This window comes from Nonomuraea sp. H19 (assembly GCF_052068215.1).
Classification (GTDB): Bacteria; Actinomycetota; Actinomycetes; order Streptosporangiales; family Streptosporangiaceae; genus Nonomuraea.
The window spans coordinates 1-228,479 of record NZ_JBQHCV010000010.1 but is presented as its reverse complement, the minus strand read 5'-3'; the positions used below and the strand labels follow the sequence as shown (position 1 = coordinate 228,479).

203 protein-coding genes and 2 pseudogenes (1 of these 205 running past the window's edge) are annotated in these 228,479 nt (G+C 70.9%); 106 read left to right on the top strand and 99 right to left on the bottom strand.

Translation table 11 applies throughout. The features are described from left to right. The 3 genes from ACTMTI_RS23745 to ACTMTI_RS23735 all read right to left on the bottom strand — a co-directional run. On the bottom strand, positions 1-17 hold the 5' end (the start) of the coding sequence (locus ACTMTI_RS23745) for an SAM-dependent methyltransferase (RefSeq protein WP_441122683.1). It extends 775 nt beyond the left edge of the window; only the first 17 of its 792 coding nucleotides appear in the window; it begins with the start codon at positions 15-17; the stop codon falls past the left edge of the window. Between the two features lie 106 nt (positions 18-123). Beyond that, the gene (locus ACTMTI_RS23740) at positions 124-2,001 is read right to left on the bottom strand and encodes a M6 family metalloprotease domain-containing protein (RefSeq protein ID WP_441122682.1); all 1,878 of its coding nucleotides are present in this window, start codon (positions 1,999-2,001) and stop codon (positions 124-126) included. Between the two features lie 78 nt (positions 2,002-2,079). Further along, positions 2,080-2,205: a hypothetical protein gene (locus tag ACTMTI_RS23735; RefSeq protein ID WP_441122681.1), complete on the bottom strand. Its 126-nt coding sequence runs from the start codon at positions 2,203-2,205 to the stop codon at positions 2,080-2,082. 237 nt (positions 2,206-2,442) lie between these two features. On the opposite strand from ACTMTI_RS23735, the gene ACTMTI_RS23730 reads away from it, so the two are divergent. The 4 genes from ACTMTI_RS23730 to ACTMTI_RS23715 all read left to right on the top strand — a co-directional run bounded on the left by ACTMTI_RS23730 (position 2,443) and on the right by ACTMTI_RS23715 (position 6,372). Beyond that, positions 2,443-3,597 (top strand): sensor histidine kinase, encoded by a 1,155-nt coding sequence (locus ACTMTI_RS23730; RefSeq protein ID WP_441122680.1) that lies wholly within the window; start codon positions 2,443-2,445, stop codon positions 3,595-3,597. Continuing rightward, positions 3,594-4,715: a hypothetical protein gene (locus tag ACTMTI_RS23725; protein WP_441122679.1), complete on the top strand. Its 1,122-nt coding sequence runs from the start codon at positions 3,594-3,596 to the stop codon at positions 4,713-4,715. Before ACTMTI_RS23730 ends, ACTMTI_RS23725 begins: the two co-directional genes overlap by 4 nt. Continuing rightward, positions 4,685-5,383, top strand: a complete 699-nt coding sequence (locus ACTMTI_RS23720) for a sigma factor-like helix-turn-helix DNA-binding protein (protein WP_441122678.1) — start codon at positions 4,685-4,687, stop codon at positions 5,381-5,383. The genes ACTMTI_RS23725 and ACTMTI_RS23720 overlap by 31 nt, the downstream gene beginning before the upstream one ends. Positions 5,384-5,706: 323 nt before the next feature. Beyond that, a complete protein-coding gene (locus ACTMTI_RS23715) occupies positions 5,707-6,372 on the top strand; it encodes a lytic polysaccharide monooxygenase auxiliary activity family 9 protein (protein ID WP_441122677.1) in 666 nt (221 codons plus the stop codon). A gap of 3 nt (positions 6,373-6,375) precedes the next feature. Here the strand turns inward: ACTMTI_RS23715 and ACTMTI_RS23710 are convergent, their stop codons facing one another. Then, on the bottom strand, positions 6,376-7,356 hold the full coding sequence (locus ACTMTI_RS23710) for a LacI family DNA-binding transcriptional regulator (protein WP_441122676.1): 981 nt from the start codon (positions 7,354-7,356) through the stop codon (positions 6,376-6,378). Between the two features lie 169 nt (positions 7,357-7,525). On the opposite strand from ACTMTI_RS23710, the gene ACTMTI_RS23705 reads away from it, so the two are divergent. From ACTMTI_RS23705 to ACTMTI_RS23665, 9 genes are read left to right on the top strand one after another with little or no spacing between them, the layout of a single operon-like run. Continuing rightward, on the top strand, positions 7,526-9,424 hold the full coding sequence (locus tag ACTMTI_RS23705; protein WP_441122675.1) for a primary-amine oxidase: 1,899 nt from the start codon (positions 7,526-7,528) through the stop codon (positions 9,422-9,424). 14 nt (positions 9,425-9,438) lie between these two features. Continuing rightward, on the top strand, positions 9,439-11,058 hold the full coding sequence (locus ACTMTI_RS23700) for an ABC transporter substrate-binding protein (protein ID WP_441122674.1): 1,620 nt from the start codon (positions 9,439-9,441) through the stop codon (positions 11,056-11,058). 2 nt (positions 11,059-11,060) lie between these two features. Continuing rightward, positions 11,061-12,029, top strand: coding sequence for an ABC transporter permease (locus ACTMTI_RS23695; RefSeq protein ID WP_441122673.1), 969 nt, complete (start codon positions 11,061-11,063; stop codon positions 12,027-12,029). Further along, on the top strand, positions 12,026-12,844 hold the full coding sequence (locus ACTMTI_RS23690) for an ABC transporter permease (protein WP_441122672.1): 819 nt from the start codon (positions 12,026-12,028) through the stop codon (positions 12,842-12,844). Before ACTMTI_RS23695 ends, ACTMTI_RS23690 begins: the two co-directional genes overlap by 4 nt. After that, positions 12,841-13,803, top strand: a complete 963-nt coding sequence (locus ACTMTI_RS23685; RefSeq protein ID WP_441122671.1) for an ABC transporter ATP-binding protein — start codon at positions 12,841-12,843, stop codon at positions 13,801-13,803. The genes ACTMTI_RS23690 and ACTMTI_RS23685 overlap by 4 nt, the downstream gene beginning before the upstream one ends. Then, positions 13,800-14,537 carry an ABC transporter ATP-binding protein gene (locus tag ACTMTI_RS23680; protein WP_441122670.1) on the top strand — a complete coding sequence of 246 codons (738 nt, stop codon included), beginning with the start codon at positions 13,800-13,802 and terminating at the stop codon, positions 14,535-14,537. The genes ACTMTI_RS23685 and ACTMTI_RS23680 overlap by 4 nt, the downstream gene beginning before the upstream one ends. Continuing rightward, positions 14,534-15,535 (top strand): P1 family peptidase, encoded by a 1,002-nt coding sequence (locus tag ACTMTI_RS23675; RefSeq protein WP_441122669.1) that lies wholly within the window; start codon positions 14,534-14,536, stop codon positions 15,533-15,535. The genes ACTMTI_RS23680 and ACTMTI_RS23675 overlap by 4 nt, the downstream gene beginning before the upstream one ends. Continuing rightward, positions 15,535-16,137, top strand: coding sequence for an FMN-binding negative transcriptional regulator (locus ACTMTI_RS23670; RefSeq protein WP_441122668.1), 603 nt, complete (start codon positions 15,535-15,537; stop codon positions 16,135-16,137). Before ACTMTI_RS23675 ends, ACTMTI_RS23670 begins: the two co-directional genes overlap by 1 nt. Then, positions 16,137-17,204, top strand: coding sequence for a C45 family autoproteolytic acyltransferase/hydolase (locus tag ACTMTI_RS23665; RefSeq protein ID WP_441122667.1), 1,068 nt, complete (start codon positions 16,137-16,139; stop codon positions 17,202-17,204). The genes ACTMTI_RS23670 and ACTMTI_RS23665 overlap by 1 nt, the downstream gene beginning before the upstream one ends. A 3-nt stretch (positions 17,205-17,207) precedes the next feature. On the opposite strand, the gene ACTMTI_RS23660 is transcribed toward ACTMTI_RS23665, so the two are convergent. After that, positions 17,208-18,368, bottom strand: coding sequence for an acyl-CoA dehydrogenase family protein (locus ACTMTI_RS23660; protein WP_441122821.1), 1,161 nt, complete (start codon positions 18,366-18,368; stop codon positions 17,208-17,210). A gap of 71 nt (positions 18,369-18,439) precedes the next feature. Between ACTMTI_RS23660 and ACTMTI_RS23655 the strand changes: the two genes are divergently transcribed. Genes ACTMTI_RS23655 through ACTMTI_RS23645 form a run of 3 tightly spaced genes read left to right on the top strand, consistent with a single transcriptional unit; the run spans position 18,440 to position 21,743 of the window. Further along, the gene (locus ACTMTI_RS23655; RefSeq protein WP_441122666.1) at positions 18,440-19,873 is read left to right on the top strand and encodes an aldehyde dehydrogenase family protein; all 1,434 of its coding nucleotides are present in this window, start codon (positions 18,440-18,442) and stop codon (positions 19,871-19,873) included. After that, entirely contained in the window at positions 19,870-21,078 is a 1,209-nt protein-coding gene (locus tag ACTMTI_RS23650) for a CaiB/BaiF CoA transferase family protein (RefSeq protein WP_441122665.1), read from the top strand. Before ACTMTI_RS23655 ends, ACTMTI_RS23650 begins: the two co-directional genes overlap by 4 nt. Further along, positions 21,075-21,743, top strand: coding sequence for a GntR family transcriptional regulator (locus ACTMTI_RS23645; RefSeq protein WP_441122664.1), 669 nt, complete (start codon positions 21,075-21,077; stop codon positions 21,741-21,743). Before ACTMTI_RS23650 ends, ACTMTI_RS23645 begins: the two co-directional genes overlap by 4 nt. Before the next feature lie 13 nt (positions 21,744-21,756). On the opposite strand, the gene ACTMTI_RS23640 is transcribed toward ACTMTI_RS23645, so the two are convergent. The 7 genes from ACTMTI_RS23640 to ACTMTI_RS23610 form a co-directional block, all read right to left on the bottom strand. Beyond that, positions 21,757-23,022, bottom strand: coding sequence for an erythromycin esterase family protein (locus tag ACTMTI_RS23640; protein WP_441122663.1), 1,266 nt, complete (start codon positions 23,020-23,022; stop codon positions 21,757-21,759). Between the two features lie 145 nt (positions 23,023-23,167). Next, positions 23,168-24,493, bottom strand: a complete 1,326-nt coding sequence (locus ACTMTI_RS23635) for a hypothetical protein (protein WP_441122662.1) — start codon at positions 24,491-24,493, stop codon at positions 23,168-23,170. A 50-nt stretch (positions 24,494-24,543) separates the two neighbouring features. Next, positions 24,544-26,070 (bottom strand): carboxylesterase/lipase family protein, encoded by a 1,527-nt coding sequence (locus tag ACTMTI_RS23630; protein ID WP_441122661.1) that lies wholly within the window; start codon positions 26,068-26,070, stop codon positions 24,544-24,546. A gap of 55 nt (positions 26,071-26,125) precedes the next feature. Beyond that, positions 26,126-26,920: an alpha/beta hydrolase gene (locus ACTMTI_RS23625; RefSeq protein WP_441122820.1), complete on the bottom strand. Its 795-nt coding sequence runs from the start codon at positions 26,918-26,920 to the stop codon at positions 26,126-26,128. 12 nt (positions 26,921-26,932) lie between these two features. Further along, positions 26,933-28,159, bottom strand: a complete 1,227-nt coding sequence (locus ACTMTI_RS23620) for an amidohydrolase family protein (RefSeq protein ID WP_441122660.1) — start codon at positions 28,157-28,159, stop codon at positions 26,933-26,935. Beyond that, positions 28,156-28,584, bottom strand: a complete 429-nt coding sequence (locus tag ACTMTI_RS23615) for a GAF domain-containing protein (RefSeq protein WP_441122659.1) — start codon at positions 28,582-28,584, stop codon at positions 28,156-28,158. The genes ACTMTI_RS23620 and ACTMTI_RS23615 overlap by 4 nt, the downstream gene beginning before the upstream one ends. Beyond that, a complete protein-coding gene (locus ACTMTI_RS23610; protein ID WP_441122658.1) occupies positions 28,581-29,954 on the bottom strand; it encodes an MFS transporter in 1,374 nt (457 codons plus the stop codon). Before ACTMTI_RS23610 ends, ACTMTI_RS23615 begins: the two co-directional genes overlap by 4 nt. A 142-nt stretch (positions 29,955-30,096) precedes the next feature. Between ACTMTI_RS23610 and ACTMTI_RS23605 the strand changes: the two genes are divergently transcribed. Then, positions 30,097-30,978 carry a MurR/RpiR family transcriptional regulator gene (locus tag ACTMTI_RS23605; protein WP_441122657.1) on the top strand — a complete coding sequence of 294 codons (882 nt, stop codon included), beginning with the start codon at positions 30,097-30,099 and terminating at the stop codon, positions 30,976-30,978. Positions 30,979-31,003: 25 nt separating this feature from the next. Here the strand turns inward: ACTMTI_RS23605 and ACTMTI_RS23600 are convergent, their stop codons facing one another. Continuing rightward, positions 31,004-31,564 (bottom strand): hypothetical protein, encoded by a 561-nt coding sequence (locus ACTMTI_RS23600; RefSeq protein ID WP_441122656.1) that lies wholly within the window; start codon positions 31,562-31,564, stop codon positions 31,004-31,006. Between the two features lie 287 nt (positions 31,565-31,851). Between ACTMTI_RS23600 and ACTMTI_RS23595 the strand changes: the two genes are divergently transcribed. The 4 genes from ACTMTI_RS23595 to ACTMTI_RS23580 all read left to right on the top strand — a co-directional run bounded on the left by ACTMTI_RS23595 (position 31,852) and on the right by ACTMTI_RS23580 (position 33,935). Continuing rightward, positions 31,852-32,229 carry a hypothetical protein gene (locus tag ACTMTI_RS23595; RefSeq protein WP_441122655.1) on the top strand — a complete coding sequence of 126 codons (378 nt, stop codon included), beginning with the start codon at positions 31,852-31,854 and terminating at the stop codon, positions 32,227-32,229. Next, positions 32,230-32,472 (top strand): helix-turn-helix domain-containing protein, encoded by a 243-nt coding sequence (locus ACTMTI_RS23590; protein ID WP_441122654.1) that lies wholly within the window; start codon positions 32,230-32,232, stop codon positions 32,470-32,472. A gap of 48 nt (positions 32,473-32,520) precedes the next feature. Beyond that, a complete protein-coding gene (locus ACTMTI_RS23585) occupies positions 32,521-32,742 on the top strand; it encodes a hypothetical protein (protein WP_441122653.1) in 222 nt (73 codons plus the stop codon). 329 nt (positions 32,743-33,071) lie between these two features. Continuing rightward, positions 33,072-33,935, top strand: a complete 864-nt coding sequence (locus tag ACTMTI_RS23580) for a lysostaphin resistance A-like protein (RefSeq protein ID WP_441122652.1) — start codon at positions 33,072-33,074, stop codon at positions 33,933-33,935. A 131-nt stretch (positions 33,936-34,066) separates the two neighbouring features. Here the strand turns inward: ACTMTI_RS23580 and ACTMTI_RS23575 are convergent, their stop codons facing one another. After that, complete coding sequence (locus ACTMTI_RS23575; RefSeq protein WP_441122651.1) at positions 34,067-34,669, bottom strand: RraA family protein; 603 nt, start codon at positions 34,667-34,669, stop codon at positions 34,067-34,069. Between the two features lie 519 nt (positions 34,670-35,188). Between ACTMTI_RS23575 and ACTMTI_RS23570 the strand changes: the two are divergent. Then, positions 35,189-35,353, top strand: a pseudogene (locus ACTMTI_RS23570) (DapH/DapD/GlmU-related protein); the annotation flags it as partial. Positions 35,354-36,627: 1,274 nt separating this feature from the next. On the opposite strand, the gene ACTMTI_RS23565 reads toward ACTMTI_RS23570, so the two are convergent. After that, complete coding sequence (locus ACTMTI_RS23565) at positions 36,628-37,776, bottom strand: FAD-dependent monooxygenase (RefSeq protein ID WP_441122650.1); 1,149 nt, start codon at positions 37,774-37,776, stop codon at positions 36,628-36,630. A gap of 91 nt (positions 37,777-37,867) precedes the next feature. On the opposite strand from ACTMTI_RS23565, the gene ACTMTI_RS23560 reads away from it, so the two are divergent. After that, positions 37,868-38,425: a TetR/AcrR family transcriptional regulator gene (locus ACTMTI_RS23560; RefSeq protein ID WP_441122649.1), complete on the top strand. Its 558-nt coding sequence runs from the start codon at positions 37,868-37,870 to the stop codon at positions 38,423-38,425. A gap of 229 nt (positions 38,426-38,654) precedes the next feature. Here the strand turns inward: ACTMTI_RS23560 and ACTMTI_RS23555 are convergent, their stop codons facing one another. The 4 genes from ACTMTI_RS23555 to ACTMTI_RS23540 form a co-directional block, all read right to left on the bottom strand. Continuing rightward, entirely contained in the window at positions 38,655-39,677 is a 1,023-nt protein-coding gene (locus ACTMTI_RS23555; protein WP_441122648.1) for a sugar-binding transcriptional regulator, read from the bottom strand. A 165-nt stretch (positions 39,678-39,842) separates the two neighbouring features. After that, positions 39,843-40,718 carry a nucleoside hydrolase gene (locus tag ACTMTI_RS23550; protein WP_441122647.1) on the bottom strand — a complete coding sequence of 292 codons (876 nt, stop codon included), beginning with the start codon at positions 40,716-40,718 and terminating at the stop codon, positions 39,843-39,845. Positions 40,719-40,801: 83 nt separating this feature from the next. Next, positions 40,802-41,875: a hypothetical protein gene (locus ACTMTI_RS23545; protein ID WP_441122646.1), complete on the bottom strand. Its 1,074-nt coding sequence runs from the start codon at positions 41,873-41,875 to the stop codon at positions 40,802-40,804. A 125-nt stretch (positions 41,876-42,000) separates the two neighbouring features. Next, a complete protein-coding gene (locus ACTMTI_RS23540; protein ID WP_441122645.1) occupies positions 42,001-42,735 on the bottom strand; it encodes an aminoglycoside 3'-phosphotransferase in 735 nt (244 codons plus the stop codon). A 103-nt stretch (positions 42,736-42,838) separates the two neighbouring features. On the opposite strand from ACTMTI_RS23540, the gene ACTMTI_RS23535 reads away from it, so the two are divergent. Continuing rightward, the gene (locus ACTMTI_RS23535; RefSeq protein WP_441122644.1) at positions 42,839-43,021 is read left to right on the top strand and encodes a hypothetical protein; all 183 of its coding nucleotides are present in this window, start codon (positions 42,839-42,841) and stop codon (positions 43,019-43,021) included. 48 nt (positions 43,022-43,069) lie between these two features. Beyond that, entirely contained in the window at positions 43,070-44,299 is a 1,230-nt protein-coding gene (locus ACTMTI_RS23530; protein WP_441122643.1) for a plasmid pRiA4b ORF-3 family protein, read from the top strand. Between the two features lie 5 nt (positions 44,300-44,304). On the opposite strand, the gene ACTMTI_RS23525 is transcribed toward ACTMTI_RS23530, so the two are convergent. Further along, positions 44,305-44,733, bottom strand: a complete 429-nt coding sequence (locus ACTMTI_RS23525; protein ID WP_441122642.1) for a hypothetical protein — start codon at positions 44,731-44,733, stop codon at positions 44,305-44,307. Between the two features lie 46 nt (positions 44,734-44,779). Further along, positions 44,780-45,739, bottom strand: a complete 960-nt coding sequence (locus ACTMTI_RS23520) for an oxidoreductase (RefSeq protein ID WP_441122641.1) — start codon at positions 45,737-45,739, stop codon at positions 44,780-44,782. A gap of 102 nt (positions 45,740-45,841) precedes the next feature. On the opposite strand from ACTMTI_RS23520, the gene ACTMTI_RS23515 reads away from it, so the two are divergent. Further along, positions 45,842-46,471 carry a TetR/AcrR family transcriptional regulator gene (locus tag ACTMTI_RS23515; protein WP_441122640.1) on the top strand — a complete coding sequence of 210 codons (630 nt, stop codon included), beginning with the start codon at positions 45,842-45,844 and terminating at the stop codon, positions 46,469-46,471. Positions 46,472-46,699: 228 nt separating this feature from the next. On the opposite strand, the gene ACTMTI_RS23510 is transcribed toward ACTMTI_RS23515, so the two are convergent. Beyond that, complete coding sequence (locus tag ACTMTI_RS23510; RefSeq protein ID WP_441122639.1) at positions 46,700-47,050, bottom strand: helix-turn-helix domain-containing protein; 351 nt, start codon at positions 47,048-47,050, stop codon at positions 46,700-46,702. Positions 47,051-47,052: 2 nt separating this feature from the next. Continuing rightward, entirely contained in the window at positions 47,053-47,415 is a 363-nt protein-coding gene (locus ACTMTI_RS23505) for a type II toxin-antitoxin system RelE/ParE family toxin (protein WP_441122638.1), read from the bottom strand. 348 nt (positions 47,416-47,763) lie between these two features. Between ACTMTI_RS23505 and ACTMTI_RS23500 the strand changes: the two genes are divergently transcribed. Next, on the top strand, positions 47,764-48,123 hold the full coding sequence (locus ACTMTI_RS23500) for a TetR-like C-terminal domain-containing protein (RefSeq protein ID WP_441122637.1): 360 nt from the start codon (positions 47,764-47,766) through the stop codon (positions 48,121-48,123). Here ACTMTI_RS23500 and ACTMTI_RS23495 read toward each other — a convergent pair. Continuing rightward, positions 48,089-49,219, bottom strand: coding sequence for an ATP-binding protein (locus tag ACTMTI_RS23495; RefSeq protein ID WP_441122636.1), 1,131 nt, complete (start codon positions 49,217-49,219; stop codon positions 48,089-48,091). The genes ACTMTI_RS23500 and ACTMTI_RS23495 overlap by 35 nt on opposite strands. Positions 49,220-49,542: 323 nt before the next feature. Here ACTMTI_RS23495 and ACTMTI_RS23490 point away from each other — a divergent pair, with 323 nt between their 5' ends. The 4 genes from ACTMTI_RS23490 (at position 49,543) to ACTMTI_RS23475 (ending at position 54,971) form a co-directional block, all read left to right on the top strand. After that, positions 49,543-51,873 carry an ATP-binding protein gene (locus ACTMTI_RS23490; RefSeq protein WP_441122635.1) on the top strand — a complete coding sequence of 777 codons (2,331 nt, stop codon included), beginning with the start codon at positions 49,543-49,545 and terminating at the stop codon, positions 51,871-51,873. Further along, on the top strand, positions 51,863-53,980 hold the full coding sequence (locus tag ACTMTI_RS23485; protein ID WP_441122634.1) for an ATP-binding protein: 2,118 nt from the start codon (positions 51,863-51,865) through the stop codon (positions 53,978-53,980). The genes ACTMTI_RS23490 and ACTMTI_RS23485 overlap by 11 nt, the downstream gene beginning before the upstream one ends. Next, positions 53,977-54,138, top strand: coding sequence for a hypothetical protein (locus tag ACTMTI_RS23480; protein ID WP_441122633.1), 162 nt, complete (start codon positions 53,977-53,979; stop codon positions 54,136-54,138). The genes ACTMTI_RS23485 and ACTMTI_RS23480 overlap by 4 nt, the downstream gene beginning before the upstream one ends. A 98-nt stretch (positions 54,139-54,236) precedes the next feature. Continuing rightward, the gene (locus ACTMTI_RS23475; protein ID WP_441122632.1) at positions 54,237-54,971 is read left to right on the top strand and encodes a carbon-nitrogen hydrolase family protein; all 735 of its coding nucleotides are present in this window, start codon (positions 54,237-54,239) and stop codon (positions 54,969-54,971) included. Here ACTMTI_RS23475 and ACTMTI_RS23470 read toward each other — a convergent pair. From ACTMTI_RS23470 to ACTMTI_RS23435, 8 genes are all read right to left on the bottom strand, one after another. Next, a complete protein-coding gene (locus ACTMTI_RS23470; protein ID WP_441122631.1) occupies positions 54,968-55,513 on the bottom strand; it encodes an allophanate hydrolase-related protein in 546 nt (181 codons plus the stop codon). The two genes, ACTMTI_RS23475 and ACTMTI_RS23470, sit on opposite strands and share 4 nt — an antisense overlap. Before the next feature lie 125 nt (positions 55,514-55,638). Then, complete coding sequence (locus ACTMTI_RS23465) at positions 55,639-58,569, bottom strand: glycosyl hydrolase (protein WP_441122630.1); 2,931 nt, start codon at positions 58,567-58,569, stop codon at positions 55,639-55,641. A 116-nt stretch (positions 58,570-58,685) separates the two neighbouring features. Further along, positions 58,686-60,497: a right-handed parallel beta-helix repeat-containing protein gene (locus ACTMTI_RS23460; protein ID WP_441122629.1), complete on the bottom strand. Its 1,812-nt coding sequence runs from the start codon at positions 60,495-60,497 to the stop codon at positions 58,686-58,688. Continuing rightward, complete coding sequence (locus ACTMTI_RS23455) at positions 60,494-61,264, bottom strand: hypothetical protein (RefSeq protein WP_441122628.1); 771 nt, start codon at positions 61,262-61,264, stop codon at positions 60,494-60,496. Before ACTMTI_RS23455 ends, ACTMTI_RS23460 begins: the two co-directional genes overlap by 4 nt. An 8-nt stretch (positions 61,265-61,272) precedes the next feature. Then, positions 61,273-63,210, bottom strand: a complete 1,938-nt coding sequence (locus ACTMTI_RS23450) for a hypothetical protein (RefSeq protein ID WP_441122627.1) — start codon at positions 63,208-63,210, stop codon at positions 61,273-61,275. Between the two features lie 2 nt (positions 63,211-63,212). Next, positions 63,213-64,019 carry a carbohydrate ABC transporter permease gene (locus ACTMTI_RS23445; protein WP_441122626.1) on the bottom strand — a complete coding sequence of 269 codons (807 nt, stop codon included), beginning with the start codon at positions 64,017-64,019 and terminating at the stop codon, positions 63,213-63,215. Beyond that, positions 64,016-64,951 (bottom strand): carbohydrate ABC transporter permease, encoded by a 936-nt coding sequence (locus ACTMTI_RS23440; protein WP_441122625.1) that lies wholly within the window; start codon positions 64,949-64,951, stop codon positions 64,016-64,018. The genes ACTMTI_RS23445 and ACTMTI_RS23440 overlap by 4 nt, the downstream gene beginning before the upstream one ends. Beyond that, a complete protein-coding gene (locus ACTMTI_RS23435) occupies positions 64,948-66,219 on the bottom strand; it encodes an ABC transporter substrate-binding protein (protein WP_441122624.1) in 1,272 nt (423 codons plus the stop codon). Before ACTMTI_RS23435 ends, ACTMTI_RS23440 begins: the two co-directional genes overlap by 4 nt. A 160-nt stretch (positions 66,220-66,379) precedes the next feature. Here ACTMTI_RS23435 and ACTMTI_RS23430 point away from each other — a divergent pair, with 160 nt between their 5' ends. Next, positions 66,380-67,468: an FCD domain-containing protein gene (locus ACTMTI_RS23430; protein ID WP_441122623.1), complete on the top strand. Its 1,089-nt coding sequence runs from the start codon at positions 66,380-66,382 to the stop codon at positions 67,466-67,468. A 66-nt stretch (positions 67,469-67,534) separates the two neighbouring features. On the opposite strand, the gene ACTMTI_RS23425 is transcribed toward ACTMTI_RS23430, so the two are convergent. Further along, entirely contained in the window at positions 67,535-69,949 is a 2,415-nt protein-coding gene (locus ACTMTI_RS23425) for a glycoside hydrolase family 95 protein (protein ID WP_441122622.1), read from the bottom strand. Positions 69,950-70,220: 271 nt separating this feature from the next. Between ACTMTI_RS23425 and ACTMTI_RS23420 the strand changes: the two genes are divergently transcribed. After that, complete coding sequence (locus tag ACTMTI_RS23420) at positions 70,221-71,051, top strand: amidohydrolase family protein (RefSeq protein WP_441122621.1); 831 nt, start codon at positions 70,221-70,223, stop codon at positions 71,049-71,051. Here the strand turns inward: ACTMTI_RS23420 and ACTMTI_RS23415 are convergent. Genes ACTMTI_RS23415 through ACTMTI_RS23390 form a run of 6 tightly spaced genes read right to left on the bottom strand, consistent with a single transcriptional unit; the run spans position 71,044 to position 76,473 of the window. Next, positions 71,044-72,090: an aldose 1-epimerase family protein gene (locus ACTMTI_RS23415; protein WP_441122620.1), complete on the bottom strand. Its 1,047-nt coding sequence runs from the start codon at positions 72,088-72,090 to the stop codon at positions 71,044-71,046. The two genes, ACTMTI_RS23420 and ACTMTI_RS23415, sit on opposite strands and share 8 nt — an antisense overlap. Next, positions 72,087-72,785: an SDR family NAD(P)-dependent oxidoreductase gene (locus ACTMTI_RS23410; RefSeq protein WP_441122619.1), complete on the bottom strand. Its 699-nt coding sequence runs from the start codon at positions 72,783-72,785 to the stop codon at positions 72,087-72,089. Before ACTMTI_RS23410 ends, ACTMTI_RS23415 begins: the two co-directional genes overlap by 4 nt. Beyond that, complete coding sequence (locus ACTMTI_RS23405) at positions 72,782-73,804, bottom strand: hypothetical protein (protein ID WP_441122618.1); 1,023 nt, start codon at positions 73,802-73,804, stop codon at positions 72,782-72,784. Before ACTMTI_RS23405 ends, ACTMTI_RS23410 begins: the two co-directional genes overlap by 4 nt. Beyond that, positions 73,792-74,982 (bottom strand): CaiB/BaiF CoA transferase family protein, encoded by a 1,191-nt coding sequence (locus tag ACTMTI_RS23400; RefSeq protein WP_441122617.1) that lies wholly within the window; start codon positions 74,980-74,982, stop codon positions 73,792-73,794. Before ACTMTI_RS23400 ends, ACTMTI_RS23405 begins: the two co-directional genes overlap by 13 nt. After that, positions 74,982-75,746 (bottom strand): enoyl-CoA hydratase/isomerase family protein, encoded by a 765-nt coding sequence (locus tag ACTMTI_RS23395; RefSeq protein WP_441122616.1) that lies wholly within the window; start codon positions 75,744-75,746, stop codon positions 74,982-74,984. Before ACTMTI_RS23395 ends, ACTMTI_RS23400 begins: the two co-directional genes overlap by 1 nt. A 10-nt stretch (positions 75,747-75,756) precedes the next feature. After that, positions 75,757-76,473, bottom strand: coding sequence for a FadR/GntR family transcriptional regulator (locus ACTMTI_RS23390; protein WP_441122615.1), 717 nt, complete (start codon positions 76,471-76,473; stop codon positions 75,757-75,759). A gap of 82 nt (positions 76,474-76,555) precedes the next feature. Between ACTMTI_RS23390 and ACTMTI_RS23385 the strand changes: the two genes are divergently transcribed. From ACTMTI_RS23385 to ACTMTI_RS23375, 3 genes are all read left to right on the top strand, one after another. Continuing rightward, on the top strand, positions 76,556-76,678 hold the full coding sequence (locus ACTMTI_RS23385) for a hypothetical protein (RefSeq protein ID WP_441122614.1): 123 nt from the start codon (positions 76,556-76,558) through the stop codon (positions 76,676-76,678). 76 nt (positions 76,679-76,754) lie between these two features. Beyond that, positions 76,755-77,507, top strand: a complete 753-nt coding sequence (locus ACTMTI_RS23380; RefSeq protein WP_441122613.1) for an SDR family NAD(P)-dependent oxidoreductase — start codon at positions 76,755-76,757, stop codon at positions 77,505-77,507. A 75-nt stretch (positions 77,508-77,582) separates the two neighbouring features. After that, positions 77,583-77,999: a peptidase inhibitor family I36 protein gene (locus ACTMTI_RS23375; protein ID WP_441122612.1), complete on the top strand. Its 417-nt coding sequence runs from the start codon at positions 77,583-77,585 to the stop codon at positions 77,997-77,999. Between the two features lie 121 nt (positions 78,000-78,120). Here ACTMTI_RS23375 and ACTMTI_RS23370 read toward each other — a convergent pair whose 3' ends face one another. From ACTMTI_RS23370 to ACTMTI_RS23355, 4 genes are read right to left on the bottom strand one after another with little or no spacing between them, the layout of a single operon-like run. Then, complete coding sequence (locus ACTMTI_RS23370; RefSeq protein WP_441122611.1) at positions 78,121-79,833, bottom strand: ABC transporter family substrate-binding protein; 1,713 nt, start codon at positions 79,831-79,833, stop codon at positions 78,121-78,123. Continuing rightward, positions 79,830-81,899: an ABC transporter ATP-binding protein gene (locus tag ACTMTI_RS23365; RefSeq protein WP_441122610.1), complete on the bottom strand. Its 2,070-nt coding sequence runs from the start codon at positions 81,897-81,899 to the stop codon at positions 79,830-79,832. The genes ACTMTI_RS23370 and ACTMTI_RS23365 overlap by 4 nt, the downstream gene beginning before the upstream one ends. Further along, positions 81,896-82,735 carry an ABC transporter permease gene (locus ACTMTI_RS23360; protein WP_441122609.1) on the bottom strand — a complete coding sequence of 280 codons (840 nt, stop codon included), beginning with the start codon at positions 82,733-82,735 and terminating at the stop codon, positions 81,896-81,898. Before ACTMTI_RS23360 ends, ACTMTI_RS23365 begins: the two co-directional genes overlap by 4 nt. 1 nt (position 82,736) lies before the next feature. Beyond that, positions 82,737-83,714 (bottom strand): ABC transporter permease, encoded by a 978-nt coding sequence (locus ACTMTI_RS23355; RefSeq protein WP_441122608.1) that lies wholly within the window; start codon positions 83,712-83,714, stop codon positions 82,737-82,739. A gap of 521 nt (positions 83,715-84,235) precedes the next feature. Here ACTMTI_RS23355 and ACTMTI_RS23350 point away from each other — a divergent pair. Beyond that, entirely contained in the window at positions 84,236-84,736 is a 501-nt protein-coding gene (locus tag ACTMTI_RS23350) for a SigE family RNA polymerase sigma factor (RefSeq protein WP_441122607.1), read from the top strand. 1 nt (position 84,737) lies between these two features. Then, positions 84,738-85,619: a hypothetical protein gene (locus ACTMTI_RS23345; protein ID WP_441122606.1), complete on the top strand. Its 882-nt coding sequence runs from the start codon at positions 84,738-84,740 to the stop codon at positions 85,617-85,619. Between the two features lie 142 nt (positions 85,620-85,761). Here the strand turns inward: ACTMTI_RS23345 and ACTMTI_RS23340 are convergent, their stop codons facing one another. Beyond that, a complete protein-coding gene (locus ACTMTI_RS23340; RefSeq protein WP_441122605.1) occupies positions 85,762-86,757 on the bottom strand; it encodes a pectate lyase family protein in 996 nt (331 codons plus the stop codon). Between the two features lie 195 nt (positions 86,758-86,952). Between ACTMTI_RS23340 and ACTMTI_RS23335 the strand changes: the two genes are divergently transcribed. Further along, positions 86,953-88,017, top strand: a complete 1,065-nt coding sequence (locus tag ACTMTI_RS23335; RefSeq protein WP_441122604.1) for a PQQ-dependent sugar dehydrogenase — start codon at positions 86,953-86,955, stop codon at positions 88,015-88,017. 47 nt (positions 88,018-88,064) lie between these two features. Here the strand turns inward: ACTMTI_RS23335 and ACTMTI_RS23330 are convergent, their stop codons facing one another. Both ACTMTI_RS23330 and ACTMTI_RS23325 read right to left on the bottom strand, forming a co-directional pair. Further along, positions 88,065-88,586 carry a snapalysin family zinc-dependent metalloprotease gene (locus ACTMTI_RS23330; protein ID WP_441122603.1) on the bottom strand — a complete coding sequence of 174 codons (522 nt, stop codon included), beginning with the start codon at positions 88,584-88,586 and terminating at the stop codon, positions 88,065-88,067. A 111-nt stretch (positions 88,587-88,697) separates the two neighbouring features. Then, positions 88,698-89,864, bottom strand: a complete 1,167-nt coding sequence (locus tag ACTMTI_RS23325; RefSeq protein ID WP_441122602.1) for a hypothetical protein — start codon at positions 89,862-89,864, stop codon at positions 88,698-88,700. 274 nt (positions 89,865-90,138) lie between these two features. On the opposite strand from ACTMTI_RS23325, the gene ACTMTI_RS23320 reads away from it, so the two are divergent. Continuing rightward, positions 90,139-92,001 carry an ABC transporter ATP-binding protein gene (locus ACTMTI_RS23320; protein WP_441122601.1) on the top strand — a complete coding sequence of 621 codons (1,863 nt, stop codon included), beginning with the start codon at positions 90,139-90,141 and terminating at the stop codon, positions 91,999-92,001. Between the two features lie 127 nt (positions 92,002-92,128). Here ACTMTI_RS23320 and ACTMTI_RS23315 read toward each other — a convergent pair whose 3' ends face one another. Beyond that, the gene (locus ACTMTI_RS23315) at positions 92,129-93,313 is read right to left on the bottom strand and encodes an MFS transporter (RefSeq protein WP_441122600.1); all 1,185 of its coding nucleotides are present in this window, start codon (positions 93,311-93,313) and stop codon (positions 92,129-92,131) included. Positions 93,314-93,588: 275 nt separating this feature from the next. Here ACTMTI_RS23315 and ACTMTI_RS23310 point away from each other — a divergent pair, with 275 nt between their 5' ends. The 3 genes from ACTMTI_RS23310 to ACTMTI_RS23300 all read left to right on the top strand — a co-directional run bounded on the left by ACTMTI_RS23310 (position 93,589) and on the right by ACTMTI_RS23300 (position 95,763). Beyond that, positions 93,589-94,263 (top strand): hypothetical protein, encoded by a 675-nt coding sequence (locus ACTMTI_RS23310; RefSeq protein ID WP_441122599.1) that lies wholly within the window; start codon positions 93,589-93,591, stop codon positions 94,261-94,263. Next, on the top strand, positions 94,260-95,210 hold the full coding sequence (locus ACTMTI_RS23305) for a hypothetical protein (RefSeq protein ID WP_441122598.1): 951 nt from the start codon (positions 94,260-94,262) through the stop codon (positions 95,208-95,210). Before ACTMTI_RS23310 ends, ACTMTI_RS23305 begins: the two co-directional genes overlap by 4 nt. Positions 95,211-95,346: 136 nt before the next feature. Beyond that, positions 95,347-95,763, top strand: coding sequence for a hypothetical protein (locus tag ACTMTI_RS23300; protein WP_441122597.1), 417 nt, complete (start codon positions 95,347-95,349; stop codon positions 95,761-95,763). 9 nt (positions 95,764-95,772) lie between these two features. Here the strand turns inward: ACTMTI_RS23300 and ACTMTI_RS23295 are convergent, their stop codons facing one another. From ACTMTI_RS23295 to ACTMTI_RS23285, 3 genes are read right to left on the bottom strand one after another with little or no spacing between them, the layout of a single operon-like run. Beyond that, positions 95,773-96,663, bottom strand: a complete 891-nt coding sequence (locus tag ACTMTI_RS23295; protein ID WP_441122596.1) for a carbohydrate ABC transporter permease — start codon at positions 96,661-96,663, stop codon at positions 95,773-95,775. A 1-nt stretch (position 96,664) separates the two neighbouring features. Further along, positions 96,665-97,591: a carbohydrate ABC transporter permease gene (locus ACTMTI_RS23290; protein WP_441122595.1), complete on the bottom strand. Its 927-nt coding sequence runs from the start codon at positions 97,589-97,591 to the stop codon at positions 96,665-96,667. Next, a complete protein-coding gene (locus ACTMTI_RS23285; RefSeq protein ID WP_441122594.1) occupies positions 97,588-98,949 on the bottom strand; it encodes an extracellular solute-binding protein in 1,362 nt (453 codons plus the stop codon). Before ACTMTI_RS23285 ends, ACTMTI_RS23290 begins: the two co-directional genes overlap by 4 nt. Positions 98,950-99,305: 356 nt before the next feature. Between ACTMTI_RS23285 and ACTMTI_RS23280 the strand changes: the two genes are divergently transcribed. The 3 genes from ACTMTI_RS23280 to ACTMTI_RS23270 are packed head-to-tail and all read left to right on the top strand — an operon-like array spanning position 99,306 to position 104,040. Next, on the top strand, positions 99,306-101,732 hold the full coding sequence (locus tag ACTMTI_RS23280) for a glycoside hydrolase family 3 N-terminal domain-containing protein (protein WP_441122593.1): 2,427 nt from the start codon (positions 99,306-99,308) through the stop codon (positions 101,730-101,732). After that, positions 101,716-102,744, top strand: coding sequence for a LacI family DNA-binding transcriptional regulator (locus tag ACTMTI_RS23275; RefSeq protein ID WP_441122592.1), 1,029 nt, complete (start codon positions 101,716-101,718; stop codon positions 102,742-102,744). Before ACTMTI_RS23280 ends, ACTMTI_RS23275 begins: the two co-directional genes overlap by 17 nt. A gap of 48 nt (positions 102,745-102,792) precedes the next feature. Beyond that, the gene (locus ACTMTI_RS23270) at positions 102,793-104,040 is read left to right on the top strand and encodes a PP2C family protein-serine/threonine phosphatase (protein WP_441122591.1); all 1,248 of its coding nucleotides are present in this window, start codon (positions 102,793-102,795) and stop codon (positions 104,038-104,040) included. A gap of 42 nt (positions 104,041-104,082) precedes the next feature. Here the strand turns inward: ACTMTI_RS23270 and ACTMTI_RS23265 are convergent, their stop codons facing one another. Genes ACTMTI_RS23265 through ACTMTI_RS23255 form a run of 3 tightly spaced genes read right to left on the bottom strand, consistent with a single transcriptional unit; the run spans position 104,083 to position 107,131 of the window. Continuing rightward, entirely contained in the window at positions 104,083-104,919 is an 837-nt protein-coding gene (locus ACTMTI_RS23265) for a carbohydrate ABC transporter permease (protein WP_441122590.1), read from the bottom strand. Beyond that, positions 104,913-105,800, bottom strand: coding sequence for a carbohydrate ABC transporter permease (locus ACTMTI_RS23260; RefSeq protein WP_441122589.1), 888 nt, complete (start codon positions 105,798-105,800; stop codon positions 104,913-104,915). The genes ACTMTI_RS23265 and ACTMTI_RS23260 overlap by 7 nt, the downstream gene beginning before the upstream one ends. Before the next feature lie 8 nt (positions 105,801-105,808). Further along, positions 105,809-107,131, bottom strand: a complete 1,323-nt coding sequence (locus tag ACTMTI_RS23255; protein ID WP_441122588.1) for an ABC transporter substrate-binding protein — start codon at positions 107,129-107,131, stop codon at positions 105,809-105,811. Between the two features lie 251 nt (positions 107,132-107,382). On the opposite strand from ACTMTI_RS23255, the gene ACTMTI_RS23250 reads away from it, so the two are divergent. From ACTMTI_RS23250 to ACTMTI_RS23235, 4 genes are all read left to right on the top strand, one after another. After that, entirely contained in the window at positions 107,383-108,384 is a 1,002-nt protein-coding gene (locus ACTMTI_RS23250; protein ID WP_441122587.1) for an SIS domain-containing protein, read from the top strand. Between the two features lies 1 nt (position 108,385). After that, complete coding sequence (locus ACTMTI_RS23245; protein ID WP_441122586.1) at positions 108,386-109,258, top strand: PfkB family carbohydrate kinase; 873 nt, start codon at positions 108,386-108,388, stop codon at positions 109,256-109,258. A gap of 30 nt (positions 109,259-109,288) precedes the next feature. After that, positions 109,289-110,380: a LacI family DNA-binding transcriptional regulator gene (locus ACTMTI_RS23240; protein ID WP_441122585.1), complete on the top strand. Its 1,092-nt coding sequence runs from the start codon at positions 109,289-109,291 to the stop codon at positions 110,378-110,380. 84 nt (positions 110,381-110,464) lie between these two features. Then, a complete protein-coding gene (locus tag ACTMTI_RS23235) occupies positions 110,465-111,730 on the top strand; it encodes a hypothetical protein (RefSeq protein ID WP_441122584.1) in 1,266 nt (421 codons plus the stop codon). A 79-nt stretch (positions 111,731-111,809) separates the two neighbouring features. Here the strand turns inward: ACTMTI_RS23235 and ACTMTI_RS23230 are convergent, their stop codons facing one another. Next, the gene (locus tag ACTMTI_RS23230; protein WP_441122583.1) at positions 111,810-112,583 is read right to left on the bottom strand and encodes a FadR/GntR family transcriptional regulator; all 774 of its coding nucleotides are present in this window, start codon (positions 112,581-112,583) and stop codon (positions 111,810-111,812) included. A gap of 143 nt (positions 112,584-112,726) precedes the next feature. On the opposite strand from ACTMTI_RS23230, the gene ACTMTI_RS23225 reads away from it, so the two are divergent. From ACTMTI_RS23225 to ACTMTI_RS23210, 4 genes are read left to right on the top strand one after another with little or no spacing between them, the layout of a single operon-like run. Beyond that, positions 112,727-114,100 carry an ABC transporter substrate-binding protein gene (locus ACTMTI_RS23225; protein ID WP_441122582.1) on the top strand — a complete coding sequence of 458 codons (1,374 nt, stop codon included), beginning with the start codon at positions 112,727-112,729 and terminating at the stop codon, positions 114,098-114,100. Then, a complete protein-coding gene (locus ACTMTI_RS23220) occupies positions 114,097-114,972 on the top strand; it encodes a carbohydrate ABC transporter permease (RefSeq protein ID WP_441122581.1) in 876 nt (291 codons plus the stop codon). Before ACTMTI_RS23225 ends, ACTMTI_RS23220 begins: the two co-directional genes overlap by 4 nt. Then, positions 114,962-115,831: a carbohydrate ABC transporter permease gene (locus tag ACTMTI_RS23215; protein ID WP_441122580.1), complete on the top strand. Its 870-nt coding sequence runs from the start codon at positions 114,962-114,964 to the stop codon at positions 115,829-115,831. Before ACTMTI_RS23220 ends, ACTMTI_RS23215 begins: the two co-directional genes overlap by 11 nt. Positions 115,832-115,851: 20 nt before the next feature. Beyond that, a complete protein-coding gene (locus ACTMTI_RS23210; RefSeq protein ID WP_441122579.1) occupies positions 115,852-117,771 on the top strand; it encodes a hypothetical protein in 1,920 nt (639 codons plus the stop codon). Here the strand turns inward: ACTMTI_RS23210 and ACTMTI_RS23205 are convergent. From ACTMTI_RS23205 to ACTMTI_RS23160, 10 genes are all read right to left on the bottom strand, one after another. Continuing rightward, complete coding sequence (locus ACTMTI_RS23205; protein ID WP_441122578.1) at positions 117,752-119,089, bottom strand: xylan 1,4-beta-xylosidase; 1,338 nt, start codon at positions 119,087-119,089, stop codon at positions 117,752-117,754. The genes ACTMTI_RS23210 and ACTMTI_RS23205 overlap by 20 nt on opposite strands. 140 nt (positions 119,090-119,229) lie before the next feature. Next, positions 119,230-120,225 (bottom strand): endonuclease/exonuclease/phosphatase family protein, encoded by a 996-nt coding sequence (locus ACTMTI_RS23200; protein ID WP_441122577.1) that lies wholly within the window; start codon positions 120,223-120,225, stop codon positions 119,230-119,232. Between the two features lie 185 nt (positions 120,226-120,410). Next, on the bottom strand, positions 120,411-123,014 hold the full coding sequence (locus ACTMTI_RS23195) for a family 78 glycoside hydrolase catalytic domain (RefSeq protein ID WP_441122576.1): 2,604 nt from the start codon (positions 123,012-123,014) through the stop codon (positions 120,411-120,413). A gap of 13 nt (positions 123,015-123,027) precedes the next feature. After that, positions 123,028-123,855 carry a carbohydrate ABC transporter permease gene (locus tag ACTMTI_RS23190; protein ID WP_441122575.1) on the bottom strand — a complete coding sequence of 276 codons (828 nt, stop codon included), beginning with the start codon at positions 123,853-123,855 and terminating at the stop codon, positions 123,028-123,030. Further along, a complete protein-coding gene (locus tag ACTMTI_RS23185) occupies positions 123,852-124,784 on the bottom strand; it encodes a carbohydrate ABC transporter permease (RefSeq protein WP_441122574.1) in 933 nt (310 codons plus the stop codon). Before ACTMTI_RS23185 ends, ACTMTI_RS23190 begins: the two co-directional genes overlap by 4 nt. Continuing rightward, positions 124,778-126,076: an ABC transporter substrate-binding protein gene (locus ACTMTI_RS23180; protein WP_441122573.1), complete on the bottom strand. Its 1,299-nt coding sequence runs from the start codon at positions 126,074-126,076 to the stop codon at positions 124,778-124,780. Before ACTMTI_RS23180 ends, ACTMTI_RS23185 begins: the two co-directional genes overlap by 7 nt. 328 nt (positions 126,077-126,404) lie before the next feature. After that, positions 126,405-126,863: a hypothetical protein gene (locus tag ACTMTI_RS23175; protein ID WP_441122572.1), complete on the bottom strand. Its 459-nt coding sequence runs from the start codon at positions 126,861-126,863 to the stop codon at positions 126,405-126,407. A 71-nt stretch (positions 126,864-126,934) separates the two neighbouring features. Continuing rightward, positions 126,935-128,539: a GMC oxidoreductase gene (locus tag ACTMTI_RS23170; protein ID WP_441122571.1), complete on the bottom strand. Its 1,605-nt coding sequence runs from the start codon at positions 128,537-128,539 to the stop codon at positions 126,935-126,937. A gap of 16 nt (positions 128,540-128,555) precedes the next feature. Next, positions 128,556-129,059: a carboxymuconolactone decarboxylase family protein gene (locus ACTMTI_RS23165; RefSeq protein ID WP_441122570.1), complete on the bottom strand. Its 504-nt coding sequence runs from the start codon at positions 129,057-129,059 to the stop codon at positions 128,556-128,558. Further along, a complete protein-coding gene (locus ACTMTI_RS23160; RefSeq protein ID WP_441122569.1) occupies positions 129,056-130,138 on the bottom strand; it encodes an NAD(P)H-dependent amine dehydrogenase family protein in 1,083 nt (360 codons plus the stop codon). The genes ACTMTI_RS23165 and ACTMTI_RS23160 overlap by 4 nt, the downstream gene beginning before the upstream one ends. A 159-nt stretch (positions 130,139-130,297) precedes the next feature. Between ACTMTI_RS23160 and ACTMTI_RS23155 the strand changes: the two genes are divergently transcribed. Beyond that, a complete protein-coding gene (locus ACTMTI_RS23155) occupies positions 130,298-132,445 on the top strand; it encodes a protein kinase domain-containing protein (RefSeq protein ID WP_441122568.1) in 2,148 nt (715 codons plus the stop codon). 7 nt (positions 132,446-132,452) lie between these two features. Here ACTMTI_RS23155 and ACTMTI_RS23150 read toward each other — a convergent pair whose 3' ends face one another. Next, positions 132,453-132,986 (bottom strand): hypothetical protein, encoded by a 534-nt coding sequence (locus tag ACTMTI_RS23150; RefSeq protein WP_441122567.1) that lies wholly within the window; start codon positions 132,984-132,986, stop codon positions 132,453-132,455. A gap of 192 nt (positions 132,987-133,178) precedes the next feature. On the opposite strand from ACTMTI_RS23150, the gene ACTMTI_RS23145 reads away from it, so the two are divergent. From ACTMTI_RS23145 to ACTMTI_RS23135, 3 genes are all read left to right on the top strand, one after another. After that, positions 133,179-134,510, top strand: a complete 1,332-nt coding sequence (locus ACTMTI_RS23145; protein WP_441122566.1) for an MFS transporter — start codon at positions 133,179-133,181, stop codon at positions 134,508-134,510. A gap of 54 nt (positions 134,511-134,564) precedes the next feature. Beyond that, entirely contained in the window at positions 134,565-135,017 is a 453-nt protein-coding gene (locus tag ACTMTI_RS23140) for an SRPBCC family protein (RefSeq protein WP_441122565.1), read from the top strand. Between the two features lie 263 nt (positions 135,018-135,280). Continuing rightward, positions 135,281-135,598: an STAS domain-containing protein gene (locus tag ACTMTI_RS23135; RefSeq protein WP_441122564.1), complete on the top strand. Its 318-nt coding sequence runs from the start codon at positions 135,281-135,283 to the stop codon at positions 135,596-135,598. A gap of 9 nt (positions 135,599-135,607) precedes the next feature. On the opposite strand, the gene ACTMTI_RS23130 is transcribed toward ACTMTI_RS23135, so the two are convergent. Beyond that, positions 135,608-135,904 (bottom strand): hypothetical protein, encoded by a 297-nt coding sequence (locus ACTMTI_RS23130; RefSeq protein WP_441122563.1) that lies wholly within the window; start codon positions 135,902-135,904, stop codon positions 135,608-135,610. 248 nt (positions 135,905-136,152) lie between these two features. Between ACTMTI_RS23130 and ACTMTI_RS23125 the strand changes: the two genes are divergently transcribed. After that, the gene (locus tag ACTMTI_RS23125; protein WP_441122562.1) at positions 136,153-136,497 is read left to right on the top strand and encodes a helix-turn-helix transcriptional regulator; all 345 of its coding nucleotides are present in this window, start codon (positions 136,153-136,155) and stop codon (positions 136,495-136,497) included. A gap of 14 nt (positions 136,498-136,511) precedes the next feature. Here ACTMTI_RS23125 and ACTMTI_RS23120 read toward each other — a convergent pair whose 3' ends face one another. Further along, positions 136,512-137,633 carry a 5-methyltetrahydropteroyltriglutamate--homocysteine S-methyltransferase gene (locus tag ACTMTI_RS23120; protein ID WP_441122560.1) on the bottom strand — a complete coding sequence of 374 codons (1,122 nt, stop codon included), beginning with the start codon at positions 137,631-137,633 and terminating at the stop codon, positions 136,512-136,514. Positions 137,634-137,831: 198 nt separating this feature from the next. On the opposite strand from ACTMTI_RS23120, the gene ACTMTI_RS23115 reads away from it, so the two are divergent. From ACTMTI_RS23115 to ACTMTI_RS23105, 3 genes are read left to right on the top strand one after another with little or no spacing between them, the layout of a single operon-like run. Next, a complete protein-coding gene (locus ACTMTI_RS23115) occupies positions 137,832-138,431 on the top strand; it encodes an RNA polymerase sigma factor (protein ID WP_441122559.1) in 600 nt (199 codons plus the stop codon). After that, positions 138,428-139,351, top strand: coding sequence for a CU044_5270 family protein (locus ACTMTI_RS23110; RefSeq protein ID WP_441122558.1), 924 nt, complete (start codon positions 138,428-138,430; stop codon positions 139,349-139,351). The genes ACTMTI_RS23115 and ACTMTI_RS23110 overlap by 4 nt, the downstream gene beginning before the upstream one ends. 46 nt (positions 139,352-139,397) lie before the next feature. After that, entirely contained in the window at positions 139,398-140,192 is a 795-nt protein-coding gene (locus ACTMTI_RS23105) for an endonuclease/exonuclease/phosphatase family protein (RefSeq protein WP_441122557.1), read from the top strand. 64 nt (positions 140,193-140,256) lie between these two features. Here ACTMTI_RS23105 and ACTMTI_RS23100 read toward each other — a convergent pair whose 3' ends face one another. Beyond that, positions 140,257-144,075, bottom strand: a complete 3,819-nt coding sequence (locus ACTMTI_RS23100; RefSeq protein ID WP_441122556.1) for a S8 family peptidase — start codon at positions 144,073-144,075, stop codon at positions 140,257-140,259. Between the two features lie 115 nt (positions 144,076-144,190). On the opposite strand from ACTMTI_RS23100, the gene ACTMTI_RS23095 reads away from it, so the two are divergent. Then, positions 144,191-145,123 carry a LuxR C-terminal-related transcriptional regulator gene (locus ACTMTI_RS23095; RefSeq protein WP_441122555.1) on the top strand — a complete coding sequence of 311 codons (933 nt, stop codon included), beginning with the start codon at positions 144,191-144,193 and terminating at the stop codon, positions 145,121-145,123. Next, positions 145,120-146,067, top strand: a complete 948-nt coding sequence (locus ACTMTI_RS23090) for a helix-turn-helix transcriptional regulator (RefSeq protein ID WP_441122554.1) — start codon at positions 145,120-145,122, stop codon at positions 146,065-146,067. The genes ACTMTI_RS23095 and ACTMTI_RS23090 overlap by 4 nt, the downstream gene beginning before the upstream one ends. Here the strand turns inward: ACTMTI_RS23090 and ACTMTI_RS23085 are convergent. From ACTMTI_RS23085 to ACTMTI_RS23045, 9 genes are all read right to left on the bottom strand, one after another. Continuing rightward, positions 146,045-146,707, bottom strand: a complete 663-nt coding sequence (locus ACTMTI_RS23085; protein ID WP_441122553.1) for a GNAT family N-acetyltransferase — start codon at positions 146,705-146,707, stop codon at positions 146,045-146,047. The genes ACTMTI_RS23090 and ACTMTI_RS23085 overlap by 23 nt on opposite strands. A gap of 228 nt (positions 146,708-146,935) precedes the next feature. After that, positions 146,936-148,999: an ATP-binding protein gene (locus tag ACTMTI_RS23080; RefSeq protein ID WP_441122552.1), complete on the bottom strand. Its 2,064-nt coding sequence runs from the start codon at positions 148,997-148,999 to the stop codon at positions 146,936-146,938. A 17-nt stretch (positions 149,000-149,016) separates the two neighbouring features. Further along, the gene (locus ACTMTI_RS23075; protein ID WP_441122551.1) at positions 149,017-151,347 is read right to left on the bottom strand and encodes an ATP-binding protein; all 2,331 of its coding nucleotides are present in this window, start codon (positions 151,345-151,347) and stop codon (positions 149,017-149,019) included. A gap of 264 nt (positions 151,348-151,611) precedes the next feature. Next, entirely contained in the window at positions 151,612-151,815 is a 204-nt protein-coding gene (locus tag ACTMTI_RS23070) for a DUF5708 family protein (RefSeq protein ID WP_441122550.1), read from the bottom strand. A gap of 146 nt (positions 151,816-151,961) precedes the next feature. Then, a complete protein-coding gene (locus ACTMTI_RS23065; RefSeq protein WP_441122549.1) occupies positions 151,962-153,209 on the bottom strand; it encodes an ROK family protein in 1,248 nt (415 codons plus the stop codon). Further along, the gene (locus ACTMTI_RS23060) at positions 153,206-154,090 is read right to left on the bottom strand and encodes a PmoA family protein (RefSeq protein WP_441122548.1); all 885 of its coding nucleotides are present in this window, start codon (positions 154,088-154,090) and stop codon (positions 153,206-153,208) included. The genes ACTMTI_RS23065 and ACTMTI_RS23060 overlap by 4 nt, the downstream gene beginning before the upstream one ends. A 105-nt stretch (positions 154,091-154,195) precedes the next feature. Next, entirely contained in the window at positions 154,196-155,059 is an 864-nt protein-coding gene (locus ACTMTI_RS23055; protein ID WP_441122547.1) for a carbohydrate ABC transporter permease, read from the bottom strand. Next, positions 155,052-156,005: a carbohydrate ABC transporter permease gene (locus ACTMTI_RS23050; RefSeq protein ID WP_441122819.1), complete on the bottom strand. Its 954-nt coding sequence runs from the start codon at positions 156,003-156,005 to the stop codon at positions 155,052-155,054. The genes ACTMTI_RS23055 and ACTMTI_RS23050 overlap by 8 nt, the downstream gene beginning before the upstream one ends. After that, the gene (locus tag ACTMTI_RS23045; RefSeq protein WP_441122546.1) at positions 156,005-157,342 is read right to left on the bottom strand and encodes an ABC transporter substrate-binding protein; all 1,338 of its coding nucleotides are present in this window, start codon (positions 157,340-157,342) and stop codon (positions 156,005-156,007) included. The genes ACTMTI_RS23050 and ACTMTI_RS23045 overlap by 1 nt, the downstream gene beginning before the upstream one ends. A 483-nt stretch (positions 157,343-157,825) precedes the next feature. Here ACTMTI_RS23045 and ACTMTI_RS23040 point away from each other — a divergent pair, with 483 nt between their 5' ends. Beyond that, positions 157,826-158,887, top strand: coding sequence for a pectate lyase family protein (locus tag ACTMTI_RS23040; protein WP_441122545.1), 1,062 nt, complete (start codon positions 157,826-157,828; stop codon positions 158,885-158,887). A 175-nt stretch (positions 158,888-159,062) separates the two neighbouring features. Here ACTMTI_RS23040 and ACTMTI_RS23035 read toward each other — a convergent pair whose 3' ends face one another. The 7 genes from ACTMTI_RS23035 to ACTMTI_RS23005 form a co-directional block, all read right to left on the bottom strand. Then, the gene (locus ACTMTI_RS23035) at positions 159,063-160,079 is read right to left on the bottom strand and encodes an ArsR/SmtB family transcription factor (RefSeq protein WP_441122544.1); all 1,017 of its coding nucleotides are present in this window, start codon (positions 160,077-160,079) and stop codon (positions 159,063-159,065) included. Then, positions 160,080-160,691, bottom strand: a complete 612-nt coding sequence (locus tag ACTMTI_RS23030; protein WP_441122543.1) for a response regulator transcription factor — start codon at positions 160,689-160,691, stop codon at positions 160,080-160,082. 167 nt (positions 160,692-160,858) lie between these two features. Continuing rightward, positions 160,859-163,225 carry a sensor histidine kinase gene (locus ACTMTI_RS23025; RefSeq protein ID WP_441122542.1) on the bottom strand — a complete coding sequence of 789 codons (2,367 nt, stop codon included), beginning with the start codon at positions 163,223-163,225 and terminating at the stop codon, positions 160,859-160,861. Between the two features lie 93 nt (positions 163,226-163,318). Beyond that, the gene (locus ACTMTI_RS23020) at positions 163,319-164,794 is read right to left on the bottom strand and encodes a SagB/ThcOx family dehydrogenase (RefSeq protein ID WP_441122541.1); all 1,476 of its coding nucleotides are present in this window, start codon (positions 164,792-164,794) and stop codon (positions 163,319-163,321) included. A 32-nt stretch (positions 164,795-164,826) separates the two neighbouring features. Then, positions 164,827-167,085 (bottom strand): TOMM precursor leader peptide-binding protein, encoded by a 2,259-nt coding sequence (locus ACTMTI_RS23015; protein ID WP_441122540.1) that lies wholly within the window; start codon positions 167,083-167,085, stop codon positions 164,827-164,829. Further along, positions 167,082-167,246, bottom strand: a complete 165-nt coding sequence (locus ACTMTI_RS23010) for a hypothetical protein (RefSeq protein WP_441122539.1) — start codon at positions 167,244-167,246, stop codon at positions 167,082-167,084. The genes ACTMTI_RS23015 and ACTMTI_RS23010 overlap by 4 nt, the downstream gene beginning before the upstream one ends. Before the next feature lie 153 nt (positions 167,247-167,399). Then, a complete protein-coding gene (locus ACTMTI_RS23005; protein WP_441122538.1) occupies positions 167,400-167,693 on the bottom strand; it encodes a hypothetical protein in 294 nt (97 codons plus the stop codon). A 66-nt stretch (positions 167,694-167,759) separates the two neighbouring features. On the opposite strand from ACTMTI_RS23005, the gene ACTMTI_RS23000 reads away from it, so the two are divergent. Together ACTMTI_RS23000 and aroC are read left to right on the top strand one after the other, a co-directional pair. Then, positions 167,760-168,635, top strand: a complete 876-nt coding sequence (locus ACTMTI_RS23000; protein WP_441122537.1) for a LysR substrate-binding domain-containing protein — start codon at positions 167,760-167,762, stop codon at positions 168,633-168,635. Between the two features lie 120 nt (positions 168,636-168,755). After that, entirely contained in the window at positions 168,756-169,931 is a 1,176-nt protein-coding gene (gene aroC, locus ACTMTI_RS22995; RefSeq protein WP_441122818.1) for a chorismate synthase, read from the top strand. Positions 169,932-169,992: 61 nt separating this feature from the next. Here aroC and ACTMTI_RS22990 read toward each other — a convergent pair whose 3' ends face one another. Genes ACTMTI_RS22990 through ACTMTI_RS22965 form a run of 6 tightly spaced genes read right to left on the bottom strand, consistent with a single transcriptional unit; the run spans position 169,993 to position 176,612 of the window. Next, complete coding sequence (locus ACTMTI_RS22990; protein WP_441122536.1) at positions 169,993-171,243, bottom strand: sulfate adenylyltransferase subunit 1; 1,251 nt, start codon at positions 171,241-171,243, stop codon at positions 169,993-169,995. A 14-nt stretch (positions 171,244-171,257) separates the two neighbouring features. Continuing rightward, positions 171,258-172,175, bottom strand: a complete 918-nt coding sequence (gene cysD / locus ACTMTI_RS22985) for a sulfate adenylyltransferase subunit CysD (RefSeq protein ID WP_441122535.1) — start codon at positions 172,173-172,175, stop codon at positions 171,258-171,260. Next, complete coding sequence (locus ACTMTI_RS22980; protein ID WP_441122534.1) at positions 172,172-174,043, bottom strand: M20/M25/M40 family metallo-hydrolase; 1,872 nt, start codon at positions 174,041-174,043, stop codon at positions 172,172-172,174. Before ACTMTI_RS22980 ends, cysD begins: the two co-directional genes overlap by 4 nt. A 13-nt stretch (positions 174,044-174,056) precedes the next feature. Further along, entirely contained in the window at positions 174,057-174,827 is a 771-nt protein-coding gene (locus ACTMTI_RS22975; protein ID WP_441122533.1) for an SDR family NAD(P)-dependent oxidoreductase, read from the bottom strand. After that, positions 174,812-175,756, bottom strand: coding sequence for a sulfotransferase (locus ACTMTI_RS22970; RefSeq protein WP_441122532.1), 945 nt, complete (start codon positions 175,754-175,756; stop codon positions 174,812-174,814). The genes ACTMTI_RS22975 and ACTMTI_RS22970 overlap by 16 nt, the downstream gene beginning before the upstream one ends. Beyond that, positions 175,749-176,612, bottom strand: a complete 864-nt coding sequence (locus tag ACTMTI_RS22965) for a family 3 encapsulin nanocompartment shell protein (protein ID WP_441122531.1) — start codon at positions 176,610-176,612, stop codon at positions 175,749-175,751. The genes ACTMTI_RS22970 and ACTMTI_RS22965 overlap by 8 nt, the downstream gene beginning before the upstream one ends. A gap of 238 nt (positions 176,613-176,850) precedes the next feature. Between ACTMTI_RS22965 and ACTMTI_RS22960 the strand changes: the two genes are divergently transcribed. The 7 genes from ACTMTI_RS22960 to ACTMTI_RS22930 are packed head-to-tail and all read left to right on the top strand — an operon-like array spanning position 176,851 to position 183,524. Beyond that, on the top strand, positions 176,851-177,036 hold the full coding sequence (locus ACTMTI_RS22960; RefSeq protein ID WP_441122530.1) for a lysine biosynthesis protein LysW: 186 nt from the start codon (positions 176,851-176,853) through the stop codon (positions 177,034-177,036). Positions 177,037-177,038: 2 nt separating this feature from the next. Then, positions 177,039-177,899: a RimK family alpha-L-glutamate ligase gene (locus tag ACTMTI_RS22955; protein WP_441122529.1), complete on the top strand. Its 861-nt coding sequence runs from the start codon at positions 177,039-177,041 to the stop codon at positions 177,897-177,899. A gap of 50 nt (positions 177,900-177,949) precedes the next feature. Next, on the top strand, positions 177,950-178,972 hold the full coding sequence (argC, locus tag ACTMTI_RS22950) for an N-acetyl-gamma-glutamyl-phosphate reductase (protein WP_441122528.1): 1,023 nt from the start codon (positions 177,950-177,952) through the stop codon (positions 178,970-178,972). Positions 178,973-178,989: 17 nt separating this feature from the next. After that, positions 178,990-179,832: a transketolase gene (locus ACTMTI_RS22945; RefSeq protein WP_441122527.1), complete on the top strand. Its 843-nt coding sequence runs from the start codon at positions 178,990-178,992 to the stop codon at positions 179,830-179,832. After that, positions 179,829-180,773, top strand: coding sequence for a transketolase family protein (locus ACTMTI_RS22940; RefSeq protein ID WP_441122526.1), 945 nt, complete (start codon positions 179,829-179,831; stop codon positions 180,771-180,773). Before ACTMTI_RS22945 ends, ACTMTI_RS22940 begins: the two co-directional genes overlap by 4 nt. Next, the gene (locus ACTMTI_RS22935; protein WP_441122525.1) at positions 180,773-182,383 is read left to right on the top strand and encodes an AMP-binding protein; all 1,611 of its coding nucleotides are present in this window, start codon (positions 180,773-180,775) and stop codon (positions 182,381-182,383) included. The genes ACTMTI_RS22940 and ACTMTI_RS22935 overlap by 1 nt, the downstream gene beginning before the upstream one ends. A 1-nt stretch (position 182,384) precedes the next feature. Beyond that, positions 182,385-183,524, top strand: a complete 1,140-nt coding sequence (locus ACTMTI_RS22930; RefSeq protein WP_441122524.1) for an acyl-CoA dehydrogenase family protein — start codon at positions 182,385-182,387, stop codon at positions 183,522-183,524. Between the two features lie 2 nt (positions 183,525-183,526). Here the strand turns inward: ACTMTI_RS22930 and ACTMTI_RS22925 are convergent, their stop codons facing one another. Further along, a complete protein-coding gene (locus ACTMTI_RS22925) occupies positions 183,527-184,084 on the bottom strand; it encodes a CGNR zinc finger domain-containing protein (protein ID WP_441122523.1) in 558 nt (185 codons plus the stop codon). Between the two features lie 219 nt (positions 184,085-184,303). Between ACTMTI_RS22925 and ACTMTI_RS22920 the strand changes: the two genes are divergently transcribed. The 14 genes from ACTMTI_RS22920 (at position 184,304) to ACTMTI_RS22855 (ending at position 201,794) form a co-directional block, all read left to right on the top strand. Further along, complete coding sequence (locus tag ACTMTI_RS22920) at positions 184,304-185,716, top strand: MFS transporter (RefSeq protein ID WP_441122522.1); 1,413 nt, start codon at positions 184,304-184,306, stop codon at positions 185,714-185,716. Positions 185,717-185,934: 218 nt separating this feature from the next. Further along, complete coding sequence (locus ACTMTI_RS22915; RefSeq protein ID WP_441122521.1) at positions 185,935-186,957, top strand: ketoacyl-ACP synthase III family protein; 1,023 nt, start codon at positions 185,935-185,937, stop codon at positions 186,955-186,957. Between the two features lie 35 nt (positions 186,958-186,992). Further along, positions 186,993-188,084: a 3-deoxy-7-phosphoheptulonate synthase gene (locus ACTMTI_RS22910; RefSeq protein WP_441122520.1), complete on the top strand. Its 1,092-nt coding sequence runs from the start codon at positions 186,993-186,995 to the stop codon at positions 188,082-188,084. Positions 188,085-188,112: 28 nt separating this feature from the next. Next, positions 188,113-190,413, top strand: a complete 2,301-nt coding sequence (locus tag ACTMTI_RS22905) for a non-ribosomal peptide synthetase (protein WP_441122519.1) — start codon at positions 188,113-188,115, stop codon at positions 190,411-190,413. Positions 190,414-190,422: 9 nt separating this feature from the next. Next, a complete protein-coding gene (locus ACTMTI_RS22900) occupies positions 190,423-191,595 on the top strand; it encodes a 3-hydroxybenzoate 6-monooxygenase (protein WP_441122518.1) in 1,173 nt (390 codons plus the stop codon). Between the two features lie 97 nt (positions 191,596-191,692). Beyond that, on the top strand, positions 191,693-193,021 hold the full coding sequence (locus ACTMTI_RS22895; RefSeq protein ID WP_441122517.1) for a salicylate synthase: 1,329 nt from the start codon (positions 191,693-191,695) through the stop codon (positions 193,019-193,021). Next, positions 193,018-194,064 carry a ketoacyl-ACP synthase III family protein gene (locus tag ACTMTI_RS22890; protein ID WP_441122516.1) on the top strand — a complete coding sequence of 349 codons (1,047 nt, stop codon included), beginning with the start codon at positions 193,018-193,020 and terminating at the stop codon, positions 194,062-194,064. The genes ACTMTI_RS22895 and ACTMTI_RS22890 overlap by 4 nt, the downstream gene beginning before the upstream one ends. Continuing rightward, positions 194,064-195,701 (top strand): (2,3-dihydroxybenzoyl)adenylate synthase, encoded by a 1,638-nt coding sequence (locus ACTMTI_RS22885; protein WP_441122515.1) that lies wholly within the window; start codon positions 194,064-194,066, stop codon positions 195,699-195,701. Before ACTMTI_RS22890 ends, ACTMTI_RS22885 begins: the two co-directional genes overlap by 1 nt. A 6-nt stretch (positions 195,702-195,707) precedes the next feature. Further along, positions 195,708-195,929, top strand: coding sequence for a phosphopantetheine-binding protein (locus ACTMTI_RS22880; protein ID WP_441122514.1), 222 nt, complete (start codon positions 195,708-195,710; stop codon positions 195,927-195,929). Beyond that, entirely contained in the window at positions 195,926-197,380 is a 1,455-nt protein-coding gene (locus ACTMTI_RS22875) for an amidohydrolase family protein (protein ID WP_441122513.1), read from the top strand. Before ACTMTI_RS22880 ends, ACTMTI_RS22875 begins: the two co-directional genes overlap by 4 nt. 12 nt (positions 197,381-197,392) lie before the next feature. Beyond that, positions 197,393-198,166 carry a 2,3-dihydro-2,3-dihydroxybenzoate dehydrogenase gene (locus ACTMTI_RS22870; protein WP_441122512.1) on the top strand — a complete coding sequence of 258 codons (774 nt, stop codon included), beginning with the start codon at positions 197,393-197,395 and terminating at the stop codon, positions 198,164-198,166. Between the two features lie 24 nt (positions 198,167-198,190). Then, complete coding sequence (locus ACTMTI_RS22865) at positions 198,191-198,838, top strand: isochorismatase family protein (RefSeq protein WP_441122511.1); 648 nt, start codon at positions 198,191-198,193, stop codon at positions 198,836-198,838. After that, on the top strand, positions 198,835-200,790 hold the full coding sequence (locus tag ACTMTI_RS22860; protein ID WP_441122510.1) for an anthranilate synthase family protein: 1,956 nt from the start codon (positions 198,835-198,837) through the stop codon (positions 200,788-200,790). Before ACTMTI_RS22865 ends, ACTMTI_RS22860 begins: the two co-directional genes overlap by 4 nt. 122 nt (positions 200,791-200,912) lie before the next feature. Beyond that, positions 200,913-201,794, top strand: a complete 882-nt coding sequence (locus ACTMTI_RS22855) for a TIGR01777 family oxidoreductase (protein WP_441122509.1) — start codon at positions 200,913-200,915, stop codon at positions 201,792-201,794. Positions 201,795-201,869: 75 nt separating this feature from the next. On the opposite strand, the gene ACTMTI_RS22850 is transcribed toward ACTMTI_RS22855, so the two are convergent. Beyond that, complete coding sequence (locus ACTMTI_RS22850) at positions 201,870-202,403, bottom strand: pyridoxamine 5'-phosphate oxidase family protein (protein WP_441122507.1); 534 nt, start codon at positions 202,401-202,403, stop codon at positions 201,870-201,872. Between the two features lie 227 nt (positions 202,404-202,630). Between ACTMTI_RS22850 and ACTMTI_RS22845 the strand changes: the two genes are divergently transcribed. From ACTMTI_RS22845 to ACTMTI_RS22815, 7 genes are all read left to right on the top strand, one after another. After that, complete coding sequence (locus ACTMTI_RS22845) at positions 202,631-204,217, top strand: aldehyde dehydrogenase family protein (RefSeq protein WP_441122506.1); 1,587 nt, start codon at positions 202,631-202,633, stop codon at positions 204,215-204,217. Next, on the top strand, positions 204,214-204,681 hold the full coding sequence (locus ACTMTI_RS22840; RefSeq protein ID WP_441122505.1) for a type II toxin-antitoxin system RatA family toxin: 468 nt from the start codon (positions 204,214-204,216) through the stop codon (positions 204,679-204,681). The genes ACTMTI_RS22845 and ACTMTI_RS22840 overlap by 4 nt, the downstream gene beginning before the upstream one ends. A 72-nt stretch (positions 204,682-204,753) precedes the next feature. After that, on the top strand, positions 204,754-206,613 hold the full coding sequence (locus ACTMTI_RS22835) for an NAD(P)-binding domain-containing protein (RefSeq protein ID WP_441122504.1): 1,860 nt from the start codon (positions 204,754-204,756) through the stop codon (positions 206,611-206,613). Beyond that, positions 206,610-207,209: a YdeI/OmpD-associated family protein gene (locus ACTMTI_RS22830; protein WP_441122503.1), complete on the top strand. Its 600-nt coding sequence runs from the start codon at positions 206,610-206,612 to the stop codon at positions 207,207-207,209. The genes ACTMTI_RS22835 and ACTMTI_RS22830 overlap by 4 nt, the downstream gene beginning before the upstream one ends. Positions 207,210-207,468: 259 nt before the next feature. Then, entirely contained in the window at positions 207,469-208,608 is a 1,140-nt protein-coding gene (locus ACTMTI_RS22825; RefSeq protein WP_441122502.1) for a sensor histidine kinase, read from the top strand. Continuing rightward, a complete protein-coding gene (locus ACTMTI_RS22820; protein WP_441122501.1) occupies positions 208,605-209,264 on the top strand; it encodes a response regulator in 660 nt (219 codons plus the stop codon). Before ACTMTI_RS22825 ends, ACTMTI_RS22820 begins: the two co-directional genes overlap by 4 nt. A gap of 112 nt (positions 209,265-209,376) precedes the next feature. Further along, positions 209,377-210,360, top strand: coding sequence for an NAD(P)-dependent alcohol dehydrogenase (locus ACTMTI_RS22815; protein ID WP_441122500.1), 984 nt, complete (start codon positions 209,377-209,379; stop codon positions 210,358-210,360). 4 nt (positions 210,361-210,364) lie between these two features. On the opposite strand, the gene ACTMTI_RS22810 is transcribed toward ACTMTI_RS22815, so the two are convergent. Continuing rightward, positions 210,365-211,783 carry a hypothetical protein gene (locus ACTMTI_RS22810; RefSeq protein WP_441122499.1) on the bottom strand — a complete coding sequence of 473 codons (1,419 nt, stop codon included), beginning with the start codon at positions 211,781-211,783 and terminating at the stop codon, positions 210,365-210,367. A gap of 157 nt (positions 211,784-211,940) precedes the next feature. Between ACTMTI_RS22810 and ACTMTI_RS22805 the strand changes: the two genes are divergently transcribed. Beyond that, positions 211,941-212,516, top strand: coding sequence for a dienelactone hydrolase family protein (locus tag ACTMTI_RS22805; protein WP_441122498.1), 576 nt, complete (start codon positions 211,941-211,943; stop codon positions 212,514-212,516). A 60-nt stretch (positions 212,517-212,576) separates the two neighbouring features. Here the strand turns inward: ACTMTI_RS22805 and ACTMTI_RS22800 are convergent, their stop codons facing one another. The 4 genes from ACTMTI_RS22800 to ACTMTI_RS22785 form a co-directional block, all read right to left on the bottom strand. Continuing rightward, the gene (locus ACTMTI_RS22800) at positions 212,577-214,883 is read right to left on the bottom strand and encodes an ABC transporter permease (RefSeq protein ID WP_441122497.1); all 2,307 of its coding nucleotides are present in this window, start codon (positions 214,881-214,883) and stop codon (positions 212,577-212,579) included. Next, complete coding sequence (locus tag ACTMTI_RS22795) at positions 214,880-215,569, bottom strand: ABC transporter ATP-binding protein (RefSeq protein WP_441122496.1); 690 nt, start codon at positions 215,567-215,569, stop codon at positions 214,880-214,882. The genes ACTMTI_RS22800 and ACTMTI_RS22795 overlap by 4 nt, the downstream gene beginning before the upstream one ends. 2 nt (positions 215,570-215,571) lie before the next feature. Then, positions 215,572-217,176: an AAA family ATPase gene (locus ACTMTI_RS22790; protein ID WP_441122495.1), complete on the bottom strand. Its 1,605-nt coding sequence runs from the start codon at positions 217,174-217,176 to the stop codon at positions 215,572-215,574. 312 nt (positions 217,177-217,488) lie between these two features. Further along, complete coding sequence (locus ACTMTI_RS22785) at positions 217,489-218,451, bottom strand: VOC family protein (protein WP_441122494.1); 963 nt, start codon at positions 218,449-218,451, stop codon at positions 217,489-217,491. Between the two features lie 459 nt (positions 218,452-218,910). Between ACTMTI_RS22785 and ACTMTI_RS22780 the strand changes: the two genes are divergently transcribed. The 4 genes from ACTMTI_RS22780 (at position 218,911) to ACTMTI_RS22765 (ending at position 221,646) form a co-directional block, all read left to right on the top strand. Next, on the top strand, positions 218,911-219,489 hold the full coding sequence (locus ACTMTI_RS22780) for a TetR family transcriptional regulator (protein ID WP_441122493.1): 579 nt from the start codon (positions 218,911-218,913) through the stop codon (positions 219,487-219,489). Between the two features lie 333 nt (positions 219,490-219,822). After that, positions 219,823-220,296 (top strand): nuclear transport factor 2 family protein, encoded by a 474-nt coding sequence (locus ACTMTI_RS22775; protein ID WP_441122491.1) that lies wholly within the window; start codon positions 219,823-219,825, stop codon positions 220,294-220,296. A gap of 19 nt (positions 220,297-220,315) precedes the next feature. Continuing rightward, positions 220,316-220,870 carry a TetR/AcrR family transcriptional regulator gene (locus ACTMTI_RS22770; RefSeq protein ID WP_441122490.1) on the top strand — a complete coding sequence of 185 codons (555 nt, stop codon included), beginning with the start codon at positions 220,316-220,318 and terminating at the stop codon, positions 220,868-220,870. A 617-nt stretch (positions 220,871-221,487) separates the two neighbouring features. Beyond that, a complete protein-coding gene (locus ACTMTI_RS22765) occupies positions 221,488-221,646 on the top strand; it encodes a hypothetical protein (protein WP_441122489.1) in 159 nt (52 codons plus the stop codon). A 15-nt stretch (positions 221,647-221,661) separates the two neighbouring features. Here the strand turns inward: ACTMTI_RS22765 and ACTMTI_RS22760 are convergent, their stop codons facing one another. Beyond that, positions 221,662-222,018 carry a hypothetical protein gene (locus ACTMTI_RS22760; protein ID WP_192776957.1) on the bottom strand — a complete coding sequence of 119 codons (357 nt, stop codon included), beginning with the start codon at positions 222,016-222,018 and terminating at the stop codon, positions 221,662-221,664. Next, on the bottom strand, positions 222,015-223,238 hold the full coding sequence (locus ACTMTI_RS22755; protein ID WP_441122488.1) for a hypothetical protein: 1,224 nt from the start codon (positions 223,236-223,238) through the stop codon (positions 222,015-222,017). The genes ACTMTI_RS22760 and ACTMTI_RS22755 overlap by 4 nt, the downstream gene beginning before the upstream one ends. A gap of 122 nt (positions 223,239-223,360) precedes the next feature. On the opposite strand from ACTMTI_RS22755, the gene ACTMTI_RS22750 reads away from it, so the two are divergent. From ACTMTI_RS22750 to ACTMTI_RS22725, 6 genes and pseudogenes are all read left to right on the top strand, one after another. Next, on the top strand, positions 223,361-223,960 hold the full coding sequence (locus ACTMTI_RS22750; protein WP_441122487.1) for an HXXEE domain-containing protein: 600 nt from the start codon (positions 223,361-223,363) through the stop codon (positions 223,958-223,960). A gap of 19 nt (positions 223,961-223,979) precedes the next feature. Then, positions 223,980-224,798 (top strand): annotated as a pseudogene (locus ACTMTI_RS22745) (SDR family oxidoreductase). Between the two features lie 24 nt (positions 224,799-224,822). Continuing rightward, positions 224,823-225,488 carry a carboxymuconolactone decarboxylase family protein gene (locus ACTMTI_RS22740; protein WP_441122486.1) on the top strand — a complete coding sequence of 222 codons (666 nt, stop codon included), beginning with the start codon at positions 224,823-224,825 and terminating at the stop codon, positions 225,486-225,488. Beyond that, positions 225,485-226,672 carry an FAD-dependent monooxygenase gene (locus ACTMTI_RS22735; protein ID WP_441122484.1) on the top strand — a complete coding sequence of 396 codons (1,188 nt, stop codon included), beginning with the start codon at positions 225,485-225,487 and terminating at the stop codon, positions 226,670-226,672. Before ACTMTI_RS22740 ends, ACTMTI_RS22735 begins: the two co-directional genes overlap by 4 nt. Next, positions 226,669-228,111: an MDR family MFS transporter gene (locus tag ACTMTI_RS22730; RefSeq protein ID WP_441122483.1), complete on the top strand. Its 1,443-nt coding sequence runs from the start codon at positions 226,669-226,671 to the stop codon at positions 228,109-228,111. The genes ACTMTI_RS22735 and ACTMTI_RS22730 overlap by 4 nt, the downstream gene beginning before the upstream one ends. Before the next feature lie 135 nt (positions 228,112-228,246). Then, a partial coding sequence (locus ACTMTI_RS22725) for a hypothetical protein (protein ID WP_441122482.1) occupies positions 228,247-228,479 on the top strand: 233 nt, incomplete at its 3' end.

Below are 228,479 nucleotides of genomic sequence, written 5' to 3'. Positions count from 1 at the left end.
CCGTGCGGTGTGCTCACGATCAGGATCCTAGGTCTTGAAGCACTCCCCACGGCGGAATTCGGGGGATTTCACTCGCCCCAGCCGCATGGTCGCGACGCTGTCGCTTGGCGGTTCACCTTCCGGTCAGGTGCCGGTGACGATGTCCAGCCGCCAGGCGGTGAGGATCCCGGCCGTGGCGTGCGAGGCGGCCAGGTCCATGATCCGCAGCGTCCAGCCGCCGCCCGCGGGCTGCCCCACCAGCGGCGTCACCGCCGACGGCGGCTCGGTCCGGTACTCCAGCAGCTTCGACAGGTCCAGCGCCGCCCGGTGCGACAGGATGATGCGCCGGCCGCTCGGCGAGTGCAGCACGATCCGCAGGTCGTCAGGGCGACTGTGGTCGAGATCGATGAGGATCTTCATCTCCCGCACGGTGCCCTCGGCCTCCACCGTGATCGTGTCGGCGACGCCGTGCGGGTCGCTGTCGGGGATGCGCAGGGCCGGCCTGGACACCAGGCTGACGTTCGCGCCGCTGACGCCCACAGGCCCGGCCCTGAAGCGGATGGCCGGGCCGGGATCGCTGATCGCCGAGAGCGTCAGCCCGGACTCCTGCCCGCTCCACAGCAGGCTCGCCGGCACCGTCGAGTGCGACAGGGCCGTGCCGTCCATCCGCCCGTACAGGTCGCGGCTGTCGCCCCTGTTGAGGCTGGTCTCCAGGTCCAGGTGGCCGTCGGCCTGCAGCAGCCCGACCTGGTAGTGCCGTAGCGGCGTCCCGTCCTGCAGCTCGTTCGAGCCGCGCGTGTCGCAGTGGTACACGGCCAGCCCGCTCGACGGCAGGTGCAGGTCGAAGCCGAGCTTGGAGCGATTCTCCACCAGGAAGTACTCTTCGCGGCTCGGGGTGGAGTAGCGGAACGCCGTGCGGTAGTCGCCGTGCTCGGCCTCGAACGTGCCGGCGGTCCTGAGGTCCACCTGCTGCGGGCACCAGCCGGCCAGATCACGCAGGTACGCGCAGACCGCCGCCGGGGTCTTGCCGCCGTTCAGGTGGTTGCCCGAGCTCATGAGGCAGTACAGGCCGAGCCCGGAGCTGGCGAAGTCGTCGCCGTCGCGGCGGCCGTAGTCGTACAGGTCGGGGAAGCGGCACAGCATGTGCCCGGTCTCGTGGCAGAACGTGCCGATCGACAGCTGGTCAGGGCCCTCGCCCATGCTCGTCACCATGTAGAAGTGCGTGCGCATGGCGCCGAAGTGCAGCTCGTGCACGCTGTTGTGCGGCCACAGGACGCTGTCCTTGATGTACTGCGTCTTGCCGGCGTACATGATGATCAGCGCGTCGACGACCCGCTGGCCGAGGGAGTCGTACCGGCTGAGGTCGACGCCCGAGTCGACCGCCGCCCGCAGCGCCTCCGGCACGAGCACGTCGTGGTTGGCCGGGTCGGCGTAGAACGTGATCGGGTGGCTCATCCTGAACGGGCCCACGACGTCGTTGGTGAACTGCAGCAGGCCGCTCGACACGGTCGCGAAATACTCGCTGACCGAGCAGGCGTTGCCGTTCTCCCGGTAGTCCGGCGCGTTGAGCAGGGCGTCCACGTGCTCCCTGGTGACGGTGGTGGCCTGGTCGGAGAAGTCGACGAGGATCGTGAGCCCCCGCACCGTTCCGACGCTGAGCTTGCGGCCCTCCAGCAGCCCGCCTTTCGGCCCGAACGTCAGCGCCGAGTCCGCGGCCGCCTCGGCCGAGATCGTGCCGGGCCGGCGCTGCCGGTGCAGGTCCGCCAGGACGGGGCCGGGCTCGCGCAGGTGCCGCGGCACGCTGTCCGGGGCGTCGTACGCGTCGATCCGGATCCCCGTGGACTGGAACCGGTCGGCCTTGAGGTCGGCGTAGCAGTAGCCGCCCACCGAGCGGTCGTAGACGACCGTGTAGCCGTCCAGGGTCTCGTAGCGGGCGTAGTGCTCGTCGCCGAACACGACGAGCCGCACCTCGTCGCCGTCCGCCTGGGTGAAGCTCAGGGTCTCGCCGAAAATGGCGCTCATCGCGGCCTCCGGTATCGGGTTCGAGGGGTTTCCCCGATCGTCAATGAGCGCCGGCGCGCTGTCCTGAGTACCCCGTACTCAATGGCGCGGCCGGGTGGCGGGCAGGCCCGGCGGCCAGTTGCGGCGCCGCCCGCCTACCGCCGCCACGGACAGGCAGCCGGCCAGGATCGCGATCACGAAGAACGTCATAAGGTCCCCTCTCATCGCGGCGGTCGTAGCGGTATGAAGACTGATCGGCCGTCATCCGGGCATGACGGCCGATCAGCCGTCATGCCGCCCGGCAGCGCGCGGGTCAGGGTAACGGTGCACACCGCAGGACAGCAGGCCCCGAGGACTGAACAGCCATGACCGCATCAGCTGCCACAGGCGGAGAGATCCATTTCCGCCTGCCCTGCGTTATCGTGAGACGGGTCTTGTGCTCTCAGCGCGTGCGGGCGGCTCATGGCTCATCCCGATTCCACCAGGTACGCCTCGGCGACCAGGCAGTTCGAGAAGGCCGTCGCGCGCACCGGTGCGGGCGCGCGCAGCGCCACGGGCCTCGTGGCGGTCGTCGCGGCGCTCTTCGGCGCCGTCCCGCCGGTCTCCCCGCTGTGGCTCGCGCCCATGCTGGCGATTCACCTGGCGTGGACGGCGCTGTTCCTGCGCGTGTTCTGGTGCAAGGGCCCGCTCTCCGGCCGGCTGGTGGCCGGTGATGTGGCCATCACCGTCGCGCTGTGCCTCGCGCAGCGCCATCTCGTGGCCGTGGAGGCGCTCGACACGGGATCGAGCTGGGTCGCGGGGGTGGTCACGATGGCCATCGTGATCGCCGGCGTCACCTGGCGGCCCGCGGCGGCCGTACCGGCGGGGCTCGTCATGGCTGGGGCGTTCGCGGCCGGGGTGTGGCTCGCCTCCCCCTCCCAGGGCGTGGCCGGTACCCTGGGGATCCACCTCCTCCAGCTCTTGGCGATCGTGCTGCTGATGACGCTGCTGCGCCGCGCGGCCGCCGCGGCCGACGCCTTCCTGCGCGAGCGGGCGCGCCGCGAGATCGCGCTCATGGTGGAGCGGCTGCGGCGCGAGGACGAGCTGCGGCAGGTCGGCAGCATCCACGAGACGGCGCTGCACACGCTCACGATGGTCGGCCTCGGCACCTACGACGAGCCGTCGCCCACCCTGCACGCGCAGGTCGCCACCGACCTGGCGGCGCTGGAACGGCTCCGCGACACCCCGCGCGCCGACTCCGCGCCCATCGCCCTCGACGCCCTCCTGGACGAGGTCGCCGGGCGGGCGAGCGGCCTGGACGTCCGCAGGCGGCTCACCCCCGAGACGGTGCCGGGCAACGTCGCCGAGCGCTTCGCCCGCGCCACCGCCGAGGCCCTGGCGAACGTCGCCCGGCACGCCGGCGTACGCGAGGCCGAGCTCGTCTCCAGCAACGCCGGCGGCGAGATCCGGGTGGAGATCGCCGACGCGGGCCGCGGGTTCGACCAGGACCGGCTGCCGCCCGACCGGTTCGGCGTGCGCGGCTCGATCCTCGACACGATGCGCTCCCTGCCGAACGGCGGCGCGGAGATCTCCTCCGGCGACCACGGCACCCTCGTGCGCCTGTGGTGGCGGCCATGACGGAGGAGATCGAGCAGGTCGCGCAGCGGTACGCGCGCTTCACCGCGCTCGGCGCCGCGGTGATCACGGCCATCTGGCACGTCGGCTACGACCTCACGGTCACCGTCACCGGCTGGCAGACCGGCTTCCGCTGGCCCCTGCTCGCGGCGGCCGCCTGGGCCGGCTACACCGCGATCTTCGCATTCGCCGCGCTGTCGCTGTCACGCACGTCGAAAGGCCCCGCGCGGATACGGGAGCTCGCCGTCGCCGCCCTGGCCGTGGACGTCGCGGTGATCCTGGCCCTCCGACCGGGGGAGCTGGTCGGCATCACCGACTGGGCGTGGGGCTCGGTCGGCTGGCTCGGCGTCATGCTCACCTGGAACCGGCCGCGCTGGCGGGCCGAGCTGGTCGTGTTCCTGGCCGGCAACGCCGGCATCATGCTGGCGGCGATGGTCGTGACCGGGACGCTCGACCGCGTCTCCATCGCCAAATACCTGGTGGTCATCCTGGGCGGGGTCACCATGCAGCTCGGCTACGCGGCCGGGGGCAACCTGCTGCGTACCCGCGCCGAGGAGGCCGTGCTGCTGGCCCGCAGGCTGGCCGCCGACGACGCCTGGCGCGAGTCCGCCCAGCGCATCCACGCCGACCGGCTACGCAGGTACGCCGCCATCCGCGACGTGGCCGAGTCGCTGCTCCAGCAGATCGCCGACGGCGCCGACCCCGGCGATCCGCGCGTGCGCGAGGACTGCACGGCCGGGGCGCTGCGGCTGCGCAGGCTCATCACGGAGCGGGAGGACGTACCGGACGAGCTGGTGTCGGTGCTGCGTGAGCGCATCGAGGCGGCCGAGCGGCGCAAGGTCATGGTGACGGCGCCGCCGTTCGGCGACAGCCTGCCGAGGCTGGCGGAGGAGGTGCGGGCGGATCTGCTCAGAGCGCCCATTCAGGCGCTCGACGGGGCCAGGTCGCGCGCGCGGGTCACCGTCTCCGCGATGTCCACCCTGGTGAGCGTGGCCGTCGTGGCCGATACTGACGACCTGCCCATGAGCACCACGCCGGTACGCGAGCCGAGCGGCGTCGTCGTCACCTATCAGCGGCAGGGAGGTGAGGTATGGGTCAACAGCATCTGGCAGGGCCGGTGACGGTCGCCCTGGTGGAGGATCACCAGGTCGTGGTGGACGGGGTCCGCTCGTGGTTCGGTCCGCCGAGCCCCGTGGAGCTGGTGGCGCAGGGACCCACCATCGAGTCGGTCGCCGGCGTCGTCGCCGATGTGCTGCTGCTGGACCTCAACCTCAACGGGACCATGGTCATCGACCGGGTCGCGGAGTTGTGCGCGGGCGGGCAGCGGGTCGTGGTCTTCTCCGAGCACGAGGAGCCGGAGACGGTGCGCGCCGTGCTGGACGCGGGCGCCTCGGCGTTCATCGGCAAGGGCCGGGCCACGCGCGAGTCCTGTGTCGAGACCATCCTCGAAGTGGCCGCCGACCGGCCGGCCGTGACGCCGCCGATGGCGCAGGCGATCGCGACCGACGAGAGACCGCACCGGCCGCAGTTGTCGGACAAGGAGCGGGCCGCGTTGCTGTTCTGGTTCCAGTCCATGTCCAAGGCGTCGGTGGCGGCGCGAATGGGGATCAAGGAGCGGACCGTGCGCCAGTACATCGATCGGGCCCGGGTGAAGTACGCCGCCGCCGGCCGGCCCGCGCCGACGAAGGAGAAGCTGCTCATCTGCGCCATCCAGGATGGCCTCGTCCAGCCCGACGAGGTCACCGTCTACACGTCCCTGGCCGCCCAGGCGCCGCCCGGCCCGGGATGACACTCCTGGCCTCGGTCCTCCAGGCCGGAGGGGGCCAGCAGGGCCGAGGTCAGGTCACGCGTCAAGCTCGGCGGGATCGAGACTGACCGGGAACGGCGCCTGCAGGTTCGCGACGGTTCCGGCCTTCAGGCGTCCGTTGAAAGTTTCACTCGGCCGCCGCCCTTGCGAGAAAGTCCTTTCCCTGTTCAGGCCAGCGCCGACCGCGCCAAAGGACTCTTGACATTGAGCCGTCATTTGTCCGAATTCGTGTCGTCAGATACCGTCCCACAATGGGAGCGCTCCCAGACGCCGGATCCCCCCGACCGGAACACGGAGACCGCACTATGCCCCATGTCGCACCCAAACGCTGGGCGCAACGCGCCCTGGCCCTGCTGGCGTCCCTGGCCGTGATCCTCGCCATCGCCCCCGCCGGCCCCGCCTCCGCACACGGTTCGGTCGTCGACCCCGCCTCCCGCAACTACGGCTGCTGGCTGCGCTGGGGCAGCGACTTCCAGAACCCCGCCATGCAGCAGCAGGACCCCATGTGCTGGCAGGCCTGGCAGGACAACACGAACGCCATGTGGAACTGGAACGGCCTCTACCGCAACGGGGTTGGCGGCAACCATCAGGCGGCCATCCCCAACGGCCAGCTGTGCAGCGGCGGCCTGACCGAGGGCGGCCGCTACCGCTCCATGGACACGCCGGGAGCATGGACGATGGCGAACCTCGGCAGCACGTTCAACATCCGCCTGAACGACCAGGCCAGGCACGGCGCCGACTACATCAGGGTCTACATCACCCGCCAGGGCTACAACGCCCTCACCACGCCCCTGGGCTGGAACCACCTGGAGCTGGTCCGCACGACGCCCAGGTATGCGCCCAGCGACGTCTACATGATCGACAACCTCGGCAAGGGCTCCCGCACCGGCCGTCACGTGATCTACACGATCTGGCAGGCCTCGCACATGGACCAGACGTTCTACTTCTGCAGCGACGTCAACTTCAGCTAAGCGTTACGGGCGGGGGCGGGTCGAGGCGCGGACGGCCAGCTCTATCGGGTGCACGCGTTCGGTCCCCACCGGCGCGATCCCTGAGAGCAGCTCGAACAGCAGCTCGGCGCAGCTCGCCCCCGCCTCCTTCGGGCGCAGGTCGATCGCGGTGATCGGCGGGTCGGCCAGGCGCGTGGCGGCGCTGTCGACGCACGAGGCGAGCAGCACGTCCGCCCGCGCCTCCCGCAGCAGCGGCGCCACCTCGGTCGCCGCCCCCGCCGGCGCGCACACCAGGGCATCGAAGGTGTCGCTGTCGAGCAGGGCGCGCGCGGTGGCGCGTACTTCGTCTCCCGTCGCGTCGAAGGACACCCGCCGCACCAGCGGCGCCACCCCCTTCGCGGCGCACCAGTCCAGGTAGCCCCGGTGCAGGCTGGCCGCCCAGTCGCTCTCGTCGCCCGCCACGATCAGCGCCGGTCGCGCCGCTCCCGCCTCGCGGAGGTGGTCGAGCAGGCGGGCCAGCATCGGGGCATGCTGCGACCACACCACCCCGTCCGCCTGGCGGCCTCCTGGGAAGCGCTCGCACGAGACCGTCGGCAGCCTCGTCGCCATCAGGCTCTCCACCACTGGATCGCCGCCGAGCGGGTCGCCGAGCACCAGGCCGTCCACCCGGGGCGGGCGTGCGCGCCGCTGCCCCGAGGTGATCAGCGTGACGTCGTAGTCGTGCCGCGCCGCCTGCTCCACGACGCCGAACACGAACGACATGTAGTAGGACGAGCGGGTCAGCACCTCGGGCACGTGCAGCCCGATGGTGCCGGTGCTGGCCTTGCGCAGGTGGCGGGCCGAGCCGTTGGGCACATAGCCGAGCCGCTCGGCCACGCGCGCGACCGCCTCGCGCGTCGCCTCCGACACCCGCCCGGAGCCGCGCAGCGCGTCGGAGGCCGTCGTCTTGGACACCCCCGCCTCCCTGGCGACGGTGACGATCGTGACGGGCTCGTCTGCTTGCACGCCCTGATGGTAGCGGCCCATCCGCCCCCTCCCGCCCGGCCCCGGAACCGGCGGCCTCTCCGGTAAACGATGCGTTTCGTCTGGCGTCCGGGTCTTGTCTCATCCGGCCGACGCAATTAGGTTAGCCGAAATTGCCGGAACGTTCCGGCATCGGAAAGGGGCGGAGACGTTGCACCTGACGACCGGGAAGCATCCCCATCCTCTCGACCCGCTCGCGGCGCAGGAGATCGACGAGGTCAGGCGGATCCTGCTGCGCGAAGGCCTGCTGACGGACCCGGTGCGGGTCGCCTACCTCGGGCTGGAGGAGCCGCCCAAGGACGAGGTGCTGGCGTACGAGCCGGGCGCGCCCATCGTCCGCCGCGCCCGGGCGTTCCTGCTGGATCTCGCCACCGAGGCGGCCGAGGACGTGATCGTGTCGATCAGCGGCGGCGAGGTCGAGTCGCGCACGCCGATCGACCCGGTGACCGACGGCCAGGTGCCCATGCTCGACGAGGAGCACGTCCTGGTCAGGAAGGTGCTCAAGGAAGACGCCGGATGGGCGGCGGCACTGGCGCGACGGGGCATCACGGACCCCGCGAACGTCTACCTGGCCGCGCTGAGCGCCGGCCACTTCGGCCTGCCGAAGGAGGAGGGCCGCCGGGTGGCCAGGGTGCTGGCGCACCTGATGCCGACGCCGGACAGCCTGCCGTGGGCGCATCCGGTGGACGGCCTGGTCGCGTACGTGGACCTGGTCAAGGGCGAGGTCATGGAGATCGTCGACACCGGACCGCAGCCGATCCCCGCCGAGCCCGGCGACTACCACCAGGGCCCGCACCGCACCACGCAGAAGCCCATCCACATCACCCAGCCGGAGGGCCCCAGCTTCACCGTGGACGGCCCGCTCGTCACCTGGGAGAAGTGGAGCGTGCGCCTCGGCTACGACATGCGCGAGGGGCTCACCCTGCACCAGATCGGCTTCGAGGACGACGGCCGGACCAGGCCGGTCGTCTACCGGGCGTCGGTGGCCGAGATGCTGGTGCCGTACGCCGACCCGGGCCCGATCCGGTTCTGGCAGAACTACTTCGACACCGGCGAATACCAGCTCGGCAAGCTGGCCAACTCCCTCGAACTCGGCTGCGACTGCCTGGGCGAGATCACGTACTTCGACGCCGTCGTCACGGACGGCGCCGGCCTGCCCAAGGTGATCACGAACGCGATCTGCATGCACGAGGAGGACTACGGCGTGCTGTGGAAGCACACCGACCCGGCCAACGGCTCGCGGGAGACGCGCCGGCAGCGGCGGCTGGTGATCTCGTTCTTCGTCACCGTCGGCAACTACGACTACGGCTTCTACTGGTACCTCTACCTCGACGGGACCATCGAGCTGGAGGTCAAGGCCACCGGCATCGTCTTCACCGGCGCCTACGACGAGCGGATCGCGCCCTACGGCTCGGAGGTCGCGCCGGGGCTGGCCGCGCCGTACCACCAGCACCTGTTCAGCGCCCGGCTGGACATGACCGTCGACGGCCTGGCCAACGCCGTGGACGAGGTGGAGGCGGTGCCCCTTCCGGCCCATGGGGGCAACGCGTTCGGCCGCGCCGTGACCCGGCTGCGCACCGAGCAGGAGGCCAAGCGCGACGCAGACCTGAAGGCGGAGCGCACCTGGCACGTCGTCAACCCCTCGGTGCGCAACCGCCTCGGCCGCCCGGTCGGCTACGCGCTGCACCCGGAAGGCAGGCCCACCCTGCTGGCCGGCCGGGAGTCGTCCATCGGGAAGCGGGCCGAGTTCGCCACGAAACACCTGTGGGTCACCCGCTACCACCCAGCGGAGCGTTATCCCGCCGGGGACCTGGTCAACCAGCATCCCGGCGGCGCGGGCCTGCCCGCCTACACCAGGGCTGACCGCGACATCGACGGGCAGGACATCGTGCTGTGGCACACGTTCGGCCTGACGCATTTCCCCCGCACCGAAGACTGGCCGATCATGCCGGTCGACACCTGCGGGTTCGTCCTCAAGCCGGTCGGGTTCTTCGACCGCAACCCCACGCTCGACGTCCCGCCGAGCGCCGCCGAACGTTCCTGCCATTAGAGGAGAAGAGGCCCATGCGTCCCATACGCCTGGCCTGCGGTGTCACGGCCGCCATGCTGGCGGCGGCCTGTGCCGCCACCGGAACGACCACCAGCCCGCCACAGGCCCCAGCGGTCGCCAAGAACGGCTACCTCGCCGTCGCCGACCAGGCGCTCCCCGCCGGCGGCACGCTGAACCTGGCGGTGCACATCGACAGCGGTGCGGCCACCGGGTACGACCCCCAGCTCGCCGACGTCGCCACCACCTGGCAGCTGCTGTCGCTGTCGTACGAGACGCTGGTCACGATCGGCCCCGACTTCGCCGTGCAGCCGCTGCTGGCGGAGAAGTGGGAGACCCCCACCCCCACCGAGTACGTCTTCCACCTGCGCAAGGACGTCTCCTTCAGCAACGGCCGGGCGATGACGGCCGACGACGTGGTGGGCAGCATGAAGCGGCTGCTGGCGTCGAAGTCGGTGTGGCGCGGCCAGCTCGGCCCGGTCAAGTCGGTCACCAAGGACGGCGACCACACGGTCAAGGTCACGCTGAGCGAGCCGTACACGCCGTTCCTGGCCGCGCTCGCCAACGTGCCCGCCGCCGTCCTGCCCATGAAGGAGATCGACGACAAGTCCGTCGACCCGGCCACCACGCTCCTCGGGACCGGCCCGTATGCGGTCGAGAACCACCGGCAGGACGTGTCGTGGACGTTCAAACGCAACGACAAGTACTGGGCCAAGGGCAAGCCGGCGGCCGACACGCTCAACATCACGATCGCCCCCGAGGAGGCCGCCCGCATCGCGGCCCTGCAGAACGGCAGCGCCGCCCTGGCCACGCTGGGCAACGTCGACTCCGCGACGATGCTGGCCGGCGCCCGCAACGTCCAGGTCGTCACCCAGGCGACCACCGACTTCTACTACCTGATGCTCAACACCCGGGCGCCGAGCTCAAAGTTCGCCGACCCGAAGGTGCGCCAGGCGATCAACATCGCGCTCGACCCCCAGCAGATCGCCGACGTGGCGCTCGGTGGCAAGGGCAAGCCCACCGCGATCACCCCGGCCGGGCTGCCCGGCGCCTGCGACCCGGCAGCGCTGCCGTCGGCGGCCAAGAGCCCGGACGAGGCGAAGAAGCTGCTGGCGGAGGCGGGCGCGCAGAACCTGTCGTTCACGCTCAGCATCTTCTCCACCGAGCCGGCCCCGGCCGTCGCCCAGGTGATCCAGCAGAACCTGCAGCAGGCCGGCATCACCGTCAAGATCGAGCAGCTCGACGAGGCGAGCTGGTCCGGCAAGGTGTACGGCAAGGCGCCGGCCGAATTCGACGCCGCCCTGTCGTGGTTCGCGGGATACGCCGACCCCGGCATGGTCACCAAGTGGTGGAACCCGGAGACGGCCGGCTTCAACGCCGGCTTCATGACGCCCGACAAGGAGCTGAACACCCTCATCGACACGGCCGGCAAGGAACCCGCGGGAGCCCGGCGGGACCAGGCGCTGGCCTCGGTCTGCGCCAAGGCGGACGCGGACGCGCAGATGATCCCGCTGGTCACCCGCCCGGCCACGGTCGCCTTCAGGACCGACGCGCTCAGCCCGAGCCTGTACGGCACCGAGGGCTACGGCAACGTCCTGCGCCTGGTCGCCGACGCCCGCGTGAAGAAGACTCAGTAGCCATGCGCCTGCTGATGTGGTGGTCCGGCCGGGCGCTGAGCTCGGCCGCCACGCTCCTGGGCGTCTCGGTGCTGATCTTCGCGGCCGTGCGGCTGATGCCGGGCGGCTTCGCCGAGACGGTGCTGGGCCCGTTCGCCACGGCCGAGCAGAAGGCCGAACTGGCCGACCGCTACGGGCTGGACCAGCCGGTGTTCATGCAGTACGGGCACTGGCTGGCGGCCGTGGCGGGTGGTGACTTCGGCATCTCGATGATCAGCCGCCAGCCGGTCGGCACAGAGCTGCTGGCCCGCCTGCCGGTGACCGCCGAACTGACCGTGCTCGCGGTGATCGCGAGCGTGCTGGCCGGGGTGCCGCTGGGCGTGCTGACGGCGGTACGCGCCCGCCCGGGCGGCGGCGGGGCGGCCGGGCGGCTGCTCAGCGGGCTCGGCGTCAGCGTGCCGGAGTTCGTGCTGGGCAGCCTGGTCGTGTTCGTCTTCTCCCGGTACGCGCTCGGCCTGCAGGTAGGCACCTGGGTGCCGCTCACCGGGGACCCGGCCGCGAACCTGGCCACGATGGTGCTGCCGGCGGCGGTGCTGTCGGTGTTCGCCATCTCGGTCACGGCCAGGACCACCCGCGACGCCGTCATGGGCGTGCTGGTGGAGCCGTACGTCACGGCGGCAGTCGGGCGCGGCGAGTCGCCGTGGTTCATCGTCCGGCACCACATCCTGCGCAACGCCGCCACGCCGGTGGTGACGCTGCTCGGCACGATCACCGCGTACCTGCTGGGCGGGGCGCTGATCGTGGAGCACGTGTTCAACCTGCCGGGCGTCGGGTCCTACATCGTGCAGGCCGTCGGCCGTCGCGACTACGCGGTCGTGCAGGCCGGGGTGCTGCTGGCGGCCCTGGTGTTCATCCTGATGAACGTGCTGATCGACCTGCTCGTCGGGGTCCTCGACCCGAGGCTCGGCGTGCTGGCGGGGAGGCGCTCATGAAAAGGCTGGATCGCCTGTCCATCGGCGGACTGGCCTGCCTGGCGGTCCTGGTGGTGTTCGCGCTCGGCTCGCTGGCCGGCGCCGGGGGAGACCCGGACGCGATCGTCGGCCCCCGCCTGCAGCCGCCCGGACCCGGCTGGTGGCTGGGCACCGACAACCTGGGCCGCTCGGTGCTGCCGCGCGTCATGGAGGGCGTCGGCACGACGCTGCTGCTGTCGTCGATCGCCGTGCTGCTGACGGCGGTGCTGAGCGCGGCGTTCGGCATCCTCGCCGGATATCGCGGCGGCTATCTGAACGAGCTGGTGATGCGCCTGGTGGAGGTGCTCTACTCCTTCCCCGCCATCGTGCTGGCGATCCTGGTCGCCGCCGTGCTCGGCCCGGGGCAGCTCGCCGCGCTGTTCAGCATCGTGCTGGTGACGATCCCGCTGATGACCCGGCTGGTGCGGGCCGCCGCCGTGGCGGTGTCCCAGCGCGACTACGTCACCTCCGCCGTCATCAGCGGCGCCCGGCTGCCGCGCGTGCTCGGCAGGCACGTGCTGCCGAACGTGGCCGGCACGATCGCGGTGCAGGGCACGTACGCGTTGTCCGTCGGCATCGCGGTCGAGGGCGGGCTGAGCTTCCTGGGCTTCGGCGTGCAGCCGCCGCAGGCGTCGCTCGGCGTCCTCATCCAGCAGGGCGGCACGTACATGATCGCCGCGCCCTGGCTGATCCTCGGCCCCGGGGTCGTGCTCGTGACGGCGATCCTGGCGATCAACGTGGTGGGCGACGGGCTGCGCGACCGGCTCGAGCCCAGGGAGACGAGGTCACTCACATGAGCCTGCTCGCCGTACGCAACCTGGTGATCGACTACGCCGAGACGCGGGCGCTCGACGGCGCCGACCTCGACGTGGCGCAGGGGGAGAGCGTCGGGCTGGTCGGCGAGAGCGGATCCGGCAAGTCCACGCTCGGCTCCGCCGTCGGCCGCCTGCTGCCCCGGACCGCCCGCCGCACCGACGGGGAGGTCGTGGTCGCCGGGGAGCCGGTGTTCGACCTGCCTGCCGGCAAGCTGCGCAACCTGCGTAAACAGCACCTCGGGTTCGTCTTCCAGGATCCGATCGCCTCCCTCGACCCGACGATGCGCGTCGGCGACCAGCTCCGCCTGGTGCTCGGGCGCGGCGCCGACGTGCGCTTCCACCTGGGGCGGGTCAAGCTCGACGACCGCCGGGTGCTGCGCGCGTACCCGCACCAGCTCTCCGGCGGCATGGCGCAGCGGGTGGCCATCGCCATGGCCATGGCCACCTCGCCCGGCCTGCTCGTCGCCGACGAGCCGACCGCCGCCCTGGACAGCCAGGTCCGTGAGGAGGTGCTGAACGTGGTCTTCTCCCTCGCCGCCGACGCCGGCACGAGCACCCTGTGGCTCAGCCACGACCTGCCCGCCGTCGCCCGCAGGTGCGACCGGGTCGCGGTCATGTACGGCGGCCGCGTCGTCGAACGCGGCCCCGCCCGCGAGGTGCTCGGCAGGCCCGCCCACCCCTATACGGCGGCCCTGGCCGGCTCGGCACCGGCGGCGGCGGCCTTCGGCGTCCGGCTGGAGCCGGTGCCCGGACGGCCGCCCGTGCTCACCGGCCCGTCACCCGGCTGCGCCTTCGCGCCCCGCTGCGCGTTCGCGGTCGAGCGCTGCGACCACGAGCGGCCCGGCCCGGTCAGGGTGCGGGAGCAGGACGTCCTCTGCCACCGGGCCGTCGAGCTGGAGGATCGATTGAGCCCCGACCACGCGCCGGGGGTCACCGCATGATCCTCGAACTCGACGACGTGACCGTCACCTTCATCGCCGGGCCGCCGCTGCGGCGCATCCACCTGGACGCCATGAAACACGTCTCTCTGTCCGTCGCCGAGGGCGAGACCCTCGGCCTGGTCGGCGAGTCCGGCTCCGGCAAGACGACCACCAGCAGGATCGCGCTCGGCCTGCAGAAGCCCACGTCCGGGACCGTGCGGTTCGACGGCCGCCCCTTCCCCAAGCGGCGCCGCGAGCTGGCCGGCCGCATGCAGGCCGTGCTCCAGCACCCCCACTGGTCGCTCAACCCCCGGATGCGCGTCGGCCAGAGCGTCGCCGAGCCCCTGGCGGTGCTCGGCCGCCCGGCCGGCGACGCCGTCGCCGAGATGCTCGACCACGTCGGGCTCGAAGCGTCCTTCGCCGGGCGCTATCCGCACGAGCTGTCCGGCGGCCAGCGGCAACGGGTGTCCATCGCCCGCGCGCTGGTCACCAGGCCCAGTTTCATCGTCTTCGACGAGGCCGTCAGCGCGCTGGACGTCTCCGTACAGGTCCAGATCCTCAACCTGATCAAGGACCTGCAGGCCGAGTACGGCTTCAGCGCCCTGTTCATCTCCCACGACCTCGGCGCGGTCCGCTACGTCGCCGACCGGATCGCGGTCATGCGCAAGGGCGAGGTCGTCGAGACCGCCGACACCGCGACCTTCTACACCGCCCCCGCCCACGAATACTCGAAGCAGCTCCTGGAGGCCCTGTGAACATTGAGCCACGGCTCGCGCGGCAGTCCGCGTTCGCGGCCGGCGTGCCGCGTAACGCGGACCTGCCGCTGACCCCGCAACCCAGCCCCGGTCGCGGGTCGCTCGCCTTCGACCTGCCCGGCGTGCACGTGGGCACCGCCGAGTACGCCGAGGGCCCCACCGGCTGCACCGTCATCCACATCCCGGCGGGTGCCAGGACGGCCGTGGACGCGCGCGGCGGCGCGGTCGGGATGAGCGGCGGCTACGACTTCAACCACGCCATCTGCCTGGCGGGCGGCTCGGTGTACGGGCTCGCGGCCGCCGCGGGCGTGAGCGACGAGCTGCTGGCCCGCAGGGACAACCGGGTCCGCTGGGACGAACTGCAGCTCGTCTCCGGCGCGGTGATCTACGACTTCTCCGCCCGGGACACCGCTGTCTACCCCGACGCCGAGCTGGGCCGGGCCGCGCTGCGGGGCGCCGTCGAGGGCGAGTTCCCGATGGGCCGGTGCGGCGCGGGCCGCACGGCGAGCGCGGGCAAGGTCGAGTTCGGCCGCGCCGAGTTCGCCGGGCAGGGCGCCGCGTTCGGCACGTTCGGCGCGGCCAAGGTGCTGGTGGCGACCGTGGTCAACGCCGTGGGCGCGGTGGTGGACCGGGAGGGGCGGATCGTGCGCGGTAACTACCACGCCGAGGAGGGCGCACGCCGCCACCCGGTCGCCGACTACGCCCAGTCCATCAGCGACGCTGCCGCCGGCGATCCGCCCCCGGCCGTCATGGGCAACACCACGCTCACCGTGATGGTGACGAACGTGCAGTTGACGGACGTCGAACTGCTCCAGGTCGGCCGCCAGGTGCACAGCTCCATGCACCGCGGCATCCAGCCGTTCCACACACTGACCGACGGCGACGTGCTGTTCGCCATGACCACCGACGAGGTGGAGCTGACCGGCGTCAAGCCGACCGGGCTCGGGACGCTGGCGTCCGAGGTCGCGTGGGACGCGATCCTGAGCGCGGTCGAGTGATGCACGTTTTTCCGCGCTACGCCGCCAAGGACCCGCAGCAGGTCGCCGACCTGGTCAGGGAAAACCCGTTCGCGCTGGTCGTCAGCGCGGTGGACGGCGTGCCCGTGGCCACCCACGTCCCCGTCATTCTCGAAGGGGACACGGGTGACACCGTCGCAGGTGGTACGCTGCTCGGCCACATGGCGCGCGCCAACCCGCACTGGCGCGCGTGGGAGTCGTCACCGGAGGTGCTCGTGGTGTTCTCCGGGCCGCACGGCTACGTCTCACCCACCGTGTACGCCACCGACCCGGCCGTCCCCACCTGGGACTACGCCGCCGTGCACCTGACGGGCCGGGTCGAGCTGGTCGACGACGCCCTCGACGTGGTCGAGCGGACGGTGGCGGCGCTGGAGTCGCTGCGCACGCCCGCCTGGGAGCCGACCTCCGCTTCCAGAACAAGGTTCGCCACGCTGCTCCCCGGGGTAGTGGGATTTCGCGTGCATGTGCGTTCTGAGGAGAGCATGTTCAAGCTGAGCCAGGACATCGACGCCGAACGGTACGCGCGCGTCCGCGACGCCTTCGCCGCCGAGAACCCCAGGCTCGCCGACCAGATGGACCGGTGATGACCTTTCCCACGTTCACGTCGACCGAGAGCGAACCCCGAGCCCGCGGCAAGGAGCTCGGCAGCCACCGCCGTAAGAAGATCGCCGCCAACTTCGCCGGCTACACCGAACTGTTCACCGTCGCCGGGGCCGCCCCGGCGCAAATCCACGAGTGGGGCGAGCGGGCGCTCGACCGCGCCGCCGCCTGGGCGCCGCAGCTGGCCGAGGAGATCGTCGGGATCGCCGCGGGCGCCGGTCTGGAGCCCTGGCAGGTGGCCGCCGTCAACGCCCGCACCGAGATCCTGGCCGCCATCGACGCGGTCGGCGAGGGGGAGTGCTCCACGTCCGTCGTGCTGCCCGGGTCCGGGCTGCCCGCCCGTACGGTGCAGACCTGGGACTGGCACGACCACCTGCGCGACGCGCCCATGCTGTGGGAGCTCGAACCCCGCCCGGGGCACGTCGTGCGCACCTTCACCGAGGCGGGGGCGCTGGCCAAGATCGGGGTCAACTCGGCGGGCCTGGGCATTCACTTCAACATCCTGCGCCACGGCAGCGACTCCGCCGACGTGGGCGTGCCCGTGCACCTGATCGCCCGCAGGATCCTGGAGGAGGCCGCCACCGTCGAGGAGGCCGCCGCCATCGCCCGCTCCGCCACGGTCTCCGCCTCGACCGTCATCACGGCCGTGACCTCGTCGGACGCGGCCTCGATCGAGATCTCCCCGGCAGGGGTCGCGGTCATCCCGCCGCAGCCGGACGGCGTCCTGCAGCACTGCAACCACTTCCTCGACCCCGGCCTGGCGGAGGGGGAGCGGCACGCCACCGACCGGCCCAGCACGTACGTCAGGCTCCAGCACCTGCGCGACCACGTCGCGGAGCTGAGCGGCGACGACCACACGGCGCGGGCGCTGGCCATGCTCAGCCACGGCCCCGACGCCGCGCCGGTCTGCGCCCACCCGGACCAGACGCAGCCGATCAACCAGCGGTGGGAGACCGTCGCCACGATCGCGCTCGACCTGCCGGCCGGGCGGCTGCGGGTGCACCGGGGCGGGCCCTGCCAGGTCACCGAGGCGACCTGGCAGACGTTCTGAACGTCAGTGGAACGCGGCGACCCCCGTCAGCGCCTTGCCCAGGACCAGCGTGTGGATCTCCGAGGCCCCCTCGTAGGTCAGCACCGACTCCAGGTTCACCGAGTGCCTGATCACCGGGTATTCGAGGGTGATGCCGCTCGCGCCGAGCAGCGTGCGGCACGTTCTGGCGATCTCCAGGGCCTCGCGCACGTTGTTCAGCTTGCCGGCGCTCACCTGCTCGGGGGTGAGCGTGCCGGCCTCCTTCAGCCGGCCGAGGTGCACCGCGAGCAGCAGGCCCTTGCCCAGCTCCAGCGCCATGTCGGCGAGCTTCTCCTGGGTGAGCTGGAACGACGACAGCGGCCTGGCGAACACCTCGCGGTCGCCCGCGTACGCGATGGCCGTCTCCAGGCAGTCCAGCGCCGCGCCCATCGCCCCGAACACGATGCCGAACCGGGCCTCGTTCAGGCAGCCCAGCGGCCCCGACAGGCCCCGGGCGCCGGGCAGCATGGCCGCGTCGGGCAGCCGCACGCCGTCCAGCACCAGCTCGCTCGTCACGCTCGCGCGCAGCGAGATCTTGTGCTTGATGTCGTTCACGGTGAAGCCGGGCGTGCCGGCCGGGACCAGGAAACCCCTGATCCCCTCGTCCGTACGCGCCCAGACCACCGCGACGTCCGCCACCGAGCCGTTGGTGATCCACATCTTGGTGCCGTTGAGCACCCAGTCGCCGCCCTCGCGCTTGGCCGTGGTCCGCATGCCGCCCGGGTCGGAGCCGAAGTCGGGCTCGGTCAGGCCGAAGCAGCCGATGCGCTCGCCGGCCGCCATCTGGGGCAGCCACTCCTGCTTCTGCTCCTCGCTGCCGTACTTCCAGATCGCGTACATGGCGAGCGAGCCCTGCACCGACACCAGGCTGCGGAGGCCGGAGTCGGCGCCCTCCAGCTCCAGGCAGGCCAGCCCGTACGCGACCGCGCCGAGGCCGGCGCAGCCGTACCCGTCCAGGTGCATGCCGAGCACGCCGATCTGGCCGAGGGAGCGGGCCAGCTCGCGGGCCGGCAGCTCGCCGGTCTCGAACCACTCCGCGACGTGCGGCCGGATCTCCCGGTCGCACACCCGCCTGACCGTGGCTCTGATCTCGCGTTCTTCCTCCGTCAGCAGCGCGTCGAGGGCGAACAGCGCGGTCGGTGTGATCACTGAAGGACCTCCCGTATTTTGGATCCAATATTGAAAATCCAATATGGCATAGTTAGGGTGCGTTGAACATGGATGTTCTTAATCTCATCGGTGGCCGCTGGATCGAGGGGGAGGGCGAGGACTTCGCCTCTGCCAACCCCGCCTGGCCTGCTGAAGTGGTGGCGCGCGGCCGGTTCGTCTCGGGGCGCGAGGTCGAGCGGGCCGTCGCCGCGGCCCGCGAGGCCGCGCCCGGCTGGGCCGCCACGCCGCACCACGCCCGCGCGGCCGTGCTGGTCGCGGCGGCCGACCTCGTGGACCGCGACGCCGAGGAGTGGGGCGCCGAGCTGGCCCGCGAGGAGGGCAAGACGCTGCCCGAGGCGATCGCCGAGGTCCGCGGCGCGGCCCGCATCCTGCGCTACTACGCCGGCGAGGCCGACCGGGAGAGCGGCGAGATCTACGCCTCGCCGCGACCGGGCGAGAACGTCCTCGTCGTCCGCAAGCCGGTCGGCGTGGTGGGCCTGATCACGCCGTTCAACTTCCCGATCGTCATCCCGGCCTGGAAGATCGGCCCCGCCCTCAGTTACGGCAACACCGTCGTGTGGAAGCCGTCGTCGCTGGTGCCGCTGCTGGCGTACCGGCTGGCGCAGGCGCTGACGGCGGCGGGCCTGCCGGACGGGGTGCTCAACCTCGTGTACGGCGAGGCCGACGCGGGCACGGCCATCGTCGGCCACCCGGGCGTGCACGCGATCTCGTTCACCGGCTCCACGGCGGTCGGCCGGGCGGTCATCGCGCGCTGCGGCGAGCTCGGCAAGCCGGTGCAGACCGAGATGGGCGGCAAGAACGCCGCCATCGTGCTCGCCGACGCCGACCTCGACCACGCCGCCGAGCAGGTGTGCCTGGGCGCGTTCCGGTCCACCGGGCAGAAGTGCACGGCCACCTCGCGGCTCATCGTGGCATCCCAGGTGGCCGACGAACTGCTCGAACGGGTCGCCGCCCGCGCCGCGCGGCTCGTCGTCGGCGACCCCCTGCAGGACGGCGTCGAGATGGGCCCTCTGGTCAGCGCGGCCGCCCGCGACCGGGTGTCGGCCGGAGTGGTACGAGCCGTGGAGGAGGGGGCCAAGCCGCTGGCCGGCGGCGGTCGTGATGACCGCGAGGGCTGGTTCGCGCCGCCGACGGTGCTCGACCTGCCGGGGACCGGGGTGGACTTCTGGCACACCGAGCTGTTCGGGCCCGTGGTGGGCGCCGTGCGGGCTGAGGGGACCGAGGAGGCGCTGGCGCTGGCGAACCTCAGCGACCACGGCCTGTCCGCGGCCATCTTCACCCGCGACCTCGGGGTCGCCTTGAACGCCGTCGAACGCCTGGAGGTGGGGGTGCTGCACATCAACTCCGAGTCGGCGGGGACGTTCCCGTACGTGCCGTTCGGCGGGGCCAAGCAGAGCGGGTTCGGGCCCAAGGAGCAGGGGCGGGCGGCCCGCGAGTTCTTCACCCAGACGGTGACCGTCTATCTCGGGGCGCCCGCATGAGCGGAGCTCTGTCGGGGCTGCTCATCGCCGACTTCAGCCGCGTGCTGGCCGGGCCGTACGCCACGATGCTGCTGGCCGACCTGGGGGCCGAGGTGGTCAAGGTGGAGCGGCCCGGGACCGGGGACGACACCCGCGCGTGGGGGCCGCCGTACGCCGCCGGGGGCGAGGCCACGTACTTCCTCGGCGTCAACCGCAACAAACGCTCCATCGCGCTCGACCTGCGCGCCGACGTGGAGGTCGCGCGGGCCCTGGCGGCCCGCGCGGACGTGGTCGTGGAGAACTTCCGGCCGGGGACGATGGACCGGCTCGGGCTCGGGTACGAGGCGCTGCGGGAGCTGAATCCGGGGCTGATCTACTGCTCGATCACCGGGTTCGGGTCCGGCGCGGGGGCCGGGTTGCCCGGATACGACCTGATCGCGCAGGCCGTGGGCGGGCTGATGAGTGTCACCGGCGAACCGGATGGGCCCGGCACCAAGGCGGGAGTGGCGCTGGTGGATGTGATCACCGGCCTGCACGCCGCCCTGGGCATCCTGGCCGCCCTGCACCACCGCGACCGGACCGGCGCCGGCGGGCGGGTGCCGGACGGCGGCGGGCGGGTGCCGGACGGCGGCGGGCGGGTGCCGGACGGCGGCGAGCGCGTCTCGGGCGAGGGCCAGCACGTCGAAGTGTCCTTGCTCTCCTCGCTCCTGTCCGCGCTGACCAACCACGCCTCCGCCTACGCCGCCGCAGGGGTGGTGCCGCGCGCCATGGGCAATCGGCATCCCAGCATCGTCCCGTACGAGGTGTTCGAGGCGGCCGACCGCCCGCTGGTGATCGCGGCCGGGAACGACCGCCAGTTCCAGGCCCTCTGCACGGCGCTGGACCGCCCGGACCTCGCGGCCGACGCCCGCTACGCCGCCAACGCCGGCCGCGTCACCGCCCGGGCCGGACTCGTCGCCGAGCTGAACGCCGCCCTCCGGCGGCGCACGGCGGACGAGTGGTTCGAGGTGCTCACCGCCGCCGGGGTGCCCTGCGGCCCGATCAACGACTTGGCCGCCGCCTTCGCACTGGCCGAGGACCTCGGTTTGGAGCCCGCTGTGAAGGTGGGCGGCGTGGGCCAGGTCGCCAACCCGATCCGCCTCAGCGCCACCCCGCCCTCCTACCGCCACCCGCCGCCCGACCTCGGGCAGGACGAGGCGTGGGTCCATGAGATATTGGGCCCGTGAGTCCGGACGAGGCACGGCGCAGGCCACCGACGGCCCAGCAGTTCGTGCTGGGCGAGATCCGCCGCGCCATCACCACCGGCCGCCTGCGCCCCGGCGCCCCCATCCGGCAGGACGCGCTGGCCGAGGAGCTCCAGGTCAGCCGCGTTCCCCTGCGCGAGGCGCTCAAGACGCTGGAGGGCGAGGGGCTGGTCACCTACCAGGCGCACAAGGGCTACTGCGTCGCCACGCTCTCCCTCGACGACCTGCGCGAGGTCTACCGCATCCGCGAGCTGCTGGAGGAGGAGGCCGTGCGGCGCGCCGTCGCGCGGCTCACCGACGCCGACCTCGACCGGCTGGAGGCGGCCCAGGACGACGTCGAGCGGGCCGCCGCCGCCGGGGACGTGCTCGCCATGGCCACCGCCAACCGGCTGTTCCACATGACGTTGTTCGACTGCGCGGGCATGCCCCGGCTGGCCCGGCTGATCAGGACGCTCTGGGACACGACGGATGCCTACCGGTCGATGTACTACGGTGACGCCGGCAACCGGGAGCGGGTCATCAAGGAACACCGCGCCACTCTGGAGGCCCTGCGCCGCCGCGCCGCCGACGAGGCCGTCGCCACCCTCGACGTCCACCGCACCCACGCGGTCGCCGAGCTGGAGTCGCTGCTCGGCCCGGCCTCGTGAGGCGCACACGACCTCACCGCGCTTGCAGCACGTGATCGGTGCCGGTCGTCCGCGACACGTGGGCGATGGCGTCGAACGCCTCGAACACCGGCAGGTCCAGGAAATAGTCGGCCATGCGCGTGTGCTGGAAGGACGCCGCGTCGTGGACGTGCGGGCGGGCCGCGCGCAGATCGGCGAGCGTCCAGAGCCGATCGGTGGGGAACGCCGCCTCGATGCTGCCGTCGGCAGGCGGCGGGAGCGGTGCGTCGTACCAGGCGCCCTGCGGCCGTTCCGGCGTCGGTTCCCCCAGCGTGGTGGTCCGGCCCAGGCTCGACGTGACGCCGACGGCCCGGTAGCCGTCCCCCAGAGCGGCGGCGAGGTGGGCTCCAGCCGGCAGGAGCAGCCTCTCCAGGCTGTCCATCGCGGGCTTCCGCTGGATGTGCCAGTTGTGCGCCGCCAGCACCACGCGCTTGCCGCCTTCCAGGAGACGCAGTACGGACTCCGCCATGTAGACGTCGCGGAACGTCGAGGCGGACTCGAAGCCCTCAGCGGCGTTGGCGCGATGGAGCTGATCGAGATACCAGGCGCCGCGCAGGTGCCACACCGCCGTGTCGTGATCGGCCCCGTGGCCGTGGGCACGCTGGACCAGGGCCATGCGCTGCAGGTGCGCCATCAGCCGGCTCAGCGCGCTGGTGAGCACGTCCCGCTCGCCCGGGCCGAGGGCCTGGTAGCGGCCGAGCGCCGTGAAGGCCACCGGGTCGTGGAAGCGCCGCACCACGCCGACCGCCTCCTCCAGCACCGGCAGCGCCTCGGGAGCGGCCCAGCGCAGGTAGCCGGCCAGTTCCTCCAGCGCGGGCAGGGGTGAGGCCGCGGCGCCGGGCAGGTCGGTGCCCACACACCGCAGCGGCGGCCCGGCCGCGCCGCGGTTCCGCTCCCGCATCCACGTCAGCGCCTCGTGCATCTCCCGGCACTGCCCCAGGGACAGGGCGATGCCGTCCTCCGCGACCTGCTCCACGGTCCCGGGGCCGCCTCGTACCCAGGCGTCCAGGACGTGGCCCTGGGTGAACGGGGCCTCCAGGGCGTACACCTCGAAACCGCACCGTTCGACGAGAAAGCGCAGGATGCGGTGGCGTACCTGGTAGAACTCCCGGATGTGGTGGGAGCTCTCGCCCAGCGCCACGACCCGCGCGCCGCCGACGATGTCGCGCAGCGGTTCGAGGTCGTCCACGGGTTTCTGGAACTCCAGGGTGTCCATGGCCGAGCCGTGATCGCCGACCCAGTTCGTGAAGCTCGTACTCATGCCGGACAGCGTCCCGCGGCGGGCCCGCCGCGGTCGTCGTGCCCGGGGAGGGGCTTTGGGATACGGCCGCCGGAGCAGTCGCGATGCGAACTACGACGCCGGAAGTATCACGACATTCTGGGGCGTGGCCGACGACGGCGAGCGGTTACCGCGCGCAGTTGTCGCGGCAGCCGCCGAACCGTCCGGTGTCGGGCTGTACGAAGGCTGTTTCCGGGAGGCCGCTCACGGCAGTCGTCATGGACTCTTTCCAAATGGCGCCGGGGATCGACGTGCCGTCCACGTACGCGTAGCGGCGGCCGCCGATGGTGACGTCGCTCAGCGGGTCTTCGTAAGCGCCCCTGCCCGGGACGCCGAGGGCCACGGCGGAGGCCAGGCCGGGGGTGTAGCCGGCGTACCAGGCGGCCGTGTAGGAGTCGGTGGTGCCCTGCATGCCTGCCGCTTCCCGGCCGATGCCCTTGAGCGGGCTCCGCTCCAGGGCGCCCGACAGCACGCCCGTCACGGCGTCTCCGACCTGCGCGTCCAGCACCTGGCTGCAGCGGGGGCCGAAGGAGCGCAAGACTCTCGTGTCGTCGCGGACCTCGGCGACCGCCATCGGCGCGCAGTGCTTGCCGCGGGCGGCGAGCGTGGCGTAGGTGGTGGCCACCGAGACCGGGTCCACCTCGTTGGTGCCCAGAGCGAAGGTCGAGTATTCGCGCAGTGGCCGCCCGTCGGCGCGGGCGAGTCCGAGTCGCTGGGCCATTCTCACGCTCTCGCACAGGCCGGTCTTTTCCGTCAGCCTCAAGAAGAACGTGTTCTCTGCGGCCCAGGTGCCCGACCGCAGGGTCGTGAATTCGCCGTGGTCCCGTTTTTCGTTGACGACCGTATGCGACGGGTCGCCGACCGCTTCGCCCCTGCAGTTCTTGAAGGCGTGGTATGACGGCGCGCGATATCCGGCGGAATAGGGAAAGCCGTCCTCGTACCGCATGCCGCTCTCCAGGGCGGCGGCCAGCGGGTAGATCATCGCCGTGGTGCCCTGCTGGAAGGCGAGCCCGTCGGGGGCCGCCGGGCGGCTGGTGACCATGGCCCGGATCTCGCCGGTGCCCGGGACGACCATGGCCTGGGCGGCGACCGGCTTGTCGTCGCGGTGGACGCGGCGGTCGATGGTCTGCTGGGCGGCCTGCTGCATGCCCTGGTCGAGCGTGGTCTTGATCGTCAGGCCGCCCCTGGTGAGAAGGCCGGGGTCGCTCGCGAGCAGCTCACTCCTCACCCGTTCGCACAGGTAGGAGTATCGGCGGGCGGCGCAGTCACCGGAGAACTCCTCGATGACCGCACCGGCGGCGTCGACCAGCACGCTCGGGCGCACCACCGTGGCGCCGACCACCAGGCGTTCCCTGGCGGGCACCTCGCCCGCAGTGCTCCGGATGAGCAGGAACGCCGCGGCGGCCAATGCTCCTGCGACTGCCACGCCGGTGACCACACGTAAGAGCTTCACCGCTGGATATTACGGCGGCGCGAGGCCGCTGGCGATGCCGTCCACGCCCGCTATTCCGATGTTGTGAGGGACTTCCAGAAGGCGCAGTTGCTCCGCGCGGCCGTGTCGGCGAGCTGGATGCCGTCCGGCCCTGGCGCCAGGCTCAGCACATCCCCGGAGGAGCGGAAAAGCGGCCAGCGCGGGGCCTGGGCGGCCGGCCGGCCGTTCCTGGCGAACGACGTCCAGTACCCGACCATGGCGTCCGACAGCCGCGCCTGCTCCGCGTTCAGCTCGCCGCCGAACAACCGGGGGAACAGGTACGGCAGTTCCGCCGCGTGCGCCGCGCCCTCCTCGTACCCGGGTATGTCGATCAGCGGCGGCGCGGTCCTGTCGGCGAACTGGTACCCGTACGCCGGGACCCCGGCTCGCGCGAACAAGCCGAGCGCGTCCTGGTGCCCGCAGGTGGCCAGCGGGGTGCCGAAGTCGGTCAGCAGGGTCGCCAGCGCGATCCGCGGGTCGGCGTAGTTCGCGGCGGGGTAGCGGGCCAGGACCGCGTCGGCGTTCGGGCCGTACGTCCGGCGCACGTACGCCTCGTACTCCGCCGCCGTGATCGGGTCCGAGACGAACAGCCGCATCTCGTCGAGCGTGTTGCCGTGCATCACGGGCATCCGGTTGAACCGCCCGCCGGCGAACGCCTCGTACGGCTGCGCGGGCAGGACGCCGTCGCCCCCGGCCACCGCGTAGGGGTTCGGCTCCTTGAACGCCTCCACCAGCGTCTTGACCGGCAGCGCCCGCAGGCAGGAGACGGCGTCGCCCGTGCACCCCACGGTCTGCGCGAACGAGACGGCGCTCGCCTCGGCCGCGGACTGCGTACGGGTCGGGTAGGCGCAGCTGTAGCTTTGCGCGATCGCCTTGTGGAACAGCCCGGCCGCGGCCGGGGACGCCAGCTGGGCGCAGATGTCGGCGGATCCGGCCGACTCGCCGAACAGCGTCACGTTGCCCGGGTCGCCGCCGAAGGCCGTGATGTTGCGCCGCACCCATCGCAGCGCCGCCTGCTGGTCGAGCAGCCCGTAGTTGCCGGCCTGGTAGCGCTCGCCCGCCTCCAGACCCGGGTGCGCCAGCCAGCCCAGCACGCCGAGCCGGTAGTTGACCGACACGACCACGACGTCGCCCTGGACGGCCAGCTTGGACAGGTCGTAGGAGGCGCTGTCGCCCGTGGTGTTGTTGCCGCCGTGCACCCACACCATGACCGGCAGCTTCCGGCCGCGTGGCGGAGTGCTGACGTTGAGGTACAGGCAGTCCTCGCCGTACGACGCCTGGCTGCCGTATCCGGCCGGCTGCGCGCACTGGCCGCCGTAGGCGGTCGCGTCGCGGACGCCCGCCCACGGCTTGGCCGGTCGCGGCGGTTTCCAGCGCAGCTCCCCGACGGGCGGCTCGGCGTACGGGATGCCGCGGAAGGCCCGGTGGTCCCGCAGGATCTCGCCCTTGACCACGCCTTTGTCCGTACGCACCAGCGCCGCCGAGCCCTGGTCGGCCACGGCGGGAGTCGTCGGCATGATCATGGAGAGCAGAATCGCGGCGGCGGGAATGAGGCGCACGGAGATCTCCTTCCAGCGGGGGCGCCCTGACCGTACACGCGCGCGGGCGCCTCGCCTAGTCCCTCTCACGGACCCGCTCGGCCAGCAGCACCACGGCGGAGATCAGCTCCGTCCCGGCCAGCATGGACAGATCGTTGTGTCCCGCCCCGTCCAGCTCGACGGTCGTCACCTGACCGCCGGCGGCCTCGGCGACCGCCCTGCTCAGCCGCGCGGGCACGATCGTGTCGCGGGTCCCGTACACGACCACGGCCGGCGCCTTCACCGCCGCGATGCGCTCGGCGACCGGGAACCGATCGCGCAGCAGCAGCCGCACCGGCAGGAACGGGTAGTTGACCTGCCCGGCCGCCGCGAGGTCGGTGAACGGCGAGCGCAGGACCAGCCCGGCCGGCGGGTGCTCCAGGGCGAGCCGGGTCACCACCGCCGCGCCGAGACTCTCGCCGAAGTAGACGACCGGCCCGTCACCCAGGAACTCGCGGGCCGCCAGGGCGTCGAGGTACAGCCCTTCCTCGGTCGGGCTGCCGGGGTTGCCGCCGTACCCGCGGTAGTCCATCAGCAGCACCGGCAGCCCGTGCGCCGCCAGCGCCCGGGCCAGCGGCGCCCGATGCCACCTGTTGCCCGCGTTCCCGCCCGCGACCAGCACCGTCACATCATGATCGCCCGGGACGTACCAGGCCCCGAGCCGGAGGCCGTCGCGCGTGGTGAACGAGACGTCGCGGGCGCCCGGGACGACCTGCCCGGCCGGCGGCACCTGCCCCCGGTCCGGCAGGTAGATGAGCTGCCGCTGGAAGACCCACAGCAGCCCGAGCAGCAGGATCAGCACCGCGACGATCACGAGCGCGGCACGCGTCATGGACGTCACCCATCAACGGTACAAATTTCCCGCCACGCTGGCGCCCGCCTGGACGACATGCCTGAGGTGCTTCTCCGGGTCGGCCAGCACGCCGACGTCCTCCAGCGGATCGCCGTCGAGCACCAGCAGGTCGGCGTGCGCGCCCACCGCCAGCGTGCCGATCTCACCCGCCATGCCGACCAGCTCGGCCGCGCCCGTCGTGGCGGCCCGGAGCACGTCGATCGGCCGCTGCACCTCGCCCCGCAGCCGGAACTCGTGGTTCTGGTGCCGGTGCATGCCGCCCAGCAGGTCCGTCCCGTACGCCAGCCGCACCCCGCCCCGCGCTGCCCGCTCCAGCGCGGCCAGCCCGGCCTCCAGCACCTCGTCGACCTTGCGCCAGCTCCGCTCCGGCAGCCCGAACGCCGGCCCCTCCTCCTTGAGCGCCCAGTACGTCACCAGCGTCGGCACCAGGAACGCGTCATGCTCGCGGAACAGCTCGACGCTGCCGTCGTCGATCAGGTTGCCGTGCTCGATGGAGCGCACCCCGGCCTCCAGCGCCCGGTTGACGGCACGGGCGGTGTAGGCGTGCGCGGCCACGTACCGGTTGGCGGCCTGCGCCTCCTCGACGATCGCGCGCAGCTCCTCCATCGAATACTGCGTCGAGTCGATGCGGTCGGTCGGCGAGGCCACCCCGCCGGAGGCCATGACCTTGATGTGGTGCGCGCCCTTGCGCAGCTCGTCCCGGGCGGCCGTACGCACCGCGGTCACCCCGTCGGCCACCCGCCCGACGCCGGCGCAGCACGGGTGGTCGTCGACCAGGTGCTCGCCGCGGCCGCGGAAGTCGGCGTGCCCGCCGGTCTGGCTCAGTCCCTTGCCGCAGAACAGCAGCCGCGGCCCCCGGATCAGCCCTTCCGCCTGCGCGTCGGCCAGCCCGTGGTCGGCGCCGGAGGCGTCGCGGACCGTGGTGAAGCCGCGGTCGAGCATCTGGCCCATGATGCGGGCGCTGTGCGCGGCCACGTACGACGGGGACATGGAGCTGAGCGAGCCGAGGTCCGCGGTCGAGGCCGTGACGTGCACGTGCGCGTCGATCAGCCCGGGTACGACGTACGCACCCGCGACGTCGACCACCCGCGTGTCCGGGGGAGCGGTCAGCCGCGGGCCCGTCTCGACGACCCGGCCGTCCGCGCAGCGCAGATCGCCCTCGGCGTACTCGCCCGTGCCCACGTCCAGCACGAGCGCGTTGCGCAACAGCAGGCTCATCGCGCGCCTCCGCGCAGCGCGGGCACCGCGAGCGGCGCGAGGGACTCGGCCACGGCGACCGATCCCGCGTCGTAGCGGCCCTCGGCGTCGAGGATGTTGAGCACGCCGAGCACCTCGCCCCCGTCGACGACGGGCACGTTGATGATGGCGCCGCAGCCCAGGCTCTCGATCACTGCGTGGTCGGCGAACACCTCCCGCACCGCGGCCCGATCGGGACCGAAGTACGGCTCCCGCGCCTCGATGCACGTGGCCAGCCAGCCCTGGGCCACCTCCACGGTCTTCTCGCCGCCCACGGGGTACTCCCCGGGATGGCTGCTGTGGACGCGGCGCAGCGCCCGCCGCTCGGGCACCCAGGCGAGCACGGTGAACAACCGCACCCCCACCTCCTGCCGTACGCGCTTCTCCAGGTCCTCCAGGTCGGTCACTTGGTCGCCTCCTTGGCGGGTTCGGTCAGCTCTTCCAACGATCGCCCGGCCGTGGCCAGGCCGAACACGACCACGCAGATCACCCCGGCCACCAGCACCGCCGTCGTCAGCCCGAACACGCCGGCGAAGCCCAGGCTCGCGGCGGACAGACCGATGATCGTCGGGGCCAGGATGCTGCCGATCCGCCCGAACGCGCTCGACAGGCCGGTCCCCGAGGCGCGGATCCAGGTGGGGAAGACTTCGGGGGTGTAGGAGTAGACGCCCGCGTACGTGCCGTTGAGGAAGAACGACAGCACCGCGCCCGCGAGCGTGATGGTGACCGGCGAGTCCATCTGCGACAGCCAGAACGCGCTGACCGCCGAGCCGGACAGGTAGAGCGCGATCGTGTTCTTGCGATCCAGCCGCTCCGACAGCCAGGCCGCGGAGAAGTAGCCGGGGACCTGCGCCAGGTAAATGATGATCGAGAATTCGAAACTCTTGGTGACGGTGATGCCGCGCTGCACCAGCAGGGTGGGGATCCAGGAGAAGAACCCGTAGTACGAGAACGTGATCACGAACCAGATCAGCCAGATCACGGCCGTGCGCTTGGCCATGACCGGGCTCCACAGGAACCGCAGCGCGCTGAGCAGGTTCACCTTCGGCGTCTCCACCGAGGGCGGCGTGGCGGACTCGGGCACCGGCGGCAGCGGCCCGCCCGTGGCCCGCTCGACGCGGCGTTCGAGGTCGGCCACCACCGCCTCGGCCTCGTCCACGCGGCCGTGCTGCAGCAGGTAACGCGGCGACTCCGGTAGCGAGCGCCGCCACCACAGCAGCATCACGATCGGCAGCGCGGTGATCACCTGGGCCACCCGCCAGCCGTCGTCCATCGTCGGCACGACGAACCGCCCGATCAGCGCGGCCATGACGAACCCGAAGGAGAAGAACCCGGCCAGCGCGCCGATGAACCAGCCGCGCCGCTTGGCCGGCACGAACTCCGACAGGAACGGGGCGATGATCGCGCTCTCCGCGCCCGCGCCCGCCCCGGCCAGCACCCGGGCACCCAGGAACACCTCGTAGTTCGGCGCGAGCGCGGCCACGACCGAGAAGACGGCGTAGACGGCCAGCGCGTACATCATGACCTTCTTGCGGCCGATGCGGTCGCCGAGCAGGCCGGCCGCGGTCGCCCCGAACAGGAACCCGAACGGGGTCGCCGATCCGATCAGGCCGAGCTGGCCGTTGGACAGGCCCCAGGCATCTTGTGCGCTCGGCAGCAGGAACGCGACGACGGCCGAGTCCATGCCGTCGAAGGTGTAGCCGAGACCGCCGATGAGGAGCAGGAGGTAGTGGGGGCGGCTCAGCGGGAGCCGGTCCAGACGGGCCAACAAGGTCATCGAAACACCTTTCCCCAGGTCATAGCCCTGCAGGGTGGAATGTCCAGCAACATATAGTGCAATTCCATGCTTTTGCAATACTTGTTGCAAGAAGACGGTGTTACGAGCGCGTACCATGTGCCTGCTACGGGGAGAGGAAGACGTGACGGAGACCGTTACCGACAGCTTCGAGGACTGGCTGCGCGCCCGGACGCCCGAGCGCGGCCTGCGCGGCAAGAGCGCCGCGGTGCTGGAGATCCTGCTGTCGCAGCCGCGGCGTGCGTCGTTCGGGTCGGCGGGGGAGCTGGCCCAGCACGCGGGCGTCAACGTGGCGACCGTGACCCGCACCGCGCAGGCGCTCGGGTTCGCCGGATGGCCCGCGCTGCAGCAGGAACTGCGCGCCCGTTACCTGTCCTCGCTGAGCGCGGGCCAGGTCGCCGCCGCGCACCGCGGCACCGGCTCACCCAGCTCCCGGTCCATCCGCCGCGACCTCGACAGCCTCGCCCTGCTCAACCGCCGCCTGGACGAGTCGGTGCTGCTGACCATCGCCGAAGCCATCGCCGCCGCGGGGCGCACCGTGATCGTCGCCGACGGCAGCTACGCCGCCGTCGGCCTGGCGCTGGCGCACAACGCCCGGCTGGCCGGCTACCCCGTCACGGCCGTCACGGCCGGCGACGCCGAACTGGCCAACACGATGGCCGCCATCGGCTCCGGGGACGTGCTGATCGCGATCAGCTTCTGGCGGCTGTACGAGAGCACTGTGCTGGCGGCCAACGAGGCCCGCGCGCGCGGCGTACGCGTGTTCGCGCTGACGGACGCGGCCAGCCCCGCCCTGGCGAGCGCCGCCGAGGAGGTCGTGATGGTGCCGGCCGAAGGGGAGGCGTTCTTCCCGTCGCTGACCGCCGGGATGGCGGTGGCACAGGCGCTCGTCACCCAGCTCGCCGCCGTGGACCCGGCCCGCACCGGCGCCTCCATCGAGGCCGCCGAGGCCATGTGGGCCAAGTTCGGCCTCCTCCACCGCCGCCCGGCGACCGGCGGCGTCTAGAGCCGGCCGGCCCGGACGCTGAGGGCTAGAGCCAGCTGGCCCGGACGCTGGTGGCCGACTCGGCGTCCGGCGGGGTGCCGAGCTCGCCGGCGCGGATGCGGTCGAGCAGCCGGCCCACCGCGTCGACGATCTCCGGCGCCCGCTCCCGCAGCCCGGCCACATCGGCGGGGCTGACCTCGTCGCGGCTCACGCCGACCTCGGCCAGCACGGCCTCCAGGTCGGTGAGCCGCGCGCCCAGCCACTTCAGCGGCTCGCTGGACAGCTCCGTGTCGAACACCCGCGCCCCCGGCTCCCACCCCTCGATGGCGGGATGATGATGGGTACGGTCGAAGCTCCCGGGCTCCGAGCTCACCGACTCCAGCAGATCGACGCGCCAGAGGGGCCGATCGACGGTGATGGGCCGGGCGGAGTAGATCGACCCTTTGAGCTCGCCCGGTTCGAGCCTGCGGATCTCGAGCCGCACGCCACGCTCGGCGCCCTCCTGACCCGGGATCGGCTCCGGGTCAACGAAGTAGATGTCGCTCACGGCCACGCCGATCCGCTCGAAGCCGAACACGTAGAGCACGGGAAACCACTTCCTTCGCACATGAGGACTCTGCCCAACGTAACCCGGCAGGACGGACCAGGCACCTGAGATCTGCCCCGATGGCGGGAGGTCTACCCGGACGGCGTCCCGCCACCGAGGCGGCTCAATGGGAGCACCTCGTCCACGAGAGCGAGTCCCCCGGTGCGAGGTCATTGCCGACAGGGTCGTCTGAGTTCGTGCCCGGCTGCGCAGCAGGGTCCATGGGCCCGGGTTTCGCTTGTTTTATCGTTTTTCAATGCTATCGTGAAACGCGCGACCTCATCGATAAACGATAAAGGAGACGGCCGATGCCCGGCAGTCCGATAGCATCCGCGCCCTCGACGGTCGGCGCGTGGACCCGGCGCCTGCACGCGATCCTGACGACCGCCTTAGTTCTCGGCGTGCTCGCCTTCCTTGCGCGGCTGGTGGCCGGCGTCATCCTCGCCGTGCCGACGGGGAAGGCCGACTACGGCTTCACCGGGCTCTGGCCGTCGCGCGCCGGTGTGTCGCTCGACGGAGCCCTGGCCCCGGGCGTACGCGCGCTGGACGTCATGGTGGAGGCGACCCTCCACGATCCGGCGCGCGCGCCGCTGCTGGCCGTGCTGATGGGCGTGGGAGCGTTCGTGGTGGCTGAAGTGATCGGGCGCGGCCTGGCCATGCTCGACGAGTTCGAAGGCACGATCTGAGTGCCGCCGGGCGAGCTCAACGGGCGCATCGAGATCCGGCTCGACGAGCTGCTCGCTCAGCGCGGCATGACGCTGACCGAGTTGTCCTACCGGGTCGAGGTGACGATCGCCAACCTGTCCATCCTCAAGACCGGTAAGGGCAAGGCCATCAGGTTCTCCACCCTGGCCCGGCTGTGCGAGGTGCTCGAATGCCAGCCGGGAGACCTGCTGCGCTACACGGAGAATCCCGCCGACGACCTGTGACGGCCAGGGCCCCGTGGGCCGTGCGAGCCCGATGGTGCCGGGAGGCTGGTGTGCGTTGCCCTGCTGAACACCGCCTCCTACCCCCTGCCCGGCGGCGGCACCGGCACCGAGCTGACCATCAAGCAGGACAAGTTCCGCAAACAGTTCGCCGCCGACGTCCCCGCCACCACCGCTGCCATCATGGCCGCCACCCAGCGGCCGGTCTCCACGCTCGCCCTGGAGGAGAAGGCACCGAAGCCGCCTGGAAGGACATCCGCTCCTACGCTCTGATCGCCGGCCAGGACTACAACATCCTGCCCAAGGCCCAGCAGTGGATGGCCGAACGCGCCGACGCCCGCACCGTCACCGTCGAAGACGCCTCCCACGCGGTCTCCGTCTCCGAACCCGCCGCGGTCACCGACCTCATCAACCGCGCGGCCCGCGACACCCGCTGAGATATCCGGGCCTGTACCAGCGAGGCCACGGTGACGCTCACGGCACGGGGGTGCCGGACGGAGGCGCTCGCCTTGCGGAGAAGGCCCGGATACTCCGAACGATTGACGGCCGAGTCATGCCGTCGAAGGAGTCGGCACGACCTGGCGCCTGGGATCATCGTGCGCATGGTTCCTCTCGATTCCCGCCGGGCGCCGTCGGCTTGGTTGATGACGGGTGCGGGCATGGCGGTGTTCGCGCTCGCCTACGCATGGTTATGGATCACGGGCAATACCGAGGTCGCCCGCTCGGCCGACCCTGGCGCGGCGCCGGCGTCCCTGTGGGCGGCGGCGCTGCCGCCGCTGGCCGCCATCGTCCTGGCCCGCCTGATCCCGCCCCGGCGTGAGGTGCCGCTACCAGCGGTGGACCTGCCGAGGCCGCGGTTGCGGCGGGAGGCATGGACGCTGGTGGCGGTGGCCGTGCTCATGGCGTTGACCATCCCGCTGGCTCAGGGCGACCTGTACGTGGTGGTCAAGGTCGTGGTGCTGCTGGTCCTCCCGCTGGTGGCGTTCCGGGTGATCAGGGCGGACGGCCCCAAGACCAGGACCATCATCGCCCCGGTGACCTGGCTGGCTCCGCTGCCCGCGGTCCTGGCCTGGTTCCTGCTCTCTCAGGTAGGCCCGCTGGCGGTCCCGCTCACGCAGGATCTGCCCGACCCGGTCACGCTGGCCATCGCCTCACTGATCACCTTGCTGACCGCCAGCGTGCTGGAGGAGGTCTTCTACCGGGCCTGGCTGCAGACCCGGCTGGAGGTCCTGTACGGCAGGTGGCCGGCGATCATGGTCTCCTCGCTGCTGTTCGCGCTCATGCACTCCTCCCGCATAGACGCCGCCGATCCGCTCCTGGGCCTGGCCACGATCATCGCCTTCCAGGGGGTGTTCGGACTGATGCTCGGCTATCTGTGGGCTCGCTACCGGAACTTCTGGGTGATCGTCTTCATCCACGTCGTCACCAACCTCGTCTACGTCCCGATGCTGCTCGGCCGGCTGTGACCGCCGATCCCCGGAGACGTGGCAGCGATCAGGGCGGCTCGGCCTGGGCAGGTCGATCACCTTGTCCAGGACCACCCGGCCGATCCGGCCGAGCACCACGATCCGGTCGCCGAGCAGCACGAACTGCTTGCTCAGCTCCCGGACCTCCAGGACGCTGTTCGTCGTTCGTCCTCCGTGCGCATGCCGTACACGTCGTAGCTGAGCTCGCCGGTTCGCCAGCGCTCGCGGAGGGCAGCCTCCTTGGCCAAGCACGCTCGCACGGCCTCCAGGGTGGAGTTCACGCTCCCCGCCGGGAGAGCCACCGCGCCGTCGTCGTCGAGCACGAGGACATGGTTCGGTGTGATCGAGGTGCCGCCCACCTCCACCGGCACGTCGATCGCGCCGCGGACGTTCTTGTCCGCACCATGGACCCGGCGCCAGCGCGCCCACACAGGAAGGCCGAGCTCACGCAGGTCTGCCACATCGCGGACCGCGGCGTTCACCAGCACCCCGGCCGCCCCGCGTGCCGCCGCCTGGGTGGCGAGCAGGTCGCCGAGGAGGGCGACGGGGCGCGGCTCCGGCATGGTCAGGACCAGCACGTCTCCGGGGCTGAGACGCGCCATCACCTCGTGGACCGCGCGGTTGTCGTCCTGGCCGCAGAGGGCGATGCGAGCCGGACCGGCCACGGCGGTGCCCGGTAGCAGCGGCTCCAGGTCCACGTCGATCAGACCGGAACGTCCGGCGGCCTCGTACACGGTGGCGACCGAGGTGGACGGCGCCTTCGCGAGTGACGGGCCGCCGCGCGTGCCGCAACGGCGCTACACCTGGTCGATGACGCTGGCTGTGGCGGACTGACGAGCGTGAGGAATGCTGATCACATGACGGAACCCGGCAAGTTCGACTTCTGCCCCTGGCTGTTCTGGGACCACGCGACCGAGCAGGAACGGCAGGCCCAGGCGGGGCACGTGGCGGAGCTGCGTACCAGGATGACTCTGGAGGCGGGGGAGAAGGTGTTCATCTCGCCGCTGGCGGCGGTGTACGCCGACCGGCTGCGGATGGGGGAGCGCACCTACATAGCGGCGCACACGTACGTCACCGACGACGTCGTGATGGGCGACGACTGCACGCTCAACCCGTACGCGGTGGCGCGGGGGCGCGTGGTGATGGGGGATGCGGTACGGGTCGGCGCGCACACCTCGCTGCTCGGCTTCAACCATTCGGCCGCCCCGGACCGGCCGGTGTTCCGGCAGGCGACCACGTCGAAGGGGATCCGCATCGGGGACGACGTGTGGATCGGATCGAACGTGGTCGTGCTCGACGGGGTGACGATCGGCGACCACGCGGTCGTGGGGGCGGGCTCGGTGGTCACGAAGGACGTGCCCGCCTGGGCCATCGTCGCCGGCAACCCGGCCCGCCTCATCCGCGACCGCCGCACCCCACGCCCCGCCGCCTCGGAGAGCGCCGCACCCCGCGACGCGACGTCGGGTGGCTCCACGCGCCACGACACCGCTTCGGGCGTCGCCGCGCCCGCCGTCGCTTCGGGCGGCTTCGCACACGATGCGTTCCCCCATGGCACCGCAGGTCGACTCGCTGCGGGCGGAGATGTGGCCGGGCTGCTCGCCGGCTTCGCCGCGCAGGCCAGGCAGCAGGCCGAAGCCGTGCTGAGCCGGTGCTGGACCGGCGAGCGTTACGTGGACCGGCCGGACGCCGAGCCCACCGTACGCGCCTGGTGCGACGCGGTGGAGATCGCCGACCTGCTGCTCGGCGGTCCGCCGCCGGTCCCGGCGCGGGAGGAGATCGTCGCGTTCCTGCGCGACCGGCAGGACCCCGTCACGGGCCTGGTGCCGGAGATCGGCGGCACCGGAACACCCTCGCTGGAGGGATCCGCCGCCTATCACGTGCTCTGCGTCGGCTACGCGCTCGACCTGCTCGGGACCCGGTTCCAGCACCCCGTGCACGCCGTCGCCGAGCTCGGCTCGAAGGAGCTGGTCGCCGCACTCGACGCCCTCGACTGGAAACGGGGGGCCTGGACGGCCGGCTCCTGGGTGGACACGGTCGGCACCGGTCTCTACCGCAACCTCGCCGACTTCGGCCTGCACGGCGAGATCGAGACCCTGTACGGCTGGCTCCTGACGAGGTGCGCGCAGTCGCACGGGATGTGGGGCGAGCCGGACTCCGACGCGGGCTGGCTGCAGGTGGTCAACGGGTTCTACCGGCTCACGCGGGGCACGTTCGCGCAGTTCGGGGTGCCGCTGCCATACCCGGAGCGGGCCGTGGACACCGTGCTCGCCCAATCACGCGACTCCCGCTACTTCGGCCCGGACACCGGCAACGCCTGCAACGTCCTCGACGTCATCCACCCGCTCTGGCTGGCGGGCAGGCAGACGCGGCACCGTCGCGAGGAGGGCGAGGCGTGGGCCAGGGGGCAGCTCGTCCGCGCGGTGGGCGGCTGGCACGACGGCGCGGGCTTCTCCTTCGCCCTGACCCGGGGCAGCGGCGCGACCCGCACGCCCGGACTCCAGGGAACGGAAATGTGGCTGGCCATCATCTGGCTCCTCGCCGACTACCTGGGCATCTCGGACGCCCTCGGCTACCGCCCCCGCGGCATCCACCGCCCCGAACCGGCCATCCACCTCCCCGGTCCGGGCCGCTGAGCCGTAGCCGCTGTGCCTCGGCACGACGCGCCGCTCCCGGCAGCCCGCCGGGTGAGCTGCTATACGTGCCACATGGCAGCGAGCCGTCGGGTCGCGAGCCGGCGTGGCACCGCGCGTAGCAGGGTGTCGCGCACCCACGCCGTGGCGCCGGTTCGCGACGTCAGCCACGCCTGCCGGGACGAGGCCCGCATCAGGCTGCTGGTACGCGGCCGGCGCTCCGCGTCGTAGCGGAGCAGCCGCTCGGTGACCTCCGCCGGTTCGGCGTCGGCCAGGTGCCGGGTCACCGCGGCCGCGTCCTCGAACGCCTGGTTGGCGCCCTGGCCGAGATCGGGGGTCATGGCGTGCGCGGCGTCGCCGAGCAGCGCGATCCTGCCGATCGCGAACGACGGCAGCGGCTCGGCCAGGCAGGCGATCGCATCGACGTAGACGTCGGCGGGCGGGGTGGCCTCGATCAGCGCCGGGACCGCCGGGTGCCAGTCGGCCATCAAGGACAGCACGTCCCGGAGCGCCTCATCCGCTCCGGGCGGCGTTCCGCGCAGCGCGGAGTCGGTGAACCAGTACAGGTCACGCTCGCCGACCGGGAACAGGCCGAACATCCCCCCGCTGCGCCGGTCGATCAGGATGCTGCCCAGCAGGCCGGTCACGTCCAGCCCGGCGGGACGGGGCAGCATGCCGCGGAGGTCCACCCGGCCGGCCCGCCGCAACCCGGGGTGGCCGGGGAAGAGCCGGCTACGTAGGCCGCTGCCGATGCCGTCGGCCACGATCACGGCATCGGCCCTGGCCACGGGCTGTCCGTCGCTGATCACCGTGACCCCGGTGAGGTCGGGTTCGAGGTGGTGAACCGGCGTCGCGGTGCGCACCGACTCGGCGGGCAGCGGTGCACGCAGGGCCCGGTGCAGCTCCGCCCGGCTCACGGCTGCCGTCGTCCCGACCGTCTGCTGCGCCTGGGCCACGTCGGTGACCAGCAGGGGCCGTCCGCGCCAGTCCCGTAATCCGCCGGTGACGGCGGGCATGGCCTGGCCGCGTACGTAGTCGCCCAACCCCAGCGCATCCAGCGCCCGCACGCCGTTGGGCGTGATCACGATGGCGGTGCCGGCCTCCCGAAGCTCGGGGGCGCGTTCGTACAGCGTCACCTCATGACCCCTGCGGTGCAGTCCCACCGCGGCCGGCACCCCGCCCAGACCGGCGCCTACCACCACGACCTTCATGATGCTCCCTCCAATCACTACGATCGTTCTAGTACGGTTACTGGTATAGTATGGCCGGGTGCCGCCCACCAATCCAGCCCGTCGCCGAGCCTTGACCGATGCCGCCATAGAGCTGCTGGCGACGTCCGGAGTGCACGGATTGACCCACCGTGCGGTCGAGAAAGCCGCCGGACTCCCGCAGGGAACAGCCTCGAACTACTTCCCCAGTCGGGAGGCGCTGCTGGTGGCCGCCGCACAGCGCATCGTCGAGCTCCACCATGCCGACATGGACCGGGCCGCTCAGCACCACAAGACCGCCGCGAGCACGACAGGACAGGTCGCTGACCTGCTGGCCGAATCCTTGCTCGAAGCGGCGACCACGCTGCGCAACCGCTATCTGGCGATCTTCGAACTGCAGCTGGAGGCAGTACGGCGACCGGTGCTGGCCTCAGCTCTTGCGGGCTTGCAGGACACTTCGACGCGGTTCACCGCCGGTCACCACGCCGAGCTCGGCCTCCCCATTCCCCGCGAGAGCATCCCCACCCTGATCGCGCTCTACGGCGGCGCGTTGTTCACCCTGGTGACCGCACCGCCCGAAAGCATCAGCAAGGACGTCGTCCAAGGTGTCGCCCGCGCCATCGTGCACGGCGCGCTACCCGGCCTGACCTGAGCGATCGTGCTCTCGTGACAGCGACGGCGGTACGCGGCGCGTCGGCGGCGGCCGCCCTCGCCGGTGATGAGCCGGGCATCGGCGCGTCGGCCTGCGTGAGTGAAGCACCCGCGTCGGCTGCGCCGGCGACGGAGCGGTCACCGGTGTCCCGGACTCGCCGACCGAGGGCGGGCCGGTCGTGGGGACGTGCACGGTGGCCAGGGCGCCGGGCGGCCCGGAGGGAGCCGGATCAGTCCTTGAGGAGTTGTTCGGCCACGCCCACATCCGTGATGAGCGTGTTCACCCACCCACCCCGCAACGCCGCCCGGATCGCCGCCGTCTTGCGGCGCCCGCCCGCGATGGCGATCCGCCGCGGAACCCGCAGCAGGTCGGCGGCCGGGATGCCCAGGATGCGCTCCTCCAGCGGCGAGTCGACGAGCCGCCCCTCGGCGTCGAAGAAGCGCAGGCACACGTCGCCCACCGCGCCCAGCCCGCGCAGCGTCTCCAGGTCCTCCTCCGAGATGGCGTTGCCGCTGCCGCGCAGCAGCGGCGACGGGTCGAGGCTGCCGATCCCGACCAGCACCGTCGTCAGCCGCGACCACGCGTCCACGACCTGCCGCACCACATGGTCCTCCGACAGCGTCTGGCGCGCGACCGCGGAGCCGACCAGGCCGGGCGCGGGCAGGAAGACCGGCTCGGCGCCGGTGAGGTCGGCCAGGTGGGCGGCCAGCCGGGTGGCCTGTACCTGCGCGGACCCCTTGCCCACGCCGCCGATGAGCTGGACGACCTCCTCGGCCACGTGGATGGGACGGCGCTGCATCGCCTCCACGGTGGCCAGCAGGCTGGCGCTCCACGACGAGATGCCGAGATGCTCGCCGCCGATCAGGGTGGCGTCCAGATAGGTGGCGCCCGCCGAGCCGAGCGCGGCCACGACGTCGTGGTTGTCGCCCGCGGCGTCGACCACGATGATCTGCTCGACGCCGTATTTGCGCTCCAGGTCCTCCTCCAGCAGCGCGTGCACGCCGCTGGGCACCACGACCACGGTGCGTACGACGCCGATCTCCGCGGCCTCCTTGAGCAGCCGCGACACCCGGGGCTGCGAGATGCGCAGCTGGGCGGCGATCTGCGGCTGGCGTACGCCGTGTTCGTGGTAGAGACGGGCGACGCGGACGAGGAGCCGCATGCGCTCGGACTCCTGGCTGAGCCGGCGACCGCTGAACCTCGTGGATTCGCCGCCGGGACGGCCCTTCTCGAACTGACTGTCAGCTCCCACGATCGTTGGCCTCCGCTTCGGCTCCGCCGCTCCTGCTGGTCCGGTGGCGCCCCCGGGTCGCATACGCCGCCGGCCGGCCGATCGGCACGTCGTGCAGCCTACGGTCCCGGAGGATGGGCGAGATCATGCGGCATCGTCCCTTCCCGCCGTTGACGGGCCTGCTTTTCATGCCCTCTCCCGGACCCCGGCGAAGGCGCGCAGCTTCGCGAAAAAGTCCTCGTGGATGAACCGCGCGTCGATCGAGTCGTAGGTGCGGATCGGCCGGTTCACGACGGAGAAGTCGTGCGATCCGTCGTACCGGAAGATCGGCGCGGGCCGCTCCACCCAGGTCCCGCAGTCGGGGTGGAGCAGCAGCCCGACGGCGGGGGAGTCGCCCAGCACCCGGAACTCGATCGAGCCGCCGTGCTGCCGCTCGTTCCACTCCACGAGCTGGCGCACGAGGTAGTCGCCGATCTCGCCGCACGGCGCGACCTTCGCGTCGAGCTCGGCGTAGCCGACGGCCGTCATCCGGTACGTCGGCGCCGGGATCTGCCAGACCCGCAGCGCCGAGGAGAACACGATGTTGGCCGCGACGATGTCGTTGGACAGGTTGAACTCGGGCCGCCCGGCAGGCCCGCCGCGCCCGTCGTACCCGCCGCCGCCGATCCAGACGACGGTCACGTCCCGTTCGGCGATGCGCGGCTCCAGCAGCAGCGCCGAGGCCATGTCGGTGAGCGGGCCGAGGAAGGCCACGTAGAGCGGCTCGGCCACGTCGCGCATGGCCTCGGAGACGATCAGGTCCACTCCCGGGGCCGGGACCGGGGTGTTGACGTCGGGCAGCGCGTACGGCGCCCCGTCCTCGACGCGGACCTGGCCGTCGAGCTTCATCATCCGCAGCAGCAGGTCGATTTCCGCGCGGCTTTCTTCCATGCTCGTACGGGTGCGCCGGTTGCCGAAATGCGCGGCCACCAGACCGCGGATGTCGAGGCTCGGTGAAAGGAGGGCGTGCACGATGGCGAATTGGTCGTCCGCCTCATTTTTCGCGTCAGTGTTGACGATCACTCTGCGCCGGTGGGAAAAAGTCCTGCTCGCCATGCGCACCCTCTCACTGAATATTCATTCAGCGATGCATCTATATTCCGATATTATGTTGTGACATTTGTGCTGTCAAGATCCCAGATGATGACGGACAGCGCGTACGGCGAGATGGTGTGGTCGTCGTGCGTGGCGTCCTCCAGGAGGTCCCATCGTCCCCGATCGGGACGCCCCTCCGCGAGCAGCGCCACCCGGTCGCGCAGCGGAGCCTGGTAGGCGCGGTGCCCCACCCCGTTGAAGCAGCACTCGTCGAACCGGTTGAGAATCTGCAGCTGCCCGCGCCCCGGACCGATCGACGCCATCACGTACATGTCCAGGAAGCTGTCGGAGGCCCCGGCGTAGAAGCCGGGCAGCGCGTCCTTGGTCTGCTCCCAGTCGCCGATCGTGGGCCGCGGCTTCGGCGCCGCCGGCCGCGGGGGGAACGGCAGCGATCCGGCCACCGGATAGCTGCGGGTGACGCGCGGGTCGAGCGCCGCGTACACCGTGGTCGTCCAGCCACCCCCGGACAACCCGATCATCTCCACCGAGAGCGTCCGGTACGTGGCCTGCGCGTAGTTCAGCGTGACCACGAGCGGCTCCAGGAAGAACGTCAGCGCGGAGAACTGCGCCGTCTCCCAGGCCGGCAGCTCGCGGTGCGAGGGGTTGGGCAGCAGCTTGGCGGGGTCGGCCGGGTCGGCGATCTGCTGCTGGTTCCAGTGGTGGAACGGCATCGCGTACACCATCACGCGGTAGCCCCGGTCGAGCAGCGCCTGGACGGTGCGGAGCATGGTGTCGAACGGCTCGCCGTGACCGTTGTGGTAGAGCGCCAGCCGCCGGTTCCAGGTCCGGCGCGGCACGAGGTCGTAGACGGTGGCGGTGACCTGGTGGCGCAGGGCGATCTTGAGCCGGTCGATCCTGCGCACGCCCGCGAGGGAGGCGAAATCGGGCGCGCTCACGCCGCTCTCGACGGTCGGCAGCGATTTCGGCGGGCCTTCGCCCTTCCAGATGTAGTCGGCCATGGCCTCGCGCCTGGCCTCGATGTCGGCGACCGCCGTGATGCCGATCAGCGGCTCGATGCCGACGCCGGCCGCGGCGGGCAGGGTCTTGTACTCGGGGCCGAACTTGGCGGCCGACTCCTGGTTCACCGGCGCCACCGGACGCGGCGGCCGCGAATGATTATCATGGATTGAATATATATTTCATTCTCGCGCGCGGAAGTGATCGGATAAGAGCCGGGAGCCGGCCACCTGCTCAAGGCATGTGACCCGGGTCAGAGCAGCTCGTCGAGCAGCCGGTAGTAGTACAGCCGCTCCTCGTCGAGGTCGTCGACGAGCCCGTAGGCCGAAAGGAACTTCTCCCAGACTTCCGGGCCGTGGTCCTCGGACAGGTCCCTGTGAGCGATGGCGAGGTCGCGGTAGCGGTCGGCCACACCCAGCGCCGGCACGTCGATGACGACAGGCTCTCCCGAGGCGGGCAACAGCACGTTCGAGGGGGTGTAGTCCCCGTGCGCCACGACGAGGTCCTCGACGGGCGGGCGCGTGGCCAGCAGTCGTTCCTGGATCGCCTCAGAGGTCAGCCCCTGATGGTCGTCGTCGAAGTCGTCCGGGTCCACGAGGCTGTCCCGGACATTGGCGTCGGTGCGTTCGAGCACGACCGGCAGCCTGCCGTCGAAGGGGCACTCGGCGACGGGCAGCTCGTGCAGCACGCGCAGCGTCCGTCCCAGGACGCTGCCCATGTCGGCGGGCGCGGCGGTTTCCAGGGACGGGGCGCCCACGTCGGCGAGCACGAGGACAGGGTCTTCGAAGGCGACCACCTCAGGAACCGGGACGCGTCCACGAAGCCAGCGCAGTCGCAGGTGCTCGGCTTGGGCGAGAGGGCCATGCTTGACGTAGAAAACCTCTGAACCCGACGTCACCCGCAGGGCCGTGCCGCTGGCTCCTTCATGATCCGCCGACCAGACGGCGTCCCGCCCGATGAGCCGGTGAAGTCGATCACGGAGATTCATGATCCCATCCTCGGGCATGATCGCCATCTGTGCCCATCCCCGGAGAACCGGGATGCTTCCGCAGCGCGGTGCTGTAGGCCACGAAGGTCACAGGCCGGCGAGCTTGGCGATCAACGTGGGCCGGCGTTTGTGGCGCAGGCGTAGCTCCTCCAGGTCCGGCTTCGTCGCGCGCGAGCCGGTGGACTTCGCGGAGCCGTATCAGCAGCTCCGCCGCCTCGTTGTAGTGGGTCCTGCCGGTTTCGGCGAGGCACTCGTCGATGAGGCGCCGATAGGGGTCACCGCGTAGAGGGGCGTTCCAGCAGTCAGGAGCGCTTCGCTGTTGTTAACTGGTCGGGTGCATGAGGCAGAGGAATCCCCGGTGGTGCGGGACCTGGGGGCATTCACCGAGTGGGTCGGCGCGGGCCGGAAACTGACCGCCACCGGCCAGATCACTCTGGCCGACGCCAGGACTCTGGTAGCCCTGCTGGACACCGGTGATGTGGTCGACCCCGACATCGGAGGGCGGGTGTTCAAGACCACGTCCAGCGCCGAGCTGTCCGGGTTGATGCGGATCTTCCTGTGGGCCAGGGCCGCCGGCCTGGTGCGGGTGGTCAAAGGGCGGCTGGTTCCGGTGAAGAAGGCCGGTCCGCTGCTCGCTCGCCCGCAAGCGCTGTGGGAGGCGGCGTTCGAGGCGTTTCCACGGCTGGCCGAGGCAGTGTGCCCGGCTGGGTGGTGGACCTCGCCGTTGCACGAGGAGTTCGCGCCGGTGGTGCGTACCTTGCTGACCCGGTTGTACGGCGGATCCGCGCCCCTGAAGGAGCTGTACGAGTTGTCCTGGGAACGGGCGTCGGCGCCGTTCGTCATCGAGAAGCCCGAGCGCGCCCGGGAAGTCAACGACCAGGACACCGAACGGATGCTGAGCGCGCTGCAACACCTGGGAGCGCTCAAGATCACGAACGAGGAAGCCGCGCTCACACCGCTCGGCCTGGAGCCGGTCCGGCGCAGCCTGGGCGAGGCCGGTCCGGGCGAGCCGGTGTACGAGCTCAAGGTGACGCTGCTGGACACCGACGAGCCGGTGGTGTGGCGGCGGCTACGGGTGTCGGCGGGGATCTCGCTGGCCCGGTTGCACCGCATTCTGGCGGTGGCCATGGGGTGGGCCGACTATCACCTGCACCTCTTCACCGTCGGCGGGCAACTCTACGGCCGGCCCTCGCGCGAATGGGACCTCGATGTGCTGGACGAGACCGCCACCACCTTGGCCGAGGTGGCGGGCGGCGACGGCGCGCGGATCAGCTGGGAGTACGACCTCGGCGACAGCTGGGAGCATGAGATCGTCATCGAGCGTGCGATGACGGCCGAGGACGGCGTCCGGTATCCGGCGGTCGTGGCAGGGGAAGGCGCCTGCCCGCCGGAGGACTGCGGTGGGACGTGGGGATACCGCGAGTTCCGGGCCGCTCTGGCCGATCCTCGTCATGAGGAGCACGAGCACCTGGTGCGCTGGGCCGGGTTGGCCGGCGCCGCGGAGTTCGACCCGGAGGCCTTCGACCTGGAGGCGGTCCGGCGAGCGGTGCTGAAGATCGCTTGACGCATTCAGCGGACCGAAACGCCCGAACGCCCAAGTGCTCGATCGACGGCGATCCGGGTGAGCCAGCCGAGCCCGGCGGTGAACAGCGGCGGCCACACGATCGGTCCGAAGGTGTAGCCGACCAGCACCGCGAGCGGGATCCACACCCGGTGCACCGCCTGGTGCAGCACGCCGGAAGCCGGAACCCGGGCCAGCCGCGCCAGGTTGGGCAGGGCGACGAACACCAGCGCCGCCGCGCTGGTCGGCACGCCGTACTTGACGCTCTCGAACACCGCGAACGCCGCCAGAAAGAGGGCGAGCGCCGCCCAGCAGGCGGTTCGGACCCAGCCGAGGATGCCCTGTGGTAAGTCGGGCATCGTTTTGCCCATGTCCTGTTCCCCGATTCGAATGAAAATCACATTCCGGCCGAGCTCAGGATCCGTCGTCGTCCCCACGGCGCACCACGATGAATCCCTTGGCCAGCGTAATACCCGATGAATGCTATGGCAGGCGTGTCGCCGCTGTGGCGGCAGATAGGGCGTAGGTGACGCCGGTAAGGCGTTCGGACAACTGCCACAGGCGAGTGGCTGTGGCGAGGTCACGGATGGCGCGCTCACGAGTACGGCGAGTCGGCTCGCCGCGCAGTTGCAGCAGGCCGTCGGGAACGATGTAGCTGCCGCCGGGCAGGTCCGGCACGGTCGCCGCGTACAGGGAGGTCTTCGCCCCTTCCGGGGTCGGACGAAAGGCCATGCGCACCAGCAGGCGCGTGAGGGTCGTATACAGCCGTCCCCTGCTGCTGTTGGCGCCGCCGGTGAGGACGTTGGTGCGGGTGAGTCCGGGGGCGACGGCCAGGCTGCGCAGCTTCAGCCCGGCGGCGTCGGCCCGGCGCTGCAGTTCGACGGCGAAGTACAGGTTGGCCCGCTTGGACTGCACGTACGCGAACGCCGTCCGGTAGCGGCGCTCGGCGTTGAGGTTTTCCAGGTCGAAGCGGGCGAAGCGCTGCCCCTCGCTGCTGACGGTGACCACCCGTGGATCGGGCGCGGCGAGCAGATGCGGCAGAAGCAGGCCGGTGAGGGCGAAGGTGCCCAGATGGTTGATGCCGAACTGCGACTCGAACCCGTCGGCGGTCAGCGCGTGGGGCACCATCGCCACCCCGGCGTTGTTGACCAGTAGATCGATCCGACCGCAGTTCCATCCGGTGGCGAATTCTCGGATGGAGGTAAGGCTGCCCAGGTCCACCCGTCGCAGTTCGAGGTGAGCGCCGGGCACCTCACGCCGCATGCGGGTGAGGGCGGCCTGGCCGCGTTCGGGGTCGCGGCACGCCAGCACGACGTGTGCGTTACGGCGGGCCAGTTCGCGGGCGGTGACGTAGCCGATGCCGCTGTTGGCTCCGGTCACAACCGCGACTCGTCCGGTCTGGTCGGGAATCGCGTGGAGGGTCCAGGGGAGAGAGTTACGCATGATGTGCCACCTCAACGGATGCAGGGTGAATGTATCGCAACTTTGAGTTGCGATACGCTCATCTTGTCACCCGCCTCACGAATATCGCAACTTGGAGTTGCAATGCAGTCTGATCAACCCTCTGCCCGGCCGGTCGGCCGCGGCGCCAAGGTACGCGCCGCCGTCCACGCCGCCGCGCTCGCCGAACTTGTGGACAAGGGTTACGCCGCGTTGACCGTCGAGAGCGTCGCTCAGCGCGCCGGGGTCCACAAGACGACGGTGTACCGGCGGTGGAAGGATCGGGAGAGTCTGCTCACCGACGCCCTGGCCGAGCACATGGCAATGGACATCCCCGTTCCCGACACCGGAGCGATCGAGACCGATCTGCAGGCACTGGCGCGCTCACTCGTCCAGGCGTTCACCAGCCCCACCGGGCAGGCCATCCTCGCCGCCATGTTCACCGGGGCGGCCCATCTTCCAGAGATCGCCGCGGCCCGGCGGCACGTGTTCGACGACCGGCTCGCCAGGGCCGAACCGGTGGTGATGCGCGCCATGGAGCGCGGTGAACTTCCCGGGGATACCGATCCTGCCGAGCTGTTGAAGACCCTGGCCGCGCCGATCTACCTGCGCCTGCTCATCACCACCGACCTGGTCGACGAGACGACCGCCGACCAGGCAGTGCGCGTCACACTGGCCGCCGCGCGCGCCGGCGCCCTGCAGGCGGCGCACGACGATGAGCCGGTTAGCGGGTGAGGATGCTCATCATCGACCTGGGCGGCGGTGATGGCGGTGGCGTCGTCGGCTGGCCCCAGTCGCATCACATCCAGCAGCGCCGTCCACGAACTGCGGCCCATCTCCAAACTTCACGCGCGCTGGGATACCCGAACGCCCAAGCGCTCGATCGACGGCGATCCGGGTGAGCCAGCCGAGTCCGGTGAAACGAAACCCTCAGGAGTAGAGGCGGTCAGGAGCGAAGAGATATCAGGCTGCGCTGTCTACAGGCTTCTCCGTGACAGGCAACCGCAAGGTCCGGTCGCCAAAGTCGACGACCAAGTCGAGGCGTGCGCCGAGTGCCTCGACATAGCGAGCGATGACATCGATAGAGATCACCTCGCCATGTTCGATCTGCGAAACTCGGGCGACACTCACATCCATGATCGCCGCAACGTCCTTCTGGCCCAAGCCGCGTTCCTTCCGCGCTTCGGCCAGTTGGTGGCCCCTCGCCTCGGCGAGCAGGCGTCGTGCTCCTGCCTCGATCTCTGACGGGACAACTCCGGCACCGTGGAGTTCCCGCTCCAGGTCTTCCCAGTCTCCCGGCGTCCTCTTCGGCATGTTCACTCCTCGTTATCGCTGGTGTAGACGGTGTAGAGCTGTTCGGCCAGCGGGATGTTCTCCTTGTACCACCGTTCCCAGTTGCCGGCCTTGTCGCCACCTAGCAGGAGCAACGCGGCCCTGGTGGGATCGAACGCGAAAATCACTCTTATCTCCGAGAGGCCTCGCGATCCCGGGCGCAGTTCCTTCAGGTGGTGCAGCTTGCTCCCCTTGAGGCGGTCGACGAGCGGCCTGCCCAAGGTCGGTCCTTCCTCGCGCAGGGCCGCAACGGCCTGTGCGACCTGGATTGCGGACTCGAGATCCTCCTTGATCAACACGCGGAACCAGGCCGCGTATTCGTCCGTGACCTTCACCGTCCACGCCAAAAGATACTCCCAGATTCAAGGATAGCCTTAAGTTCTGAGTCAGGCTACTTCCTCGGGCGTGAACACATAGCGAAGTCGGCAAAATTCATAGAGTGCCCGCTAGGTGTCCTGGCCTGCTCCTACCTGCGCGGCCTGACCGGATGCGCAGTACGGCGGGCCAGTTCGCGGCGGTGACGTAGCCGATGCCGCTGATCAACCCTCTGTCCGGCCGGTCGGCCGCGGCGCCAAGGTACGCGCCGCCGTCCACGCCGCCGCGCTCGCCGAACTTGTGGACAAGGGTTACGCCGCGTTGACCGTCGAGAGCGTCGCTCAGCGCGCCGGGGTCCACAAGACGACGGTGTACCGGCGGTGGCGTTCACCAGCCCCACCGGGCAGGCCATCCTCGCCGCCATGTTCACCGGGGCGGCCCATCTTCCAGAGATCGCCGCGGCCCGGCGGCACGTGTTCGACGACCGGCTCGCCAGGGCCGAACCGGTGGTGATGCGCGCCATGGAGCGCGGTGAACTTCCCGGGGATACCGATCCTGCCGAGCTGTTGAAGACCCTGGCCGCGCCGATCTACCTGCGCCTGCTCATCACCACCGACCTGGTCGACGAGACGACCGCCGACCAGGCAGTGCGCGTCACACTGGCCGCCGCGCGCGCCGGCGCCCTGCAGGCGGCGCAAAACCCCCTCAGGAATAGAGGCGGTCAGGAGCGACCAGCATGACCTCGTCGTTCTCCGCCGCGAGCAGATCCGCTGTGAACCCGGCGGCGCTGTAGCAGGCCAGGCGGGTCGATCGCGTGTCATATCCGCGGCTCGCGAGAAGGTCGCGGACGCGACGGAGCCGCTCGACATGCCCCTCGCACATGACGTCTCCCCATTTGACTTCCCCCAAGGAGAGCACTCTGCGAGGCCCTCCGTCCGGCTCTGCCAGGACCACCACGTCGACCTCGTGGCTGGTGCGGCGTTCGGGATCATTGACGACGCCGTGACCGATCTCTGCTGGAATGTCGCCGAAGGCCTCGGCTCCCGCGAAGTCCGCGGCCCACGTGCGGCAGATCTCTTCGAAGTGCGGCCCCACCACTCCGCTCAGGAACCGGTCACGGCTGCGCTTCCACACCTGGTCGGCTCGCCTGCGTTCGAGCTCTCGCCACGCCGGGCGCATGACCGAGTGGTAGAAGGTGATCAGCGGTTCTGTGATCCGGTAGAGCGGGCGGGCGGCGCGCAACATGTCGGGGGATTTGGCCAGCAGGCCCGCGTCTTCCAGTACGGCGAGCGGGTGACTGATCTCCGTGGCCTTGCGGCCGATGTAGTTGGCGATGCCGCCGCGCGATGCGTTGCCCTCCGCCACCGCCGCCAGGACGGAGTGATACAGGGCTGGGTCGCGCAGGTCCGCCTCCTCCGCGAGCAGATAGCGCGCCTCACGGAAGAGCGGGCGGGCCGGATTCAGCACCGCACGCTTGACCCAGTCGTCGAAGTCGGCGAGCGAGCCCGGAACGTCATCGCGAGCGTATTCGCGGCGGTAGGCAGGGGTTCCACCCACCACGGAGTGCGTCAGCAAGGCGAGCCGGGGATCGCTGATCTGCCAGAATTCGGCAGCCAACCGGTAATCCAGCGTGGGAACGACCAGTTCCAGGCCGGCCCTGCCGCGCAGCGGCGCATTGCCGGCCGGCAGCCCGCCCATGAAAGTGAGGGCGGAGCCGCACAGGATCAGGCGGATCGGCGATCCTCCCTTGCGCCGCCGCAGGTCCAGAGCGGCCTGGAGCACGGACGGCAGCTCAGGCGAGACCTTCACCAGGTAGGGGAACTCGTCGATCACCACGGGGAGTGGTGATGAGGTCTCCGGTCGTCGTCGCGGCCGGCTGGTGGGTCTATCCGGCTCGATGGCGGGTAGCGGTGGCGGCCCGGATGGGTGCGGAGCGGGCCCTCGGCAAAATCTGTCCCGTGTAGGAGCCCGGTGTTCGCCAGGGGTTGGCGATGATCCGGTATGCGGCCCGATATCCGCGGTGACCAGGCATATCGTCCGGGTGCCCAGCATGCGCCATGGGCATATGTTGGTTATATCGGCCCTGGTCGGTCCACGTATGGTGACCCGCTCGCCGGCGCCGATGTGAGGCATCGATGACCACTGCCACATTGCGCGCCTTGGCGCAAAGGTCGACCGACGGACTGCCTGCCGAGATCACCAGTTTCATCGGGCGCCAGCACGAGCTGGCGACAGTCAAGCGCCTGCTGTCCGACGCCCGCATGGTGACCCTCACCGGGCCCGGCGGCGTCGGCAAGACCAGGCTGGCCCTGCGCATCGCCACTGACGTGCGGCGGGCGTTCCCCGATGGCGTCTGGCTGGTCGAGCTCGCCGAACTGGACAACCCGGCACTGCTGCCCCAGGCTGTGATCGCCGCGCTGAAGATCCAGAATCACTCCGCCCAGCCGCCCATCCAGGTGCTCACGGAGCACCTGCGGGAGCAGCGGACGCTGGTGCTCCTGGACAATTGCGAGCACCTGCTCGACGACTCCGCCGTGATGGCCCAGACGCTGCTGCGCGCCGCCCCTGAGCTGCGCATCCTGGCCACCAGCCGGCAGCCGCTGGGAATCGCCAGCGAGCAGGCGTTCGCCGTGCCGACGCTGCCGCTGCCGAGCCCTGAATCCCAGCAGCGCACGCCGTACCCCATGTCCGACGCGGTCCGGCTCTTCGCCGAGCGGGCCGCGGCCGTCCTGCCCGGTTTCACCGTCACGGACGAGAACCACGACATCGTCGTGCGGATCTGCCGCCGCCTGGACGGCCTGCCGCTCGGCATCGAGCTCGCCGTCGTGCGGCTGCGCGCGCTCTCGGTCCACCAGCTGCTCGACTGGCTTGACGATCGCTTCCGGCTGCTCACCGCGGGATCGAATGCCGCCGTGTCGCGCCACCGGACGCTCCGCGCCCTGATCGACTGGAGCCACGAGCTGTGCACCGAGCAGGAGCGCCTGCTGTGGGCACGCATTTCGGTGTTCACCGGCAGCTTGGATCTGGAGGCGGCGGAAGCGGTCTGCGCGGGGGACGGCATCGCCCGTGGCGAGATCGTCGACCTGGTGATCGGCCTGGTGGAGAAGTCCGTCCTGATCCGGGCGGAGGATTCGTGCGGAGTGCGATACCGGCTGCTGGACACGATCCGGCAGTACGGGCGGGAGCGGCTGGCCGCCTCCGGGGAGGAGCAGCAGCTGAAACGCCGGTATCGCGACTACTTCCGGCGGCTGTCGCGCGAGGCGCGGGCGCAGCTGTTCGGCCCCGCGCAGGTCAAAGTGCTGACCCGGCTGCGGACTGAGCATCCCAACCTGCGCACCGCCCTGGAATACTGCCACGCCGAGCACGCCGGGCTCTGCATCGACATGGCCAGCGACCTCCTCTACCACTGGATCAGCAGCAGCCACCTGGGCGAAGGCCGCGACTGGCTCGAACGGGGACTCGCGCACACCGCCGATCCGACCGAGGTCAGGGCTCGGGCGTTGTGCGCATGCGGCTGGCTCGCCATCATCCAGGGCGATCACGCCTCGGCCCGCGGATTGCTCGCCGAGAGCAGGGCGCTCGGTGAGCAACTCGGGCTGGAACCGGTCCGCGGCCACGTCGCGCTCTACTCCGGAATGCTGGCCATGCAGGAGGGAGACATCGCATCGGCCGTCGGATCCTTCGAGGAGGCGGTGGCCCGTCATCGCGCCGGCGGAGACTCCGCGGGCGAGGCCCAGGCGCTGACCTGGCTCTGTTTCGCGCACTCCTTCCTCGGTGACTCGGAGCGCGCCGTCGCCGCCGCCGAGGAGAGCATCGCCGTCTGCGACGCTCACGGCGAGAGCTGGAACAGGTCGTACACGATGACGGCGCTCGGCATCGACTTCTGGCGCCAGGGCGACACGGGACGCGCGATCGCCCTGGAACAGGAGAGCCTGCGCGTCTTCCAGGCACTGGACGACTCGGTCGGGGCCGGGGTCAACGTCGAGGTGCTGGCCTGGATCGCGGCCTCGGAAGAGGAGTACACGCGGGCCGGCGAGCTGCTGGGCATCCTGCGGAACGTCTGGGAGTCGATCGGCACGCCACTGCTGGGATTCGGCCACCTCCTCCCGTACCACGACGAGTGCGAGGCCCGTACCCGTCGCGCTCTTGGCGAGCATGCCTTCCAGACAGCCGTCAGGCGAGGCGGCAGGCTCTCCCATGAGCAGGCGTTCGCCCACGCCCTCATGGAGGACGCACCCTCCCGCGGCGAATCCGGCAAGGCCGGTCGGCCCTCGCCTCTCACTCGACGGGAGACGGAGATCGCCCAGCTCATCGCCCGCGGAATGAGCAACAAGGAGATCGCTGCGACGCTGGTGATCGCTCAGCGCACCGCCGAGGGCCACACCGAGCACATCCTGCGCAAACTCGGCTTCAGCTCCAGGGTCCAGGTTGCCGGCTGGGTCGTCGAGCAGGCCCGCCTCTCCGGCGAGGAGCCTCCCGGTGCTGAATGAGCATGCCCGTGAACGACCCGATCCGGAACGTCCCGGTCGCCGAGCGGCCGACGGCGGACCGGGCGCAGACCGACCTCCCCGATTCATCGGGCGAAGGCATGAGATCTCCGAGGTCAGGCGGATCCTGGCCAAGACCCGCCTGCTGACGCTGACCGGCGCGGGCGGGGTCGGCAAGACGCGGCTGGCGCGACGTGTCAGCGAGATCGCGCTGCCGAAGTACCAGGACGGGGTGCGGCTGGTGGAGCTCGCCACCATCGAGGACGAGGACCTGCTGATCCCGGCCGTGGCCGCCGCGCTGGGAATCCGTGACACCGGGCAGGACCTCGTGGCCCTGCTGGTGGAGCGGCTGGCGGACAAACGGATGCTGCTGGTGCTGGACAACTGCGAGCATCTGCTGGACGCGTGCGCTCCCCTGGTGCAGCGGCTCCTGCGCGGCACCTCGCGGCTGCGGATCATGACCACCAGCCGCCAGCCGCTCGGCGTGTACGGCGAGCAGGTGTTGTGTGTGCCGTCGCTCCCGGTCCCCGAGCCGGGCGACAGTACGCGTGACATCGCCCGGCGAGACGCCGTACGCCTCTTCGCGGAGCGGGCGGCGACCATCCGGCCGGGCTTCCTGGTCGACGCGGTCAACGCCCGGGCGATCGCTCGGCTGGCCCGGCTTCTGGACGGGATCCCGCTGGCCATCGAGCTGGCGGCGGTACGGCTACGTACCGCATCGGTGGAAGACCTGGCGAACGAGCTCGACGCGCACCTGGACGTACCGGCCGAGAACAGCCCCGGCAGGCTGGCACGCCATCAGACCCTGCGGGCGACCATGGACTGGAGCTTCGGGCTGTGCTCGTCCGGCGAGCGACGACTGTGGGAGCGGCTGTCGATGTTCCCGGGGGGCGTCGATCTGGAGACCGCCGAAGGTGTCTGCTGCGGGCAGGCCCTGGCAGCCGAGGACGTGCTGGATCTGATGGCCGGGCTGGTGGACAAGTCCATCCTGAACCGGACGGAGCAGTACGGCGGCGCAATCCGCTACCGCATGTTGGAGACCATCCGCGCGTACGGCCGCGAACAGCTGCCGGCCACGGACGCGGAGGCGCTGCGGGAGCGCTACATCGATCACTATCGGCGGCTGGCAGAGCGACTGCGCGTGGACCGGATGGAGCCCGGCCAGATCGATCACTACCGGATGCTGCAGCTGGAGCTGCCCAACATGCGCGCCGCCCTCGACCTCTGCTTCGGCAGGCCCGGCGACGCGCCCGCCGGGTTGGAGATCGCGTCCGCGCTTTGGGCGCACTGGGTCATCTCCGGCGCTCTCAGCGAAGGCCGGCACTGGCTGAAACGCGGTCTCGCGCTCGTACCGGGACCGAGCGCCACCAGGGCGATGGGCCTGTGGGCCAGTGGGCTGCTCTCCCTCTACCAGGGAGATCCGGCGGCCGGAGCCGGGCTGCGGGAGTGCTTGGCGCTCGCCCGGCAGCTGAGGGACGAGGCGGTGCTCGCGTTCGCCCTCCTGATGTCCGGCGCCGCGGCGCTGTCCGATGGCGACGCCGAGCGCGGGCTCCCGCTTCTGGAGGACGCTCTCGCCCGTCACCGTGCGAGAGGCGACGTCCACGCCGTGGGCATCACTCTGTATTTCGCCGCTCTCTTCACCGCCCCCCTGAGCCCGGACCGGTCCGCCGCCTACGGCGAGGAACTCGTGAGCATGTGTGAAGAGCGCAACGCGGCGCTCTTCCGCGCTTACGCGCTCTACGCGCTCGGCCTGGCCCGCTGGGAACAGGGCGACTGGCGCCAGACCGAGGCCAAGATGCGGGAAGTGGCCGCGTTCTGGAGCGCCGTCGACGACAGGTGGGGACTCCTCCAGTGCCTGGAGGCGCTGGCCTGGACGGCTGGGGCACGCGGGCGGCACGAGCGGGCCGCCCGGCTGCTGGGTGCCGCCGACGATCTGTGGCGGGCGGTCGCCGCCTCTCCGTCACGGCTGCGGTACCAGGCGAGGTCACACCAGGAGTGCGTCGAGGGGGCACGTCGTGCGCTGGGGACCCAGGCGTACACGGCGGCTTTCCGGGACGGCACGCGGCTCCGACTGTTCCGGGCGGCCGCCTACGCGCTGGAAGAGCCATGAGAGCACCGCTCGCCCAGCCCGCCGCCGACCGCTGGGCCGGCGCACACGTCCGCCGGCCGGCTGGGGCCACCGCCGCGTCGGTGACATGCACGGCGAGCCGGCCGTCCTGGGCGGCGATGGAGCGTGCTCTGAGACTGGTGGCCGACGCCGGCTGGTGAGGGGCCTGCGGACGGAGGCCGGTCGGCCGCTGATGAAAGGATGGCCGCCGTGCCGTCCGGATCGGCCGGTGGTGGCGGTTTCTTCCTTGGAGGTCCTCGTGGTCGTGTTGGCGGTGGCTCAGCCGGATTGCATGCCGTACGACGTAGAAAAGAATGCGGTACGGCACGCGGAGATGGTGCTGAGAGCGGAGGCCAGGGTGGTGATTTTTCCGGAAACGTCCCTTACGGGGTACCACATGGACGCTCCGGCGATCGCCGTGGATGATCCGAGGCTCGGGCCGATCGTGGACGCTTGCGCGAAGGCGGGGGCGGTGGCCCTGGTGGGGGCCCCAGTCGAGGAAGAGGGGCTCGAGTACATCGCGACGCTGATGGTGGACGGCGACGGGGCCGAAGTGGCCTATCGCAAGATCCACGTGCACTCCAGCGAGGAACGGTTCGCCTGCGGGAAGCGGCCCGAGGTGATCGAGGTGGACGGCCTGCGGCTGGGGCTGGCGATCTGCCGCGACATGGGGATCGCGCAGCATGCTGAAGACACCGCCGCGCTCGGGATCGACGTCTATGCGGCCGGGGTGGTCCATCAAGCGGCGAAGGTGGCGGTCCAGGAAGAGAGAGCGCGGCGAATCGCCACCGATCACCGGGTGTGGGTGGCGGTGGCGAGTTTCGCGGGGCCGACCGGCGGTGGCTTCGAGCACACAGCCGGCCGCTCGGGGTTCTGGACGCCGAGCGGTGAGCCGGCCGCTCAGGCGGGATCGGAGCCGGGGGAGGTCGTCCGGCTGGTAGTCGCTGCATCATCGGCTGGTCCATCGGCAGCAACGGCATCGGCGCGGCTTTAGGGGACGGCCGCCGCCTGGTCCTCCAGGTAGGCGGTCCAACTGCGGTACGGAGTGATGTCCACGCCGTTGTCGGCGGCATCCTGGCTGCAGCCAAAGCCGGGGACCCAGCGACCGTCCGACAATTCCACGCTCGTGAGCGCCATCGGGGCGGGCAGTTCGGCGAGGAACATTCCGATGGCGGCGGGGGAGAGCCGGTAGATCTCCCCGTCGATGGCGGCCCCCTCGCGTCCGCCACAACGGACTAGGCCCGGTTTGGGCGGGTCCGTCTTCAGAGCCAAAAACCGGTAGTCACGCGAGGTGGTGATCAGGCCGATGAACCGTGCGCCCAGGCTCTCCAGCCGAGAGTGCAGGGGCTGCCCACGCAGGTGCGCGCCGAAGACCGCGAGGTCCACGCCCCCGCTGACGACCAGGGGCGGTGGCTCGGCGAGCAGGCGTGCGGCCAGGTCGATCGCAACCTGGTCGGCGAATGCCGGCACCACGAACATGACGCCGAACGGGCCGCCGCCCGGCGCCGGTTCCCCGGGTACTGAGACGGCGGCCATGTCGAGCAGGTTGCAGAAGTTGGTGTACGTGCCCAGCCGCGTGTTGATCGAGATCGGTTCGGCGGCGTCATGGAGCCCGGGTCCCCCTGAGCGGCCTACATTCGCAGGTAACCCTGGGGACGCTGTCACCTCTGGGCCGGTTGGTCCCGAGGGGTGGCCGCGCCCACGCGGGCCTCGCCGTACGGCACCAGCCGGACCGGCCCGAGGAGGCCGTACGCCTGGCGCGTCAGGCCGCCGTACACGGCCGGGTCGGCGACCCTGAGCCGGTTGCCGAGCGGCGTCGCCACCTCCACCCGCAGCGTGCGGACGCCTCGCCCGAGGTCCACGACCGGGTTGAGCTGGTTCACGGGATCCAGGCGGCGGCCGTCGGCGAGCACCCGGCAGGTGTCGGTCACCTCGCCGAGCTCCAGGTACGCGCCGCCCTCCAGCCGCACGTCCGTGGTGTAGACGCCGATGCCCGACACGTCGGTCAGGTCGGGAATGGCTGACCATGGGGACAACTGGTCGAGGGCCAGCCGGTGCGTGGCCGTCCCCTCCGGCCGCCAGTCCTCGACCTCCAGCCGCCACGACGACAGGACGACCGGCTCGGGCACCGGTCCGATCACAGAGGTCACCGTCCGGCCGTCGGACAGCGTGGTCGTGTACGTCCCGGCGCGGGTGGCGCGCACGACCAGCGCGCCCTTGTCGTACCTGACCAGGTCGGCGTCCGTCGTGACCGCGTGCGGCCCCTTCACCGTCCCGGTACCGAACAGGCCGGGCCGGCCGATGGCCACCACCATGGACTCGCCCGGCCGCAGCCTCACCCGCAGCCGGATGCGGTCGCCGTCCTCCGCGTAGAGTGCCGCCCGCTGGACCCGCCCCGTCCACGGGTCCAGCAGGTACGGCACGCCGTCGCGGGCCGTGCGGGCCAGCGTGACCTCGTGGTCGATGGGGGCGATCGGCGGCTTGGGGTTCTCGACGTGCTTGCCGTTGCACAGGTAGTAGTAGTCCACCTCGCCGGCCACGCGGCGCGCCGTGAGCAGCGTGGACGCGGTGGCGTAGCGCACGTCGGGCCGCACGCCGAGGGCGTCCAGCGCGGTGGGGATCTCGGCCTGGGAGGTGACCATGCGCACGGTGGGCCGGGCGAGCAGGTCCGCGATCAGGAGACGAAGGCGCTCGTTCTCGCCGGACCGGGCGACGCCCGGCACCGAGGCGGCCCGCCAGTCGCCGAGCAGCACGATCGGCAGCCCCGCCCCGGCGTACTCCAGCAGCCGCTCCGCCACCTTGACGGTCATCGTGCATTCGCCCGCGTAGAACTTGTCGCCCTCGACGAACAGCGCCTTGTACGCCGGCCCGTCCGGAGCCAGCCGCCCTCGCGCGACCCGGGCGGCGGGCAGGTCGAGCAGCGGGCCGCTGACGAACTGGTGGGTCCAGCCGAGAGGCACGCCGCTCCCCGTGAACCAGCCGGCGCCGAGGCCGGTCTTGGTGTAGCCGGTCTGCCGCAGGACCGCCACGTCGGCGCGCGGCGCGCCTTCGCGCATGACGTGATGGACCCGGGCCAAGTATGCAGAAATATCGGGCATGTGGCGCCAGGTGGGCTGGCGCGGCCCCCACGACTCGGCGTACCCGGCGGTCCCGTTGTACGGCGTGAAGGCGGCGAACCCGGGCCAGGACGGCATTCCGGGCGCGGTGGCGTACGAGAAGCCGTGCAGCACGGTCTGGTTGAGCCCCGCCGCGTACGCGCCCCCCATCGTCCGCAGCAGTTTCTTCCAGGTCGTCGTGTACGCCCCGCCCTGGTACGCCCCCGCCTCGCAGGACAGCACCTTCCGTCCCGCCAGATCCCGGCCGCCGGCCAGGCACCGGTAGTCGTCGAGGTTCTTGAACCCGAGCGACTCGCCCTCCGCGACGTCCAGGATGGCCGCACTGGCGATGGCGTCGGCCCGCAGCCCGTACGGCTGCGCCCGCAGTTCCAGCCCGATCGAGTGGGCCCAGTCGCGCAGCATCGCGAAATGGTTCTCGTTGAACAGCTCGGACACCGTGTCCCAGTAGTCCTTGCGCGCGTGCCGGGTCAGCGCCGCCTCGAACGCGAACACCTGGTCCTCGTCCTTCAGCACGATCACCGGCAGGAACGGGACCAGGTCGTAGCCCCGCCGCTGCTCGAACTCGGCGAGCAGACCGGGCGTCCACGGCAGTGCGCCGGTCTCGATCTCGATGGAGTCCTCGAACAGCGCGCCGCCCGCCTTCCTCAGCAGCCGCCGGATCGCGGGCGTGAGCAGCGCCGACTCCCAGTAGTCGAGCACTGCTCGGGTCCCGGCGCGGCTGAAGTGGTCCACGACGTACGACTCGGGCGCGGTGTGCGGGCCGGACTCGGGACGCTGGCCCGAGCCCCGCTCCCAGTAGGCGATCAGCACCCATTCGCCCCCCGCCGGCGCCGTCCAGTCGACGTCTCCGCCGTCCACGGCCACCTCCACCACAGAGGCGGGGTCGAGCCCGGTCTCGTCGCGGGTGGAGTGGGCGGGCTCGATCCTGGCCGCCTGGACGAGCAGCAGCTTGCGTACCGGATGGCCGGGTACGGCGGGCGGCGGCACCTCGCCCGCGTACGTCGTCCCGCCCGCCACCGTGACCGAGCCGTGGGCCAGCTCCTTGACGGCCGCCTCGCTGTCGGGGGTGATCGTGGGGACGGCCGCCGGCCACGAAGGGCCGATGGTGAGGTCGATCGTGAGGCCGCGGCGGGCCGCCTGGTCGAGCGCGGCCTCGACGGCGGTGTTCCACGCGGGGGTGCCCCAGCCGTGTCCGGCCGGGTCGAGCACGGACTTGTCGCGGATGCTGTGGTGCACGGCCGCGATCTCCGCGCCGCCGAACCCGGCGGCGGCGAGCTGGTCGATCTCCCGCCGGATCTCGGCGGGATCGACGTGCGCGTCCGGCCACCACCAGCGCACCATCGGCCGGGCGGACCGTCGGGGCCGGGCGAACCAGGAGGCGTCCGGCGCGGCGGCGGCCGGGGAGGGGGAGACGGAGACGGAGAGGGTGGCGGCGCTGAGGGCGAGGAAGCCGCGGCGCGTGAGGTCGTGCTGCACGGGGCGCTCCAGGGGGGTGAGGGGGGCACCGGCCGGCGGAGGGCGCCGCCATGCGGCCGGCACCCCGGCGGAGGGCGCCGCCCGCTCAGCCGGCACCCCCCGCCGTCCGATGTCGCCTAGCTGGGGATCGGGTACGGGAACGCGCTGGTCACGCCGATCTTGTCGTACTCCATCTTGGAGGCGTCGAAGCCGGCCGCCCAGTTGGCGTTCTTGACCTCGTTGCACTGGTAGCTCTGGTACTTGTCGTCGCTGACCTTGCCGACCTCGATGTTCTCGAAGGAGAAACCGCAGCCGCCGGCGTCCATGTGCACGCCGCGGGTGCCGCTGTCCGGCATCGCCCCGGCCGGGTCGTTGATGACGTCGCCGATCACCATCTGCGAGACGTGGTTGTCGATCGGATGCGGGTCGAGGTTGCTGACGCCGTAGGTGTAGAACGCGCCCATGTCGCCGCTGTCCAGGCCGGTCTCCTCCAGGCGTATGTAGGAGAAGCGGTTGTTGCGGGCGTAGTTGTCCTCGTCCTTGACCTCCGGGCGTACCTCGAGGCTGATGCCGTAGCGGGCACTGTGCTTGACCACGATGTTGCTGACCACGTTGTTGCCGGTGCTCATCAGCTCGATGCCGGACGCGTCGCCGGGCACGAGCTCGCCGACGTGGTGGATGTAGTTATTCGTGAACGTGTGATGCCCGGAGATGTCACCCTCGCCGGGATAGCCGCCCTCGACCTTGATGCCGTCGGCGCCGATGTTCTCCAGCAGGCTGTCGGACACTTTGACCCGCTCGTTGGCGAACAGCAGGTAGACGCCCATGAAGCCGCTGTCCGACAGGCGCAGCCTGGTCAGGTCGATGTCGCGGGAGTTGGTCACCGTGATCATGCCGAACCGGTTGCGCGGCATCTCGATCTGCCGGTCGTACACCGGGTATTTGTGCTCGTAGCCCGAGTCGCCCTCGCTGATCCAGCCCGCCCGGTACCAGTCGACGAAGTCGCTGTATTGCAGCGCCAGCCCGTCGAAGGCGAGATTCTGCACCCGCCGGTCCGGCGAGCTGCCGGCCAGCGAGATGATCGTCTTCACCGTCGGGGCCATGACCTTGTCGATCGAGGTGCGCGGCCAGTAGTAGACCTCGCCGCCCGCGAAGTCGAAGTAGTACTCGCCCGGCTGGTCGAGGAAGCGCAGTGTGTTCTGCAGGAAGTAGCGTGAGCCGCTGCGGCTGTTGACGAACGAGTAGCGGGCCCAGTGGTTGAGCGTGAAGAAGTTCTTGCGGAAGTCGGCGCCGCCCAGCGGCACGGTGTCGGTGAACCAGCTCCACGAGCCGCCTGACCAGACCACGATCTGGCTGTTCTTGTCGAAGTCGGCGTCCCACTCCTTCGGTACGTCCTCCGGCTTGAAGTACAGCCACTGGCGGACCGCCTCCTTCTCTGGCTCGCCCAGCACGGAGAACAGGTAGGGCGACCACAGGTCGTCGCTGGTCCGGTTCGGGTGGCGGGCGGTGGTGGCCCGCTTGCCCTCCTCGAACAGGGTGTAGAAGTTTCGGTCGATCTTGGTCTTGTAGATGTTGTCGTTGTGCTTCTGCCAGCCGGTGACCGGCTTGGCCCCGAGCAGCCTGGCCTTGCCGGGGCCGTCCGCGCTGCGGTAGATGATCTTGTGGCCGTTCTCGCCGGAGTCGGCCTCGGTGAACTGGATCGTCTTGTCCACGACGTAGTCGCCGGCCTTGACGTTGACCACGAAGTCGCAGTTCTGCTGCCGCTTCTTGGCCCGCAGCTGGTCGCGGGCCTGTTCGATGGACTTCCACGGGCGCCGGGCGCTGCCGTCGCCGCGATCGCCGCCCGCGGGGGAGACATAGAAGTCACACGAGGGCCCGGCCGCCTCCGGCGTCGGGGCCGTCACTCCCGCCAGAAGTAAGACGACCGCGCCCAAGGACCTGAGGATCACTGGCTCTCCTTAACTTTGTCCCGCCACCGCTCGTACTCGGCGCGGGTCTCGGGGGTGAGGGGGTAGTAGTCCGACAGGGCGCCGCCCTCCTCGATGCGGGCGCGGCTGTAGCGCTCCCACTGCTCGTGGTCCGCGGCCGCCTCCAGCACCGCCGGCGCGCGCCGGCGCGGCACCACCACCGCGCCGTCGTCGTCGGCCACGCACAGGTCGCCGGGCAGCGCGAGCGCCCCGCCGACCGCCACCGGCACGTCGTACGCCCACGGGAACAGCTCCGCCTGCGAGGCGTAGTGCGGCGTGGCCCCCGTGCACCAGATCGGCACGCCCAGGCCGCTCACCCTGGGCAGGTCCCTGATCCGGCCGTCCACGACGATGCCCGCGCCGCCCTTGCGCTTGAAGTAGCGCACCAGCATGTCGCCGAAGCAGCCGGTGTAGGCGCTGCCGTACGCCTGCACGACCAGCACGTCGCCGGGCTGGATCTCCTCCAGCACCGCCCACAGCGCGGTGTGCCGCTCGACGTACTCCTGGCCGAGACCGGAGGCGACGTCCTCGCGCTGCGGCATGAACTGCAGCGTGCGGACCCGGCCCGCGACCTTCTGCCCTGGGGCGATGGGACGCGGTCCCTCGATGAAGGTCCGCCGAATGCCTTGTGCGTGCAGCTTGGCGCAGGCGGTGGCCGCGCTGATCCGGGACAGCCCCTCCACGAGGACGGGATCGGGTTCGCCGGGCAGCTGCCCGCGAACAGGCAGATCCCAGATGGCGTCGTCCATGTAACTCCTCAGTAGTGCTGGTGTGACGGCGTGCGGACGCGCGCGGTCATGTGCAGGTCGAGCCGGATGCGGCGGCCGGGCGGCAGCTCGACGATCAGCCGCGGCCCGTCCACCGGCACCTCCTGCTCCGTCTCGGTGATCGGAGGAGAGGTGTAGGCGCGGGGGTCGCCCGGGTAGTCCGCGCCGGTGGCCCGGGTGACGCTCGCGCGGTCGATGCGGTGCTCGCCGAACGCGCCCGCCTGCACCACGACCCGCCGGGTGCGGGTGAGGCCCAGGTTGACGAGCTCGACGCGGACGCCGTCGGGGCGTACCTCGTCCACCAGCGCTGCCACGTCCTGGGGCAGCCCCGGGCGGTGGCGGTCGGCGTCGAAGTAGGCCAGCCTGGTCGGCAGCAGCCCGCCGTTGTAGAGCACCTGCGGGGTGCCGGTGACGAGCTGCAACAGCGCCTCGGTGAGCACCGGGTTGAGCCGCTGCCAGTGGTGCACGTGTACTTCGGCCAGGTCCGCGCGGTCGGCGTCGATGAGCGCCATCCGCCGCTGCACCTGCCCGAGCGCGGTGGACAGCATCGTCTCGGGGAAGCCGGGGTTGGCGCCGCGCAGGAACTCCAGCCAGGGCGCCTCGTGCCCGGCCTCCTCCTTGTTGCGGAACGGGCGCACCGTGGCCCAGTCGTAGCCGGAGGCGGCTCGCAGCCGGTCGATGCGCCCGCTGTCCCCCTGCCCGAGTGACGCGTGCCAGAGCCAGACGGGCAGGCCGAGCTGCGGCGGCTGGAAGTCGAACCAGCCCTGGTCGTCGTGCCGGTTGGGCACCAGCATGGTGGGCTTGCCCGCCTCGTCGCCCAGTTCGGCCAGCCAGCGGTCGCTGATGCTCATGTCCGTCTCGGTCACGCTCGCCTCGATCGCGTGGCCGTACACGGTCTCCAGGGGATCGCGGCCGATGGCGAGTGCACTGTCGTCGCCGGTCAGCAGGTGGGCGTTGACCGCGGCGATCGCGGCGGCGGCGCCCACGCTGTAGAGGCCGTGCGGCCACTGCCAGCCGTAGTTGCCGCCGTACCAGCGGCCGCCGTGCAGCTCGCCGACCACGCCCGACGGGCCGACGTTGTCGGGCAGGATCCCGTTGTTGGCCTCCGCGCGCCGCTGCCAGGCGTCGATGTAACGCAGCGCCCAGTCCCGGTAGCGGTCGTCGCCGTCGTAGAGCCAGGCGTTGACGGCCAGGCTGGTCGCGGCCAGGTTGACGGCCACGTCGCCGCGGCCGATCCGCTCGCTCATCGCCGCGCCCATGCGGGCGGCGTTCTGCGGATCGGACAGGTCCTCCCATCTCGTGATGCCCGGCAGGTCGCGCAGCGGCAGGCCGTACGGCCGCATGCTGACCAGGTCCGTGTGGTAGGAGGCCCACTCCCACTGCAGGCCGTAACGGGGGCCGTCGGCGCCGTTGTGCGGGGCGCGGATGATGTCGTGCTCGGCGTCGTAGTTGGCCGAGCCCGGCAGGTAGAGGTCGGCGAAGCGGCGCGCCCGGTCGTGGAACCGCTCGTCGTGCGGGTCGGCGGCGCAGATGCCGTAGAACAGCAGCAGCGACTCGCCCTGGTGGAACCAGTCGTAGCCGCGCTCGAACTCGTCCACCAGATAGCCCAGCTCCGTGAGCTGCGCGGTCACGCCCTCCCAGTGCTGCTTGGCCTGGTCGAGCAGGTCGTCGGCGCCACCGAGCTGGTAGAGCGTCGGCCAGTTGAAGAACGCCTCGTAGAAGTCGTCGGCCCCGTCCCGGTCGGCCGCCGGGCCGTGGTAGATGAGCCGCCCGTCCGGGGCGCAGTAGCGGGCCGCGAAGGCCCGCCAGGCCTCGTCTAGGGCGTCGAACAGCCTGCGCTCGAGCACCGCCCAGGCCGGCGGCACGCCGAGCGGGACGGTCGCGATGACGGAGGGATCGCTCGCGGGTCCCGGAAGCACTGTCCGCATCTTCAACCTTTCGTCGCACCTGCGGTGAGGCCGCTGATGATGTGCCGTTGCATGAAGACGAAGAAGACGAGCAAGGGAGCCACGGCCAGCAGCAGCGTCGGGAAGACCACCGTGTAGTCGGTGGAGTACTGGCTGACCGCCGCGTAGACGCCGGTGGTCACCGTGTACAGGCCGCTGCCCGGGCCGAGGATGATCTGCGGGTTCACGAAGTCGTTCCACACCGAGAAGGTGTTGAGGATGACCATCGTGGCGACCGCGGGCCGCATCAGCGGGAAGACGATCTGCCAGAACGTCCGCAGCCTGCCCGCCCCGTCCACGGCCGCCGCCTGGTCCAGCACGGCCGGGATGGTGGCGATGTAGCCGGCGTACAAGAAGATCGAGAACGGGAGCGTGAGCGAGGTCTCGAACAGCACGAACCCGCGGATGGTGCCCATCAGGCCGAGGGTCTTGAGCACGTACACGACGGGGATGACCAGCACCTGGCCCGGGATGAACGTCCCGGCCAGGAAGAACAGCATGAGGATCCGGAACCTGCGCTTCGGGCTGCGCGCGATCGCGTACGCGGCCGGGGCGGCCAGCAGCACCGACAGCACGTTGACCGCCACCACGAACAGCAGCGTGACCGCGTACCCCTTGACCACGTTGAACTGCGGGTTCGTCAGCGCCCTGCCCAGGGGTTCGAGGGTGAGGCCGGCGAGCCCGAAGGGGTTGGCGAGGATGTCCTGCTGGCCCTTGAACGCGTTGACGGTCAGCACGTAGAGCGGGACCACCATGAAAGCGACGGTCGCCCAGAGGAAGGTCTTTCTCATTGGTGCACCGCCAGCTCGCCGCGCCTGCGCAGCTTGGTCACCACGAACGCCAGCGCCGCGGTCACCAGCATGAGGATCACCGACTGCGCCGAGCCGAAGCCGAGCCGGGCGTCGTGGAAGGAGTTCCACAGGATGAGGTAGGCGACGGTCTGCGTCTGCCCGGCCGGGCCGCCCGCCGTCAGCGACACCACCAGGTCGTACGTCTTCAGCAGCGTCACCAGCGACAGCACGATGTTGACCGTCACGGACGGGCCGAGCGCGGGCAGCGTCACGTGCCTGAACATCTGCCGGCGCGTCGCGCCGTCGATCCGCGCGGCCTCGATCAGCGAATGCGGCACCGCCTGCAACCCCGCCAGGTAGAGCACCACGTTGACGCCGAACCCGGCCCACACCAGCACCGCGATCATGGTGATCGTGGCCCACGCCGGGTCGGACAGGAACGGGATCACCTGCCCACCCCACGTCGTCACCAGGTTGTTGACGGCGCCCGTCGTGCCGAGGATCGCCGACCACAGGAAGCCGACCACCAGGGCGCTGAGCACATGCGGGTAGAACAGCACGATCCGGAAGAACGTGTTGGCCCGCGAGGCGCCGTTCACCAGCAGCGCGAAGCCGAGGCCCAGCAGGTTGAGCCCGGCCGTGCCGGCCGCCGCGACCAGCAGCGTGACCAGGGCGGCGCGGCGCAGCTCGGGATCGTCCAGCAGGTCGGCGTAGTTGGCGGCGCCGACGAAGGCGGGGTTGGCGCTGAAGCCGTCCCAGTCGGTCAGGCTCAGGTAGAGGGCGAGGCCGACCGGAACGACCAGCATCACGACGTAGAGGACGGTGGCCGGGCCCACCATGATGGCGGTGGCGAGCCCGTCGCGCCGCTTCGTGCGCTTGTCCGGGATCGTCCGGACGGTCTTGATCGTGGGTGCTTCCCGGGTCAGGGTCATGAGCGTCCGGCCAGCCAGCGGTCCACGCCCTCGGCCACTTCCTTGGGCGACTTGCCCACGTACAGGCCCTGGACCTCGGTGTTCCACGCGGAGTTGAAGCCCTTGGGAAGCGTCGCGTCGCCGTACCCCTCACCCTGCGGGACCCCGGACGGGGCGCTGTCGAGGATGTCCTGCACCTGCTTCTCCAGCGGCGTGAACTCGCGCTCCACACCGGTGCGGAAGTTGCCGTCCTGCTTGAGCTGGCTCTTGACCGCCTCGGGATCGGTGACCAGCCACTGGACCAGCTTGAGCGCCGCGTCCTTGTTCGGGGTGGACTTGAGGATCATGTACGGGGCCGCGAGCGTCGCGCCCTGCGGACCGGGGTAGGTCTGCCCCTTGTCGACCGGGGCGGGGAAGACGCCTACCTCGAAGTCCTTCTTGGCCTTGGCCTCGGCGGCGGTGAACCAGCTCCCCATGACGTACATGGCCGACTTGCCGGACAGGAACGCGGTCTCGGCGTCGGCGTACTTCATGCCCAGGGCGTTCTTGTCCACGTACCCCTTGTCGATCCAGGTGCGATAGCGCTCCAGGTAGGGCCGCAGCGACTCGCCGGCCTTGAGCTTGCCCGCCTTGACGTCCTGCTGCCAGGCCGGATGCGACTGCGCGCGGGACGGGTTGGACAGCTGCAGCAGCTGCAGCCCGGTGAGGAAGTCGCCGCCGGTCTGCAACGGCAGGAACCCGGCGTCCTTGAGTCTGGCCATCGCCGCGTCGAGCTCGTCGAACGTGGTCGGCGGCTTGCCGATCCCGGCCTTGTCGAACGCGCTCTTGTTGTAGAAGACCAGCGACTGCGCCTGCACGCCGACGCCGACCGAGTAGATCCTGCCGCCCAGCTTCGCCTGCTCGGCCAGCGGCGTGTCCTTGGCCCACGGCTGGTCGGTCAGGTCGAGCATCTGCTTGGCCAGCGTCTCGTCGGCCATCAGCGTCTCCACCACGTCCGGCGCGTTCCCGGCGGCGAGCTGCTGCGGCAACGTGTCGGCCACCCCCTTGCCGGTGGGGGCCTCGATCTTGACGTCGATGCCGGGGTTGGCCTGCTCGAACGGCTTGACCAGCCCGTCCCAGTAGGCCTGGGTGAGATTCGGGCTGATGTTGACCAGCATCCTGACCGTGACCTGGCCGCCCTCGCTCTGCTGGGCTCGGGAGTCGCCGGCGAAGCCGCCCCCGCCACAGCCGGTGAGCAGGACCAGGGATCCGATGGCGGACAGTACGAGGGATGGACGGGGGGAACGCATCGCACCTCCAAGGGGGCGAGATCTGCGACGCCTTTTAATGGGTCGTACTCGATTAGCGATTATTTAATATGTTGGTAACTGGGGGCAGTCAAGGGGTTTTGCCCCGCTACAAATCCGTATCCGGCGGATGACTGAGTCATAAATACGTTAAGGTGGGCGAGTGGCTGGACTTGGACGCGAGGACGACAAGCGGCTGGAGCTGAGCGCGGAGGAGCTGTCCGCGCTGAAGGCGTACGCGGAGGAGCCGGGCGAAGGGCTGGCGCTGCGCAGCAGGATCGTGCTGGCCTGCGCCGACGGGCTGCCCCGCAAGGAGATCGCCACGCGGCTGGGGGTGAGCCCCGCGACGGTGGCGAAGTGGCGCGCCCGCTTCGTGGAGCGCGGCCTGGACGGGCTGTCGGACGCGCCCCGCCCGGGGCGCCCGCGCAGCGCGGAGCGGCAGGAGGCCGAACGGGTGATCGCCGCCGCGGCCGGCGGCCCCGCCGTGCCGTCCACCCGCACGATGGCCAGGCAACTCGGGCTGTCGCAGTCGACGGTGGCGCGCATCTGGCAGGAACAGCAGGTCGCGCCGCCGGCGGACCGCCTGCTGCCCAGAGAGCTGCTGTCCGACCGGGTCTACGCGCTGCTGCGCGGCTGGATCGTGTCGGGTGAGCTGGTGGCGGGGCAGCGCCTGGTGGAGGCCGAGATCGCCCGGCGGGTCGGCACCAGCCAGGCCCCGGCCAGGGAGGCGATCAAGCGGTTGGCGCACGAGGGGCTCGTCATCTCCTATCCCAACCGGGGCAGCTACGTCGCGGAGATCTCCGATGAGCAGGCCCGGGAGGTGCGCGACATCAGGGTGCTGCTGGAGGAGTATGCCGCACGGGGTGCGGCCGCCCGCATCCAGCCCGAGACGCTCCGGCAGCTCTCGGCCGACGTGCTGGCGATGCGGCAGGCGGCTCATGACGGTGACATCGGCGCCTTCAGGGACGCGGACCTGACCTTCCATCGGCGAGTGTGCGCGGCCTGCGGCAACTCCTTCCTGCTGCGGTTGTGGCGGACGATCGAGTCGAACCTGTGGAGCCTGCACGTAGTGGGCAACCCGCTGTACGACGGGGACTGGACGGCGATGGCGGGGCACCACGACGACCTGGTGGCGGCGCTGGCGTCGGGGGACCCGGACGAAGCGGCCCGCCTGTTCGCCGCCCACGCCCGCGGCGAAGCCTCCCGCACCCGGCCCCGCACCCGCCCGGACCCCGCGGGGGCACCGCAGTAGCCCGCTGCCCGCCGCGCCTGCCGGCTGGAGGGCCGGGGCGCGGCGGGACCGGCGCGGGGGCCACCGTCAGGGGGAGGGGGTCACGTCGTAGGTCGCGCCGCGGCGGGTGTCGAACACCAGCACCCCGGCCTCCGGCCGCTCCACCTTGACCGGACGCCCGCGATCCGTGACCGTGACCGGTTTCGCCGTGCGCAGCGTGAGCTTGCGGCCCAGGTCCGAGCGGATCCGCCCGCGCACCAACGACCCCGCCGCCCATTCCACGGACACCTCGAACCCGCCGCGCGCCCGCAGCCCGTGATACGACCCCGCGGGCCAGGCCGCGGGCAGGGCGGGCAGGAGATGGACCTGGTCGGCGTGGCTCTGCAGCAGCATCTCCGTGATCCCCGACGTGCCGCCGAAGTTGCCGTCGATCTGGAACGGCGGATGCAGGTCGAACATGTTCGGCGCGGTCCGCGCGGGCAGCAGCAGGTTCGACAGCCGCTTGTACGCCTGCGGCGCGTCCAGCAGCCGCGCCCAGAAGTTGATCTTCCAGGCCAGCGACCACCCGGCCCCCGCCTCGCCCCGCAGCTCGAGCGTCCGGCGAGCCGCGGCCGCCAGCTCAGGAGACAGGCGCGGGTCGATCTGGTGGCTGGGGAACAGCCCCCACAGGTGCGAGATGTGCCGGCTGCGCGACAGCGCCGCGTCGCCCCGGTAGTCCTCCTGCCATTCCTGGATCTGCCCCAGATGCCCGATCTGGTTGGGCACGAGCCGGGCGCGGGCCTCTCGTACCTTCGCCCGCATCTCATCCTCCTGCCCGAGGATCTCCGACGCCTCCGCGAACGCCCCGAACAGGTCCCGCAGGATCTGCATGTCCATGGTCGGACCGGCGCAGATGCTGACGTTCTCGCCGCCGTCCTCGTGGTGGCCCACCTCGGGCGAGTGCGACGGGTTGGTCACCAGACAACCCGTCCTGGGATCGGTCTGCAGCGTGTCGAGGAAGAACTGCACCGAGCCCTTGATCAGCGGGAAGTGCTCGCGCAGCCGCCGCTCGTCGCCGGTGTAGAGATAGTGCTCCCACAGCGTCAGGCACAGCCACGCGCCACCGGTCGGCCACACGCCGTAGAAGGCGAAGTCGACGGGGGCCGTGCCGCGCCAACCGTCGGTGTTGTGGTGCGCGACCCAGCCGCCCGCGCCGTACTGCGCCCGTGCCGTCCTGGCACCCGTCTCCGACAGGTCCTTGATCAGGTCGAACAGCGGGTCCATGCACTCGATGATGTTGGCCGGTCCGGCCGGCCAGTAGTTCATCTCGCAGTTGATGTTGATGGTGTACTTCGACTCCCACGCGGGCGTGAGGGAGTCGTTCCAGATGCCCTGCAGGTTGGCGGCGTACCCGGGGGAGCGCGAGCAGGAGATCAGCAGGTAGCGGCCGAACTGGAAGTACAGGGCGGCCAGCTGCGGGTCGGTGTCGAGCTGCTTGCGCGCGATGCGCTCGTCGGTCGGCAGCGCGACCGCCTCCGAAGTGCCGAGGTCGATCTCGACGCGCCCGAACAGCCGCTGGTAGTCGCGTACGTGCTTGCGCAGCAGCACCTCGTACGGCTGCCCGCTCGCCCGCAGGAGATGCCGCCCGGCCACCTCTGCCGGGTCGCCGCCCACGTCCTGGTAACTGCGGTAGCTGGAGCCCATGGAGATCAGCAGCGTGACCTCGTCGGCGCCCTCGACGACCAGCGTGCCGCCGTCCGTGCGGACCGCGCCGCCCTTCGCCCGCGCCTTGGCCAGCGCGCGGAAGCGGACCTCGCCCTTCAGCCCCTGGGTGTCGCCGCTGATCCCGTCGAGGGCGATCGTGTCCGGCCCGGCCCCCGAGCCGCTGGAGGTCTGCGGGCTGGAGAAGGCCGCCTGGAAGGTCACCGCGCCCGGCTTGTCGGCCGCCAGCCGCATGACGATGACCTGGTCGGGGTTGCTGGCGAAGACCTCGCGGGTGTGGCGCACGCCGTCGCGGACGTAGGTGACGGTGGTGACGGCCCGCGTCAGGTCCAGCTCGCGACGGTACTCCGTGAACTCGGCCGAGCCGGGCAACGTCAGCGTCAGGTCGCCGAGCACCTGGTACGGCGCCTGCTCGCTGGGCTTGCCGAGGAACTTCCGATCGGCCAGGTTCTGCGCCGCCTGCCACTTGTCCTCCCAGACCAGCCGCCTGATCTCGGGGAGCGCGGCCAGGGCCTCGGGGTTGTCGTAGTCGTGCGGCCCGCCGGCCCAGACGCTGTCCTCGTTGAGCTGCAGCCGCTCGGTGGCCACGCCGCCGAACACCATGGCGCCGAGCCGTCCGCAGCCCACCGGCAGCGCCTCCAGCCAGGCCGCGGCCGGGCGGGTGTACCAGAGGGTGAGCGGGTTCCCCTGGGTGCCCGCCCGCGCGGGGGCCGCGGTGACGCCGGTCGCGAGCAGGGATCCGGCGGCGGCGCCTAACCCGGTCGCGAGCACGCCCCTTCGTGTGTAGCCGTCGTTGATCACGGTGTACTCCTGTTCCAGAACACATGCGGGAGGCCGCGAGAGCGATGAGACGATCGCGTCGTCAACAAGGTCGGACCCGCTCGAGCTGCGGGGACATCGGACGCGAGAGGTTTACGCGGATGTTTGCCGTGAGATACGTAGGACGTATATCTACGCGAATATGTCGTCTTCTGTCCAGACCTGTCGTCAATTAGCGATCGACTGGCCGGGACATGGGAGGTCTGCTAGGTTTCGGGTCGGCAAATGATCTCCCCCTGGAGCTCGATAACTCATGGACCGCATCGACGCGCACCACCACGTCTGGGACCTCGCCGCCCGCTCGCACGCCTGGCTCGACCCCGAACCGATGGCGCCCATCCGCCGCACCTTCACCCTCGACGACCTCGCCGGGCCCGCCGCCGCGGCAGGGGTGACCCGCACCGTGCTCGTGCAGGTGCTGTCCGACCTGGACGAGACGCGGGAGTTCCTGGCCCTGGCCGCGAGCTCCGACCTGGTCGCGGGCGTCGTCGGGTGGATCGACCTGACCGCGCCCGACGCCGCCGACACCCTCGCCGGGCTGCCCGGCGGACTGGTCGGCGTGCGCCACGGCGTGCAGTCCGAGCCCGACCCGGACTGGCTCACCCGCCCCGACGTGCGACGGGGGCTCGCCGCGGTGGCCGCCGCCGGGCTGGCGTACGACCTGCTCACGCTGCCGCACCAGCTGCCCGCCGCCATCGACACCGTGCGGGCCATGCCGGAGCTGACGTTCGTGCTCGACCACCTGTCCAAGCCGCCGATCGCCTCCGGGGAGCAGGAGCCGTGGCGGAGCCGGATCAGGGAGCTGGCCGCGCACCCCAACGTCTACTGCAAGCTGTCCGGCATGGTCACCGAGGCCGACTGGGCGGCGTGGCAGGTCGCCGACCTGCGGCCGTACGCGGAGACCGTACTGGACGCGTTCGGGCCCGAGCGGGTGATGTTCGGCTCCGACTGGCCGGTCTGCCTGCTCGCGGCCGAATACGAGCGGGTCGCCGCGGCAGCCGGAGAGCTCTGCGCGGAGCTGACGGAAGGCGAGCGGGCCGAGGTCTTCGCCGGCACGGCCCGCCGCGCCTACCGCATCAGCTGACCGCGACACGGAACGTCGTGTGGTACACCCGCGACTCCAGCGGCCCGAGCCAGATCATGCTGCCGTCCTGCCGGGCCGCCGCGTCGCCGGAGACGTGGTGGGTGGACGGCTCCAACCCAACCGCGTAGTTGCCCGAGCGCAGGTTGAGCCACTCGAAGAAGTACGGGAACTCCTGCGCGGGCCACTCCACGCTGACCTTCATGCCGAGCCGGTCGTTGACCACCGCCACCCGGTGCCGGCCGTCGTCCCCGGGGACCAGCGCGTGCTCGTACACCTGCTCCACGAATCCCGGCACAGGCCCGGGGAAGGTGATGTGGTCGGCCTTCTGCTCGGCCACGCTGTCGCTCTGCCAGAGGGTCTCGCGGATGTCGGCCTCGAACCTGGCGCCCTCGTCGAGCAGCGGCCAGCCCAGGTTGATGTGGTAGAGGTACATGTGCGGCGTCGGCTCGAACCCCGCGTTCGTGACGGTGTCGACCAGCCGGATCTCATTGCCGCCCAGGTCCGCTTCGACGCGGCGGACCAGGCGCAGGTTCTCCGCGAACACCGCGGCCTGCCGCACCTCGCCCTCGGCCCACAGGACGCAGCGGTCGCCGTCCCAGTGCTCGCCGTACCCGGTCAGCCGGGCGGGGATGTTGCCCGTGCGGCCGTGCAGGCCGTGCCGCACGGAGTCGCGGGGCGGATAACGGTAGGCGTCGGCGGGCACCTCGCCGCCGAAGAGCGTGTGGTCGAGCCCGGCCGTGACGATGAGGCCGGAGAACGAGCGCAGCCAGGACAGGCCGTCCTCGTCGGCGTTCTCGTGCAGCCCCGGATGGCGGAAGCCGGTGGGGGAGCGCCAGCCGAAGGCGCGCCCGGAGTGCTCGGCGTGCCCGATGTCCATACACCGGTCGACCAGCACGTCGAAGGCCAGCCCCGACCCGGTGCGGAACTCCAGGGTCCTGATGCCGCGCTCGAGGCCGTCGCCGAGCGTCACCAGGCGCACCCCGCCGGCCGCGCTCAGGTCACCCGTCAGCTCGGCCAGCCGCCTGCGGTCCGGCGTCATGCCATCACCCACCCTCCGTTGACTTCGATGGTCTGGCCCGTGACGAACGAGGAGTCCGGCCCGGACAGGAACGACACCACGGCGGCCAGTTCCTCCGGCGTGCCGCGCCGCTGCAGCGACTGCCGCTCCAGGACGAACCGGTTGTACGCCTCCGGATCCGGATGGATCTCCTCGGCTGCCGTGGGGAACGCGCCCGGCGAGACGCAGTTGACGCGGATCTCGCGGGGGCCGAGCTCGCGGGCCAGCGCCCTGGTCAGCGCGGCCGCGGCGCCCTTGGTGGCGACGTAGGCGGCCAGGTCGGGCCAGCCGCCGTGCATGGTGATCGAGGCGATGTTGACGATCGCGCCGCCGCCGGTCATCTGCCTGGCGGCGTGCTGCGCGGCCAGCCAGTAGGCACGCTGGTTGACCGCGTGCACGTCGTCGTACTCGGCCAGCGGCACCTCCAAGAAGGGCCGGCTGGGGTAGATGGCCGCGTTGTTGACGAGGATGCCGACCGGGCCGAGCCGCGCGGCCGTCTCCGCGAACGCCGCCTCGATGGCGGCCGGGTCGCGCAGGTCGGTCTTCAGGCTGAGGGCGCCTTCGAGTGAGCCGGGTTCGAGGTCGAGTGCCGCCACCTGGTGGCCGTCGGCGGTCAGGCGGCCGACGATCGCCTTGCCGAGCGCGCCGGCGGCGCCTGTGACGAGCGCCGTGGTCATTGCCTCCTCCATTCCTTGTGCAGGTCCCCGAGCAGGTCGCGGGCGGGTACGCGGGCGAGCAGCCCCTCGCGGATCAGCGCGGAGGACCGGTCCTGCAGGGTGATGTAGCCGGGGAAGCGCGGCCTGATCCAGGCGGCCTCCATGGTGCTGACCGTGGTGGCGGAGGCCCAGGCCGCGCGGGCCGCGGGCTGGCCGCCGGAGGCCGGGAACAGCTTCGTCTGGACCGGCTCCGACACCAGACGCCGCAGGTGGGCGCGGACGGCGTCGCGGACCGCGCCGATGCGCCGCCTGGAGACGGCGAGCCCGGTGCCGCCGAGCACGCTCCCCGGCACCCGGCCCGGCCAGGCGGGCGCGTCCGAAAAGGACAGCGGATAGGTGAGGTAGCCGTACACCAGCGGGCAGAACTCCGGCCCGCCGGCCGCCAGGGCGTCGAGCACGCCGATCGGGTTGCGCAGCGATACCTCCGGGTCCGCCAGCGCCAGCAGCTCGGCCATGAGCTCCAGCGCCCGGGCCCCTTCTGCGGGGTCGAGGAAGTCGCCCGAGCACAGCGCGCAGAACATCAGGAACGCGTGCGGCCCGCCCAGGCACAACGCCATCCGCGTGCCCCGCGCGAACTCCGCCACCTCCGGCCACGTCCCCGGCACCATGACCCCGGGGCGGGCGGCGGCGACCTGCGTGGCGGCGTCGAGCGGCAGCGCCCACTGGCGGCCGTCCAGGCGGTAGCTCTCACAAGTGCGGCCGACGAAGCGCGGGCCGCTCATCTCGTCCGGCTCTAACAACTCCTCCATCGGCACCAGCGCGTCCGTGGCCGCGCCCAGCCCGGGGTGATCGATCACGAGCACGTCGTACGTCTCGCACAGCTTCGCGATCGGCTCCGACTCGAACCCCTCGAGCGGCTGCCGATCCCATTCGATCGGCTCCGGCACCTCCCCGTAGGGGTTCCGCCCGGCCTGGTCGAGCCTGGTCAGTTCGTCGAGCGGGGCGTACCCGCGCGGGTGGTCCCAGGTCAGTCCGCGCATGCCAGCACGCCCTTCGCCACCAGCTCGGCGGTCCGCTCGGCCGGGTAGCCGAGCTCGCCGAGCAGCTCGCGCGTGTGCTCGCCGACCAGCGGCGCGCCCCTGCGCACCGATGGCGGGGCGGCGCTGAGGCCGTACGGGAAGCCGGGCGTGGTGACCGTGCCCTCGGTGCGGTGCTCGTAGGTGACGAACGAGCCGTTGTGCTGGACCTGCGGGTCGGCCACCAGTTCGGCGTAGCCGTACACGGGGCCCGCCCACAGGTCGTGGCGGGCGCAGATGTCCAGCCACTCGGCCGTGGTGCGGTCCGGCAGGCGGCGCGCCACGATCGCGGTGATCTCGTCGCGCCTGGTGTGGCCGTCGGCGTCGCCGTCCATGCCGGCCAGCTCGGGCAGGTCGAGCGCGACCGCCAGCGCGTCCAGCCGGGGCATGCCGAGCGCGAGATAACCGTCCTTGGTGGCGAACACGCCGTACGGCGCCCGGATGTAGGTGTGGCCGTGCGGCTCGCGCCCGCGCCGCTGCGGCACCTTGCCCACCGTGAAGATCGACAGCTCCTGCATCTGCACGGCGATGGCCGCGTCCAGCATGTTGACGCTCACCCGCTGGCCCTCGCCGGTGCGCTCGCGGTGCAGCAGCGCGGCCAGCGCGCCCTCGAAGGCGCTGTAGGCGGTGATGGCGTCGATGGCGTACGTGCCCGCGGGCGCGGGCGGGTCGCCCTCGCGGCCGGTGCTGAGCATGGCGCCGCTCATGGCCTGCAGCAGCAGGTCCTGGCCGGGGCGCGACTGGTAGGGGCCGGTCTCGCCGTAGCCGGACATGGAGACGTACACGATGCGCGGGTTGAGCCCGCTGATCGTGGCGTGGTCCATGCCGAGCCGCTCGGCCACGCCGGGACGGTAGTTCTGCAGGAACACGTCCGCCGTCGCGGCGAGCCTGTGCACGATGTCGCGGCCCTCGTCGGACTTGAGGTTCACCGCCAGGCTGCGCTTGTTGCGGTTGAGCGACAGGAACGAGGCGTTCACCTGGTTGCCCGTGGCGCCTCCCGCGGGGGCGTGCCGCTGCCACTCGCCGGTCACCGGCTCCACCTTCACCACGTCCGCGCCCAGGTCGCCGAGCCGCATGGCGGCCAGCGGGCCGGCCATCGCGATGGACAGGTCGATCACGCGGTAGCCGTCCAGGACCCCCATCAACGCCCCTCGAAGACGGGCTCGCGCCGGGCGGCGAACGCGGCCCTGCCCTCGGCGGCGTCGGCGGTGGCGAAGCAGACGGTCTGCAGGTCGCGCTCGTACTGGATGGCCTGGTCGAGCGGCATCGAGTAGGCCGCCTTCAGGTTGGCCTTGGCGGTCTGCGCGGCGATCGGCGGCCGGGCGGCGATCCGGCCGGCCAGCTCCCGGGCGGCGGGCATGAGCTCCTCCTGGGGGAACACGTCGGTGACCAGGCCCCATTGCCGCGCGCGGTCGGCGTCGATGGGGTCGCCGGTGAGCAGCATGGTGGCCGCGTTGCCCGGGCCGACCGAATGGGCCAGCAACGCCGACTGGCCGCTGCCGCCGATCCAGCCGAGCTTGATCTCGGGCGCGGCGAACGTGGCCGTGCCGGCGGCCAGCCGGATGTCGCAGGCCATGGCCAGCTCCAGGCCGCCGCCGTAGGCGTAGCCGTTGACCGCCGCGACGATCGGCTTGCGCAGCGCGCGGACCGCGTCGCCGTAGTCGCCGCGGTTGCGGAACTCCCACGGCGTGGCGTACTCGTCGAGCTCCCGGATGTCGCTGCCCACGCAGAACGAGCGCTCACCCGCGCCCGTGAGCACGGCCACCCGGATGGCGGGGTCGTCGTCGATCCGGTCCAGGCAGGCGCGCAGCGCGGCGGCCATGCCGGGGGTGATGGCGTTGAGCTTGGCGGGTCTGTTGAGTGTCACGACGGCCACCGGGCCGTCGACGTCGAGCAGGACGTCCAAGTGATGGCTCCTAGCAGCAGAGGCGGATGTGCTGCTCGGCGTCGGCGCGGGCGACCTCGACCACCTCGCGCATGGCCTCCTCGGCCTTGCGGTGGTGACGGCGCCTGATCGCCAGTGCCACGCGCTCGTGGCCGGGCAGCGTTTCCTTGTTGTGCGCCACCGAGCGGGTGTGCACCTGACGCACGGACCGCAGGGCGATGCTGATCATGTCGTAGATGTAGAGGAGCAGGTCGTTGTCCGCCGCGGCGAACACCGCCTTGTGGAAGGCCAGGTCGGCCTCGATGAACGGTTCGGGGTCGTCGGCGGTGGCGTACAGCGCGGCCAGGGCCTCGTCGACGCGGCGCACCGCGGCGGCGTCCGCCCGCTCGGCCGCCACCCTGGCCGCCCCGGGCTCCAGCGCGACCCGCAGGTCGGCCAGCACCCGGATGTCGCCGGGCCGCGGCTCCGGCTCGAAGCGCCAGCTCAGCACGTCGGCGTCGAGCAGGTTCCAGGATTCGCGGGGGCGCACGATGGTGCCCGCGCTCCTCCTGGTCTCCAGCAGGCCCTTGCCGGCCAGGACCTTGACGCCCTCCCGTACGGCCGAACGGCCCACGCCCAGCTCGCCGACGAGGTCCTCCTCGATGGGGATGGAGGTGCCGGGAGCGAGCGAGCCGCCGACGATGCGGGCGCCGAGGGCCTGGACCACCTGGACGTGCCGGGCGGCGTCCCGCTGAGGATCGATTGCCACGATCGCACGCTAGCGCGCGAGTCTGATATTTCATAGTGTTTCATCAGATGAAGCTGAGATTTCATCCGATGAAGTGTGGTTCATGACGAGGGCGCTGGGACTGATCCACACCTCGGCGACGCTGGTCGAGGTGCTCGCGAAGCTGTACGCCGAGTGCCCATGCCGTACTCCTGAGGACGTAGTCCGGATCGAGCCTCGCGCCTGACGCCCTGAGCCCCTCGCCTCAGGCAAGGTGGAGCCATCGGAGACGGAGATCGACTCTCGAAGGGGCGCAGGCGGCGATGATGTATCCGGATCTGCAGGGCAAGGTAGCGCTGATCACTGGTGGTTCCGGGGGCATCGGCAGGGAGACCGCCAGGGTGCTGGCCGGGCAGGGCATGAAGGTCGTCGTCAACGGCCGCGACCCGGGCGCCGTCGAGGCCGTCGTGAAGGCCGTCGGCGGCGCGACGATCGGCGTGGCCGCCGACGCCACGAACTTCGCCGCCGTCGAGGCGATGCGCGAGGAGATCGAGCGGCGGCTGGGCCCCGTCGACCTGCTGGCGATCTTCGCGGGCGGCGGGACCGGCAGGCCGCGGCCGATCGACCAGATGAGCGAGGAGGACTGGCACGCCACCGTGCAGGCCAACCTGACCTCGACGTTTCTGGTGATCAAGAGCTTTCTGCCGGGCATGAGGGAGCGCCGCGGCGGTTCGATCATCACGATGTCGTCGCTGGCCGCCCGCACCCCGACGCCCGCCTCCGTGGCCTACACCGCCGCCAAGGCCGGAATCATCGCGCTGACCAGGCAACTGGCGCACGAGCTCGGCCCGGCCGGCATCCGCGTCAACACCGTCGCCCCCTCGACGATCATGACGGACCGGCTGGAGGAGCGGATGCCTGCGGAGTTCAAGGAGCGCATGCTGGCCGAGCACCCGCTGGGACGGCTCGGCACGCCGCTCGACGTGGCCAACGTGACGGCCTTCCTCGCCTCCGACGCCTCTTCCTGGCTCACCGGCCTCACGATCGACGTCGCCGGCGGCAAGTGGATGCCGTAAGCGGCTCACCCCCTTTCCCGGCAAGATCGCGCCATGTATCGTCGGTCGAAAGAAAGTTTCGCCAATGGAGGAATCTTGGGCAAGAAGCTTCACATGCTGGCGTTACCCATAGCGGCCGCCGCGCTGACCACACTGATGAGCGCTCCCGCCCAGGCCGCCGACGGCTACGACCGCTGCCGCGACGGCTACTACTGCATGTTCTCCGGTCTCGACGGCACGGGAGACATCATCGAGATCCAGAACGACACCCCGGACCTCGCCGTCCTGGGCATGGCCGACCGCGCCAAGTCCGACTGGAACCGTACGGACTCCTACATCCACCTCTACTCGGAAGCGGATTACGGCGGTTGCACGGCGGTGACCCGCCCCCGCGACAAGGGCAACTTCTACATCTCGTTCCGCGACTTCTTCGACTCGGTCCGCATCGGTGGCCCGAACGGCCCGTCCTGTTTCTCCACGTTCAAGAGCTCGTCGGCCGACTCGCACGGCTGATCAGGGCCTGAGTGCCTTCAGGAAGCGGCCGGCCTCTGCGGCGATCCGTCGCAGACCCCCCGTTGACGACGAAACCCCCGGCCGGTGTTCCGGCCGGGGGTTTCGGTCACCTACGCGGAGATCAGCCGGTGAAGCCGATCTGGGTGAAGTCGTAGAACGCGTAGCCGCGAGAGCCGAAGTTGGCGAGCGTCTTCTTGACACCGTAGATGTCAGGACGCTGGTACAGCGGGATGGTGTGCACCATGTCCCAGACCAGCTTGTCCGCGGCGTTGGCCTTCTCGATGGCCTTGGCCGGGTCCATCTCGTCCACCGCGGCCTGGATGGCCGCGTCGACGGCCGGGTCGCTGCCCTTCGGGAAGTTGCTCTCCGAGCCGGTGTAGTAGATCTGCTTCAGGTTGCCGATCGGCAGCGGGTTGCCGATCCACGAGAACGGCACCAGGTCGAAGTCGCCCTTGATGATGTAGTCGTTGAAGAACTTGTCGACAGGGACGGGGCGGATCGTGACCTTGATCCCGGCCTCCTTGAGCATGGCCTGGGTGAGCTCACCCTCCGTCTGCGAGACCGGCGTGCCCGTCGGGATGACGAAGCTCAGCGCGAACTCCTTGCCGTCCTTCTTGCGGTACTCGCCCTCCTGCTTCCAGCCGGCCGCGTCCAGGAGCTGCTTGGCCTTCTCCAGGTTGTACTTGCCGAGGTCGCCGGAGTTGTCGACGTAGCCCTTGTGGTTGTTCATGAAGACGTGGTTGCCGAGCGTCTGGATCGGCCAGTCCATGTCCTTGAGGTCGGACTGCGTGATCACGTCACGGTTGATCGCGTACTGGACGGCCTGCCGGACCGACTTGTCCTTCAGGAACTCGCTCTGGTTGTTGACGTTGATGTGCCGCCAGTTCGGGCTGAGCGCCTTGCGGATCTCCGCGCCGGGGACCTCCTTGGCCCGCTTCAGCTCGGCCGGGGAGCCCGACGGGATCTCCACGGCGTCGATCTCGCCGTTGGCGAAGGCGTTCACCTGCGCGGCCGGCGACTCGATCGCCCGGAAGATGATCTTGTCGAGCTTGGGCTTCCTGCCCCACCACTTGTCGTCACGCACGAGCGTGAGCGTCTTGGTGCCCTCGTCGAGCTTCTCCACCTTGAAGGGGCCCGCGGTGGCGGGGAGCTTCTGCAGGTACCCCTTGTCGAACTGCTCGGGCGTCTCGACGTACTTGGCCGCCATGAGGTGCGAGGTGGTCCGGTTGAACATGGCCTGCCAGTCCCGGTACGGCTTGGCGAAGGTGATGACGGCGACCTTGTCCGAGTCGCCCTTCTCGACCGACTCGATCTTGTCCCAGCCGTCCGTGGAGGCCGGCTTGTACGCCTTGTTCTTGCCGCTGTTGGTCTTCCACGCGACCTCGAGGTCCTTCCACGTGATCGGCGTGCCGTCCGACCACGTGGCCTTGTCGTTGAGCGTGTAAGTGACGACCTGCTTGCCCGACGACATGTCGTTCTTGACGTCGGTCACGTAGTCCTTGTTCGGCGTGAAGTTGGCCTCCGCGTCCGCCATCAGCAGCTGAGGCATGAACACGTCGAGCATCTCGGCCGTGTCCGCCTGGTTGCCGTCGACGTGGTAGCCGTTCCACTGGCTCGGCCACTGGCCGACCGTGAGCGTCAGCGTGCCGCCGTCCTTGACCTGCTCGTAAGGGACGGGGTTGATGCTGATGGCCGGGGTCTCCGCCATCTGCTGCTGGGCCTGCTGCGAATTCTCGGCGCTCGGCTTCTTGGCCTCGCTGCCGCCACCGCCGCAGGCTGCCACGGCCATCGCCAGGACAGCGAGTCCTGCCGCCGCACGGTATCGAACCTTCACTCTTCCTCCTGATTTTCCGAGGCCGTGATGACCTCGATCTCCTCCGCGTAATGGCAGGCGGCGCCGTGGTCCACGGCGTTCGCGAGCCGGGCAACCGAGGGTTCCTCGTCCACACACCGCCGCCGCTCCGCCTCACTGAGCAGGGCGAACTTCGGGCAGCGGGTGCGGAATCTGCAGCCAGACGGCGGGTCCGCCGGACTGGGCAGGTCGCCTTCGAGCAGGATCCGCACGCGGGTGCGCTCCATCTCGGGATCGGGCAGCGGGATCGCCGACAGCAGCGCCTGCGTGTACGGGTGCGCGGGACGGTCGTAGACGTTCTCGACGGTCCCGATCTCGGCGATCCTGCCCAGGTACATGACGGCCACGCGGTCGGCGAGATGCCTGACCACGGCCAGGTCGTGGGCCACGAACAGGTACGACAGGCCCAGCCGGTTCTTCAGCTCCTCCAGCAGGTTGATCACACCCGCCTGGATGGAGACGTCGAGCGCCGACACCGGCTCGTCCAGCACCAGCAGCTTCGGCTCCAGCGCGAGCGCGCGGGCGATGCCGATGCGCTGGCGCTGGCCGCCGGAGAACTGCTGCGGGTAGCGCTCGGCGTGCTCGGGCGACAGCCCGACCAGCTCCAGCAACTCGGCGACCCGGGCGCGCACGTCCTTCCTGCCGTGCGCGCGCAGCGGCTCGGCGATGATGTCGCCGATGGGCATGCGCGGGTCGAGCGCGGCCATCGGGTCCTGGAAGACGATCTGCAGGTCGCGCCGGAGCGCCTTGCGGGCCGATTTGTCGATCTTGGCGCTGTCCTTGCCGAGCACCACGATCCGGCCGCCCTGTGGCGGCGCCAGCTGCATGATCTGCTGCAGCGTGGTGGTCTTGCCGCAGCCGGACTCGCCGACCAGAGCCAGCGTCTCGCCTTCCGCGATGTCCAAGCTGATGCCGTCGACCGCGTGAACGGTGCCGACGCGGCGCTTGAAGACGGCGCCCTTCATCAGCGGGTAGTACCTGATCATGTTGTCGAGCTCGAGCACCGTGGCGCGCTCGGCGCGCGGCACGCGTACCACGTCGCTCGGCGGGATGACCGGCACAGGGAACACGTCCGTCCCGGTCAGGCCCTTGTGCTCGATCTCGTGCGAGCGGATGCAGGCCACGTGGCGCCCGCCGCCGAACGGGGTCAGCGGCGGCTCCTCGTCGTCGCACATGTCGACCTTCATCGGGCAGCGCGGCGCGAACGGGCACCCGGGCGGCAGCGCCGACGGCGAGGGCGGGTTGCCCTCGATGGGCACCAGCGGCCCCTCCTCGCCGTCGACCCTGGGGATCGAGGCGAGCAGCCCCATCGTGTACGGCATCCGCGGCCGGTAGTAGATGTCGTCCACGGGACCCTGCTCGACCGGCCGGCCGGCGTACATGACCAGCACCCGGTCCGCCATGCCTGCGATGACGCCCAGGTCGTGGGTGATCATCACGATGCCGGCGCCCGTCTCCCGCTGCGCGGTCTTGAGCACCTCCAGCACCTGTGCCTGGATGGTCACGTCGAGCGCGGTGGTCGGCTCGTCGCAGATCAGCAGGTCGGGATCGTTGGCGACGGCCATGGCGATCATCGCGCGCTGGCGCATGCCACCGGAGAACTCGTGCGGGAACGCCTTGGCCCGCAGGTTCGGGTTGGGGATGCCGACCAGGTCGAGCAGTTCGACGGCGCGCTTGGCGGCCTTGTCCTTGCCCATCTTCTGGTGGACGCGCACCGCCTCGGCGATCTGGTCGCCGATCGTGTAGACCGGCGTGAACGCCGACAGCGGATCCTGGAAGATCATGCTGATCGACTTGCCGCGCTCCTTGATCAGCTCGTTCTCGTCCATGCCGACCAGCTCGCGGCCGTGCAGCTTGACCGAGCCGCTGACCTGGGCGTTGCGCGGCAGCAGGCCCATGACGGCGAGCGAGGTGACGGACTTGCCGGAGCCGGACTCGCCGACGATGCCGAGCACCTCGCCGCGCTCGACCTCGTAGCTGACGCCGCGCACGGCCTCGATGCCGCCGGGGAAGGTGACGGTGAGGTCCCTGACCTCCAAGATGCTCACGAGTTGCTCCCCGGGTCGAGTGCGTCACGCAGGCCGTCGCCGATCAGGTTCACGGCGAGCACCAGGGCCACCAGCAGGCCGGCCGGGAAGACGAACAGCCACGGGTAGCCGGTGGCGTTGCGCGAGCCCTCCGCGATCAGCGTGCCGAGCGAGACGTCGGGCGGCTGGATGCCGAACCCGAAGAAGGACAGCGCCGCCTCGCCGATGATCGCGCCACTGACGTTGAGCGTGGCGTCGATGATCAGCAAGGAGGACAGGTTGGGGACGATGTGCCGGAAGATGATCTTCCAGCGGGGGATGCCCATGTAGACGGCGGCCTGGACGTACTCCCGCTCGCGGAGTGAGAGCGTCATGCTGCGGACCACCCTGGAGGTGATCATCCAGGTGAACGCGGCGAGCAGCACCACGAACCAGAGCCAGGAGCCGCCCTTCAACCTCGGCGAGATGATCGCGAGGATCAGGAAGCTGGGGAGGACGAGCAGCAGGTCCACGCCCCACATGAGCACCTTGTCCACCCAGCCGCCGAAATATCCGGCGAACGCCCCGACGATCGCGGCGAGGCCGGTCGCGATGATCGCCACCAGCAGGCCGATGATGATCGACTTCTGCATGCCGCGGAGCGTGACGGCGTACATGTCCTGGCCGATGGCGGTGGTGCCCCACCAGTGGTCGGCGTCGGGGGACGACATGAAGGCCAGGAAGTCCTTGTCGGTCCAGTCGTAGGAGCCGAAGTACGGCCCGACGTACGCCAGGAGGACCAGCAGGAGCAGGGCGGTGATGCCGTATCGGGCCTGCTTGTTGCGGAACAGGCGCCTGAGGACGACTTTCGAGCGCATCTCAGCTCACCCGCACCCGAGGATCGAGGGCCGCGACCAGGAGGTCGGACAGGTACGCGGCCGCAAGGACGCATACGGCGGTGAAGAGGGTCACCGCGGCGACGGAGTTGACGTCGTTGGCGTTGATCGCGTCGATCAGCCAGGCGCCCATGCCGTGCCAGGCGAAGATCTTCTCGGTGAAGATGGCCCCGGTGAACATCGTTCCGAACGCGAAGGCGAAGTACGTGGCGGACGGGATCAGCGCGGTGCGCAGCGCGTGCTTGGTGAGCGCGGTCCTGCGGCGCAGGCCCTTGGCCATGGCCGTGCGGACGAAGTCCTGGCCGAGCACGTCGAGCATCATGTTGCGCTGGATGCGGCTGTAGAAGGCGGTCGAGCCGAGGCTGAGCGAGATGGTCGGCAGGATCAGGTGGTTCAGCCGGTTGACGAACTGGTCCCAGCCCGACAGCTTCGGGTTGTACTCGCCGGTGTACTCGATCAGGGTGAACCCCAGCCCCCTGTTCACGTTGTACGTCGCGATGGCCAGCACCGTGGCCAGCACGAACACCGGGATCGCCATGATCACAAAGGAGCTGACGCCGATGAAGCGGTCGCTGATCTTGTACTGCCTCACCGCCGAGAACGCGCCTAACGCCACCCCGAGGGCGAAGCCCAGCAGTGTGCCGATGAGCAGCAGTCGGAGGCTGACCATGACCCGGCGGCCCATCTCGTCGTTGACCGAGCCACCGTTCCAGGTCTTGCCGAAGTCCCCCGTGACGACGCCCTTCGCCCAGGTCGCATAGCGCTGGAGCACCGGGGTCTTGTCGTTCAGGTTGTAGGCGTCGAGCGTGGCGTCGATGACCGATTCAGCGATGGGGGGCTGACGGGCCTGGTACGCGGCTCGCGGGTTCATGGTGGTGGCGGCGAGCATATACGCGAGGCTGGCTGCGACCGCAACCAAGATCACATTTATTGCCAACCTGCGAAGCAGGTACTTGCCCATTACTCTCCGTTCGCGCTTGCCCGGGGTGGCGCCTCAGCTTGGGAGAGGCGCACCCCGCAAAAGCCGTCTCACGACGCGAAAACTTTTGACGTTGAGATGGCGATCAAGGCGCAGAATATATGCAAATATGTAACGGTCGGAAACGACTCCACATAACAGTCAGATCACTCGTAATAGCCGGGTGAGGGCCGTTCGGCTCGTCCAATACAGGGCTCTGAACAGCGGAAACGCAGCCTCTTGGGGTGGTCGGACGCCGCTGTGACAAGCGGTTCTGTCACAGAATCCGGACATTTATTGACGTTTGCGGAAAGTGATCCGCATCATGTTCCGGTTCGTGCGAATGTGAGCAGTCAGGTCTGCTTCTGCGCGGCCCCGCTCACCGTACGCCCCCAGGACGCCACGCGCGCGTCCTGCCGTGCGGACGCCACGTGGCAACGCTCTCCGAGGTCGCCGCGGCTGTCGCGGCGCCATAGATTCACGGGCCGGCCTCCATCTAAGGGGAAGAGACCCGAGGAGAGCCTTTGCACCCCGACCAGCAGCGAGATTTCACCGAGTTCGTCGCCACCCGCTCCGACAGCCTGATCAGGCTCGCCTACGTCCTGACCAACGATCAGCACGCCGCCGAGGACCTGCTCCAGACGGCGCTGGCCAAGACCGCCGGACACTGGCGGCGAATCCGCGACAATCCGGAGGCGTATGTGCGCCGGGTCATGTACCACGAACAGGTCGGCCGCTGGCGAAGTCCGCGCTGGGATCGCGAACGCGTGGTCCAGACGCCCCCTGACCGGGCCGCGGATGACCGGACCCGCGAGGTCGATACGCGCATCACCCTGGCCCAAGCGCTGCGGGTGCTGCCGGCGCGCAAAAGGGCGGTCCTGGTGCTGCGTTACTACGAGGACTTGTCGGAGTCCGAGGTCGCCAAGATCATGGGCTGCTCGGTGGGGACCGTGCGCAGCCAGACCCATCAAGCCGTCGCCCGGCTGCGCGAGCTGGTCGGCGAGACCGTCACCCTGGAGGCCTGAGATGACCATCGACGAAGAGCGCATCTCCAAGGAACTGAGGCTGATGGCGGACGAGGCCAGGCCCGTCGACGCGCTCGCCTACGCCAGGCAGGCGCGGACCGGCTCGCTGCGGCGCCGGCGCCTGTCGTGGTCGCTCGCCGGGCTCGCCGGGCTCGCCGCGGCCGCATCGGTGATCGCGGCCGTGATCGTGGTCCCCTCCGGCGGTCCGGGCCCGGACGCCGCGGCGGAGGTGGCGGGACTGCCGGACAACACCCCCGAGCAGTTGCAGGCCGTGCGCGAGTGCATGCCCAACGGAGGTCCCGTCCACAGCATGGACGGTAACCGGCGCCTCCCCGAACACGGTGCGGTCAAGGACTTCCGGCTGCTGGTGGAGTACCGGGACAAGGGCGGGTCGACCGCTCTGGTCGGCAGCCACTCCGGCTTCGTCCTGTGCACGCCGACCACACAAAAGGATTTCGCGGAGCGAGCGGTTTTCACCTACTGGGGGTTCAAGGCTCCGGGGGACCTCGCCGGTTTCCCGGGCGACTTCCAGGTGGATGCCTACACCTCGCACATGCATTCGTACGCGGTCGGGCCGAACCGGATCCAGAAGGACGACGTCTACCGGATCGTCGTCGGCCGGGTCGCCGCCGGCGTGCGGCGGGTCGAGATCGACTGGGCGGACGGGCGGCGTACCGACGCGCGGATGGCCAACGGCTTCTTCATCGCCCGGGTGCCGGGGAGGTCCGTCCCGCATCCCGAAGGTGGCGAGGACGCGGCGGGCGAGCCGATCACGATCTTGGACTCTCCGCCGGTCACGGTGACCGCGTACGGCCAGCAGGGCCAGGTCGTGGGGCAGGAGAAGGACGTGGCGTTCGGCCCACTGGGCCGGGGGAGCGGCTGACCCGGCGCTCGATGCGGTGATGGGCTGATCAGCGATCAGGGTCCCAATGCCGGATGCCGATGTCACGCAGCCGCGGCACGACCGGGTCCGGTGGCCGGTCTGCCCCGGCCGGCCGCCGGGGCAGACCGCCTGCTGGAAGCGCTCAGGGGGTGATCTTGCCGAAGCCCGCGCCGGCGCGGACCGCTGACGGGACGCCCTGCGGCGGATCGACCGTGTAGCTGTAGTAGGTGCTCGGCTCGACGACGGAGCCGGCGGTCTCCGGGGCGCCGGAGTTCACGAAGATGTTGTTGCGCTGCACGGCCCGGCCCGGGCCGCTGTCGGCGTACCCGCTGCGCGAGTAGAGCGGGTGCGGCACGTTCTCGAAGTAGTTGCCCTCGACGACGGCGCCGGCGTTCTCGGTGGAGGCCACGCCGTACAAGTCGTTGCCCAGGTAGTAGTTGTTGTAGATGTGCACCGGCTCGCCGAACCTGATGCGCGGATGCCGCTGGCGGCTGTGGTCGAAGAAATTGTGGTGGATGGTCACCTTGAGGTGGCCGACGTCCGTGCCGGCGGCGCCGTCGGAGTGGCTGATCAGCATGGATTTGTCGGCGTGGTCGAAGTGGTTCCACGAGACGGTCACGTAGTCCGCGCCGCGCACGATGTCCACCGAGCCGTCCACCGCGCCGGAGAAGCTGTTGTGGTCGATCCAGATGTGGTGGGAGTTCTGCCCGATGTTGACGGCGTCGTCCTCGGCGTTGGTGAAGCGGAGGTTGCGCACGATCACGTTGTACGACCGGTAGAAGTCCAGGCCGCCACCGGTGATGTGCCCTGACGTGCCGACGCCGACGATGGTCTTGTTGGGCCGCACCCCCTGCTTGCTGGTGATCGAGATCGTGCCCGAGACCCGGATGATCAGGGTTTCGAGGCTGTCGATGTACTCCAGGAACTGCTCGGCGTTGGTCGCGGTGACCGTGCGCCCGCCGGCGCCGCCCGTGGTGCCGTTCTGGCCGATGGCGTTGACGGCGGCGAACCCGGTGGGCGCGTCCGCCATCGCCGTGGTCGCGGCGGTGGCGTTGACCGGGCCGGCGCCGATCGGCGGGATGACGAGGACGGCCGCCGCGACGAGCGCGGCCGTCCACCGCGGGGTGCGTAAGGACATCAAGGGCATGGTTTCTCCGCTTCGCAGGTGCCTCCAGCAAAAGGACAGGAAAGCGCTTTCCTGGCTGTATTATCTGCACTCCTTCACAACTGGTAAAGCCGCTGTGAAACTTTCATCGGCCGTTCGCGCTAATGGGCGGACCCGGCGTAAGGTGCCATTGACGATGATCTCGACATTTCTGTCAAGGAGCCCGCCATGCGCGTGCGAACGACACCGTCCCTGATCATGATCCTCTTATTAGCCGCTGCGGCGCTCGTCGTCACGAGCCCCTCCGCCGCCCAGGCGATCGGCGGCTTCGACTACTCCCGCGCACAGGTGGCCACGACCGGCCTGCGGGTGCCGTGGGGGCTGGCCTTCCTGCCCGACGGCAGCGCGCTGGTCTCCGAGCGCGGCACCGCCAGGATCCTCCGGGTACGCCCCGGGCAGGCACCGGTCCAGGTGGCCACCGTCAACGGCGTCGCCGCCTCGGGCGAGGGCGGCCTGCTCGGCATCGCCGTCTCTCCGACGTACGCCCAGGACCAATGGGTGTACGCCTACTTCACCAGCAGCAGCGACAACCGGCTCGTACGGTTCCGGCTGAGCGCGCCGCAGACCCAGAACGTCGTCTTCTCCGGCGTTCCCAAGTCCACCATCCACAACGGCGGCCGCATCGCCTTCGGCCCCGACGGCCTGCTGTACGTCGCCACCGGCGACGCCGCCAACACCGCCAACGCGCAGAACCTCGGCACCCCGGCGGGGAAGATCCTGCGCATGACGCCCGACGGCGGCATCCCGCCGGGCAACCCGTTCGCCGGCTCCCGGGTCTACAGCTACGGGCACCGCAACGTGCAGGGCCTGGCCTGGGACGCGCAGGGCCGGCTGTACGCCGCCGAGCTGGGGCAGAACGCCCGGGACGAGATCAACCAGATCGTCGCGGGCGGCAACTACGGCTGGCCGACGTGCGAGGGCGTCTGCGGCAACCCGTCCTTCCGCGACCCGATCGTCACCTGGTCGACGGCCGAGGCGTCGCCGAGCGGGCTCGCGTACGCCAACGACACCCTGTTCACCGCCGCTCTGCGCGGCACCCGGCTGTGGACTGTGCCCCTGACCGGCGGCGGGGCCGGGACCCCGGTCGCCGAGCTGCGGGGCGCCTACGGGCGGCTGCGCGCGGTCGCGGTGGGGCCGGACGGCTGGCTGTGGGTGACGACGAGCAACCGCGACGGGCGTGGCACCCCGGTGGCGGCGGACGACCGCATCATCCGCATCCCACCGGCCGGCTGAGGCGTCCGGCCCGCCTGCGGCGGCATCCGCCGCAGGCGGGCGCGGGGTCAGCGGTCCACGTGGAGCCGGTCGAACTCCACCTGCGGGGTGCCGCCGGCGAAGTTGCGGTCGACCTCGGCGCGCTCGGCCGCGTTCGGGTACGGGTTGGTGCAGGCCACGCCGGCGCTCGACCCCGACATCAGATCGGAGCAGCGGCCGGTGCGCCGGTCGGGCAGGCCCAGGATGTGGCCGATCTCGTGGGTGGAGATGCGGACCTGGTCGTATCCCTGGGCGGTGGCCTGCCGGCCGATCCAGATCGTGCCACGGCCGAGGCTCCTGGGCAGGGCGCGGGGCCATCCGTCGTCGGCGTACACCACGAAGTGCGCGGGCGTGCCTTGGACGAGCCGGACGTTGGTGACGCTGGAGTTCCAGATCTGCGCCGCCTGGTTCACCGCCCCTGTGAACTCGGCCGCCCTGGAGGCGTCGTACCTGAGCACCGTGACCAGGGCGGTGGCCTGGGCGGGGGCGGTGACCAGGAGGAAGGCGAGGGTGAGGACGAGGGAGAGCGCGAGACGAAGAGGTCTTGGCACGGTGCTCCTCCGGGGGGTTGGGGGGTGCTGCAACGGTATGCGCACCCCCTCGTCCCGGAGACGTGTCAGATTGCCCCTATCGCGGTGATATGGACCCCGCCTCCTCGCCGATCAGCAGATGCTCTGCCTGCTGTTGACGAGGGTGTTGTTCCTGAACGTGGTGTTGACCCCGCACGGGCTCTCCGTGATGGCGGAGTTCGTCACCCTCAGGTTCTGGATGATGATGTCCGAGGTGTTGGGGAACTCCGAGCGGGCCGCGATCCGGATGTCGCCGGGGCCGGTCACGCTGCCGCTCTGGGCGGCGATGTTCACGTTGTGGCAGTTCTCGATCAGGATGGCGTTGTTGCCGGTCTGCGCGATGTCCACCCGGTCGATGACCGCGCCGCCGCTCTCGGACACGCAGAAGACGCCGCGCCCGCCGCCGCGCGCGATGACCTGGCCGACCCGGATGTTGGTGGGGTAGCCGCTGCCGATCCGGCCGTTCCTGTTGGCCATGCGGAAGGCGGCGTAGCCGGTGCCGGTGCCGGCGCCCTGGGCGTCCACCGTGTTCACCGTGGCGTTGATGGTGTCGTTCAGCAGCAACCCGGAGTGGCCGGTGTCGCGGGCCACGACGGTGCCCACCGTGAGGCCGTCGACGCCGTACGTCTCGACGCCATGGGTGCTGGTGCCGGAGACGTGGACGTTGTCGATCCTGACGTTCCTGGTGCGTACGCTGCGGTCGCCGTGGTTGTCGATGCGGATGCCCAGGCCGCGGGACAGGCGCATGTCGATCTGGCCGAGGGTGATGTTGACGCCGTTGCGCACGAAGATGCCGTAGAGCGGGGCGCCGGTGACGGTCAGGTGCCGGACCTCGACGTCCGTCACGCCCCTGGCGTACACGACGGCCTGGTCGCCCGATCCCGAGCCGGTCACGTTGACGGTGCCGCAGACGTCCAGCACCGTGTAGCTGGGCAGGGACAGCCGCGACCCGGCGCTCATCGAGCCCGAGCCCCGCACGACGACCCGCTGCTTGGAGGTGCGCCCGGCCGTGAGGCTGTTCACCGCGCTCTGCATGGCCGACAGCATGCTGGTGCCGGTGTAGACGGTCCTGCTGCCGTTGCGGGCGGTCCACGTGCTGCCGCTCAGCACCGCCTCGGCGTTGGCCGAGCCGTCGCCGCAGGCCAGCGCGCTGCTTCGGGCCGAGGCGGGGGCGGGCGCGGACAGCGCGGTGGCGGCGAGGGCCATCGCGGTGAGCCGGGCCACGAGGCCGATGCGGCGCCTTCCCTTGCTGGTTCCCATTCGTCGCTCCTGTGGTGGGGGTGACCACCTGGATCCCGAATCCGTACGCCGTCCGCCATCGAGTGAAACGATTCACTGCATATCAAGCCTTTGACCGGTGAAAATATGGGCATGCGTAAATGGCGAATCGGTTAATCATGCAGGAAACGGTGGCTGATTCGGACGGGAGTATTGCAACGTTCAAATCGGCTCGTCAAACACCCGTGAAATTTACATCGATACCGGTGAACCCTGTGGCGGAGAAACTGTCGGTGCTCACGGGCACACTCTCGGTATGCCAGATGAGCCTCTAGAACTCGGCGAGATCTCCCTCCCTGAGTGGTATGCCCACAGCGACAAGGTGGCCGAAGCCGGCTTCCTGACCATCGCCAGACGACTGCCCTCGCTCATCAACCATGCGATGCGCATGGCCTGGGCGGCCAGCCCGCGCGACACCCTGGCCACGATCGCGCTCAACCTGCTCGGCGGGGTGTTCACCGCGTTCGGGCTGCTCGCCACCACCGGCGTGCTCACCGCTCTCTTCAGCGACGGCCCGACCCCCGACCGGGTGGTCGCCGCGCTGCCCAGCCTGGCCATGGTCGGTGTGGCCGCCGTGGTGGGCACGGTGACGCAGGCCGGCGCGGGCTGGGCCGAGTCGCGCCTCACCCCGCAGATCGCGCGGCTGTCGGAGGAGCGGCTCTACGGCCTGACCAGCCGCGTGGAGCTGGTCTCCTACGACGACCCCGAGTTCCACGACGCCCTCGAACGCGCCAAGGGCCGTGGTGTGGCCACGGCCGACTGGGTGGTGTCCGCCGCCGTGGACGTGGTCACGGCCGCCGTCGGGATCGCCGCGGTGGCCGGGGTGCTGGGCGTGCTGCACCCGGTGCTGCTGCCGCTGCTCCTGCTGGCGGTGCTGCCCGACGCGTGGGCGGCGGTCCGCAGCGCGCGCATGCGGTACGCGACGATGTACGGCCTCATCCCGGCCCGCCGCCGCAAGTGGATCATCGGCGAGCTGCTCGCCGACCGCGAGCCGGCGGCCGAGGTCCGCTCCTTCACGATGCGCGGCTTCCTGCTGCGCATGTACGACGCGGTCGCCAAGGCCGAGCAGGACGTCATGCTCAAGCTGGCCAGGCGCCAGACGTTCGCCAGGCTCGTCGGCGAGGCGCTGGGCGGCCTCGGCACCGCCCTGGTCTACGTCGCCCTCGGCGTGCTCCTGGCGATGGGCGCCATCGCCCTCGCCGTGGCCGGCACCGCGGTCCTCGCCATCAGATCGGGCCAGGGCTCGCTGAGCAGCCTGATGTACGCCACCAACCGCCTCTACGAACAGGGCCTCTACTTCACCGACTTCCTGGAGTTCTGCGCCGACGCCGAACGCCGCCTCATCTCTCCCCGCCCGGCCGCCGTCCCCGCTCGCTTCCAGCGCATCGTGGCCCAGGACGTGACCTTCACCTACCCGGGTGCCGAGGAGCCCGCCCTGCGCGGGGTCTCCGTCGAGATCAAGCAAGGGGAGGTCATCGCGTTCGTCGGCGAGAACGGCTCGGGCAAGACCACCCTCGCCAAGATCCTCTCCGGCCTGTACGAACCCGACACCGGCACCGTGTTCTGGGACGACACCGACCTCACCCAGGTCAGCCCCGAAGAGCTGCGCCTGCGCACCGCCGTCATCGCCCAGGACCACACCCGCTGGCCGCTCACCGCCCGCTACAACATCACCATGGGCACCGACAAAGGCGAGCCCGTCCTGCACTCGGCGGCGGCGGTGGCCGGGGCGGACGAGGTCATCGCCGGCCTGCCGCACGGCTACCGCACCCTGCTGGACCGCCGCTTCAAGGACGGCCACGAGTTGTCCGGCGGCCAATGGCAGCGCATCGCCGTGGCCCGCGGCTTCCACCGCGACGCCGACCTGCTCATCTGCGACGAACCCACCGCCGCCCTCGACGCCCGCGCCGAACACGCGTTGTTCGAACGCATCCGCAGCCACGCCGACGGCCGCACGGTGCTGCTCATCACCCACCGCCTGGCCAGTGTCCGCTACGCCGACCGCATCTATGTCCTCGACCACGGCAAGGTGACCGAGCAGGGCGACCACGACACGCTGATGTCGCTCGCCGGCCTCTACGCCGAGCTCTACACCCTCCAGGCGAGCGCATACCGATAGCGCCCGCACCTGCAGGGTCCGCGATTCCGTGAGCACTGTAGGTGAATCATGAGCACTGTCCGAGCCCCGGGCGCGGCGAAATTCCGCGCGGGGGCTACGGGTCGGAACATGTCGAGACCGGCTCACCTCAGTCGGACGGGAGGGGGCGGCGGATCGGGGTGAGGAGGCCGGACAATGAGACCAGGACGCAGCCCGCTCCGGCGATGACCGCCATGGTGGCGACGCCGAGTTGGGAGGCGCCGAGGGTGAGCAGGGCGGCGCCGGCGGGGCCCAGTGCGTAGTGGATGGTCCAGAAGGCGGCGGTGACCCTGCCCAGGAGATGGCTGGGGGTGACCTCTTGGCGGAAGGACTGGGAGCAGATTCCGGCGACGGCCGTACCGAACACGAACAGCGCCATGAGGACGGCGATCGAAGGCACGCCGGTGGCCAGCCCGATACAGCCCATCGCCAGGCCGGACAACGTGGTGGCGGTCACCCAGGTGTAACCGAATCCGATCGCCTTGCGGATGCGGGCGATCAGCGGGGCGCCCAGGATGGTGCCGACGGCCGCGCACGCCAGGACCAGGCCGATGGCGTCGTCATTCTGGGCGAGGTCGTGCTTGAGGTGGTAGATGACGATGTCGTCCACCCCTGCGGTCAGGAAGATGAAAAAGGTCAGCAGGATCGTCAGTGAACGCAGCACCGGCTGCCGCCACAGGAACCTGGCACCTTCGAGCAGGCCGCCCCGGTCTTCTGGCACTGTGGCCGGGCGTAGCCGGATCAGCAGGATGCCGAGCGCGGACACCACGAAGGTCACGGCGTCTATGCCGATCGCGACCACCGGGCCGTACGCCTTGGAGATCACCCCGACCAGTGCGGGACCACCGATGCTGCCCGCGGCGTAGATGGCGTACAGGCGGCCGTTGGCCTGGGTGATCTGACCGGGTTCGACCAGGCTGGGCACAACCGTGACGTAGGTGACCTGGAACAACATGCCGAGGGCGGCGCCCAGGGGGACGATCACGTACAGCAGCCAGATCTGCGGGCCGGAGATCCAGACGATCGGGATGGCGCCGTAGAGCGCGGCGCGGGTGAGGTCGCAGCCGATGAGCAGGCGGCGACGGTCCAGGCGATCGGCGAGGTATCCGGCGAACACCCCTGCCACGAGTGACGCGGCACCGGACAGACCGGTGAGGACGCCCATCTGCACGACGGAGCCGGTCGCGTGCAGGATCAGCAGCGGGATGGCGAGCGTCGAGAACGAGTCGCCGGCCACCGACAGCGCCTGCACGGACAGGAAGATATTGAAATCACGGTTACGAAAGAGGGTCATCCGGCTGCTGATCCTCTCGCATCACAGCACTGGTCTCAAAGGGTTTTGCCGCGGTGGCGGGGAAGACCCTTCTCGGGCGTCTCCTGCCCGGCCGGCCCGTTTGCGAGCAGCAGAAGCCCCGTCCAAGACGATCACCTGGAGACCGCGGTGCCCTACAGCACCGATCGGCGGGTCGTCCGGGGTCTCTGCGTGACCCGTCGAGGGCGCGGTTCGCTGCCAATTGAGTAAGGGGATACTCACGACCGTCCGGGCTCGGCCGCCTAGCTTCGGAAGCCATGAAGACCTGGACGTTCGCCTTCGCCCTCGCCGCATGCCTTGCCGCGGGCGCGTGTGGCAGCGGCGCCCTCGAGGGGCCCAGCGCGGCGGAGGTTTCCGAGGAGCCCGGGGAGACCACGTCGAAGCGGGTGCCCGGCACCGGGAAACAGAAGACCAAATACCACTTCTCCCTGCCCGAAGGCGATACGAGGGTGGACCTCACCGAGGGCCGGACCTACGACGCGCTGATGGAGGGAGACTGCTCCGGCGCTCAGGAAGCCCTCGACGGCAACCAGCCGTTGGAGGCGCCCGCGTACAAACCTCTCTTCCAGGCGGCGGTGCACCTGTGCCGAAAGGATCTGGCGGCGGCCCGGTCCGAGTTCGCCAAGGTGACGTGGCAAGGCTCGGACACGTGGTTGACCTGCGAGCTGTACCGGGCGATGGCCAGTGTCATCAGGCAGCGGCCGAAGTCGGCCTTCGGAAGCTGCCCGCCGGCTCCGCCTCCTACGTCAGGCCCTGAGGAGACGCCGGACCCCGTTGAGACGCCCGACCCGGTGGAGACTCCTGATCCGGGGGAGAGTCCTGCCCCGGTGCAGACGCCCAGTCCGGATCCCGCCGAGACGCCGAGCGCCGGTGACGGCGAGGATTCCGCCGGCGCGAGCGGTGGGGCGGCCGAGGGTGGGGTCAGCCCATGACCGGCGAGCCGACCGCCGGCATCCGCAGAAAGCCCGCCGAGACGCGGCACGACGAGCTTCCGCCGCCCGACGATCTCATCGCCACCGGCGAGGGGGACGCCACCGGCGAGGAGGGCTCCACCGGGCATCCGGTCCTGCGCTGGGTGCTGGGCGTGCTGGCCAACGTCACCGTCCTCACCGCGCTGCTGGTGTACTTCGGCTGGGAGCGCAGCGAGTGGCAGGCCGACGAACTCGGCATCGACCAGAGCGTGCTCGCGCTGTCGCCCAACGACTACGTGCTGCGCAGCGTCGGCCCCGTCCTGGTCCTCGTGCTGATCGTCGGCGTCAGCGGGCTGCTCTGGCTCCAGCTCGACCACCTCCTCGCCCCGCGCGTCAGGACCGACGGAAAGTCGGACCGCCTGGTCAGATACGCGCTACGGGCGCTGGCCGTGGCCTGGCTGTGGTGCCCGGCGGTGATCTGGGCGCTCGGCTTCGTCGCCGCCCTGGTCGAGTTCGCGTACGTCGCGCTGCCGTTGAGCATCGGCGCCGGGCTCCTGCTCACCCTTTACGGCACGCACCTGCGCAACACCCTGCCCGGCGCCACGCCGCGCACCGGTATGCCACTGCTGTACACGTTCGTCGCGGTCATCGCGTGCGCGATGCTGTTCTGGGGCACGGGCAACTACGCCCACGTCCACGGCGTCGCCCTGGCCATGAAGCTCACCGCCGGCGAGCAGATGAGCGTGACCGTGTACAGCACGCGGCGGCTGAACCTGGCGGTGGGCGCGGAGTCGACCTTGCCCGGCTCCACGGACAAGGACGCCTACACGTATCGATACAGCGGCCTGCGCCTGTTGCTGCACACCGGCGGCCGCTACTTCCTGATCGGCGACGACTGGGTCCGCGGCAAGGGTGTGGTGATCATGCTTCGCGAGTCGGCCGCGATCCGCCTGGAGCTGGGTCCCTGACCGGCTCGTAGAGCTGGAGTCGCGACGCCGGCGCCACCGGGCCCGGCGGATGCTACGGTCGATCCCGGCTACGGCAGGGAGGAACCGGATGGACCCGGAGAAGAGATCCGAGGATGATAAGCCGGACATCGGCGACATGATCGGTGAGCTTCTCGCCTTCTGGATGTTCGGCGACGTCTCCGGGGAGCACAACCTCCGCTACCACCCGGTCAAGCTGGTCATCTGGACGCTCGTGGCGATCGCCGTGTCGGCCGTCGTCTCCGCGGCCAGGCTCGCCCTCTTCGGCGAGCCACGGACCGGGTGGGCCATCGCGTTGCTCCCGCTGCTGCTGCCGCTGACCGGAGCCCTGGCGCACAAGCCTCCCCGCTACGTCCCCGGCCTGACGTGGGGCCTCGCGGCGGGCCTGGTCGCGGCGCTGCTGCTGGGGATCGACATGGGCACCACGCTCAGCTCGTTCTGGGCGGGGTTCACGGCGGTGTGCGCCGGGTTCCTGGTCTGCTCGGTGGTGTTCGCCGCCATCACCTGGCCGCGGCCGGAGCCGCCGGAGGAGTGAGCCCGGGGGTCACTTGCCGAACCCGGCGGTCAGACCGGCCAGCAGCTGGCGGCGGCCCACCACGTACAGGATGAGGATGGGCAGCGTGGTGAGGACGACGGAGGCGAGCACGGCGGGCACGTTGATGCTGTACTGGCCCTGGAAGGTCCACAGTGCCAGCGGCAGCGTGCGCTGCTCGGGGCTCTGCGTGAGGATCAGCGGCAGCAGGAAGCCGTTCCAGATCGACAGCGCGTTGTAGACGACCACCGTCACCACGGCCGGCCTGGTCAGCGGCAGCGCCAGGTGCCAGAGCGTGCCGAGCTCGCTGGCGCCGTCCAGCCGCATCGACTCGAACAGCTCCTTGGGCACGTCCCTGATGAAGTTCGACAGCACCAGCACCGACAGCGGGATCGCGAAGGCGATCGACGGCAGGATCAGCGCCAGCAGCGTGTCGTAGAGGTGGAGCTTGATGATGATCAGGTAGATGGGGATGACCGTGGCCTGGTGCGGGATGGCCAGGCCCATGAGGAGCAGCGAGTTCGTGTAGCGCAGGAACCGCCCTCTGCCGCTGCGGACGATCGCGTACGCCGCCATGAACGACACCGCGACGGCGGGCACGACCGCGCCGAGCGTGACGACGACGCTGTTGATGAAATACCGGATGAAGTCCGACTCGAGGACCATCTGGTAGTTGGCCAGCGTGGGCGCGGACGGCGGTGCGAGAGGGTTCTCGGCGTAGTAGTTGCTCTGCGACTTGAAGCTGGTGATGACGATCCAGTAGATCGGCACGATCACGATCGCCAGCCAGATCCAGGACATGGTGCCGGCCACCCAGTTGGGGCGGCGGGTCACTCCTTTGGGATGGGGGCCGGCGTGCTTCTCGGCCGCCGGCACTGAGTCCTTCGCGAGGGTCGTCGCCATGTCAGGCCCCTTCCAGCTGGCTGTGGCTCGCGTCCCGGCCGCCGAGGCGGCGCAGCAGCATCGCCAGCGCCAGGCCGACCAGGACGAGGATGACGGCGATCGCGCTCGCCGGGCCCATCAGGTTGGCCTGGAATCCCCTCTTGTACATCTCCAGCGCGAGCACCCGGGTGGCGTCTCCGGGGCCGCCCGCAGTGAGCACGAAGATCAGGTCGAAGAAGACCAGCGAGCCCACGACCATCAGCGTCGAGGACGTGATGATCGTGTACTTGAGCTGGGGCAGGGTGATCCTGAAGAACATGCGGACCCGGCCGGCGCCGTCGATCTCGGCGGCCTCGTACATCGAGCGCGGGATCTGGCGCACGCCGCCCTGGTAGATCAGTGAGTGGAACGGGATGAACTGCCACGACACCACGAAGATCACGACGCCGAAGGCGAGGACCGGCTTGCCGAGCCAGTCCTGCACGAGGATCGGGATCCCGAGCCCGGCGCCGAGCCCGAAGTTCGGGTCGAGCAGCGCCTTGTACGTGATGGCGATGGCGGCCGAGCTCAGCAGCAGCGGGATGAAGTAGAACACCGCGAGCACCGCGCGGTAGCGCTGGGCGCCGGCCAGGAACGTCCCGAGCAGGATGCTCGCCGGCGTCTGCACCACCCACGACAGCGCTATGACCAGGAACGTCACCCACAGCGCGTGCGGCAGGCCGGGATCGGTGAGGACGGCCTGCCAGCTGTCGAAGCCGGCCGGGCGGATCTCGCCGAGCCCGTCCCAGGAGGTGAAGCTGAGCACGAAGACCCCGATGAGCGGGATCACGCCGAAGGCGATGAAGAACAGCAGCGCGGGCACGGCCAGCCAGGCCAGGCCGCGTCCCTGGCCGCCGGGCACGGCGGCCGGGGACGCGCTCCCCCTGGTGGAGATCGGGGGGACGGTCACTTGCCTATGACCTCGTTGAGGTTCGTGGCGAACTGCTGGGGTGAGACCGACAGCTGGAACAGCTTGGCGATGTTGTCCAGCAAGACCTCGGCCGCGGTCGGGCTGAGCGCCTGGTCCCAGGACTGCTGGAAGGACTTGGCGTTGCTGGCGGTGTCGTAGACGAACTTCTGCCACGGCGCGTCGGCGCCGGAGCCGAACGTCGAGTCGATGCCCTTGACGATCGGCACCTGGGTGATGCCGACCCAGTCCTTGGCCTGCGCGTCGGAGTTCATCTCGGTGAGGAAGAACTTCTTGGCGATCTCCTTCTCCTCCGCCGTCGCCTTGGCGGAGATCGACATGTACTGGGCGGGGTTGCCCACGGTGTCGCTGGGGTCGCCCTTGCCGCCTGCCACCGGCGGGAAGTTCATGTAGCCGAGGCTGCCGCCGGTGACGAAGTCGCCGCCGTCGCTCTTCATCGACCCGTACGTCCAGCCGCCGTGCACCATCATCGCGGCCTTGCCGGTGTAGAGCAGCGCCTGGTCGGCGTTGGAGTCGGCGGTGATCGACGCGAAGCCCTTGACGAAGCCGTTCGCCTTGATCAGGTCCTGCATCTTGGTCAGGGCGTCGATGGCGGCCGGGTTGTTCCAGGCGTCCTTCTCACCGTCGTAGATCGCCTGGAAGATCTCGGGGCCGCCGATGCGGTCGAAGAGGAACTCCAGCCACATCATGTTCGTCCAGCGCGACTGCCCGCCGAGGGAGAACGGCGCGATGCCGGCCGCGTTGAACTTTTTGACCAGGTCCATGATGTCGCCCCACTCCTGCGGGGGCTGCGCGCCGACCTTCTCGAAGAGCTTCTTGTTGTAGTAGAAGACGATCGGCGTCACGGCCTCGACCGGCACCGCGTAGAGCTTGCCGTCGACCGTGGCCGCGCCGAAGGAGGACGGGAACAGCCGGTCCTTGTAGGCCGCGTTCTGGTCCATCCACGAGGTGAGGTCCTCGACCTGGCCAGCCTGCACGTAGCTGCGCAGGCCGCCGCCGCCCCAGCCCCAGATGATGGTGGGGGACTCGCCTGCGCCGATCGCCGTCTTGATCTTGGTCTTGAAGGCGTCGTTCTGGAACGTCGTGGTCGCGAGCTGGGTGGTCGGGTTGGCCTTGTTGAAGCGCTCGACCGCGCGGGTGCGCACGCCTTCGTTCGGCTGCCCGGTGAGGTACCAGTAGGTGGCCTTGCCTGCTCCGCCGCCGCCCGTGGTGGTGCCGCCGCCGCCACCGGCGCCGGCCTGGGTCGGGCCGGAACTGCCGCAGGCGGCCAGGGCGGCTCCCAGGGGGAGGCCCATGGAGAGGCTGAGGAAGGTGCGGCGAGAGGTTTTCCTGGACTCCACGCTGATCTCCGTACTCGAACGCCGGGGGGGGTTGGCCGCGCGGCTCGTTGATCATGGGGCGCGGCGGGCGGTCGTGGGTCGGCACCTGCCGATGCCGCTCCTCGGCTCCTCCTTTGAGTGAGCTTGTCGAAACATTTGCGACATGCCGCGTGGCACGCCAATCTAGGTTTCGGATATGACCCTGTCAAGACTGTTGCAACCTGGAATCTCCTGGTTCGATCGGAGCGTGGGTAAGCTGCTCGGGCGCGGCTTTCAACTGGTCATCTGGTGTCGAGAAGGTCTCGATTACAGGTCGCTCGAGGCCGTCGAAACATTTCGAAAACGTTACGGTGGAAATCCCCTTTAAGGAGCGGCAGATGACGGCGCTAGATCGGACGCCCGCGGTGGACGAAGCTCTCCGTCCGTGGCAGGACCCGGCGCTTCCGGTGGCCGACCGGGTGGCGGCCCTCCTTGAGGCGATGACCCTGGAGGAGAAGGTCGCCCAGCTCGGCAGCCGGTGGATCGGCAACGACATGCAGGCAGAGCCGGTGGCCGCGGACGACGCGGCGACGCTGAACGTCGCGCCGATGCAGGACGTGTTCGCCGCGTCGGGCACGGTCCCCCTGGAGGAGGCGATCCGCTACGGGCTCGGCCACCTGACCCGCGTGCACGGCAGCAAGCCCGTGACGGCGCAGGAGGGCGCCGCCGAGGTGATCAGGCTGCAGCGCGCGGTCGTCGCGGCGTCCAGGCTCGGCATCCCGGCCATCGTCCACGAGGAGTGCCTGACCGGGTTCACGACCTACGGGGCGACGGTCTATCCGGCGGCCATCGCGTGGGCGGCGACGTTCGATCCCGAGCTGGTGGAGCGGATGGCGGCCGCGATCGGGCGGGACATGCGCGCCGTGGGCGTTCACCAGGGCCTGTCGCCGGTCATGGACGTGGTGCGCGACTACCGGTGGGGGCGGGTCGAGGAGACGATGGGCGAGGACCCGTACCTCGTCTCGATGGTCGGCGCCGCCTACGTGCGCGGCCTGGAGAGCGCCGGGGTCATCGCCACGCTCAAGCACTTCGCCGGATACTCGGCCTCGCGGGCGGCGCGCAACCACGGCCCGGTCCCCATGGGGCGGCGCGAGCTGATGGACATGATCCTGCCGCCCTTCGAGACGGCCATCGCCCTCGGCGGGGCGCGGTCGGTGATGAACTCCTACTCCGACGTGGACGGCGTGCCGGCCGGGGCGGACCCCTGGCTGCTGACCGAGGTGCTGCGCGAGGACTGGGGCTTCACCGGCACCGTCGTGTCGGACTACTGGGCCGTCCCGTTCCTCGCCACCATGCACCAGATCGCCGCCGACACCGACGAGGCCGGCGTGCAGGCGCTGGCCGCCGGCATCGACGTCGAGCTGCCCGACACCCTCGGCTTCGGACCCCACCTGGTCGAGCGGGTACGCCGGGGCGAGGTGCCGGAATCCCTGATCGATCGGGCGGCACGCCGCCTGCTCACCCAGAAGATCGAGCTCGGGCTGCTCGACCCGGACTGGACGCCCGAGACGTCGGTGGCCGAGGCCTCCGGCGTGGACCTCGACTCGCCGGCCAACCGGGCGCTGGCGCGCGAGCTGGCCGAGCGGTCGGTCATCCTGCTCGACGCCGGTACGGCGCTGCCGCTGCTCGGCGAGGGCCGTACGGAGCCGCGCCGGGTCGCCGTCGTCGGGCCGTGCGCTGACGACGCCCGTACCTTCATGGGCTGCTACGCCTTCCCCAACCACGTGCTGCCCCGCTACCCGGGGCTCGGGCTCGGCGTCGAGGCGCCGAGCCTGCTCGACGCGCTGCGGGCGGAGCTGCCGGACGCCGAGCTCGTCCACGAGCGGGGCTGCGACGTGCAGGGCGAGGACCGCGCCGGATTCGCCGCCGCGGCCGCCGCGGCCCGCGGCGCGGATCTGTGCGTGGCCGTCGTGGGGGACCTCGCGGGCCTGTTCGGGCTCGGGACCTCGGGCGAGGGCTGCGATGCCGACGACCTCCGCCTGCCCGGGGTACAGGAGGACCTGCTGGCCGAGCTCGCCGCCACGGGCACGCCGGTCGTCGTGGTCGTCGTCTCCGGCCGCCCGTACGCGCTGGGCGAGGTGCACGCCGGCGCCGCCGCGCTCGTGCAGGCGTTCATGCCCGGCGAGGAGGGCGGGGCGGCCATCGCCGGCGTGCTGTCGGGCCGGATCCAGCCCGAGGGCAGGCTGCCGGTGCAGATCCCGCGCGGGCACGGCGGGCAGCCCGGCACCTACCTGCAGCCGCCGCTGGGCGCCAACAGCCACGGCATCAGCAACCTCGACCCGACGCCGCTGTTCCCCTTCGGGTACGGCGCCTCCTACACCACGTTCGAGGTCGGCGACCTGCGGATCAGCGACGCCGAGGTGCCGACGGACGGCGAGTTCACCGTGTCGGTCCGCGTCCGCAACACCGGCGGCCGGGCCGGTGCGGAGGTCGTCCAGCTCTACCTGCACGACGTCGTCGCCCAGGTCACCCGGCCGGTCAAGCAGCTCACCGGGTTCGCCCGGGTCCGGCTGGAGCCCGGGGCGGCCGCGGAGGTGCGTTTCCGCGTGCACGCCGACCGGACCGCCTTCACCGGCCGCGATCTGCGGCGCATCGTCGAGCCTGGGCAGATCCAGGTGCTCGTCGGCACGTCGGCGGCGGACCTGCCATGCCGTGGCGGCGTACGCCTGGCAGGCCCTTCCCGGGTCGTCGGCCACGACCGGAGGCTCGTCACACCCGTGGACGTCGTCGCGCTAGTGGAGGGAAGCGATGCCGGTCCGTCCTAGACGCGCCACGCTGGCGACCGTCGCGGCCTCGGCCGGGGTGTCGGTCGCGACCGTCTCCAAGGTGCTCAACGGCCGCAGCGACGTCGCGCCGGCCACCCGCTCCCTGGTGGAGTCGCTGCTGCGGCAGCATGACTACGTCGCCGCGCCGCCGCGCCGGGGCGAGGCCGCCGCCGACGACACCGTCGAGGTGCAGTTCGACTCGGACATCAACGCCTACTCCACCGAGATCATTCAGGGGACGATCGACGTCGGGGCCGAACTCGGCGTCGGGGTCGTCGTCAGCGTCAGAAGGGACGCCGACCGCGGCGCCGCGTGGGCCCGCGGCCTGGTCTCGGCCGGACGCCGGGCGCTGATCGTGGTGACGAGCGAGCTGACCACCGGCCAGCTGAGCGCCCTGTCCCGCGCGCACCTACCGGTGGTCCTGATCGACCCGCTCAACCTGCCGCGCGCCCGCGTGACCAGCGTCGGCTCGACCAACTTCGCCGGCGGGCTGGCCGCGACCCAGCATCTGCTCTCGCTGGGGCACCGGAGCATCGCCTACATCGGCGGCCCCGCGGCGGCGGCCTGCAACCAGGCGCGGCTGCACGGCTACCGCGCCGCCATGGAGGCCGAAGGGGCGCCCGTGCTGCCCGGCTACACGCAGTCCTCCGGCCATTTCCGCTATCAGGACGGCTTCGTCTGCGGAGCTGCCGTGCTCGACCTGCCGGAGCGGCCGACGGCGATCTTCGCCGCCTGCGACGAGGCGGCGCTCGGCGTCATGGAGGCCGCCAGGGAGCGGGGCCTGCGCGTCCCCGAGGATCTCAGCATCGTCGGCTTCGACGACACCCAGATCGCCCGGATGGCCTCGCCGCCGCTGACGACCGTACGCCAGCCGCTGCGCGAGATGGGCGGCGTCGCCCTGCGTACCGCGCTGCGCCTCGCGGCCGGCGAGAAGATCGACTCCCACCACGTGGAACTGGCCACTGAGCTGGTCGTACGCGGTTCCACCGCGGCGGTCATGGAGCAGGCCTGAGACGCCGCCGGTCAGGGTAGGACGTCCGGTGGATCGGGGGTGGGGGCCATGCCGGGCGGCGATGAGGAACTGCTGAGCGGCCTGCTGCGGGCCGCCCATCTGGCCTCTCTGGAGGACCTGCCCTTCCTGGTCGCCGAGCACGCGGCGCGCGCCGGGCTCGCGCACACCATGCTGTACGTCGCCGACCTGCAGCAGCAGTTTCTCGTACCGCTGCCGGGCCAGTGCGACGAGGCCGGGCAACCGCTGGAGCGGATCCCCATCGACACCACGATCGCCGGGCTGGCCTTCCGCGGCGTAGAGCCCGTGCAGGCCCGCACCGCCGCCGTCTCCGGCGAGCCGCCGGAGCCGTTCACGTTCACGGGGGAGGGGCCGCGGCGGCTGTGGATGCCGCTGCTGGACGGCACGGAACGGATCGGCGTGCTCGGCATGATCGTTCCACCTGCCGACGATGCCGTCCTGGCGCGGGTGAGCCGGCTGGCCGCGCTGGTCGCCCTGCTCGTGGAGAGCAAACGCGCCTTCAGCGACGTGTACGCCCGCCTGGTGCGCACCCGCCCGATGGCCCTGTCCGCCGAGGTGCTGTGGAACCTGATGCCCGGCGCGACCTTCGCCAACGACCGGGTCGTGGTCACCGCCGCGCTGGAGCCGGCGTACGAGGTGGGCGGGGACGCGTACGACTTCGCGCTCAACGGCGACGTGCTGCGTCTGTCGATCTTCGACGCCATGGGCCACGACACCTCCGCCGGGCTCACCGCCACCATCGCCATGGGCTCCGGTCGCAAGCACCGCCGCGAGGGCGCCGACGTCGTGGCGGTGAGCGAGGCCATCGACGAGGCGATCGCCGAGCAGTTCGGCACCACCCGGTTCGCCACCGGAATCCTGGCCGACCTGGACACCAGGAGCGGATGGCTCATCTGGGCCAACCGCGGCCATCCGCCGCCGGTGGTCCTGCGCCGCGGCCAGCCGGTCGCCACCCTGGAGAGCCCATCCGGCACGCCCATGGGCGTCAGGCTGGGCCTGCCCACCGAATCCGGCCGCTACCAGCTGGAGCCGGGGGATCGGCTGCTGCTCTACACCGATGGCGTCATCGAGGCCCAGGACCCCCAGGGGGAACGGTTCGGGCTGGAGCGCTTCATCGACTTCGTCATCCGGCGCGAGGCCGATGGGGTGCCGGCTCCCGAGACGCTGCGCCGGTTGATCAACACCATCCTCGACCACCAGCACGGCTGGCTCCAGGACGACGCCACGGTGCTCCTGGTGGAGTGGCGCGCCCAGCGCGAACACCAGCTCATGCCCTGACCGGCCGGCACGTCGTGCTTACTCGCCGACTCCGTCGCGTACTTACTTGCCGACTCCGTCGGCCAGGCCCTTGACGATGTAGCGCTGGCCGAGGAAGAACAGCAGCACCACCGGGAGCGCCGCGATCGCCATCCCGGCGAAGACGACGGGGTAGTCGGTGCCGTGCTTGCTCATCAGGCTCGTCAGGCCGACCGGGAGGGTCTGCACGCCGGCGCCGCTGGTGAAGACCATCGCGAACAGGTATTCGTTCCAGGTGAAAAGGATGTGCAGCAGCACCGTCGAGGTGAGGATCGGCTTGCACATCGGCAGGACGATCCGCCAGAACGCGGTCCAGCGGCCCGCGCCGTCCATCGCCGCGGCCTCGTCGACCTCCCGCGGCAGGTCGATCATGTACGCGCGGATGAGGAACGTCGTGAACGGGATGCGGAAGGCGGTGTACAGGATGAGCAGCGCCCAGAACGTGTTGTACAGCCCCATCGCCTGGAACATCTTCACCAGCGGCACGAGCGCCACGGTCGGGGCGAGCATCAGCCCGCCGAGGATCGCCGCCGTGAGCGTCTTGCCGAACGGCACGTCCACGCGGGTCAGCCCGTAGGCCGCCCACGCGCTGACGAACACGGTGGCGACCGTCGAGGTCAGCGTGACCAGCACGCTGGTGGTCAGGTAGTCGCTGACGCCGCGGTTCCACGCCTTGGCGTAGTTGTCGAAACTCCAGTTCAGGGGGAGCGCGAACGGGTCGCCGAACAGCTCGGCGTTCGTCTTGAACCCGTTGAGCGTCATCCACAGCAGCGGATAGAGCACCACCACCGCCAGGGCCAGCAGGAACGCCCACATGAACACGCGGGCGATCACCCCGAGGAAGCTCAGGCGCGTCACCATTCCACCCTTCTCCTGCGGGTGACCCACAACTGCGCCACCGCGATGCCGAGCGTGATCACGAAGAGGACGGTGGCGATCGCGGCGGCGTACCCGAAGTTGTTGCGGACGAAGCCGCTGCGGTAGAGCCAGGTGCCCAGCACCTGGGTCGAGTTGTTCGGCCCGCCCGCCGTCATCACCATGACCTCGTTGAACACCTGGAACGCGCCCGAGATCGTGACGATCGCCATGAGCCCGGTCATCTCCCGCACCAGGGGGAGCGTCACGTGGACGAAGCGGCCGACCGGGCCGACGCCGTCGATGGCGGCCGCCCCGTAGATCTCCGCCGGGATGCGCTGGATCGCGACCGCGAACAGCAGGGTGGAGTACCCGAAGCCCTGCCACTGGCTCATCGCGATGATCGCCGACATCGCCGTGCTCTCCTGGCCCAGCCACGCCTGGGCGAGCCGGTCGAGGCCGACGGCCCTGAGCGCGTGGTTGAGCGGGCCCAGGTTGGGCTCGTAGACGAAGTAGAACAGCAGGCCGGCGACGGTCAGCGAGATCGCCGACGGGATGAAGTAGACCGCGCGCAGCGCGCGCTGCCACCGCTCGCTGCGGATGCTCTCGATGAGCGCGGCGAGCAGCAGCGCGCCGAACACCTGGAACACGATGGAGACCACCGCGTACAGGACGTTGTTGCCGAGCGAGGACCAGAAGACCGGGTCGTCGACGAGCTTGGCGTAGTTGCCGAGCCCGGCGTACTCCTGGCTACCGCTGTAGATGTCCCACTTGAGCGTGCTGAACTGGAGGTTCTGCACGAGCGGCAGGTAGACGAACACTCCGACCAGCACGAGGGCGGGGACGACCCACGCGAGCCCGAGCGTCCTTCGCAGGGTGGCGCGCAAGGGGGCTCCTAACTGGCCGATTCCGAGGCCTGGCGCACGCTCTCGAGCACCTTCTCGGGGGTCATGCCGCCGCTGACGACGGCCTCGCCGCCGGCCAGCCAGGCGTCGGCCACCTCGGGCACGGTGACCATGTCCAGCCAGATCGCCAGCTTCGGCGCCTTGTTGACGAGCTGGACGCCCTCGTAGACGGCCTTGCTGGAGGTCTCGGGCGTGACCGCGCCGACGACCGTGCTGGGCTGCCCGTACGGCGGCGCCGACAGCGTCCTGGCGTTCTCCGGGCTGGTGACGAACTTCATGAAGTCGACGGCGAGCGCGACGCGCGGCGAGGCGGCGTTGACGAGGTATCCCTCGGGCGAGCCCTCCAGCACCGTGGTGTCGCCGGCGGCGTTCTGCGGAGCCGGGAGCTGGAAGATGCCGAAGTCGTCCGGCTTCACCTTGCCCGAGGTCGCGTTGTCGAACTCCAGGATCTCCTGGTAGTACATGGCGGCCTTGCCATTGGCGAAGGCCTCCTGGGCGGAGCTGTAGAGCACGCCGTTGGTGCCGCCCTTGGTGTCGGTGCACTGGTCGACCAGCGTCTTGAACTGGTTGAGCGAGGTCACGTAGCCAGGGTCGGCGAGCTTGGCCGTCGCCGGGACGAAGTCGGCCTGCAGGGTGGTCTGCGGCACGTTGTACGCGAACAGCTGCTGCAGGTAGTGCAGCGCGGGCCAGCCGTCCTTGTTGCCGAAGGCGATGGGCTCGTACCCGGCCTTGCGCAGCGGGCCGCAGGCGGCGATGAGCTCCTCGAACGTGGCCGGCGCCTTGACCCCGGCCTTCTCGAACGCCGTCTTGCTGTAGCCCATGAACTTGCCGTTGCCGTACAGCGGGATGCCGTAGTTCTTGCCGTCACGGGCGAAGGCGGCCAGCGAGCCCGGGCTGAACGTCTTGCCCCACTCGGTGTCCGGGCCGATCACCTTGGTGAGGTCGGCGGCCCGGCCGCCGCGGATGTAGTTGTCCGCCCAGTTGCCGGTCCAGGTGAAGTAGATGTCCGGGAGCGCGTTGGCGGCGGTCAGCGTCTTGAGCTTGTCCTTGACGCTCTGGTCGGTCTCCTGGATCAGCTCGATCTTCACCTGCGGGTGCTTCTTCTGGTACTCCGCCGCGAGGTTCTCGAAGTACGGCGCGGTCGGGTCTCCCGCGAACTTGGTGAGGATGCTCAGCGTTCCGGAGAACTCCGGCGTGGCTGCCGCATCGGCCGCCGGGGCCTGCGCGGGACCGCCGGAGCTCGCGCCGGAGCAGGCGGTCAGCGCGAGTGTCCCGAGGAGTGCCGCGAACGTCGACAGTGCGCGAGGGCGCATGGGCTTGCCTTTCTCGGATCCGCCGTGATGTGGGCCGACCCTACAGCGGGTCTGATACCGGTACCAGACCCGGTAGCCAAGATCTTTCTTTCGTTAACCGTGCGTGACCTTTCTCAACTCTGATGAATCGCCAGCTCAGCAGAGTCTTCTGAGCGTGCACGGTTGACGGCGCGCGGCCTGCTGTGTCAACGTGACCTCCGCGTGATACCGGTATCACACTCTCACGGCCGGATCCCGAAAGGATTGCGAAGATGCTCGGATTTAACGAGCCGGAATTTCTCGCCCAGGTGGCGAGCGCGGTGGGCCTGCGGCCCCGGATCGAGGAGCTGGTCGACCGGCTCGTGGACGAAGGGTTCGACAGCCTGCTCCTTGTCGGGGCCGGCGGCACGTACGCCCAGATGTGGCCGTACGAGCACCTGGCCAGGCGCAGCTCCACACTCGACGTGCGCGCCGCGATCGCCGCCGAGCTGATCGTCTCCGGCGACGCCCGGCTCGGCCCGCGTACCGTCGCGGTCTTCACCTCGGTCTCCGGCACCACCGACGACAGCGTCCGCGCCATCGAATACTGCAAGTCCAAGGGCGCCTACACGATCGGCTTCACCGGCTACCCCGACTCGCCCGTCGCGACCAAGGTGGACCACGCGCTCGTCTCCCAGCCCAAGACCTGGCCCTTCGACATGCAGCTGCTGCTGTTCATGGGCCGGCTGCTGTCCCGCAGGGGCGAGTTCGACGGGTACGAGAAGTTCGCCGCCGAGTTCGAGAACATCCCGCAGCTCCTCGTCGAGGTGGCCAGGCAGGCCGAGCCCGTGGCCGCCGCCTTCGCCGAGGCGCACAAGGACACCGGCTACCACTTCCTCATCGGCGGCGGGAACCTGTGGGGGTTCACGTACCTCTACTCCATGTGCATCCTCGAGGAGATGCAGTGGCTGCGCACCACGCGCGTGCACAGCGCCGAGTTCTTCCACGGCTCGCTGGAGCTGCTTGAAGAGGACACCAGCGTGATCATCTTCCAGGGGGAGGACGAGACGCGCCCGCTCACCGACCGTGCAGAGGCGTTCGCCAGGCGCGTCTCCAAGGACGTCACGGTCTTCGACACCCGCGACTACCCGCTCACCGGGATCAGCCCCGAGTTCCGCGGGCTGCTCGCGCCGCTCGTGCTCGACACCGTGATGAGCCGGGTCAGCAAGCACCTGGAGCGGGTCCGCGACCACTCGCTGGAGCTACGCCGCTACTACCGCGTCGTGGATTACTGACGTGCGGGTGCTCGGCTTCGGCGACAACATCGTCGACCGATTCGTCGACCGCCGCGTCGACTATCCGGGCGGTAACAGCGTCAACGTCGCCGTCTACGCCCGCCGCCTCGGCCTGGAGGCGGCCTACCTGGGGGTCTTCGGCGACGACGACCTCGGCCGCTTCCTGAGCGAGTCGATCTCCGCCGAAGGGGTGGCGGTCGACCGCTGCGTCGTGCGGGCGGGGGAGAGCGGCGTCTCCCACCTCCGGGTCGAGGACGGCGACCGCGTCTTCCTCGGCTGGAACGGCGGCGGCGTCACCGTACGCGAGCCTCTCGTGCTCGACGACGACCTGCTCGGCTACGTGAGCGGCTTCGACCTCGTGCATTCGAGCGTCTATTCGCGCAGCGAGCCCGAGCTGGCCAAATTGGCGGGGCTGGGCCCGCTCGTCACCTTCGACCTGTCCAGCGAGGCGGAGTACCGCGACCCCGCCTACCTGGACCTGGTCTGCCCGTACGCCGACCTCGTGCTGCTGTCCTGCTCCCACCTCTCCGAGTCCGCCACCGCGGATCTGCTCGGGGAGGTGGTACGGCGCGGCGCCGGGCTCGCGCTCGGCACCCGCGGCGTGCACGGCGCGATCGCCTGCGACGGCCGCGTCACGGTCGCCGGCGCCGCCCGGCTGGTGGAAGGGGCGATCGTCGACACGATGGGGTGCGGCGACGCCTTCCTCGCCGGGTTCGCGGTCTCGCTGCTGCGCGACGGCTGGATGCCGGCCGCCCGGCCGGGGTCCGGCATGATCGAACAGGCGCTGCGCGGGGGCGCGGCGGCCGCGTACGAGCAGTGCTTCGTCGAGGGCGCCTTCGGTCACGGCCGGCAGTCCCCCGTGACTAGCATGTGATGGGCCGATCAGGAACGAGGGACGGGATCCATGCCAGCTGAGCGTGGCCAGGCGGGGCCGACGATCTCCGAGGTGGCGGCCGAGGCCGGGGTGGGCCGCGCCACGGCGGCCCGCACGCTCGGCGGCTACGGATACGTCAGCCCCGAGCTGCGGGCGCGGGTGCTCGCGGCGGCCGAGAAGCTCGGCTACCGCGCCAACGCCCTGGCGCGGAGCATGTCGACGGGCGTGACCCACACCCTCGGCGTGATCGTCGCCGACATCGGTAACCCGTTCTTCGCGGGGCTGCTGCGCGGCATCTCCGACACCTCGCGGGCCCGGGGGTTCGACGTGATCGTGCTGAGCACGTACGAGAACCTCCAGGAGGAGATCGCGGCCACGAACGTGCTCATCGACAAGCGCGTCGACGGCGTCATCGTGGCCTCGGCCGCCCTCGACCACGACCAGGTCGCGCACATCAAGGCGGCCATGGACCGGGGCATCCCGGTCGTGCTCGTGGACCGCGCGGTCGCCGCGCTCGACCTCGACGCCGTCGTCATCGACAACCGCGACGCGGCGCGGGAGGCCGTCGAGGTGCTGATCGCGGCCGGGCACCGCCGCATCGGGTTCGTGTGGGGGCCGCCGGTGGCGCAGCCGCCGGCGACCAGGCGCGAGCTGGTGGCGGCGGCCTCCCGCAACCTGTGGACCGACGGGGAGCGGCTGCGCGGATACCTCGACGCGCTCGACGACGCGCACATCCCCTTCGACCCCGAGCTGGTCATGGTGGGGCCGAAGACGGAGGAGCGGGTCGTACACGAGGTCGGCCGCATGCTCGCGCTCCCCGACCGGGTCACCGCCGTGTTCTGCACCGAGACCGACGGGATGACCGGCGCGCTGCGCGCCCTGCGGGCGGCGGGGCTGTCCTACCCGGACGACGTGGCGCTGATCGGGTTCGACGACAGCGCGTGGGCGGCGGTCATGGAGCCCCCGCTGACGATGATCGCCCAGCCCGTGCACGAGCTGGGGGCGAAGGCGGCCGAGGTGCTCCTCGGCATCCTCGGCGGGGCCGAGCCCGCCCGCCAGATGCACACCCTGCGCTCCCGCCTGATCCAGCGCGCCTCGGTGGCCCCGCCGCCCGGCCGCTGACCGTCGGCGGCGCGCGTGGCACCGCCGGGGCAGGCGGCGTCCGGTGACTCACGGGTGTCCGGCGCGGTCGGCTACCATCGGCGGATGTCCGAGCCCCCGTCGCCGATACGCCGGTGTCTGCGCTGGGCGTGGAGGCTCGTCGCCGTCGTGGTCGGCGTCCTCGCGCTGCTCGGCGCCGTCCGGCTGGTCGTGCCCGCCACCGGGGGACCGGAGGGCGAGCCGCCCGGGGTGCGGCGGCAGCTCGCGTTCCTGCGCCCGGCCCTGGACGCCGGCGCCGGTGACGAGGCTCAGGCACTGTTCCCCGAGGGCTATTTCTTCCTGCACGCCCTGTACGGCCTGAGCTGGGTCGAGCTGGGCATGCGGGAACCGCCCGGCGAGCGGCGGGCGATCGCGTTACGGGAGGCGCGGTGGGCGCTGGCGCGGCTGGACTCGCCGCCCGGCCGCGACCCGTTCAGCCCGGACCTCACCCCGCCGTACGGCGTCTTCTACCAGGGCTGGAGCAACTGGCTGCGCGGTGGGGCGATCAGCCTGCAGGAGACCGGGCAGCGCGACGCGGCCGAGCAGCGCCGCTTCGCCGCCGACTCGGCCGCGCTCGGCAGGGCTTTCGACGCCTCCGCGTCGCCGTATCTGGAGGCGTACCCGGGCCAGGCCTGGCCGGTCGACTCCACTGTGGCGATGGCGTCGCTGCGGCTGCACGACACGCTGCTGCCGCCCCGGTTCACCGCCACCACCGAACGCTGGCTGCGTGAGGCCCGCCGGCGGCTCGATCCGCGTACCGGGCTGCTCCCGCACCGGGTCGATCCCGCCACCGGTGAGCCCGCCGAGGTGGCCAGGGGGACTTCGCAGAGCATCATCCAGCGCTTTCTCGTCGACCTCGACCCCGCCTTCGCCCGTGAGCAGTACGCGCGCTTCCGCGACCGCTACGTCGTCTCCCCGCTGGGCCTCGGACCGGCCGTGCGGGAGTATCCCGACGGCGTGGACGGCCCGGCCGACGTCGACTCCGGCCCGCTGCCGCTCGGCGTGAGCCTGTCGGCGAGCGCGGTCACGCTCGGCGCGGCCCAGGTGCACGGCGACACCCCGCTCGCCGCGGCGCTGGCGAACTACGGTGAGCTGGCCGGCCTGCCGATCGACACCCCCGCCACCAAGCGGTACGCCTTCGGCCTGGTCCCTGTCGGGGACGCGTTCCTGGCCTGGTCGAAGACCGCCCGGCCATGGATAACGCAGGTCCCCGCCCCGCCCCCTGCCGGCATCTCGTGGTGGTGGCGGGTGCCCCTGCTGACGGTCCTGGCCGTGATCGGCGTGGGGCCGTGGCTTCCCGCGCTGAGACGCCGTCTCTCGCGACGTCGTTGAGAGGCCGGGCGCGGTGGCCGGAGCCGCCCGCGCCGACGGGCGCTGGTCCGTGCTCCCTCGGAAAGGGGTGTCGTTCAGGTCAGGAGGCCGGAGGAGCAGGGCGGCGGCGGTTCCAGGAGTCGAGGATGTGCCGGCGCATCGCGGCGGCCGCAGCGTCCGGGTCGCCGGCCACGATCGCGTCGCTGATCGCCTGGTGCTCGTCCAGCGTCTGCCGCATGACCGCCTCGTTGTACTCGCCGTGGTAGCGCATGCTGGTGCGGGCCTTGTCGTGGATGCTGTTGACGATGGCGCGCCCGAGCCGGTTGCGCGAGGCCGCCATGATGATGTCGTGGAAGCGCACGTCGGCGGACCCGAAGTCGGGCGGCGAGTGCAGCTGGGAGCGCATCACGCCCAGGGCGGCGGCGATGCGCTCATCGTCGTCGGGAGTGTGGGCGAGGGCCGCGGCGGCGGCCATGTCGGCTTCCAGCGCCGTGCGCACCGACACCAGCTCGTCCAGGAACGTCGCGTTCTCGTCGTGGGCGATCACTGAGGTGAGCACCACGTCGTCGAGCAGGTTCCACTGGCGCGGGTCCGTGACCTGCGTGCCGCGGCCGTGCTCGATCCTGACCAGGCCCTTCTCCTGGATCACCTTGACCGACTCGCGGATCACCGTGCGGCTGACGCCGAACTCCTCGCACAGGTCGCCCTCGGGCGGCAGCGCGGACCCCGGCCGGAGCGCCCCGCGGACGATGTCGTCGACCAGTTGCTCGACCACGGTGGTGCCCAGCTTGGCGGGCCGGGCGCGGCGCCGCCGAGGCGGGTCGGGCTGCGCTGCGTCGCCGGTCCACGGACCTGCCGGTGCGTGCTGAGTCAACGTGCCCTCCCGAGCACTGATGGTCCCGATCTCCGGACCGCCTTGAGTATAGGCCATTGTGAAGACGTCACACGTATGATGTCATATCCCGAAACGCGGCGTTTACGTTCCTAACGACCCCCCGCCTGCCACGAGGAAGCTCTATGAGACGACGCAGTCACGCCAGCCGTCCGACGCTGGCGATCATCGCGGCCGCGGTCCTTCTCGCCGTCACGGCCTGCGGGCCGCCCAGCCCCGCCGGCACCGCCGGGAAGGGTGCGGGCACGCCGGCCGCGGACTCGAAGTACGGGTTCGCGGCCGCCCCGCAGAAGGACGGCAAGCTCGTGGTCTGGGTGGACTCCACCCGGCTCGACGCGGCGAAGGCGTACCAGAAAGCACACCCCGGCGTGCAACTAGACATCGTCACCTACGACGGCAACGCCAACGGCTCCAACACGCTCAAGACCAAGGTGCAGCTGTTCAACCGGGCCGGTGAGGGATGGCCGGACGTCGTGTTCACCACCGATAACAACACCGCGTCGTGGGCTTCCCAGGGCGATGACGCCTTCGTCGCCCCGCTCAACAAGGGCCTGATCGACGAGGCCACACTCGGCGGCTTCGCCAAAGGCGCGCTCGACGTGTGCACCGTGGACGGCACCGTCTACTGCCTGCGCAACGACCTGGCCCAAGTGGTGCTCTGGTACAACAAGAAGCTGCTCGGCAAGTTCGGCTACGAGCTGCCCGAGACCTGGGAGGAATACCAGGCGCTGGGCGAGAAGGTGGCGGCGGAGCACCCGGGCTACATCGTCGGCACGGCCGGTGACGCGTGGGCGCCGGAGATCTACATGTGGGGCGCCGAGTGCCCGGCCAACCAGGTCACCGGCGCCAAGGCCATCACCGTCAAGGCGACCGACCCGAAGTGCGTGCGGGCCGCGAAGATGATGGACAAGCTCGTCGCGAACAAAACGATGTCCATGTTGCCCCTCTTCGGCCCCGACTTCGCCAAGAACCAGGGTGACAAGGTCCTCATGCTCCCCGGCCCCGCCTGGTACGGCGGCGCGGTCTTCCAGGGCACGCTCAAGACCCCCAAGGGCGAGCTCGCGGTCGGTGACGCGCTGCGCTGGGCGGACCAGAGCCCGCCGGTGACCGGCAACGTCGGCGGCGGCACCTGGTGGCTGTCGCGGCACACCGCGCGCCTGGACGCCGCCAAGGACTTCATCACCTGGGTCGCCACCGCCGACGCGTACCAGGTGGAGCTGTCCCCGGGCTACCCCGCCCACTCGCCGGCCGCCACCAAGTGGATCAAGAAGCAGCAGGACAGCGGCTACTACGCCGGCGACATCGCCGCGCCGATCACCGCCGCGGCCGGGCAGGTCTGGCCGAGATGGGGCTCGCCCGAGTTCAGCCAGGAGGCGGTGTGGGCCAAGACGGTCATCCCCGGCCAGACCGCGGGCAAGACCGTCGAGTCCCTGCTGCCGGAGTGGCAGACCGCTATCGAGCGGCAGGCCCAGGTGTCCGGCTACCAGGTCAGCAAATGACCCCATCCACCAGCCGGCGGCCGGCGGCCGGGCACGTCTTCGTCTCCGGGTACGTGGTGCTGCTGGTCGCGTTCGGCATCGTGCCCACGGTGTACGCGCTCAACCTGGCCTTCACCGACGCCGACGGGCGCTTCGCGGGCCTGGCCAACTTCGTGCGCACCGCCCAGGACTACCGGTTCCTGTCCGCCGTCGGGCACGTGGGGACGTACCTCGTGCTGTGGCTGATCACGCTCACCGTGCTCGTCCTGGTGCTGGCGCTGCTGGTGCACCGCCTCACCGCGGCCTGGTCGCGGGCTGCGCTGCGGTTCGTGTACTACGTGCCGGGCGCACTGGCCGGCGCGTCCAGCGTGCTGCTGTGGCTGTTCATGCTGGACCCGTCCGTGAGCCCGGTCGACGGCCTCGTCCGTGCCCTTTGGGGTGAGACGTTCGTGCAGGTGGTCGCGCCAGGCCACCTGCCGTGGATCTTCACGATCATCGCGTTCTGGACCGGCGCGGGCGGCTGGATCGTGGTCATGTACGGCGCGCTCAACAGCATCCCGCACCAGGTGATCGAGGCGGCGCGGGTGGACGGTGCCGGGCCGGTGCGTACGGCGCTGCGCGTACAACTGCCGATGCTGCGCAAGTGGATCGTGTACATGTTGATCCTCTCCCTCGCCGCGGGCACCCAGCTCTTCGTCGAGCCGCAGCTCATCTCGCAGGCCAGCTTCGGCGTGGTCGGCACCGACTACTCGGTCAACCAGCTCGCCTACCTGTACGCCTTCGACCAGAACGACTTCAACGGCTCGGCCGCGATCGCGATCGACCTGCTCATCGTGGCGCTGTGCTGTGCCGGGCTCTTCGTGGCGCGGGGAGGCCTGTTCGATGCCGATTAGAGCGGTGGCCAGGGTTCTGGTCGCGGCCGTGCTGGTGGCCTTCGCGCTGTTCTTCGTGCTGCCCATGGTGTGGCTGGTGCTCGCCGCCACGAAGACCCCGGCCGGGCTGATCGAGGACAACCCGCTGTCGCCCGGCTCCATCGGCGCGCTGCTGACGAACTGGCGGCACCTCATGTCGTTCCAGGACGGAGCCGTGCAGACCTGGATGACCAACTCGGTGGTCTACGCGGTGCTCTCCGTGGCGCTGACCCTCCTGGTGAGCATCCCCGCCGGGTACGCGATGGCGCTCATGCGGTTCCGCGGCCGCCGCCTGCTGCTGATCGTCACCCTGGTGGTGATGCTGATGCCGGCCACCGCGCTGGTGCTGCCGATCTTCCTGGAGCTCAGCTACATGGGGCTGGTCAACACGACGGCCTCGGTGGTGCTGCCGATGTCGTTCTTCCCGTTCGGGGTGTACCTGACGTACATCTACTTCTCCACCAGCGTCCCCGGCGAGCTGCTCGACTCGGCGCGGCTGGACGGCTGCGGCGAGTCGGCGACCTTCCTCCGCGTGGCGCTCCCGCTGGCCAAGCCGGTCGTCGCACTGGTCGCCTTCTTCAGCTTCGTGACCAACTGGAACAACTTCTTCCTGCCCTACGTGATGCTGCCGAACAGCGACAACTATCCGATGCAGGTCGGGCTGACCCAGATGCTCTCCGCGACCCCGGCGTTCAACCCCGTCGTCGGCGCCAACGCCGAGGTGCAGCCGCCGGAGCTGGTGCTCGCGACCCTGCTGTCCATCGCTCCCGTGCTGCTCGTCTTCCTGTTCTCGCAACGTTTCCTGGTCGCCGGGCTGACCGCCGGCGCGACCAAGGGCTGACCTTGAGGAGTCCGCACCGTATGACCATCGTGACGGCGAGCGTCCCCGTCCTCGATCCTCCGGCCTGGGCGCTGTCCCAGCGCGCTCTGCTCGACCTGCTGGACAGCGGGTGGCGGCTGTTCTCCGCGCGGTACGCCGGGCCCGACGGCTCGCTCCGGTACGACGGGCGGCTGTCCTCGCGCGACGGCGCCGACGACTTCTTCGAGCCGTTCTTCAACTGGCCGCAGCTCTACCTGCTGGGCGGCGCGGACGATCTGCTGGAGACCTGCGCCCGCCACTGGCACGGCGTGGTCGGGCAGATGACCCGGCTCGGCATGTTCGCCGACGAGTTCGAGATCGGCTACGACTGGTTCCACCAGGGTGAGAGCCTGCTGTTCACGTATTTCCTGACCGCCGCGGACCCGGAGGCGTGGGCGGAACGGGCCACCCGGTTCGCCGATCTCTACCTCGACCCGGCCAAGGGCAACTACGACCCGGTCCACCGCATCATCAAGGCCCCGCACAACGGCAGCCGCGGGGCCAGGGAGGGGGTGTCCGACTCTCCCGCGTACCCGTGGACCGAGGCCGAGGCCGCGCAGTACGGCTACCCGCTGGACTGGCTGCTCCCGGCCGGTGCGCCCGTCCCGCCGCCGGCCGACGATCCGCGGCTGGGCGCGGAGATGCAGCGGCGGCTGGGCCGGGGCGACGCGGCCGGCAACCTGAGCGTGGCCGGCCTGGTCTGCAACGCCTTTCTCGTCTCCGGCGACGAGCGGTACGCCGCGTGGCTGCGCGAGTACGTCGGCGCCTGGCAGCGGCGGGCCGAGGACAACGGCGGCGTCGTCCCGGACAACGTGGGCCTCGACGGCGTGGTGGGCAGCCTGCTCGACGGCCGCTGGTACGGCGGCCACTACGGCTGGACCTGGCCGCACGGCATGTACAGCCTCGGCCAGGCGGTGGCCGTCGGCGCGCTGAGCGCCGCGCTGGCCACCGGCGACGACCGCTACCTGGACTTCGTCCGATCCCTGCTGGACGCGGTCATCGAGCGCGGCGTCAAGCTGCCGTTCAACGAGAGTGACTCGGCCAACCAGGGCCGCTGGCGCGCCCACCTCGGCTCCGACGTGGACGTGCCGACGCTGCTCGTGCCCTACCGGCACAGCGACAAGGGCTGGTTCGACTACAACCCGATCCAGACCTCGGTCCCGCTCGCGCTCTGGCACCACACCGGCGCGGCCGAGGACCGGGCCCGCCTGGACGCGCTGCGGGCCGCGGCCGGCTACGACTGGGCGAACGTCCGGGCGTTCCGCGACAAGGAGGAGGCCGGGCACGAGGAGCCGTGGTACGCGTACCTGTGCGGCGACAACCCCGGCTACCCCGAGCAAATCCTGGCCGCCGCGCACGCGCAGGCGCGCCGCCGCATCGCGCTGCTGCTCGCCAACGCCGGCCGGGACCTGCCGGAGGAGGCCATCCACCTGTGGCAGAACGTCAACCCGGTGGTGACCGAGGCCCTCGCCCAGCTCATGTGGGGAGGGCCGCAGGTCGTCTACAACGGCGGGCTGCAGCAGGCCAGGGTGCGCTACTTCGACGCCGAACGCCGCCGCCCGGGCGTGCCGGACCAGGTGGCGGCGCTGGTCAGCGCGATCGACCCGGAGGCCACGGTGGTCACCCTGGTCAACCTGTCGGCCACGGCCGACCGGACGATCGTCGTCCAGGCCGGGGCGTTCGGCGAGCACGAGATCGTCACCGCCGCCGCGACCGCGGCCGAGCCCGGCTGGACCGGGCACGACACCGAGTACATCCACCACGATCCGGTCGTCTCGACCGCCGAGCACGTGGTGGGCGGGCCGCACCTCACCGTGGAGCTGCCCGCGGGCACGACCGTCACGCTGACTCTGCGGCTGCGCCTGCGCGCCTACCGGCCGTCGTACCGGCGGCCGTGGGAGGTCAGCGGCCGCTCCACTTGATCTCGTACGGCTTGAGGGCGAACTCCTTGCCGTCCACGGTCGTCGTGACCTGCGCGTCCGAGGTGTTGACCAGCAGCAGCTGCTGCGGCTGGGCCAGCACCCGGACCTTCGGGTCGGACGAGGTGACCTGGTCCAGCTCGGCGGCGGCGGGGAACCACTTGACGAAGGAGTTCAGCAGCCGCCCCGTCGCCGTCGTGGCCCCGCTCTTCGGATCCCACAGGCAGCCCGTGCAGGGTTCCTGCTTGGCCTGCGGGTTCCAGTAGAGCGCCGTGGTCGCGCCGCTCTTGACGAACTCCATCATCGAGGCCGCCTGGACGGCGAGCCGCTTGGGCTCCGGCCACGTGGTGCCGTCCTCGGGGACGAAATACCACTCCGACCACCAGATCGGCATGTCACCCGTCTTCTTGCGGAGCCAGGTGGTGACCGCGCTGAACTTGTCCAGCGCGCCGAACTCGTCCGGCAGCAGCTGGTGGGCGTCGGTCGGCGAGGCGCCGTCGACGACGACGAAGTCAGCGCCCTTCTTGTTCTCGAACCAGTAGTTGAAGGCGTCGAGGACGTTCTGGTTGACCACGCCCCACGAGCCGCGCAGCTCCGACTGGCCGCTCTTGTTGCTGTCGAAGCCGAGGTACGGGCCGCCGATCTTGGCGTCCGGGCGGACCGCCTTCACCGCGTCGTAGACCTTGTTGTACAGCTCCGTGTAGCCCTTGTAGTCCGCGGGCTTGGAGTGGTCCTTCCAGAAGCCCTTGAACTCGTTCCAGACCATGAAGTAGTCGACGTCGGAGTACCTCTTGGCGACGGTCGCCGCCAGCTTGGCGTAGTCGTCGAAGTGCTGCTTGTACGGCGCGTCCTCAAGATGCTCGGCCCATCCCTCCTGCGAGGTCGGGCCCTCGGGGCCGCCCTTCATCCAGTCGGGGGCGCAGCACAGCGTGATGATCTGCTTGCCGCCGGACTCCTTCATGAAGTTCGTCCGGCTGTCGAGGTCCTCCCAGAAATACTCCTGGGGCCGCGGCTCCGGGTTGAGCGCCCCGAAGCCCATGATGTGCTGGTTCTGCAGCATAGGGGTCTTGGACAGCGACGTGGCCACGGTCCGCTCGAACTGCGGGGTCACGTTGTTGGCGCTGGTCCCCGTGTGGGTGAACCCCCAGCGAGGCCAGTCCGGGTCGGTCTCCGGTGGTTTCTGGGCCGCGGTGGCGGACTCCGTCGGCTCAGTCGGATCCCCCGACCCCCCCTGCGTGGCCGGAGCCACGGGGGCGGAAGGGCTGGGCGCACAGCTCGCGACCAGCGTGAACGCCACGGCAGCCGCGGCTAAGGCGATCATCCGAGCAGGATGCCGCCGGGTCGATTTCCCGGAATCCGATACCACTTGAGTATCCACCCGTTTCTGAAGTTTTGTTGGCTGAGAGCATGGCATGGAGGAGGGCCGGAGCGGTGGCCGGAGACCTGATCCATAGCCAAGCGTTACGGTCGCACCCGCAGGTCGGCGAAGAGCGCCCGGTGGTCCGACCCCGGAATGTCATGGATCTGTACACCGGCCGCCCCCGCCCGGCCGTCGGTCAGCACGTGGTCGATCGTCACCAGCGGCGGGAGCCTGCGCATCGGCCAGGTCGGGACCAGCCCTTGCCCGGTGGCCGCCGCCGCGTCGGTGTAGCCGGTGCCGAGCAGCCGCCGGAACACGGCGTGGTCCAGCGTGGCGTTGAAGTCGCCCGCCAGGATCCGCGGCGGCCCCGACGACGGCGCGGGCGGCAACGTGGCCACCCCCGCCTCCCACTCCGGCACCGTCGAGGGCACCGGCGCAACCGGATGCACGACCACCACCTCCACCGGCGAGCCGCCGGGCAGCGCCACCTCCGCCACCGGCATGTGGTGCCCGACCGGCTGGAACAGCCCGGTACGCGCGCGCAGCGGATAGCGCGCGTACACGCCGCTGCCCTCCGGCCCCCACGTCGCCGGCTCGACCACCTGGTACGGCAGCAGCCCCCCAAGCCCCGCCGCCGCCAGCCGGTCGCGCTCCGACCAGGTCAGCTCCTGCAGGCTGAGCACGTCCACGTTCAGCCTGCGCACCAGATCGACGATCACCCGGGCGTCCCCGCGCCCGCCGTTGAGGTTGGCGGTCAGCATCCGCAACGGCCGCCCCTCGACGGCCGCGGCGTCGCCGACCGCCCGCGGCACGACGGACCAGGCCAGGCAGACGCACACCGCCAGCATCACCCCGACCGCCACCCGGTTGCGCATCCCGGCCGCCACCGCCAGCACCACCAGCGCCGCAACCCCGAAATACGGCGTGAAGGAGACCAGCGGCACCAGCAGGGCCCCCGATTCCAAGCCGCCCAACCGCACGGCCGTCCCCGCCGCGAACAGCGCTGCGACCCCGACGGTCAGCCGCGCCACCCACCGGCGCCGGGGCCTGCTCCGCACCGCCGCCACGCTTACGACCTTGTCCATGAGCACGGCCACGAACCTATGCGGCGATCCTTAAAATCCCATGATGATGCGGCCTTACCTGACGGACATAAAAGCCAGTTCTCCGCGAGCAGGCGCGGCTCCCGCCGGGTGCGGCAGGCCGCGCCGCGTCGCAGGTGCAGCCGATCACGGCGGGCCCGTCCGTCATGGTGCGCGGCGAGGAGCCCGGGCCGGCGTGCTCACGCAGGCGCCGGGTCGTCGGCCGGATCGCGGTACGCGCAGGAGAAGGTGTGCTCCCCGGACCCGACGGTGATGGGGTGGGATGGGCCGGCGGGCAGGTGGACGGTGGCCGTGGTGTTCGGTGGGACCAGCACGCGCAGCTCCAGCCGCCCCCCGGCCCGTTCCCAGCTCACTTCCGCCCGCCCATGCGGCGTGTCGTGGGCGGCGCGCGCGTGGGTGAGACCGCCGCCGGGACGCGGCCGTACCAGCAGCTCGCGGTAGCCGGGGGCGGCCGGGGCGAGGCCGGCGACGGTGCGGTGCAGGAAGTCGGCGACCGCGCCGAGCGCGTAATGGTTGAAGGAGGTCATCTCGCCGGGGTTGACGGTGCCGTCGGGCAGCAGGCTGTCCCAGCGCTCCCAGATCGTGGTGGCCCCCATCGTCACCGGATACAGCCACGAGGGGCAGTCCCGCTGCATGAGCAGCGCGTACGCGGTGTCGTACGCGCCCACCGAGCACAAAGCGTCGCAGATCAGCGGGGTGCCGACGAACCCGGTGGCGATGCGGTGATCGTCCTGGGTGACCAGCTCGACGAGGCGGCGCCCGGCGCGCTCGCGCTGCTCGGGACCGTCCAGCAGGTCCAGGCACAGGGCCAGGGCGTAGCCCGTCTGCGAGTCGCCGGCCAGGCGCCCCGACGGGGTCACGTACTCGTGGCGGAAGGCCGCGCCCACCGCGTCCGCCAGCTCCGCGTGGCGCGCGGCGTCGGCGTCGTGGCCGAGCAGCGCCGCCGTGTCGGCCAGGATGCGGGCCGTCCAGGCGTGGTAGGCGGTGGCGACGAGCGCGTGGTCCGTACGCGCCTTGCCCGGCTGGTCCGGGGGCGCGGCGGGGTCGAGCCAGTCGCCGAATTGGAAGCCCTTGTCCCACAGGTGGCTCTCCCCGGCCAGCCCGGCGATCTCGTCCACCCACGCCTTCATGCTCGGATACTGCGTACGCAACAGCTCGACGTCGCCGAAACGCTGGTAGAGCACCCACGGGACGATCACCGCGGCGTCGCCCCACGCCGCGGCCGGGAACGCCTCCGACATCAGCGGCACCCACGGCACGTACGGCGGCACCGTGCCCAGCTCGGCCTGCTCGGCCGCCAGGTCGGCGAGCCAGGACGCCAGCGGGCCCGTGCAGTCGTACAGGAAGGCCGCGGCCGGGGCGAAGACCTGCAGGTCGCCGGTCCAGCCCAGCCGCTCGTCGCGCTGCGGGCAGTCGGTGGGCAGGTCGACGAAGTTGCCGCGCATGCTCCAGCGGACGTTGTCGTGCAGGCGGTTCAGCAGCGGCTCCGAGCAGCCGAACTCGCCGGTGGGGCGCATGCCGGTGTGGCAGACGACGGCCTGCACGTCGGCCGGGTCCAGCTTGCCCGGCCAGCCGTCCACCTCCGCGTACCGGAAGCCGTGCGTGGTGAAGCGCGGCTCCCACTCCTCGGGCTCGTCGTCGCCGCGCAGCGTGTACTGGTCGAGCGCGGCCGCGTCGCGCAGCGGGCGCAGGGCCGGCTCGCCCTTCTCCAGGACCTCGGCGTGGCGCAGCGTCACCGTGTGCCCGGCCGGGCCCTGGACGCGGATGCGCAGGCGGCCGGCGATGTTCTGGCCGAAGTCGAGCACGGTACGCCCGGACGGGCTGGTGAGCACCTCGGCGACGGGCAGGGTCTCCACCCGGCGTACCGGCGGCCCGGTCGGCGCCACCAGCAGGGCGGGGTCGTGCGGCAGGGCGTCGGCGGGCAGCCAGGAGGCGTCGTCGAAGCCGGGCTCCGACCAGCCGGCCGGCAGCAGGCGGGCGTCGTGCTTCTCGCCGTCGTACAGGCTGGCCGCGGTGACCGGGCCCGGCGCGCAACGCCAGCTCCCGTCCGTGGCGACCACCTCGGATGAGCCGTCGGCGTAGGTGAGCTCCAGTTGGGCGATCAGCGCGGTACGGTCGCCGTAGATGCCGGTCTTGCCGCCCCGGAAGCCGATCCGGCCGCGGTACCACCCGTCGGCCAGGGTGGCGCCGATGGCGTTGCCGCCCTCGCGCAGCAGGCCGGTGACGTCGTGGGTGCGGTAGCGCAGGCGGTGGCCGTAGCTGCTCCAGCCTGGGGCGAGCACGTCGTCGCCGACGACCTGGCCGTTGAGCTCGACCTCGTACAGGCCGTGCGCGGTGACGTACAGGCGGGCCTTCGTTATGGGGCCGCGCGCGGTGAAGCCGCGGCGCAGCAGCAGGGCGGGGCCGTCGGGCGGGCCGAGCAGGTCCAGCGGCGGCGCGGCCGCCTCCGCGCGCCAGTCGGCCGGGGTCAGCAGCCCTGCTTCGGCCCACGACCAGGGGCTCCAGTCGCCGGCCGAGCCGTCGCGGCCGTGCACCCGCACCCGGGCGCCGCGCCGCTCGCGCGACGTCAGCCCGGGGCCCGGCCAGGGGACGAGCACCGACTGGTCCGACTCGACGCGGCCGGTCGCGGTGCCGTCGCTGAGCTCGATCTCGTACGCCTGCTGCTCCCAGCCGGGGATGTCGGTCGTGATGGTCCAGGACAGGCGCGGGGCGCTTTCGCCGATGCCGAGAGGGTCGAGGTGGTGTTCGAAGGCAGGCCCCGAGACGGTGATGACGTGCGGCAAGATGCTCCTTAACTCAGCCCTTGATGGCGCCGGAGGTCATCCCGGCGACGATCTTGCGGTTGAAGAAGATGAACAGCAGCAGCGGCGGAATCGTGATGAGCACGATGTCCATGAACAGCAGGTTCCACTGGGTGCTGTACTGGCTCTGGAAGTTGTAGAGGGTGACCTGCACGGTGGCGTTCTCGTCGCCGGGCAGGAAGTAGAGCGGGTTGACGAAGTCGTTGAAGACGGCCACCGAGGTGGTCAGGATGACGGTGATGGTGACCGGCCGGAGCAGCGGGAAGATCACCCGGAAGAACAGCGTGAGCCCGGTGCAGCCGTCGATCTGGGCGGCCTCGTCGAGCTCGCGCGGGATGGCCGCGACGAACGCCCGGAACAGCAGCACCGCGTACGACATGTGGAAGGCCACTTCGACCAGGATCAGCCCCGGCATGGTCTTGAACAGGCCGAGCGTCTGCAGCAGCCAGATGGTGGGCACGATCGCGGGCGGGATGATCAGCCCGGACAGGACCAGGAAGTTGGCCACCGCGCCGATCTTCCCGGCCCGCCGCTGCAGCACGAACGCGGCCATCGCGGCGAACACCACGATCAGCGCGACGGACGCGACGGTCAGGATCGTGCTGTTGACGTACGCGCGCAGCAGCACGTAGTCGCGGGCCTCGATCACCTCCATGAGGTTGCGCACGATCGGCCAGCTCGTGGGCCAGGCGAAGTCCAGGTCCGCGGACTGGACCCGGTCCTTGACCGCGGTCAGCAGCATGAACGAGAACGGGACCAGGAAGATCGCGGTGGCCACGACCAGCGCGACGCCCTCCCCGCCGAACCTCTTCAGCGCTCTCATGAAGCCACCTGCCTCTTGCCGAGGAAGTAGTTGAGCGGGACGACGATGGCCGTGACGACGACGAACAGGATCACGTTCCCGGCGGTGGACAGGCCGAAGAAGCCGGCCTGGTACTGCTTGTAGATGATCGAGGCGATGGTGTCGCTGGTGAAGCCCGGCCCGCCGCGGGTCATCGTCCAGATGAGGTCGAACGAGCGCAGGCCGCCGATGAACGACAGGATGATCACCGAGTAGGTGGCCGGCCAGCTCAGAGGCACGGTGACGTGCCGGAAGCGGTGCCAGGCGCCGCCCCCGTCGACGGCGACGGCCTGGTAGTAGTCGCGCGGGATGGACAGGATGCCGGCGATGTAGATGACGGTGGCGATGCCCACCCCCTTCCACACGTCCACCAGCGCCACCGACAGCAGCGCGGTGTTCGCGTCACCCAGCCAGTCGGGGCCGTCGATCCCGGCCAGCGCCAGGACCTTGTTGACCAGGCCGGTGTCGGGCCGCAGCAGCGCGCTGAAGGTGATGCCGACCGCCACCGTCGACACCAGCACCGGGAAGAACACCACCGACCGCAGGAAGCCGCGCAGCCGCAGCTTCGACGTCAGCAGCACGCCCAGCAGCAGCCCGAGCACCACCTTCAGCCCGCTGGTGACCACCGCGTAGATGAGGGTGTTCGTGAACCCGATGCGCAGGTTCTGCTCGGCGAAGAACTCGCGGAAGTTCTCCAGGCCCACGAACGTGCTGTCGAACAGCGTCCACCGGGTCAGCGCGAAGTAGAACGCCATCACCGTCGGCACCAGGAAGATCACCACGTAGACGACGGCGGCCGGCAGGTACAGCGCGTACGGGTAGGCCGCGCGCTGCCTCCCGCGGGCCGCCTGCTCCTGCTCGCGGGCCACGCCGGGCCTGGTACGCGGCCCGGCGTCCTGCTTGGTCACCATCCCGCGAGCCCCAGTTGCTTGGCCTGCTTGTCCACGTCCTTGTCGTACTGGGCGGCGCCTTCGGCGGGCGGGGTCAGCCCGGAGCCGACGGCGACGGTGATCTGCTCCAGCGACGGGCCCTTGACCGGGGAGACGAACTCCAGCGCGGGCGCCGTGGCACCCTTGTCGACGTACGCCTGCAGGTCCTTGGCCACCTGGATGGCGTTCTCCGGCAGCTTGGCGCCCTGGACCCGGTACGGCCCGGCCGGCTGGACGGCTGTGCTGACCGCGTCGGCGGCGGCCGGCGAGGCGATGAAGGCCAGGAACTTCTTGGCAGCCTCCAGGTGCTCGGTGGTCTTGGCGATGTAGACGCCGGCCGGCTCCCAGATCGTGGCGCCGTTCTTGGCCGGGTCGGTGCCCGGGATGGCGAAGAAGCCGACGTCGGTGGCGGCCAGCGGCATCGTGGCCACCAGCGGCGGGACCTGGGCGCTCAGCATGGGGAAGTGCGCGCCCTTGCCCTCGACCAGCATCTTCATGCCCTGGTCGACGGTGGCCGAGCCGAAGCCCTCGTTGAGATGGCCCTTGGCGTGCACCTCGGCCAGGTGCTGGAAACCGGCGAGCGCGGGCGGCGTGGTGGCGAACTTGGCCTTGTTGGCCGTGTAGTCCTGCGCGAAGTTCGGGACCGCGGCCTGGACGTTGTAGAAGTCGCCCAGCACGAACAGCTGCGAGGTCCAGGTGTCCTTGAACGTCGAGACCACCGGCGTGATCCCGGCCGCCTTGATCTTGTCGTTGTTGGCCATGAACTCGGCCCAGGTCTTCGGCACCTGCAGGCCGAGCTTGTCGTAGACCTTGCGGTTGTAGAGGATGCCGCCCCCCATGGCGGTGCCGGCCGGCACGCCGTACGCCTTGCCGGCCTGGGTCACGACCGGCAGGAACTCCTTCTGCACGTGCTGCAGCACCGGGTCGCCGGTGAGGTCCACCATGGTCTGGCCCGGGTTGAGGGCCTGGAGCAGCGAGCCGGAGTTGTACCAGAACACATCTGCCATGTCGCCGGTCGAGAGCTTGGTCTTGACGATGTTGTCGCCCTCACTGCCGCCGGGACGCGTCTCAGTTTCGATCTTGATGGTGGGATCGGCCTTCGTGAAGGCGTCCACGAGCGCCTTGGCCGTTGCCGTGGTCCCCTGGCCGTTGTCCACGAGGAACGACAGGGTGACCGTGCCGTCGGCGGCCTCGGAGTCCGAGCCGCAGGAGGTCAGGGCCGCCATCGCGAGCACGGCCAGAGCCGCTCCCAGCGTGCGGTGAGAGGTCTTCACAACGCCCCTCCGGGTTCATTGAAACGTTTTAAACGTCCCCCGTTGCGAGTTAACGTAGGCGTTACTTAAGACACCGTCAAGGGCGGATTTGGGGAACGATCCCCTATCGTGACACTGGGCATTGCCGATATTGCCAGGTAAGATCTGGCCGAAAATGGGTAACGTTACCCACGAGGATCCGCCGCGAAACCCGGACAATTCCCCTTGGCCTACGCGAGGCTCAGCCCGCGCCCGTCGACCAGGACGGTGTGCGCGTCGCCGCGCGCTGCCCGTACAAGAGGCCTCGTACGGCTGCGCGCGCCGGACCGGGCGCGCGCAGCCTCAGCGGTCAGGGCGTCTTGTACTCCGTGGCCTTGCCGCAGTAGCTGATCCCGATCGGCGAGGTGCTGTACCGGCACACCTGCACCACGACGCGATCGATGGCGGTGACCCCCGTCGCGTCGGAGAGCGCGAACGACAGCGCGACCCGCTCGTTGTCGGCCTTGTACGCCTCCCTGTCGACCAAAGTGGTGCCGTTGTAGGCGCTGAAGGTGGCCGTGGAGAGCATCGCGTCCTGGGCGCAGGGCGAGTTGATCGGCTCATCGGCCAGGTAGCCCGCGACCTTGACGGTCGGCCGGACGACCGGCCCGTCCACCCATTCCAGCGTCCCTTCCGTGACCCCGCGCCGGCACGAGTCCCCCGAGTCGGCGTAGAACTTCACCGCCGCCTGGGCCGCCACCGGGGGCGCGGCCGTGAACAGGCCGGCGGCGATCACGACCGCCACTGCCGACCAGGCACGTAAACGCATGGCATAGACCTCCCTGTCATGGTTGATCCGGCACCTGCATCGTGAAGGATCTACTGGCGCGGTGCCAGCCCTCACAGGTCGGTTGCGATGATGCGCTCGATGTTGCGCTCGGCGAGCGCCGTGATGGTGACGAACGGGTTGACGCTGGTGTTGCCGGGGATCAGCGACCCGTCGATGACGTACAGGCCCGGGTAGGCGGTCAGGCGGCCGTAGTTGTCGGTGGCCTTGTTCAGGACCGCGCCGCCGAGCGGGTGGTACGTCAGGTGATCGCCCCAGATCTTGTAGACACCGAAGAGGTCGGTACGGTAGATCGTCCCCTCCTTGGCGTTGATCTTGTCGAAGATCGTCTTGGCCATGTCGATGGACGGCTGCTTCCAGGCCGTCTGCCAGTTCAGCTCCACTTTGCCGGTCGCGGCGTTCCACGAGAACTGGGCGCGGTGGGGGTTCTTGGTGATCGACAGGTAGAACGAGGCGTACGTCTCGATGCCCGTGGGCAGCGGTGCGACCTCGGCGAACGCGCCCCCGGCCGCCCAGTTGTCGATGCCGCAGCAGGGGATGGCCGACTGCAGGCTGCCGGTCGGGTCCCACATGTGGTTGGCCCGGCCGCACATGACGTTGCCGTTGTCGCCCCAGCCCTTGCCCACCTCGTCGTTCAGGTTCGGCAGCGCGCCGGTGGCCTTCAGCTTGACCAGCAGCTTGCTCGTGCCGACGCTGCCGGCCGCGAAGAAGACCCGGTCCGCGGTCACGGTCTTGGTGGCCGTGACGTTCCCGTCCGTGCCGAGTTGCTCGATGACGACCGCGTAGCGGCCGCCGGACGCAGGGGCGACCGAGGTGACCCGGTGCAGCGGCGAGACGGCGACCCTGCCGGTCGCCTTTGCCCGGGCGAGGTAGGTCTGCTGGAGCGACTTCTTGCCGTGGTTGTTGCCGTAGAGGATCTCGCCGGCCAGCGCCGACTTGGGGACGGTGCCGGCCTCCTCCTGCCGCATGTAGTTCCAGTCGTAGACGTCGGGCACGAAGACGAACGGGAAGCCGGAGCGCTGGGCGTGTTTCCGGCCGACCCGGCCGTACTGGTAGCAGGGGGTGGTGTCGAACCAGGCCGGGTCGATGGTGGCGACGCCCAGCCCGGCGTTGGCGCGCGGGTAGTAGACGTCGTACATCTCGGCGGCGTTCACCGACGGCAGGACGGCGCCGAAGTTCTCCCGCCTGGGGGTGACCGCCATGCCGCCGTTGACCAGCGAGCCGCCGCCGACGCCGCGGCCCTGGTAGACGGTGATCCCGCCGAACTCCTCGGCGTCCAGGACGCCGGTGTGGCGGGGGATGTCCCGGTCGATCGGGAAGCCGAGGAAGTAGTTGAGCGGGGCCTTTGTCCTGGTACGCAGCCAGTAGGACCGGTAGTCGGGCTCCCGCGTGTTGCAGAAGATCTTGCCGTCCGTGCCCGGTGTGTCCCAGGCCATGCCCATCTCGATCAGGTGTACGTCGACGCCCGCCTGGGCCAGGCGCAGGGCCGCGACGGAGCCGCCGTACCCGGTGCCGATCACCAGCGCCGGGACGTGCGCGCCGGAGGCGATCGGGCCGGCCGCCGCGCGGGCGGCGGGGGCGCGGCAGGCGAGGGCCGCGACCCCCAGCGCGGCACCGGTTCCGGCGATGAAGCCGCGGCGGGAGAGGGTGTCGCTCATGGGAGGTTCCTCGCTCTCATCGAGGTTCCCCGGCGGGCGATGATCCGCCGGGCAGCAGGCACGCGGTGTCCAGGCCGAGGATGCGGTTGAGCCGGCCGAACGCCCACCAGGCGCCGATGCTCATGCTCAGCTCCACGATCTCCGCCTGGCTGTAGTGCGCCGCCATCCGGGCCCAGAACTCCTCGTCGAGGCCGTGGTGGTCCAGCGCGTAGCGCTCGGCGTACTCGGCGGCCAGCCGCGTGCGCTCGTCGAAGGCGTCCGTGGTGCGCCACTCGGCCACCGCGTCGGCGAAGCCGTCCTCGACCTTGCGCCCGTCGCGTTCCGTCCGCCAGTCGAGGCAGAAGGCGCATCCGTTGATCTGGGCGATCCGCAGCCGTGCGGCCTCGAACTCGCGCAGCCCGAGCGTCGTGTGCGCGTACACCGACAGCGAGAATTTCGAGGCGGCGGTCCCGATGCCGGGGACCATCGCGCCCCACACGTACTCGATCGGGTCCTTGCCCTCGGGAACGTCGATGATCACGGGTGCTTCCTTCCGAGTCGGCCGGTCGCCGGGCGCAGCGGCACGTCGAGCGCGTCGTAGAGCCCCGGCTCCGCCTCCACGAGCCAGTCGATGGCGTTGACCAGGCGGCCGGCCGCGGTGGCGTTCCCGCCGGCCGACCGGTTGCCGCCCTCGTCGGTGGCCTCCACCGTGACCTCGATGCGCGGCCGGCCCTCGATGATCACCCGGTGCGCCCCGTCGCCGCCGCCGGGCGGCACCGGCCAGTCCTGGGCGCAGGACGGGTGGACGCGGGTCACGTGCTCGACGACGATGCGGGGCTCGCCCTCGACGATGCCCTGCACCTCGAACCGCACCGCGCCTTGCGTGCCCGCCACGAACTCGCCCATCGCCTCGGTGCTCACCGTGGCGTCGAGCGGGCGCCGCTCCACGCTCTCGCGGATCTCGTCCAGTTCGACGCCGAGACCCCTGGCGATCAGCCGTACCTGGCCGCCCCACACCATGGCGGGCACCGTGGGAGCGATCATCGGTGGCTCGTAGTCCATCGGCTGGCCCATGCCGACCAGGTAGCGGACCGAGTCGGGCTGGTCGTAGGTGGAGTAGTCGAAGATCTCCTGGCAGCGGATCGCGTCCACGGTGCTGCCGAGCCCGCTGATCAGCAGGGGGAGCACGTCGTTGCCCCAGCCGGGGTCGATGCCGGAGACGAACAGGGAGCCGCCGCCGTCCCCGATGGCGGCCAGCACCGCCTCCCGCAGCTCCGGCGGGGCGCCGCGCTGGTCGTAGAGCGCGTACAGAGAGGGGGTGACGACCACGGCGCCGGCCCGGATCGCCCTGATGACGTCGGCGAGGGCGGCGTCGGGGCGGATGTCGCCGGATGCCGCGTACACCACGGCGCGGGGCCGGGCGGCCAGCACCGCCTCGACGTCGGTGGTCGCCGCGACGCCGGCCTCGTAGCCGAGCCCGGCGAGATCGCCCGCGTCCCGGCCCTGCTTGCCGGTGTCGTGAACGAGGACGGCCGCGAGCTCCAGCGCCGGATGAGCCTCGACGGCGCGGATGGCCGCGCGCCCGACGTTGCCGGTACCCCAGATCACCGTGGACACCATGGGCGGAGCGTAACAAGCGCTTGGTTAGGTGTATAGGCCCGATCATCGCCCGATGAGCCTCCGGCCCAACCGGATATGGCCGATCATCGAACCCGAAGCGCTTTGCGGACGTCTTCAATGAACGGGCTTCCACATCGAACCGAAGGGCGGCCGCTCGGCATGATCGGTACGGATACGGCGCTGGCGGGCCGGTATCGCCTGCTGTCACGGCTGGGCGCCGGCGGCCACGGCGAGGTGTGGCGCGCCGCCGACCTGCTGCTGGAGCGCATCGTCGCGGTGAAGATGGTACGGGCGGGGCTGGACGACGATCCCGGATTCGCGGCCCGCTTCCACGCCGAGGCGCGGTCCATGGCCACCATCGACCATCCCGGCGTGGCGGGCGTGTTCGACTACGGGATCGCCGAGATCGGCGGCAGGCGCACGCCGTACCTGGTGATGCGGTACATCGACGGCGAGCCCCTCGACCGGCTGCTGGCCCGCCGGGGGCGGATCGCCGCCGGTCTGACGATGGACCTGGTGGCGCGGGTCGCCGAGGCGCTCCAGGCGGCGCATGACGCCGGTGTCGTGCACCGGGACGTCAAACCCGGCAACCTCATGATCCGGCCGGACGGCTCGGTCGTGCTGGCCGACTTCGGCGTCGCCAGGGCGGCGGAGGGCCGCCGGCTGACCGCCAGCGGCATCGTCCTCGGCACCGCCGCCTACTGCGCTCCCGAACAGGCCGAGGGCGCCGCGCCCACTCCGGCCATGGACGTTTACGCGCTGGGGGTGGTCGCGTACGAATGCCTGGCGGGGCGGGTGCCGTTCCATGGGGACAGCGCGGTCGCGGTCGCGCTCAAGCACCTCAACGAGTCGCCCCCGCCGCTGCCCGGCGACCTTCCGCCCGGCGTCGTGCAGGTCGTCATGCGCGCCCTGGCCAAGGACCCGGCCGAGCGGTGGCCCAGCGCCGCCGCCCTGGCCACGGCGGCCCGCGCCCACGCGAACGCCCTGGACGGGGGCCGTTCCCTGGCGGACGGCACAGAGCCGAGCGGCGTTCACCCGCGGGAAGCCGCCTCGGCAAGCCCGCCCTCCGCTGCGGCCACCGCGAACGCCGCCATCGAGAACGCCGCACCCAGGGACGCCGCACCCAGGGACGCCGCACCCAGGGATGCCCCGCTCAGGGATGCCCCGCTCAGGGATGCGGCTGCCGGGAGGGCCCATTCAGCTCGCGGCCGCCGCCGGGCGCTGACCGTGGGAGGCGGGCTCGTGGCGGTGGTGATCGCGGCCTCGGCGACGGCCTGGAGCCTGGCGCGGAACGAATCGCCGCCCGCGGTCATCCAGCCGCAACTGGCCGAGAACAACCCGATCAACAGCGCGCAACCGTTTCCGGACCCCGCGACCCGCCCGCAGGAGAGCGAGCCCGCCGGCAGACCGGCGAGCCAGGACACGGCACCTCCCGACACGGCAACCCCGGACACGGCGACCCCCGAGACCACTGCGGACACCGACTCGGCGGTGAGCCCCGAGAAGTCGGCGGAGTCCCGCGCACCGGCCCCGGGCCTGCTCGTCGGTGGCATCGTCTACGTCGGCGGCCCGTCTCCCAGCAAGCCGGCCGCGGACGGCTACCGGTCCGGCCCGGTCCAGGTGTTCAACGACAAGGGCAAGCGGATGGCCATCCAGCGCACCGGCCAGCGCGGATTCCGTTTCTCCCTGCCCCCCGGCCGATACCGCCTCCACACCGTCGCAGGTGCCGGGATGTGCGCGACCACGGCCGTGGTCAAGCCGGAGCAGACCACGCGCGCCGACCTGAAATGCGTGGTCAAGCAACCCCCGCCGCAGCCGGCGTTCCAGAGCGCCGCCATCCAGGACCGACGCGGCGACCCCAAGGGCGGGCCGAACGCCGGCCAGGCGCCGCCGTACGCCGACCTCCTGGCTGCGGCGATGAAGGGCGGGGAGGGCGGCGTCACCGTCGAGTTCACCACCGCCGCCGCGATCCCGGCGGCCGTGCCCTCGGAGGGCGACAGCCTCAGCCGCTGGACCGTCTCGGTCGAGCAGGACGGCGAGACGGCCATCCTGTCGATCACCGGGAGCAAAGGCGCCTGGAGCGTCCGGTGGGCGGCGAAGAACGCCAAGACCGGCCTGGCCGACGACACCGACCAGGTGACGGTGGCGGTCAAGCCGATGATCTCCGGATCGCGGATCTCCGCTGCCCTCGGGCAGGGGGCACCGCTCCGCACCGCTCCGATCGACTTCACCAAGCCCTACCGGATCGCCGGCGCGGCGGCGAACGTGGTTCTCGCGTCCCACGGCTGGACGGACGTCGCCCCGTAACAGCTCGCTAGCGCGTAGGGGACGGGGTCGGCGGTGCGGTGCCCGCGGGCGAGGGCGTGGGGGAGCCCGCCGGCGACGGGGTCAGGTCGGTGTAGTGGCCGGTTCTCGCCTTGATCGGCACGTTGAGGCGGGCCGGCTCCGAGCCCTTGAACACGAAGGTCATCGGGACCGTGGTGCCGCTTCCGCCGCGCACGCCGCTCACCGTGCCGATGGGCCGGTTGCCGGTGCCGACCGGCTGGTTGGGAGGCAGCGTGATGGGGCCTGAGAGCTGCACCGAAGCGCCCCCTTCCGCGGTGATCCGCTCGAGCTGCGCCGGTTGGTGGCTGTTGTTGACCAGCACCGCGTACAGGGCCAGTTGCGGGGCGGGCGAGGCCCGGTCGGCGCCGCTGAGGAGGAAGGCGTTGCGCACGTACAGGGTGTCTCCTACGTCGGCGTTCGCCCCTTCGTTCTGCGGCAGGTTCTCCCCGGTGTCGATCCCCACGTTCATGCAACCGGCGGTGGCCAACGCCACGACGATCACGGCAGAGGCGATGGGACGCATCGTGATGCCCTCCTCTCGGCACCCAGCATGGCCGTCCCGCTACCCTCGGAACCTCTGCCTGAACCCGCCCCGCCCCGCACCCCCGGCCGGCACGGCGAATCCCGATGTCCGAAATCCGGATATCAGCTGATGACCATCGAGGACACTTCAGGTAGCGTCACGGGAAAGCGGGACCTACCGGAGGAGCGGTAGATGGTGGAGGAACAGCGACTCGACGCGACAGGTCAGCAGAACAGGCGGCAGCTGGTCCGGGCGGTGATCGCCTCCGCCGTGGGCACCTCGATCGAATGGTACGACTTCTTCCTGTACGGCTTCGCCGCCAGCACCATCTTCGCGGAGCTGTTCTTCCCGACCAGCGATCCGACCACGGGCCTGCTGCTCGCGCTCGGCACCTACTTCGGCGGCTTCGCCGCCCGCCCGATCGGCGCGGCCATCTTCGGCCACTACGGCGACCGCATCGGCCGCAAGGCGACCCTGATCATCACGCTGCTCACCATGGGCGTCGCCACCGCGCTCGTCGGCCTGGTGCCCACCTACGAGCAGATCGGCATCTGGGGCGGCATCCTGCTGACCGTGCTGCGCCTGCTCCAGGGCATCAGCGTCGGCGGCGAATGGGGCGGCTCCGTGCTCCTCGCCACCGAATGGGGCAAGTCGCGCGGCGGGCGGCGCGGGTTCCTCGGCAGCTGGCCGCAGTTCGGCGTCCCCGTGGGCCTCGTGCTCGGTTATCTGGCCCTGCAGGTGTTCCAGCCGCTCGACCCCTACTGGGGCTGGCGCATCCCGTTCCTGCTCAGCATCGTGATGGCGGCGGTCGGCCTGTACATCAGGCTCGGCATCCTGGAGACGCCCGTCTTCACCAAGGTCCTCGCGGAGAACAAGGTCGAGCGGGTGCCCGTGCGTGAGGTCATCGTCAGGAACTGGCGGGAGATCGTGCTGAGCGCGTTGCTGCGCACCGGGCAGCAGGCGCCGTTCTACGTCTTCACCGTCTTCATCCTGACGTACGCCACCAAGACCCTGGGCTTCGCGCCGAGTGACGTCTACACCTACGTCATCGTCGCCGGCGTCGTCTCGCTGTTCACCGTGCCCTTCTGGGGCTACATCTCCGACATCGTGGGCCGCAGACGGCTCTATATCGTGGGCGCCGCCGTCATGGTGGTCTGGTCCTTCATCTACTGGCCCCTGCTGGACACCCGCGTCCCGGCGCTGGTCTTCCTCGCCATCGTGCTGGCCGCGCCGGTCCACGACATCCAGTACGGCCCGCAGGCCACGTTCATCGCCGAGAGCTTCACCGGCCGGCTGCGTTACAGCGGGGCCTCGCTCGGATACCAGTTGGCCTCGCTGACGGCGGGCGGGCCCGCGCCGCTGATCGCCGTCTGGCTGTACGCCCGGTTCCAGAGCTCGTTCGCCATTGCCGTCTATATGGCGATATGTGCGCTGATCAGCGTAGCGGCGGCGTTCGCGCTGAAGGACCGCTCGCAGCACGACTACGCGGTCGAGTACGACGAGGCGCCGCCCGCCTCCGGCTAGGCCCGTCGCCCGCCCGCTGATCGTCGCGACGTGCCGGTCTGTAGGATCCCGGACGTGTCGTATTTCGAGGTCGTCACCCTCGTCCAGGCGCCGATGGAGCTCGTGTTCGACACGTCGTTGTCGGTCGAGGCGCACACCTCCTCGATGAGCGCCTCCCGCGAGCGAGCCGTTGCCGGTGTCACCTCCGGGCGGCTCGCCCTCGGCGACCACGTGACCTGGCAGGCCCGGCACTTCGGCATCACCTGGCGGCTGACCTCGGCCATCACCGCCTGCGCCCGGCCGGGCTATTTCGTCGACGAGCAACTGGCCGGGCCGTTCCGCCACTGGCGTCACGAGCACCACTTCACGGCCGCAGGTGACGGCACCCTGATGAAGGACGTCGTCGATTTCGCCGCTCCCGCCGGACCCCCGGGCACCCTCGCGGAGGTCCTCGTCCTGCGGCGTCACATGACCAAGCTCATTCTCCTGCGCAACCGGCACATCAAGGAGCTCACCGAGGCCTTGTGAGCCGCCCGTGCGGGGCCGGCGGCCGGACGGACGACCTGCCCCCGGCGGGGGCCGGGCAAACCGCCGGAGCCCGCTTGACGGCCTCATGATGGAAGATTGTCTACGGAAATGTTTTTCCGGTATTCTGCATCGTAAGTGCCGAGCCTAGACCTGGCCTCCCGGTGCCGGGAAGGAGGGTTCCGATGCGCCGCGCGCCGCATCCGGTCCGTGCGCACGCTGCCCCCAAGGCGCGGCGTACCTCGGGCCGATCCGTCATGAGGGGCATGTCAGCCGCGTCTGAACAGCTGTTGTACGCCGACGACATCCTGCGTGTCACTCGCGCCGCGATGCCGGAACCTCCCGTGGTGAGGGTCATCGGCGAGATCGACATAACCAACAGCGCCGAGTTGCTCCGCACGCTCGATCGGGTCTGGCGGGCCTCGGGCGAGCTGATCGTCGACGTCGGGCAGGTCACCTTCGTCGCCGTCGCGGGAATCCGGGCCCTGGCGGCCATCGCGGGGGACGGCCACGCCCGGATCCGCAACGTTCCCCGCCAGATGCGCCGCCTGATCCTGCTCATGGATCTGCCGCCGTTCGCCTGAAGGCGGTGACTACTCGGCCGGGCGCCGGTGCTCGCCGACCAGGTGACCCTTGTGCCGGATCCGGGCCGCGTCATAGGGGCGGGTCGGGTGGCTGACGTACGCCTCGGCGATGCTGTCGGCCTGCGCCCGGTCGACGCCCCAGCCGATCGTCTGCCAGCCGGCCCGCCCGTCCTCGCCCGAGGAGTCCAGGACGGCGATCTCGAAGAGCTGCGCCGCTGGAACGGGAGTGCAGGAGTGGTGGCCGGTGGGTGCCTCGGTCCGCCCGGTCCGCCCGGTCCGCTGACGGTCGATGCCCGGCTGCTCCATATGGATCCCCTTTCGTCCCTTTTATGATCTGCGCCGGCCTCGCCCGCGGCAAGAGTCGCCCGAATGCCGGAACAAGCCCGTCATACCCGGCTTTCGCCTCAGAAACATCCCCCACTGGTCGCGGGCCCGCAACGAACTCTCAGCCCGAAGGGAGACGCCAGAAAGACGGTTCGCTATAGGGTCTTCTGGTAAGGAGCTTCGTGTTTCGATGGAGGCTGGGACGTGCCCAGCCGGGAGCGTGAGATCAGGTGAGCAGTTACCACGACCGTTCTTCCTCCTGGACATTCCTCACCCACCATGCCCGGGTCCTGCTGGAGATCGCCCGCGATCCGGAGGCGCGGCTACGGGACATCGCCGCCCGCATCGGCATCACCGAACGGGCGGTGCAAGGCATTGTGTCCGACCTGCACGAGACCGGCTACCTGACGCGGGAGCGGGAGGGGCGGCGCAACCACTACAGCCTCAATCTCGATCAGAGGTTCCGCTACCCGACCGAGGCGGACCTGCCGGTCCGCCTCCTGATCGAGATGTTCACGCAGCACGATCTCGCGCGAGGGGATTCCGTCGGCTCTTCCCGTCACCCGGGTTCCTGATAGGCCGATGCGGCTCAGCCCCAGACCTTCTGCGCGGTGTTCACCACGAGCTCCAGCTTGCGCCGCTCGTCGTCGACGGTCAGCAGGTTGCCCTTGGCCGTGGAGGCGAAGCCGCACTGCGGGCTGATCGCGAGGTTCTCCAGCGGCACGTACTTGGCGGCCTCGTCGATGCGGCGGCGCAGGTCGTCCTGTGACTCCAGGCGCGGGACCTTGGAGGAGATCAGGCCGAGGACGACGGTGGTGCCCGGCCGTACGAAACGCAGCGGCTCGAATCCGCCCGCCCGCTCGGTGTCGTACTCCAGCAGGAACCGGTCCACTGGCACCTCGCCGAACAGCCGCTCGGCGACCGGCTCGTAGCCGCCCTTGGACATCCAGGCGCTGCGGTTGTTGCCCCTGCAGATGTGCATCCCCACCGTGATCTCAGGGTTCATGGCTTTGGCCGCGCGCACTTGCTCGGCGTCCACCGCGATCGTCGCGTCGAGGACGCTCTCCGGGCTGGGGCCGTCGGGGCCGAGGATGCGTGCGCGGAAATCCGGGTCGATCACGCTGTTGTAGCTCAGCGAGTCGAGCTGGATCCAGCTCACCCCGCGCTCCAGCAGGCCCTTGATCTCGTTGACGCGCAGGGCGACGAGGTCGCGCATCATGTCGCCGGGCGTGGGGTAGGCGGCGCTGCTGAGGTCCGGGCGCCACAGCAGGCTCCCCATCGACGAGCTCATCATCGTGATCTTGAACTGCCCGGGCGTGTGCCGGGCCACGAAGTCAGCCTCGACGGCGGTGAGCGCCCGCTTCTGGGTGAGCTTGTCCTGTGCGGCCACCATCTGGAACGCGGTCTCCTCGGGCGGCGGCATCGTGCCGTCGTCGCGGTACCAGGCGGAGGAGGGCACCGGCACGGGCACCACCCCGCCGAGCGACTCCAGGAGCCCGGCCATCCAGGTGGCCCGCCGCATCTCGCCGTCGGTGAAGACCTCGAGCCCGGCCTCGCGCTGGAGCTCGAGCGCGGCCAGCACCGCGTCGTCCTCCAGCTTCGCGAGCTCCTCGGCGCTCAGCTCGCCGCGTTCGTGCGCCTGCCTCGCCTGCAGCAGCCCGGGCGGCCGCAGGAGGCTCCCGACGTGCTCGGCGTGGGGGTTCGCGGGCATACTTCCTCCTCGGTGTCAGCGACGCGGGAGAGCGTGGGCCCGCGCCGGCCGTGAGGGCAGAGTCCAACAGCCACTGTCCGCCGTCCGGCGAGCGCCGTCCACCCCGCGGCGGCACGGAAATAGCCGGAAATAGATGGAACCGGCGCACCTGCTCACGCCAATTACCTCTGTCAGAGCAATGACACCGAGAGGCAAGAGATGCGACATGAGAGCTGGACGGATGCGCCTCCCCGGCCAACCGCCGCCGGCCCGAGATCCCGGCTCGAGTCCGACCGGTTCGCCGAGCTGTTCAGCCGGCACGGGCCCGGACTCAAGCGGTACGTCATCCGGCGGCTGGGCGTGGACCCCGCCGATGACATCGTGGCCGAGACGTTCGCCCAGGCCCTGCAGCATCTGGAGTCGTACGACCTGGCCAGGGGCGACGAGCGGTCCTGGTTGTACGGCATCGCCACCAACCTCATCGGCCAGCACCGGCGCCGGGAGATCGCGCTCTACCGGGCACTGAGCCGCACGGGGGCGGACTCGGTGATGGAGCCGTTCACCGACGCGGTGGAGCAGCGCGTGGTCGCGGACGCGGCCCGGCGGCGGCTGGCCGGCGCGCTCGCGGCGCTGTCGCGCAAGCACCGCGACACGCTGCTGCTGGTGCTGTGGGCGGAGCTCACGTACGAGGAGGCGGCGCAGGCACTGGGGGTGCCGGTCGGCACGGTGCGCTCGCGGATCAACAGGGCCCGGTTCGCGTTGCGGCGGTCGCTGGGCGGGCTGAATCCGACGGCCGAGGAAGAAGGGGCAGGCAAGTGAACGAGTTCGACCTACTCAAGAAGATGCGTGACGGGGTGCCGGAGCAGCAGGACATGCGGAGCGTGGAACGCCGCCTGGAGGAGATCCGGGCAGGGCACCGGCCGGTGGAGCGGCGTCGCCGCTCTGTGCCCCGGCTCCGGTGGGGGCTCGGGCTGGCCGCGGCCTGCGTCGTCGGCGTGGCGGCGGTACAGCTCACCCCCAGCGGCGCCCCGGCGACGGGGGCCCGGCCCGCGGTGGCGCCTCAGCCGGTCACGGCGGTGGCGGTGCTGGAGAAGGCCGCGCTCGTGGCCACGCGGACCAGAACCGTCACGCCCCAGCCCGGCCAATGGTTCTACCAGAAGCAGTCGCAGCACATGGCCGGGGGAGACCTGCCCACGTACGAGGAGTGGCACCGGCTGGACGGCCAGAAGATGGCTCTTCGCGGGAGCGGCGGCAAACTGAAGATCACGAAAGCCGAGAAGGGCCCCACGCACCCGGGGAAGACGCTTCAGGAGCTCCAGGCACTGCCCACTGACCCCGACGCCCTGCTCGAGCACTTCCGCACCATGGATCGGGAGCTGACATCGCTGTCGATCTGCGAGCCGAACTGCCCGGCCGGGACCGAGCAGGACGTCAAGGCATGGGGAGCGATCGGCTGGTACATGCGCCACGTCGCGCTGGTGCCGCCGGACAAGGCGGCCGCGCTGTACCGGGCGCTGGCCAAGATCCCGAACGTCAAGATCGAGGAGAACGCCACGGACGGCGACGGGCGCACCGGCATCGGCGTCGTGCTCGATTTGGGCGAAGCCGGTCGCGGTGTCTACATCCTCGACGCCGGCGACTACCACTACCTCGGACTGAAGGTGGTGGGCAGCGACCATACGTCGGCGATGTCCGTGCTGGACTCGGGCATCGTGGACGAGCCCGGTCAGGTGCCCTGATCGAAGGCCCTTACCTGAGGTAAAGACCGTCTGTAGCATCTCGGGCATGCGCCTGATCAAGCGGATGCGGATGGCGGCGGCGGCCGCCTTACTGGTGGCCGTGGCCGTACCGGCCACGGCGGCGGCCGGGACCGGCACGGCGGTCAACCTGGTCCTGATGGACTGGAACATTCATGGCGAGAGCGCCGACATCGCGGCGATGGCGGCGCTGATCCGCAGCAGCGGCGCCAACGTCGTCACACTCCAGGAGATCCACCGCAGGCCGGACGCCGACCAGGTGAAACAGCTCGCGGAGGAGCTGGGCTGGCACATCACCGACAACGCCCACTTCGGGGCGGGCGACAACGTGGGTCCGTGCGACGATCCGCAGCCGGGCCTGGCGGGCAACGCGGTCCTGTCCAAGTTCAAGATCCTGGAACGGGTGACGATCCGGCTGACCGACTTCGCGACGTGTCCCGTGAACCGGTCGATGGCCGGGGTGAGGCTCGATCTCGGCGGTGGCGCGTCGATCCGGGTCTTCACCACGCATCTGTCGCCCGGCCTGTCGGCCACGTCGGTGGCACGGCGGGAGGCGCAGGCCAGGAAGGTGCTGGACTACTTCGGGTCCCGGTCGCCGCTGATCCTCACCGGGGACTTCAACGCCAAGCCCACCGACACGCTGTCCAAATGGTTCGTGCAGGCCGGCTGGACGGACACGGGCGCGAAGTACGGCAGCGAGCCGACGCACGGCGACGCCCGGATCGACTACGTCTACACCAGGGGCGTCACCACGACGGGCGGCGACGTGCTGTCCAGCACCCTGTCCGACCACCGGCCGATCATCATCAAGATGACCCACTGACAGAGAGACAGGTGCCCAGGCTGCCGGCCCCCGCGTCTTGACGGCGTGGGGGCCGAGCGTCAGATCACTTCAGCCCGTACGCACGGTGGACCGTCTGCTCCACCGTGTTGCCCTCCGCGTCCGTGGCCTGGGCCCTGATGCCCACAGCTCCTGTCGTCTGGGCCAGCGAGGGAGACGTGATGGTCGCCCGCCCGGAGGCCGAGACGCGGACCGGGGTCCAGTGGGCGCCGTCGTCGAAGGTGACCCAGAGCTTGAGCCGGGTGACCCTCGCGTCCGGCCGGTCGTAGGAGCTGTGGTAGCCGGTCACGGTGATGGGGTGCGCGGTGCCGGCCCTGACCCGGTTGTCCAGGTCGAGGGGCACGTCGTAGCGGAGGTTGAGCCGCCTGACCGGCTCGCACGGCACGATCTTGTTCAGGGCGAACCAAGCGACGCAGAGGCCCTGGTTCGTGCCGGTCAGGCCGCCGGAAGGCCGCTTTGAGCGGAACGTCCACGCGGTCTCGACGTCCTTCGCGTACTGCTGCAGCGGATGAGGGCTGTGGAAGGTGTCGGTCAGCCGGTAGACGCTCTCGGATTCCGGCAACGTGAAGGTCGGCATGGTCACCGCGAAGATGCCGATCACGACCTTGGCCTCGGCCAGCGGGACCTCCTGACCGTCCCGCTGGAGGCGCAGCTCGTCCCGGCCGCCGTGCTTGTCACGCTGGTAGTTCGCGTTGTACGTGAACGCCTCCTGATGGTTCGGCGCCGGCCCCATGACCGGCAGCGTGGCCAGGAACAGGTCCTCGGCCCGGCACGGGAAGCACTGCACGGCGCCGACGGCGTACGCCGCCTTGGAGACGACGACGTTGCCGGGCACGCGCGGATGGCTGCCCCATGCCTCCGTCCGGGAGCCGGAAGACGGGAAGACGTCCACGGCGGTCGCCGACATGGCGCGGCGGGAGTAGAAGTCGGTGCCCTCGTCGTACGTCAGGTCTGTCGTACGGGTCCAGATGACGTCGGGCGCGACCGGGCCGACGTACTCGGTCATGGTCGTCCGCGCGGCCCGCTCGTGATCCATCGAGTACGTGCCCGCGTACCAGCCGGAAGCGGTGCGGATCGAGACCGATGTGGTCAGCTTGACCTGCCCGGGACGGTCGGCGTGGAAGCGGTCCTCGATCCGCTGCAGGTCCCGCGTCTTGACCGTATAGCCGAGGTCGGCGGGGACCCGGCCGCGCTCGGGCAGCAGGAGCGAATACTGGTACGGCGTGGTCGCGTGGCCCTCGGCCGTGACGGTCACCGTCCTGCGCTGGGCCAGGTCGGCCAGCGCCCGGCCCTGTTCGGCGGGCACGCTCATGGTCGGGATGGGATACGTCGGCCAGCCCCGCGACGGGTCGAGGAAGGCCCGGTTGACGGCCCCGTACCCGAGGACCGCCGCGGCGCCGGCCTGCGCGGCGGCCGTCACCCGGTCCAGGGCGTTGCCCGAGCAGGTCGTGGCCGGGCACAGGTCCCGCAGGTCGAGCAGCACGAGCTTGCCGCGCACATCAAGACCGGTGAAGTCGCCGCCCTGGCCCGCGTGGACCACGGTGAGCCTGCTGCGGCCGTCGAGCTTGCGGGTGCGCGGCTCGACGTCGGCGTAGCGGGGATCAAGCTCGGGGCCGCCGGGGGCCTTCATGGTGATGGCCGGCGCGCCGAGCTGGAACCGGCCGTTGAGGGTGAAGGTGCCCTGCGTGACCTCGCGCGTGGGCAGCATCAGATAGTCGTCCAGGCCGTAGGCCGGATACACGGATTGCACGTCCGCGTAGGTCCGGCCGTTGGCGGCGGTGCGGCGGTAGGCGTAGTGCGAGGCGTACACCTCGCTCGGGCGCGGCGTGCGCACGGACACCTTGCGGGCCTTGCGCAGGTCGAGCGTGACCTCGGTGTCCTTGGTGATCTCGATTTGCGGGTCGGCCGGCAGCGACTGGACCCACTCGCCGTCCGCGCCGCGCCAGGCCACGGCGGTGATCACGCTGTAGGTGCCGGGATAGACGGCGGCCTCGGTCTCGGCGCCGGACGGGGGATGGGAAACGTATTCGAGGTCGTCCCGGTCGTCCGTCCTCAGCAGCATCCATGGGATGGCCGTGGGGCTGGTGGCCCCGTCCGGCAGCACCAGCCGGGCGCGCACGGTGACCCGCTTCGGCTCCACGAACGCCCCGACCGCCGTGCTCACCTGGATGTCGCCGGACGCGGCGCGCACATAGCCCTCGTACCAGGTGTCGGGGCCGGAGGGGTCGAACGTGACCGTGACCGGCGCGCTGCCGTGCGCGGGGACCGTGACGGTGTCCTTGTCCAGGGAGAGCGTGCGGTCCGGCAGGTCACCGCCGCGGTGCGCGGTGATGCCGGTGGACAGGGTGAGGGTCACCGGCTGGTCGCCGTCGTTGGTGTAGGTCAGCGTCTTGGTGACCGGGCCGTTCTGGGGCGCGGCCAGGAAGCCGAAGTCGAGGCTCGACTCCGCGCGTACCTGCTGCTTGACGGCCCGGGCCACGTCGAGGCGGCCCGCGCCCTGCTCGTACGCCCCCGCGCCCGTGTCCTGCGCGGTGCTGGTCAGCGCCGCCTTGAGCTGGGCGTTGGTCCAGTCCGGGTGCTGCCCGGCCAGCAGTGCGGCGGCGCCCGCGACGTGCGGGGTGGCCATCGACGTTCCCGACGCGCTCGTGTGGGTGTCGTCCGCCGGCGTGCCCATGGAGGTGCCCTGCGCGCGGGCGGCGGTGATGTCCACGCCCGGGGCGGCGATGTCCGGCTTGAGGCTGTAGTCGCCGGCCGTGGGTCCCCTGCTGGAGAAGGCCGCCGTCTTGTCCCCGCCGTCCACCGCGCCGACCGTCAGCGCCGCCGCCGACGTGCCGGGCGAGCCGATGGTACGGCTGGCGCCGTCGTTCCCGGCGGCCACCACGAACAGGGCGCCCGATTCGCCGGACAGCTTGTTCAGGGCCTGGTCGATCGGGTTGTCCGGGCCGGGACAGCAGCCACCGAGGCTCATGTTGATCACCCGGGCCTGCTGGGCGACCGCCCACTGCATGCCGGAGATGACGTCGGACTCGTAGCCGCTGCCGTAGTCGTTGAGCACCTTCGCCACCAGGAGCGAGGCCTTCGGAGCCACGCCGGTGTAGCGGTCACCGTCTCCGGCGATGGTGGAGGCGACGTGCGTGCCGTGCCCGTGCCCGTCCTGCGCGCTGTCCTCCGTGCTGAAGTCGGCCGTCGCCGCGATCCGGCCCGCCACGTCGGGGTGCGCGGCGTCGATGCCGGTGTCGAGCACGGCCACCTTGACGCCCTCGCCCGTCAGCCCGCTGGCCCACGCCTGCGGAGCTCCGATCTGCTTGACGCTCTCGTCGAGCACGGCCCGCACCTTGCGGTCGAGCCAGATCTTCGTCTTGCCGGCCCTGGCCACGTCCAGAGACGGCAGGAATCCGGCGGCCGCCTTCTTGTCCACCTTCACGGCCAGGCCGTCGATGCTGGGCAGGCCGCGGGCGGCGGCGATGCGCCGCCCGGAGGCGTGCTGGACGATCAGCGGCAGGGTCGGGGTCTCCGCGTCGGTGTATCCGTTGGCGGCCATGTAGGCGACGTCGAACAGGCCCCGGTCCAGGCGGCCGGCCGATAACAGGCCCATCACGTCGGTGGGATAGACGTAGTAGGAGTCGCGATCGCGTACGGACATGAAGAACACCGGCGCTCCGCCCGGCCGCGCGGCCGGCTCGACCTCGACCTGGGGGCTTCCGTCCGGCGCGGTGCCGTACGTCACCACGTCTCCGGTGATCAGCGTGATCTTCCTGGGGTCCGCCGGCTCCACGCCGGGGACCGATGGGGGCGGGGGCGGGGTCGGGGCGGCCATCGCCGTGGATAGGAGCACGCTCAACGCGGCAAGCGAGCGGCGGATCATGGTTCTCCTCGCTGAAGATCGAATCCACGGGAACCATGACAGATCGCAGTAAAGACGCGAAAGACGGAGTCATGTCCTCTTTCCGCCATGGACGGAAAGAGGACATGCTGTGATCGTGCTGGAGATCATCGGATTGTCGTCCGCGGAGGTGGCGCTCTACGAAGCGCTGGTCGAGCGCCCGGCGGCCGTGCTCGGCGAACCGGGACACGAAGCCGCCGCGGCCCGTCTGGAGGAGCTCGGACTGATCACCCGGCTGCCCGGGGATCCGCCACGCTACATGGCGGTCTCGCCGGAGCTGGGGCTGGACGTGCTGATCCAGGAGCGCACCCGCGAACTCACCGCGGCCCGGCATCGCATCGCCCAGCTCGCGGCCCGCTTCCCGCCGTCCGCCCCCGGCTCGGCGGAGCTGGTCGAGGTGGTGCTGGGCAGGGACGCCGTCAGCCGGTGCTTCGAGCGGCTGCAGCGGGGCGCGCGGCGGCAGGTCCGCGTCTTCGACGCGCCCCCGTACTCGGGCGGCGGCAACGCCACCGAGTTCGAGCTGCTGGCGCGCGGCGTTGAATACCGCGCGCTGTACGACCGGCGCGCCATGGAGGCCCCCGGCACCCTCGCCGCCCTCACCCGCTACGTCGCGGCCGGGGAGCAGGCCAGGGTCGGCGACGTCCCGGTCAAGCTGGCCCTGAGCGACCTCCCCATGGCGATGATGCCGTTGCGGCACGACGCGCACGTCGTCGAATCCGCGCTGGTGGTGCACGACTCGACGCTGCTCGACGCGCTGTCGGCGCTGTTCGAGATGTCCTGGGAACGCGCGGTGCCGCTGCACGTCAGGCACGGCCGTCTGGCCGAGGCGACCGGCGCCGCGGCGGCGCAGCGCGATCTGCTGCCGCTGCTCGCCGCCGGGCTGACCGACGTGGCCATCGCCGCGCACCTCGGCTGGAGCGATCGCACCGTACGCCGCCACGTCCGCGCCATGATGATCCGCCTGGACGCGCAGACCCGGTTCCAGGCCGGCTACCAGGCGGTCGTCCGCGGCTGGCTGGCCGAGCCGTGACCGGGCTCGGCGCGCTCGGGCTCGGCCCGGACGAGGAGGCCCTGTACGAGCTGCTGCTGGACCACTCCCCGGCCACCCCCGATCAGCTCGCCGCGGCCTGGCCCCGACCGGCTCTCGGTGCGCTGCTCGCGTCGCTGGAGGCCAAAGGGCTCCTCACCACATCCGCCGGGCCCCGCTATGCCGCAGTCGCCCCGGAGATCGCGCTCGACGTCCTGCTGCTCGCCGCCGAGCGAGAGCTGCTCGCGGCCCGTGAACGGGCCCGTGAGCTCGAAGAGGCCTTCCAGCGGCAAGCGCGTGAGCGCACGCCGCCGGCCGTCGTCGAGGTCGTCACCGGGCGGCGGGCGGTCGAGCAGCGGCACGCCCAGATCCAGCGCGCCGCCCGGCGGCAGCTCCGCGGCCTGTCGAAGCCGCCGTACTTCGACCGCCTGGGCAGCGTCACCGCCCAGCGGGAGCTGCTCGACGGCGGCGTCTCCAGCCGCATGATCTACGAGCGGGACTTCGTGGCGGGCGCCGGCGCGCTGCGGCTGATCGAGGAGATGGCCGAGGCCGGACAGCAGGCGCGAGTGCTGCCCAGCCTGCCGATGAAGCTGTACGTCGTGGACGACCGGCTCGCCCTGCTCCTGCTCAGCCACGAGCCCGCCGACGCCGTCGCGGCGCTCGTCATCCACCCGTCGGGGCTGCTGGAGGCGCTGATCAGGCTCTTCGACGGCCTGTGGCAGCGGGCCCTGCCGCTGGCCCCGCCGGCTCGCGACCAGCCCCGAGACGACGCGCGGCTGATCGCGCTGCTGCTGTCCGGGCTGACCGACGAGGCCATCGCCCGCCAGCTCGGCGTCGGCCGGCGCACCGCCGAGCGGCGCATCGCCGAGCTGATGGCGCGGCTCGGCGCGCGTACCCGCTTCCAGGCAGGAGTGCTGGCCGCGCTCACATCAGCTCGCCGGGAGTGATGGGCAGGTCGCGTGAAAGGAGGTGCACGCTGATCTGCGAGCCGATCTCCCGGAAACCGAGCGCCCGGGCAACGCGCCGCGAGGCCGCCGGGCGAGCCCGCCATTGCGGCAGCAGCCCATTCGTCAGGGCGTCGGCGACCGCCGCCGACGCCACCCGGCGGGCCAGGCCGCGATCGCGATGCTCGGGAGCGGTCAAGACGGATAGGTGCGCCGCCGTGCTCAGCCACGACCGATATCCGGCCGCGGCGATCACCTCCTGGCCCTCGCGGATGACGAAGGCCGCCGAGGTGATCTCCTCCAGGCCGGTCTCCTCCGCGTCCTCCTTCGGCACCGAGGCCATCAGCGCGCGGACGTCATCGACGGGCACGCTCTCGACGCCGCTGCCGTCGTGCGCGGCGACGAAGTCCCCGGCCTCCAGGTAGGCCAGGCCGGCCGGGCCCAGGACGTCCTGGGCCCGCAGCAGGGGCGGCAGCAGGCCGAGATCGAGGTCGGCCTGCCGGACCTGGTGGAGCAGCACGTCCCGCACCGGCTCGACCAGATCGGCGCCGGGCACGGTGGCCAGGATCGCCCCGTCCAGCGCGATGATCCCCGACCAGCCCGGCGGGCACAGCCACGTCTCCGGCGAGACCACGACCGCCACACCGCCCCGCCGGGGAAACGTGACAGGGACGCGAGCCAGGCTCGCCCATAATTCCCGCGCCCGATCCAGGGCACTCCACGACATGCGTCGATGATTCCACGCCTGCCCATGGCTTCGTACTACCTCAGGCACCCTTCCCGTCCCGCGCCTGTCGTCTGCGGGCGCACGCCTCCTGCCCGACGGGAGCAGCATCCCGGCCCACCGCGAGGCGTACGCGCGCGGCGTGAATCAGACCCTTTCCGCGGTACGCGCCGAGCCGCCGGTCGCGTAGGCCACGGTCCGGTCGGGGCCGAGCCGCGCCCCCGTGCGGAACGCCGCGGCGAACGCCGACCTTCCCAGCGCGCGGCGGGCCTGCCGGGCGCAGTGCCGGTGGGAGGCCGCATGATAGCACAGCCGCTCCGGCGCGGCGCCCGTCGTCTGCCACAACACGTTCGCCGCACCCAGCAGCGCGGCGGCCCTCATGTGATCCTCGCGGCCGCCCGCGGCCCACGCCAGCACCTCCAGGCACTGGGTGAGGCACCAGTAGTCGCCGATCTCGCCGGCGAACTTCGTGGCCGCCGTCACCAGCGTCTCGGCCCGGTCGCATTCGCCCAGGTTCCACAGCGCGAGACCGAGCGACAGCTGGGCGTACGCGCGGGAGATCAGGGCGTGATGGGCCTCCGCCAGGGCCAGGAGCTCCTCACCGAACTCGGCCGCTCTGCCGGGATCCTCGACCGAGCCGTACGCGGCCCCGAAGTAGAGGCTGAACAGGACGCCCTCCATGTCGCCCACGGCGCGGTGGAGGGCCAGAGACTCCTGCAACAGCTCGAAACCCAGCCGGGTGTCGCCGGTTGAGAACGCGGCGACGCCCGACGTGCGGATGACGTACGGCAGGACGCGGCTGTCTGCGATCCGGCGGGCGATGGCGCCGCTCTCCTCCAGCCTCGGCAGCGCCGCCGCGACGTCGCCCTGGCGCAGGGCGAGCATGCTGTCCACCCACAGGGCGGTCGCCCGGACGCGGTTTTCCTCCGGCACCCGCTCCAGGCCGCGGTCCAGCCAGTACCGGCCCTCGTTGAGCGAGCCGGCGAAGAGCCAGTAGGCCCACATCGCCGCCGCGGTGCCCAGCCCCATGGGAGCCAGCGGCGGCTCGCTCAGGCACGATTCGACGGCGACGCGGACGTTGGGGAGCTCCCTGCGCAGCAGCCGATACCGCTCCACCTGGTCAGGGACGAGCCGGTCGGGCCGGTGCCGCTCCACGAGATCCCGGTAGTGATGGACGTAGCGGTGGCGCAGCAGCCGCCGGTCGGCCGGCGTCAGCTGCTCCCAGCCGTACGCGCGCAGGCACTCCAGCATGCGATAGCGAAGCTCGGCCTCGCGCCGCTCGCTGATCAGGACGGACTTGTCGACCAGCCCGCTCAGCAGGTCGAGCACATCGAGACAGTCGATGCCCTCGCCGGAGCAGACCACCTCGGCGGTGTCGAGATCGACCCCGCCGGGGAACATCGACAACCGGGCCCACAGCCGCTGCTCCTCGGCCGAACACAGCCGGAAGCTCCAGTCCATGGTGGCGCGCAGTGTCCGGTGGCGCGGCAAGGCGGCGTTCGTGCCCGCCGCCAGCACGTCGAACCGCTCGTCCAGCTCGCGCGCCAGCTGTTCGAGCGGCACGGTACGCAGCCGCGCCGCGGCCAGCTCGATCGCCAGCGGGATGCCCTCCAGGCGCCTGGCCAGCCGCGCCACGCAGGCCGCGTTGTCCGGCCTCAGCGAGAAACCGGGCAGGATGCGCGAGGTGCGCTCCACGAACAGGCGCACCGAATCGTGGCGGGCGATCTCCCGGAGCGTGCGGTCGGAGTCCGGCACGGACAGCGACGGCACCGTCAGCACCTGCTCGCCGTACACGCCCAGCGTCTGCCTGCTGGTCGTCATGATCCGCAGCCGGGGAGCGGCGCGCAGCAGCCGGTCCACGAAGCCGGCGCAGAAATCCTGCAGATGCTCGCAGTTGTCCAGGACCAGCAGCATCCGCTTGCCCGACAGATGGTCCACCAGCACGTCCATCGGATCGGGGCCCGGGCTGCGCAGTCTCAGCGCCTCGGCGACCGCCGCCGTCAGCAGGTCTCCGGTCTCCAGCGTGGCCAGCTCGATGATCTCCACCCCGTCCGGGTAGGAGCCCCGGACGCACTCCGCCACCCGCAGCGCCAGCCGGGTCTTGCCGACGCCGCCCGGGCCGGTCAAGGTCAGCAGCCGGGCTTTGGACAGCGCCTTTTTGGCCGCGGAGAGCTCCACCCTGCGCCCGACAAAGGATGATGTGTCCGTCAAGAGACCGGCGCTCGGCATCATGAGGAACTCCCGGGAAGATGATCTTCCTGTGCCGCCACCCACGCGGCGATCTGGGCCCGCGAATTGAACCCGAGTTTGCACAGGATGTGCTCGACATGCCCTTCGGCGGTCCGCTGCGCGATCACCAGCGTGGCCGCGATCTCCTTGTTGCTCATGCCCTTGGCGACGAGCCGAGCGATCTCCCTTTCCCGCTTGGTCAGCGGCGACGGCTCGCTCGACGGCTTCTCCGCCGGCGTGCCCTCGCCTATGGCGTACGCGATCGCCTCGGCGACCGCGAGCACGGTGCCCTTGTGGAAGGCGACGTCGAACCTCTTGCTGCCGAGGCGTTCCCGCGCCACCATCTCGGCGGCGTCGTGGTAGCCGGACAGGTAGCCGAAGAGCGGCCCGCCGAACGACCGCCAGCTCTCCTGCGACGCGCCGAACAGCACGACGGCCCGCTCGGCGTCCTCGCTCGCGGCCATCCACGCCAGCGCCTCGATGCACAGGGAGATGCCCAGCCGGTCGTTGAAGGGCTGCTTGAGCCGGATCGCCTCGCGCTCCATCTCGACCGCCCGCGCCGTGTCGCCGTGCTTCCACGTCTCGATCCCGTACAGCCACAGCGTGTACGACCTGAACCAGTTCTCCTGGCGGCCCTCGCAGATGGTCAGGCACTCCTCGAACTGCGCGAGAGCCCGATCGGTATCGCCGCTGAGCGAGTTGGCGGTGGCCAGGTACATCAGTGAGTTCACCACGCCCATCTCATCGTCCACCTGGCGGTTGCCGTCGAGCGCCGCGCCGAGGAGGTCCACCGCGGCGGTGGGGTCCCGCTGGATCAGCGCCGCCAGCCCGGCGACGTAGTCGACCCCGGCCAGCAGTGCCGCGTCGTCGAAGCGCCGCTCGAGGTCCCGGACCTCCTCCAGCATCGGCGCCATCACCGTGAAGTCGCTCTGCAGGACCGCCAGCCGCGCGTTGACCAAGAGGGCCCTGGCGCGGGCCGGAGTCGGTGTGGGGTCGGCGGCGAGCAGGCGGTCGAGCCAGCCGCGGCCCTCGCGCAGCGAGCCGGCCGCGATCCAGTAGAAGCGCAACGCCGTGGCGATCGCCAGACCGGGCCCCGTTTCGCCGGGCGTGGCGAGGCAGAACTCCAGGGCGGTGCGGAGATTGCCGTGGTCGGCGCGCAGGCGGGTGAACCAGCCCACCTGGCCGGGGCCGTACCAGCCGTGCTGCGCCCGGGTCGCGAGGTCCTGGCACCAGTCGCGATGCCGGGCCTTCAACGCTGCCTCGTCGCCTGATTCCTGCAGCCGGTCGCGGCCGTACTGGCGGATCGTCTCCAGCAACCGGTAGCGCACCGCCGTCCCCTGCTCCTCGCGGGTCAGGACGGATTTGTCCACCAGCCCGTTCACCAGGTCCATGATCTCGTCGGGCTCGATGCCTTCCCCCGCGCACACCTGCTCGGCCGCCTCCAGGTCCAGGCCGCCGGAGAACACGGCGAGCCGGTGCCACAGCAGCCGTTCCTGATCGGTGCACAGGGTGTAGCTCCAGTCGATCAGCGCCCGCAACGTCTGCTGTCGGGGCAGGGCGGTCCGCACACCCATCGTGAGCAGCCGGAACCGATCGTCCAGCCGGTCCAGCAGCTGCTGGACCGACAGTGCCCGCAGCCGGACCGCCGCCAGCTCGATGGCGAGCGGGATGCCGTCCAGCCACCGGCAGATCGCCGCCACGCTGTCCCGGTTGGCGTCGGTGACCTCGAAGGCAGGCAGCACGGCCTGCGCCCGTTCGGTGAACAGCCGCACCGCGTCCGATTGCCTCAAGGCCTCGGTGGAGGGCCGTGATCCGTTGATCTCCGGCACCGCCATCGTCGGCACGGGCATCGTGCGCTCGCCCACGACGCCGAGCGCCTGCCGGCTGGTCGCCAGGATGTGCAGGCCGGACGAGGAGCGCATCAGCGTCTCCACCACGGCGGCGGACTCCTCCAGCAGGTGCTCGCAGTTGTCGAGGATCACAAGCAGGTGCTTGTCGCGCAGGTGGTCCACGAGCACGTCGATCGGCGCGCGTACGGAACGGTCCTGGACCTCCAGGGTTTCGGTCACCGCCTGGACGAGCAGTTCCGGGCTTTCCAGCGCCGCGAGCTCGACCAGCCACACGCCGTCGGGGAAGGTGCGCCGCACGTCGAACGCCACCCGCAGGGCCAGCCGGGACTTGCCGACTCCGCCCACGCCGACCAGGGTCACCAGCCTGGCTTCCGAAAGAAGCCGCTTGACCTCGGCTATCTCGTGCCGGCGGCCGACGAAACTGTTGAGTTCCGCAGGCAGCCGGCTACCGCTCGAAACATTCGGTGCGGCAACGGCCATGCTCGCTCCAACGGCTCAGGCGCTCGGGTCACCCTCCCACCAGTGCCCCTGTCGCCATATTCCAGGTTATGTCTGGACCGTTTTTTGCAGCACCCGCAGCACCGCGGCGGTTCCCCCCGCCCCGCTCGCCGGATCCTCATCGGCCAAGCGCATGTCCCCTTCGATGCAAAATCCCGCAAAGAATGGACCGCCGGCGGCGTCGCCCGGCTGTTCCGGGCCGCCGGGTCAAAGGGTTGTCCTAGGGATCCTTGCCAAGGCTTGACCTCATGACGAGCGCTCCGGCTCGTCGCCGCGTACGGCCTTGTAGACCCCGTACAGGAACTCCAGCCCGCCCAGCACCATCATCACCACGCCGGCCTTCGACGGGGTGAAGATGAAGATCTCCTCGTCGAGCCCGAACAGCCACAGCGCCAGCCCGGCCACGAAGACGACCAGGCCGGTGAGAAGCGTCTTCCGGGCGGATGTCATGCGAGCCTCTTTCGATCATGAGTGATTCGTACGGCGGCCACGCTAGTGAAGGGCGGCCTCCGGAGGCTTCCTGCGGTCTGAGGAGATCGGCGTACATCTTTCGGATGACGGCGCCGGATGACGCGGGCGCGTGCCGAGCCCCCGGATCAGGCGGGGGCGGTGGGGCGGGAGTGGGAGGGCCGCAAGGCGAGCCACGTCGTCGGATGCTGCCGGATCTGGTCGATCGACGTCAGGGCGGCGCCGATGACGGCGGCGTCCGGGCCCAGCAGGGCGGGCCGGATGGTGATGGGCGCCCAGGTGGCGGTGAGGACCCGCCGCTGCACCTCCGCCCGGGCGTTCGCGGTGAGCCACGAGGCCAGCAGCGAGAAGCTGCCGCCCAGCAGGACGGTGTCGATGTCGAGGATGTTGAGCATGTCGGACAGGGCGATGCCCAGCGCGGTGCCGGCGCTGTCGAGGGCGGCCAGCGTGGCGGGTCTGCCCGCCTCCGCCCAGCCGGTGATCGCGGCATCGGGGGTGGTGCCGGCCGGCACGGGCTCGTCGCTGAGGATGGCCGGCAGGCTCGCGTAGGTCTGCAGGCAGCCGCGCGACCCGCACGGGCACGGCTCGCCCTCGGGATGGACCGTGACGTGCCCCAGCTCGCCGCTCCAGCCGCGGGCGCCGCGCATGAGCTGCCCGTCCAGGACGATGCCCGCGCCGATGCCGAGCCCGCCGGAGACGTACACGAAGCTGCTGAGCGTGTTGTCGCTGGCGTAGAGCTCGCCGAGCGCGGCGAGGTTGGCCTCGTTGTCGACGGTGATCGGCAGGTCGAGATGCCGGGTGGCGCCGCGCAGCAGCGCCCCCGCGTCGACGTTGCGCCAGCCGAGCGCGGGCGCGGACTGCACGATCCCGGCGTGGACCGGGCCGGGGACGGCGAGGGTCGCGGTGACGACGGTGAGGTCCTCGGCGGTGATGGCGTCGATCGCGGCATCGGCCATGTGGGCCAGGCCGGCCAGGACGTCGGGGGCGTCGCGGCCGGCCGACGGCGCGAAGGCCAGGTGGCGCACGGTGCCGGTGAGGTCCACGATGCAGGCCGCCAGGCCGTCCGCGCGGATGTCGAGACCCAGGCCCGCGGGCCCCTTCTCGGACAGGGTCAGGCCGACGCGGGGACGCCCCGCGCGCCCGTTGTGCGCGGGACCGCCTTCGGTGATGAGCTGGCCGGCCAGCAGCTCCTCGGCGATGCGCGTGATGGTGGGGCGCGTCAGGCCGGTGCTCGTGGCCAGCTCGGTGCGGGAGATGGGGCCGCCGGCCGCGACGATGTGCCGGAAGACCAGTTCGAGGTTGAGGGTGCGCAGGTTCTCCTGCCGGACGGGGCGTTCGGGTTGCCGGGGCCGGCTGGGCCGGACCTGCGCGCTCATAGCGCCGACCGGGCTGCGCCGGCGAGGTCGGCGGCCGTCGCGGGGGAGACGGCGCCGTCGGCCACCACGGCCACGACGTGCCGGTCGATGGTCTCGCCCGGCGCCAGCACCAGTGGCTCGTCCCAGGTCAGCGACGAGCAGACGCCGAGGTAGTCGCGGGCGCGGACGAACCATCTGTCCCGCGCCGTGACCTCGTCCGCGGGCGCGAAGATCATCGTCCAGGAACCGCCGGTGACGGCGATCCAGGGGGAGGACTGGCCGTGCACCCGGTGGACGTCCGTGCCGGCGGGACTGAGGACCCGGGCGGCGTCGTCGATGGCGGGGCCGCGCCAGAAGATGCCGCCGTAGCCGGCGCCGACCCGGCCCAGCGCGGCCGGGCTGCGGAGGGACAGAGGCCGGTCCATGGCGTTGGTGAGCTGGGTGCGGATGCTCAGCGACCACGCGGTCTCGCTCACCACGCGGCAGGTGATCGAGCGTTGCTCCCACAGCAGCGTCGTGTCGTGGGGGCCGGCCCAGCGCAGGGTGTGGGCCAGCTCGGTGCTGGTGCGGCGCAGCCACCGCTGGTGGCACTGCGTGCCGTGGTTGTCGAGCCAGGCGGGGCCGTGGCCGGCCACGAAGGTGCGCCCGCCCCAGAAGTTGCTCCCGTCGACGTCGGGGGCGGCGACGCTGATCCCGAACTGGTGGGGATGCGAGTCCGGCGCGGCGTCGGTCACGGTGACGCCGCCCAGCGTGCGTACCGGATGCAGGTAGGGGCGCGGTGAGGCGGACAAGGGCAGGTCGGGCTCCCAAACGTAGTGAACGACGTCGCGCCCGCGCAGGCGCAGCGCGGCGACGCCGCGTGGCCGGTCGGCGAGCATCGGGGGGACGCCGGGAGCATGCATGATCGTATCGCCGCCTCTCGTCGCAATGAGGCTGAGGGAATCTTCCTGCTGAGCGTACGACACTTCCCGGCTTCCCCAGTTCCGCGATCCGCGGGCCTGTGATCCCTATTTGAGACCTGTCGTGGCGATGCCCTTGACCAGGTATTTCTGCCCGGCGATGAAGAAGCCGATGACCGGGGCGAGCGACAGGAACGACATGGCGAACATCTGCCCCCACTGCGACTGACCCTCGGAGTCGATGAACTGCCGCAGCGCCAGGGGCACCGTGTACAACTCGGAGTCGGTCAGGTAGATCAGCGGACCGAAGAACTCGTTCCACACCGAGATGAACGTGAAGATCGCCGTGGTCGCGAACGCCGGCATGCACAGCGGCATGATCACCTTCCAGAAGGTGCGGAACGGCCCGCAGCCGTCGATCCTGGCGGCGTCGTCGAGCTCCTTGGGCAGGGCGCGCATGAACTGCACCATCAGGAAGATGTAGAACGCGTTCGTGGCCAGGAAGTTCGGCACCAGCAACGGGTAATAGGTGTTGAGCCAGCCGAGCTTGGCGAACACGATGTACTGCGGCACCAGCAGCACGTGCCCGGGCAGCATCATGGTGCCGAGCATCAGCGTGAAGAACAGCTTGCGGCCGGTGAACTTCAGTCGGGCGAAGCCGTAGGCCGCCAGCGAGCAGGACACCAGGTTCCCGATGATGCTCAACACGACGATCACGAACGAGTTGGCCAGATAGACGGAGAACGGCTGCTCCAAGGCGGTCCAGCCGTCGGCGTAGTTGCTCAGGTCCCATTCGGCCGGCCACAGCGACAGGTCGGTGAAGATCAGCCCATCGGGTTTGACCGAGCTGGAGATCATCCACAGCAGCGGGTACATCATGACCGCGCCGGCCAGGCACAAGACCATGTGCTTGACGTACCGGGACCGGCGGGTCCGTCCCACGCGCTCGATGAAACTTTCCTCTTCAGTCATTGTCATAGAAGACCCAATACTTCGCGGCCAGGAAGTTGATCGCGGTGAACGCCGCGATGATCACCAGCAACATCCACGCCATGGCCGACGCGTAGCCCATGTTGAACTGCGAGAAGCCCTGCTGGTAGAGGTACAGGTTGTAGAAGAGCGTGGAGTTGGCGGGCCCGCCGCTGCCTCCGCTCATGATGAATCCCTGAGTGAAGGTCTGGAAGGACGAGATCAGGGACTGGATCAGGTTGAAGAAGATGATCGGGCTCAGCAGGGGCAGAGTGATCGACCGGAACTGCCTCCACCGGCCGGCCCCGTCGATGGCGGCGGCCTCGTAGTACATGCCGGGAATCTGCCGCAACCCGGCCAGGAAGATCACCATCGGTGAGCCGAACGTCCAGATGTGCAGCACGATCAGCGTGGTGAGGGCGTAGTCCGGGTCGGACGTCCAGCCGGGCCCGTCGATGCCGAACCAGGCGAGGAAGCCGTTGACGACGCCGTCGAGGCCGAAGATGTAGCGCCACAGCAGCACGATCGCGACGCTGCCGCCGAGCAGGGACGGCAGGTAGAAGATCGCCCGATAGACGGGCAGGCCCCGTACGCCGCGGTTGAGCAGCATCGCCACGCCGAGCGCCGCTACCAGCGACAGCGGCACGGACACGAACGTGTAGATGAAGGTGACCTTCAGCGACTGGTGCAGCACCGGGTCGCCGAGCATCTCCGTGAAGTTGTCCAGGCCGATCCACTTGGGCGCGTTGAGCAGGTTGTAGTCGGTGAAGGCCAGGTAGAGCGAGGCGAAGAACGGGATGACGGTGAACAGCATCCCGATGAACCACGGCAGCAGGAACACGTACCCGGCCCGGTCCTGCGGCGGCTTCGTCCGCCGCCGGCCCGCCCCGGCGTCCGCGGCCGTGACCGCGGGCTCTGCGGTTGGCCGGTCCAGCACTCTCTCGCGCATCACCCGCTGAGCGCCTTCCTGCCCTCTTCGATGACCTTCTTGGCGCCTTCCTGGGGAGTCATCCGCTTGAACTCCACCTCGGTGGAGATCGACTGCAGAGCGGTCTGGATCGCGCTGGAGCCGGGCGGATAGGCGTAGGAGCGCGGCAGCGTCTCCTTCTGCAGCCCGACGAGGAAGTCGGTGGCCAGCTGGTCGTCCTTGGAGAGCGAGGGCTTGATCTCCTCGGCGATCTTCCCGTTGGCCGGGACGCCGCGGGTCGTGCCCATGGCCTTGGAGGCCTCGGGGTCGTTGATGAGGAACTGCAGCAGCTTCAGCGCCTCGGCGGGGTGCTTGGACTGGGCGGCGACCGACCACAGCGCCGGGGTGTCGATCGACTGGCCGCGCCGCTTGGAGGTGGTCTCACCCGGCAGGCGCAGGAGCACCAGGTTGCCGCCCGCGGCGGTGTTGTAGGCCGCCAGGTTGTTGGTGGGGATGATCTGCGCGGCGATCGATCCCTTCGCCAGGTAGGACTGGTCCGCCGAGGACCCGGTGTTGGGGTCGATGAAACCGGCCGGTGGTACGGCGCCGGTGGCGCGCATCTTCTCGAACATGTCGAACCAGGCGGTGAGCGTGGCCTCGCTCGCACCCAGCTGACCGTCGGCGGTGTAGAAGTCCTCGCCGTTCTGGCGGACGAACGCGATGACGTTGGCCAGGGTGTAGGTGCTGAAGTGGGTGCCGTACACCTTCTTGCCGCTGGCCTCGGTGATCTTCTTGGCGAACGCGGACAGATCCTCCCAGCTCCAGGTGGCGCCGTCCGGGATCGCCACACCGTACTTGTCGGTCAGCGTCTTGTTGACCACGAAGCCGATGGTGTTCAGGCCGGAGGGGATGCCGTAGATCTTGTCACCGACGGTCGCGAGACTGATGGCGCTCTCGCTCAGCCCTGAGGTGTCCACCGCGCCGGCGTGGTCCTTGAGGTTGAGCAGGGCTCCGCGGTCGGCGTACTCCCGCAGGCTGTCCATGCGCATCATCATGAGGTCCGGCGGGTTTCCGGCAGCGAAGCGCGTGGCCAGCTTGTCCTTGTACGGCCCGCTGTCCTGGTACTCGGTCTTCACCGTGATGCCGGGATTCTTCTTCTTGAAGATGTCCAGCGCGGCCTGGGTCAGCTTGGCCCGGTTGGCGTCGCCCCACCAGACCATGTTCAGCTGTACGCCTCCGCCCCCGGATGCGTCGCCGCCGCCGCCGAATCCACGGCCACACGCGGCCAGGCCGGCGCTGAGGCCGGATAGCCCGGCCAGCTTCACCAGGTTCCGGCGGCTCAACGCCATCCGGGTCGCTCGTGCGGGTCGATCGGTCATCTGGGCGCGGTCCCTTCGCGAGATCGCCGGGCGGGCCGGCGAGGGTGGGGGGTTCGGGATACGGGGAGTTCGACTGCGAGTGCTCGGCGGGGAGTCCTCGACGCGTATGACCGCCGGCGGACCGGAGCCGGGACACCGCGTCACACGGCGGCCACGCGCGCCGCCCAACGGACGTGACCTGCGGTGGCAGGCGGTGCGTCCGATGTCGAAGGTCACGTTACGACGGCATTTCCAGTTACGTCAACCGGTGAAACAAATACGGGCGCCAGCCATTGACTCGCCTTCAGCGCCTACTTACAGTGAGGGCGCAACCCCCCGATCAGGCGAGGGCGGCGCCGGGATTCGCGCCCTCACGGCCTGCGGGGCAGGGCGTGAGGCTCACGCCGTCACTTTCCAGGGCCCACTGACCCCGTTTCGCATGCCTGGCTCCAGCCAACCTCACGGATCCGCCTTGCCCGCCCCCCAGGAAAGGAAGAAATCCTCGTGAGATCGTCAGCGTCCAGCCCCCGCCGCGCCGCCGCCGTGCTGGCCCTGCCGTTGTTCGCGGCCCTCACCGTCACCGCCCCCGCCGGCGCCGACGCCGGTCCGCGGCAGGCGCTGCAGCAGCTGTCGCCCCCCGGAACGGGGCCGCGGATCTGGCCGGACACCCCCGACGGCTTCGCCGCCCTGCCCGGCCTCGGCCGCGGGCCCACGACCGGCGGCGCCGGCGGCAAGACCGTCACGGTCACCACGCAGGCCGAGCTCAACAAGTACGTGACCGCCGCCGAACCGTACATCATCCGGGTGGCGGGCAGGATCGACATCACCCCGAAGGGCACGGAGCTGCGGGTCGCGTCGAACAAGACCATCATCGGCGCGGGCACCAGCGGCCATATCGTCGGCGGCGGCTTCTTCCTGCGCGCGGGCGTGCACAACGTGATCATCCGCAACCTGACCATCCGCGACACGCTCATGCCCGACGACGACCCCGGCGACGACGCCTACGACTACGACGCCATCCAGCTCGACACGGCCGACTACATCTGGATCGACCACAACCGGCTGTCCAGCATGAACGACGGCCTCATCGACAGCCGCAAGGACACCACCAACCTCACCGTGTCCTGGAACCATCTGCTCAACAACAACAAGACCTTCGGGATCGGCTGGACGAGCAACGTCACGTCCCAGATCACGATCCACCACAACTGGTTCCAGAACACCAAGTCGCGCAACCCGAGCGCGGACAACATCGCCAACCTGCACATGTACAACAACCACCTGCAGAACATCACCGGGTACGGCAACTTCGTGCGCGGCCTGACGAAGGCGGTCATCGAGAACAGCTACTACGACACCGTGCGCGACCCGTACTACGTCGAGGCGGGCGAGCTGGTGCAGCGCGGCAACATCGTGGTCAACAGCACGTGGGGCAACGGGAAGGTCAAGGAGAAGGGCAGCGCGTTCGACCCCAAGAGCTTCTACTCCTACACCCTCGACCCGGCGGCCGACGTGCCGGCCCTGCTCCGGGCCTACACGGGGCCGCAGGGCAACATCGGCGCCTGAACATGGGGCCGCTCCCGGGGGAACCCACCCCGGGAGCGGCCGGGCCGTCAGGCGTGCGCTCTGAAGCGGCTGCCCCCGTGCGAGCCGCTCAGCCGTATTCGAGAAGACCGCCGTCTTCGCGGCCGCACGCCCCATAAGTCCCGGTCACGTCACGCGTCATTATGTTGCTCGCGTTTCATCGCCCGCCAGCCTTTGCGCCCTGGTGAAAAGGCGGCCGCTCGCGTGTTTCGCGGGGGGCCGCCAGCAGGGCGCTTCCCAGGGACGTGAGCGTGTGCACCACCGCGCCGCCCCGCCGCTCGGTCTCGATCAGCCCGGCGTCGCGGAGCACCTGGGTGTGCCGGCTGACCGACGGGAGCGACGTCGCGGCGCGCCGGGCGAGCTCGGTCGTGGTCGCGCCATCGCCGATGGCGGCGAGCACCGTCGCCCGGGTGGCGCCCAGCAAAACCGCGAGGGAATGGTGCGCGGTGGCCGGCCAATGTGAGCGAGGACCGATCGGATACGCCAAAGTGGGCGGCAACTCCGGGTCGACCAGGGCGACCGGAGTATGCCTGCAGAAAAACGAGGGCACCAACAACAGGCCGCGGCCCTGGAGGTGCATATCGCGGTCGACGGGATAACGCACTTCGAGGACGGGCGCGCGCCACCGCATGAGCGGCGCCAGCCCGTTCAGAAGGCCCTCGGGACCGCCTTCGCGCATGTCGCGCGCCCGGCCGGCCCGCTCGGCCTCGATTCTCGCCTGGATGAGGTCGGAGTAGGGCTCGATCGCCGTCGCGTGGTACGTCCGCAACGCCGCGGCCAACCTCGTCAACGTCGCGGTTTCGCCGTCGGCCAGCCGCCGTCCCCACGGCGGCACCGGCGACCATTCGGCCAGCATCCCCATTTCGCGGCGCAGCCGTTTGCGCGGCGTGCTCAGGATCGCCTCCACGCCGGCGTCGAACCCCTGGAGCCCTTCCGCGGGAGTGATGAAGTCGGGAAAGTACGGGCCGGACGGGCTGAGCGCGGCCAGCACCTGCTCTCCGGTCCGCAGCCGGGCGCGCCTGGACCGCAGCTGATCCGACCACGAACGCATGAACACCGGCGGGTCGGACTCGGTGAGCCGGAGCCGGCTGAACACCATTTCCCAGAAGGGATTGGCGGCGGGAGCGATGCGCGTCCTGAGCAGATCCTCGCGCGTGAAGTGAATCCTGAGCACTCAGATCCAGCCCGCCTCGGTGGCGATGCGGATGGCGTCGACCCGGTTCCTGGCGTTCAGCTTCGTGACGATCTTCGTGAGGTAGTTGCGCACCGTCCCCACCGACACGTGCATGGCGGCCGCGATCTCCGGCGGCTCGGCGCCGCCCGCGGCCAGCCGTAACACCTGGATCTCCCGCCCCGACAGCGGCATCTCCCCGACGTCCCACGCGGTCAGCGCGAGCTGCGGGTCCACGATGCGCCGCCCCGCGGCCACCTCGCGGACCGCCTGGGCCAGCCGGTCGGCGGGCTGGTCCTTGAGGAGGAAGCCGGACACCGACACCGACAGCGCCCGGCGCAGCGTGCCGGGACGGCCCAGACCGGTGAGGATCAGCGTGCGGCAGGTCGGCAGCTTCGCGTGCAGCTCCTCGGCAGCGGACAGGCCGTCGAGCACCGGCAGGTCGACGTCGATGATCGCGACGTCGGGGCGCGTCTCCAGCGCGACCGGAACGATCTTGTCGCCGCTGTCGACCTGGGCCACCACGGTCAGGTCATGCTCCAGATCGAGCAGCGCGGCAAGCGCGCCGCGCACCATGTGCACGTCCTCGGCGAGGAGGATCCTCAGCGACAGCAATGTCCCTTCCCTCTATCCACGCGGAACGAGGGTCCCCGCCATCGTGCGACCGGGTGTGGCGTCGTCCGCCGTAGTGCCCTCGCCGCCATCGGGTCAGGCCCCGGGGCCGACCGAATGCTGTCCCGAATGGTACTCATCCCCGGGCAAGAGGCAATGCCGCCGGACCCTTACTGCTGGTCACCGCGGCTGTCAGCCCGCGTGAGCAGGGTCTCTGCGGATGCGACCGCCACGAGACGGAACGTCCCCTCACCGGCCCCGGCCCCGGCCGCCAGCCGCCCGCCGATGGCCCGCAGGCGCGCCGCCAGATCGCCCAGGCCGGTGCCGCCCTCCAGCACGGGGAGCCGGCTCGGCGGGGCGCCGTCGTTGGAGACGCTCAGCCGCACCTCGTGCCCGGCCGCCTCCGCCGCGATCCGGCACTCGGTGCCGTCGCTGTGGCGCAGCACGTTCGTGACGGCCTCGCGCAGCACCATCGCGAGCACCGCGTCCAGCTCATCGGGGATCGCGTCCACCGGAACGTCCACATGGACGTCGATCCCGGCGGCCGTCAGCGTGGACACGGCCGAGTCGACCTCCGCGGCCAGGGACATGTGCCGGTAGCCGCTGGCCACCGCGCGCACGCCCGCGACCGCCCGGCGGGCGATGTCCAGCACGTCCGCGATCTCGGCTTTGGCCCGCCCCGCGAACCGGGGGAGCAGGCGGACGGCCAGCTCGCTCTTGACAGTCATCGCCGACAGGTCGTGTCCGAGCAACTCGTGCAGGTCGCGGGCGACCCGCAGGCGCTCGCGCGTCACCGCCATCCTGGCCAGCTCGCCGCGGGCCTGGTCCACCTGCTTCACCAGGCCGGACAGGGAGCTGATGCCGTACACCACGAGCCCGGTCAGCAGCGTGGAGATCGTCAGATAGGCGCTCCACTCCACCGGTTGCCCATCGGCCAGGGACAGCAGGAGCACGCCCAGGCCGACCGCCGCGTACAGGGCCCACCGCCGCCGCCCGGCCAGCGCGAGCAGCAACGATCCGGCCAGGAAGCCGCCTATCGACCCCCACGGCGTGCCGATCCACAACAGCGGCAGCACCGTGACCGCCCCCTGCAACGCCAGCGTCCCGCCCCGGGCCCACACCGGCCACGACCGCGGGTCCCGCAGCGACAGCACGATCTGCGCGCCGACCAGTATCGCGACGCACCCGGCGAAGCCGGCCAGCTCCAGCACGGGCTGCTCCAGCGCGAGCACGTTCACCACGAGCAGCAGGCCGTAGCCGGTCAGCACCACGACGGTGATGAGCCGGGCCACCCGCAGGTGCCACGGCTGGGCGGCCACCTCGCCCGGCGGAGCGGCCTCCTCCGGGGGGCGCTCGGCCGTCCCGCCCGCCAGCGGGGCCTCCGCCGTCAGCCGGAACCAGCCATCCTCGATCCGGATCGCCAGCGTGCCGCCGATGGCCGCCAGCCGCACGCCGAGATTGCCCAGTCCTGAGCCGTTTCCGCACGGGGTCGCGCTGGGCGGCGGCTCCACCCCGTCGTTGCCCACGCACAGCCGCACGCGGCCCTTGTCCACCGCCGCCTCGATCTCGCAGCGCTGCGCCTTGCTGTGCCGCAGCACGTTGGTGACGGCTTCACGCAGCACCACCGCGAGCACGGTCTCCAGCCCCTCGGGCAGGTTCTCCGCGGAGCAGCGGACCCGTACCCGCATCTCGGCGGCCACCAGCATGGACTCGGCCGAGGCCAGCTCGGCGGCCAGCGACATGGGCCGGTAGCCGCCCGCCACCACGCGCACGTCCGCCAGTGACCGGCGGGCCACCGCCAGCACGTCCTGCAGCTCCTGGCGGGACCGCTCGGCGGCGCCGGGCAGCAGCCGGTAGGCCAGCTCGCTCTTCACCGTCATCGCCGACAGGTCGTGCCCCAGCAGGTCGTGCAGGTCGCGGGCGACCCGCAGGCGCTCCTGCACCACGGCCATCCTGGCCAGCTCGCCGCGCGCCGCGTGCACCATGTCCACCAGCGTCGCCAGCGAGCTGACGCCGTACACCATCAGCCCGGTCAGCAGCGTGAAGTACACGGCGTAGAGCAACCCCACCGCGGCGACCTGGCTCCACAGCGCGAGCAGCACCCCGCCGCCGACGGCCGCGTAGAGCCCCCATCGGAGCGGACCCGCCACGGCCAGCAGCATGGACCCGGCCAGGAAGCCCGCGATGGTCCCGGCCTGCGGGCCGACCCAGAGGAAGGGCGTGAACGTCACCACGGCCTGGGCCGACAGGGTCAGGGCCCGCGTCCGCACCGTCCACGCCAGGGTGTCGCCCGTCGAGTGCGCGAGCTGCAGCAGGAACACGACGGCCAGGCACAGGCCGAAGCCCGCCAGCCCCAGCCCGCGCAGGCCGCCCACCCAGACGAAGACCGAGACGTTGACCACGTAGCCGAACAGCACCGCGGCGGTCACAGCGCGCGCCATTCTCAGCGCGCCGAGTCCACCTGCCCGGGCTTCCCCGTGAGATCTGGGGACCAGCCGCGCCAGCCAGCGGTGCGGAAAACCGGCGTCTCCAGCCATCGACTTCTCCTCCGAAGTCCGACGGTGCCCCTCGTCGCCAGCCGGGGTCCGCACGCAATGTATAACAGGCGAAACACCGGCGGTAGGTCCAGCTCAGGCCAGCGCAGCCTGAGCCCTGGACACCCACTCGGCGTCGTTGACCGCGTACCGCTCCGCCGGTCCTTCGTAGTCCGGCTGGGCGCGGTGGCCGACGACGAAGCCGCCGACGCTCGACTCCACGCGCCAGTCGAGGCCGAGCACGCGGGGCGCCGTGTCGGTGTCGCCGCTGTCCATCCGGCAGGCGGCCAGGCCCATGGCGGTGCTCACCAGGGACAGCGTCTGGGTCAGCGCGCCGACGTTCTTGAGCACCAGCGAATAGCTCAGCCCGTCGTACTTCCACGACACCCGGCGGAAGCGCGCGGTGATGGTGAGGAGGACGGGCGGTGTGCCCGCCAGGCTGGCCGCCACCCTGCCGGTCTCCAGCAGCTCGTCCGCGCCCGCCGGGTCGGCCGGGATGGTTTCGAGCCGGTGGCCGAAGGGATCGTAGTGGTAGACGCCGCGCGGGACGCCGGCACACCTGTCGACGGTCGCGTACAGCTCCAGCTCGTAACAGCCGCCGCTGCTCACGTACGGCCGGTCGCTGGTCGCGGTGGTCGAGCTCTCCAGCGACGAGCCGATCAGCGACCGCACCCGGGCCGTCCGGTACAGCAGCTCCCCGAGCTCCTCCGCCGTCAGCGGCTGCCCGGCGTAGTGGCGGCCGGGTTCGGTGGCCTCCACCGCGGTGGTCAGCGGCGGGTCGGCCGCGACCAGCCGGTCCCACGCGGGTCGCGGCAGCGGGATGGCGGCCTCGGCGGAGCGCGGCTTCACCACCGGCTCGACGCTCCACTGCTCGCCCAGGGGATAGGTCGCCCCGAAGTCGTGGTCGTGCCTGCCCAGCGTGGAGCGCGTGTGGAACATGAGGTCGAAGGGCGACCAGGCGACCAGGGCGGGGTCGCGGTCCTCGGCGAAGCGCATCGGCTGGAACGGATCCCCTTCCTCGGCCTGCACCGCCATCCCCGCGGCCATCAGGTAGGTGATCACCGAGTCGGGGTCCTGCTCCGCCGGGACGGCCGGCCGCATCAGCGCGCCGATCTGGGCCATGGCGTCGGCCCGGTGCAGGATGACGCGGTGCAGCGACAGCGGCGACTCGATGTAGCACTGGTTCCCGTCGGTTCTGATCAGCGCGAACTTGGACAGGCGGACCGGGTGGACCAGAGGCGTGTCGGGGAGCCGGAAGCGCGCCTGCTGGGTGAGCGGGATCACCGAGATCAGCGGCTGCTCCGGGTCCAGGCCGAAGGAGCGCACCACGAGGTGCTGCAGCCGGTCGAGGAGCGCGGCCAGCTCCCGCCTGTCGGCGTCCTCGCGGATCACGTTGTCGAGGGAGATCGGCCCCAGGCTCATCCGCCGCATCGCCTCCAGCACGGCGGGCCTCGGGCTCGGCAGGGACGTGTCCTCCCAGCGGTTGTGCACCATCACGATCCCCCGGTGCGGCACCGGCTCGACATAGACGTCCTCACGGAAGGACCACAGGGGGAAGGGCCCGCCGGGCATAGCGCTACTCCTGATTCGGGTCGAGAGCTGTTTCACAGGAACAGTGGGATGGGATTGAGATCCTCGTACGCCGTGGGCGCGGCGAGCCGGCCGAGGCGGACCGGCACGTCGTAGAGCCGGCCCGGGGCGAACCGCGCCCAGAAGTGCCGCAGGCCGGGGACGATGACCTTGACCACCGGCATGCCGATGTCGGGGCGGGTCTGGTCGAGGACGAGGACCTCCAGGCCTCGCCCGCGGGCCAGGCCGAGCAGGTGCTCGATGTCGTCGCGCAGGTCGCCGCGCGGGGTGTAGGCGTACCCTGCCAGGTCTTTCGGGGGCTGGCCGGCGTCGGGGCGGAGGTAAGGCTGGTTCGCCGTCGTGGCCGTCCGCCACCAGTGCTGGATGTGGTGTTCCGTCTGGCCGTAGCCGGTGCCGTCGGCGCGGGCGGCCACGACGGACGGCAGCAGCTGCCCCAGCTCCGTCAGGGCGCGGCGCGCGGCCACGCGCGGGTCGAAGTGGGCGCCGAAGCCCAGCATGATGTCCTCGGCAGGCTTGTCGACCCGCCGGGAGATCGCCGCCATGACCGGGATGCCCAGGTCGGAGGTGATGTCGAGGACCCAGAGCTCGCGGTTGACGCTCTGGTAGCGCTGCTGCAGGTCGGCGATCCACGGGTCGTTGAACGAGTCGAGGTCCACGGCGGGCTGACGGGTGCGGTTGTACCACCACAGCGCTACCCCGTCGCGCTCGACCAATTCGAGGAAGCCCTGGACGATCGCGTCCTCCGGGCTGGCGCCCGCGGCGTTGCCGTTGGAGTCGGCGCGCAGCGACCCGTGGCCGTTCCTGGTGAAGTAGAGCAGGTCGGTGGGGAGCAGGCGGTGCCGGTTCGCGGTGAGCGACCAGACGGGGGTCCAGTCGATGACCTCATCGTCGTCGAAGGGTTCGGGAACGCGGTGGAAGGCCATGTTCGCCTCGTTCCAGCCGTCGCGGTCGAGGAACTGCCGCCGGTCGAAGAGCTGGCAGGCGTCCGGATGCACCGCCCGGCGCGCGCCCAGGTCACGGTAGCTGGCCCGCACCGTCGGCTCGTCCCCCATCCGCGCGCCGCTGTACCGCTCCACCGCTTCGCACAGCGCGCCGACCTTGGCCTCCAGGTCGGTGCTGCCCTTGCCGCCGCTCTGCTGCCGCAGTCCCGCCCTGATCGCCGAGAGGCTGTCGTCGGTGAGGGCCAGGTTCGGCCCCGACAGATAGCAGTGCACGAAGGCCGGGCTGCGAGGGTCGCGCTGGATCTCCTCGGTGATGCCGGTGACGGGGTCGGCCAGGTGACGGTACCGGTCCCACACCTGCTCGGGGGCCAGCGCGCGATGACCGTTGCCGCCGGCGGCCGTCTTGTCCCTGGAGACGACGGCCACGGGCCGGCTCACACGCGTCGCGACCAGGCCGGAGTCGCCGCAGGCCGGGCACTGCGGGCGCCTGTCGACCCGGTGGCGCCCGCCCTCGAGGGACAGCGTGTCCAGCGTCCACACGGTGCTCTGCCTCTCGTCGCGCGACCCGGCCAGCCACTTGGCCGTCTCCAGGGCCGCGAACTGCAGGCCCAGCGCGCGGGTGAGCGGCAGCGACGCCTCCGGCGGGCTGACCAGGTCGCTCAGCGCGTTGCGCAGCCACGTCTCACCGCGCCGGTGCCCGCGCAGCCTGGTCGCCAGGCAGCACCAGCAGGGACCCGTCCCCGGCTGGAAGACCGGGCCGATCCACAGGTCGGCGCCCGTCGGCTTGGCCAGCAGCCAGCAGCGGCCGTCCGCCAGCCGGCGCGCGTTGACCCGCTCCAGTTCGGGGTCGAGATAGTCGTCGCAGAGCACCAGGGAGAAGGCCGCGGAGCCCTCGCCGACGGTGACGTCCATGGACCGCAGGGCCTCGGCCGCCTGCCCGGTGTCGACGCCGCCCAGCGCGACGAGCTCGACGGACGCCTGGGTCAGGCCCGAGATGGCCTGGTCGGCGTCCATGCGGGCCAGATCCCAGTACGCCTCGGCCGCGGCGTCGCTCGTGGGCGCGGCGGGCCGGCGGGGGCCGACCAGGTTGGCCCGCGCCAGCTTGCCGAGAAGCTGTCCCAGCTCGGCCGGCGAGAGCTCGGCGTGCTCCTGCACCTCGGCCAGGTTGCGGCTGCCGTCCAGCAGCGGGGCGAGCACCTGGATTCGCGCTCCGGAGAGGACGATCGTGCCTCGCGCGGAGGTGAGGTAGACCGCCTCTCCGGGAACAGTGGCCGCTCGCAGGTGGCGCTTGAAGCCGATCAGCGGAGGATTCGCCACGTCCACGGTGCTCACCCGGTGAAGGAGGGCAGCGCGTAACAGCCGGGAGTGGGGCGGTCGAGGTGCTCGATGACGACGAGGTCCTCGACGTGCCTGGTGGCCGGACGTCGCTCGGCCCAGGATTTCATGACGAACTCGGTGACGCGCCAGTCGGTGTAATCCAGCGTGGTTGCCATCGCTGCCCCCCTTGGGGTCCGGGTGTTCGTGCCGACGAACCATGAGTCTGGATCGCCGGCCCCGGCGGGCATAGTTTTCGCGTCACTTCTGGAGTGTGAAGAATTCACACTCGCCTCGTGGTCATATGTGTAGGCTCCCCCGCTTCGCCCGGCCTAGGCTCGCCGCGTCCATATCGAAAGATTGGGGGAGATCATGAAACAGGTCCAGATCAGCAGATCACAGAAAAACCGCACGATCCGCCTGTCGAAGAAGAAGTCGAGCTCCGGCACTGGAAATTCCCGCGACCTCGACACGCGCACTCCCAGCGGCGTCCCGCTGCCGTACTGACCGGCGGAAACCTGCTCGCCGCCCTGGTGGCCGCGGGTTTCCGATCGGGAGATGCGGCGGATTCGCCTGCGGGAGGTGATGTGGACGGGAAAACCGAGAAACTCCGGGGAGCCGGCCACGCCGCTCCCCGGCGGCTTTCACTATTCACCCTGGAAACAAGAATTCACTGGAACGCGAGAGGCAAAATGTATCACGATCTGCAGGTCAATCGACTGAGGGCCCTGGTGACAGTGGTCGATCTCGGCGGTTTCCGGCGGGCGGCGGAGGCGTTGCACGTGACCCAGCCCGCCGTCAGCCAGCAAATTCGCCAGCTCGGCAACCTCATCAAGGGCCCCATCTTCATTTCCACCGGGCGCGAGCTGCGGCTCAGTCCTCAGGGCGAGGAACTCCTCGGGTACGCCCGCCGCATCGTGGCGCTCAACGACGAGGCCGTCGACCGGTTCGTGCCGCCCGCGGGGAACGTACGGGTGTCGATCGGCATCGGGGACCAGCTCGCGGAGGCGCTGCCGGACATCCTGCGGCTGCTCACCAGGGGTATGCCGCACGCCCAGGTCAGCGTGCGGACCGGGTTGAGCGAGTCGCTGGAGAGCCAGGTGACCACCGGTCAGCTGGACCTGGCGCTGCTGCTCCAGCCGCGTTCCCCGCGGGCCTCGGCGACCGACCACGAGCTCGGCCGCATGCGCATGGACTGGTTCGGCCAGCCGGCGCACGGTGAGGGCGCGGCGCTGCCGCTGACCCTTTTCACCGAGCCGTGCACGCTGCGCAGCCGCATCCTGGAGGCGTTCGACGCCTCCGACGTGCCGTGGCGGGTCGCCTACGAGGGGTCGGAGCTGGTCGGCTTACGCGCGGCGGCCAAGGCCGGGCTGGGCGTGGCCTGTCTCATCGCCAACGGGGACGAGCTGTGGGGCCTGCCGCGAACGGTCCGGTTCTCGCTGCCGGACCCGCCCGGTCCCATCCCGGTGACCATGGCGGTCTCCACCGGCTCGGCGACGCCCGGCTTCGTCGAGATCGCCAAGAAGGCCCTCCAGAACGCCCTGCGCGGCTACCCGTTCGCCGAGTGAACGGCCGCCGATGACCGGTCCCGGGCGGGACCTCGTTCCACGCCGCGGGACCCGTACGACGAAGTGCCCCGGATCCGCGGGGCGCGTGATCTTGAGCGAAGGAGAGACCCGTTGAGCAGACTGCGCTGGCTGACCGCCGGAGAATCGCATGGCCCGGCCCTGGTGGCGACGCTGGAAGGGCTCCCCGCCGGGGTGCCCGTCACCACCGGGATGGTGGCGAGAGCGCTTGCCCGCAGAAGGCTCGGCCACGGCCGGGGCGCCCGGATGACATTCGAGAAGGACGAGGTGACCTTCCTCGGCGGCGTCCGGCACGGGCTGACCCTGGGCTCGCCGGTGGCCATCATGGTGGGCAACACCGAGTGGGTGAAATGGGCACAGGTCATGGCGGCCGACCCGGTGGCCGCGCACACGTTGAACGGGCTGGCCCGCAACGCCCCGCTGACCCGCCCCCGCCCGGGTCACGCCGATCTGGCAGGCATGCAGAAGTATGGATTCACCGAGGCCAGACCCGTGCTGGAAAGAGCCAGCGCGCGTGAGACGGCCGCCCGCGTGGCGCTCGGAGCCGTGGCCCGCTCCTATCTCATGGAGACGGCCGGCATCGAGATCGTCTCCCATGTCGTGGAACTGTCCACCGTGAGAGCCCCCGACGGCCGCCTGCCCGTCCCAAGGGACGCCGGGAGGCTGGACGCGGATCCGGTGCGCTGCCTGGACGCGGACACGAGCGAGGCGATGGTCGCCGAGATCGACAGGGCGCGCAAGGACGGTGACACGCTGGGTGGCGTGGTCGAGGTCCTGGCCTACGGCGTCCCCGTCGGGCTCGGCTCCCACGTGCACTGGGACCGGCGCCTCGACGCCCGGCTGGCCGCCGCGCTCATGGGCATCCAGGCGATCAAGGGCGTCGCCCTGGGTGACGGGTTCGGCCTGGCCAGGGTGCCGGGCTCGCGGGCGCACGACGAGATCGTGCCGACTCCCGAGGGCGTCCGGCGTACGTCGGGGCGCGCCGGCGGCACCGAGGGCGGCCTGAGCACGGGCGAGCCGCTGCGGGTGCGGGCGGCGATGAAGCCGATCGCGACCGTGCCCAGGGCGCTGGCCACCGTGGACGTCACCACCGGCGGCCCGGCCCAGGCCCACCACCAGCGCTCGGACGTGTGCGCGGTGCCGGCCGCCGGGATCGTGGCCGAGGCCATGGTGGCGCTGGTGCTGGCGGACGCGGTGGCGGAGAAGTTCGGCGGCGACTCGGTGGCCGAGACCCGCCGCAACGTCCAGGGCTATCTGGCCCACCTGCCCATTTCGTGACGGCCGCGCCATGACAGGCGAAAGCCGGGACCCGTCGCGCAGGTCCCGGCTCGTGAGCGGGTCAGCCGCGGATGACGCCCGCGGCCCTGGTGGAGCCGTCGTGCGGGTCGATCAGCAGGCAGGCGCCGGTCGTGCGCGACTCGGCGTACGGATCGGCCGCCAGCGGCGCCGCGGTACGCAGCAGGACCTCCCCGATCTCGTTCACCGCCAGCAGGTCCGCCGCCGGGTCGCAGGTCAGGTCGCCCAGCCGAGGGCAGGGCGAGATGTCCTCGACGACGGCCTGGACCGTACGGGTGCCGTGCTTGACCAGCACCCGCTCGCCGCGCGCCAGTGCCCGCTCGTGCAGGTGGAACACGGTGGTGTTGAGCTCGCACGTCAGCTCGGGAGCCGCGTTGGCGGCGACGATCAGGTCGCCCCGCGACACGTCGAGGTCGGCGTCGAGGGCGATCGAGACCGACTGCGGCGCCCATGCCACGGGCGCCGGCCTGCCGAGCACGTCGATGCCGGCCACGGTGGCGCTGCGCCCGCTCGGCAGCACGGTGATCCGCTCGCCGGCGCGCAGCACGCCGCCAGCGATCTGGCCGGCGTAGGCGCGCTGACCGCCGGCCCTGATGACGTACTGGACGGGCAGGCGCAGCGGGGCGCGTGCCGGATCGGCGCCCGCGGGCACCGTCTCCAGCAGCTCCAGGATGGTCGGGCCGCCGTACCAGTCCATGTTCGGCGAGGGTATGGCGACGTTGTCGCCGGTGAGCGCGGAGACGGGGATCGCGGTGACCTCGTCGATGCCGAGCCCGGCGGCGAGCGCGGTGAACTCCTCCGCGATGGCCGCGAACGCGTCCTCGGAGAAGCCGGCGAGGTCCATCTTGTTCACCGCGAGGACGACGTGCGGGACCCGGAGCAGGCCGGCCACGGCGGCGTGCCGCCTGGTCTGCGCGCTGATGCCCTTGCGGACGTCCACGAGCAGCAGCACCAGCTCCGCGCTGGACGCGCCGGTGACCATGTTGCGGGTGTACTGGACGTGACCGGGGGTGTCGGCCAGGATGAACCGCCTGCGCGGCGTGGCGAAGTAGCGGTAGGCCACGTCGATGGTGATGCCCTGCTCGCGCTCGGCGCGCAGGCCGTCGGTGAGCAGCGCGAGCGCGGCGCCCTCGTGGCCCTGGCGGCGCGAGGCCGCCTCGAGGGCCTCTAATTGGTCGGCGAGCACCGTCTTGGTGTCGTACAACAACCGCCCGACCAGCGTGGACTTCCCGTCGTCCACCGAGCCCGCGGTGGCGAAGCGGAGCAGCGTGGTCTCCGTCGGGGTCGTCTCCATTGGGGTGGCCTCCATCAGAAATACCCCTCCCGTTTGCGGTCTTCCATGGCCGCCTCGGATGCCCGGTCGTCGGCGCGGGTGGCGCCCCGCTCGGTCAGCCGGGACGCGGTGATCTCGGCGATGACCTCCGCGACGGTGGTGGCGGCCGAGTCGACGGCGCCGGTGCAGGACATGTCGCCGACCGTGCGATAGCGGACGAGCCGCTCCCGCACCGTCTCGCCCGGCCTGGGGCCGCCCCACGGTCCTGGGGCCAGCCACATGCCGCGACGCTGGAACACCTCGCGCCGGTGCGCGTAGTAGATCGACGGCAGCGCGACGTCCTCCCTGGCGATGTACTGCCAGACGTCGAGTTCGGTCCAGTTCGACAGCGGGAACACCCGGACGTGCTCACCGGGGATGTGCCGGCCGTTATAGAGGTTCCACAGCTCGGGCCGCTGCCGCCGCGGGTCCCACATGCCGAACTCGTCGCGTGGCGAGAACACCCGCTCCTTGGCCCGCGCCTTCTCCTCGTCTCTGCGGCCGCCGCCGAAGACCGCGTCGAAGGGCCCGGCCGCGATGGCGTCCAGCAGCGGCACGGTCTGCAGCTGGTTGCGCGAGCCGCCCGGCGTCTCGGCCAGGTCGCCGCGGTCGATGTAGTCCTGGACGGCGGCCACGCGCAGGCGCAGCCCGTGCTCGGCGACGATCCGGTCCCGGTAGCGGATGACCTCGGGGAAGTTGTGCCCGGTGTCCACGTGCAGCAGCGGGAAGGGCAGCGGCGCGGGCGCGAACGCCTTCAGCGCCAGGTGCAGCATGACGGCCGAGTCCTTGCCGCCGGAGAACAGCAGGACGGGCCGTTCGAACTCGCCCGCGGTCTCCCTGATGATGTGGACGGCCTCCGCCTCCAGCGTGTCCAGGTGGGACAGCAGGTGGAGACCTTCGGTAGTGATCGTCACGGTGTCGTCCTCTCTCGTTCGTTGACCCAGCTCGTGACCGCCCTGGCCAGCACCGCCCGGGCCTTTCTGAACTCCGCCGCCTCCAGCCGCTCGCCGGGAGTGTGGTCGAGCGCGGCGTCGCCGGGGCCGTAGGCGACCATGGGGACGTCCTGCCAGGTCGTGGCGAGGGTGTTCATGTCGCTGCTGCCCTTCTTCGCCAGGAACCGCGGCGCCGTGTCCATCTCGCGAAAGGCTCGCGAGAACGCTTTCACCAGTGCGTTCGTCCTGGGTGTGATCACCCCCGGAGTCGCCCTGAGCACCTCCACGCCGACCGCCTCGGTGACCTGTCGCACCAGTGTGACCAGGTTCTCGACAGGCGTTTCCTGCGGCACGCGTACATCGAAGACGGCCTCCCCTTGCTGCAGATGTCCGGCGTTGACCGCGTGGATGCCGAGGACGGCCATCATCGCGTTCGGCGAGGTCGCCGCGATCTCGTCGCGGAGCCGGCTCAGCACGTGCACCATGCGGTCGGCGGCGGTGACGACGCCGTGGCCCGCGGTGTGGCCGACCGGCTCGGCCACGCTCAGGCGCACCTTGAGCAGGCCGTAGTAGCCGATGGTCAGCGCCTCGGCGCCGCTCGGCTCGCCGATGATGACGGCGTCGGCCGGATAGTGGTCCCTGACGAAGAACGCGCCGCGCGCGGTGTTCTCCTCCTCGACCGCGCCGATGACGCGGACCTGCGCGTGGCTGGGCACGTCCATCTCGGCCAGCGTCTCCAGGAACGCCACCAGGCTGCCTTTGGCGTCCACGCAGCCGCGGCCCGACAGGGTGTCGCCGTCCCAGTGCACCGGCCAGCGGTGCGGGACGGTGTCGAGGTGGCCGAGCATGAGCAGCCGCTCCGGGCCCGAGCCGCGGGTGGCCACCAGGTTGCCGACCTCGTCGATCTCGGCGTGGATGCCGTGCTCCGTGCACCAGTCCACCAGGAACTCCCCCAGCTCCCGCTCGTCGAACGAGATCGAGGAGATCTCCACGACCCGTGAGAGCAGCGACAGGTCGGCGGCGGGCGCGGGTGCGCGCCAGAACCGGGTGCCGGAGGCGGGGGACAGGATGTGCGGGCCGGTGATCGCGACGTCCGCGGTGCCGTTCAGCGCGATCTCGGCGGCCCGCACCTTCTGGCGCATGCGGCCCCGCGCGTACGCCTGGCCCTCGCCGCGGGTGGCGTGCTCGATCCCGCTGGCCGGGTCCTCCGGGTCGGTGAGCAGGCCCGCCGTGCCGGTGACCAGGCGCAGGTGGTCGGCGTCCAGGGCGTTGGCCAGCTCCGCGGCCAGCACGTCGGCGTCCACGTTGAGCGCCGCGCCGCCCGCGGCGTCGGCGACCGGCGGCGACAGGCACACGACGTCGAACACCTCGAGCAGCTGGTTGAGGCAGTCGACGTCCACCGCGCACACCGTGCCCGCGCGGTGGTCGCGGACCACGCACACCCGGCCGTCCAGCTCGGCCCGTACCGGCGGGTTCGCCAGGGCGGAGACCAGGGCCCCGGTTTGCGCGACCGCGGTGAACACGCCGAGGCCGCGCTCGGCGAGCGCGTTCCGCACGCGGGGCAGGGTCACCTGCTCGTAGGCGGCGACGATGTGCGGGATCTCCTGCGGCGGGCAGTAGCGCACCTCACCGCCGCCGCGCATGCGCATCGTCCGGACGGGCCGGCCGATGTCCGCGTAGTGCCGGGCGATCCCGGCCGCGCCGCCCGCCACGAGCAGCAGCCTGGCGCCGCGGGCGCGCAGGCCGGCCACCTCGTCGAAGACGCCCTCGTGGGCGAGGCTGGCGCTTCCGATCTTGATGACGTACAGGGCCGCCTTGCGGGTGCTGGCGACGTGTCCGAGCACGGACATCTTCGGCTCCTCTTCAACTGATGCCACGGGTGTTGCCTCCGTCGGCGAGCAGCACCGTTCCGGTGATGTACGAGGCCTGCTCGCTGGCGAGGAAGGCGGCCAGCGCGCCGAAATCCGCTACGTTCCCGACCCGGCCGAGCGGGATGCGCTCGGCCACGCGGGCCAGCTCCGTCTCCACGTCCGCGCCGAACTGCACGTCGAGGATGGGCGTACGGTGAAAGCCCGGCGCCAGGACGTTGACCGTGACGCCGCTCGCCCCGAGCGCGTGCACCAGGCCCTTCATGTAGCCGAGCAGCCCGAGCCGGGCGACCGACGACAGCCCGCTCTCCGGGTGCGGCTGGCGTACGGACTCCGAGGCGATCATCAGGATCCGGCCCCAGCCGCCGTGCCTGAGAATGGGCAGGGCCGCGAGCGTGAGGCTGATGTGCGGCAGCAGGTTCGCGTCCACGGCCGCGCGGTAGTCGGCGACGTCGAAGGCGTCCACCGGGCCGAACGGCACGCCGCCGGTGTTGGTGACGAGAATGTCGATCCCGCCGAAGGTGTTGGCCGTCCTGTCCACCCAGCACGCCGCGGACCGCTCGTCGCGCAGGTCCACGGGGATGCTGAGCACGTCCCCCTGGCCCATCGCGTTGACCTCGACGTGGGCCTGGGCCAGCTTGTCCGGGTCGCGCCCGCAGATGGACAGGGTCGCGCCCTCGGCCGCCAGCGCCTTGGCCACGGCCAGGCCGAGCCCGCTGCTGGAGGCGGCCACGAGCGCGATGCGGTCCTTCAGTCCCAGATCCATGACCCGGCCTCCTTGATCGGCAGGAGCGGGTAGCCGTAGCGGGTCAGCAGCGGCAGGGCCGGGCCGGTCGCCGCGGCGATCTCCCGCACGGTCAGCCCGGCCCGCCAGCGCTCGTCCGCGCGGATCACGGCCTCGCCCTTGGACAGGCGGTCCGGGTTGCCGGTCACGGTGTGGTTGCGGCCGAGCGCCACCCGGCCTGTCTCGTCGACCGGCGCCTCGCCGTCGAGACCCGCGAAGCGCATGACCGCGCCGACCACCCGTCGCGGGTCGCGGCACAGGTCCTCGTGCCTGACCCGCAGGTAGCGGCCGGGGTGGGCGCGGCCGATCAGCTCGGACGCGATGTTGAACGCGGTCCAGTAGCCGCTGCTGCGGGCCGGGCTCATCGGGTCGATGTAGTCCTTGGCCCGCTTGTAGGAGTACGCGGTCGGGCGCGGGTCGCGGACCACGTGCAGCACGCGTACGTCGAGATCGGTCCGGCCCAGCAGCGCGGCCGCCTCGGCCGGGTATTTCGAGCCGTCCACGACCAGCCGGTCGCCGCCCAGCCCGGCGAGCTTGCGGTAGATCGCCGCGGTCCGCCCGACGGTCGCGTCGAGCCCGGGCGCGCGTTCGGCCGTCCCGCGCGACTCGGCCAGCCGGGCGCGGGTGTGCCGGGTACGCAGCAGCGCCCGCTGCGCGCGCACCATCCGCCGCGCCGTCTCGTGCCGGCCGTCGCCGCCCGCGGCGATCACCCGCGACCAGAGGCCGCACGCGGTCACGGCGCTGCCGCATCCGCAGGTGGAGTTCGTCCCGGCGCCCAGCACGCCGTTGCGCCACAGGTAGTGCAGCTCGCCGGCGTGCAGGACGCCGGGCAGCTCGCCCAGGACGTTGCCCAGCAGGGTGCTGCCGCAGCGCATCCAGCCGGTGATGTAGAGGACTCGGGGATCAGCCATGGTCACTGCCCCACGACAGCGTCATGAGGTGCTGGGGCAGCCGCACGGCCAGCCCCACCCGGGTGGTGGCGCGGACCATGGCGCCGTCCAGCGTGATGTCCGCCACGCCGGGGATCAGCAGCGTCGCCGCGGCGCTGAAGTCGCCGAGCAGCAGCCGGTCGCGCGGCATCATGCGGGTCCTCGACACCTTGATGCCGGCCGTGGCCAGCCGGGAGAGCGCGCCGAGGCGGACCAGCTCCCAGTAGACGGCCGGGTGCGCCACGATGCCGTCGCAGGAGCCGCCGGTCTCCTCGACCAGCGCGGCGGCCCCGGTGACGGCCTCTTCGAGGCTCTGGTCGGTGCTGGTGTGCCGGATGCCCGGCTGCGCGAGGAGCCCGGTGATCGCGCCGTCGGCGGTGCCGTGCAGCAGCGACTCGTTCTCCACGACCGAGAGCCGGACCAGCACCCGGAAGTCGATGTAGTGCGCGAGCAGGGCCGGGTTGTCGAGGAGGCCGCCGGGGAGCGGCCCAGGGAGCGGCCCAGGGAGCGGCCCAGGGAGCGGCATCGTGACGCTCAGGTCGGTCAGGCGTGCCTGGGCCAGCCGGGGCGCGAACGCCGCCTCGGGAGTGGCCGCGTACGACGTCCCGGCCGCGCCGAGCTCGCCCGCCGGCGGCTCGTACACGAAGGTGTACGGCTCGTCGGCCACGTCCGCGGTTCTCAGCAGGTGCCGCACCGTGTACCGGGGCCGGGTGGCGAACAGCGGGAACGCCGCCGGCAGGTGGCTGCGGAAAGGCACCGACGTGGCCCCTTCGGCGACGGCCGAGGAGAACAGTTCGCCCGGGGTGGCCTCGGTTCCGAGTCCGGGAGTCGTCAGCATGGGAACTCGCTTTCCACGGGAAATGGGTGATTACCAGGTGAGCGTAAGCGGCGAAGTCAATATTTTTACCCCCCTGACCAGTAGCTCTGCTTATGCTGTAATCGCCGCTCGATTATTGACGTTCGCATATAAGCGGCCATTTTCACTGTGAGCAGCAGTATTTGTTGGAGTTTTCGCGAGCAGCCGGGTTACCGTCGCCAGTGAAATGCAATGCACCTATTTCGGAAGGGGCAGCCACATGCAGAAGGTGATGGAAGCGACGGCGGAGTGCCCGGAGTGCGCGGCTTCGGTCCCCATCGAGGCGGACGCGCGGTCGGGCGAGATCATCGAGTGCCTGGACTGCCGGAGCGAGCTGGAGATCGCCTCGGTCGAACCCCCGGCGCTCACCCTCGCTCCCGAGGTCGAGGAAGACTGGGGCGAGTAACGATGCCGGCGCCACGCCTTTCCGTCCTCGCGTCGCGGGTCAGATTCGAGGAAAAAGCGATCATGTCCGCGCTCGAACGGCGCGGCGTCTCCTACGACTATCTCGACTCGCGCTCGCTGTTCGTCGCGGGAAATCCCGCGAAAGCGGATTGGGCCGGGAAGCTCGTACTCAATCGTGAAGTCGGGCACTTCAGGGCGCTGTATGCGGCGAGCGCCCTGGAGTCGGCGGGGGCCACCGTGGTCAACTCCTCCCGCGCCACGCAGGTGAGCGGCGACAAGTGGCACACGTCGGCGGCCCTGCTCGGCGCGGGACTGCCGACTCCCCGGACGGTCCTGGCGCTCACGCCGCAGTCGGCGCTGGCCGCGCTGGACAAGCTCGGCTACCCGGCCGTCATCAAACCGCTGGTCGGCTCCTGGGGCCGGCTGGTCACCAGGGTCGCCGACCGCGAGACCTCCACGGCCGTGCTCGAACACGTCGAGGCCCTGCCCTCCCCGCAGGCGCACGTGATCTACCTGCAGGAGCAGGTGGCCAAGGCCGACCGCGACATCCGCGTGCTCGTCGTGGGCGGCCGGGCGCTCGGCGGCACTTACCGCCGCAGCACCGAATGGCGCACCAACGTGGCCAGAGGAGCGGTGAGCGAGCGGCTGCCGCTCAGCGCCGAGCACGCCGATCTCGCGGTCGCCGCGGCGGCCTCGGTCGGCGCCGACATCGCGGGCGTGGACCTCATCGAGGACGGCGACGGAGTGCTCACCGTGCTCGAGGTCAACGACCGCGTGGAGTTCAGAGGTTTCCAGGAAGCGCACGGTTCCCATACCGACGTGGCCGACGCCATCGCGGCCCACCTCATCGCGAGGACTGAATGAACGGCAACTCTCACTCTGAAGGCGGAATGAACGGTCTTTATGATCGCAAGTTGCGCGTCGCGGTCGTCGGAGCGGCCGGCTACATCGGCGGCGAGCTGCTGCGGCTGCTCATCTCCCACCCGGGCGTCGAGGTGGCCGCGGCCACGTCACGCAGCCTGTGCGGACGCCCGATCGACGGGGTTCACCCGAATCTCCGCGGCTTCACCAGGCTGGCCTTCTGCTCCGAAGACCAGCTCGACCACTACGACGCGCTGTTCCTGGCGACGCCGCACCGCGAGACGATGCGCCAGATGCCGCAGTTCATCGAACTGGCGGACACGGTCATCGACCTGTCGGGCGACTTCCGGCTGCGCGACCCCCAGGTGTACGAGGACTACTACGGCGTGCCGCACGAGGCGCCCGACCTCATCGACACCTTCGTGCCGGGCCTGGCCGAGCTGCACAGGAAGCGGCTGCGTACGGCCAGCCGGATCAGCGTGCCCGGCTGCATGGCGACGGCCGGGATCCTGGGCCTCGTACCCCTCGCCGAGGCGGGGTTGATCGGGGGCGCGCTGACCGTGGACGCCAAGACCGGCTCCAGCGGCGCAGGCGCGAAGGCCGGGCCCGAGAACCTGCACGCGGAGCGGAGCGGCGCCCTCAGGGTGTTCGCCCCCACCCGGCACCGGCACGAGGCCGAGATCGCCCAGGCCACCGGCCTGCCCGTCAGCATGACCGCGACGGGAGTCGAGGCGGTGCGGGGCGTCCAGCTCCTGTGCAAGGCGCCGCTCGCGCCCGGCGTGGACGAGAGGGCCATCCGGTCCGCCTACCGCGTCCGCTACGGGGACGAGCCGTTCATCCGGGTCGTCGCCCACCGGCGCGGCCTGCACCGATTCCCCGACGCCAAGATCCTGTCCGGCTCCAACTTCTGCGACGTGGGCTTCGCCCTGGAACAGGGCGCGACCCACGTCACGGTGATCTCGGCCCTGGACAACCTGGTGAAGGGCGGCGCGGGAAACGCCGTCCAGTGCATGAACGTCCGGTACGGCATGCCGGAGGCGCTCGGACTCGAATTCAGCGGCCTGCACCCGAACTGATCCAAGGAGTTGGCTTCATGACCATCGTCTCCACCACGCCGGGCACGCTCCCCCTGAGCGAGACGACCGCCCGCGTCAGGGAGCACATCGTCGGGATGTGCGCGGGCCCGGAAGGCGGGCACGCGGGCGGCTCGCTGTCGCTCGTCGAGATCCTGGCCACGCTGTACTTCCGCGTCATGCGCGTCGATCCAGGCTTCCCCGGGGCGCCCGACCGTGACGTGCTGCTGCTGAGCAAGGGCCACGGCGGCCTCGCCCTGTACGCGACGCTCTGCGAGGCCGGCTTCTTCCCCGAGGAGTGGCTGGCCGAGTACGCGAAGCCGGGCAGCCACTTCATGGCGCACCCCCACCCGGAGATCCCCGGCGTGGAGATGCCGACCGGCTCGCTCGGCCACGGCCTGGCGCTGGGCATCGGCTTCGCGCTGGCCTTCCGGCTCGACGGCGCCGACCGCCGCTGCTTCGTCGTCATGGGCGACGGCGAGCTGCAGGAGGGCTCGGTGTGGGAGGCGGCCGCGGTGGCCGCCAACCACCGGCTGGACAACCTGGTCGCCGTCGTGGACCGCAACCGGCTGCAGATCACCGGCGACACCGAGTCGGTCGGCGGCAGTGAGCCGCTGGCCGAGCGGTGGCGGGCCTTCGGCTGGCAGGTACGCGAGGCCGACGGCCACGACGTGGACGAGCTGACCGCGGCGCTCGGCACTCCACCGGCGCCCGGGCGGCCCACCCTGGTCATCGCGCACACCGTGAAGGGCAAGGGCCTGCCGTTCGTGGAGGGCCAGGTACGCAGCCACTACGCCCGCCTGAACGAGCGGCAGCACCAGCGGGCGCTGGCCGCGCTCCGCTCCGGGAGGGAACGCGCATGAGCGAGACGACCCGCGCTTCGCGGGAGGTCTATCGCGACCTGGTGGCCGAGCTGCTGCCCGGCGACGAGCGGCTGGTCTGCCTGGACTCCGACACCGGGCTGTTCGGCGGCGTCGACTTCGGCGCCGCCCGCGACCGGTACGTCAACCTCGGCATCGCCGAGCACACGATGATGGGCACGGCCGCCGGCCTGGCCAAGGAGGGGCGCCGGCCGCTGGTCAACACCATGGCCGCGTTCGCCGCCTCGCGGGCGGTCGAGGCCGTCAAGATCGATATCGCGATGAACGGCCTGCCCGTCCTCATCGCGGCCACCCACTCCGGGGTGTCGGCCGGGCATCTCGGCCCCACGCACCACGCGCTGGAGGACCTGGCCGTCATGCGGACGCTGCCGAACATGACCGTCGTGGCGCCCGGCGACGCCGCCACCACCGAGGCCCTGTTCCGCCAGGCGCTCGCGGCGCCCGGTCCGGTGTACTTCCGGCTCGGCCGGGGCCCCACCCCGGACCTGCCGCAGGGCCCGCCGGTACGGCTCGGCCGGGCGCAGGTGCTGCGCCGCGGCCTGGACGTCACGATCGCGGCCTGCGGCCCGTACCCGGTGCTGGCCGCGCTCGAGGCCGCGGCCCTGCTCGGGCGGGACGGCATCCGGGCGAGCGTGCTCCACGTGCACACGGTCAAGCCGCTGGACGTGGCCACCCTGGCGGCCTGGGCGAGCGCGACCGGCGTGGTGATCACGGTGGAGGAGCACTGGGCCGCCGCCGGGTTCGGCGCCGCGGTGGCCGAGTCCCTGTCCGAGCTCATGCCGATCCGGGTGCACCGCGTGGCGCTGCCGGACGCGTTCGTCTCGGTCGCGGGCGACCAGCGTCACCTCCTCCGCCGGGCCGGCGTCACGGCCGCGGCGGTCGTCGAGCGGGCCAGGTCGGCCCTCGGACAGAAGGACGTGTGATGACCGCGACGAGCATCGAGACCGGAGAGCTCTTCCGCGCGGCCGGGTGGTGGCGCGAGGAGACCATCCTCGACGACCTGCGCCGCGCCGTCGCCGCCCATCCGGCCAAGCCCGCCCTGGTCTGCCACCAGGGCGGCGAGGCCGTGACCGTGACCTACGCCGAGCTGGCCGCGCTGACCGACCGCCTGGCGGGCAACCTGCTGCGGCTCGGCGTGCGGCGCGGCGACGTGGTGAGCCTGCAGCTGCCGAACTCCTGGCAGCTCATCGTCTCGATCCTGGCCTGCGCCAGGATCGGCGCGGTGGCCGGGCCGATCGTGCCGATCATGCGCAGGCGCGAGGTCGAGTTCATGACCCGGCTGACCGGCAGTCCCGTCTACATCGCGGCGGCCGAGTTCCGCGGCTTCTCCTACGCGGAGATGAGCGCGGAGGTCGCCGCCGCCGTCCCGACGCTGCGCCACCGGGTGCTGGTCGGCGGCGGTCCCGGGGCCCTCGACTTCTACCGCGACCTGCTGGCGCACGAGCCGCCCGCGGCCGACCTGGACGTTCTGGAGGCCGGACCGGACGATCCCGCCCAGCTCATCTTCACCTCCGGCACGACCGGCGAGCCCAAAGGCGTCGTGCACAGCCACAACACCCTGTACGCCATGAACCGCGCCCAGGCGGACGTGCTCGGCCTGAGCGCCGGCGAGGTGACCGCGATGGGCTCGCCCACCACGCACCAGGCCGGCTACACGTGGAACTTCGTCATGCCGCTGCTGCTGGGCGCGACCGCGGTCCAGGTCGACGCCTGGGACCCGGCGCGGATGCTGGACATCCTGCAGGAGCGGGCGGTCACGTTCTTCATGGGCGCGCCCACGTTCCTGTCCGACCTCATCGAGGCCCAGCGCGCCGCCCCCCGGGACCTGAGCGCGCTCAGGACGTTCGCCACCGGCAGCGCGCCGATCGCGCCGAGCCTCGTGGAGGACGCCGACGAGGTCCTCGGCTGCCGGGTCTACGCGCTGTGGGGCATGTCGGAGAACGGCTGCGTCACCATCACCCGCCCCGAGGACCCGCCGCTGCGCGCCGCCGAGAGCGACGGCACGGTCGTGCCCGGGATGGAGGTCCGGATCACGGACCGCCAGGGCCGTCCCGTGCCGCCGGGAGAGCCGGGCCTGCTGCAGGTGCGCGGCGCGTCCCAATGCCTCGGCTACTACCGCCGCCCGGAGGTGTACGCGGCGTCGGTGACCGCGGACGGCTGGTTCGACACCGGCGACCTCGCCCGCGACGACGGCCACGGCGGCATCCGGATCACCGGCCGGGTCAAGGACATCGTCATGCGCGGCGCGGAGAACATCCCCGTCGTCGAGGTCGAGGGCGCCCTGCTGCGGCACCCCGCGATCAGGGACGTGGCCGTCGTGGGCTATCCGGACGAGCGGCTGGGCGAGCGCGCCTGCGCCGTCATCGTGGCCGCCGGCGTCCCGCCGACGCTCGACGACCTGCGGGTCCACCTGGCCGGGCTCGGCATGGCCAAACACTACTGGCCGGAGCGGCTGGAGCTCGTGCCGTCCCTGCCCCGCACCCCATCAGGAAAGATCCAGAAATTCGCCCTCCGTGACGCGCTGAGGAACTGACGTGGACTTCGATTTCACCCCAGAGCAGAAGGCTCTCGCCAAGCAGGTCAGGCAGTTCGCGGCCGACCGGGTCGCGCCCTACCGGCGCGAGAGCGACGTACGCGGCTCCTACCGCCCGGACCTGCTCGCCGACCTGGCCGCCGAGGGCCTGTTCGCGCTGCGCCTGCCCGAGGCGTACGGCGGGCAGGACCTGGACGCGATCAGCGCCGGCATCGTGCTGGAGGAGCTGGCCGCGGCCGACCTGTCCGTGTGCTTCCCGGTGCTCAACGCCGCGCTCGTGGGCGGGGTCCTGGCCGCGAACGGCACGCCCGAGCAACTCGCCGAGTGGCTGCCGCCGATCGCCCGCGGTGAGGCCGTGCTCGCGCTCGGCCTCACCGAGCCGGGGCACGGCACCGACGCCGCCGCGATCGAGACGCGGGCGGTGCCCGACGGCGACGGGTGGATCCTGACCGGCGAGAAGACGTCGATCATGTCCACCGCGTACGCCACGCACGCGCTGCTCTTCGCCCGCACCGGCGAGCCGGGTCCGTACGGGATCACGGCCTTCTACGTCGCTCTCGACGGCGTCGAGCGGGAACGCCTGCATGACCTCGGCTGCCGGTCGGGCGGTCGCGGGCGGATGACCCTGGACGGCCTGCGTGTGGGCCCCGAGCACGTGGTCGGCGGTGTCGGCCGCGGCTTCGCCCAGGTCATGCGCGGGTTCGGGGTGTCCAGGGCGCTCATCGCGCTGATGGCCATCGCCGTCGGCAGGGCCGCGCTCGACGAGGCCATCGCCCACGCGCGCACCAGAGAGGCGTTCGGCCAGGCCATCGGGCGCTTCCAGGCGGTCTCGTTCCCGCTGGTGGAGCACGTGACGCTGCTGCACGCGGCGCGGCTGGTGGCCTTCGAGGCACTGTGGCGGGCCGACGCGGGCCTGGATCCGCGGGAGGCGGCCAACATGGCCAAGTGGTGGGCGCCGAAGGCCGCGGTCGAGGCCGCGCACCAGGCGCTGCTGACCCTCGGCCACCTCGGCTGGTCGGAGGACGGGCCGGTGGCGCAGCGCCTGCGCGACGTCATCGGGCTCCAGCTCGCCGACGGCACCGCCGCCGCGACCAAGCTGGTGGTGGCCCGGCGCCTGCTCGGCAGGGAGCACGCGCCGTGACCTCAGGCGGGCTTCTTCGACTCCCGGTAGACGCGCATCTTGGAGCGCGTGCCGCAGACCTCCATCGAGCACCAGCGGCCGGTGCGGTTGCGCGAGCGGTCGTAGAAGGCCCACTCGCACTGGTGCGCGTGGCAGGCCTTGAGCCGCTGCCAGGAACCGTCGATCGCGGCCTCGGACACGACGGCGAGGATCGTCGCGAACGCTCCGCGCACGTCGCCCTGCGCCGAGCCGAGGCGGAGGGCGCCGCTCTCGTCGAAGCCCACCACGAGCGGGCAGCCGCGGGCGATGTGCTCGACGGCGGCGCGGGCCGACGGTTCGGGGTCGCCGCCGTTGTGCTCCCGCAGGAGGGCGCGCAGGGCCTCCCTCAGGGTCACCGCGTCCCGCCGGTCGAGCTCGCCCGGCTCCAGCCCGGCGAAGCCGTTGCGATCCAGCCAGGTGGCGAACCCCTCGGTGGCGGCGAAGTAGTCCGGCCCGAACTCGACATTGAGGCTGTTGACGAAGGACTGCACGAGCGCGAGCCGGCCAGGCGCCATCGCCCTGTTTCCGGGTTGTCCCTTCATGCCGCCGATATTACCGGCGAAACCGTTTCGCCGGTAGGGCCGACATCGCGGCGTCACCCAACGCATCCGTCGAGCAGGAGCGGCGGCCCGGCCGCTCTCAGGGAGGAGGCGCGGCATCCGGACCGGCGGATCACTCAAGTTCCCCAGTAGATCCCGCGGCTAGGGCGAGCTCCGTCCTATCCGCCGGCAAGCGTGCTCTTATCCAGGAAGGAAAGGACAATGTCGGAAACCTCAGCGACCGTACGGCGGCGCCCGCCGCTCGGCCTGCTCTGCACGGCTCAGTTCATGCTCACACTGGACTTCGCGATCGTGAACGTGGCCCTGCCGTCGATGCAGGGCGAGCTCGGCTTCACCGACGCCGCGCTGCAGTGGGTGGTGGGCGCGTACGCACTGTTCTACGGCGGGTTCCTGCTGCTCGGCGGGCGGCTCGGCGACCTGTTCGGACGCAAGCGCATGTTCGTCGGCGGCCTGGTGGTCTTCACCGCCGCCTCGCTGGTGGGCGGCTTCGCCACGGAGCCCGTCCTGCTCGTGGTGGCGCGCGCCCTGCAGGGCCTGTCGGCGGCGGCGGTCTCGCCCACGGTGCTGGCGCTGATCGCGTCCGGCTTCACCGAGGCCAAGGAACGCGCGAAGGCCATGGGCATCTTCGGCGCGGTCGCGTCGGCCGGCTTCACCGGCGGCGTGCTGTTCGGCGGCATCCTCACCGAGTACCTCGGGTGGCGCGCGGTCATGTGGGTCAACGTGCCGGTCGGCATCCTGCTGGTCGCCCGCGCGCTCAAGCGCCTGGACGCCGACCACGGCGCGACCCAGCGCGGGCGCGTGGACCTGCCCGGCGCGACGCTGGTCACGGCCGGCATGTGCGCGATCATCTACGGGCTGACCGTCGCCGCGGACGAGGGCTGGGGCTCGGCCGGCGTCGTGTGGCCGCTGGTCGCGGGGGGCGTGCTGCTCATCGCGTTCCTGTGGCTGCAGGCCCGGATCGCCGCTCCGCTCGTGCCCCTGTCCATCTTCGCCAACCGCGCGGTGACGGCGGGCAACGCGATCGCGTTCCTGTCCGGCGGTGTGATGTCGATCTCGACGTTCTTCATGAGCGTCTACATGCAGCAGGTGCTCGGCTACTCGGCCATCCAAACCGGGCTCGCGTTCTTCCCGCAGGCTTTCGTGGTCGTGCTGGCCAGCAAGAACGTGGCGCAGATGACCGGCACGCGCGGCGCGCGTCCCGTGCTCATCGGCGGCGCGGTGCTGCTGACGGCGGGCTCCCTGCTGCTCACGGGGCTCCCGGTGGACGGCTCGTTCTGGGCCCACATCCTGCCCGGTGGCGTGCTGCAGGGCGTGGGCGTCACGGTCATGATGATCAGCACCGCGGTGGCCGCGACCTATGGCGTGGCGGGGCCGCGCATGGGTCTCGCGTCCGGGCTCTACACCTCCAGCCGGCAGCTCGGCGTCGGCCTGTGGCTGGCGGTCGGCGTCACCGCCTCCGGCCTTGCCGGAAGCGCCGGGATCCAGGCGTTCCACACCGCGTTCTGGCTGGCCGCCGGGTTGTCGGCGCTGATCGCCGTCCTGTCCTTCTTCGTGCCTGCCACGAAGAAGGCGGCGGTCCCCGCCGCCGCTCCCGAGCCGGTGTCCGCCAAGTGACCACCTGACCCACCCGAGCCGGTCCGCAAGGGCCGGCCCGGCGAACCACCCCCCGCAAAAGGGCCCGTCCTTCATGGACGGGCCCTTTTTTCTTGCGCGCGTGGTTACCAGTGTTTTCGCTTTTCCGGTTGAGAAGTATTCCTAATGACTGGGTCATTGTCCGGGGCTGGTTACCTTCGTAACGTAATAGACAGTAACGAGCTGAAAGGACTTCGAGTATGCGATTCGAGGACATCTGGATCGCCGGGACAGGTGGCACGCTAGGCGACCTGGTGCCGGTGGAGAAGGCCATCGAGGACGGTTCGTACGCGCCCGAGGTCGCGGAGAGCACGGGCGTCGTCTCGGTCTCCCAGTCGACCGCCGCGCCCCCAGAGATGGCCGTGACCGCCGGGCAGCAGGCGATCAAGGAAGCCGCCGAGCGTGGCGTGGAGATCGGCCCGGACACCTACTACCTGCACAGCCACAGCCACTTCCAGGGCCTGGACATGTGGCCGGCGGCCTGCTGGATCGCCAGGGAGCTGATCGGCACGCGGCTCCGCGGCATGCCCGTGGCCGTCGCGGCCGCCTCCAACGGCTCACTCGCCAGCCTGGAGATGGCCGCCGGCGCACTGGTCGCCCGCCCCGAGCTGCCCAACGCGCTCATCACGATCGCCGACAGGTTCGCCCCGCCCACCGACCGCTGGTACCTCTCCCCGGGCATGGTCTTCGGCGACGGCGCCGCCGCGGCGGTGGTCAGCAGGGGCGGCGGCAGGCTCCGGCTGGTGTCCCTGGTGTCCGAGACCGACACCTCCCTGGAAGGGCTGTCGCGCGGCAACGAGCCGTTCGGCACGGTCCCCCAGATCCAGCCGGACATGCGCAAGCGCACCCGGGAGTTCCTGGCCGGCGGCGAGGTGTCGCTGCGCGAGGTCCGCGCCCGGTCCGCGGACGGCGTGCGCAGTGTCGTCACCCGGGCGCTCGACGAGGCCGGGGTCGCCATGTCCGCCATCGACTGGTACGCCACCCCCTTCGTCGGGCGGGCCCTGTACCGCGACAGCTTCGTCCGCCCCCTGACGCAAACGCCCAGGAACACCCTCGCCGGCCTCGGCCTGACGATCGGGCACCTGGGCCCGGCCGACCAGCTCTACGGGCTGAGCTACCTGCTGAAGGAAGACCTGCTCCAGCCGGGCGCCCGGGTCCTCCTGCTCGGCACCGGAATGGGATTCACGTTCTCCGCGGCGGTGCTCGCGGCCGACGACGTCTGATCTGCTCACGAAATTTCCCACGGAAAGGAACCGACATGCACACTGTCCGGGCCATCCACCCCCGCATCCAGGTGGTCGAGCCGCTCCCGTCGCCCGCGGCGCTGCGGGAGGAGATCCCGCTGTCGCGCGGCGCCCAGGACGTGGTCCTCGGCGCCCGCCGGGACATCGTCCAGGCGCTCAAGGGCACCGACGACCGCGTCGTCGTGGTCGTCGGCCCCTGCTCCATCCACGACCCCGTGGCCGCGCTGGCCTACGCCGAGCGGCTGTCCGAGCTGGCCCGTGACGTGTCCGGCGAGCTCGTGATCGTGATGCGGGTCTATGTGGAGAAACCACGCACCCGGCTCGGCTGGAAGGGCCTCATCAGCGACCCGGGGCTCGACGGCACGCACGACCTCGGCAGCGGGCTGCGGCTGGCGCGGGGGCTGATGGCGGAGATCGCCGGCATGGGGCTGCCGATCGCCTGCGAGTTCCTCGACCCGGTCGTCCCGTCGTACCTGTCCGACCTGGTCTCCTGGGCCGCCATCGGGGCCCGTACCGTCGAGAGCCAGATCCACCGGCAGTTCACCAGCGGGCTGGGCATGCCCGTCGGCCTGAAGAACGGCACCGCCGGCGACGTGGAGCACGCGATCGACGCCATCGTGGCGGCCTCCAGCGGCCACGTGTTCCCGGCCATCGACGACGACGGCTTCACCGCGATCGTGGCCACCGCCGGCAACCCGGACTGCCACATCGTCCTGCGCGGCGGCGCGAAGGGCCCGAACTACGGCCCCGTCGACGTGGCCAGGACGATCGAGCTGCTGGGCTCGGCGGGGCTGCGGCGCAGCCTGTTCGTCGACGTCAGCCACGGCAACAGCGGCAAGGACCACGAGCGGCAGCCGGTCGTCGTCGGCGAGATCGCCGAACGGCTCGCGCTGGGCGAGCGCGGCATCGCCGGCGTGATGATCGAGAGCTTCCTCGCCGCCGGCCGCCAGGAACTGGTCCTGGGCCACACCGACGACCTCACCTTCGGCCAGAGCGTCACCGACGCCTGCGTCGACTGGGGCCAGACCATCCGCATGATCGAGGACCTCGCGCAGTCCGTCACCGCCAGGCGGCGGCTCGCCGAGATCCCGCTGCTCGCAGCCTGACCCCCGCCGGACCCAAGGAGAGATTCCCATGGACATGACCGCCCTGCCCCTCGCCCACCCCGTCGGCGGCGACCGCTCCTGGCCGGTGCACCGGCACCCGGTCGCCGCGCCGGACCGGGCCAAGCGGCAGCTCGACAGGTACGCCGTGGCGGCGCTCGCCGCCCTGATCCACCGCTACACCGGGGAGAGCGACTTAGCGATCGGCTACGCGACCGGGGTGATCCGGGTCCGCGTGACGGGCGACAGCCCCGCCTGGGACCTGATGGCGGCCGTCGCCGCCGCCAAACCCGAGCCGCACGCCGGACAGGCCTGCCACGCGGCCGTCGCCGCCGCACCCGACGCGCTGATCGCCCCGCTGACCCTGCTGGTCCGCGACGGCGGGCTGGAGCTCGTGACGTCGCAGGCCGAGTTCGACGAGGAGGCGTGCGCCCAGTACGCCACGCACCTCGTGCGCATCATGGACGCGATCACGGCCGACCCGATGGCCCCGGTGCGGGACATCGCGCTGCTCGGCGACGAGGAGACCAGGCGCGTCCTGGTCGAGTGGAACCAGACGGACGAGCCCGTGCCGCCGGCGTTCTTCCACGAGATCATCGCCGATATCGCGGCCAGGACCCCCGGCCAGGTCGCGGTGGCGTGGCCGGGCGGCCGGCTCACCTTCCGCGAGCTCGACGAGCGGGCCAACCAGCTCGCCCGCCGCATGACCCGGATGGGCGTGCGGCCGCGGACCGCGGTCGGCGTCTGCTTCCCGCGCGGCCCCGAGAGCCTGATCGCCCAGCTCGCCTGCTTCAAACTGGCCGCCGCGGCGATCCTGCTCGACCCCGACTTCCCGGCCGACCGCATCCGCTACATGATCGACGACGCCGCCGCCGTGGTGACGCTGACCATGCGGGCCCACGAGGACAAGGTGTCCGGCGGCCCGGTGCTCACCCTCGACGGCAGCGACTGGCGCGCCGAGCCGGCCGACCCGGTCAGCGAGCCGGTGCACGACGACGACCTCATCCACATCTGCTACACCTCCGGCTCGACCGGCGCCCCGAAGGCCGTCATGGTCCGCCACGGCGCGTGCCGCAACCTCATCTACAGCATGCGCACGCTCTGCGGCATGACCAGCGAGTCCCGCGGGACGTGGCTGGCCGCGCCCGGCTACGGCATGGTCGAGGTCGAGTGCTTCTCGGTCCTGTCGGCCGGGGCGCCCGTGCACATCCCCGAGCCGTCCGTCGTGACCTCGCCGGAGTGGCTGCGCGACTGGTTCGTGACGCACCGGATCACCCACACGCTGCTGATGAAGGCCATGGCGGAGCGGCTGTGGACGCTGGAGTGGCCCGAAGGGACCGCGCTGTCCAACATCAGGATCTGCGGCGAGCGCGTGCAGTCGTGGCCCTCCGCCGCGCTGCCGTTCCACGTGCTCAACCTGTACGGCTCCGCCGAGGCGACCGTGGTGGCGATGTGCGACCTGACCGAGCTCGGCGAGAGCCTCGGCCCCGAAGGGCGCGCCCGCAGGACGCCGCCGATCGGCCGGCCCACCCCCAACGTCAAGACGTACGTGCTCGGCGACGACCTGAAGCCGGTGCCGCCGGGCGTGATCGGCGAGCTGTGCGTGGCCGGGGACAGCCTGTCGGCCGGATACCTGAACCGGCCCGAGGCCACCATGGAGAAGTGGATCCCCAACCCGATCGACCCGGACCGGCACCCGATCCTCTACCGGTCGGGCGACCTGGCCCGCTACTGGGCCGACGGCAGCATCGAGATCGTCGGCCGCACCGACGGCCAGGTCAAGGTGCGGGGCAACCGGGTGCACCTCGGCGAGATCGAGGTGGTCCTGGCCGACTTCCCCGGCGTGCGCCAGGCCGCCGTGCTGGCCAGGAAGGACGCCCAGGGCGAGACCCGGCTGGTGGCGTACGTGGAGCCCGAGGAGGGTGCCGCGCCCGCGGTCCGGGACATCCGCCGTGAGCTGGGGCGCAAGCTGCCCGCGTTCATGGTGCCGGCGGCGTACGTGATCGGGACGTTCCCGACGACGACCAACGGCAAGATCGACCGCAACGCGCTGCCGGAGCCGCCCAAGTCCCGCCCGGACGTCGACACGCCCTACCAGGAGCCGCGCACCCCGGTCGAGCACACGCTGCAGGGGATCTGGGCGGACCTGCTCGACCTGGAGGGCATCGGGGTCCTCGACAACTTCTTCGAGCTGGGCGGGGACTCCATCCGCGCCGCCAAGCTGGCCGGGCGCATCTGCGAGCTCTTCGACGTCGAGATGGAGCTCGACGAGCTGTTCGACGAGGCCAGCATCGAGCAGATGGCCGTCGCCATCGCCGCGGCCCGGGACTGAGGGGCGGAGATGGCGGACATCATCGTCGCGGGCGGCGGCATCGGAGGCCTGGCCGCCGCCCTGGCCATCGCGCGCGGGGGACACCGGGTGACCGTGCTGGAGCGGGCCGACCGGTTCGCCGAGCTGGGCGCGGGCATCCAGCTCGCCCCGAACGCCTTCCACGCACTCGACCGGCTCGGCGTCGGGGACCAGGTGCGCGCCCGCGCCGTGCACATCGACGAGCTGCGCTTCATGGACGGCACGAGCGGGGAACGGGTGGCCGCCATGCCGCTGACCCGCGCGTACCGCTCCCGGTTCGGCAACCCGTACGTGGTGGTGGCCCGCGGTGACCTGTACCAGCCGCTGCTGGACGCCTGCCGCGCCGCCGCCGGCGTCGAGCTGCTCAGCGGCCGGGCGGTCACCCGGTACGAGCAGGACCCGGGGCGGGCGAGCGCGATCACGACGGCGGGGGAGAGGTTCACCGGCGCGGCGCTCATCGGCGCCGACGGCATCCGCTCCGCCGTGCGCGCGCAGCTCGTCGCGGACGGGCGGCCCCGGGTCTCCGGGCACACCATCTACCGCTCGGTCATCCCCATGGAGCGGGTGCCGGAGGAGCTGCGCTGGAACACCGTGACGCTCTGGGCCGGGCCGAAATGGCACTTCGTGCACTACCCGATCGGCGGCGGCACGCAGCTGAACCTGGCCGCCACCAGGGACGACGACGCCCAGAGCGAGGTGGTCGGCCGGCCGGTCGGCAAGAGTCACGTGCTCGGCCAGTTCCCGCGGCTGAGCGAGACCGCGCGCCGGCTGCTCGACCTGGGCGAGGAGTGGCGGAGCTGGGTGCTGTGCGATCGCGACCCGGTCCGCCGGTGGACCGACGGCCGGGTGGCGCTGCTCGGCGACGCCGCCCACCCCATGCTGCAGTACGCGGCCCAGGGCGCCTGCATGGCCCTGGAGGACGCCGTGGTGCTCGGCAGGCTGCTCGACTGCGCCGCGGACGACATCCCGCAGCGGCTGGAGAAGTACAACGCCGAGCGCCGCGAGCGCACGGCCAGGACCCAGCTCGTCGCCCGCGAGATGGGCACGCGCCTCTACCACCCTGCGGGCGAGGCGGCCCGCGCCAGGAACGCCCTGCTCGCCGGGCTCTCCGCGGACGAGCTCTACGACCAGGTGGCCTGGCTGCACGGCGCCGCGATCAACTGACTCCAGGCGAGAAGCAACGCTAATCAAGGGTCCGTTGCGCCCCTGATGTTACCGGCATAAGACTTTAGATAGTAACCCATGAGGGGAGATGGCATCGATGAACAGGCACTACTTCGAGACACGGGTACCGCTGTCCGACGACCCCACCCTGGTCGCCGCGCGGCTGGCGAGGTCCGGCCCGCATGCCGACTACGTCGTCTACGAGAGCGGCGGCACCTGGTCCTACGCGAGCGGCTGCCGCGCCGAGCTGACGCTGGACCGCGACGGCGCACGACTGCGCCAGGAGGGCGCCGACGAGGTGTTCATGCCCTGGGACGGCCGCCCGCTGCGGCAGGTGACGAGCCTGCTCGACGCCGTGGCGGTGCCCGCCTGGCGGGCCTACGGCTGGGCCACGTTCGAGCTCTCCTACGCCAAGGACGGCCGCCTGGATTACGTCGGCGACGGCCGGCTGCTGCACCTGGTGGTGCCGGCCGCCGAAGCCCGCATCGCCCACGGGCGCGCCCACCTGCGGGCGGCCGACCAGGAGACGCTGACCGCGCTGCTCGACGCGGTCACCGGGGCGGTCCCCGCGCCGGCCGCGGAGCCCAAGCCGCTGGACGTCCGCGGCACCGGTGAGGAGGCGTACCGGTCGATCGTCGAGAACGCCGTCGGCGAGATCAACGCCGGCGAGCTGCACAAGGTCATCCTGTCCCGTGTCGTCCAGGTCGACGAGGATGTCGACCTGGTCGGCACGTACGTGGCCGGGCGCAACGGCAACAACCCGGCCCGCTCGTTCCTGCTCAACCTGGGCGGCATCGAGGCGTGCGGGTTCAGCCCCGAGATCGTGGTCAAGGTCTCGCCCGACGGCACGGTGGTCAGCCAGCCGCTGGCCGGCACCCGCGCCCTCACCACCGACCTGATCGTCAACGAGCAGCTCCGCTCCGACCTGCTGGGCTCGGCCAAAGAGGTGTACGAGCACGCGATCTCGGTCAAGGTCGGCACCGACGAGCTGGTGGACGTGTGCGTGCCCGGCTCCGTCGAGGTCCCGGAGTTCATGGCGATCAAGGAGCGCGGCAGCGTCCAGCACCTGGCCTCCCGCGTCGCGGGCCGGCTGGCTCCCGGCTGCGACGCCTGGGACGCCTTCGGCGCGGTCTTCCCCGCGGTCACCGCCTCCGGGGTGCCCAAGGACGCGGCGTACAACGCGATCCGCAAGCACGAGGCCGAGCCCCGCGGGCTCTACAGCGGCGCGGTGCTGACCGTCGACCACAACGGCGAGATGGACGCGGCGCTCGTGCTGCGCAGCGCCTACCGCGTCGACGGGCGGACCTGGCTGCGCGCCGGGGCCGGCATCGTCGGGCAGTCCACGCCCGACCGCGAGTACGAGGAGACCTGCGAGAAGCTGGAGAGCGTGGCGCGCTACCTGGTCCCCGGCGGGGGCGCGCGATGAGATTCGACGACGTCTACCTCGCGGGGATCGGCACCTACCTGCCGCCCACCATGAGCACGGAGCAGGCGGTCCAGGAGTCCTGGTACGACCGGGCCGACCGGGACGCCTCCGGCATGGCGGCCGTGATGGTCGCGGGCGAGCTGCCCGCGCCGGAGATGGCGGCACGGGCGGCGCGCGTCGCGCTGGCCCGTGCGGCCCTCACCACTGGGCACGCCCCGGACGACTTCGGCGCGTTGCTGCACAGCGACAGCTTCCACCAGGGCCCGGACGGCTGGTCCGCCCCGCACTACGTGCTGCGGGAGACCCTCGAGCGGCCGATCACCGCGATCGAGGTGCGGCAGGGCTGCCTCGGCATGATCGCCGGCCTGGAGATGGCGGCCCACCGGCTGATCGCCGACCGCGGCAAGGACGCCGTGCTGCTCACCGCCGCCGACAACTTCTCCACGCCGCTGGTGAACCGGTGGCGGGCCTCCCGGATGTTCCTGCTCGCCGACGGCGCCGCCGCCACGGTCGTGTCCCGGCGCGGCGGCTTCGCCCGGGTGCTGGCCGTCGGCTCGGTCTCCGACTCCTCCATGGAGGAGCTGCACCGCGGCGGCGAGGAGCTCTTCCCGCCCGGCATCACCGTCGGCCGCGGGCTGAACTTCGAGGAGCGCAGCGACTACTGGCGGCGCCAGTGGGCCCAGGGCATCGCGCCGCCGATGGGCCACTTCGGCGACTGCGTCGCCGAGGTCGCGGAGCGGACGCTGGCCGAGGCCGGGACGTCCATGGAGAAGATCGTCAAGGTCTGCCACACCGGCTTCGCCCGCGGCGCGCTCGGCGCCATGTTCCTCGACCCGCTCGGCATCGACCTGGACCGGAGCATGTGGGAGTTCACCCGCACGGTCGGCCACGCCGGCGCCGGCGACCTGTTCATCCAGCTGGAGCACCTGTGGACCAGCGGCGCCGTGGCGCCGGGCGACCGGGTGCTGCTCGTCGGCAGCGCCCCCGGCATGGAGGCCGGCTGCGCCGTCATCGAGATCACCACACCCTTTGAGGAGGAGTGATGCTGCAGGGGTGCACACCGTGGCCCGCGGAGATCGCGGCCCGGTACCAGCGTGACGGCCTGTGGCGCGGGGAGACCCTCGGCGACCTGCTGAAGTCCTGGTCCCGCGCGTACGGCTCCGCCACCGCCCTGGTCAAAGGGGAGCGCCGGCTCTCCTACCGCGAACTCGACGCGCGCGTCGACCGGATGGCCGCCGGCTTCCTGCGGCAGGGCATCAGGCCGGGCGAGCGGGTGGTGTTGCAGCTGCCCAACGTCCCCGAGTTCGTCATCGTGGCCTTCGCGCTGTTCCGGATGGGTGCCAAGCCGGTGTTCTCACTGGCCTCGCACCGGGCCAGCGAGATCAGGCACCTGTGCGAGCTGTCCGGCGCGGCCGCGTACGTGGTGCCCGGCACGTACCGGGGGTTCGACCACGTGGCGCTCGCCCTGCGCATGATGGACGAGGTGCCGGCGCTGCGCCGGGTCTTCGCGCTCGACGCGCCCGGGGACGGCGCCGCGGTGATCCCGCTCGCCGAGGTCGACGCCGAACCGGCCGAGCTGCCCCCGGTCGACGCCTCGGACGTCGCGTTCTTCCTGCTGTCCGGCGGCACCACCGCGCTGCCCAAGCTGATCCCGAGGACGCACGACGACTACGCCTACCAGGTCAGGGCGGTGGCCGAGGTCTGCGGGCTCACCTCCGCCGACGTCTATCTGGCCGCGCTGCCCGTGGAGTTCAACTTCACCTGGGGCTGCCCCGGCGTCATCGGCACGCTCGCCTCGGGCGGCCGGGTCGTGCTCGCCGACGATCCGGCCCCGGACGACTGCTTCGCGGCGATCGAGCGGGAGCGGGTCACGTTCACCTCGGTCGTGCCCACCGTCGCCCAGCTCTGGCTGGAGGCGGTGGAGTGGGAGCCCGCCGACCTGTCCAGCCTGCGGGTGATCCAGATCGGCGGCGCCCGGCTCCAGCCGGAGCTGGCCGCGCGCATCGAGCCCGGGCTCGGCTGCCGCCTGCAGCAGGTGTTCGGGATGGCCGAGGGGCTGCTGTCGATGAGCCGCGCGGCCGACGACCCGGCGTCGGTGCTGGAGACGCAGGGGCGGCCGATCTCGCCGGCCGACGAGGTGCGCATCGTGGACGAGCACGGCGACGACGTGCCCCCTGGGGTGGCGGGTGAGCTGATCACGCGCGGCCCGTACACGCTGCGCGGCTACTACAGGGCCGAGGAGCACAACCGGCGGGCCTTCACCCCGGACGGCTTCTACCGCACCGGCGACGTGGCCCGGCTGACCCCCGAGGGGCGCCTGGTCATCGAGGGGCGGCTGAAGGACGTCATCATCCGCGGCGGCGACAAGATCTCGGCCGGCGAGGTGGAAGGGCATCTGCTCACCCACCCCCAGATCGCCAGAGCGGCCGTGGTCCCGGTGCCCGACGACTACCTCGGGGAGCGGATCTACGCCTTCCTCGTCTCCCCGGATGAGCGGCCGGGGCTGGCCGAGCTGAAGAAAGCGCTGCACGAGCGCGGGCTGGCGGAGTTCAAGCTGCCGGACCGCGTGGAGTTCGTCGAGGCGTTCCCGCTGACGCCGCTCGGCAAGGTCGACAAGAAAGTGCTGGCCGCCGCGGCCAGAGACCGTACCGCGCCCAGGAGCTGGGCCCAGGAAGGATGACTGATCATGCAAAGCACGCTGCGCGAGAACGTCGCCGCCATCATCGGCGCGGCGCCCGAGGAGATCCCGGGCGACGCCAACCTCGTCTACCTCGGGGTCGGCTCGCTGGAAATGATGCGGCTCGTCACGAAGATGCGCCGGCAGGGCATCACGCTGGACTTCAGCGAGCTGGCCGCCGACCCGACCCTCGACGCGTGGGAGAGACATCTGAGAGAGGCCGTCCGATGAGCACCCTGCTGATCAAGGGAGGCTGCCTCTACCCGGCGGACCCGGCGGCGAGCGTCATCCCCGACGGCTCCGTGCTCGTCGAGGACGGCCGGATCGTCGCCGCCGGACCCACCGCCGAGGTCGCGCCCCAAGGGGAGAGAGCGCAGGTGATCGACGCCCGCGGCAAGATGATCCTGCCGGGCTTCGTCAACGCCCACTGGCACGAGCTGTTCGCGATGCGGCTGGCGTTCAAGGGCGCGCTGCGCCCGCCCGCCGACCGCGACGACCGGCCCGCGTTCATGGCGCTGGGCGGCGACATCGGGCAGATCTCCGCGGTCTTCGACTCCTTCCACGACAAGATCGACCAGCTCGCGCCCGACGAGGCCGCGGCCATCGCCCGCTACTCGATGTGGACCCAGCTCCGCTCCGGCGTGACCACGCTGGGCGACGTCGGCTCGGTCAACCGGCCGGAGGCCCTGGCCGCGGCCGCCCGCGACCTCGGGATGCGGTGCGTGGTCAGCACCTGGGCGAGCGACGCCGTCTGCGTCCCGGGCGAGGGCCGCTTCCGCCGGACCCGCGACGCCGACGCGGTGCTGCAGCGCATGGAGGACCTGCTGCGCGCGGTCGCCGCCGAACCCGGCGGGCTGCTGCGGGCCAGGCCGACCGCCGTGTACGGCACCAACATGACCGACGAGCTCGGCGCCGGCTTCGCCGACCTGATCGCCAGGTACGACGTGCCGTTCGCGACCCACGTCGGCGCACTGCGCAACGAGCCCGAGGCGATGCTGGCCTGCTACGGCGCCCCGCCGGTCCGCCGGTTCGCCGACCTCGGCCTGCTGTCCGGCCGCTTCATGGCGGTCCACTGCGCCTTCGCCGACGAGAGCGAGCGCAAGCTGCTCGTCGAGGCCGGCGCGCACATCAGCCACTCGCCCGCCAAATACGGCGCGGCCGGCGAGTCCACCATCACCGAGACCCGCGCCATCCCCGAGCTGCGCCGGGCCGGGCTGGAGGTGTCGCTGTCCACCGACGGCGCGGCGCTGCCCGTCGGCGCTATGGCCGAGGCGATGAAGAGCGCCTGGCAGGTCTACAACGAGATGTACGCCGACCCGACCGAGCTGCTCCCGACCGAGGCGCTGGCGATGGCCACCCGCGTGGCCGCCCGCGGCCTGGACTGGGACGACGAGATCGGCAGCGTCGAGGCGGGCAAGCAGGCCGACCTGGTGCTGATCCCCGCCGACGACTGGCGTTACCTGCTCAACCCGCGTCCCCTGGAGAGCTTCCTCGCCCTCGGCGGATCGATGGACGTGGACACCGTGATCGTGGCAGGCCGGGTGCTGGTCGAGGGCGGCCGGGCCACCGGCGTGGACGAGGCGCGGCTGGAGTCCGACTATCTGGAGGCGCTCGCCTCCTTCTCGGTGCGCTGCCTCGGCGTCGATCCGGACGTGGCCGCCGCGACGACCAGACGAGAGTAAGGAGGTTGACCCATGCGAAACAAGACAGGCCTGGTCACCGGGGCCGCGGGCGGCATCGGCGAGGCCGTGGTCCGCGCGCTAGTCGCCGAGGGCGTGGCCGTGGCGGCACTGGACGCCAACGCCCAGGCTCTCGCCGTGGTCGTCAAGGAGCTGGTCGAGGACGGGCACGTGGTCCGCGGCTATCCCGTGGACGTGTCGTCGAGCGTCGCCGTCGACGCGGTGGTCGATGCGGCCGAGCACGAGCTGGGCCCCATCAGTTACCTGGTGAACGCCGCCGGAGTGCTGCGCACCGCGGCCGCGATCGCGCTCACCGACGACGACTGGACCCAGACGTTCGCGGTCAACGCGACCGGCGTGTTCCACGTCAGCCGGGCGGTGGCCCGCCGCATGATCCCCCGCAGGTCGGGCGCCATCGTCACGGTGGCCTCCAACGCCGCGACCACCCCACGCTGGAACATGGCCGCCTACGCGGCCTCCAAGGCGGCGGCGGCCGGGTTCACCCGGTGCCTGGGCCTGGAGGTCGCCAAGTTCGGCATCAGGTGCAACGTGGTCGCGCCCGGCTCCACCAACACCGCGATGCTGACCTCGCTGTGGGGAGACGGCGGCGACGCGCTGCGGGCCTGCCTCGACGGGACGCCCGACCAGTTCCGGGTCGGCATCCCGCTGGGCCGGCTGGCCGAGCCCGCCGACGTCGCCGACGCCGTGCTGTTCCTGCTCTCACAGCGGGCCGCGCACATCACCCTGCACGACCTGACCGTCGACGGCGGCGCCGCTCTCGGCCGCTGACCCGCACACCCGAAGGGAGGAATCATGGCAATTCCCGTCATAGAGCCATATCGCATGCCGGTCGAGTCCGAGCTGCCGCAGAACATCGCGCCGTGGACCATCGACCCGGCCAGGGCGGTGCTGCTGGTGCACGACATGCAGAACTACTTCCTGCGGCCGTTCCAGCACGCCCGGGCCCCGCTCGCCGACCTCGTGCGGAACGTCGCCGACCTGCGGGCCGGCTTCGCCCGCCACGGCGCGCCGGTGGTCTACACGGCCCAGCCCGGTGGGATGACCGACGAGCAACGCGGCCTGCTGAAGGACTTCTGGGGGGCCGGGATGTCCAAGGACCCGGAGCATCGGATGATCGTCAACGGGCTGGCGCCCGCCGATTCGGACATCGTGCTCACCAAGTGGCGGCCCAGCGCCTTCTGCCGGACCGAGCTGCTGGAGCTGATGCGCGCCAGTGGGCGCGACCAGCTGGTGATCTGCGGGGTCTACGCCCACGTCGGAATCTTGATGACCGCGCACGAGGGCTTCTCGCACGACATCCAGACGTTCCTGGTGGCGGACGCGGTGGCGGACTTCTCGTGGGAGCATCACAAGCTCGCCCTGGTGTACGCCGCCACGAGATGCTCGGTCACCATGTCCACCCGGTCCGCGCTGACCATGATGGACGGAGGGGACCGGTGAGCGGGCGCGCGGGGGCGTACTCGATGGGCGCCGAGCTGCTCGACAAGGTGCTCGGCCCCGGCGCGCCCCCGTTCGCCCTGCTGCACCGGCCCGGCGCCGGCCGCCCCGGCCAGGTCGACCTCCTGGTCGGCGAGACCGCCGAGGTCGGCGCCGTCGCCGACATCCCCCTGCCGCCGCCCGGCGGCAGGGGCCGGCACGAGGTGCTGGCGCTCCTGCCGTACCGGCAGATCGGGGAGCGCGGGTTCGCCTTCCCCGACGACGGCGCCCCGCTGCTCGCGATGACCGTGACCGGCCAGGCCGAGCTGCCTCTGGACGACGTCCTTCAGCGGCTCCCCGACGGGCCCATCGAGCTGGGCGAAGGGGAGTTCGACGCCGACGACGAGCAGTACGCGGCCACGGTCCGCCGGGTCCTCACCGAGGAGATCGGCCAGGGCACGGGTGCCAACTTCGTCATCAAGCGCACGTTCTCCGCCGAGATCTCCAACTGGTCGACCGGCACGGCACTGGCCTTCTACCGGCGGCTGCTCGGCCGCGACCCCGGCTGCCACTGGACGTTCCTCATCCACACCGGCACGCGCACCTTCGTCGGCGCCTCGCCGGAGCGGCACATCAGCCTCGACGCGGGCACCGTCGTGATGAACCCGATCAGCGGCACCTACCGCTACGGCGCGACGGGACCCGAACTGTGCGGGCTGCTGTCGTTCCTGTCCGACGACAAGGAGGCCAACGAGCTCTACATGGTGCTCGACGAGGAGCTGAAGATGATGGGCCGGGTGTGCGAGCGCGGCGGGCGCGTGCTGGGCCCGCAGCTCAAGCAGATGGCCCGCCTGGCGCACACGGAATACCTGATCGAAGGGCGCAGCACGCTGGACGTCAGGGAGATCCTGCGCGAGACCATGTTCGCGCCCACGGTCACCGGTGGCCCGCTGGAGAGCGCCTGCCGGGTGATCAGCCGTTTCGAGCCGGAGGGCCGCGGCTACTACGCCGGCGTGGTGGCGCTGATCGGCCGCGACGACGCGGGGGAGCGCGCCCTGGACTCCGCGATCCTCATCCGCACCGCGGACATCGACGCGGCCGGCCGGATGCGGATCTCCGTCGGGGCGACGCTGGTGCGCGACTCCGCCACCGCTTCGGAAGCGGCCGAGACGCGGGTGAAGGCGGCGAGCCTGATCGACGCCCTGTACGGCGTCCAGGCCGCCCCCGGTTCCCCCGACGCCGCCTGCGTGCCGGTCCCGGACCTCAACGCCCATCCCGAGGTGCGGCGCATCCTCGCCGAACGCAACACCCCGCTCGGCGCCTTCTGGTTCGAAGGGCCGGAGCGCAGGACGTACCGGGTGCCGGAGCTGGTGGGCCGGAGCGTGCTGGTGATCGACGCGGAGGACACCTTCACCGCGATGGCCAGGCACATGCTGGAGGCCCTGGGCTGCGAGGTCACCGTACGCCGGTACGACGACGACTTCCCCCTTGACGGATACGACGTCGTCATCGTCGGCCCGGGACCAGGAGACCCGGGGGACCACCAGCACCCCAAGATCGCCCGCATCCGCGAGGTGACGCGCCGGCTGCTGGAGCTCGGCGTGCCGTTCTTCTCCGTGTGCCTGGGCCACCAGATCCTCAGCACGGTGCTCGGCCTGGAGATCGTCCGCAACCCGTTCCCCAACCAGGGCGTGCAGCGGAAGATCGGCTTCATGGGCCGGACGGAGCTCGTGGGCTTCTACAACACCTTCGCGGCCCGCAGCCCGGGCGACCGGTTCCCCTGTCCGGCCCGCGAAGGCACGGTCGAGGTGTCGAGGGAGGTGGACACCGGCGAGGTCCACGCGCTACGCGGCCCCGGCTTCGCCTCGGTGCAGTTCCACCCCGTGTCGGTGCTGACGCACAACGGCGTGCGCATCCTCGGCGCGGTGCTCGGCGACCTGCTGAAGGAACGCCGCCACCCAGGCCCCGACCGCTGACCGGCGGCCCTGCGCCCGCCGCGCGCAGGGCCGCCGCGCCGCGGGACCGGAAAGGACACAACATCATGACTTCGGTCTCCGCCCTCTCGGCGCGGCAAACGGTGCGACGTACCGTGAAGCACATGCTGATTGTCGTGGCAGGATCGTCCGGCCTCATCGGCAGGGCTTTGGTGACCGAGCTGCGCGAGGCGGGCCACGAAGTACGCAAACTCGTCAGGCGCGCACCGGCGGCGGACGACGAACTCGACTGGGATCCCACGTCCGGCTCGATCGCGAGCGGCACATTCGACGGCGTCGACGCGGTGATCAACCTGTGCGGCGCACCGGTGCAGGGCAAATGGACCACGGAGCTGAAGCGGCGGATGCGTGACAGCCGGATCGAGCCGGCCAGGACGCTGGCCGGCGCCGTCGCGGAACAAGGCGTCCCCGTGCTGCTCTGCGCGTCCAGCGTGAGCTTCTACGGCAACACGGGCGCCGCGGTCGCCGACGAGACGTCCGGCTCGGGCGCCGGCTTCCTCGCCCAGATGGTCATCGACTGGGAGGCCGCGACCAAGGCGGCGCAGGACGCGGGCAGCCGGGTCGCGCTGCTGCGCACCGGCCTCGTGCTGACGCCGGACACCGGCCTGATCGGAGTGCTCAGGCCGATGATCCGGCTGGGGGTCGGCGGGCGGTTCGGCGACGGCAGGCAGTACATCGCGTGGATCAGCATGGCGGACGAGGTCGCCGCGATCCGGTACGTCCTGGAGAACCCGGGCCTGTCGGGACCGGTCAACCTGTGCGCGCCGGAACCCGTGACCAACGCCGAGTTCACCAAGGCGGTCGGACGGGCGCTCGGCAGGCCCGCGTTCCTGTCGATGCCGAAGGCGGTGGTCCGGTTCGCGCTGGGCGAGGCGGCCGACGAGCTGGCGCTCATCAGCCTGCGGGTGGTGCCGCAGGTCCTGAGCGACGCGGGCTTCAAGTTCCGGCACACCGAGCTCGACGACGCGCTCGCCGACATCCTCTGACGGGCGCCGGCACCCTCGCACCGAAAATGCTTCGACCGGCGGTGGCGCAATGGGGCGCCGCCGCCGGCGGAGAGGTCAGACCGTGACCGCGGCGTGAGCGAAGCGGTAGCCGGTCTGCGTGTGCGGCGCCTTGCCGAAGGCCAGCACCTTGGCCGGCTCGATGCGGAACACGATCGCGGGGTGGTTCGCGACCTGGGCGACGCCGTCGACGAGCTCCAGGTTCCAGCTGTTGTCACCGCCGTACTTCGCGTCGAACGCGTCGACGACCCGTCGCAGGGTGCCGATGTCGGTGACCTCGGCGGCCGTGCCCTCGACGACGATGTCGAGTCCCTTGGTCCAGAAATTGTTGCCGGTCGTCACCGCGACCTTTCCGCTGTGCTCCAGGTTACGCATTTTCTGCTCGATCGCGGCGGTGCTGAAGTACATGGCGTCGTCGTGCCACACCGCGACCACCGGCGTCACATGGGGACGGCCGTCGACGCGTACGGTAGTCAGCCAGAAAAGCTCGGCCGACTCCAGCACGCCCAGGGTCTCCGGCCACGAAACGGGCTCCGCCCCGGGCTCGCTGTAGCGTACGTCTAATTTCGCGGTGGGGTAGGTGGTCGGCATTGTCTTCCCTTCTGCCATGCCAGTTGGACGGACTCTCCGACGAGGCTATGAGCGCGGCGGGAGCCGGGCAATGACATTCCGATCAGCGCTGCTTCTCGAACCGGTAAATCCTTTTGACGGCACGCCTCAATAACGAACCCTAATGGTGCGCCCATTGTCCCGGGCGTATCCCCGGAATAGTTTGGGCGCACACATCAGCCTTAGCCGGATTGAGCGAAGGGGGTAACGTGAAGTTTGGGAAATATCCCGCCTACATTTGCGGCCGGGATGTCACCGGCGACCACGCGCAACTCGTTCACACGATCACCGCCCAGGCCCTTATCGAGGATACTTTTCCGAGTCTGAGACTCAAACAGGACCTTGATCGGGGAATCGTCGATCCATCGGCGGCTGGGGAACGCGTCGCGGGCGCGTGCGTCGTCGCCGACGAAGGCATGACCGCCATGGCCCTCGAATCGGCCGCGCGCGCCGCCCCCGCATGGGCCCGCGTGCCGCTCGCCGACCGGATCGAGATCGGGCTCCGCATCGCCGAGCGGCTCCTTGAGCACCTTGACCCCATCGTCGAGATCCTCGTCGCCGAGGGCACGCCGCGCACGGCGGCCGAAGGCATGATCGGCGGGCTCCCGTACACGAGCTGGAGCCGGGAGACGCTCGAATGGTGCGCCGAGCAGTTCGAGTTCCGCCGGCAGGACGGCGCGCGGGAGATGATCCTACGCCGGGTCCCCGACGGCGTCGTCTGCATCAACCCGCCCCAGAACGCCGCGACCGTCAACGCGCTGAACGGCCTCACCGCCCTCGTGGCGGGCAACACCGTGGTGGTGCGCGCCCCGCGCGGGGTCGCGCTCAGCTGCATGTACACGATGCGCGAGGTCGTGGCGCCGGTGCTCGAAGAGGCGGGGGCGCCGCCCGGCACGTTCAACGCCCTGTGCGGGCCGCCCATGCTCGACGCCTGGCTGGCCAGTGAGCACGTCAACGATGTCATCTACTTCGGGGGCAGCAAGAAGGGCCTGGAGTTCGAGGGCGAGTGCATCGCGGCGGGCAAGAAGCCGATCCTGGAGCTGGCCGGCAACGACTGCTGCGTCGTGTGGCGCGACGCCGATCTGGACGCCGCGGTGGAGAGCGTCACCCAGTTCTTCCTGAACTCCGGCCAGATCTGCAACGTGCCCAACCAGGTGGTCGCCCATCCGGCCATCGCGGACGAGCTCATCGAGCGGCTGGTCGTGGCCACCAAGGAGATCCAGCCCGGTTTTCCCGACGAGGCCGGCGTGGTGCTCACCCCGGTCCTCGGGGTGGACTGGTTCTTCGGCTGCCTCGGCGAGGCGCTCGCCAAGGGCGCGAAGCTCGTCCACGGCGGCCGTCGCCTCGAAGCGGACGGATCGCCGTCGGACACCGGCTTCTTCGTCGAGCCGAGCATCGTCCGCCTCGACGGGCTCCAGGGCGCCAGGTCGCTGTCGGTGGTCCGCGACGAGACGTTCTTCCCGCTGCTGCCGATCATCGTGCCCGACGCGGGCGCCGGCGACGACGCCCTGATGGAGGAGGTGCTCGCCTTCGTCAACACCAACGTGTACGGCCTGCGCAACTCCTTCTGGTCGACCGGCTCCGCGACGATCCAGCGGTTCCTGGACGGCGTCTCCAACGGCGGCAACCTGAAGATCAACGACTCGCACAGCGGCTTCCTCCCCTTCCTGCCCAACCAGGGCGGGAACGGCCTGACCGGCGGCGCCTTCGGCGAGGCGAGCCACCCCATGCTGCGCACCACTCGCCTCCAGGCCGTCAGCATGATCCGCCCGTCGGACAAGGAGCATCGATCATGACCTCACGGGTCCTCAAGGCCATGGCCCTGATGCCCGCCGCCGACGTGCTCGAGCGGCTCGGCGACGAGGCGGCGTTCCCCGCGTACGCCGCCGGCCTCATCTCCGTCTCCGACGCCGGCGACGGGCTGCGCGAGTGGGTGCTCGCCTTCCGCGGCGGCACGGCGACGTGGGTGCAGCGCAGCCGGCGGGCGGAGCCGTACCGCATCGAATTCGAGCAGGTCAGCGGGGACTTCCAGCACCTGAAGGGAGCGTGGACGGCCACGGACCTCGCCGGCGGCTGCGAGGTCGGGTACGAGGTGAGCTACAGCACGAGCGTTCCCCACTTCGCGGGGGCGATCGACTCGGCCGCCGGGCGCGTGCTGATCCGCACCGCCCACCAGATCATGTCCGCCGTCGCCGGCCCGGTACGCGTCACGGTCGGCGGCCACCTCTTGCGTGACCTGCCGGCCGGTGCGAGCCGATGACACCTTCCCAGGCCTGAAGGGGCGGCGCGCCCCGCCGACGTCGGGAACCGAGCAAAGAGAGAAGTAGGAATCATGACGGACGTTTGCATCATCGGAGCCGGCTCGTCAGGGATCGCCGCCTGCCAGGTTCTGCACGAGCGCGGCATCGCCTTCGACTGTTACGAGGCCGGCTCGCAGGTAGGCGGCAACTGGCGCTATCTCAACGACAACGGCCTGTCCTCGGCCTACCGGTCGCTGCACATCAACACCTCCCGGCACCTGACCGAATATCGCTGCTACCCCATGCCCGAGGACTATCCGGCTTACCCCGACCACCACCAGATGGCGCGTTACTTCGACGACTTCGTCGACCACTTCGGCTTCCGGGACTCGATCATCTTCCGTACCGAGGTGACCCGCGTGGTGCCGGCCGAGGGCGGGGGCTGGAACGTGACCTCGCGCCGGCGCGACACCGGAGCCGAGACCACCCGCCACTACCAGACGGTGCTGGTGGCCAACGGCCACCACACGGACCCCCGATACCCCGAGCCCGCCTTCCCCGGCGCGGACACCTTCACGGGCGCCCAGATCCACTCGCACTACTACCGGGTCCCCGAGGAGTACGCTGGCAAGCGCGTGCTCGTGCTCGGCTTCGGCAACTCGGCGTCGGACATCGCGGTGGAGACCGCCGGGGTCTCCGCGCGCACATTCCTGGCCATGCGCCGCGGAGGCTACGTCTTCCCCAAGTTCATGTTCGGCAAGCCCAGCGACGACCTCATCAGCCCCTTCCTGACCAGGGTGCTGCCGCGGGAGATGCAACGCTGGATCATGGCGGGCCTGCTGCGCCTGACGATCGGCAAGGTCACCGACTTCGGGCTGCCGGAGCCGGGCCACAAGCTGTTCAACTCCCATCCGACCGTCTCGGAGACCCTGCTGCCCCGGCTCGGCCACGGCGACATCACCGTCAAGCCCAACATCACCCGCTTCGACGGCGACACGGTGCATTTCGCCGACGGCAGCAGCGAGGTCATCGACGCGGTCATCTACTGCACCGGCTACAGGATCAGCTTCCCGTTCCTGGACGAGTCCGTGATCGCCCCTGACGACAACGACGTCTCCCTGTTCCACCGGGTGGTCGACCCCCGCCACCCCGGCCTGTACTTCATCGGCCTCTTCCAGCCCCTGGGGGCGACCACGGTGCTGTCGGAGGCGCAGTCGCACTGGGTGGCCGACCTGCTGGAGGGCAAGGCGGCACTGCCGGCGATGGAGAAGATGCAGCGGGAGATCGCCCAGTACAAGGAGCGGCTCGCCAAGCGCTACGTGGCGTCGAAGCGCCACACCATCCAGGTGGACCACTACCCCTACCTGGCCGAGCTGGCCGGCGAGCGGCGGCGCGGCGCCCGGCGCGCGAAGAAGGCGGTGGAGCCGTTGCCCGGCTACCAGCCGGAAGAGGAGTCGATCTGGATCGACGCCGAGCCCGGCCTGGTGTGGGACCTCATCAGCGATGTGACGCGGATGGGGGAGTGGAGCCCCGAATGCCGCCGCTGCATCTGGCGCGGTGCCGAGCGCGGTGCCGGGGCGCGCTTCATCGGGATCAACCGCCGCGGCTGGGTCGTGTGGGTCACCAGCAACGAGGTCGAGAAGGCCGAGCGCGGCCGGTCCTTCGCCTTCCGCACCACCACCAACGGCGTGCGCTGGGGCTACCGGCTGGCGCCCGTGGACGGGGGCACGCTGGTCACCGAGCAGTGGGACGTCTCGGGCCAGAGCGCCGGGCAGCGCAAGCGCACCGCGTCCTTCGCCAACATGATGCTCGGCGGGTACGACGGCCACACCGCAGAACTGCGCGACGGCATGCGCAAGACTCTGGCGCGCATCAAGGCCGCCGCCGAACAGCGGTCCTACAGTGGCAGGAAACATCCCTCGGCGGAAGCGGAAGACTTGGTGACCCGATGACGGACGACGCTCTGCACTGCGCCACACCAGAAGAGTTCGCCGCCTGGCTGGAAGACAATCACCAGAAAGCGGGCGAGGTCTGGCTCGCCCTGCCGAAGAAGGGCACGGACGCGGCCTCGGTCACCAGGTCCGAGGCCCTGGACGTGGCCCTGTGCTACGGCTGGATCGACGGTAAGGCGTCTTCGGCGAGCATGCCGGACGGCTGGTGGGCCCAGCGCTTCTCGCCGCGCCGGCCCCGCAGCCCGTGGTCGAAGATCAATTGTGCCCGGGTCGAGGAGCTCATCGCCGCCGGCCGGATGCGGCCGTCCGGACTCGAACAGGTCGAGCAGGCCAAGGCCGACGGCCGCTGGGCGGCGGCGTACGCGCCGCAGAGCAGCGCGGAGGTCCCGCCCGAGCTGCAGGCGGCGCTCGACGCCTCGCCTGCCGCCGCGGCCGCGTTCGCCGCGCTCAGCAAGAGCAGCCGCTACCAGATCCTGCTCACCCTCCAGAAGGCCAAGAAGGCCGAGACCCGGGCGCGCAGGATCGCCGGGTACGTCGAGCGCCTCGAAGCCGGCCAGTCACCGCACGGCCCCGTCAAAACCTCCAACGCCGGCTGAGCGTGCCTGCCACCAGGGCAGGTGGCCGGACGAGCCTGAGCGCCGCCCGCACTCCGGGCGGCGCTCAGCACGTGCGCCTCGCCCCTCTCTCTCAGGCCGGACACTCGCGCCGGGGCTGTCGAGCCCCCAGAGCCGCCGCGGCGGCCGTGCTCCCGCCTGAGCAAGGGCTGCTCGAGTCGCGCCTCCGACTCCGTCTTCAGGAGTCGTCGCAGGTGCCGGGGCGTGTCCGGAAGGGGACGGGCTCTCGTACGATGAGCGGGTGCTCGGTCTTCTTCGCTCCGTGTGGAACGAGCCACGTCCCCCCGGCCCGCCGGCCCGAATGTGGCGCGACTGGGCGCTCGTGGCGTTGCTCGTGGCGGTCGCGCTGCTCGAAGGGGCACTGCGGCCGGACCTTCCGTGGCGGGCCCTCGCGGTGATCGTCACGCTGGGGCTGGTGCCGACGCTGCTGTGGCGCCGGACCAGGCCGCTGCTGATGATCGCGATCGCGTTCGTCACCACGAGCCTGGCGCCGCTGGTGACGGGCGGCGTCCGGGTGGAGACGTACACGCTGGTGTTCCTGCTGCTGGTGGTGTACGCGCTGTTCCGATGGGGGTCCGGGCGCGAGGCCGTGGCCGGGTTGGCGATCATGCTGGTCTCCGTCGGCCTCTCGATGGCCTTTTACGGCCTCGTCCCCGCCGACGCGGTGGGCGCGTTCACCGTCATGTTCTCGGCCGTCGCCCTGGGCGTGGCGTTCCGCTACCGGGCCGGGGCGCGGATGCGCGAGCTCGACCAGGTCAAGCTGCTCGAACGCGAGCAACTGGCGCGCGACCTGCACGACACCGTCGCCCACCACGTGTCCGCCATGGCGATCCGCGCCCAGGCGGGCCTGGCGACCGCGCCGACCCGGCCTGAGGCCGCGATCGACGCGCTGCGCATCATCGAGGCCGAGGCGTCGCGCACCCTCGCCGAGATGCGCGCCATGGTGCGCGTCCTGCGCCGGAGCGAGCCGGCGGAGCTGGCCCCCGGCCGGCAGATCGCCGACCTCGAAGACCTCGCGGGCCGAGGCCGCGTCGGCCCGTCGGTCCACGTCGAGATCCGCGGCGACCTCGACGACCTCCCTCCGTCGGTCGGGGCCGCGATCTACCGCATCGCGCAGGAGTCGGTCACCAACGCCCGCCGCCACGCCCGGCACGCCACCCGCATCGAGGTCCGCGTCGCCGCCGACGACACCGCGGTGCGGCTGCGCGTGAGCGACGACGGCGACAACAGCTCCGCACGCACGATCGCGTCGCCGGGTTACGGCCTCATCGGCATGATGGAGCGCGCCGGCCTGCTCGGCGGCACCTGCGAGGCCGGCCCGAACCCCGGCCGGGGCTGGAGCGTGACAGCCGTGCTGCCCAGGACCGGGGTGGCGACATGAGCATCCGGGTGCTCGTCGCCGACGACCAGGAGATCGCCCGCACCGGGCTCAGGATGATCCTCGACGCCCAGCCGGACATCGAGGTCGTCGGCGAGGCCGGCGACGGGCGGCGGGCCATCGAGCTGGCCCTGCGGCTGCGCCCCGACGTGTGCCTGTTCGACATCCGCATGCCCCGCTTGGACGGCATCGAAGCCACCCGCACCCTCGCCGGACCAGAGGTTGAAGACCCGCTCGCCGTCGTCGTCATCACCACCTTCGACCTCGACGAATACGTCTACGCCGCGCTCCGGGCCGGTGCCCGCGGCTTCCTGCTCAAGGACGCCGGGCCCGACCTCCTCGGCCAGGCCGTCCGCGCCGCCGCGGGCGGCGACGCGCTCATCGCCCCGAGTGTCACCGCGCGGCTGCTCGGCGCGTTCGCCCAGGCAGGGCGGCACTCATCAGCGCCGGCCCAGCCCATCGAGGCGCTCACCGACCGCGAGGAGGAGATCCTCGCCACCGTGGCGCGCGGGCGGACCAACAGCGAGATCGCCGACGAGCTGCACATCTCGCTCAGCACCGTCAAGAGCCACATCGCGAGCCTCATGGCCAAGCTCGGCGTCCGCAACCGCGTCGAGATCGCCATGTGGGCCTACGAGACCAACCGCGTCAAGAGCTGATCACGCCTGGCCGATAGGCCACGATTCGGGCGTACTTTCGGCCGTTGAGTGCCTGTGCGCGTCTTCGTCACACTGATTCCGCCCCGCCTTCCCACCGGATGAGGAGAACGTGATGAAGGCGTTCGTCTTGCGCTCGTACGGCTCACCCGACCAGCTCGAGCTCACGGAGATCGACAAGCCCGTGCCCGGCCCCGGCGAGGTGCTGGTCCGGGTGCGCGCCACCTCCGTCCAGCCCTACGACTGGCACTTCATGAGAGGCGAGCCCTACACCGCGCGCCTGCTGCCCGGCGGCCCCGGATTGCGCAGGCCGCCGTTCAGCGTGCTGGGCGCCGACATCGCGGGGGAGGTCGAGGCCGTCGGCGCGGGCGTGACGGAATTCACCCCGGGCGACGAGGTGTACGGGATGCCCAAGCAGGGCGGCTTCGCCGAATACGCCTGCGCCCCCGTGAGCCAGTTGGCGCCGAAGCCGGGAAACCTGTCGTTCGAGGAGGCAGCGGCCGTGCCGCTGGCGGCCGGCACCGCCCTGCTGGCCCTGCGCGACCACGGCCGGATCCAGCCGGGGCAGCAGGTGCTCGTCAACGGCGCGTCGGGCGGCGTGGGCACGTTCGCCGTGCAGCTCGCCAAGGCGTACGGCGCCGAGGTCACCGGCGTGTGCAGCACGCACAACGTGGACCTGGTGCGCTCGATCGGCGCCGACGAGGTCGTCGACTACACCAAGGAGGACTTCACGCGGACAGGCCGGCGCTACGACCTCCTGGTGGACATCGCCGGCAGCCGCCCGTTGCGGGCCTGCAGGCGGGTGCTGGCGCGCAAGGGCACCTTCGTGTGCGTGGGCGGGCCGGCCGGCCGGTGGCTCCAGCCCGCCGGTCACGTGTTCGCGACGCTCGCGGCGGGGGCGTTCGCGTCCCAGCGGGTGGTCGTGGCGGAGGTGGTCAAGTGCGACACCAGGCGCAATCTGCTGACGCTGACGGAGTTCATCGAGAAGGGCGAGGTCAACCCGGTCATCGACCGGCGATTCCCCTTCGAGGAGATCCCGGCGGCCGTGCGATATCAGGAAGAGGGCCACGCTCCGGGCAAGGTCGTCATCGCCGTCTGACGCCTCACCGGGGATCGTACGCGCGCCACTTCCCGACCAGCTCTCGCCTCCCCCATCCGAGCAGGAACGGCGCCGGAATCGACCGCCCCTTGTCGACGACGACCACCTGCTTGCCGGCGCTCTGCGCGCTGCGCACCGGGGCCGGCACCGTGGTCTCCTGCGGCCAGCGCAGCACCGTGTGCGACTCGCAGCCCACCCGGTAGGCGATCATCACCGCGTGCTCGCCGTACACCAGGCACGGCGGACGCACCCCCAGCGCCCGGGCGACCTCGACGTCGGCCTGCCGCTTGGACAACCGCTGCCCGACGACCTTTTCCAGGGTGAGCCCCTGCAGGGCGAACTGGGCGAGCAGGCCCGCGGCGACGAGGCCGAGGCCGGCTCGCCTGCGCGGCCCTTCCACCAGCCAGAGCGCGCCGTGCGCGATCGGGAACCCCAGCAGCGCGTACGCGGGAAGCAGGAAGCGCGGCGCCGCGTACCCGACCAGGAAGATGTACGGCGCGGCCAGCAACAGGCCCGCGACGGCCGGCAGCGCGCACTCGGCGAGGCGGTCACGGCGTCGCGCGGCGTACAGGCCGAGCAGCACGAGGACGGGGATCGCGCTCCACCAGAGCAGCCAGGGCAGCACGACGGGACCGCAGTGCGCGGGAGGCCGGCAGAGCAGCGGCCCGTTGAGCGCGCGGGCGTGCTCGTGGAGCGAGAAGTGCAGGCCGGTCTCGTTCGCCGCGCCGGCGGCGTGCCAGCGAGCCGCCGGCCCGCCGAAGCGCACGTACGCCTCGACGATCCAGTCCGCCCAGCCCGCGACCAGGCCGGCGGCGAGGGCGATCCCGGCTTTGACCTGCCGCCAGGCCGGTATGGCCAGTGCCGCGGCGAGCGGGAGGACGAGCCAGAGGCTGTCCGGAGGACGCAGCAGAGCCACCACGGCCACGCTCACCGCCAGCCCGGCCGCCGGTCCGCGCCCGCTGCCCGGCCGCATGCAGCGCAGGAAGAAGGCCACGGCGGCCACCGCGCCGAACGCCACCCACACGTTCGGCATGGCCTCGTTGCCGTAGAACAACGCCAGCCACAAGGACGCGAACAACAGGGCGGCCAGCGGCACCGCCGGCCCGGAGCGCACCCGCAGCCAGGTCCCGAACGACGCGTACAGCGCCACCGCGGACAGCACGCACAGGTAGACCCGCAGCGCCTCGGTGGAGGACGTGACCGCCACCACCGGGGCGACGATCAGCGTGATCCCGCGGGCGCGCGGCGCGATGAACTCGGTCGCCGGCACGCGCGGGTCCACCTGACTGATGTAGACGACCTCGTCCCACCCCAGCCCCATCGCGGGGGTGACGACGACCAGCTGGACGATCCCGTAGCAGACGGCCACCAGAACGAGCAGCGCCCGCCATGGATCGGCCCGAAGCGATGTGCACCATCTCACCGGCCTGTTCTTACTGCCGGACGGGCGGCGCCGGCGGGCATGGCGACAGGACTTGCCGGAAGAAATGCCCGCCCATGACCCCTCACCGGTCCGGCGGAAACTGTCGGATGCGCAGGCGATACTCGTCCGGCACGACCGTCGCGCGCAGGGAGCGAAAATGGCCGAGGTTCTGGTGTTCCATCACACGCATGGGCTGACGCCCGGCGTCCACGACTTCGCCGAGGGTCTCCGGCGGGCGGGCCATACCGTTCACGTCCCCGACCTCTACGAGGGGCGGGTCTTCGACTCCTTCGCGCAAGGCGTCGGCCATGCGCAGGAGGTCGGGTTCGATGTGATCATCGAGCGTGGGCGGGCCGCCGCCGGAGGGCTGCCGGGCGAGCTGGTCTACGCCGGATTCTCACTCGGCGTCCTGCCCGCGCAGAGCCTGGCCCAGACCCGGTCCGGCGCCAAGGGGGCGCTGCTGTTCAGCGCCTGCGTCCCGCCTGCGGAGTTCGGCGTCTGGCCGGAGGGGGTGCCGGTGCAGGTCCACGGCATGGCAAGCGATCCGATCTTCGCCGAGGAAGGCGACCTCGACGCGGCCCGCGCCCTCGTAGCGGCGCTCGCGGATGCCGAGCTGTTCCTCTACCCGGGCGACCAGCACCTGTTCGCCGACAACAGCCTGCCTTCGTACGACAAGCACGCCGCCGCGCTCCTCGCCGAACGCGTGCTCGGCTTCCTCGGCCGCGTCGGCTGACGTGCTCTGAACCCGGCGGTCGTAAGTCCCTGAGCTGGGAAACCGAGAAACCACCGGCGGTCACTCGTTGTGCAGGACGTTCGCGATGGTCAGGCGGGCCGCCGAGCGGGCCGGGACGAACGCGCCCAGCACCGCGATCGCCACGCCGGCCAGCGCGAGCAGGGCGAGCACGGGGACGCGCCAGACGTCGAACAGCGCAGGCGGGAAGACGATGCTCGCCGCCTCCGTCATGGCGAGCACGGTCAGGCGGTGTGCCGTGATCCCGATCGGCACGCTGACCAGCCCGCCGACCGCGCCGAGCGCCGCCATGGAGGTCACCACCATCACCGTCACCTGGCGTGGTGTCATCCCGATGGACTTGAGCATGCCCAGGTCCCGGCGCCGTTCGCGGGTGTCGAGCACGACGGTGTTGAAGACGCCCAGGGCAGCCACCGCGCCCAGGAGCAGGGTGAGGATCGACGCGGCACTGATGATCGCGACGGTGTTGGCGTCGGCCTGCGACTTCACCGACGGATACAGGCCGGGTTCGGCCGCTCGCACCGCGGCGTTGTAGGCGGGGACGCTGCCGGCGACCCGGATCTCGTACTGGGTGGCTCTCTGGCCCGGGGCGAGCGTTTCCAGGGTGTGCCAGCCGGCCTGGATCTGGTCGGGATGGCCGTCCATGGTCTGCCCGACGATCGACACCGTCGTCCGCCTGCCGTTGAGCGCGAGCGTGAGCCGGTCGCCGACCGCCAGTCCGCGCTTGCTCAGGAACGGCGAGGTGGCGACGACCTCCCCGGGACCGGTCGCCCAGCGGCCCTTGACGACCGGATGGCCGAGAGTCGCCGAATCCCCGCGCAGGAACTGGCATCTCACGTCCTGCGGATAGCCGGCCAGGCCGAGGTCCATCCAGGTGGTGGCGGTCACGTGGAGCGCGCCGGGCAGCGCGCGCAGCAGCTTCTCGATCTCGGCGTCGCCGCGCCCGGGAGCGACCTGACCGGCGTGCGGGGTTCCCACGTAGACGATCGAGTGGACGTACCCGACTCGCTGCGTCGCCCGCCCGTAGCCGGCCATCGTGCTGGACAGCCCCGTGGCGAGCGTGACCGTGGTGACGCCCAGCACGACCGCCGCCAGCGTCAGCGCGCTGCGCCCGGGGCGGGCGAACGGCAGGCCCAGGCCCAGTCCGATCGAGCGCGGCAGCCGCGCCCCGGCCAGCCGGCGCTGTACGCGCCGGCCACGCCCCGCGCGCGGCGCGCTCCCGGCGCTGATCGCCCGGGCCGCCGGCAACCGGTGCGCGCGCAGCGCGGGCACGAGCGCCGCCAGCACGACGGCGGCGGGCACGCCCAGCAGCGCCGTGAGATACACCCACGGGCTGACGCCGACCGCCAGGTCGCCGCCGTCGACACCCTGGAAGACCACGTGCAGCAGGGGCCGCGCGGCAAGGCCGCCGGTCAGCGTGGCGAGCGCGCACCCGGCGACCGCCGGTACGAGGACCATCGTCAGGTAGACCGCGATGACCTGGTTGGGGGTGAACCCCAGCGACTTGAGTATCCCGATGTGCCGGAATCCGGCGACGACGGCCCCGCTCACGACGTTGGCCACGATCAGCACCGCCACCGCCAGGCCGAGCCCGCCGAAGACCATCAGGAAGGGCAGGTACGCCGACACCGTACGGCCGATGTCCTGCTTGATCGTCACATAGGACTGCGCGGCCAGCAGGGACCCGTCCGGCAGGCCGGCGGTCACGGCCGCCAGGCCGGCGCGGACCTCCCGGTCGGTCGCCGCGCCGGTGAACCGGTAGAGCATCTGGACGCCGGACGGGCGCAGGGCCGCCACCTGATCGGGGGAGACCCACGCCTGCGCGGTCTGGCTCACGGTGGAGGCCAGCCCCACCACGGTGAACGCCGCGCCGCCGGTGAAGGTGACCCTCGCCCCGAGGAGGTGCTCGAAGACAGGATCGGCGGGCCAGTTCAGCACGATCTCGCCGGGACGCGCGGCCCAGCGACCCGACCAGAGGTTCACCCGGTCCACCGGGCCACCGGGATCCGCCCGGCCGACGACCGTCAGCGGGCCGGGCGGCAGGTGGTCGCCGCCGGCGGGTACGGTGAGCACCGCCTGGCCGAAGGGCCCCGCGACGGCCTCGACCCCGGCCCGCCGGGCGGCCTGGGCCAGCCGCGCCCCCGAGACCTTCGCCGGATCGAACACCGCCGACACATGGGCGCCGCGCTGCTGGGCGAAGGCGCGATTGAAAGGCGCGGAGGCGGCCTCCAGCAGCGCGAGCGCGACCACGATCGCCAGCGTGGAGGCGAACACCACGACGCCGAGCACGACGCTCTGCACCCTGCGCCGCCGTACGGCCGCCCGCGCGGCCGACCACACCGCGCTCACGCGCTGCGCTCCAGACTGCGCCCGCCGGCCACCCTGCCGTCGGCGAGCCGGATGATCCGGCTCGCGCACCGCGTCGCCAGTCGCTCGTCATGGGTCACCAGCAGCAGGGTCTGGCCGATCTGGTTGAGATCCAGCAGCAGGTCCATCACCTGCTCCCCGGGATGGCTGTCCAGAGCGCCGGTCGGCTCGTCGGCGAGCAGCAGGGCGGGACGGTTCATCAAGGCCCTGGCCACGGCGACCCGCTGCCGCTCGCCACCGCTGAGCACGGCCGGATAGGCGTCGCGCCGGCCGGCGATGCCGAGCTCCTCCATGAGCTCCAGCGCCCGCCCGCGGGCTCGCGCCGCCGAGGCGCCGGTCAGCTGCGCCGCCAGCGCCACGTTGTCCAGCGCCGTGAGGTCGTCGAGCAGGTTGAAGAACTGGAAGATCATGCCGATCCGGCGCCGCCGGAACAACGCCAGACCGGTCTCGTCCAGCCGCCCCAGGTCCTCACCGTGCACGGTCACCGCGCCCGACGACGGCCGGTCCAGGCCCGCGACCATGTTGAGCATCGTCGACTTGCCGCACCCCGAAGGCCCCATCACCGCGACCGCCTCCCCGGCGTGGATCTCCAGGGTGACGCCGTCCAGCGCGACGGTGCCGCCGTACTCCTTGCGCACGCCCTCCAGCCGTACCACCACCTCATCCACGGCTAGGACGCTAAGACGGGGACCCTCGCCCCCGCATCGAACTCCGGGATGAACCTGCGTGCCCGCTCATTCCACAGATGTAGCGCGAACAGTCCCGGGGCGATCGGCGAAGGAAGGACGTGCCGCATCCGCGCCGCACTCATCAGGAAGGACCGCCGATCATGGGCGATCACGCCGATCTGGAAGCCCTGCGCCGGGCCTGGCCCGAGCCCGCCCCGCCATCCCAGGACGCCTGCTCGGCGGCCAGAGCCGCACTGCTGCAACGGGCGGGTCCCCGGCCCGCCCGCCGCCGGACTCGCGCCTTCACCGCCCCCCGCCCTGACCAGTGGGTCTACGGCAAGCTGGTCCGCTCGCCCACCGGCGGCGCCATGCCGCCCACCGACTACGCCACGGTGGCGGCGCTCCCCACGGACACCGGCGCGCTCCTGTCCTGGATGTACACCAACATGGGCAGCCTTCCCGGCACAGAGGACGACCAGCAGGTCCGGGCCTGCAAGCTGCTCGGCTCGCTGATCGCTCAGAACACCGCTCCCGAGAAGGGCGCCGCCACGGACGAGAACCGAAAGACCATCAACATAGGCTCGCCGGTCGTCGTCGACGGTCTCGGCCAGCGCCCGGTGCGCGGCCATCCGGGCGGCGATGTCACAGACCAGCAGCACAGCGGTACGCACCAGCGGGTGATGGAAGGCCACGCCCCCCAAGCCCACCCGCACCAGGCCGGCTCGCTCGGCTTCGGCGAAGTCGGCCAGCGATGCTCCGAGCAGGCCGACGGCGCGCGCGAGCACGTCCAGCTCGTCGTGGTGATCGAGCGCCGCCACCAGCAAGCAGGAGCGGGTGGCCTCAGACAGCGCCGCGATCCGGTCGCGGAAACCGGTCAGCACCCTGTCCGTCACCGGCTGCGCCGTACCGAGAGAGAACGACAGCGGGACGAAGGCGCCCGCGCGCTGCTCGGCGGTGAGCATGCGGGGCAGCTCGACCAGCGCCAGCGGGTTACCCCCGGCCTCGGCCACCACCTGGTCGCGTACGGCCGGCGGCAGATCCGCAGCCTGCTCGGCGAGAAGCTTGCGGGCGGCCTCGGTGTCCAGCTTGCCCAGCCGCAGCTCGGGCAGACCCCGCGCGGGGAAGTCCCCCTCACGCGCGGCGAACAGGACGGCGACGGGCTCGTCGTGCAGGCGGCGTGCGGCGAACAGCAGCGCGTCGGCCGACTCGCCATCCAGCCACTGCCCGTCGTCGACCAGGCACACCACCGGGCCCGCCGCCGACAGCTCCACCAGCAGGCTGAGCGTCGCCAGCCCGACAAGGAAACGGTCTCCCCGGGTGGCGCCGCCGAGGCCGAGCGCGCCGCGCAGCGCCTCCGCCTGCTGCGGCGGCAGCGCCTCGATGTGATCGACGACCGGGCGCAGCAGCAGGTGCAAGGCGGCGAACGACAGGTCCGCCTCGGACTCCACACCGGTCACCCGCAGCACCCGCGCCCGCGCTTTCGCCGCGGCGCACTCCAGAAGGGCCGACTTGCCGATGCCCGCCTCGCCACGCACCACCAGAGCGCCGGACCGGCCCTCCAGCAACCCGCCGATGACCGACTGCTCCGCCTGACGCCCGTACAACATGGCACTCCAAGAAAACGGTTGTCCGTAATGTGACCAGTGTTGACGCAAAGGCGCTCACCCGCCCTCGGCCACGACGGAGAGGAGGAGGACTGACCGAGCCAATCTGGCTGGGATGGACGCGGTCAGGTGACGGATTGCGCCACCAAGGCCATGGCCTGCCGCATGGCGTTCCGTACCTCGTCGGGTCCGTCGCCGCGCTGCAGCGCGGTCAGTGCGGATGCGCTGATCGCGCCCACCTTGGTCCGGGCCCACCATCAGCGCTGCGAAGACGGCCAGGACCTCGACTCGGCCAGCATGTGTGCGGAGGTGGCCTCAGCCATCCTGACGGAAGATGATCGCGACACCCAGCGCGGCGTCGGCCGGCACGAACATCTCTTCGGGACCAGTTCGGGTGACCGGGACGTCGTTGTCGCGCAGGAGCCGCTCGGTGGCGGCGATGTCGCGTACGGACACCGCGTAGGCCACGAACGCCGGAAGGGGCGCTGGACGCTCGCCGGGCAGCAGGTCGGCGAGCGCTGATGCGGCCACGACGGTGACGCTCGCCCGGTCGAAACGCGTCACCTTGCCATCCCGTGCCTGGCCGAAGTAGGTGCTGTAGCGCCGCTCCAGCTCGGGCAACGCCGTGTCGGCGACGCACAGCACGCATTCGACCAGCCCGGTCGCGCCGTTGGGGTGGTCGGTGTGCCGCTGGTCCGGGGGCGCCTCGACCGGCGTGTTCTCGGCGAACCCGATCCTGCCTTCTGGCACGCGCCCCGGAGGCAGTTGGGGATCGGAGATCTCCAGGTAGCGGGCAGGCTCCATCCTGGTCCCCGTGCTGGTCTCGACGGGTCGCTGGATGTTGTGCACGCCGCCGTGGCTGACGCCGACGGCCGTCAGCCGTGCGGCGACGCTGTCGATGTCGGGCGTATCGGCGATCATGATGTGCACGCCCTGGAAGCGCTGGAGGAAGGATGTGATGTTCGCGGCGGTGGCGCGGATGGCGGCCATCAGCCCTGGCAGCTTGTCGTCGGGCACCTGCAGCGGGATGGGGCGCGCCTCGCCGGGCATGCGGCCGGTGTCGTTGATGACGGCCACCAATTCGACAAAATTGCCGGGGAAGTGCACGTGGGTGTTGGCCACCCCGAACGGCTCGGCGGGGCCTCCGCCGACGGCCGGAAGGACGGGATAGGCGGGCGCCGGCACGGCGAAGCCGAGCTGCCGGTACCGCTCCATCGCCTGGTCCATGTCCCGCACGATGTGGCCGACATGGTGCAGGCCGTTGATGTCATCGCCCATAACGGGCTACCTCCGTGGTCATAGGTGAAAGCGTTCGATCAGGTGGCCCGGAGGCGACGTCGCCATTGACGCGCTTTCCGGTGAGCCCTTCGGCGAGGAGGCGTCGCCCGCCGCCGGAGCGTGCGCGGCCGCGACCGAACCTGCCCCGTACACCGCCAGAGCGCCGACCGGCATCCTTTTGCGGCCGAAACGGTCGCCCGGCGCCCCTGTCAGCAGCAGTCAGCAGGAAGGCCGCGACGAACCATTGCAGATCCGCGGCTAGGCGCCCAGAGCGTCGGCCAGGGTCGGCGGGTTGAGCAGGGTGACCGGAAGACCAACGGCGAGGACCGCGAGGTGAGCGGCTCCTAGCGACCACCACCTTCGGGCGTTGCGAACAGACAAGGTTCCCCCGCTCCAATTTGAGAAATGACTCGCTAAAGAGAGTAAACCATCACTTGGGTGTAGAGTAAGATTTCTTGCATGACTGACAGTGGGCTGCGCGAACGCAAGAAGGCCAGGACCCGGGAAACGATCCTGCGCGAAGCCTTCAGGCTCTTCCGCGAGCGCGGCTACAACGCCACCACTGTCGAGCAGATCGCCGAGGCGGCAGAGATTTCCCCGGCCACCTTCTTTCGCTACTTCCCGACCAAGGAAGACCTGGTCACGCTCGACCGCTTCCCACCTCTGGTCGAGGCGCTGGCCTCACAGCCGCCGGGCGCACCGGTCACCGTGCTGCGCGGCGCGTTCCGTGCGGCGTTCGCCACCCTGTCCGCCGAAGAGATCGCCGCAGGGCACGAGCGGGAGGTGTTCGCGGCCACCGTGCCCGAGCTGTTGGTCGCCAACCTGCGCAAGAGTCCGGGCCTGATCCGCGAGGTCTGCGCCGTCGTGGCGGACAGAGCCGGATGTGCCGGGGACGACCCGCGGATACGGAATGCCATCGGCGCGGTCTTCGGCGTCGTGGCCATGGTCTGGGCGCAGTGGGCACAGGATCCCGGTCTGGACGGGCCCGCCGAGATCGACCGGGCGCTGGCGCACCTGGAGTCCGGCCTCAGCCTGTAGGCCGCCCGCTCAGGTCCGTGCGATCCAGAGAAAGGTTGCGCTAGGTCTACCGCTCCCCTCGGTGATGTCGGCGTCCCAACCGTCGGAGTGGGGCTGGACCCGGACAACAACGGCGCCGGGACCCTCGGAAGCCGTGTCAGAACCGGTGATCCGTGATGCTGCGCGACGGGCGCCGATAGTACCGGGCCGCCGCCCGCCGCCGAGGGGGCGTTTTCTGGACGCCATCCTGTACGTGAACCGGACCGGGATCCCTGGCGTTGCCTCCTGCTCGACTACCCGCAACGGCTGCTGCGGTATACTAAGTTATAGGTCGACCACTAACCTGGAGAGAATATGACAGTCAAGGAAGACGACGCCACCCGCCGCGCCGCTGCCCAGCACACCGTGGCCGAGCACCTGCGCCTTACCGCCGCCGGACGCGTCGACGAATGGGTGACGCTGTTCGCCCCGGACGCGGTGCTCGAGTTCCCGTACGCGCCGGCCGGCGTGCCCCGACGGATAACGGGGCGAGACGCACTGTTCACGCACATGAGCAACTTTCCCGAGACCTTTGACGTGGAGTTCCTCGACCTGGTGTTCCACGAGACGGTCGATCCGAGTCTGGTGATCGCCGAATTCCGCTCGACGGGCACGGCGCTGCCGACCGGCAAGCCGTACGAGCAGACGTGCATCTCCGTCGTCCGGACCGATGACGACGCGCTCATCACCCACTACCTGGACTACTGGAACCCGCTGGTAGCGATCGAGGCGCTCACACCCCAGGACGCGCCGTCCGACCCTGACCTCAGCGTGACTTTTGGGGGCTGAGGGGAGCCATGGTTAACTGATGCCCATGCCCGCCGCCGGCACTAGCACGAAGAGCGACGAACGACGTCGGACCATCATGGCCGGCGCGGTCGAGTGCTTCGCGCAAAAGGGTTTCTACGGTACGACGACGCACGAGATCGCAGAGTGGGTCGGCATCTCTCAGCCGTATCTCTATCGCCTGTACCCGAACAAGGAAGCGCTGTTCGCGGCGGTGGTCGACCACGTGTCCGTCGTAATGACCGAAACGCTGGTCGCTCACTCGCCGGCGTCGGGTGGGGCCGGGCTGGCGCCCGAGGCGGCGTTGGATGCGGCGCGCGGCGCCTACACCGCGCTCGTCGCGGACCGGAACATCCTGCGTTTCCTCATGCACGCGAACTGTGCCGCCGGCGAGCCGCTAGTGGGGCAGGCCGTGCGCCGGTGCTACGCCAAGCAGGTTGACACCGTTCGGCAGCTGCTGGGCGACGACGATGCCGTGCGGCGCTGGTTCGGCGCCGGAATGCTCGACAACGTGGTCGCCGTGCTGGGTCTGGCCGACATCGATGAGCCGTGGGCGCACGTTCTCACCGCTCGATGACCCGACACCGGCAGGTCGGCGACGACGGCCCCGAGTCTTCCTCGTAGGCCAGCTCGGCCGGTGGGACTCGGCTTCTTCGCCCAGCCGCGGGCAGGCTTCTTCCGGGTCAGCCTCCTGGTCATGAGAATGACGAGCGACCAGTTCACTCACTGAGACAAGGAAGCGGGTGTGTTGCTCGAGGTGGGAAAGTCCCTGCCCGCGGACTGGCAGCGCCCTCGCGTGCTCCATTGAGTCCTAGTGATCGGCCCGGCGCGGAGGCAACCGTTAAAGCGTCGAGGAGTCTCCTGAGGGGGTCAGGAGCCTTCGGCGGCCCGCCGAAGGCGGGAATCCCGAATGGCGTCGTTGTCGAAGAGTGCGGCCCGCGGCCAGGTTTCCGGCGGCCACGGCGTCGCCCTTGCCGAATCGTCAGAATCAGCCCCGTTCAGAAATGAAGCGGTCGAACCCGCTGGCCGTCGCCGTGGGTGTGGGCGGAGGATGCCGGTGTGGTGGGCAAGGTCCGAAGGTGCGCGGTGTGCGGGCGACCGTTGCCGGCCGGGTCCACGGTGCGGCGGCGGTATTGCTCTGCGGCGTGCGGGATGCGGGCCTATCGAGCGCGTAGGCGTGCCGTTCAGCGTGAGATGCTGGCGGCGGCGGTGATCTCGGCGGAGGCCGCGGCGTGGTTTGAGCAGAAGAACAAGCTTAGGCAGCGCGCGGGCCTTGACCGCCAGATGATCGTTGATCAACTTCATATCGCCAACGCTAATCCGGGCTCTCCTTTCGCCGCCTCCGTCACTTGACTGATCCTGTCCCTGTCACACCAGCAGGCTGACTGTGATCAGTTCCTCACCCTGATCACCGGATACCGTGATCGTCACCTCCCACACGCCGTCCATGGTGAACACGTCCTGTGTGGCGACGAAGCGGCCGGGATCGGGCTGGACGGTGCCGACCGGCGGCAGCGCGTGGCCCATGCCGGGCATGGCCGCCGCGAGTGTGACCGTGTCGGCCTTGCCCGAGGTCACCCGCACCTCGACACGATCGGCCGCCATGACGGTGACGGTGTAGTGCGTGCCTGCCGCATGCACGCTCTCGGGGCTGCCGCCGAACCAGCGCGAGGTGACGGCGAACAGCACACCCGCGATGAGCAGGCAGACGCCCGCGTACTTCATCGTTCCACGTCCATGGTGAAGGGCCTGGTGATGAGGCGGCCTCCGGCGGCGTACTGGACCCAGGCCAGGTAGCGGCCCGGTTCGGGGAGCGTGAGCGTGAAGTGCAGAGCGGAAGGACCGGCCGCCGTCCCGTGGGCGTGCGCCAGGTGGGCGCCGTCGCGGCTCCGGACGACCAGGTGGCCGGGCATGCCCAGCCAGGGCTGGATCGGCGCCTCCTCGCGGACCTCGATGGTCACCGGGCTTCCGGCGACCGGCGCGGCGGGGGTGAGGCGGGGTGTGATGCTCTCCTGCGCGTCCGGCTGTGCCGTACCGGAGACTTCGAAGGTGCCGGTGAGGAGCTGCCCGCCCGACTGCTGCCGCTCGATCTCGGCGTAGGTGAGGTAGCGGCCCGGTCGCGGGAGGCTCAGCCGTACCGCCAGGACACCCGGCGCGGTCCGCAACGGGTGCACGTGCCGGAAGACCGCGCCGTCCTGGCTGGTGACCACGAGATGCGCCGGGGCCTCGTGGTGGACGGCCAGGTCGTCCACCGGCCGTCCAGTGGAGCCGTCCGTCAGGCGTAGGGTCAGCGTGAAGTCGGTGCCCGTGGCAGGCCGGGCGGGCATTGTGGAGAACCGGCCTTGCGCGTAGGGCCTGCCGGACTCGGGTTGAGGTGGGGTGCCCTCCGGCTGGGCGGGCGGCAGGTATGGCAACAGCAGCATCACGGTGACCGCGACTGCTCCGGCAGCACTCGCACCGCTCACGAGAAGCCGAGACCTGCTTTTTGCGAGTATGCCGCCCACCAGCAGCAGCCCAGTAACCAGGAAGGCTCCGTCCATCACCATCGTCCAAGGAGCGCTGGTAGGCACCAGGACCTGGAACGGGATCACCGAAACCTCGTCACCGGCGCGCACATGAAGCTCATGCAGGCCGGCGTGGGTAACCCGCAAGGCGGCGGGATCCTGCCCGACTCTCACCGAAGCGGCCGACCTGCTTGCGTCGGTCAGCGAGCGCAGCTCCAACTCCAGCCTTGTGGGCTGTACGGCTTGCGCGCTCACCCGCAGCGGCGCCGGTACCTGTGAGACTCCCGCGATGACGAGCGTCACCTCGCCCGCTCTGAAGGTCTGCGTCACCCGCAGATCCGCTCCCGCCTGGACGACGTGCGCCTTCGCCGGGACGGTCAGCGACAGCACCAGCAGCGATGCGACAGCCAGAAGCCGGATCGCGCCATTGATCACCTTCATGAATCAAAACGCTAGGCAGCCGCTGCTGCAGCCCGCCTCCGTCAGGTGACTGATATGCGCCGCACGCTTATCAGTCACGTGACAGAGGCGGCCATCGCCGTGATCTTCCTAGGGTTCCGGCTATGACCAAACGACCTGAACCCTATTCGGCGATCGTGATGGGGATCCTCGCCCTGGGCTTTTGCGCTTGGGCCTTGCTCACGCTGCCCATCCAGGGCGCGGTGGTCCTCGTGGTGGCCAGCGTGCTGGGCTGGAGCGGCTGGATGGCCTTCAGCTACGCCAGGCCGGTGAAGTCGAGGAGGGCGATCGCCGTCTACCTGTGCGCGGTGGGTTTCCAGCTCATCCACATGGCCGAGGAGTACACCGGCGGCTTCCCGCACGAGATCGTCGAGCTGTTCGACTCGCCTCGTGACTGGCCGGAGAAGGAGTTTCTGCTCGTCTTCGTTTTCGGTTTCGGCGCGCTGTACTTCTTCGCCGGCGCGGGCGCGCTCTACCGGATCCGGGTGGCCAACTTCTTCCTGTGGTGGTACGCCCTGGGCGCGGGCCTGCTCAACGGCATCGCCCACTTCGTCTTCCCGATCATCAAGGGTGGCTACTTCCCCGGCCTGTACACCGCCGGTGGGCACCTCATCATGAGCGGACTGCTGATCTACCTCCTCATCAAGGAGAACCGGCAGCTCAAAGCCGACGAACAGGCAGCTCAGCCGCTGCTGGTCAGGTAGCACCGAGAGGAGCAAGACAATGTCGAAGACCGTCCTGGTGACCGGCGCCTCCACCGGAATCGGCCGTGCCACCGCCCTGCTGCTGGTCCGCGAGGGCTTCACCGTCTACGCCGGCGTACGGAAGGACGCCGACGGCCAGGCCCTCGGCCCCAGCGTCACCCCCATCCAGCTGGATGTCACCGATGCCGGGCAGATCGCCGATGCCGCCGAGCGGATCGGTCATCTCGATGCCCTGGTCAACAACGCCGGCATTGGCGTCACCGGACCCCTGGAGTTCGTCTCCCTGGACGCGCTGCGCTGGCAGTACGAGGTCAACGTCTTCGGCCAGGTGGCCGTCACCCAGGCCATGCTGCCCAAGCTGCGCGCCTAGCGCGGCCGCGTGATCACCATCGGCTCGGTCGGCAGCTGGATCACCCTGCCCTTCGGCGGCCCGCTGTGCTCCTCCAAGCACGCCATCCGCTCCCTCAACGACGCGCTGCGCATGGAGGTCAAGCCCTGGGGCATCCGCGCGGTCCTCATCGAACCCGGATCCATCCACACCGCCGCCGTCGACAAGCTCGAAGGCGAGGTCGAACCCCGCCTGGCCGCCATCGGCGAACAGGGCAGGCAGCTGTACGGCCAGGCCTACCGCACCATGACCACCACCGGGCTCAAGGAGGAACGCTCCGGCTCCAGCCCCGACGTCGTCGCCCGCGCCGTCCTGCATGCGCTGACCGCCCGCAAGCCCCGCTCCCGCTACCCCGTGGGCAAGAAATCCAGGCTGATGAGCACCCTGGGCCGCATCGTCCCCCAGTACACCCTCGACCGGCTGCGCCTGCGCGCCCTCGGCCTGTCCTGATCCCATTCCGAACGGAGCCCCACCATGCCACCACTCGCCGGCGCCGACGCCCTCACCGCACTCGACCCCGTCTTCGCCCAGCTCGCCGTCGGCGCGGGCCACAACCTGTGGGGCCTGGCCCATCTGACCATGCGCGAGAAGGCCTTCATCTGCCTGACCGCCGACCTGTGCCACCCCCACCTGGACCTACCGCTGGCGATGCACGTGCAGATGGCTCTGGCCAACGGCGTCGAGCCCGAGGCCATCCGCGAGCTCTACCGGCACCTGGCCCCGTACGTGGGCTATCCGATCGTGGTCACCGCCTTCCAACGCTTGACCGAGCTCGGCCTGCCCGCGGCGCAGGACGACAAGCCCGTCGAGCCCACCCCGCCGACCGGACCGCTCGCGCGAGCCGTACGCGCCCTGGAGGACATCGACCCCGGCCTGGCCACCTTCACCGAGGACCAGCTCGCCCAGCGCTGGACCCGCCCGCACCTCAGCGTCCGCGAACGGGCGCTCGCGTGCCTGGTCGTGGACGTCTTCTACCAGACGCTCGGCCCATCCCTGCGCCTGCACGCCGAGCTGGCCAGGTTGGCCGGAGCCACCGACGAGACCCTGCGCGACCTGCTGCGCGGTGTGGCCGAGTTCGGCATGCCACGAGCCTGGGCCGCCGCGCAGGCGCTGCTCCCGCAGCCGAGGGAGGGCGCATGAACGTGGTGGTAGCCGGCGGTGGCCCGGCCGGGATGATGCTCAGCCTGCTGCTGGCCCGTGCCGGGATCGAGGTCACCGTGCTGGAGAAGCACAGGGACTTCCTGCGCGACTTCCGCGGCGACACCGTGCATCCCTCCACCTTGGAGGCGCTCGATCAGCTGGGCTTGTCGGAGCGCTTCCACCAGCTCGACCATCGCAAGGTCACCAGGCTCAACGTGCCGCTGGGCGGCGGGCTCGCCCCCATCGAGGCTTTCGCCGGGATGAAGGTGAAATTTCCGTACATCGCCTTCGTGCCGCAGTGGGACTTCCTCAACCTCATCCCCGAGGAAGCCCAGCGCTATCCGGGTTTCACGCTGAAGATGCGGGCCGAGGTCGTCGATCTGCTGCCGGAGGGCGGGGTGCGCTACCGCGACCGCGATGGTGAGCACGAGCTGCGGGCCGACCTCACGGTGGCCTGCGACGGCCGCGACTCCCTGTTGCGAGCAAGGGCCGGGCTGCCGGTGCGGAACATCGGCGCGCCCTTCGACGTGGCGTGGTTCCGCCTGCCCAGGCGGGACCCTGAAGTCGAGGAGTTCTACGACCGGGTCGCGCCGTACAAGTGGATCGTCGGATTCGACCGTCGGACCTATATCCAGCTCGCCTACGTCTTCGACAAGAACAGGCGGGAGAAGCTGATCACCGACGGCATCGGGGGCTTCCGCGACGGCGTGGCGCGAGCCGTACCGGAGATCGCCGATCGCGTAGCGCTGCTGCGGTTCCTTCAAGGAGGACGTGAGCTTCCTCGACGTGCAGGTCAACAGGGCCATCAGGTGGTACGGCAAGGGCCTGCTGCTGATCGGCGACGCCGCTCATGCGATGTCCCCGATGGGCGGTGTGGGCGTCAACTACGCCATCCAGGACGCGGTCGGAGCCGCCAACATCCTCTGCGACGCGCTCAAGAGCGGCGGGCCGGTGCCGGAGCACCTGCTGCGTGCCGTACAGAAAAGGCGCGAGCCGCCCGTGGCGGTGATGCAGCGGCGGCTGGTCGAGCCCGCGCTGAGAGGAGAGGTCGCGAACGTGCCCAGGATGGCCACCCTGATGCGGCGCGTCCCTCCGGTGCGCCGGGCCTTGATGCGGCTGCTTGCAGTCGGACTCAGAAAAGAGAACATTCGATGAACGTCGTAATCGCGGAGCAGAGGCCATGACGGCGGTGGCCGCGCCCGAACGCCTGGATCCCGCCCTGCTCAAGCTCGCTGGCATCGTGGTGGTGGGCGCGCTGGCCTCGTTGCTGAACACCACGATCCTCAGCGTCGCCATCGACGGCCTCGGGCGGCACTTCGACGCGCCCCTGGCGACGGTGCAGTGGGTGGCGACGGGCTACCTGCTGGCCATGGCGATGGCGATCCCGCTCACCGGCTGGTCGGTGCAGCGGTTCGGCACGAAGGCGATGTGGTTGTCGGCGCTGTCGCTCTTCCTCACCGCGTCGGTGCTGTGCGGCCTGGCCTGGTCGATCGAGACTCTGATTGCCTTCCGGGTGCTGCAGGGGCTGGCGGGCGGCATGATCCTGCCGCTGGCCCAGACGATCCTGGCTCAGGCCGCCGGACCGTCGCGGTTCGGGCGGGTCATGGCGCTGGTGGCGATCCCGGGCCAGCTCGCACCGATCATCGGTCCGGTCCTGGGCGGCGTGCTCATCGACGGCGCGGGCTGGCGCTGGGTGTTCTTCGTCAACGTGCCGGTGGTCGGCCTGGCGTTGCTGCTTGCCTGGCGCGCGATGCCCTCCGGCCGGCCGCAGGGCCGTCCGCCGTTGGACGTCCTGGGCCTGGTCCTGCTGTCACCCGGCCTGGCCGCCCTGGTGTACGGCCTGACGCAGATCGGCGGTGCCGGAGGCAGGGGCTTCGGCAGCACCGTGTCGGTCATCAGCCTGGTGGCCGGGGTGGGACTGGTCACGGTGTTCGCCCGGCACGCCCTGCGGACCAGGGCCGCCCCCCTGCTCGATCTCCGGCTCTTCCGCCACCGCTCGTACACGCTCGTTACCACCCTGACGTTCCTGTCCGGAGCCTCGATCTTCGGGCCGATGTTCCTGTTACCGCTGTATTACCAGCAGGTTCACGGCCTGACGACCGTCGAGACCGGGCTCATGCTCGCCCCCCAGGGGATCGGCACCGCCCTGTCGCTGCTGGTCGCCGGGCGGCTCAACGACCGCATCGGCGCCCGTCCCCTGGTCGTGGTCGGGCTGGTCGTCACCGTCGCGGCGACGATCCCGTTCACCCTGTCCGGCACTGGCGACCTCTTCCAGATCATTACCCTGCTGATCCGCGGCATGGGATTGGGTACGGCGGGCGTGGCCATGATGGCCGGCGCCTACCAGGGACTGCGTCCCGACCAGATCCCCGGCGCGACCGGCCTGACCAATGTCGTCCAGCGCGTCGGCGGCTCGCTGGGCACCGCCGTCCTGGCCGTCGTCCTCCAACGGGTCACCCAGGGCAACAGCACCCCCGCCGCGCTGGAAGGCGCCTTCGGCGAAACCTTCTGGTGGACAGTCGGCTTCGCTCTGCTCGCCCTCATCCCTGCATGGCTACTACCACGATCACGACCGGCCCCGACCGAGCCGGGTGCGCGTGGTGGCCGCGGAACGACTCACTAACTGGATCGTCGAGTGCGACGGTGCCGCTGTGCGCCCAGGCGCTGTGAGCCGGATCACCCGCCGTGTCTGTCACGGTTCTCAGCGCCAGCCCGTCCAGACTCATGATCCCCTCCCCAACCGCACCAAAGGATCATCATGGTTCCCCTTGCCGACAACACACCCCCGAGCACCATCGCCCAGCCGGTGCGCAAGCGGCGCTGGGCCCGCTGGGTGGCGGCCGCGATAACGCTGCTGGTGGCCGCGATGCTGTTCGGCGCGTACGGCTGGCAGCCGGCCGAGGACGGCCGAGCTTTCCGCTCGCCGTACCTGGCCCAGGTCGGCTCGCGCTACGCCGACACCCCGATCGCCCGCTTCCACTACGTCCAGGC

Excerpts from the sequence above, each read along its gene's own strand:
- ACTMTI_RS23740 (WP_441122682.1), bottom strand. The coding sequence starts at position 2,001 with ATGAGCGCCATTTTCGGCGAGACCCTGAGCTTCACCCAGGCGGACGGC.
- ACTMTI_RS23735 (WP_441122681.1), bottom strand. The coding sequence starts at position 2,205 with ATGAGAGGGGACCTTATGACGTTCTTCGTGATCGCGATCCTGGCCGGC.
- ACTMTI_RS23730 (WP_441122680.1), top strand. The coding sequence starts at position 2,443 with ATGGCTCATCCCGATTCCACCAGGTACGCCTCGGCGACCAGGCAGTTC.
- ACTMTI_RS23725 (WP_441122679.1), top strand. The coding sequence starts at position 3,594 with ATGACGGAGGAGATCGAGCAGGTCGCGCAGCGGTACGCGCGCTTCACC.
- ACTMTI_RS23720 (WP_441122678.1), top strand. The coding sequence starts at position 4,685 with ATGGGTCAACAGCATCTGGCAGGGCCGGTGACGGTCGCCCTGGTGGAG.
- ACTMTI_RS23715 (WP_441122677.1), top strand. The coding sequence starts at position 5,707 with ATGCCCCATGTCGCACCCAAACGCTGGGCGCAACGCGCCCTGGCCCTG.
- ACTMTI_RS23700 (WP_441122674.1), top strand. The coding sequence starts at position 9,439 with ATGCGTCCCATACGCCTGGCCTGCGGTGTCACGGCCGCCATGCTGGCG.
- ACTMTI_RS23695 (WP_441122673.1), top strand. The coding sequence starts at position 11,061 with ATGCGCCTGCTGATGTGGTGGTCCGGCCGGGCGCTGAGCTCGGCCGCC.
- ACTMTI_RS23690 (WP_441122672.1), top strand. The coding sequence starts at position 12,026 with ATGAAAAGGCTGGATCGCCTGTCCATCGGCGGACTGGCCTGCCTGGCG.
- ACTMTI_RS23685 (WP_441122671.1), top strand. The coding sequence starts at position 12,841 with ATGAGCCTGCTCGCCGTACGCAACCTGGTGATCGACTACGCCGAGACG.
- ACTMTI_RS23680 (WP_441122670.1), top strand. The coding sequence starts at position 13,800 with ATGATCCTCGAACTCGACGACGTGACCGTCACCTTCATCGCCGGGCCG.
- ACTMTI_RS23670 (WP_441122668.1), top strand. The coding sequence starts at position 15,535 with ATGCACGTTTTTCCGCGCTACGCCGCCAAGGACCCGCAGCAGGTCGCC.
- ACTMTI_RS23665 (WP_441122667.1), top strand. The coding sequence starts at position 16,137 with ATGACCTTTCCCACGTTCACGTCGACCGAGAGCGAACCCCGAGCCCGC.
- ACTMTI_RS23655 (WP_441122666.1), top strand. The coding sequence starts at position 18,440 with ATGGATGTTCTTAATCTCATCGGTGGCCGCTGGATCGAGGGGGAGGGC.
- ACTMTI_RS23650 (WP_441122665.1), top strand. The coding sequence starts at position 19,870 with ATGAGCGGAGCTCTGTCGGGGCTGCTCATCGCCGACTTCAGCCGCGTG.
- ACTMTI_RS23640 (WP_441122663.1), bottom strand. The coding sequence starts at position 23,022 with ATGAGTACGAGCTTCACGAACTGGGTCGGCGATCACGGCTCGGCCATG.
- ACTMTI_RS23625 (WP_441122820.1), bottom strand. The coding sequence starts at position 26,920 with ATGACGCGTGCCGCGCTCGTGATCGTCGCGGTGCTGATCCTGCTGCTC.
- ACTMTI_RS23620 (WP_441122660.1), bottom strand. The coding sequence starts at position 28,159 with ATGAGCCTGCTGTTGCGCAACGCGCTCGTGCTGGACGTGGGCACGGGC.
- ACTMTI_RS23610 (WP_441122658.1), bottom strand. The coding sequence starts at position 29,954 with ATGACCTTGTTGGCCCGTCTGGACCGGCTCCCGCTGAGCCGCCCCCAC.
- ACTMTI_RS23595 (WP_441122655.1), top strand. The coding sequence starts at position 31,852 with ATGCCCGGCAGTCCGATAGCATCCGCGCCCTCGACGGTCGGCGCGTGG.
- ACTMTI_RS23580 (WP_441122652.1), top strand. The coding sequence starts at position 33,072 with ATGGTTCCTCTCGATTCCCGCCGGGCGCCGTCGGCTTGGTTGATGACG.
- ACTMTI_RS23565 (WP_441122650.1), bottom strand. The coding sequence starts at position 37,776 with ATGAAGGTCGTGGTGGTAGGCGCCGGTCTGGGCGGGGTGCCGGCCGCG.
- ACTMTI_RS23540 (WP_441122645.1), bottom strand. The coding sequence starts at position 42,735 with ATGAATCTCCGTGATCGACTTCACCGGCTCATCGGGCGGGACGCCGTC.
- ACTMTI_RS23520 (WP_441122641.1), bottom strand. The coding sequence starts at position 45,739 with ATGCGTAACTCTCTCCCCTGGACCCTCCACGCGATTCCCGACCAGACC.
- ACTMTI_RS23515 (WP_441122640.1), top strand. The coding sequence starts at position 45,842 with ATGCAGTCTGATCAACCCTCTGCCCGGCCGGTCGGCCGCGGCGCCAAG.
- ACTMTI_RS23510 (WP_441122639.1), bottom strand. The coding sequence starts at position 47,050 with ATGCCGAAGAGGACGCCGGGAGACTGGGAAGACCTGGAGCGGGAACTC.
- ACTMTI_RS23480 (WP_441122633.1), top strand. The coding sequence starts at position 53,977 with ATGAGAGCACCGCTCGCCCAGCCCGCCGCCGACCGCTGGGCCGGCGCA.
- ACTMTI_RS23470 (WP_441122631.1), bottom strand. The coding sequence starts at position 55,513 with ATGGCCGCCGTCTCAGTACCCGGGGAACCGGCGCCGGGCGGCGGCCCG.
- ACTMTI_RS23455 (WP_441122628.1), bottom strand. The coding sequence starts at position 61,264 with ATGGACGACGCCATCTGGGATCTGCCTGTTCGCGGGCAGCTGCCCGGC.
- ACTMTI_RS23450 (WP_441122627.1), bottom strand. The coding sequence starts at position 63,210 with ATGCGGACAGTGCTTCCGGGACCCGCGAGCGATCCCTCCGTCATCGCG.
- ACTMTI_RS23445 (WP_441122626.1), bottom strand. The coding sequence starts at position 64,019 with ATGAGAAAGACCTTCCTCTGGGCGACCGTCGCTTTCATGGTGGTCCCG.
- ACTMTI_RS23440 (WP_441122625.1), bottom strand. The coding sequence starts at position 64,951 with ATGACCCTGACCCGGGAAGCACCCACGATCAAGACCGTCCGGACGATC.
- ACTMTI_RS23435 (WP_441122624.1), bottom strand. The coding sequence starts at position 66,219 with ATGCGTTCCCCCCGTCCATCCCTCGTACTGTCCGCCATCGGATCCCTG.
- ACTMTI_RS23420 (WP_441122621.1), top strand. The coding sequence starts at position 70,221 with ATGGACCGCATCGACGCGCACCACCACGTCTGGGACCTCGCCGCCCGC.
- ACTMTI_RS23415 (WP_441122620.1), bottom strand. The coding sequence starts at position 72,090 with ATGACGCCGGACCGCAGGCGGCTGGCCGAGCTGACGGGTGACCTGAGC.
- ACTMTI_RS23410 (WP_441122619.1), bottom strand. The coding sequence starts at position 72,785 with ATGACCACGGCGCTCGTCACAGGCGCCGCCGGCGCGCTCGGCAAGGCG.
- ACTMTI_RS23405 (WP_441122618.1), bottom strand. The coding sequence starts at position 73,804 with ATGCGCGGACTGACCTGGGACCACCCGCGCGGGTACGCCCCGCTCGAC.
- ACTMTI_RS23400 (WP_441122617.1), bottom strand. The coding sequence starts at position 74,982 with ATGGGGGTCCTGGACGGCTACCGCGTGATCGACCTGTCCATCGCGATG.
- ACTMTI_RS23385 (WP_441122614.1), top strand. The coding sequence starts at position 76,556 with ATGACGAGGGCGCTGGGACTGATCCACACCTCGGCGACGCTGGTCGAG.
- ACTMTI_RS23380 (WP_441122613.1), top strand. The coding sequence starts at position 76,755 with ATGATGTATCCGGATCTGCAGGGCAAGGTAGCGCTGATCACTGGTGGT.
- ACTMTI_RS23360 (WP_441122609.1), bottom strand. The coding sequence starts at position 82,735 with ATGCGCTCGAAAGTCGTCCTCAGGCGCCTGTTCCGCAACAAGCAGGCC.
- ACTMTI_RS23355 (WP_441122608.1), bottom strand. The coding sequence starts at position 83,714 with ATGGGCAAGTACCTGCTTCGCAGGTTGGCAATAAATGTGATCTTGGTT.
- ACTMTI_RS23345 (WP_441122606.1), top strand. The coding sequence starts at position 84,738 with ATGACCATCGACGAAGAGCGCATCTCCAAGGAACTGAGGCTGATGGCG.
- ACTMTI_RS23340 (WP_441122605.1), bottom strand. The coding sequence starts at position 86,757 with ATGTCCTTACGCACCCCGCGGTGGACGGCCGCGCTCGTCGCGGCGGCC.
- ACTMTI_RS23335 (WP_441122604.1), top strand. The coding sequence starts at position 86,953 with ATGCGCGTGCGAACGACACCGTCCCTGATCATGATCCTCTTATTAGCC.
- ACTMTI_RS23325 (WP_441122602.1), bottom strand. The coding sequence starts at position 89,864 with ATGGGAACCAGCAAGGGAAGGCGCCGCATCGGCCTCGTGGCCCGGCTC.
- ACTMTI_RS23320 (WP_441122601.1), top strand. The coding sequence starts at position 90,139 with ATGCCAGATGAGCCTCTAGAACTCGGCGAGATCTCCCTCCCTGAGTGG.
- ACTMTI_RS23315 (WP_441122600.1), bottom strand. The coding sequence starts at position 93,313 with ATGACCCTCTTTCGTAACCGTGATTTCAATATCTTCCTGTCCGTGCAG.
- ACTMTI_RS23310 (WP_441122599.1), top strand. The coding sequence starts at position 93,589 with ATGAAGACCTGGACGTTCGCCTTCGCCCTCGCCGCATGCCTTGCCGCG.
- ACTMTI_RS23305 (WP_441122598.1), top strand. The coding sequence starts at position 94,260 with ATGACCGGCGAGCCGACCGCCGGCATCCGCAGAAAGCCCGCCGAGACG.
- ACTMTI_RS23300 (WP_441122597.1), top strand. The coding sequence starts at position 95,347 with ATGATCGGTGAGCTTCTCGCCTTCTGGATGTTCGGCGACGTCTCCGGG.
- ACTMTI_RS23295 (WP_441122596.1), bottom strand. The coding sequence starts at position 96,663 with ATGGCGACGACCCTCGCGAAGGACTCAGTGCCGGCGGCCGAGAAGCAC.
- ACTMTI_RS23280 (WP_441122593.1), top strand. The coding sequence starts at position 99,306 with ATGACGGCGCTAGATCGGACGCCCGCGGTGGACGAAGCTCTCCGTCCG.
- ACTMTI_RS23275 (WP_441122592.1), top strand. The coding sequence starts at position 101,716 with ATGCCGGTCCGTCCTAGACGCGCCACGCTGGCGACCGTCGCGGCCTCG.
- ACTMTI_RS23270 (WP_441122591.1), top strand. The coding sequence starts at position 102,793 with ATGCCGGGCGGCGATGAGGAACTGCTGAGCGGCCTGCTGCGGGCCGCC.
- ACTMTI_RS23265 (WP_441122590.1), bottom strand. The coding sequence starts at position 104,919 with ATGGTGACGCGCCTGAGCTTCCTCGGGGTGATCGCCCGCGTGTTCATG.
- ACTMTI_RS23255 (WP_441122588.1), bottom strand. The coding sequence starts at position 107,131 with ATGCGCCCTCGCGCACTGTCGACGTTCGCGGCACTCCTCGGGACACTC.
- ACTMTI_RS23250 (WP_441122587.1), top strand. The coding sequence starts at position 107,383 with ATGCTCGGATTTAACGAGCCGGAATTTCTCGCCCAGGTGGCGAGCGCG.
- ACTMTI_RS23240 (WP_441122585.1), top strand. The coding sequence starts at position 109,289 with ATGCCAGCTGAGCGTGGCCAGGCGGGGCCGACGATCTCCGAGGTGGCG.
- ACTMTI_RS23235 (WP_441122584.1), top strand. The coding sequence starts at position 110,465 with ATGTCCGAGCCCCCGTCGCCGATACGCCGGTGTCTGCGCTGGGCGTGG.
- ACTMTI_RS23225 (WP_441122582.1), top strand. The coding sequence starts at position 112,727 with ATGAGACGACGCAGTCACGCCAGCCGTCCGACGCTGGCGATCATCGCG.
- ACTMTI_RS23220 (WP_441122581.1), top strand. The coding sequence starts at position 114,097 with ATGACCCCATCCACCAGCCGGCGGCCGGCGGCCGGGCACGTCTTCGTC.
- ACTMTI_RS23215 (WP_441122580.1), top strand. The coding sequence starts at position 114,962 with ATGCCGATTAGAGCGGTGGCCAGGGTTCTGGTCGCGGCCGTGCTGGTG.
- ACTMTI_RS23210 (WP_441122579.1), top strand. The coding sequence starts at position 115,852 with ATGACCATCGTGACGGCGAGCGTCCCCGTCCTCGATCCTCCGGCCTGG.
- ACTMTI_RS23205 (WP_441122578.1), bottom strand. The coding sequence starts at position 119,089 with ATGATCGCCTTAGCCGCGGCTGCCGTGGCGTTCACGCTGGTCGCGAGC.
- ACTMTI_RS23190 (WP_441122575.1), bottom strand. The coding sequence starts at position 123,855 with ATGAGAGCGCTGAAGAGGTTCGGCGGGGAGGGCGTCGCGCTGGTCGTG.
- ACTMTI_RS23185 (WP_441122574.1), bottom strand. The coding sequence starts at position 124,784 with ATGGTGACCAAGCAGGACGCCGGGCCGCGTACCAGGCCCGGCGTGGCC.
- ACTMTI_RS23175 (WP_441122572.1), bottom strand. The coding sequence starts at position 126,863 with ATGCGTTTACGTGCCTGGTCGGCAGTGGCGGTCGTGATCGCCGCCGGC.
- ACTMTI_RS23170 (WP_441122571.1), bottom strand. The coding sequence starts at position 128,539 with ATGAGCGACACCCTCTCCCGCCGCGGCTTCATCGCCGGAACCGGTGCC.
- ACTMTI_RS23160 (WP_441122569.1), bottom strand. The coding sequence starts at position 130,138 with ATGGTGTCCACGGTGATCTGGGGTACCGGCAACGTCGGGCGCGCGGCC.
- ACTMTI_RS23155 (WP_441122568.1), top strand. The coding sequence starts at position 130,298 with ATGATCGGTACGGATACGGCGCTGGCGGGCCGGTATCGCCTGCTGTCA.
- ACTMTI_RS23150 (WP_441122567.1), bottom strand. The coding sequence starts at position 132,986 with ATGCGTCCCATCGCCTCTGCCGTGATCGTCGTGGCGTTGGCCACCGCC.
- ACTMTI_RS23145 (WP_441122566.1), top strand. The coding sequence starts at position 133,179 with ATGGTGGAGGAACAGCGACTCGACGCGACAGGTCAGCAGAACAGGCGG.
- ACTMTI_RS23135 (WP_441122564.1), top strand. The coding sequence starts at position 135,281 with ATGTCAGCCGCGTCTGAACAGCTGTTGTACGCCGACGACATCCTGCGT.
- ACTMTI_RS23130 (WP_441122563.1), bottom strand. The coding sequence starts at position 135,904 with ATGGAGCAGCCGGGCATCGACCGTCAGCGGACCGGGCGGACCGGGCGG.
- ACTMTI_RS23120 (WP_441122560.1), bottom strand. The coding sequence starts at position 137,633 with ATGCCCGCGAACCCCCACGCCGAGCACGTCGGGAGCCTCCTGCGGCCG.
- ACTMTI_RS23115 (WP_441122559.1), top strand. The coding sequence starts at position 137,832 with ATGCGACATGAGAGCTGGACGGATGCGCCTCCCCGGCCAACCGCCGCC.
- ACTMTI_RS23105 (WP_441122557.1), top strand. The coding sequence starts at position 139,398 with ATGCGCCTGATCAAGCGGATGCGGATGGCGGCGGCGGCCGCCTTACTG.
- ACTMTI_RS23100 (WP_441122556.1), bottom strand. The coding sequence starts at position 144,075 with ATGATCCGCCGCTCGCTTGCCGCGTTGAGCGTGCTCCTATCCACGGCG.
- ACTMTI_RS23075 (WP_441122551.1), bottom strand. The coding sequence starts at position 151,347 with ATGGCCGTTGCCGCACCGAATGTTTCGAGCGGTAGCCGGCTGCCTGCG.
- ACTMTI_RS23070 (WP_441122550.1), bottom strand. The coding sequence starts at position 151,815 with ATGACATCCGCCCGGAAGACGCTTCTCACCGGCCTGGTCGTCTTCGTG.
- ACTMTI_RS23065 (WP_441122549.1), bottom strand. The coding sequence starts at position 153,209 with ATGAGCGCGCAGGTCCGGCCCAGCCGGCCCCGGCAACCCGAACGCCCC.
- ACTMTI_RS23060 (WP_441122548.1), bottom strand. The coding sequence starts at position 154,090 with ATGCATGCTCCCGGCGTCCCCCCGATGCTCGCCGACCGGCCACGCGGC.
- ACTMTI_RS23055 (WP_441122547.1), bottom strand. The coding sequence starts at position 155,059 with ATGACTGAAGAGGAAAGTTTCATCGAGCGCGTGGGACGGACCCGCCGG.
- ACTMTI_RS23050 (WP_441122819.1), bottom strand. The coding sequence starts at position 156,005 with ATGCGCGAGAGAGTGCTGGACCGGCCAACCGCAGAGCCCGCGGTCACG.
- ACTMTI_RS23045 (WP_441122546.1), bottom strand. The coding sequence starts at position 157,342 with ATGACCGATCGACCCGCACGAGCGACCCGGATGGCGTTGAGCCGCCGG.
- ACTMTI_RS23025 (WP_441122542.1), bottom strand. The coding sequence starts at position 163,225 with ATGGCTGGAGACGCCGGTTTTCCGCACCGCTGGCTGGCGCGGCTGGTC.
- ACTMTI_RS23020 (WP_441122541.1), bottom strand. The coding sequence starts at position 164,794 with ATGCCCGGCGGGCCCTTCCCCCTGTGGTCCTTCCGTGAGGACGTCTAT.
- ACTMTI_RS23010 (WP_441122539.1), bottom strand. The coding sequence starts at position 167,246 with ATGGCAACCACGCTGGATTACACCGACTGGCGCGTCACCGAGTTCGTC.
- ACTMTI_RS23000 (WP_441122537.1), top strand. The coding sequence starts at position 167,760 with ATGTATCACGATCTGCAGGTCAATCGACTGAGGGCCCTGGTGACAGTG.
- ACTMTI_RS22990 (WP_441122536.1), bottom strand. The coding sequence starts at position 171,243 with ATGGAGACGACCCCGACGGAGACCACGCTGCTCCGCTTCGCCACCGCG.
- ACTMTI_RS22980 (WP_441122534.1), bottom strand. The coding sequence starts at position 174,043 with ATGTCCGTGCTCGGACACGTCGCCAGCACCCGCAAGGCGGCCCTGTAC.
- ACTMTI_RS22975 (WP_441122533.1), bottom strand. The coding sequence starts at position 174,827 with ATGGATCTGGGACTGAAGGACCGCATCGCGCTCGTGGCCGCCTCCAGC.
- ACTMTI_RS22970 (WP_441122532.1), bottom strand. The coding sequence starts at position 175,756 with ATGGCTGATCCCCGAGTCCTCTACATCACCGGCTGGATGCGCTGCGGC.
- ACTMTI_RS22965 (WP_441122531.1), bottom strand. The coding sequence starts at position 176,612 with ATGCTGACGACTCCCGGACTCGGAACCGAGGCCACCCCGGGCGAACTG.
- ACTMTI_RS22960 (WP_441122530.1), top strand. The coding sequence starts at position 176,851 with ATGCAGAAGGTGATGGAAGCGACGGCGGAGTGCCCGGAGTGCGCGGCT.
- ACTMTI_RS22955 (WP_441122529.1), top strand. The coding sequence starts at position 177,039 with ATGCCGGCGCCACGCCTTTCCGTCCTCGCGTCGCGGGTCAGATTCGAG.
- ACTMTI_RS22945 (WP_441122527.1), top strand. The coding sequence starts at position 178,990 with ATGACCATCGTCTCCACCACGCCGGGCACGCTCCCCCTGAGCGAGACG.
- ACTMTI_RS22940 (WP_441122526.1), top strand. The coding sequence starts at position 179,829 with ATGAGCGAGACGACCCGCGCTTCGCGGGAGGTCTATCGCGACCTGGTG.
- ACTMTI_RS22935 (WP_441122525.1), top strand. The coding sequence starts at position 180,773 with ATGACCGCGACGAGCATCGAGACCGGAGAGCTCTTCCGCGCGGCCGGG.
- ACTMTI_RS22925 (WP_441122523.1), bottom strand. The coding sequence starts at position 184,084 with ATGAAGGGACAACCCGGAAACAGGGCGATGGCGCCTGGCCGGCTCGCG.
- ACTMTI_RS22920 (WP_441122522.1), top strand. The coding sequence starts at position 184,304 with ATGTCGGAAACCTCAGCGACCGTACGGCGGCGCCCGCCGCTCGGCCTG.
- ACTMTI_RS22915 (WP_441122521.1), top strand. The coding sequence starts at position 185,935 with ATGCGATTCGAGGACATCTGGATCGCCGGGACAGGTGGCACGCTAGGC.
- ACTMTI_RS22910 (WP_441122520.1), top strand. The coding sequence starts at position 186,993 with ATGCACACTGTCCGGGCCATCCACCCCCGCATCCAGGTGGTCGAGCCG.
- ACTMTI_RS22905 (WP_441122519.1), top strand. The coding sequence starts at position 188,113 with ATGGACATGACCGCCCTGCCCCTCGCCCACCCCGTCGGCGGCGACCGC.
- ACTMTI_RS22900 (WP_441122518.1), top strand. The coding sequence starts at position 190,423 with ATGGCGGACATCATCGTCGCGGGCGGCGGCATCGGAGGCCTGGCCGCC.
- ACTMTI_RS22895 (WP_441122517.1), top strand. The coding sequence starts at position 191,693 with ATGAACAGGCACTACTTCGAGACACGGGTACCGCTGTCCGACGACCCC.
- ACTMTI_RS22890 (WP_441122516.1), top strand. The coding sequence starts at position 193,018 with ATGAGATTCGACGACGTCTACCTCGCGGGGATCGGCACCTACCTGCCG.
- ACTMTI_RS22885 (WP_441122515.1), top strand. The coding sequence starts at position 194,064 with ATGCTGCAGGGGTGCACACCGTGGCCCGCGGAGATCGCGGCCCGGTAC.
- ACTMTI_RS22880 (WP_441122514.1), top strand. The coding sequence starts at position 195,708 with ATGCAAAGCACGCTGCGCGAGAACGTCGCCGCCATCATCGGCGCGGCG.
- ACTMTI_RS22875 (WP_441122513.1), top strand. The coding sequence starts at position 195,926 with ATGAGCACCCTGCTGATCAAGGGAGGCTGCCTCTACCCGGCGGACCCG.
- ACTMTI_RS22870 (WP_441122512.1), top strand. The coding sequence starts at position 197,393 with ATGCGAAACAAGACAGGCCTGGTCACCGGGGCCGCGGGCGGCATCGGC.
- ACTMTI_RS22865 (WP_441122511.1), top strand. The coding sequence starts at position 198,191 with ATGGCAATTCCCGTCATAGAGCCATATCGCATGCCGGTCGAGTCCGAG.
- ACTMTI_RS22855 (WP_441122509.1), top strand. The coding sequence starts at position 200,913 with ATGCTGATTGTCGTGGCAGGATCGTCCGGCCTCATCGGCAGGGCTTTG.
- ACTMTI_RS22850 (WP_441122507.1), bottom strand. The coding sequence starts at position 202,403 with ATGCCGACCACCTACCCCACCGCGAAATTAGACGTACGCTACAGCGAG.
- ACTMTI_RS22840 (WP_441122505.1), top strand. The coding sequence starts at position 204,214 with ATGACCTCACGGGTCCTCAAGGCCATGGCCCTGATGCCCGCCGCCGAC.
- ACTMTI_RS22835 (WP_441122504.1), top strand. The coding sequence starts at position 204,754 with ATGACGGACGTTTGCATCATCGGAGCCGGCTCGTCAGGGATCGCCGCC.
- ACTMTI_RS22830 (WP_441122503.1), top strand. The coding sequence starts at position 206,610 with ATGACGGACGACGCTCTGCACTGCGCCACACCAGAAGAGTTCGCCGCC.
- ACTMTI_RS22820 (WP_441122501.1), top strand. The coding sequence starts at position 208,605 with ATGAGCATCCGGGTGCTCGTCGCCGACGACCAGGAGATCGCCCGCACC.
- ACTMTI_RS22815 (WP_441122500.1), top strand. The coding sequence starts at position 209,377 with ATGAAGGCGTTCGTCTTGCGCTCGTACGGCTCACCCGACCAGCTCGAG.
- ACTMTI_RS22805 (WP_441122498.1), top strand. The coding sequence starts at position 211,941 with ATGGCCGAGGTTCTGGTGTTCCATCACACGCATGGGCTGACGCCCGGC.
- ACTMTI_RS22790 (WP_441122495.1), bottom strand. The coding sequence starts at position 217,176 with ATGTTGTACGGGCGTCAGGCGGAGCAGTCGGTCATCGGCGGGTTGCTG.
- ACTMTI_RS22785 (WP_441122494.1), bottom strand. The coding sequence starts at position 218,451 with ATGGGCGATGACATCAACGGCCTGCACCATGTCGGCCACATCGTGCGG.
- ACTMTI_RS22780 (WP_441122493.1), top strand. The coding sequence starts at position 218,911 with ATGACTGACAGTGGGCTGCGCGAACGCAAGAAGGCCAGGACCCGGGAA.
- ACTMTI_RS22775 (WP_441122491.1), top strand. The coding sequence starts at position 219,823 with ATGACAGTCAAGGAAGACGACGCCACCCGCCGCGCCGCTGCCCAGCAC.
- ACTMTI_RS22770 (WP_441122490.1), top strand. The coding sequence starts at position 220,316 with ATGCCCATGCCCGCCGCCGGCACTAGCACGAAGAGCGACGAACGACGT.
- ACTMTI_RS22765 (WP_441122489.1), top strand. The coding sequence starts at position 221,488 with ATGCTGGCGGCGGCGGTGATCTCGGCGGAGGCCGCGGCGTGGTTTGAG.
- ACTMTI_RS22760 (WP_192776957.1), bottom strand. The coding sequence starts at position 222,018 with ATGAAGTACGCGGGCGTCTGCCTGCTCATCGCGGGTGTGCTGTTCGCC.
- ACTMTI_RS22755 (WP_441122488.1), bottom strand. The coding sequence starts at position 223,238 with ATGAAGGTGATCAATGGCGCGATCCGGCTTCTGGCTGTCGCATCGCTG.
- ACTMTI_RS22750 (WP_441122487.1), top strand. The coding sequence starts at position 223,361 with ATGACCAAACGACCTGAACCCTATTCGGCGATCGTGATGGGGATCCTC.
- ACTMTI_RS22740 (WP_441122486.1), top strand. The coding sequence starts at position 224,823 with ATGCCACCACTCGCCGGCGCCGACGCCCTCACCGCACTCGACCCCGTC.
- ACTMTI_RS22735 (WP_441122484.1), top strand. The coding sequence starts at position 225,485 with ATGAACGTGGTGGTAGCCGGCGGTGGCCCGGCCGGGATGATGCTCAGC.
- ACTMTI_RS22730 (WP_441122483.1), top strand. The coding sequence starts at position 226,669 with ATGACGGCGGTGGCCGCGCCCGAACGCCTGGATCCCGCCCTGCTCAAG.